Genomic DNA, 230,686 nt, shown 5'->3' on the forward strand with positions numbered 1-230,686 from the left:
TGGAGCGGGAGCTGCCGGGCACGGGCGTGCGCTCGCTGCGCCGGCCGGTGACGAAGGACGGACTGGCGGCCTACCGCTCGGCGTTCGTCACCAACTCGCAGGGCATGGCACCGGTCGCCCGGATCGACGACACGGTGTTCACGGTCGACGAGGAGCTGATGAAGCGGCTCGGCGCCGCGTACGAGGCCGCCCCCTGGGACACCGTCTGACCGCCCGGACACCCGGCGGGCCGCCGCGGGGGTGGACCATGGACCCATGCAGAACTCCAGCGAAGGGCCGCGCTCGCGCATGCAGATCCACATCGAGGGGGCACAACTGCCCGGGCTCGCCTGCGCTCCCGGCGGCGACTTCGCGGGCCGCGAGAACATCCACGTGGGCGTGCAGCGCAAGGACCGGCCCGGCGAACTCCTCGATCTGCGCCCCGGCGACTCCGTCACCGTCCGCTGGACCCTGGAGTGCACCGCCGTCGCGGGGGCGGACGGCGTCGAGGTGAGCGGGCCGTACGTACAGAACCGGCTCGGCGGGAGATTCGTGTACCTGTCGTGGGGCACGGTCGACGCGGACGGGCTGTTCTCCATGTTCCGGCGGGCCAAGCTGATGTTCGCCGACATCGAGGAAGCCGTTCTGGAGCGGGCCGTGCACTCGGGGCACCTCACCGCCCGGCTGCCGCTCTCCGACGACAGGGGCCTGCCACTCTGCGGCCGGGTCAGGCCGCCCGTCATCAGCTGGTCCGCCGCTCCGGCCTGAGGGGACGCCCTCGGCACAGGACGAACCGCCTTCACCGGACCCAGGGGGGGCGGGTCCGGTGAAGGCGGTGGCCGGGGGCGGCTGTGCGCACCGTCCCGTGGGGGGTGTGCTTCATGTGCCCGGCGATGCGCGGGTCATGCGTGTGACGTGCACCACTTTTCCCGCGGCGGTCGTCACCCGATCGGCACCGGACACCGAAGGACGGCCCCCCTCCCCCGTCACCGCCGCCGTGACCTGCGCACATGCGGTGTGGCAAGGAGGCGGCGCCGGTCCGATCGGGTGAAAGCTGACTTGGTGTCAGCAGGCATGGGTGGCGGGGCGGCCGTTAGCTCGGAACCAGGACACACCAGCCCGGCGCCATCCCCGCTCGGAGGAACCCCCCATGCGCAGTCCTGCTCGCCTCGTGACCGGCACCGCCGCCGCGGCCCTCGCCGCTGCCGCGTTCGGCCTCAGTGCCGCCGCCCCGTCCGCGTACGGGGACGAAGCGGCGCCACTGGAGATCACTCCCGCGAGCGCCGCCCCGGGCGCGACGGTCACCGTGAACACCACCGCCTGCGGCGGCGACACCGGCGCCACCGGTGACGCGAGCGCCCTGGACGCCTCCGAGTTCGCGCTGGCCCCGGCCACGCTCAAGGAGGTCCTGGCCGGTTCGTTCAAGGTGCCGGGCAATGTCGAGCCGGGCCCGTACAGCATCGACGTGGCCTGCGAGAACGGCAAGCAGGCCACCGGTGAGATCGAGGTGAGGGCCGCGGGCACCACGGGCGCGGACAGCGCTCCCGGGTCCTCGGACGAGGACTCCCCGGCCGGTGCCGGTCTGCCGTCGGACCTGTACGACACCGAGGAGTACGACTCCACCGGGCTCGACGAGGCCGAGGCGTCCGGTGCGGCTCTCGTGCCGGACGCGCCCTCCCTCGCGGACGACTCCGCCCGCAGCAAGCCGCCGCGCCCCTCGGAGCGGCCGAGCGCGCCCGGGCGCACCAGCCCGCCCGACGGCTACGAGACCCCCTCCGGCCACCGCACCTCGGCCGCACCCACCGCCCCCACGGGGCATGTGAAGACCGGTGTCGGCGGCAGCGTCGGACCGGACACCACCCAGATCGCGGCGGGAGCCGGCGTTCTCGCCGCGACCGCCGTCGGCGGAGCCTGGCTCCTGCGTCGCCGGGCGAGCGGCACGCAGGACGACAGCTGACGGAGACTTCCATCTCTCCGTACCGCCTGGTTTCCGTCCCGGTGGCCCCGCGCCACCGGGACGGGACCGTTCTCGTCCGGGGCCGGTCCGTCCGGCCCCCGTCACCCGGAGGACGACCGTGTCCCAGAAGGCCAAGGGCTGGCTGCTCGTCGTCGCGGCGCTGGCCGGTCTCTGGCTGGTCCGGAACGGCGCCGACACCCGGCTGACCCCGCCGGCCCCGTCCTCCGCCGACGCCTTCGCCGCCGGGCCCGGACTGCTGCCCGGCTCCCCGGTCGCCGAGCCGCTGCGGCCATCCGCGCCCGTGCGCATCAGGATTCCCAGCATCCGGGTGGACGCCCCGATGATGCGGCTGGGGCTCGGGGCGGACGGCAGCCTCGACGTACCGCCGGCCGGGAACACCGACATCGTCGGCTGGTACAAGGACGGCACCCCGCCCGGCGCCAGGGGCACGGCGATCGTGGCCGGTCATGTGGACAACGCCCAGGGCCCGTCGGTCTTCTACGACCTGGGGTCCATGAAGAAGGGCAGCACGGTCGAGGTCCTGCGGCAGGACGGCCGCACCGCCGTCTTCTCGCTCGACGCGATCGAGGTCTACGACAGCGAGGACTTCCCCGACCAGCGGGTGTACGGGGCCTCGGAGCACGCCTCGCTGCGGCTGATCACCTGCGGCGGCGGATTCTCCGAGTCGACGGGGTACGAGGGCAACGTGGTGGCGTACGCCCACCTCACCGGCGTGCGCTGAGGGGCCCTGCGACGCTCAGGCGTGCCACTGGTCGAAGGCGAGCTTCGCGACCAGGGAGAAGACGACCACCAGCAGCACCCCGCGGACGAACTCGCTGCCCTTGCGCAGCGCCATCCTCGCCCCGAACAGGCCGCCCGCCAGGTTGAACACCGCCATCAGCGCGGCCAGCTGCCACAGCACGTTGCCCTGGTAGGCGAACATCGCCAGGGCGCCGCCGTTGGTGCAGACGTTGACGATCTTGGCGGTGGCGGAGGCCGTCACCAGGTCGAGGTGGAGCACCGCGGTGAGCGCCAGCACGAGGAAGGTGCCGGTGCCCGGTCCGAACAGTCCGTCGTACAGGCCGATGCCGCCGCCCACCAGGACGATCGCGGTGACGGTACGGGCCCGGGTGACCCCGGGCGCCGTGCCGTCCGCGGCGGACCGGCCGAACTGGGGCCGCAGCATCACGAACGCGGCGACGGCCACCAGCACCACCATGATCACCGGGCGCAGCACCTCGCTGCTGATCCCGGCGGCGAAGAACGCGCCGGTCATCGATCCGGCCAGGGCGGCGAGCCCGATCCGTATCGCCGTGCCGACCTTCACCGGGGCCTTGCGCGCATAGGTGACGGCGGCGCCCGAGGTGCCGACGATGGCGACCGCCTTGTTGGTGCCGAGGATCTGGGCGGCCGGGAGGTGCGGCAGGCCGAGCAGCAGCGCGGGCAGCAGGAGGAGCCCGCCACCTCCGACCACGGCGTCGATCCAGCCGGCCGCGGCCGCGGCGAGGCACAGTACGACCAGGGTGGTCAGGGTGATGTCAGGCATGATCCCGACCCTAAGGAAACGGCTCGTGTCGCGTCCAACCGCTGCCGGATTCTTGAGCCAACCCTGAGCTTGCCGCCGTCGTCCCGCCCTCACAGACGCCTTGCGCGGGCGCTGAGCGCAAGGTTCCTCCCGGGAAACAGAGGGGATCCGGACGGGTAACACCCTCCGGTCACGCTTCCTGTCATGAGGACACGGACGGAGAACACGGCGCGGGTGGTGGTGATCGGTGCCGGGATGGCGGGCGCACGGCTCGCCGCCCGGGTGCCCGATGTCACCGTCATCGGCGAGGAGTCGCACGCCCCCTACAACCGGGTGCTGCTGGCCGAGGTGCTGGCCGGGCGGTATCCGGCGGACGTCATCGCGCTTCCCCCGGCCGAGGTCAGGCGCGGGGTGCGGGTGGTGCGGATCGACCGGGCCGACCGGCTGGTGCACTGCGACGACGGAAGCGTCGTGCACTACGGCCGGCTGGTGCTCGCGACCGGTTCCAACCCGGTGCTCCCGCCGCTGCGCGGGCTCGGGAACACCATGCCGGACGGGGTGCACGCCTTTCGCACCCTGGACGACTGCCTGGCGCTGCGCGCCTCGGTGCGGACGGGGGTGAGCGCGGTCGTCATCGGCGGCGGTCTCCTCGGTGTCTCGGCGGCCCGGGCACTGGCCGAGTGCGGCGCCCAGGTGGTGCTGGCCCAGCAGGGCGAGCACCTCATGGAACGGCAGCTGGACGCCGAGTCGGCCGGACTGCTGCGGCGGCACCTGGAGTCCCTCGGCGTCGAGGTGCACACCGAGTGCCGGGTGCGCGGGCTGCGCTGCGCGGACGGCGCGGTGCGGGGAGTGGAGCTGGCCGACGGCTACGAGCTGGCGGCCGAGATCACCGTGCTGGCCTGCGGGGTGCGTCCCCGGACGGGCCTCGCGCAGGCGGCCGGTCTGGAGGTCCGCAAGGGCGTCGTCGTCGACGACGAGCTGCGCACCTCCGATCCGTACATCCACGCCGTCGGGGACTGCGCCGAGCACCGCTCCACCGTGTACGGGCTCGCGGGCCCGGCGCTGGAGCAGGCCGATGTACTGGCCGAGGTGCTGGCCGGGCGACCCGCCCGCTACGACGGCACCCGGGCCCTGACCCGGCTGACGCTGAACGGGCCGGCCGACCCCGGCACCGGATCGCTCGACCTCGCCGCCTTCGGCGACTCCCGGCCGCTGCCCGGCGACGACGTGATCCGGCTGGCGGACGCCACCCGGGGCGCGTACCGCACGGTCGTCGTCCGCGGCGACCGGCTGGCGGGCGGTGTGCTGCTCGGCGATCTCGCCGCGGTCGGCACCCTGGCCCGCACCTGGCAGGACGACGAGCCGCTCCCCGCCGAAACGTCCCTGCTCCACCTGCTCACCAACGACGGAGGCTTCTGAGATGCCGGTGTCCACGTTCCCGACCGCCCACACCTCCACCGCGGCGGCCGTGCCGACCATCGTGGTCGTCGGACACGGAATGGTCGGCCAGCGTTTCCTGGAGGCCCTCGCCGACCGCGGGCTGACGGCCACCGCGGGCACCGCCCGGGTCGTCGTCCTGTGCGAGGAGCCCCGCGCCGCCTACGACCGGGTGCAGCTGACCTCGTACTTCTCGGGGAAGACCCCCGAGGACCTGTCGCTCGTCGAGCAGGGCTTCATGGAGCGGCACGGCTTCGAGCTGCGGGTCGGCGACCCGGCCGATTCGCTGGACCGCGAGGCGCGCACGGTCACCGCGCGCTCCGGTGAGACCTTCCGTTACGACACGCTGGTGCTGGCCACCGGCTCGTACCCGTTCGTCCCGCCCGTCCCGGGCAAGGACACCGAGGGCTGCTTCGTCTACCGCACCATCGAGGACCTGCTCGCGATCGAGGAGTACGCGAAGACGGCGACGACCGGCGCGGTCGTCGGCGGCGGACTGCTCGGCCTGGAGGCGGCGGGCGCGCTCAAGGGGCTCGGACTGGACACGCACGTGGTCGAGTTCGCACCCCGGCTGATGCCCGTCCAGGTCGACGACGGCGGCGGCGCGGCGCTGCTGCGCACCATCGAGAACATGGGCCTGACCGTCCACACGGGCGTCGGCACCCAGGAGGTCACGGCGGGCGAGGACGGCTCGGTGAACGGGATGTCGCTCTCCGACGGCTCCTCGCTCGCCACGGACCTGGTGGTCTTCTCGGCCGGCGTCAGGCCCCGCGACCAGCTGGCCCGGGACTGCGGTCTGGCCGTCGGCCAGCGCGGCGGCATCATCGTCGACGACGAGTGCCGCACCTCCGACCCGGCGGTCTTCGCGATCGGCGAGTGCGCGCTCGCCTCCGACGGCCGGGTGTACGGGCTGGTGGCGCCCGGCTACGAGATGGCGCAGACGGCCGCCGAGGTGATCACGGGCAACGAGGCGGCGTTCACCGGCGCCGACCTGTCGACGAAGCTGAAGCTCCTCGGCGTGGACGTGGCGTCCTTCGGGGACGCGCACGGCACCTCCGAGGGCTGCCTCGACGTCGTGTACGCGGACTCCCGCTCGGGCGTCTACAAGAAGCTGGTGATCGGCCGGGACGGCACACTGCTCGGCGGGGTGCTCGTCGGGGACGCCGACCAGTACGGCACGCTGCGCCCGATGACGGGCACGGTCCTGCCGGTCGCCCCCGAGCAGCTGGTGCTGCCGGCAGGCGCGGGCGGCCCGGTCACCCTCGGCCCGTCCTCGCTGCCCGACGAGGCGGTCATCTGCTCCTGCCACAACGTCACCAAGGGCGCGATCTGCGAGCACACCACGCTGCCCGAGGTGAAGAAGTGCACCAAGGCGGGTACCGGCTGCGGCAGTTGCGTCAAGGTCATCGGGCAGCTGCTCCCGCAGAGCCAGGACAAGGGCCTGTGCGGCTGCTTCCCGTACACCCGCAGCGAGCTGTACGAGATCGTCCGCACCCTGGAGATCACCTCCTACGCCGAGCTGCTCGACTCGCACGGCCGTGAGGCGGCGCGCGGCGGCGACGGCTGCGAGGTCTGCAAGCCGACGGTCGGCTCCGTCATCGCCTCGCTGGCGCCGACGGTCGGCGCGAGCGGCTACGTCCTGGACGGCGAACAGGCGGCCCTCCAGGACACCAACGACCACTTCCTCGCCAACCTCCAGCGCAACGGCTCCTACTCGATCGTGCCGCGCATCCCCGGCGGCGAGATCACCCCGGAGAAGCTGATCGTGATCGGTGAGGTGGCCCGGGACTTCGGCCTCTACACCAAGATCACCGGTGGTCAGCGGATCGACCTGTTCGGTGCCCGCGTCGACCAGCTGCCGCTGATCTGGACCCGGCTGGTCGACGCGGGCTTCGAGTCGGGGCACGCGTACGGGAAGTCGCTGCGGACGGTCAAGTCCTGTGTGGGGCAGACCTGGTGCCGCTACGGCGTGCAGGACTCGGTGAAGATGGCGATCGACCTGGAGCTGCGCTACCGGGGCCTGCGCTCCCCGCACAAGCTGAAGTCGGCGGTCTCGGGCTGCGCCCGGGAGTGCGCGGAGGCCCGCGGCAAGGACTTCGGGATCATCGCCACCGCCCAGGGCTGGAACCTGTACGTGGGCGGCAACGGCGGTGCCACCCCGCGCCACGCGGACCTGCTCGCCCAGGACCTCTCGGACGCCGAACTGGTGCGGCTCATCGACCGGTTCCTGATGTTCTACATCCGCACGGCGGACCGGCTGGAGCGCACCTCGACCTGGCTGGACCGCATCGAGGGCGGCCTGGAGCACGTACGGGACGTCGTCGTCCACGACTCGCTGGGGCTCTGCGACGAGCTGGAGCGGCTGATGGCCGACCACGTGCGCGGCTACCGCGACGAGTGGGCCGAGACCATCAACGACCCGGAGCGGCTGCGCCGCTTCGTGACCTTCGTCAACGCACCCGACGCCCCCGACCCGTCGGTGAAGTTCGTCCCGGAACGCGACCAGGTCAAGCCCGACCTGGACATCCTCGCCGGACCGGTGCTCGCCATCCGCACTCTCGAAGGGACCGCATCCTGATGACGACCCAGACGCTGAACGGGACGATGGAGACCGCGCAGGACACCCGGGTCATCCGGCTCGCCGCCGGGGACGACTGGCTCACGGTCTGCGACCGCTCCCTGCTGACGCCGGGGCGAGGCGTCGCCGCACTCCTCCCGGACGGCCGGCAGGTCGCGCTGTTCGTGGACCGGGCGGGGCGTGCGTACGCGATCGACAACCGCGACCCGTTCACCGGTGCGTACGTCCTGTCGCGCGGACTGGTCGGCTCGCAAGGCGGGCAGCCGTTCGTCGCCTCGCCCCTGCTGAAGCAGCGCTTCGACCTCGCGACGGGCGCCTGCCTCGACGACGACGAGGTCTCCGTGCCGGTCTTCGAGGTCCGCGCGGACTGACCCCGGGCCGTTCACCGACCGTTGACGCTCCGTCAACTGCGCGCCTCTACTGTCCTGACGTTCGACCCGCCGGGCCGACCGGACCGGCGGGCCCTCACGTCACCCGTGGAGTGATCGTGGAACGTCGGACCTTCTTGCGCACAGCGGTGATCGGCGGCTCGGCGGCCGCGTTCGGCGGCACCCTGTGGCGGGGTGCCGCCTTCGCCGGACCGGCCCAGCCGGCCGCCGGCCCGTACGGCGCACTGCAGGCCGCCAACGGCAACGGCATCCTGCTGCCGAGCGGCTTCACCAGCAGAATCGTCGCCCGCTCGGGACAGACCGTCCCCGGCACCTCGTACGCCTGGCACAGCGCGCCCGACGGCGGCGCCACGTTCGCCGACGGCAGCGGCTGGATCTACGTCTCCAACGCCGAGGTCTCCTCGGGCAGTGGCGGCGGGGCGAGCGCGGTGCGCTTCGACTCCTCCGGAACCGTCACCTCCGCCTACCGGATCCTGTCCGGCACCGACAACAACTGCGCGGGCGGCCGCACCCCGTGGAACACCTGGCTGTCGTGCGAGGAGGTCAGCCGCGGCTACGTCCACGAGACGGACCCCTGGGGCGTGAACGCGGCCGTGCGGCGCCCCGCGCTGGGCCGCTTCAAGCACGAGGCGGCGGCCGCCGACCCCGACCACGGATACGTCTACCTCACCGAGGACGAGACGGACGGCCGCTTCTACCGCTTCCGCCCCACCACCTGGGGCAGCCTGTCCTCCGGCACCCTTCAGGTCCTGGTCGCCGGCACCGGCACCTCGGGCCCGGTGACCTGGACGACGGTCCCCGACCCGGACGGCTCCCCCACCCTGACCCGCTACCAGGTCTCCGGCGCCAAGGTGTTCAACGGCGGTGAGGGCTGCTTCTACGCGGCGGGCACCTGCTGGTTCACCACGAAGGGCGACAACCGGGTGTGGGCGTACGACGCGAACGCGTCCAGCATCTCGCTCGCCTACGACGACTCGCTCGTCACGGGCGGCTCGGCCCCGCTGACCGGCGTGGACAACGTCACCCGGTCCGTCTCGGGCGATCTGTACGTCGCCGAGGACGGCGGGAACATGGAGATCTGCCTGATCACCCCGGACGACACCGTCGCCCCGTTCCTGCGGATCAGCGGCCAGTCCGGCTCGGAGATCACCGGCCCGGCCTTCTCGCCGGACGGCACCCGGCTCTACTTCTCCTCGCAGCGCGGGACGAGCGGAAGCTCATCCGGCGGTATCACCTACGAGGTCACGGGACCGTTCCGCGGCTGAACCCCCGGCTGTGCGGCGCCTCACGCGGTGCCGCACGGCCGGCTCGTGGTTCATCAGCCCTGACCGCCGGCCTCGACCGCCGCCGGGTCCATCCAGATGACCTCCCAGATGTGGTGGTCGGGGTCCTGGAAGGACCGGCCGTACATGAAGCCGAGGTCCTGGGTGTCGTTGGCGGGCGATCCGCCGGAGGCGAGCGCGGCGTCCACCAGCTCGTCCACCTTCTCGCGGCTGTCGGCGCTCAGCGCCAGGATCACCTCGGTGGACTTCGAGGCGTCGGCGATCTCCTTCTTGGTGAAGTCCTTGAAGCGCGGCTCCTCCAGGAGCATCGCGAAGATCGTGTCGCTGATGACCAGACACGCGGTGCGCTCGTCGCTGAACTGCGGGTTGAAGGAGTAACCGAGCTTGCCGAAGAAGCTTTTGGTCGTCTCGATGTCCTTGACCGGCAGGTTGACGAAGATCATCTGAGGCATGGCCGTCTCTCGCTCTCTCGGTGGTGTCCCGTGTGCGTTTCCCGAACGCGTTACGACAGGTAGACGCCGGGGCCACCGGGAACTCATCGGCGCCGGACGAAAAATCCTTCCCGCGCCGCGTCCGGCGGAAAACCTCCCGGGCGGCCGCACCTCCGGGGGTCAGGACATGGCGAGCTTCGGCGCACCGCCCCTCAGCAGCGAGCCGCCCAGCGGGGTGAGGGTGTGCAGCACCGAGCTGCCGTGGCGCAGGGTGTGCACGAGACCCGCCTCGCGCAGTACGCAGGCGTGCTGGCTCGCCGAGGCGAGGGAGACCCCGGCGCGGCGGGCGAGCTCGCTGGTCGTGCAGCCGTCGCCGATGACGCGCAGGACCGTCGAGCGGGTGTTCCCGAGCAGCCGGCCGAGCCAGGGGCCGGGTTCGGCGAATACCGGGGCGGCGGCGTGGGTGACCGGGTAGACGAGCACCGGCGGCAGCAGCGGGTCGCGGTAGACGACCGGGGCGCCGCGGCAGAAGAAGGACGGCTGGAGGAGCAGGCCGCGTCCGTCCAGGTGGAGTTCGCGGTCGACCGGGTAGTCCGCCTCCAGCACCGGCGCCCGCCAGCGGATCACGGGCGGCAGCGAGGCGAGCAGTTCCTCGGCGCCGCCGTCCAGTAGCGCGCGGCCGCGGACCGCCCGGTCGGCCTCGACGCTGGCCTGGACGTGCGGCCAGTACGGCTCGACGGCGGCCCGGTGGTAGGCGCGCAGGACCCCGATGAGGCGGCCCAGGGGCTCGGCGCGCCCCTCCCCCAGGGCGTCCAGCGTCACCGCCCGGGCCGTCGCGGTCCGGCCGCCGGCGGATCCCTGGGCGCCGAGCACCGCCAGCTCGGCCCGCAGCCGCTCGGGCGGGGTGTCGCGCAGGGCCTCCATTCCGGTGGCGAAGTCCATCGGTTCGGCGCCCAGCTGATAAGGCGTCAGGAAGTCCGGGAAATAGCCGCGAGGTGGAACCACGGCGGACAACAGGCGTACTTCACCATTCAACCGCGGCCTGGTTTCGGAGCGCCATTTTCCGAACACCGTGGAAGCCCGCCGGTCTCTCAGCCGGTGAAAACTGAGAATGGTCTCCCATAATGCGTCCGGCCCGGTGGCCATCCGCACCTTGGAAAGGTCCCATCCGGAGACATGGATACGCAGCACCGAACCCCCACCCCTTGCACCTGCAATTGCCCCCGCGCAAGAGTATGCGAAGGGTAACTACACGTCACCACGGGGTTTCGGCCAGAGGTGAAACGTCTCGCCTCGACCTGCCGTCACCCGAAAGGCTGTACGACGTCGGGTGCGATTCCGAAGCCACCGGAAGAGCGAGTGAAGGCCGTGGGGGGTTTTGCTCGTTCGGCGGCGGTTGGCGACGGTGCGGCTCCGCACTCGACGGGGGTAAGCCGGGTGCGGCCCATGGATGGGGATCCATGGGCCGCACCCCGGTCCGTTCCGGCTCATCTCTTTGCGCATTAAACGAAGCAATGCATAACCGCCACCGAAGAAAGCGCTCACATTCCGGCACCCGGGCGGTGCGTCACACGCGCCCGCCCCGGACCCGCGCAGGACGCACCCCGGACGTGGCGAGGCGGCGGCACCCCCGCACAGGGTGCCGCCGCCTCAGGGAATTCCGCGGCTGCCGCCGGACCGATGAGGGTCGCCCGGTCCCGCGGCCGCCGGCGGAATCAGTGGTTCAGCCGGTTCAGCGGCTGTCGCTGCCCCGCGACTCCGCGGCCGCGCGGCCGGCCTCCAGGCGGGCCACCGGAATGCGGAACGGTGAGCAGGAGACGTAGTCCAGGCCCACCTCGTGGAAGAAGTGCACCGACTCCGGGTCGCCGCCGTGCTCGCCGCAGACGCCGAGCTTCAGGTCGGGGCGGGTGGCCTTGCCGGCCGCGACCGCGCTGCGGACCAGCGAGCCCACGCCGTCCCGGTCGATCGTCTCGAACGGCGACACCCCGAAGATGCCCTTCTCCAGGTACGCGGTGAAGAACGAGGCCTCCACGTCGTCGCGGGAGAATCCCCACACCGTCTGGGTCAGGTCGTTGGTGCCGAAGGAGAAGAACTCCGCCGCCTCGGCGATCTGACCGGCGGTCAGCGCGGCCCGCGGCAGCTCGATCATCGTGCCGATCTTCAGCTTGAGGTCGGTGCCCGTGGCGGCCTGGACCTCGGCGATGACGCGGTCGGCCTCCTCCCGGACGATCTCCAGCTCCTGGACCGTACCGACGAGCGGGATCATGATCTCCGCGCGCGGGTCGCCCTTGGCGTTCTTGCGCTCGGCGGCGGCCTCGGCGATCGCCCGCACCTGCATGGCGAACAGGCCGGGGATGACCAGCCCGAGGCGGACCCCGCGCAGACCGAGCATCGGGTTCTGCTCGTGCAGCTTGTGCACGGCCTGCAGCAGCCGCAGGTCGTTCTCGTTGGCGTCCTTGCGGGACTCGGCGAGTGCGACGCGGACCGAGAGCTCGGTGATGTCAGGCAGGAACTCGTGCAGCGGCGGGTCCAGCAGCCGTACGGTGACGGGCAGTCCGTCCATCGCCTCGAAGAGCTCGATGAAGTCGGCCTTCTGGAGCGGCAGCAGCTGCTCCAGGGCCGTCTCGCGCTCCTGGTCGGTGTCGGCCAGGATCAGCTTCTCGACCATCTCGCGGCGCTCGCCGAGGAACATGTGCTCGGTGCGGCACAGCCCGATGCCCTGGGCGCCGAAGCGGCGGGCCCGCAGCGCGTCCTCGGCGTTGTCCGCGTTGGCCCGCACCCGCAGCCTGCGCACCCGGTCCGCGTACGCCATGATCCGGTGCACGGCGGCGACCAGTTCGTCGGCGTCGTCGGCGCCCGCGTGCATCCGGCCCTCGAAGTACTCGACGACCGGCGACGGTACGACGGGTACCTCACCGAGGTACACCTTGCCGGTCGATCCGTCGATGGAGACGACGTCGCCCTCCTCGATGACCCGGCCGCCCACCGTCATCCGGCGGCGCTTGGTGTCGACCTCCAGGTCCTCGGCACCGCAGACGCAGGTCTTGCCCATGCCGCGGGCGACGACGGCCGCGTGCGAGGTCTTGCCGCCGCGCGAGGTCAGGATGCCCTCGGCCGCGATCATGCCGTCGAGGTCGTCCGGGTTGGTCTCGCGGCGGATGAGGATGACCTTCTCGCCGGAGCGGGACCACTTGACCGCGGTGTACGAGTCGAAGACGGCCTTGCCGACCGCGGCGCCCGGCGACGCGGCGATGCCGCGGCCCAGCCGCTCGGTCTTCGCGTCGTCGTCGAAGCGCGGGAACATCAGCTGCGCCAGCTGCGCGCCGTTGACGCGCTGGAGCGCCTCGGCCTCGCCGATGAGCCCCTGGTCGACGAGCTGGGTGGCGATCCGGAACGCGGCACCGGCGGTGCGCTTGCCGACCCGGGTCTGGAGCATCCACAGCTGGCCGCGCTCGATGGTGAACTCGATGTCGCAGAGGTCCTTGTAGTGGGTCTCCAGCGTCTCCATGATCTGCATCAGCTGGTCGTACGACTTCTTGTCGATGGACTCCAGCTCGGCGAGCGGCACGGTGTTGCGGATGCCCGCGACGACGTCCTCGCCCTGCGCGTTCTGCAGGTAGTCGCCGTAGACGCCCTGATGGCCGCTGGCGGGGTCACGGGTGAACGCGACGCCCGTACCGGAGTCGGGGCCGAGGTTGCCGAAGACCATGGAACAGATGTTGACCGCGGTGCCGAGGTCGCCGGGGATGCGCTCCTGGCGGCGGTACAGCTTGGCCCGGTCGGTGTTCCACGAGTCGAAGACGGCCTTTATGGCCAGGTCCATCTGCTCGCGCGGCTCCTGCGGGAAGTCGCGTCCGGCGTCCCGGGTGACGATCTTCTTGAACTGCCTGACCAGCTTCTTCAGGTCGGCCGCGTCGAGATCCACGTCGACGGTGACGCCCTTGGCCTGCTTCGCGGCCTCCAGCGCCTCCTCGAAGAGGTCTCCGTCGACCCCGAGGACGGTCTTGCCGAACATCTGGATGAGCCGGCGGTAGGAGTCCCAGGCGAACCGCTCGTCGCCGGACTGGGCGACGAGACCGACGACCGAGGCGTCGGAGAGACCGATGTTGAGGACCGTGTCCATCATGCCGGGCATCGAGAACTTGGCGCCGGAGCGGACGGAGACCAGCAGCGGGTCGTCGGCCTGGCCGAGCTTCTTGCCCATCCGCGCCTCAAGGGCGTCGAGGTGCGCACTCACCTCGTCGCGCAGGGCGGCCGGCTCGTCGCCACTGTCGAGGTAGACCTTGCACGCCTCGGTGGTGATGGTGAAACCCGGAGGGACGGGAAGCCCGAGGTTGGTCATCTCGGCGAGGTTGGCACCCTTCCCGCCGAGAAGGTCCTTCAGTTCCTTGTTGCCCTCGGTGAAGTCGTAGACGAACTTCTGAAGGTCTTCGTTTTCCGACACGAGTCTCGACTCCTCGACGACGCGGTGGCTGCCCTGACGGCGAGGAACATACCCAGATCGAAGGTGTCTCGGTACGTCCACTTGCCCGTCATGCGGCCTCAACCACCCGTCCGCCAGCAGATCGAAAGTGACCCATGGGTGAGCCGGTCAAGGGTTCGCGTTCAGGACTTGAACGCGTCACTACGGAACGCTCGACGACATTACGGTTTTCGTGACGTTCCGTAGTGAATACGTCGATCGATCAAAGTGGAGCCACCTGGCACCCAGTGCCATCATTTGAGAAGTGCATCCGCACACTTTGCGCTCATACGAGCGGCACCCCTCTCAAGGTGGCGAGAATCACGCCGGAACGGCCGCTCAGATGTCACCATCCGGACGCCCTATTGGTGGCTCCTGGTGGCCTCACGCTCACACAGGGGCAACTAGACGTGACATGCGGGCGCGCCGAGCATCACTTCTCGGCCCGATCGGCCGATTCTCGCGGGATATTGCGCTCAGATGAGCATCGGAGGAGAGAGGGCACCCGGTGCCCTCTCGGGGAGGCCGCTCAGCCGCCCGAAGAGTCCAGTTCCGCGTCCGCGCCGACGCCCGCGCAGTCGTACGGGTCCTTGAGCCAGCCGTCCGGGAGCACCACCCGGTTGTTGCCCGAGGTGCGGCCGCGCGGACCGTCGGCGCCGTCCGGCCACGGCTGGTCCAGCTCCAGCTCCTGGAGCTGCGAGCCGAGCTCCTCCAGCGACGAGGTGACCGCCAGCTTCTTGCGCATCTCGGAACCGACCGCGAAGCCCTTCAGGTACCAGGCCACGTGCTTGCGGAAGTCGATCACGCCGCGGGACTCGTCACCGATCCACTCCCCCAGCAGCGTCGCGTGCCGCAGCATGACGTCCGCGACCGTGCGCAGGGAGGGCGCCTGCCGGGTCTCCGTGCCCTCGAACGCGCTCACCAGGTCGCCGAAGAGCCAGGGGCGGCCCAGGCAGCCGCGGCCCACGACCACGCCGTCGCAGCCGGTCTCGCGCATCATCCGCAGGGCGTCGTCGGCGCACCAGATGTCGCCGTTGCCGAGGACGGGGATCTCCGGGACGTGTTCCTTGAGCCGGGCGATGGCGTCCCAGTCGGCGGTCCCGCCGTAGTGCTGCGCCGTCGTCCTGCCGTGCAGGGCGACGGCCGTGACGCCCTCCTCGACGGCGATCCGGCCGGCGTCGAGGAAGGTGAGGTGGTCGTCGTCGATGCCCTTGCGCATCTTGATGGTGACTGGCAGGTCACCGGCCTGCGAGACGGCCTGCTTGAGGATCGCGCGCAGCAGCGGCCGCTTGTACGGGAGCGCCGAGCCGCCGCCCTTGCGGGTGACCTTGGGGACCGGGCAGCCGAAGTTCAGGTCGATGTGGTCGGCGAGGTTCTCGTCGACGATCATGCGGACGGCCTTGCCGACCGTGACCGGGTCCACGCCGTACAGCTGGATCGAGCGCGGGGTCTCGCTCGCGTCGAAGTGGATGAGCTGCATGGTCTTCTCGTTGCGCTCGACCAGGGCCCGCGTGGTGATCATCTCGCTGACGAACAGCCCCTTGCCGCCCGAGAACTCCCGGCACAGGGTGCGGAAGGGTGCGTTGGTGATGCCTGCCATGGGGGCCAGGACCACCGGCGGCTGCACGGTGTGCGGGCCGATACGGAGCAGCGGGGGCGCGGGGGCGAGCGTGGTCATTCCCCCATTGTCGCGTACGCGGGGAACTGCTCGGCCGGCCGGCCGCGGGCGGCCGCGGGACCGGGCGGCGGCTCGCCGGGGCGACGGATACATGCCCCGGCCGCCGGGCCCCGCCCGTAGCGTGAGGGGACCCGTACCGAGATCACGAACGAGGGAGACGAACATCATGAACTCCAGTCGGTCCTTAGGCCGGACGGCCGCGACACCTCCTGCCGCCGGGTCCTCCTCCGCGCCCCCCAGCCGCCGGGCCCTGCTCTCGCTGGGCGGGGCGGGCGCCGCCGGCGCGCTGCTCGTCGCCGCCGCGGGCCCCTCCCGGGCCGCCGCGCGCCCGGCCGGCTCCGGGAGCGTCACGGCCAGGCTGCGTGAGCTGGAGCGGGCGCACGGCGCCCGGGTCGGCGCCTTCGCCTACAACGTGGCCACCGGGGTCGCCGTCCGGCACCGGGCCGACGAGCGCTTCCCCATGCTCTCCACCTTCAAGACGCTCGCCGCCGCGGCGGTGCTGCGGGATCTGGACCGGAACGGCGAGGTGCTCGGCCGGCTCGTGCGCTACACGAAGGCGGACTGCGTCTCCGACTCCGTGGTCACCGACACCCCGGAATGCATCGCGAGCGGGCTGACCATCGACCAGCTCTGCGAAGCGGCGATCTGCGACAGCGACAACACGGCGGCCAATCTGCTGCTGCGCGAGCTCGGCGGCCCGCACGCCGTCACCCGCTTCAGCCGCTCCATCGGCGACCCGGTGACCCGGCTCGACCGCTGGGAGCCCGTGCTCAATTCGGCCGAACCCTGGCGGCGTACGGACACCACCACCCCGGCCGCCCTCGCGCGCTCCTACGCCCGCCTCGTGCTCGGGAACGCGCTGGAGAGCCACGACCGCGAGCGGCTGACCGGCTGGCTGCTCAACTGCCGGACCAGCGGGACCCGTTTCCGGCTCGGGCTGCCGCCGGAGTGGACGATCGCGGACAAGACCGGCGGCGGCTCGTACGCCAGCTGCAACGACGCGGGCATCGCCTGGACGCCGGACGGGGCACCGGTGGTGCTGGTCGTGCTGACGACCAAGCCGGACGGGGACGCGGACGCGACCGGCGACCATCCGCTGGTGGCCGGGGTCGCGAAGGTACTGGCAGCGGAAGTCGTTAGTTAGCCGTACTATCCATGTATGCCCGAGCTCAGCCACCGACGACGGATGCTCGTACTCGCGATCTGCTGCATCAGCCTCCTGATCGTCAGTCTCGACAACACCGTCCTCAACGTCGCCCTGCCCGCCATGCGTCAGGACCTGGACGCGAGTGTCGCGGGGATGCAGTGGACGATCGACGCGTACACGCTCGTCCTCGCCTCCCTCCTGATGCTCGCGGGGTCCACCGCCGACCGGATCGGGCGGCGCAAGGTCTTCATGGCCGGTCTCGTCCTGTTCACCCTGGGCTCGGCGCTCTGCTCGCTGGCGCCCAGCCTGGAGGCGCTCATCGCGTTCCGGATGGTGCAGGCCGTCGGTGGCTCGATGCTCAACCCGGTGGCGATGTCGATCATCACCAACACCTTCACCGACCCCCGTGAGCGCGCCCGTGCGATCGGCGTGTGGGGCGGCGTCGTCGGCGTCTCGATGGCCGCGGGTCCCGTGGTCGGCGGCGCCCTGGTCGACTCGGTCGGCTGGCGGTCGATCTTCTGGATCAACCTGCCGGTCGGCCTCGCCGCCCTGCTGCTGACCTGGCGGTACGTCCCCGAGTCCCGCGCCCCGAAGGCCAGGCGGCCTGACCCGGTGGGCCAGCTGCTGGTGATCGCGCTGCTGGGCTCGCTGACGTACGCGATCATCGAGGCGCCGCAGAAGGGCTGGACCTCGGCGGAGATCCTGTTCCTCGCCGCTCTCGCGGCGGCCTCGCTCATCGGCCTGCTGATGTACGAACCCCGGCGCACCGATCCACTGATCGACCTGCGGTTCTTCCGCAGCGTCCCGTTCAGCGGGGCCACCGTGATAGCGGTGAGCGCCTTCGCCGCCCTGGGCGGCTTCCTCTTCGTCAACACCCTCTACCTGCAGGACGTACGAGGTCTGAGCGCGCTCGACGCGGGCCTCTACACGCTGCCGATGGCGGTCGTGGTCTGCGTACTGGCGCCCCTGTCGGGCCGGGTCGTCGCCGGCCGCGGGCCGCGCATCCCGCTGCTCGTCGCCGGTGTCGCGATGGCGGTGAGCGGGCTGATGTTCGCGGCGTTCGACGCGGAGACCGGCAACGTGTCGATGTTCACCGCGTATGTGCTGTTCGGCCTGGGCTTCGGCGCGGTGAACGCGCCGATCACCAACACCGCCGTCTCCGGGATGCCGCGCTCCCAGGCGGGTGTGGCCGCCGCGGTCGCCTCGACCAGCCGCCAGATCGGGCAGACGCTGGGCGTCGCGGTGATCGGGGCGGTCCTCGCGGCGGGAGTGGCCGGCGCGGGCACCTCGTACGGCGGCGGACCGGCCTCCGACTTCGTGTCGGCGAGCAGGCCCGCCTGGTGGATCATCACCGGCTGCGGGGTGTGCGTCCTGCTGGTCGGCGCGCTGAGCAGCGGACGCTGGGCCAGGGAGACCGCCCGCCGGACCGCGGAACGGCTGGAGGAATCCGAGGAGGCCTCCTCGCCGTCCGCTGCCGGGGCGTCCGCGGGTCAGTCCTCGTCGGCGAGCACCAGGGCCTGAAGGCGCTCCAGGCGCTCGCGGGTCTCCTCGTCGCGCGGTGCGTAGGTGACCAGCCGCGGTCCCGCCGCAGGCCCCAGCCAGAGGTCGGTGGTCTCCAGGCGCAGCAGTCCGACGTGGGCGTTGCGGAAGACCTTGGACCGGGCGCCCGTCCCCACGACCTCGTGCCGCGCCCAGACCTCCCGGAACTCCGGGGACGCCGTCTCCAGCCGCTTGAGCAGCGCCTTCCAGGCGGGCTCGGCGAGGTGTTCGGCCATTGAGGCCCGGAACTTGGCGGTGAGGAGCCGGGTCACCTCGGCGACGTCCATGACCGAGGAGCGCCATTCCTCGTTCGTGTAGCAGAGCAGCATGATGTTGCGGTCCTCGGGAGCCACCGCGTCCATGTCGCAGAGCAGCCGGCCGTAGGTGCGGTTGTGGGCGAGGACGTCGTAGCGGCTGTTCTGCACGCAGGCCGGGATCGGCTCAAGCTGCGTCAGCATGGTGCGCAGGGCCGGGGTGATGCTCGGGCACTCCGTGCCGGGCGCCGGGTCGATGGCGGCCGCCAGGGAGAACAGGTGGGTGCGCTCGCTGCGGTCCAGGAGGAGGGCGCGGGCGAGCGCGTCGAGCACCTGGGGCGAGACCTGGATGTCACGGGCCTGTTCGAGCCAGGTGTACCAGGTGACGCCGACGGCGGAGAGCTGGGCGACCTCCTCGCGGCGCAGCCCCGGGGTCCGCCTGCGACGGCCGCGCACCAGCCCCACCTGCTCGGGGGTGATCCGCTCCCGGCGGCTGCGCAGGAAGTCCGCGAGCTCGTGACGCCGGACCTCGGTCCCGGAGGCGTCCGGGGCATCCGTCCCGCCGGCCCCCTCGGTCCGTGGGATCCGCGGCGTTTCGATGCTGCTCCGCGCTGCCGTCACCATCGTCGTCATGCCTCCAGGGTGCGGGACCGTCCGATGCCATGCCAGGTGCTACTTGTACCAGGATAAGGACACTCTGGTACCAGGCTGCGGGAAGAGCGATCGTCGATGTCGTGAGTGAATCCTCTGTACGCCCGAAGACATCCGCCGCCACCGCCCCGGTGGTGCGGCACGACCACCCGGCGCCGGTGCTCGGCGCGCTGGGTCTGTTCACCGTGCTGCTGGGCGCCGCCCTTCCGCTGATCGACTTCTTCATCGTCAACGTCGCCCTGCCCACCATCGACCACGACCTCGCGGCGGGCCCCGCCCTGCTGGAACTGGTCGTCGCGGGCTACGGCCTCTCCTACGCCGTCCTGCTCGTCCTCGGCGGCCGGCTCGGCGACATGGCCGGCCGGCGCCGGCTCTTCCTGCTGGGCATCGCCGCGTTCGGGCTCACCTCCCTGGCCTGCGGACTGGCGCCCGACGCCTGGACGCTGGTCGGGGCACGCGTGGCCCAGGGCGCGTCGGCGGCCCTGATGCTGCCGCAGGTCCTCGCCACCATCCAGGCCGCCACCTCGGGACACCGACGGGCCAGGGCGATGAGCCTGTACGGGGCCACGGCCGGTCTCTCCATGGTCGCGGGCCAGATCCTGGGCGGGGTCCTGGTCGCCGCCGCACCGCTGTCGTCGGTGTTCGGCGAGAGCGCGGGCTGGCGCTCGGTGTTCCTGGTCAACGTCCCGGTGGCGGCCGTCGGACTGGTCCTGGCGGCCCGTGCGGTGCCGGAGACCCGTTCGGAGCGGCCGGCGCCCATCGACGTACCGGGCACGCTGCTGCTCGCCGCGTCGCTCGTGACCCTGCTGGCCCCGCTCACCGAGGGGCGGGCGGCGGGCTGGCCGCTGTGGACGTGGGTGTCGCTGGCGCTGTTCCCGTTCGCCGCGGCCGCGTTCTACCGGGTGGAGCGGCGGGCGGACCGGCGCGGACTGATCCCGCTGATCCCGCCGAGCCTGCTGCGGCTGGACTCGCTGCGGCGCGGGCTGGCACTGGTGGTGCCGTTCTCGATCGGCTTCGGCGGCTTCATGTTCGTCATCGCGGTGGCGCTCCAGCAGGGGCTGAAGCTGGGCCCGGCGGCGTCGGGCCTGTCGATGGCCCCGATGGCGGTGGCCTTCTTCGCGGCCTCGCTGGCCGGTCCGCGGCTGGTGCGGCGCTTCGGCAGCCGGGTGGTGACGGCGGGCGGCCTGATCCAGGCGGCCGGCGTCGTCGTGCTCGCCCTCACGGTGTGGCACGGCTGGTCGGGCCTGGGGCTGCCGGGCCTGATCCCGGGGATGGCGATCGCCGGCCTGGGTCAGGGGCTGCAGCTGCCCGTCCTGTTCCGCATCGTCCTGTCCGACGTACCGCCGGAGCGCGCCGGGGTGGGCGGCGGGGTCATGACGACGACCCAGCAGGCGGCGCTGGCCCTGGGCGTGGCGACGCTCGGCTCGCTGTTCCTGGCTCTGGCACCGGGCTCGGGCATGCGGGACGCGCTGATCGTGACGCTGCTGGTGCAGCTGGCGGCGGTGGCGCTGACGACCCTGCTGAGCCTGCGGCTGCCGCGCACGGTGGGGTGAGGCGCGCGGCGTCGGGGCGTCGGGGCGTCGGGGCGTCAGCCATCGGGCTTCGGAACGGGCGTGGGCCCGGAACACCTGGGGTGTTCCGGGCCCACGGTCGTGCGGGTCGCGCGGGGTGCTGCGGGTGGTGCGAGGCGTTGCTCAGCTCTGCGCCGGGGCGTCCTGCTCCGGGGCAGCCGTGGCGTCCGCGGCATCTGCGGCGTCCGACGCCTCGGTGCCGGTGGCACGCTCGCGCATCTTGCGCAGCAGCTCCTGCTTCTGCTCGGCGGCCGACTTGCGGTCGGTGTCGCGTCCGGCGGGGGCACCCTGCTGTTCGGCGCGGGTCAGCTTCCTGCGCTGTCCGCCGACGCCGAGAAGGTTGTTACGGCTCTTGGCCACGTGGTTCTCCCATTCGTGGTGAAAGTGAGGTCTGGACAGACCTGGGATCGATCCGATGGGCGACGGGTGGTGGGACCCGCCGCGCTCTCACTCGTAGATCTGGAAGAACGAAGACATGCGGCAAACCGTACCCCGCCCCGAGCGGCCCGAGCACCGGGTTTTCGGACCGGCGGGGTCACCCTGCCGGGGGACATGGACTGACAGATATTGAAATCTGTCATCTCGCATGTCATGGTCGATGTACGACGCGGAGAAGCAGCTCGCTCCACCGCTCCTCGTCCGATGCCGCGTTGTTCCGTGTTTCGTGCTCCCTGCCACCTTCCGAACCCGTCCGCCTGCCAGTCCCCTCCGCCTTCCGATCCCGTCCGCCTTCCCGATCCCTTCCCCCCGCCCTTTCCGGCCTGTCCGCCGTGTCCACCCACCGGGAGTTCCCCATGACCGCCCTCCACACCCGCACCCTCGGCTCCACCGGCCCGCAGGTCTCCGCGCTCGGCCTCGGCTGCATGGGCATGTCCGCGCTGTACGGCGAGAGCGACCGCTCCGAGTCGATCGCCACCATCCACGCCGCGCTCGACGCGGGCATCACCCTGCTGGACACCGGCGACTTCTACGGCATGGGCCACAACGAGCTGCTGATCAACGAGGCCCTGCGCACCGCGCCCGCCGCCGCCCGCGAACAGGCGCTGACCAGCGTCAAGTTCGGCGCGCTGCGGACCGTCGAAGGCGGCTTCACCGGCTACGACGGCCGCCCGGCGGCGGTGAAGAACTTCGCGGCCTACTCGCTCCAGCGGCTGGGCCTCGACCACATCGACATCTACCGGATCGCCCGGATCGACCCCGACGTCCCGATCGAGGAGACCGTCGGCGCCATCGCGGAACTGGTCGAGGCGGGACACGTCCGCCACATCGGCCTCTCCGAGGTCGGCGCGGAGACGATCCGCCGGGCGGCCGCCGTCGCACCGGTCTCCGACCTCCAGATCGAGTACTCGCTGATCTCCCGGTCCATCGAGACGGAGATCCTGCCCGCCTGCCGCGAGCTCGGTATCGGCGTCACGGCCTACGGGGTGCTCTCGCGGGGTCTGATCAGCGGCCACTTCTCCCGCGACCGCCAACTGGCACCGGGCGACTTCCGGTCCATGAGCCCGCGCTTCCAGGAGGAGAACCTCCAGCACAACCTCGACCTCGTCGAGGCGCTGCGCAAGATCGCCGAGCAGAAGGGAGCCACGGTCGCGCAGACCGCCATCGCCTGGGTCCTCGCCCGGGGCACGGACATCGTGCCGCTGGTCGGCGCCCGGCGCCGCGACCGGCTCACCGAGGCCCTCGGCGCACTGGACGTCCGGCTGGACACGGCCGATCTCGCGGCGATCGAGGAGGCCGTCCCGGCCGGCGCGGCCGCGGGCAACCGCTACCCGGACAGCCAGATGGCCCACCTGGACAGCGAGCGCTGAGCTCCGGGTACGGTCGGCGGGGTGCGGGCCCGCCCGCCTGCCGCCCGGACCCCTCTCCGGGACCCCCTCGATCTCCGAGGGGCCCCGGGGATCCCCGGGCCAGACCCGCCCCGCTCTGCCCCGGACCGGGCCCGCCACGGCCCGTTCCCGCCCGACGCTCCCGAGAGGCAGCCCACCCGCCATGACGCCGCCGCCGACCGACCCGCTGACCCCCGAGCGCATCCTCGAAGCCACCGAGGACGTGCTGCGTCGCTACGGGCCCGCGAAGGCGACCGTGGTCGATGTGGCCAGGGCGCTCGGCGTCAGCCACGGCAGCGTCTACCGCCACTTCCGCACCAAGGCCGCCCTGCGCGAGGCCGTGACCGGCCGCTGGCTGACCCGCACGGAGCAGGAGCTCACCGAGATCCTGCACGCCTCCGCCCAGACCTCGCCGGCGAAGCTCCGGCAGTGGCTGGAGACGCTGTTCGAGGCCAAGCGGCACAAGGCGGGAGGCGATCCCGAGCTGTTCGCCACGTACGAGGTGCTGGTGGGCGAGAGCTCCATCGTCGAGGCCCACATCCGCGAACTGGTGGGCCAGTTGCGGGAGATCATCGAAGAGGGCGTCCAGGACGGGGAGTTCGCCGTGGACGACCCCGCGGCGGCCGCCCAGGCGGTCTTCGACGCGACGGCACGCTTCCACGACCCGGCGTACGCCGCGGAGTGGCGGAAGCCCGCCATCGTCGCCGAGTTCACCGCCGTCTCGGACCTGTTGCTGCGCGGCCTGCGAGCCTGAGGTCCGGGCGCACCCCCCAGGGGCGGGACTTACGTCGCCGTCGGGTCGACCGTCGCCTGGTGGGCGTCGGCGAGATGTTCCTCGGCCTTGAGCCAGGGAAGGAACTGCACCGCCTTGCGCCAGTCGCAGGTCGCGCAGCTCAACTGCCTCTGGACTCCCGACTTCTTGACGTGAACGACGTGTTCACGGCCGTGCTGGTCCCATCTGCTGACCTTGCTCGTGGTGATGGACGGCATCCGAGCCTCCTCAGGGCGAGTGTGCCCAGTGTGCACGAGGCCCCCGGTTCCGTAAGGAGAACCGGGGGCCTCGTGTGCAGCGGATGCGGCGCGCCGGCGGGTACCGGCGGCGCCGGCTCAGCGGCTGGGACGGGTCAGCAGCCGAGCAGGCGGGCGCCGAGGTACGCCTGGATCTGGTCCAGCGAGACGCGCTCCTGCTTCATGGTGTCGCGCTCGCGCACGGTCACCGCGTTGTCGTCGAGGGTGTCGAAGTCGACGGTGACGCAGAACGGCGTACCGATCTCGTCCTGGCGACGGTAGCGGCGGCCGATGGCGCCCGCGTCGTCGAACTCGATGTTCCAGTTCTGCCGCAGGTCGGCCGCGAGGCCCTTGGCCTTCGGCGAGAGCTGCGGGTTGCGGGACAGCGGCAGGACCGCGACCTTGACCGGCGCCAGGCGCGGGTCGAGGCGCATCACGGTGCGCTTCTCCATGACGCCCTTGGCGTTGGGCGCCTCGTCCTCGATGTAGGCGTCCAGCAGGAAGGCCAGCATGGAGCGGCCGACACCGGCCGCCGGCTCGATGACGTAGGGGGTCCAGCGCTCGCCGGCCTCCTGGTCGTAGAACTGGAGGTCGGTGCCCGAGGCCTTGGAGTGCGCCTTCAGGTCGTAGTCCGTGCGGTTGGCGACGCCCTCCAGCTCGCCCCACTCGCTGCCGCCGAAGCGGAAGCGGTACTCGATGTCAGCGGTGCGCTTGGAGTAGTGGGAGAGCTTCTCCGCGGGGTGCTCGAACCACCGCATGTTCTCCTCGCGCAGGCCGAGACCGGTGTACCAGTTCCAGCGCTGCTCCATCCAGTACTCCTGCCACTGCTCGTCCTCGCCCGGCTTGACGAAGAACTCCATCTCCATCTGCTCGAACTCGCGCGTGCGGAAGATGAAGTTGCCCGGAGTGATCTCGTTCCGGAAGGACTTGCCCATCTGGGCGATGCCGAACGGCGGCTTCTTGCGCGAAGCGGTCTGCACCTGGGCGAAGTTGGTGAAGATGCCCTGGGCGGTCTCGGGGCGCAGGTAGGCGACCGAACCGGAGTCCTGGGTCGGGCCGAGGTGCGTGGAGAGCAGGCCGGAGAACTGCTTGGGCTCGGTGAAGGTGCCCTTGTTGCCGCAGTTGGGGCAGTTGAGGTCGGCGAGGCCGTTGACCGGCGGCTTGCCGTGCTTCTCCTCGTACGCCTCCTCCAGGTGGTCCGCGCGGTAGCGCTTGTGACAGGAGGTGCACTCGGTCAGCGGGTCGGAGAACGTGGCGACGTGACCGGAGGCCACCCACACCTCGGGGGCCAGGATGACCGACGAGTCGAGTCCGACCACGTCCTCGCGCGAAGTGACCATGTAGCGCCACCACTGGCGCTTGAGGTTCTCCTTGAGCTCGACGCCCAGCGGTCCGTAGTCCCAGGCGGCGCGCTGGCCGCCGTAGATCTCACTGCAGGGGAAAACGAAGCCACGGCGCTTGCTCAGGCTGACGATGGAGTCGATCTTGTCGGCGGCCACGGTGCTCTCTTCATTACGACGACGGAACTGGACAGGGGGCGGCGCGCGCGCCTCGATGGGGGGTGGTGGTCGGGAGACGGGCGGGCGAAGTCCTCAGATTACCGGCGGGCACGCCCCTTCGATCAAATCGGTATCGGAGTAGTCCGCCGGTCCGTGTGTGCGAGGTCATCTCATCGGCCTTGTTGACAATCGTTTCCACTTTTGTTGAAAATGACTGTCATGAACGTACGCCGCCTCATACCCACCGCAGCCGTCGCCGGAGCCGTCGCCCTCGGCCTCACCACCCTGTCCGCCTGCTCCACCTCCGACGCGGCCGACCGGAAGAACGGTGACAAGCTGAACGTGGTGGCGTCGTTCTACCCCATGCAGTTCCTGGCCGAGCAGATAGGCGGGAGCCACGTCTCCGTCTCCACGCTGACCAAGCCGGGTGTGGAGCCCCACGACCTGGAGCTGAGCCCGCGCGAGGTCGGCGGCCTGAGCGACGCGGACTACATCCTCTACCTCAAGGGCCTCCAGCCCGCCGTCGACGACGCGATCAAGCTCTCCGAGTCCAAGCACTCCGTCGACGCCGCGGAGCTCACCACGCTGGAGGACCACGGCGCCGAGGTCGGTGGCGAGGAGCACGCACACGAGCACGAGGGCGAGGAGCCCGGCGCCGACCCGCACATCTGGCTCGACCCGGTGAAGTACGCCCAGGTCGCCAAGGGGGTCGGGAAGTCGCTGGAGAAGACCGACCCGGACCACGCCGCGGACTACCGCAAGAACACCGCCGCCCTGGTCACCAGGCTCGACGCGCTCGACACCGCGTACGAGAAAGGGCTGAAGACCACCGCGACCAGGACGTTCATCACCACCCACTCCGCCTTCGGGTACCTCGCCGAGCGCTACGGCCTCACCCAGGAGGGCATCGCCGGCATCGACCCCGAGGCCGAGCCCAGCCCGGCCCGCATCAGCGCCCTGCACGCGATCGCCCAGGAGAAGAAGGTCACCACCGTCTTCTTCGAGACGCTCGCCAGCGACAAGACGGCGAAGACGGTCGCCCGGGACACCGGACTGAGGACGGACGTCCTGGACCCGCTGGAGGGAATCACCGGCAAGTCCAAGGGCGCTGACTACATCGAGGTCATGGAGTCCAACCTCGCCGCCCTCCAGAAGGCGCTCGGCGCGAAGTGAGCACCCCCGGCGCCTCCACGGACCCCGCAGACCCGCCAGACCCCGCAGACCCGAACCGCACGGCAGCACCGGAGGCGCTCATGCCCGAGCCCCAGAGCACCACACCGAGCACCACGCCCGAACCCGTGATCGTCGTGCGCGACGCCACGGCCACCCTCGGCGCACGCCCCGTACTGCGCGGTGTCGACCTGACCGTGCGCCGCGGTGAGGTCGTCGCCCTGCTCGGTGCCAACGGTTCCGGCAAGTCGACCGCCGTCCGCTCGGTCATCGGCCAGGTCCCGCTCACCGGCGGCACCGTCGAGCTCTTCGGCACCCCGCTGCGCCGCTTCCGCGACTGGGCCCGGGTCGGTTACGTACCGCAGCGCACCACCGCGGCCGGCGGAGTGCCCGCCACGATCCGTGAGGTCGTCTCCTCCGGGCGGCTGTCCCGCACCCGGCTCGGCCTGCCCCGCAAGGCCGACCGGGCCGCCGTGGACCGCGCCATCGCGCTCGTCGGCCTCGCCGACCGCGCCAGGGACTCGGTGGACGCCCTCTCCGGCGGTCAGCACCAGCGCGTGCTGATCGCCCGCGCGCTCGCCGCCGAACCCGAACTGCTGATCATGGACGAGCCGATGGCCGGGGTCGACCTGGCCAGCCAGGAGATCCTCGCCGAGACCCTGCGCGAACAGGTCGCGGCCGGCACCACCGTGCTCCTCGTCCTGCACGAGCTCGGCCCGCTGGAGCCCCTGATCGACCGGGCGATCGTGCTGCGCGACGGCTGCGTCATGCACGACGGACCGCCTCCGAAGGCACTCGGACAGCACGCGCTGCCCGGCCACGACCACGTACACCCCCACGCGGCCTCCGAGCCCGTCCGGACGGGACTGCTGAGCTGACCATGGAATTCCTCACCCCTCCCTTCATGCAGCGGGCCCTGATCGCCGCCGTCCTGGTCGGCGTCATCGCCCCCGCCGTCGGCATCTACCTGGTGCAGCGCCGGCAGGCCCTGATGGGCGACGGCATCGGCCACATCGCGATGACCGGCGTCGGCCTCGGCTTCCTGCTCTCCACCAGCCCCGTCTGGATGGCCACCGCCGTCGCCGTCGTGGGCGCGGTCACCATGGAGCTGATCCGCTGGTACGGCCGCACCCGCGGTGACATCGCGCTGGCGATGCTCTTCTACGGCGGCATGGCGGGCGGTGTCCTGCTGATCAACCTCTCCGACACCGGCTCCAACGCCAACCTCACCTCGTACCTCTTCGGCTCGCTGTCCACGGTCTCCTCCGAGGACATCACCGCGATCGCGCTGCTGGCGGCGTTCGTGCTGCTGGTGACGGTGGGGCTGCGCAGGCAGCTGTTCGCCGTCAGCCAGGACGAGGAGTTCGCCCGGGTCACCGGGCTGCCGGTGCGCGTACTCAACCTGCTGATCGCGGTCACCGCCGCGGTGACCGTCACCGTCGCGATGCGGGTCGTCGGGCTGCTGCTGGTCAGCGCCCTGATGGTGGTCCCGGTCGCCGCCGCGCAGCAGATCACCCGCTCGTTCAAGGTCACGTTCGTGCTCTCGGTCGTCACCGGGGTCGCGGTGACGCTGGCCGGCACCATCACGTCGTACTACCAGGACGTCCCGCCCGGCGCGACGATCGTGCTGCTCGCCATCGGGGTGTTCATCGCCCTGACGCTGCTCGCCGCCCCGCTGGCCAGGAGCCGTGCCCGCCGGCGCGAGACGACGGACGACCGGTGCACCCTTGAGGTACCGGCCACCCGCCCGGCGGCGGACGACGTCCGCGTCTGACCGGGCGAGCGGTGCGGACTGGCACAATGGCCCGACATACGTACGGGCGACACGAGGAGGCTGCTGTGGCGACGGCGCCGATCAGTGGAACGAACGCGGCCCCGGTCCGCGGCCGGTCGACCCGCCAGCGGGCGGCCGTGGCCGCGGCGCTCGACGAGGTGGACGAGTTCCGCAGCGCCCAGGAGCTGCACGACGTGCTCAAGCACCGCGGTGACTCGGTCGGGCTGACCACGGTCTACCGCACCCTGCAGTCCCTCGCGGACGCGGGCGAGGTCGATGTGCTGCGCACCACCGAGGGCGAGTCCGTCTACCGGCGGTGTTCGACCGGTGACCACCACCACCATCTGGTGTGCCGGATGTGCGGCAAGGCCGTCGAGGTCGAGGGCCCGGCGGTGGAGACGTGGGCGGAGACCATCGCGGCGCAGCACGGTTTCGTGAACGTGGCGCACACGGTGGAGGTCTTCGGTACGTGCGCGGAGTGCGCGAGCCCGCAGGAGTGAACCGGCCGGGCCGGCGGGGGTCCGCCCCCGCCGGCCCGGCCGCTGCTCAGTTTCCGGCGGCCGCCGCTTCCTCGGCCCCGCCGAACCGCCGGTCGCGCTGGGCGAACTCCAGACAGGCGCGCCACAGGTCGCGGCGGTCGAAGTCCGGCCACAGCACGTCCTGGAAGACCATCTCGGCGTACGCGCTCTGCCAGATCAGGTAGTTCGAGGTGCGCTGTTCGCCGCTGGGGCGCACGAAGAGGTCGACGTCCGGCATGTCCGGGTAGTAGATGTACTTCGCGAACGTCTTCTCGTTGACCTTCGACGGGTCGAGCCTGCCGGCCGCGACGTCCTGGGCGATCCGCTGCGCCGCGTCCGCGATCTCGGCCCGGCCGCCGTAGTTGACGCAGAAGTACAGCGTCATCTTGTCGTTGTCCTTGGTCTGCTCCTGGGCGACCTGGAGCTCCTGGACGACGGACTTCCACAGCTTCGGCATGCGGCCGACCCAGCGGATCCGGATGCCGAGTTCGTCCATCTCGTCGCGGCGGCGGCGGATGACGTCGCGGTTGAAGTTCATGAGGAACTTCACCTCGTCCGGGGACCGCTTCCAGTTCTCGGTGGAGAACGCGTACAGCGAGAGGTTCTTGACGCCCATCTCGATGCAGCCCTTGAGCACGTCCATGACGACGGCCTCGCCGACCTTGTGGCCCTCGGTGCGCGGCAGGCCGCGCTCCTTGGCCCAGCGGCCGTTGCCGTCCATCACCACGGCGACGTGCTTGGGCACCAGCTCACCGGGGATCTTCGGAGGCACCGCACCGGACGGGTGCGGCTCCGGGGTCTTGTGGTCGCGCCGGTTACGGCCGCCGAGGATTCCGCGTACTGCCATGAGCTCTTCAGTCTCCCTGTGTCACTTTTCCACGTACCGCAGCGAACGCAGGCCGCGCTCCAGATGCCAGTGCAGATAGGCGGACACCAGCCCGCTGCCCTCCCTGACATGACGCGCCTCGCACGCGTCCGCCGTCTCCCAGTCGCCGCTGAGCAGGGCGCTCAGCAGGGTGACGGCCTCAGCCGAGGGTACGACGCTGCCGGGTACCCGGCAGTCGCCGCATATGACGCCGCCCGCCGCGACGGAGAAGAACCGGTTCGGACCGGGCATTCCGCACCGGGCGCAGTCGTCGAAGCTGGGGGCGTAGCCGTTGACGGCGAGGGAGCGCAGCAGGAAGGCGTCCAGGATGAGGTGTGGTTCGTGCTCCCCGCGGGCCAGTGTGCGCAGGCCGCCCACCAGCAGCAGGTACTGCTGGACGGCGGGCTCGCCCTCGTGGTCGGTGAAGCGTTCGGCGGTCTCCAGCATCGCGGTGCCCGCGGTGTAGCGCCCGTAGTCGGTGACGATGCCGCCGCCGTACGGGGCGATCGTCTCGCTCTGGGTGCAGAGCGGCAGTCCGCGCCCGACCAGTTCGCTGCCGCGGGCGAAGAACTGCACGTCCACGTGGGAGAACGGCTCCAGCCGGGCCCCGAACTTCGACTTCGTGCGCCGCACGCCGCGCGCGACGGCCCGTACCCGGCCGTGGCCGCGGGTCAGGATCGTGATGATCCGGTCGGCCTCGCCCAGCTTCTGCGTGCGGAGCACCACGCCGTCGTCCCGGAACAAGCTCATGGCTCCATTGTCCGGTACGCGGGCGGCCCGGCGGGCCCGCCCCCGCAACCCGGTCCGTTCAGTTCCGGTCCGCGCCGCCTCCCGCGGGCACGACGAGACCGGATTCGTAGGCGACGATCACCAGCTGGGCCCGGTCGCGGGCGCCCAGTTTGCCCATGATCCGGCTGACATGGGTCTTGGCGGTGAGCGGGCTGAGGCCGAGGGTCTCGGCGATCTCGGTGTTGTTGAGGCCGCGTGCGACGAGGGCGAGGACCTGGCGTTCGCGGTCGGAGAGCATCCCGGGTCCGCCGGGGCCGGTGCCGGTCGGGGGCTGCGGGGCGCTGAGGACCCGGGCGATCAGCCGGGCGGTCGGGCCGGGCGAGAGCAGGGCATCGCCCGCGGCCACCGTCCTGATCGCGGCGAGCAGATCGGCGGGCCTGGTGTCCTTGACCAGGAAGCCGGAGGCGCCGGCGCGCAGGGCGTCGACGATGTGGTCGTCGGTGTCGTACGTGGTCAGGACGAGGACCTTCACGCCGGCCAGGTCCTCGTCGGCGGCGATGCGGCGGGTCGCCTCGATGCCGTCGAGTTCGGGCATCCGGATGTCCATCACGACGAGGTCGGCGCGGGCGGTGCGGGCGAGCGCGACGGCTTCGAGGCCGGTGGCGGCCTCGCCGACGACCTCCATGTCCGGGGCGGAGCCGACGAGCATCGCGAACGCCGCCCGGACGAGGGTCTGGTCGTCGGCGAGCAGGACGCGGATCATGAGGCGGTCTCCGATACCTGTCGCGGTGCTGGGTTCCGCACTTCTCCCTGCGCCTGGAACGGCAGCAGCGCCGAGACCTCGAAGCCGCCGCCGGGGCGGGGCCCGGCGGCCAGGCTGCCGCCCGTGCTGCGGGCCCTCTCCCGCATCCCGACGATGCCGAAGCCGGGCGCGGAGCCGTCGTCCACCGGGCCGGTGCCGTCGTCGGTGACCGTGACCCGCAGCGCGGCCTGGCCGGCGGGCGCGACGGCGACGGTGATGCGGACGCCGGGGCCCGCGTGCCGTACCGCGTTCGTCAGGGACTCCTGCACGATGCGGTAGGCGGCCGCTCCGGTCGCCGGGGCCAGGCGGCCCTCCGGTACGTCCACCCGGAGGTCGACCCCGGCGCCGGCCGCCTCGGCGGCCCGTACGAGGCCGGGCAGCGCGGCCAGCCCGGGCAGCGGGCCGTCCGGGTCGGTCCCGCTGCCGCCGTGCCCGGTGTCGCGCAGCACCTGGAGGGTGGTGCGGAGCTCGGCCCTGGCCTCCCGGCAGGTGTCGGCGATGTCGTCCAGCGAGGCGGCGATCGCCGTGCGGTCGAGCCGTTCCGGGTCGACGGTCAGGATGTGCGAGGCGACCGAGGTCTGCACGCCGATGAGGGTGATGCTGTGGGCCAGCAGGTCGTGCAGGTCGCGGGCGATCCGCAGCCGCTCCTCGGCGACCCGGCGCCGGGCCTCCTCGTCACGGGTGCGTTCGGCCCGTTCTGCGCGCTCCAGCATCGAGGCGACGTACTGGCGGTAGATGCGCACGTCGACCCCGCAGAACAGGATGGCGACGATCCATCCGGAGATGCGCAGCAGTTCGAGCCCCTGGTGGGCGTCGATGCTGAGCACCACCGTCACCATCACGGACGTCACGCCGATGCCGGTGAGCAGGGTGCGCAGCGGGCGGCCGGTCACGGCCACGGTGTAGAGGGCGATCCAGGTCTGCGGCATCGGAGCCGTGTGGGCGTTGTCGAGGCCGTGGTAGAGCATCAGCATCGGGATCATGGCGAGCAGGGCGAGGACGGGGTTGCGTCGTCGCCACACGAGCGGTGCGGCGCTGGCCATGAGCAGGAGCCAGCCGAGCGCGTCGGGCGCGGCCGCGCCGTCGGCGAGCAGGGCGAGGACGGCGGAGAGCGCACCGGCGCCCACGGCTACGAGGGCGTCGGTGCGCGTCTTGTGCGGCGCGTGCATGGGGTCGCGGTTGACGACGGCCAGGATGCGCTCGCGGCGGCCTGCGGTGGTGGACACGCCGCCATCCTCCGGTACGGGCCGGACCATTGTCAGGGCGCCCCGACGAGTTCCTGCTCGCGCGGGGCGGGTGCGGCGGGGGGACGGCTGAGCGCGCCGGGCCACCACATCTTCCGTTGCAGGGCCACGCTCGCCGAGGTCACCAGGTAGGTGCGGACGAGGAAGGTGTCGAGCAGGACGCCGACGGCGATGACGAAGCCCATCTCGACGAGGGAGGTCAGCGGCATGTTCGTCAGGACGGCGAAGGTGGCGGCGAGCACCAGTCCGGCCGAGGCGATCACGCCGCCGGTGGTGCGCAGGGCGGTGAGCGCGGCCGCGGTGGGTTCGGCGCCGCGCCGGGCCTCCTCCCGGACCCGGTGCATCAGGAAGATGCCGTAGTCGACGCCGAGGGCCACCAGGAAGACGAAGGTGAGCAGCGGCAGTCCGGGGTCGGTGCCCTTGAGTCCGAGGACCGGTTCGAAGAGCAGTCCGCCGATGCCGAGCGCGGCGCCCCAGACGGCGACGACGGCGGCGACGAGCAGCAGCGGGGCGACGAGGCTGCGCAGCAGGACGATCAGGATCAGCAGGACGGAGAGCAGGACGAGCGGGACGACGATTCCGAGGTCCCGGGAGCTGGCGGTCTCCAGGTCCATCTGCTGGGCGCCGGGCCCGCCGACGTGGCTGCCGTCCAGTCCGTCGCGCAGGGCGTGGATGGTGTCCCGCTCCCCCGCGGACTCGGGCGGGTCCTCGGCGACGACGGACAGTTCGGTCCAGCCGCCGCCGCTGCGGCCTCGTTCGGCGGAGGCGACGCCCTCGGTCGTACGGGCCTTCGCCAGTGCGGCGCCGGCCCGGTCGGTCGGGGCCAGCACGGTGACCGGCTGGGCGGAGCGGCCCGGATAGGCGTCGGCGAGGGTGCTCATGGCGACGACGGATTCCGGTCTGCTGGTGAAGGAGTCCTCCTGCTTGAGGTCGCCCGGCAGGTTGAACGCCCCGAGCGACAGCGCGCCCAGCAGCACCCCGCCGGTCACCAGGACCGCGACGGGCCGGCGCCCGGCCGAGCCGCCCATGGCGGCGAACAGGGAGCGGCGCTTCCTCGGCTCGGAGCCGTACACCGGCACGAGCGGCCAGAACACCCTGCGGCCCAGCAGCACCAGCACCGCGGGAAGCAGCGTCAGCATGGCCAGGAGCGCGCACAGCACCCCGACGGCGGCGATGGGCCCCATTCCCCGGCTGCTGGTGAGATCGGCGGCCAGCAGGCACAGGAGGCCCGCCGCGACGGTGGCGGAGGAGGCGACGACGGCGGGTCCGCAGCCGCGCAGCGCCGCCGCCACGGCCTCGTGCGGCCTGGCGACGCGGGTGAGTTCCTCGCGGTAGCGGGAGACGAGCAGCAGGGCGTAGTCGGTGCCCGCGCCGAAGACGAGGATGGTCATCACCGCGGAGCTCTGGCCGGTGACGGTGACGTCGAAGCCCCGGTTGAGGCCGTAGACGACCGCCATTGACAGGGCGTCGGCGACACCCGCGACGACGAGTGGCACCAGCCACAGCAGCGGGCTGCGGTAGATGAGGATCAGCAGGATCGCGACGACGGCGACGGTCGTGTAGAGGAGCGGTCCGCCGAGGGAGCCGTAAACCTTCTGCGCGTCGGCGTTCAGCGCTCCGGGTCCGCCGACGTCGGCGCTCAGTCCGCCGTCGCCCCTCACGGTCTCGCGCACCTGGTCGACGAACGCGGTCCGCGCCTCGTCATCCTGGCCGGGCTCGGTCGTGGAGACCGGGTACATCAGGGTCGTGCCGTCCTTGGAGGGCACGGCCCGCGGCGGTGCGGTGAGGGTGTGGGCGCCGGCGACCCCGGCGGTCTGCCGGGCCGCCACGGTCCGGTCGGCGGCGGTCAGCCCGCCGTCGCGGTGGTAGACGAGCACAAGGTCGGTCGACTCGCCGCCGGGCAGTGTGTCCTGGATCTTCGCCACCTGGGTGGAGTCGGCACTCGCCGGCAGGTAGTCGACGGCCCGGTTGACCTGTACGTCCCCGAGCCTGCCGGCCAGCGGTCCGGCGATCGCGATCACGGCGACCCAGAGCGCGACGATCGCCCAGGGCAGCATGCGCCACCTGTTCCGCGGTCGCGTCCGCTCGTCCTTGTCCTGTGCTGCGGCCCTCATGGGAGGCCCCCCTCTTCCGTCCGGGTGTCCGGTCCTGTCCAGACTCCCGTCGGGCCGGGGACGATTCGTCGGACCGGGGGCCGACTTCCCGGCTACTGCCGGGGAGGGCACGACGGCCCGGCTACTCCCGCGGGAGTAGCCGGGCCGTCGTGGAGAGGGCTCAGGAGGGCGTACGCGCCGCCGCGGCGAGCAGCCGGGCGGTGTCCTCGGCGCGGAGCCGCAGCGCCCCGCCGACCGTGGTCAGCACCTCGCGCTCGGCCGGGCTGTACGGGCCGTCGGCGAGGGCGATCCGGGCGCCCTGGAGCAGAATCGATTCGCGCCCGGCGGGGGCGAGGTGCGGGGCGAGGGGCTCCAGCGCCTCGTGGAGCTCGATGGCGAGGGCCGCGCCGCAGGCCTCGGCCGCGGGGTCGAAGGCGGAGCCGTGACCGATGTCGGCGGAGAGGACCTCGACGACGGTGGCGAGCTGTTCCTGCGTGCAGTCGTCCAGACCGGCGCCGCGCACCGTCTCGACCGCGGCCTCCAGAACCGCTCGGGAGGTGCTGCCGCCGGCCGCGAGGACGCCGAGGGCCACGGTGTGGACGGCGTCCCTGAGCATCGCGGAGAACCGGGTGGTGGTGGGGTGGTCGAGCGCCTCGGTGTCGAAGTGGGCGCGGCAGGCCGCGCATTCGACGACCGGTCCCACGGTGCCGCGCCGCAGCAGCGGCACGCCGAGGACGGCGAAGCGGCGGCGTCCGGTGAGGCGGCGGTAATTGCGGTCGCCTCCGCAGCCGGGGCAGAAGAACTCACCGTCGCCGACGGTGTCCCACAGCGTGCGGGTGCCGCAGATACGCAGCTTTGTGGCGCTTCGTCCCAGGGCTGACCGCACGTCGCACACCTCCGTAACGCTCCGGCAACATTGCCGTGTTGGACGTGATGTTAACCACATCCGTGAAGCGGCGTCAGCATCTCGCTCGTCACAACCGTGCGGAGATGGCCGAACCCCGCCCCCCGGGTGCGGGTGGACGGGGTTCACGGACCGTACGACTTCATGCCCTTTCGGGCGCCGGGTCAGCGGGTGGCGCGGTTGACGGCCGAGACGACCGCCTTCAGGGAGGCCCGCGTGGTGTTGGCGTCGATGCCGATGCCCCACAGGACCTTTCCGTCGATGGCGCACTCGATGTACGAGGCGGCCTGCGCGCTCGCGCCCTCGCTCATGGTGTGCTCGGTGTAGTCCAGCAGCCGGGCGTCGATGCCGATGGCCTGCAGCGCTTCGAAGAACGCGGAGATCGGACCGTTGCCGGTGCCGGTGAGCACGATGTCCGCGCCGTCCACGGTCGCCTCGACGGTGATCGTGTCCTGGCCGTCGGAGCCGGTGGTGGTCTGGCCGGAGCGGATCTGTACGCGGCCCCACTGAGCCGCCGCGTCCTCGGGGTTGGGCAGGTACTCGTCCTGGAACGTGGTCCAGATCTGCGTCGGCGTGACCTCGCCGCCCTCGGCGTCGGTCTTGGCCTGAATGATCCGGGAGAACTCGATCTGCATCCGGCGCGGCAGGTCCAGCTTGTGGTCGTTCTTCAGGACGTACGCGATTCCGCCCTTGCCGGACTGCGAGTTGACCCGGATGACGGCCTCGTAGGAGCGGCCGACGTCCTTCGGGTCGATCGGCAGGTACGGCACCGCCCACTCGAGATCATCGACGGTGACCCCCTTGCCCCGGGCGGCCGCATCGGCCTCCATGGCGTCGAAGCCCTTCTTGATGGCGTCCTGGTGGGAGCCGGAGAAGGCGGTGTAGACCAGGTCGCCCGCGTAGGGGTGGCGCGGGTGGACCTCCATCTGGTTGCAGTACTCGCTGGTGCGGCGGATCTCGTCGATCTGCGAGAAGTCGATCTGCGGGTCGACGCCCTGCGAGAACAGGTTCATGCCCAGCGTCACCAGGTCGACGTTGCCGGTGCGCTCGCCCTGGCCGAACAGGCAGCCCTCGATCCGGTCCGCACCGGCCATCAGGGCCAGTTCGGCGGCGGCGACGGCGGTGCCGCGGTCGTTGTGCGGGTGGACGGACAGGCAGACGTGCTCGCGGCGCGACAGGTTGCGCGACATCCACTCGAACCGGTCCGCGTGCGTGGACGGCGTCGAACGCTCCACGGTGGCGGGCAGGTTGAGGATGATCTCGCGGCCCTCCTCGGGCTGCCAGACGTCACAGACCGCCTCGCAGACCTCCAGGGCGAAGTCCAGCTCGGTGTCGGTGAAGATCTCCGGGCTGTACTGGTAGCCGAAGATCGTCTCCTCGCCCAGGATCTTCTCCGCGTACTCCATGACCAGCCGGGTGCCGTCGACCGCGATCTGCTTGACCTGCTCCTTGGAGCCGCGGAAGACCACGCGGCGGAAGGTCGGGGCGGTCGCGTTGTACAGGTGCACGGTGGCGCGGCGGGCGCCGACCAGCGACTCGACGGTCCGCTCGATCAGCTCCTCGCGGGCCTGCGTCAGGACGGAGATCGTCACGTCCTCGGGGATCGCGCCCTCTTCGATGATGGAGCGGACGAACGCGAAGTCAGTCTCGCCGGAGGACGGGAAGCCGACCTCGATCTCCTTGTAGCCCATGCGCACCAGCAGGTCGAACATCTCGCGCTTGCGGGCCGGCGACATCGGGTCGATCAGGGCCTGGTTGCCGTCGCGCAGGTCGGTGGAGAGCCAGCGGGGCGCCTTGGTGATCCGCTTCTCGGGCCAGGTGCGGTCGGGGATCTCGACGGCCTCGTAGCGGCCGTACTTGTGGACCGGCATCCCGGACGGCTTCTGCAGTCCCGTGGCGTTGGTGATCGGCGTGGGACGGCCCACCGCGTTCTCGGCGGGGGTCTGCGCGGGGTTCACTGCGGTCATGGCGTAGGGCTCCTCGGGGTCCTTCATGGGGACGGCCGACGTGTTCGCTGCAACACCAGACTCCGCGGGGAGGGGGTCGGCCTACGACTACAGGCCCTCGCCGCGGCAGCTAAGAAGAAGCAGCCCGAAACGCATGATGCGTCGAGACTATCCGAGGGGCGCCCGGGACGTCGGTGCCGTATCAGTATGCGGGATCGGGTGCCGGTAACGGGTGAACAGTGATGGATCACTCTATTTCGTCAATCCAGGTAGCAACCAGTGACTTTGCGATCACACGCTGCCACAGTCGTGTGTATGCAGCCTCGATCTCAGCACGGGTTCCACCCCGTCTTCTGCACCATCGTGCCGCCCCACGTCCTCGACAAGCTGTCGCAGTCCGACGATCCCGTCCTGGCGGGCCCCGCCCGCCGCACCCTGGAGGCCGACGCCGCCCGGCGCACCCGGCGCCAGGTGACCACCGCCGTCCGGCCCCGCATCGACCCGGCGCCCGCGGGCGACCGGTCCGGCAAACCCGACCGCACGCTCTACGACTGCCGCCACGGCACGGATCTCCCCGGGACGAAGGTCCGCTCCGAGGGCGAGGAGCCCACCTCCGACGCCAGCGTCAACCGCGCGTACGCGGGCCTCGGCGCCACCTTCGAACTGCTGCTCAGCGCCTACGGCCGCCGTTCGATCGACGGCGAGGGTCTGCCGCTGATCGGCTCCGTGCACTACGACGAGAAGTACAACAACGCCTTCTTCGACGGCGAGCAGATGGTCTTCGGCGACGGGGACGGGGAGATCTTCCTGGACTTCACCGTCGCCATCGACGTGATCGCGCACGAGCTGGCGCACGGACTGACCCAGTACACCGCCAACCTGAACTACTACGGCCAGTCCGGCGCGCTCAACGAGTCGGTCTCGGACGTGTTCGGCTCCCTGGTGAAGCAGTACTCGCTGGGCCAGACCGCCGCCCAGGCCGACTGGCTGATCGGCGCGGGCCTGCTCGCGCCCCGCGTCCAGGGGGTGGCACTGCGCTCGATGAAGGCACCCGGCACGGCGTACGACGACGACGTGCTCGGCAAGGACCCGCAGCCGGACTCCATGGACGACTACATCCACACGGGCGAGGACAACGGCGGGGTGCACCTCAACTCCGGCATCCCCAACCGCGCGTTCTACCTGCTGGCGACCGCGCTCGGCGGCAGTTCCTGGGAGCGGGCCGGGCAGCTCTGGTTCGATGTGCTCACAGGTGGTGAACTGGCGGTGGACGCGGACTTCGCGTCCTTCGCCCGGCTGACCGTGGCGGCGGCCCGCAGCCGCTTCGGCGAGGGCGACGAGGTGGAAGCGGTCCTCAAGGCCTGGTCGGAGGTGGGCGTACCGACCGCGTAACCGGAACCGGGCAGGCCCGTCCGTCGAGGAAGGACACCACATGCGGATCCAGGTGAGCAGGACCGGCGGCTTCGCCGGCATCGCACGCCACCGCGAGATCGACACCTCCGGACGGGCCGACGCCCACGAGTGGGAGGCCCTGGCCGAGTCGGCGCTCACCGGCGGCCGGGACGGCACGCCCGCGGGCGTGCCGGACGGCTTCAGCTACCGCATCACGGTCGGCGACGTGACCGTGCACTGCGCGGACCCGCGGCTGACCGACGCCCAGCGCGCCCTGGTCTCACGCGTCCTGAAGGAGGGCGCGTGAGACGGGCGGCGTACGTCTGAGCCCCACGGCCGCCCTCGCACCCTTCGGCCCCAGGGGCCTCAGCGGCTTCGCACGGCTGCGCCGGCCTCCGGCCGCCGGTCCGTGCCCCGCTCAGAACCCCAGCTTCCGCAGCTGCTTCGGGACCGATCCCCACGGCCGCCCTCGCACCCTTCGGCCCCAGGGGCCTCAGGGGCTTCGCACGGCTGCGCCTGCCTCCGGCCGCCGGTCCGTGCCCCCGCTCAGAACCCCAGCTTCCGCAGCTGCTTCGGATCGCGCTGCCAGTCCTTGGCGACCTTCACGTGCAGGTCGAGGAAGACCGGTGTGCCCAGCAGCGCCTCGATGTGCTTGCGCGACTTCGTGCCGACTTCCTTCAGCCGCTTGCCCTTCGGGCCGATGATGATGCCCTTCTGGCTGGGCCGCTCGATGTAGACGTTGGCGTGGATGTCCAGCAGCGGCTTGTCCGCCGGGCGGTCCTCGCGCGGCAGCATCTCCTCGACGACGACCGCGATGGAGTGCGGCAGCTCGTCCCGTACACCTTCGAGCGCGGCCTCGCGGATCAGCTCCGCGACCATGACCATCTCGGGCTCGTCGGTGAGGTCGCCCTCCGGGTAGAGGGGCGGGCTCTCGGGGAGCAGCGGGGCGATCAGGTCGGCGAGCAGGCCGACCTGGTTGTCCTCGACGGCCGAGACGGGGATGATCTCCGCCCACTCGAAGCCGAGCTCCTCGCCGAGGCGGGATACGGCCAGCAGCTGTTCGGCGAGCTGCTTGGACTCGACCAGGTCGGACTTGGTGATGATCGCGATCTTGGGCGTCTTCTTGATGCCCGCGAGTTCCTTGACGATGTACTTGTCGCCGGGGCCGAGCTTCTGGTCGGCGGGCAGGCAGAAGCCGATGACGTCGACCTCGGCCCAGGTGGTGCGCACGACGTCGTTGAGACGCTCGCCCAGCAGGGTGCGCGGCTTGTGGAGGCCGGGGGTGTCGACCAGGATCAGCTGCGCGTCCGGACGGTGCACGATGCCGCGCACGGTGTGCCGGGTCGTCTGGGGCCGGTTGGACGTGATCGCCACCTTCTGGCCGACCAGAGCGTTCGTAAGGGTGGACTTGCCCGCGTTGGGACGGCCCACGAAGCAGGCGAAACCGGCCCGGTGAGGGGCGGTGTTCTCAGCCTGCTGCGCAGCGGCTTCAGGGTTAGGTCGAGCGCTCATGGCGCCCATTGTCCCCGATCCCGGCGGTCGCGGGGCACCATGGCCGCCGCCGTGGCCATGGTGCCCCTCGTCTCAGGCCGTGGAACGGCGCTTGCGGCGGGCCCGTACCCACAGCGCCGCACCACCGGCGAGGACCACCAGCAGCGCTCCGGCGACCAGCCACGGCAGGGCGAAGTAGGAGACGGCGGCGGACTCGCGGCTGTCGCGGGCGCTCGCGGTCAGCTTGATCTCACCCCACTCGACCTGCGGCGCGCCCTTCCACTCCTCGGTGAGCCGGACCTGCTGGCGGGGCAGCAGCTCGGACGGGATGCGCTTGAGGTCCCGGGCCAGCAGGGTGCGGCCGAAGAGGCCCTCGGCCTTGAGGGCGACCTTGGGGCTGAGGGTGACGTTGCCGCGGTTGTGCAGCGTGTACGAGATGACGGCGCGGGACTTCCCGGTACCCGGGACGAGCGGCTGGGTGTGCTCGACCTTGACGTCTTCGACGGAGATCGCGGGCATCGTCGGGCCGTTCACCCGCAGATAGATCCGGGCGCCGACCGCCTTGCGGATGCCGACGGCGACGGCTCCCGCGTCGGCGGGGTCGATGCGCTCGTCGAGGGCGACGAGGGCGCCTGGGTGGTCGCCCGGTTCGGCGTCCTCCGGGACCTCGATCGTGACGGGCACGGTCACCGAGCCGTGCGGCTTGACGGTGACCCGGTCCCGGTCGGTCCTGGCCCAGGCGCCGACGGAGCGCTGCTTCTCGTCCAGCGCCCGGACCGCGAAACCGCCGTCGCGTGCCGTGTTGTACGCGTCGGCGGCGTACAGCCGGAAGGTCAGCGGCGTACCGGTCTTGTTGGTGACGGTCACCTTGTCGGTGAGGGTGGCGCCGGGGTCGGCGGAGAGGTAGAAGTACGGCCGCGCGCCGGAGCCGGCGGTGGCGGGGAAGACCGACCAGCTGCCGTTGTCGGCGGCGCCGGCCGTGGGCGCGCCGAGCAGGAGCAGGGCGGTGGACAGCAGGGACGACAGGAGAACGGACAGCTTGCGCACGGTGCGGGCCCCCAGGTGCACGCTCGGGCGGGGTGGGCCGGCCGGGTGCGCGCCCGGCCCACCGGTTGATCAGTGACTGCCGCCCACGCTCACGTCAGGGTGAGGGTGAGCACTCCGGCGTACGCGCCGGGGGCGGTGTACGCCGGCACGTCCAGCGACAGCTGGGCGTCGACGGTGAACTCACCGCCGGTGAACGCGCCGTCCGGGGTGGACGCCAGGGTCGCGCCGGCACTGCCGACGGTTCCCTCCGATCCGGCCGCGCAGGTGCTCGGGCTGCCGGACTTCGTCGCGCAGGCCGGGCTCCAGCCGAGTGCGGAGGCGCCGATCACCGCCCCGCCCGGGCCCTTGAAGTCGGTGACCTTGCCGGTCAGGGACCAGCCCGCGGGTCCGCCGCGGAAGTCCTGGACCGTCACGGTCTGCAGGGCGCCTGTGGAGGCACCGCCCTGCCCGAAGTCGACCGCCGACAGGGCGACCGAGTCCCCGGCCTGGGCCATGGAGAGGGTGCCCGCCCTGACGGACGAGGTCAGCCGCTGGCTGCCGTCCGGGATCTCGCCGCCGCCACCGGTGACGGTGTAGGCCTGGGGGCCCGCACCCTTGGCGGCGTCCCAGCCGGCGCCCTCGTAGGCGACGACGCCGGTGGTCGCGGGGTCGTTGACGGTGAGCTGTCCGGTGAAGGCTCCCGAACCGTCCGCCGTGACCGTCGCGGTGTCGCCGGTCTGGGCGTCCCCGGCCCGGCCGGCGAGCGTGACGGACGCGCCCGCGGTGAACTTCGACCCGGTCACGGTGACCTGGTCACCGGCCGCGCCGGATGCGGTGCCGAGCTGGATGGCCCGTTCGTTGACCTGGCCGCCGCCGTCCGTGGCGATGATCGTCTGGGAGACGGGGGCGGGCGGATCGGTGACCGTGCAGGGCGTGTCCAGCTCCATGATGTAGCTGGTGTGGATGTTGTAGTCGCCGGGCGAGAGCGTGATCTCACCGGGCGCGGTGACGGTGAAGGTGCCGGTCATGGAGAACGACGGGAACGCGCCCTTGCCGGGCACCGGACCGTTCTTCTTCGGGCCCGCGACCGTCACGGCGGCGGTCTGCGCACCGCCGACGGTGACCTTGCCGGTCGGCGTCATGATGTCGGCGGGCAGGGCCAGGTCGACCGGGTTGCTCGCGGCCGGTTCGACGACGGTGTACGTCACCGTGACCGTGTCGCCGACCTTCGGGGCGGCGTTGTCGACGGTGATCTCGGCCGAGGTCGTCCCGTCGATGGGCGGGATGCCGGCGATGGCGGGCGGGATGCAGTGGGTCGGGAAGTCCACCGCGACCGAGGCCGTCGCGCTGGCCTGGGCGGGCCCGGCGAGCAGTCCTCCCCCGGTGACGACGAGCGCGCCGACGCCGAGCACGGCGGCCCAGCGGCGGCCGCGGTCCGGGCGGCTTCGGCGAGGGAATCCTCGGGTGCCGGATCTTCGGCTGTCGGATCTTCGGATGGCTGGACGCATGGAGCCCCCTCCTGCGGGATCCGGCACGGCGGCTCTTCCGCGCCGGCTGGGGGCCATTGATGACTGGGGCCGAAAAGAAGTCAATGGAAGCGAAATGCGCCGACTGATGGACCATCAGATGCTGTCAAGATCCATGATTCCCGCACATCCTGTGCGAACGCCCCGCACCGGTGGGGCGCGGGGCGTTCGTACACACGGTGAGGGTGCCGCGGAGGTCAGCCCGCCGTCACCCGGAGCCGCAGCACGCCGTCGGGACCGGCGAGCAGCACGGGTGTGTCCGCCCCGCCCAGGTCCCGTACCGCGGCCCGGTCCTCGTCGGAGGGGGTCTGCGCGTCGGAGACGACCGCGGCCGCCTCCAGCGAGGTGGCGCCGCTGGCCACGGCCATGGCCACGGCCGTCTGCAACGCGCTGAGCCGCAGCGACTCGAGCGCCACGGTCCCCGCCACATACGTACGTCCGGTCTCGTCCCGTACGGCCGCGCCCTCCGGCACACCGTTGCGGGCGCGGGCGCTGCGCGCCAGCGTGACGATCTTGCGGTCCTCGGCGCCGAGGTCGGTGCTATCGCTCATGTGCCGAGCATACGAAGCGCGGCCGCGGCCGGGGCACCCGGGCGCCCCGGGCCCTCACGCCCCCACCTGCCGCATCGCACCGCGCCGGCCCTCCGGCGAGGCCAGCCAGCGCAGTTTCTCCTCCGTGCCGGTGTCCGGCCAGGGGTTGTGCAGCACGACCGCCAGATCGGGGCGGGCCGGGATGCGCAGCTGGGTGGCCTCCACGACCAGCGTGCCCACGTCCGGGTGCGAGAGCTCCTTGCGCATCTGCCCGCCCGGCGCGACGTCCCGCCGCGCCCACAGCTCGGCGAACTCGGGGCTGCGCGCGGCCGCCTCGGCCACGATCGCCCGGAATCCCTCGTCGTCGGGGCACTCCGCGCACGCGGCCCGGAACTGGGCGACGACCCGGGCGGCGGTGTCCCACCACTCCGCGTCCCCGCCCCGGTGCACGGGATCGGTGAAGAAGGCGATCACACAGTTCTGCGGCCGGTCCGGGCTCATCCCCATCACCATCGACGCCGCGTCGTTGTACAGGATGACGTTCCAGTACGCGTCCATGATGTGGGCCGGGTAGGGCATCCAGCCGTCGAGAAGCCGCTGAAGCCCCGCGCACATGTCCGTGTGCGCCGGATCGACCTCGGGGGCCGGCGGGTTGAGACCGGCGAGCACGTACAGGTGACGGCGTTCGGTGCCGCTGAGCCGCAGCACCCGGGCCACGGAGTCCAGCACCTGCGGCGACACGGTGATGTCCCGGCCCTGCTCAAGCCACTGGTACCAGGAGACGCCCACACCCGCGAGGACGGCGACCTCCTCGCGGCGCAGCCCCGGCGTACGCCGTCGCGCCCCGCCGTCCGGCAGACCCGCGTCGGCCGGGCTGACCCGCGCCCGCCTGCTCCTCAGGAACTCCCGCAGTTCGCCCAGGCGGTGCGCCTTGCCGGCGTCCGCCGCGATCCGGGCCGGTGTGCCCACGTACTCCCCCTGGTGTCCGGGCCGGCGCCTGCCTGGTGGTGCGGCCAACAGGATAAGTACCCGCTCCCCATGGATATTCCGGCGGCCGCAGGCTCATGCCCATGGCGATCGACTCACCCACCCCAGCAGCTGTCACCGCTCCCGTCCCCGCACCCCCCGCCCCGGACCGGCTCTCCGGCCGGGCCCGGCTCGTCCTCCTCGTGCTGTGCGCCGCCCAGTTCATGGTGTCGCTCGACTTCTCCGTACTGAACGTGGCCCTGCCCGTCCTCGGCGACGACCTCGGCCTGAGCCGTTCGGGACTCCAGTGGGCGATCACCGCCTTCGCGCTGCCCTCCGGCGGATTCCTGCTGCTCTTCGGCCGGATCGCCGACCTCTACGGCCGCCGCAGGCTGTTCCTCACCGGCCTCGCCGTCTTCGGCGCCGCCTCCCTGCTGGCCACGCTCGCCTGGAACCCGGCCGCCTTCCTCACCGGACGCGCCCTCCAGGGGCTCGGCGCCGCGGCGATCGTCCCGACCGGTATGTCCCTGCTCACCACCACGTTCCCGGAGGGCCCGCTGCGGGACCGGGCGCTCGGCATCAGCGGCACCCTGCTCTCCCTCGGCTTCACCGTCGGCATGGTGGCGGGCGGCACCCTCACCGACACCCTGGGCTGGCGCTCCACGATGGGGCTGCTGACGCTGGCCGCCGTCGTCGTCCTCGCCACGGCCCCCGCGCTGCTCACCGAGTCCCGCACGCCCGACCGGCCGCGGCTCGACGTGCCGGGCGCCGTCACGGTCACCGGCGGCCTCCTGGCGCTGATCTACGCCCTGTCCACGGCGGCCGAGCACGGCTTCGGCCGGGTGGACGTGCAGGCCGCGCTGGCCGCCGGAGTCGTCCTGCTCGTCGCGTTCGTGGTCGTCGAGTCCCGCGCTTCGGCGCCGCTGGTCTCGCTCCCGATGCTGCGGCGGCGCACGGTGGCCTTCGGCAATCTGGGCGGGCTGCTGACCTTCTCGATGATGAGCACCATCGTCTTCGTGCTGACCCTGTACCTGCAGGAGGTCCTGGACCTGTCGGCCTTCGGGACCGGCCTGGTCTTCGGGGTGCAGGGCGCCGCCTCGGTGGTCGCGGGCGTGTACGCCCCGAGGGTGATCGGCCGCATCGGCGCCCGGCGCACCCTGTCCCTCTCATTGCTGGGCCAGGGCCTGTTCATCGCGGGCCTGCTGGGCCTCGGCGCGGACTCGGGCGTCTGGCTGGCGACCGTCGCGGTCTCGCTGGCCAGCATGTGCCACCTGGGCGCGATCATCGCGTACGGCCTGGCGGTCACCTCGGGCGTGCCGAACGAGGAGCAGGGCCTGGCGACGGGCCTGGTCACCACGACCCAGCAGGTGGGACTGACGATCGGCATCCCGCTGCTCGGCGTGGTCGCGACGACCCAGACCTCACTGCTGGACGGTGTACGCACGGTGGTGGCGGTGGCAGCGGCCCTGCTGATCGCGGCATCGGGAGTGGTGGCAGCGGGACTACGGCGCAACTGAGCCCCCAACCGGAAAATCAAGCCCCTCCGGCGATTGAGGAGCGGGGGGCCCGGGGGCGGAGCCCCCGAACCCACCCGCCTACGCCCGGTCCAACCGCAACCGCTCCGCACGGGGCAACCCCGCCACCACCAGGTCGTAACTGTCCTCGATCAGCTCTCGCAGCCGCGCATCCGGCACCCCCGACACCGTCACCGTGTTCCAGTGCCGCTTGTTCATGTGCCACCCCGGCACCACCGCCTCGTACTCCTCCCGGAGCCGTACCGCCGCGTCGGGGTCGCACTTGAGGTTCACCGTCAGCGGCTGCCCGTCCAGCGCGGTCAGCGCGAACACCTTGCCGAGCACCTTGAAGACGGATGTCTCGGGCCCGAACGGGAACTCCTCGGCGCTCGCGTTGAACTCCAGGCAGAACGCCTTCAGTTCCTCGGGAGTCATCCCGCCGCCTCCTCCTCCGGAGCCACCGGCTCCGCCAGCACCGTGACGATCTTGTTCCGGCGGCCCGCCGGGGACTCCGCGGTCAGCCGCAGCCGTCGCCCGTCGGGCAGGCCGACCTCCGACGAGGCACCGGCGATCGGGACCCGGCCCAGCGCCTTCGCGAGCAGCCCGCCGACCGTCTCCACGTCCTCGTCGTCGTACTCGTCGAGCCCGAACAGCTCACCGAGGTCGCCGATGTCCAGCCGGGCGGTCACCCGGAAGCAGCCGTCCTCCAGCTCCTGGACCGGCGGGAGTTCGCGGTCGTACTCGTCGGTGATCTCGCCGACGATCTCCTCCAGGATGTCCTCGATGGTGACGATGCCCGCGGTGCCGCCGTACTCGTCGATGACGACGGCCACGTGGCTGCGGTCCTGCTGCATCTCGCGCAGCAGGTCGCCGGCGTTCTTCGTGTCGGGCACGAAGGCCGCCGGGCGCATCGCCGTGGAGACCAGGTCGGCCTCCGACTCCCGGTTGATGTGCGTCTTGCGGACCAGGTCCTTGAGGTAGACGATCCCGACGATGTCGTCCTCGTTCTCCCCGGTGACGGGGATCCGCGAGAAGCCGGAGCGCAGGGCCAGGGTCAGCGCCTGCCGGATCGTCTTGTAGCGCTCGATGCAGACCAGGTCCGTGCGCGGCACCATCACCTCGCGCACGAGCGTGTCGCCGAGTTCGAAGACGGAGTGCACCATGCGGCGCTCCTCGTCCTCGATCAGCGACTCCTGCTCCGCGAGGTCGACCATCGCCCGCAGCTCGGCCTCGCTGGCGAACGGGCCCTTGCGGAACCCCTTGCCCGGCGTCAGCGCGTTGCCGATGAGGATCAGCAGCTGCGGGATCGGGCCCATGATCCGGGCCAGCGGCAGCAGCACGTACGACGCCGCGGTGGCCGTGTTCAGGGGATGCTGGCGGCCGATGGTGCGCGGCGAGACGCCGATGGCGACGTAGGAGACGAGGACCATCACGCCCATGGCGACGGCCAGCGCCTCCCAGGTCTCCGGGAACTCCTTCAGGCAGGCGTACGTGACGAGCACCCCGGCGGCCATCTCGCAGGCGACCCGCACCAGCAGGGCGACGTTGAGATAGCGCGTCGGGTCGGCCGCGACCTGTTCCAGCTTGTCGCTGCCGCGCCGCCCCGAGCGGACCGCCTCGGCGGCGCGGAAGCTCGACGTACGCGCGATGCCGGCCTCGGCGCAGGCCGCCAGCCAGCCGACGACGACCAGCAGGACGACGCCGAGGACGAGCGGCAGGCTCACGAGACGGTGGGTGCGGGGGACGGACCGGTGAGCCCGTGCTCGCCGCGCCAGCCGTCCACGATGGCCGCCTGGAGGCCGAACATCTCGGCCTTCTCGTCGGGCTCCTCGTGGTCGTAGCCGAGCAGGTGCAGCACCCCGTGGACGGTGAGGAGCTGGAGCTCCTCGTCCATGGAGTGCTGCGTCTCGGCGTCCTCGCCCTGCTTCTTGGCGACCTCCGGGCAGAGCACGATGTCACCGAGGAGCCCCTGCGGGGGCTCCTCGTCGTCCTTGGACGGCGGACGCAGTTCGTCCATCGGGAAGGACATGACATCCGTCGGACCCGTCAGGTCCATCCACTGGATGTGGAGCTGCTCCATGGCCTCGGTGTCCACCACGATCACGGAGAGTTCGGAGAGCGGGTGGATCCTCATCCGCGCGAGCGCGTAGCGGGCGATGTCGAGGATCGCCTGCTCGTCGACCTCGGTTCCGGACTCGTTGTTGACGTCGATCGACATGGTGCGCTGCTACTGCTTCCCGTTGTGACGGCCTCGGCCCTTGCCGGCCGGGCCGTCGTGGTCGCCCTGGTTGTCGTACTTCTCGTACGCGTCGACGATACGGCCGACCAGCTTGTGCCGGACGACATCCTGGGAGGTGAGCCGGGAGAAGTGCACGTCGTCGAGGCCCTCCAGGATGTCCTGGACCTGACGCAGACCGCTCTTGGTGCCGTTCGGCAGGTCGACCTGGGTGACGTCACCCGTGACGACGATCTTCGAGTCGAAGCCGAGCCTGGTCAGGAACATCTTCATCTGCTCGGCGCTGGTGTTCTGCGCCTCGTCGAGAATGATGAAGGCGTCATTCAGGGTCCGGCCCCTCATGTAGGCCAGCGGCGCCACCTCGATCGTGCCCGCCGCCATCAGCCGCGGGATCGAGTCCGGGTCGAGCATGTCGTGCAGGGCGTCGTAGAGCGGGCGCAGATACGGGTCGATCTTGTCGAAGAGCGTGCCGGGCAGGAAGCCGAGCCGCTCACCGGCCTCGACCGCCGGGCGGGTCAGGATGATCCGGCTGACCTGCTTGGACTGCAGGGCCTGGACCGCCTTGGCCATGGCGAGGTAGGTCTTGCCGGTACCGGCGGGGCCGATGCCGAAGACGATCGTGTGCTTGTCGATCGCGTCGACGTACCGCTTCTGGTTGAGCGTCTTGGGGCGGATCGTGCGGCCGCGGCTGGAGAGGATGTTCTGCGTGAGCACCTCGGCCGGGGTCTCGGAGCCGTCCGCCTTGCCGCTCTCGCTGGCCTTGAGCATCGCGATCGACCGTTCCACGGCGTCCTCCGTCATCGGCTGCCCGGTGCGGAGCACCAGCACCATCTCGTCGAACAGGCGCTGGATCAGGGCGATCTCCGCCGCGTTGCCCGTTGCGCTGATGTCATTGCCCCGGACGTGGATGTCGGCCGCCGGGAACGCCGTTTCGATCACGCGCAGCAGCGAGTCGCCCGCTCCCAGGAGCATCACCATGGGGTGTGCGGCCGGGATGCTGATGTGGGCACGCGCCTGCGGCTGTGTGGGTGTCTGAGTCATGGGCCGGCCCTCGGGCCTGCGCATACCTCCCGTTGCACGGTTCTCGCTGCTCGAAAACCTCAGGTGTACCCAGCCTACGACTTGGTACGGACAACACCAGGGGTTTTACCTGCCGGGAGCAGCCGACCGGTTCAAGGTCGAAAGCCGATCGTGGGGACGGCGCGGCGCAGCGGCCAGGGGCGGGTGGCGGCGGGGAGCAGGTCCTGGAGGAAGGCGTAGCGCTGGAGTGCGGCCGGGTCCTGGTCGGTGACGGTGCGGATGCGCTGCCACCAGGCGGCGATCTCCGCCCAGCCGGGGGCCGAGAGCGAGCCGCCGAACTCCTGGACGGAGAGGGCTGCGGTGAGGCCGGCGAAGGCGAGGCGGTCGGCGAGCGGCCAGTTGGCGAGGGTGCCGGTGACGAAGCCGGCGACGAAGACGTCGCCGGCGCCGGTCGGGTCCAGGGCCTCGACCTCGATCGCGGGGACCTCCGCGGTGGTCCCGGTGGCCGCGTCGACCGCGTACGCGCCCTCGGCACCGAGGGTGACGACGGCGAGCGGGACCCGTTCGGCCAGCGCGTGCGCGGCGGCGCGGGGGCAGTCGGTGCGGGTGTAGCGCATGGCTTCCTCGGCGTTGGGGAGGAAGGCCCGGCAGTGCTCCAGGTCGGTGAGCCCGTCCAGGTCCCAGCGGCCGGTCTCGTCCCAGCCGACGTCGGCGAAGACCACGGCCCCGCGGCGGGCCGCCGCGGCGACCCAGGGTTCGCTGCGGCCGGGGGCGAGCGAGGCGACGGCGGCCCGGGCGCGGGGCGGGCAGCGGGGGAAGGCGGCGGGGGCTCCCGGGGGTGCGGTGGCGGGCGGGGGCGGGGCCTCGTGGCCGTGCGAGACCATCGTCCGCTCGCCCTCGTACGCCATGGAGACGGTCACCGGGGAGTGCCAGCCGCGGACGGTGTGCGACATGGACAGGTCGATGCCCTCGCCCTGTTCCAGGGCGTCCCAGCAGTACTCGCCGTAGTGGTCGTCGCCGAACGCCGCGGCGAGCGAGGTGTGGAGGCCCAGGCGGGCGAGGGCGGTGGCCATGTTGGCGACTCCGCCGGGGCTCGATCCCATACCGCGCGCCCAGGACTCGGTGCCGCGCACGGGGGCGCTGTCGAGGCCGGTGAAGATGATGTCGAGGAAGACCGTGCCGGTGAGGAAGACGTCGCAGTCCGGGTCCTGCGGTGCGCGCAGCCCGCCCAGTGGGTCGATGCCTGGAATGTCAGCGCTCACCTTGCACTCCCCGGTCGTGGCGGTTCCGGCCAGTCTGCCTGATGAGTACCGGTGGGCGCCGGGTCCGCGCCGGGGCCGGGTCCGCGTCCCGGAGGGTCGTCGAACGCCGAGGTGACCTGCATAAACATGCGCTGTTACCCGCATAGAAACACGGCAAACGCATAAGTGACTCAGATCACACCGGGGCAGCTTTCGGCCGACCCGGCGCACTTGATACAAATTGGCCCGCGACCACCGTTGGGGATCTAACCGACGTGTGTGCCGACTCCCCGCATTTTTCGTATTTCTCGCTTTTCCGCATCACCCCCCTCTCTTCTCCGCCTCTTCTGGCATGTCTTCAGGAACGCCCATGTCCTCGCGCCCTCGCGCCGCGTGGCCTCTGGTTGCCGTGTTCACCGCCGGTTACCTCGCCGCCTATCTCCTCCCCACCATCGTGGGACGGCTCTCCGTCTATCTGGGCCTCAGCACGGCACAGGCCGGTCTGGTCGGCAGCGCGCTGCTGCTGAGTTCGGCCTCCGCCGGCTTCTGCCTGGCGGGCCGCGTCGAGACGTTCGGGCCGCGGAGACCCGCGCGGATCGGACTGGTGCTGGCCGTACTGGGGTACGGCTGCGCGGCGCTGGCGGGTTCCGTGCCGCTGGTCGTGCTGGGCGCCGTGGTCGGCGGCTTCGGTTCCGGCACCGCGACCGCGGTGGCCGCCGCGTGCATCGCCGCCCAGCGTGACCCGCACCGGACGTCGTCCCTGGGGCTGCTGAGCGTGTCCGCCACCGCGGGCGCCCTGTATCTGACGATCCCGCACCTGGGCGGCGGCCACCGGCTGCCGTTCGCCTCGATCGCCCTGGTCGCGGTGTGCGTGTGGCCGGCCACCTCGCGGCTCGGCGGTCCGGTGCCGGCCGGTCCGGCCGTCCCCGCTCCGGGACGGCTGCCGCACCGGCGCTCGGGCCTGGTGCTGGCGGGCGGCATGCTCGTCTGGTCGATGGCGCAGAACGCGCTGTGGGGCGTCAGCAGCCGCATCGGCGTGGACCAGGTCGGGCTCTCCGAGGTCACCATCGGCGCCGTGTTCGCCGCCGCGCTCGGCGCCGGTCTGCTCGGTGTCATGGGCGCCGGGGTGCTGGGTGCCCGGCTCGGGCGCGCGGTGCCGATCGGCATGGGCACCGTGGTGATCGCCGCGAGCATCGTGCTCAGCTCGTCGGCCGGGAGCGTCGGCTCGTTCGCGACCGGCGAGATTCTGTGGAACACCGTCTACCCGGTGGTCCTGTCGTATCTGATCGGTCTGGCCGCCTCCCTGGACGTGCGGGGCCGCTGGGCGGTCCTGGCGGGCTCGGCGTCCTCGGTCGGTGTGGCCTGCGGTCCGGTGCTCGGCAGTGTGCTGTCCGAGGAGGCCGGCTTCCCGGCGATGGGGCTGATCCTGGGCGCGGTGACCCTGCTGGTCGCGGTCCCGGTGACGGCCGTCGCCCTGCACACGGGCGGCCGTCCGCTGGTGCCGGGCTCGGTGCGCCGCAGGGGCGGTGCTCCGGCGGCCCTGCTCGCGGTCACCACGGGTGCGGTGCCGGGCGCCGTGCCGAAGCTGGGCGCGCCCGAGCAGGCCGTCACGGAGATCAGCCTGCCCGCGCTGCGCCGCCGGCGCCCGGTCAGGAGTGCGTTCCGGACGGCCGGCCCGTCGGGTGGCGGTCAGTCGAACGCGTACGCCTCGACCTCGGACAGGTAGCGCGCCCTGCGCTCCTCGTCGTGGTCGAGGAAGGCCGCCTCGAAGGAGTTGCGGGCCAGGGTGCGCAACTGCTCGCGCTCCAGGCCGAGCGCCTCGTGGACGGCGTGGAAGGTGTCGCCGACGTACCCGCCGAAGTAGGCGGGGTCGTCGGAGTTGACGGTGCAGAGCAGCCCGGCGTCCATCATGGCCCGCAGCGGGTGCTCCTCCAGGGTGTCGATGGCGCGCAGCCGGACGTTGGACAGCGGGCACAGAGTGAGCGGCACCCGGTCGGCGGCCAGCCGCTTCACGAGTTCCGGGTCCTCCATGCAGCGCAGTCCGTGGTCGATGCGCTCGACTCCGAGGACGTCGAGCGCCTCGGTGATGTACGCGGGCGGTCCCTCCTCGCCGGCGTGGGCGACCTTGCGCAGCCCGAGCTCCCCGGCCGCGGCGTACACCTCGCGGAACTTGGCGGGCGGATGGCCGACCTCGGCGGAGTCCAGGCCGACGGCGCTGATCCGGTGCAGGTACGGCTTCGCGGCCTCCAGCGTCTCCAGTGCCGATTCGGCGGACTGGTCGCGCAGGAAGCACATGATCAGCTGGGTGGAGATGCCGTGCTTCTCCTCGCTGCGCTCCAGCGCCCGGCCGAGTCCCTCGACGACGGTGCCGATGGGGACGCCCCGGGCGGTGTGCGCCTGCGGGTCGAAGAAGATCTCCGCGTGGCGCACGCCCTGGGCCGCGGCGCGGGTCAGGTAGGCGTCGGCGAGTGCGGCGAAGTCGTCCTCGGTCCGCAGCACCGCCATCAGCGCGTAGTACAGGTCGAGGAAGGTCTGCAGGTCCTCGAAGAGGTAGGCGGTGCGCAGTTCCTCGGTGTCCGCGTAGGGCAGCGTCACGCCGTTGCGTGCGGCGAGCTCGAAGGCCAGCTCGGGTTCGAGGGTTCCTTCGATGTGGAGGTGGAGTTCTGCTTTGGGGAGGTGCACGGGTTCTTCTCGCTAACGCAGGTGGTGCGGTGATCTGTTACGGGTGGTGGCGGGTCGGTACCGGGACGCGGATCAGGTCCTGGGCGACGGTCAGTTCGCCCTCGAACCCGGCCGCCCTGGCCTGGGCTCCGAAGAGCTCCGGGTCCGGGTAGCGCTGCGAGAAGTGCGTGAGTACGAGATGCCGTACTCCCGCCTCCCGCGCGACCCGGGCCGCCTGCCCGGCGGTCAGGTGGCCGTGGTCGGTGGCCAGCCGTTCGTCCTCGTCGAGGAAGGTCGACTCGATGACCAGCATGTCGCAGCCCTCGGCGAGTGCGTACACGCCGTCGCACAGCCTGGTGTCCATGATGAACGCGAACCGCTGTCCGCGCCTGCGCTCGGAGACGTCGTCGAGCGTGACTCCGCCGAGGACGCCCTCGCGCCGGATCCGGCCGACGTCCGGTCCGGCGATGCCGTGCTCGGCGAGTCTCGCGGGCAGCATGCGCCGCCCGTCGGGCTCGACGAGCCGGTAGCCGTACGACTCGACGGGGTGCGAGAGCTTGTGGGCGTCCAGCGTGTACGCCTCCGTGGTGGCCAGCGGCCCGTCGGCGGCGACCGGGGCCTCGGTCAGCTCGACGGACTCGCGGTAGGCGGTGGCGTACCGCAGCCGTTCGAAGAAGTGCTGTCCGCTCGCCGGGTAGTGCGCGGTGACGGGGTGCGGGACCTGGTCGAGGTTGATCCGCTGGATCACCCCGGCCAGGCCCAGCGAGTGGTCGCCGTGGAAGTGCGTGACGCAGATCCGGTCGATGTCGTGGGCGGCGACGCCGGCCCGCAGCATCTGGCGCTGGGTCCCCTCGCCGGGATCGAAGAGGATGCCCTCGCCGTCCCAGCGCAGCAGGTAGCCGTTGTGGTTGCGGTGCCGGGTCGGGACCTGGCTGGCGGTGCCGAGGACGACGAGTTCACGTGCGGACACGGTGTGCGGCGTTCCGTCCTAGCCGGGGGGCCACTGGAGGCCGCGGCCGCCCAGGACGTGGGCGTGCGCGTGGAAGACGGTCTGCCCGGCTCCGGCGCCGGTGTTGAACACGACGCGGTACCCGGTCCCGTCGATCTTCTCGTCGGCGGCGACGTGCCCGGCCTCGCGCAGGACGTCGGCGAGGACCTGCGGCTCGGCGGTGGCGAGCGAGGCGGCGTCCGGGTGATGGACGCGGGGGATGACGAGGACGTGGGTGGGGGCCTGGGGGTTGATGTCGCGGAAGGCGACCGTGGTGTCGGTCTCCCGGACGATGGTGGCCGGGATCTCACCGGAGACGATCTTGCAGAACAGGCAGTCGGACTGCGGTTCTCCTGCCATGGGGTGCGCTCCTCTGTCTCAGTGATCCGTTACGGGGCAGCCTAGCGGGCGGGGCCGGGACGCTGGGCCCGGACGCTTTCGGGGCACTGCCCCCGCGCCTCGATCGCCGGCGGGGCTGGATCCCTCAAGCCCCGCCGGCCCCCCTCAACTCACTCCGGCAGCTCCGGCGGCGCCTTCGCCGGCGTCCGTGTCAGCGACTCCAGCGCGAGCCGGATCGCCTCGTCCAGCTGCGGGTCCCGCCCCGCCGCATGGTCCTGCGGCGTCATGACGACCTCGACGTCGGGATCGACACCGTGGTTCTCGACGCCCCATCCGTACCCCTCCAGCCAGAAGGCGTACTTGGGCTGCGTGACCAGCGTGCCGTCGACGAGCCGGTACCGGCTGTCGATGCCCACCACACCGCCCCAGGTGCGCACGCCGACCACGGGTCCGATGTTCAGCGCCTTGATCGCCGCGTTCACGATGTCGCCGTCCGAGCCGGAGAACTCGTTGGCGACGGCCACGACGGGCCCGCGCGGCGCGTCGCCCGGATAGCTGAAGGGCCGCATGCCGCGGGGCAGGTCCCAGCCGACGATGCGGCGGGCCAGCTTCTCCACCACCAGCTGCGAGGTGTGGCCGCCGCGGTTCTCCCGTACGTCCACCACCAGACCCTCGCGGGCGACCTCGGTGCGCAGGTCGCGGTGGATCTGCGCCCAGCCCGAGCCGACCATGTCCGGGACGTGGAGGTAGCCGAGGCGACCGCCCGACTTCTCGTGCACGTACGCGCGCCGGCCGGCGACCCAGTCGTGGTAGCGCAGCGCCTCCTCGTCGGCGACCGGTACGACGACGACGTGGCGCGGGTCTCCCCCGTCGACCGGCGAGACGGTCAGCTCGACGGGCTTGCCGGCCGAGCCGGTGAGCAGGGGCGCGGGGCCGGTGAGGGAGTCGACGGGGTGGCCGTCGACCGCCACGATCGCGTCACCGGGCCGGACGGCGACACCGGGCGCGGCGAGCGGCGCCCTGGCGGCGGGGTCGGAGGTCTCGGACGGCAGGATGCGGTCGATGCGCCAGCTCCCGTCGTCCGCGCGGGAGAGGTCGGCGCCGAGCAGTCCCTGCCGGGCCGAGTCGTCGCGCCAGCCGCCGGACGGGGTCACATAGGCGTGCGAGGTGCCGAGTTCTCCCTGCACCTCCCAGAGCAGGTCGATGAGGTCGTCGTGGGTGGCGACCCGCTCCAGGACGGGGCGGTAGCGGTCCAGGACGCCGTTCCAGTCGATGCCGCTCATGCCGGGGTGCCAGAAGTTGTCCCGCATGATGCGGCCGGCCTCGTCGTACATCTGACGCCATTCGGCGGCCGGGTCGAGGGTGCGGCGGACGCGGGAGAGGTCGACGGTGATGTTGCTGTCGTCGTGGTCGTCGTCGGAGCCGCCGGACACCCGGCTGTCGGACGGGACGACGCGCAGGTTCCCGTGGCTGTGCAGGACGAGGCGCTTGCCGTCGCCGCTGACGGCGAACCGGCTGATGTCGGAGGCGAGTTCCTCGCAGCGCAGCTTCTCCAGGTCGTACCGCTCCAGGACGGTCTCGGGGTGGCGCGCGGCGGGAGTGGCCGCGCTCGTGCCGAGGACACCGGTGACCGGGTGGCGCAGCCACAGCAGCCCGTCCTTGGCGGCGCGCAGCGAGGAGTAGCTGGCGGCCTCGACGGGCAGCGGCACGATCCGGTCGGCGAGCCCGTCCAGGTCGATGCGGGTGACGGGCAGTGCCGTGGGGTTGTCCTCGCCGTCGCCGCCCTTCTCCTTCTCGGTCGGGCGGCCGTGGAGCTGCGGTCCGAACGGGGAAGGGGTGGTCGCGGCGAGCGTCAGCAGGTGCGGCCGGCAGGCGCCGATGAAGGCCAGGTCGAAGACGTGGGAGTCGTAGACCGGGTCGAACGCCCGCTCCGAGAGGAACGCCAGGTGCTTTCCGTCGGCGGTGAAGGCGGGTGCGAAGTCCCGGAACCGCAGCGGGGTCGCCTCGGAGACCGACAGGTCGGCGAGGTGGGCGAGCTTGAGCTGGCTGAGCGGTTCGGGGCCGGGGTGCGACCAGGCGAGCCAGGCGGAGTCGGGCGAGAAGACGAGACCGGAGGCGTCGCCGTTCTCGCTGCGGTCCACCTCGTGGACCTCGCCGCTCTCCCGTTCGACGACGAGGACGCGTCCGTCGTGGGCGGCGACGGCGAACCGGCTGCCGTCGGGTGCGGGGACCAGGTCCAGGACCCGGCCGATCCGGCCTGAGGCGAGGCGGCGCGGTACGGCGCCGGGCCCGGTGCCGGTGGCGGGGGCGCATTCCAGCGCGTCGTCGCCCTCGGCGTCGGTGACCCAGACGACGTGCTGGTCGCCGTCGGCCTGGAAGGTGTGAGGCAGCCTGGCCCGTACGCCGGGTTCGACGGCGAGTGCGCGGGCCGGGCCCTCGCGGTGGGTGACCCAGTGGACGGCGCCGCGGGAGCCGACGGCGCTGCCGCGGCCGGTGCGGTCGGGGGACGCGGTGTGCAGGTGGCTGCCGGCGTGCACGGGGTGCGGCTGGAGGTCGGCGCGCTGGCCGCCGAGCCTGATGTCGAGGCGGCGGGGTGCGTCGCTCTCCAGGCTGTCCAGGAGCCACAGTTCACCGGCGGAGGCGTAGGCGACGCGGGTGCCGTCGGTGGTGGCGTGCCGGGCGTAGAAGCCCTCGATGCCGGTGTGCCGGCGCAGGTCCGTGCCGTCGGGGAGGGAGGAGTAGAGCGCGCCGACGCCTTCGTGGTCGGAGAGGAAGGCGATGCGCTCGCCCACCCAGAGCGGGCACTCGATGTTGCCGTCCAGCTCCTCGTGGACGCGGACGAACTCCGCCGGGTCCCCCTCGGCCGCGATCCAGAGCTTGCCGGCCGTGCCGCCCCGGTAGCGCTTCCAGGTGGCGGCCTCGCGCCCCATGGTGGCCGAGAGCAGCAGGACCCGTCCGCCGGGTCCGTACGCGAGGGAGCCGACCGGCCCGTACGGGAGGGTCCGTGCGGGGCCGCCGTCGACCGGGACGGCCCGGGCCCAGCTGCGGCGCAGCGAGACCTGGCCCTGGGTGCTGGTGACCAGCACGTCGCCCTCGGGGGTCCAGCCGCGCACCGCGGTGCGCGCGTCGCCCCAGTGCGTCAGCCGCCGGGAGGGGCCGCCGTCGACGGGGGCGAGGTGCACCTCGGGGGCCCCGTCCCGGGTGGACGTCCAGGCGACGAGGGTGCCGTCGGGCGATATCCGCGGCTGGGTGACGGGGCGGTTGTCGGCGCTGACACGCCAGGCTCGGCCGCCGTCGAGCGGCGCGAGCCAGACATCGTCCTCGGCGGTGAAGGCGATCGAGTCGCCCTGGACATGGGGATACCGGAGGTAGGAAGGCTGTGTCACATCGATCACCCTAGGCCGCCGCCGTGCCTGGTGGAACGGGGTTGGCCGGAGTCCGACCGTCCGGCCGGGTCACTTGCCCTGGGGGTATTCGGTGACCGTGACGGTCACGGTGACGGCCGGCCGGGCCCCTCCCCCGCCGCCGCTGCCGCCGCCGTCGTCCGGGGCGGGGGTCGAGGGCGGTGCGTCGCAGTTGCCGAGCAGGGTGGCCCGGAAGACGGTCCGGCCGCCCGCCTTCGCGGTCAGGTCGCCGCGCACGCACCGGCCGTCAACTGCCTGCCGCACCTGGCCGTTGATCGTGATGTCCTGGCCGCTCTTCGTCTTGCCGTCGCAGTCGACGTCGGCGATGCGGCGGGTGGAGGCGGTGGGCGAAGCGGCCCGGGCGGAGGATTTCGCCGCGCCTTCCTCGCCGGTGCGCGCCGTGCACGTCAGCCAGCGCACGTCGACGCCTTCGTGCTCCAGGGCGCGGGTGCCGGTGCGGTCGGTGGTCACGGCGATGGACGCGGTGTTCAGCCCGTCGACGGGCTCGCAGGCGGCGAGGCCCACGACGGCGGTGGCCGCGAGGCAGAGCGCGGCCGGAAAGCGGCGGGCCGTTCGACGGCCCCATGCCCTTGATGTCCCCATACGGGCAGCTTCCCACCGCTCCTGACGGAACGGTAGACCGCTTGCGGCCACAACCGCCCCGGGTGAACGGGGTTACGACCAGCGGCCCGTGCGCCCCAGCAGCAGCGCGGTCGCCGCCGTGCCGGCGGTGGAGGTGCGCAGGACCGTCGGCCCGAGCCGGCAGGTGCGCGCCCCCGCAGCCGCGAAGACGGCCAACTCATCCGGTGAGACGCCGCCTTCGGGGCCGACGACCAGCAGGATCTCGCCCTTGTCGGGCAGGGGGACGGTGGCCAGCGGCTCGCTGTCGTGGTCGCGGTCCTCGTGCAGGACGGCCGCGAAGTCGGCTGTGGCCAGAAGTGCGGCAACCTGCTTCGTCGTGAGCGCGTCCGCCACCTCCGGGAAGCGCACCCGGCGGGACTGCTTGCCAGCCTCACGGGCCGTACTGCGCCATTTCGTCAGGGACTTGAGGCCGCGGTCGCCCTTCCACTGGGTGATGCAGCGGGCCGCCTGCCACGGCACGATCGCGTCGACGCCGGTCTCCGTCATCGTCTCGACGGCGAGCTCGCCCCGGTCGCCCTTGGGCAGCGCCTGGACGACGGTGATGCGGATGCCGGGCCGGGGCTCCTCGTGGACGGACTCCAGACCGGTGACCACCAGCCGGTCCTTGCCCTCGGCGGCGCTCACGACGCCCTCCGCCCAGTGCCCCTGGCCGTCCGTCAGGACGACGTCCTCACCGGCGCGCAGGCGTTTCACGGAGACGGCGTGCCGCCCCTCGGGCCCTTCCAGGACGAAGTCCGGCCCCTGCGGCATCCGGTCGACGACGAAGACGGGTGCCGTCACTGTGTACTCCTCGTGCTCACTGCCGCCCGTGCGGCGTCCAGTTCCTCGGCGAGCAGTCTGACCAGCCGGCCGGCGGGCAGCTCGCGCGCCATCCGGTGTCCCTGCCCCGCCCACAGTGCCATGCCCTGCGCGTCCCCGGCCTTGGCCGCCGCCTTGCGCAGCGCGGACGTCAGATGGTGCACCTGGGGGTAGGCGGCGGGGGCGTACGGCCCGTGCTCGCGTACGAAGCGGTTGACCAGGCCGCGGGCCGGGCGTCCGGAGAACGCCCGGGTCAGGGTGGTGCGGACGAACAGCGGGTTGGTCAGGGCCTGTTTGTGCAGCAGATGGGCGCCCGACTCGGGACAGGCCAGGAAGGCGGTGCCGAGCTGGGCGGCGTCGGCGCCCGCCGCGAGCACCGCGGCGATCTGGGAGCCGCGCATCAGCCCGCCGGCGGCGATGACCGGTATCTGCACGGTCTCGCGCACCTGGGCCACCAGGCAGAGCAGCCCGGTGCCGGAGCCGTCGGTCTGCGGGTCGTCGCGGAACGTGGCCTGGTGGCCGCCCGCCTCGACGCCCTGGGCGCAGACGGCGTCGGCGCCCGCCCACTGGGCGGCCTGCGCCTCCTCGGGCGAGGTGACCGTGACGACGGTGTACGTGCCCACCGCGGCGAACGCGTCGAGGGTGTCGCGGGAGGGGCAGCCGAAGGTGAAGGAGACCACCGGGACGGGGTCCTCCAGCAGGATGGCGAGCTTGGCCTCGTAGCCGTCGTCGCCGCCGGTGTCGGTGTCGCCGAGCGGGGTCTCGTACCAGGAGGTCTCGCCCGCGAGCTGGTGCCGGTACACGTCGACCGCGGCCGGGTCGGCGAGGTTCGGCTGCGGCATGAAGAGATTGACGCCGAAGGGCTGACCGGTGAGCCCGCGCACCTGTTTGACCTCGTTGTACATGCCGTCCGTCGTCTTGTACCCGGCGGCCAGGAAGCCGAGTCCGCCGGCCTCGGCGACGGCCGCGACGAGCTGCGGACAGGAGGTTCCGCCCGCCATCGGGGCCTGCACGATCGGATACCGGCAGAGATCGGTCAACGCGGATGACATGACCGCATCGTGTCATGTCTCCCGTGTCCGGTGATGCGCACCCCACTGACACGTTTTGTCCGCAATGCGGTACGGGCCCGGAATCCGGGCCCGTACGACATCGGCGTGCGGCTCTAGCGGCCGTTGAACGCGTCCTTCAGACGCGAGAACAGCCCCTGCTGCCCGGGCTGGAACTGGCCGGTGGGCCGCTCCTCGCCGCGCAGTTTCGACAGCTCGCGCAGCAGGCGCTCCTGCTCGGGGTCCATCTTCGTCGGGGTCATCACCTCGACGTGCACGATCAGGTCGCCGCGCCCGCCGCCGCGCAGGTGCGTGATGCCGCGCCCGTGCAGCGGGACGGACTGGCCGGACTGGGTGCCCGGCCGGATGTCGACCTCCTCCAGTCCGTCGAGCGTCTCCAGCGGCACCTTGGTGCCGAGGGCCGCCGCCGTCATGGGGATGGTGACCGTGCAGTGCAGATCGTCACCGCGCCGCTGGAACACGGCGTGCGGCAGCTCGTGGATCTCGACGTAGAGATCACCGGCCGGGCCGCCGCCGGGGCCGACCTCGCCCTCGCCCGCGAGCTGGATGCGGGTGCCGTTGTCGACACCCGCGGGGATCTTCACGGTGAGCGTGCGCCTCGACCGGATGCGGCCGTCGCCGGCGCACTCCGGGCAGGGGGTCGGCACGACCGTGCCGAAGCCCTGGCACTGCGGGCAGGGCCGCGAGGTCATGACCTGGCCGAGGAACGACCGGGTGACCTGGGAGACCTCGCCGCGGCCGCGGCACATGTCACACGTCTGGGCGGAGGTGCCGGGCGCGGCGCCCTCGCCGTTGCAGGTCGTACAGACGACGGCCGTGTCGACCTGGATGTCCTTGGTCGTACCGAAGGCCGCCTCGGAGAGGTCGATCTCCAGCCGGATCATGGCGTCCTGGCCGCGCCGGGTGCGCGAACGGGGTCCGCGCTGCGACGCCGTGCCGAAGAACGCGTCCATGATGTCGGAGAAGTTGCCGAAGCCGCCCTGTCCGAATCCGCCCGCGCCACCTCCGCCGGAGGCGGACAGCGGGTCGCCGCCGAGGTCGTAGACCTGCTTCTTCTGGGCGTCCGACAACACCTCGTAAGCGGCGTTGATCTCCTTGAACCGCTCCTGGGTCTTCGGATCGGGGTTCACATCCGGGTGCAGCTCGCGGGCGAGCCTCCGGAAAGCCTTCTTGATCTCGTCCTGCGAAGCGTCGCGGCGCACGCCGAGTACGGCGTAGTAGTCCGTGGCCACTTACGACTCCGCCAGGATCTGTCCGACGTAACGTGCCACTGCGCGTACCGCTCCCATCGTTCCGGGGTAGTCCATGCGGGTCGGTCCGACCACGCCGAGTTTGGCGACTGCCTCGTCGCCCGAACCGTAGCCGACCGCGACGACGGACGTGGAGTTGAGCCCCTCGTGGGCGTTCTCGTGCCCGATACGTACGGTCATGCCCGAGTCCTTGGCCTCGCCGAGCAGCTTCAGCAGCACGACCTGCTCCTCCAGTGCCTCCAGCACCGGCCGGATCATCACCGGGAAGTCGTGTCCGAAGCGGGTGAGGTTGGAGGTGCCGCCGATCATCAGCCGCTCCTCCGTCTCCTCGACGAGGGTTTCGAGCAGGATCGAGAGCACGGTGGACACGGTTCCCCGGTCCTCGCTCTCGAAGGATTCCGGCAGGTCCTGCACCAGTTGCGGGACGTCGGCGAACCGGCGTCCCACCACCCGGCTGTTGAGCCGGGCCCGCAGATCGGCGACGGAGGTCTCGCCGAACGGCGCGGGGCAGTCGACCAGCCGCTGTTCGACCCGGCCGGTGTCCGTGATCAGCACGAGCATCAGCCGGGCGGGGGCCAGGGACAGCAGTTCCACGTGCCGCACCGTCGAGCGGGTCAGCGAGGGGTACTGCACGACGGCGACCTGCCGGGTCAGCTGCGCGAGCAGCCGTACGGTCCGTCCCACGACGTCGTCGAGGTCGACCGCGCCGTCGAGGAAATTCTGAATGGCACGGCGCTCCGGCGACGACAGGGGCTTGACGCCCGCGAGCCTGTCGACGAAGAGCCGGTAACCCTTGTCCGTCGGGATGCGTCCCGCGCTGGTGTGCGGCTGGGCGATGAAGCCCTCGTCCTCCAGCACCGCCATGTCGTTGCGGACGGTGGCCGGGGAGACCCCCAGCTTGTGCCGCTCGGTGAGCGCCTTGGAGCCGACGGGCTCCTCGGTGCCGACATAGTCCTGGACGATGGCGCGCAGCACTTCGAGTCTGCGTTCGCTGAGCATCGCGCACACCTCCAGCTGTGTACCTCGGTGGTTCTCGGGCCGTTCCCGGGACCGTCCCTGGCACTCTGTGCGTACGAGTGCCAGCAATCCCCCGGTCAGTGTACGGCGACGGGGTAGCCCCCTAGCAAGGGCGACCGGCCACGCTACCGCGAGACTGCGCAGGTCGTTGCCGATAGCGTCGTCGTATGGACGCCTCTTGGGAAGAGTTCGGCTGGGAGCGACTCGGACACGGAGTGGGCCGGCGACGCCTTCCGGTGTGGGATGCAACGGTCGCACTGGTGGCCGGGACGGACGGAGTGCTGCTCTGCGACACCGGGTCGTCACTGCGTGAAGCGGTGGAGGTGCGCGGTCAGGCGCAGGCACTGCTGGGCCGGAGGGTGACGCATATCGCACTCAGCCACCCCCACTTCGATCACGTACTGGGCACGGCGGCCTTCGCCGGGACACAGGTGTACGGCGCGGGGGGCATGGCGGATCTGCTGCGGCGCTCGGCGGACGAACTCCACACCGACGCGGTGCGGCAGGGCCTGCCCGAACAGGACGCGGCGGAGTCCGCCGACGTACTCGTGGCGCCCCGCCACGAGGTGATCGCCGAGTGGACGCTCGATCTGGGCGGCGGGCGCGAGGTGCTCCTGGTGAACGCGGGTCCGGCGCACAGCGGTCACGACCTGGCGGTGCTGGTCCCCGGCGGCTCCGGCTCGCCCGCGATCGTGTTCTGCGGCGACCTGGTCGAGGAGTCCGGCGAACCGCAGGCGGGCCCGGACGCGTTCCCGGCCCGCTGGCCCGCGGCGCTGGACCGGCTGCTGGAGCTGGGCGGCGAGGACGCGCTGTACGTGCCGGGGCACGGGGCGGTGGTGGACGCCGCGTTCGTACGGGCCCAGCGCGAACGGCTGGCCGCGCGGTTCGGCGTGTCGTGAGCCGCTCCCGCCTTATCGTCATCCGATGCGCAGCTACCAGCCGGACCTGACCCCGCCGTGGAAGAAGTCCGCCCCCGCCCCCGAGGTGTCCGCCGAGCCCGATCTGGTCGTGGAGGACGTCGCCACCGGCTTCTGCGGTGCGGTGATCCGGTGCGAGAAGACCGCCGAGGGCCCGACGGTGACCCTGGAGGACCGCTTCGGCAAGCACCGGGTCTTCCCGATGGCACCGCGCGGCTTCCTGCTGGAGGGCCGGGTCGTCACGCTGGTACGCCCGTCGGCGGGCGGCCCCGCACGCCCCGCCCGCACGGCCTCCGGCTCGGTGGCCGTGCACGGGGCGCGGGCCCGGGTGGCGCGGGCCGGCCGGATCTACGTGGAGGGCCGGCACGACGCCGAACTGGTGGAGCGGGTGTGGGGCGACGACCTGCGGATCGAGGGCGTGGTCGTGGAGTACCTGGAGGGCATCGACGACCTGCCCGCGATCGTGCGCGAGTTCTCACCGGGCCCGGACGCACGGCTGGGTGTGCTGGTCGACCATCTCGTCCCCGGCTCCAAGGAGTCCCGGATCGCCGCACAGATCTCGGACGGCGACGTGCTGGTGGTCGGCCACCCGTACATCGACGTATGGGAGGCGGTGAAGCCGTCGTCGGTGGGAATCCCCGGCTGGCCGGTGGTGCCGCGCGGCCAGGACTGGAAGACGGGCGTGTGCCGCTCGCTGGGCTGGCCGGAGAACACGGGGGCGGCCTGGCAGCGCATCCTGTCCACGGTCCGCTCCTACCGGGACCTGGAGCCGGAACTGCTGGGCCGGGTGGAGGAACTGATCGACTTCGTAACAGCCCCACCCACGACAGGCCCGGGCGCGTAGCCTCCCGCCCCAACTGCGACGGGCCCGGGCGCGGGGCCTTCCCGCCTCACCTACGACGGCCCCGGGCGCGGGGCTTTCCTGCCCCACCCACGACGGGCCCCGGCCCATAGCCTTCCCGCACGAGGCGGACCCTGGCGCGGGGTCTTCCCTGTCCCACCCACGACGGGCCCCGGCGCGGGGCCTTCCCACCCCACCTGGCACCTACGCCCCACCAAGCCCCTCCGCCCCTTCCAGCCCCTTCCAGCCCCGCCGGCGTTTGAGGCGCGGGGTCCGGGGCGGAGCCCCGGTTACGGGAAGGGGCGGGGAGGGGAACAGCCCCGCCGCAGGCGCACCAGCCCCGAGGGGGGCACCCAGCAGGCGCACCAGCCCCGAGAGGGCACCCCTCAGGCGCACCCTCCCCGGGGGGGCACCCCCAGGGACGCCCCGCACCCCCTCAGTCCACCAGGTCCCGCACCACCGCATCCGCCAACAACCGCCCCCGCAACGTCAGCACCGCCCGCCCCTCCCCGTACGGCCCCGGCTCGAGCAGACCGTCCGACACGGCCCGCCCCGCCGCCGCCAGCCCCGCAGGGGCGAGCAGCGACAGCGGGCAGCCGTCGACGAGCCGCAGCTCCAGCAGGATGCGCTCGACCCGCCGGTCCTCCGCGGAGAGGATCTCGCGCCCCGCACCCGGCGAGCGCCCCTCGGCGAGCGCCTGCGCGTACGCCCCGGGGTGCTTCACGTTCCACCAGCGCACGCCACCGACATGGCTGTGCGCGCCGGGCCCGGCGCCCCACCAGTCCGCCCCGCGCCAGTACAGCTCGTTGTGCAGGCAGCGGCCCTCGGGGGTCCGGGCCCAGTTCGACACCTCGTACCAGGAGAAGCCGGCCGCGGCCATCGCCTCGTCCGCGATCAGATAGCGGTCGGCGTGCGCGTCGTCGTCCGTCATCGGGATCTCGCCGCGCTTGATCCGGCGGGCCAGCTGGGTGCCCTCCTCGACGATCAGGGCGTACGCCGACACATGGTCGGGGCCGGCACCGATCGCCGCGTCGAGGGAGGCGCGCCAGTCGTCGTCGGACTCCCCCGGCGTGCCGTAGATCAGGTCGAGGTTGACGTGCTCGAAGCCGGCCGCCCTCGCCTCGGCGACGCACGCCTCGGGCCGGCCGGGGGTGTGGGTGCGGTCGAGGATCTTCAGGACGTGCTGCCGGGCGCTCTGCATCCCGAAGGAGATCCGGTTGAAGCCGCCCTCGCGCAGCTCCGCGAGATAGGCGGGTCCGACGGACTCCGGGTTCGCCTCGGTGGTGATCTCGGCGTCGTCCGCGAGCCCGAACTCCTCGCGGATCGCGGCCAGCATCCGGACCAGATCGGCGGCGGCCAGCAGCGTCGGCGTACCGCCGCCGACGAAGACCGTGCGGACCTGCCGGGGGTCGTCGCCGAGGACCTTGCGGGCCTGGCGGACCTCGCCGATGAGGTGGGAGGCGTAGTTGTCGCGGGAGGCCAGCGCACCGCCGGAGCCGCGCAGCTCGGTCGCGGTGTAGGTGTTGAAGTCGCAGTAGCCGCAGCGGGTCGCGCAGTACGGCACGTGCAGATAGAAGCCGAGCGGGCGGTCGGCGGCGCCTTCCAGGGCATGGCGGGGCAGCGCCCCGTCGTCGGGCACGGGCTCACCATCGGGCAGTACGGAAGGCATACCGTCCATTGTCGCGCGCCGCCCGGCACCCGGACGCCACGCCGGGGACGGGCGCTACTGGGCCTGGAGGACCAGCAGCGCCAGGTCGTCGTCCGGCGGGCGCTCGGCGAAGGCGTGCACGGCGTGCTTGATGCGGTCCGCGATGCCTTCGGCGGTCAGCCCGGCGCAGCCGGAGAGCGCCTGTGCCAGCCCGTCCCCGTCGTCGAACATCAGCGGCCCCGAGCGCCGCTCGGTCACCCCGTCGGTGACGCACAGCAGGCTGTCGCCGGGCGCCAGGTCGAAGCTCTGGGTCTCGTAGACGGCGTCGTCCATGATGCCGAGCAGCAGCTGTGGTTCGGCGGCCGGGCGGACCGTGCCGTCGGGGCGCAGCAGCAGTGGCAGCGGGTGCCCCGCGCTGGCCAGGGTGCAGCGCGCGCCGCCGTCGGGCAGCGGCACGAGCTCCCCGTAGAGCAGGGAGAGGAACCGGGACTGCCCGCTGTCCGCCGAGTGCTGGCCGCCCGCGGCGGCGACCATGAGGGCGGCCGCCTCCGCGGCCTCCATCGCGTCGTCGAGGAGCAGCCGGTTCAGCCGGACCAGGACCTCGCCGGCCTGGAAGCCCTCGCGGGCCAGCAGCCGCAGCCAGGGGCGGGCGAGTCCGGTGACGACGGCCGCCTCGGGGCCGCTGCCCTGGACGTCGCCGAGGACGAAGCACCAGCGGTCGCCGGGGCACGGGAAGATGTCGTAGAAGTCACCCCCGACCACCCCGTCGTCGCTGGGTTCGTAGACCAGGGAACTGGCGACGCCCGGTATGTCGGCGACCTTGCTGGGGAGCAGTCCGCGCTGGAGGATGCGGCTGATGGTGGCCTGCCGGGTGTAGGCGCGGGCGGCGCCGACGGCGAGTCCGACCCGGCGTACGAAGTCCTCGATGAGCGCCGTGACCTCGTCGGGGACGCGGGCGATGCCTTCGCGGCCCAGGAGTACGGCTCCGAGGGTGCGGCCGCCCGAGGTGATCCGGTAGGCGAGCGCGACGCCTTCTGCCGCTTCCTCGCCCGGCTTCTCGCCGTCCTCCGCGCTGCCGGGCCACGGTATCGAGACGGGTCCGGTCCCGACCCGCTCGGGGAGCCGGAGCGGGTCGCCCTCCAGCAGGGTGCGCAGGGTCTGGATGCGGCTCTCGTCGATGTGCCAGACCTTGGCGAGCCGGGGGACGGCCGCGCGGCCGGGGGTCTCGGGCTCCAGCCAGATGGCGCACCAGTCGGCGAGCCGGGGCACGAGTAACTGTCCGGCGAGCGCGGCGACGATGTCCTCGTCGAGCTGGCCGGCCAGCAGGTCCGAGGCCTCGGCGAGGAACGACAGCGCGCCGCGTCCGGCCCAGTCCGCGTCGTCGCGCAGGGCCCGCCGTGCGGTGGGGGCGAGCAGTTCGGCGGCGCGCAGTCCGCGCTGGAACCCGGGCTCCGGGCGGGCGTCGGGGAAGGGGTTCCAGTCGTCGACGGGGAGCCGGGCCCAGACGGTCTTGAGGCCGGTGCGGTAGGTGATGCCCCAGCGTTCGGAGAGGGTGGCGACGAGTTCCAGGCCGCGGCCGAACTCCGCGGGCTCCCCGGGGCCTTCCGCGCCCGCGAAGCCGCCCTCGGAGCCGTCGCTGCGCACGGCGCGGGCCGGGTGGTGGTCGGAGACCTCCAGGACGAGCGCGGAGACCTCGTCCTCGGTCGCCTCCTCCAGGCGGAAGAGCAGTTCGACGTTGGTCCCGGCGTGCACGACGGCGTTGGTGACGAGTTCGCTGACGACGACCGACGCGTCGTCGGACAGCCGGTCGCTGAAGCCGACGGCCGCGGGCAGCCCGAGCCCGCTCCACTCGGCGAGCGCCGCCGCGACGAACCGCCTGGCCGCCGAGGGCGCCAACAGGTTCCCGGGCAGGCTCGTCCGGGCGACGGGCTGTCCGCCCGAGGACGAGCCGTTGGTTCCTGGACGCTGCACGATGTCCCGCTGCAAGGGAATGGACCCCACAGGGCGGCTCCTGACCTGTTCTCGCTCTGCCTGTTCTCCGTTAAGCCCCGCTGACGACACGGACAGAGTGACAGATCGGCCCTTCGCATACGCGTCGAGTTACCGAAGTGAGTAGGAGAACACGGCCCCGGACGTGCACCAGGCCCCCGCGCGGCGGGCGCGGGGGCCTGGTGATCGTCCGTTCCGGGCCGCCGACGGCCCGGTGTCCGGAACCGGCCGCCACTCGGGCGGCCGGCCGGAGCGGGCGGGCGGACTCGGGCCGCGCCCCGCCGGAGGGGCGTATGCCGGGCTACGCCTCGCGGGAGCCCGCGTACATGTCGTCGATGAGGTCCTTGTACTCACGCTCGACGACCGGCCGCTTCAGCTTGAGGCTGGGTGTGACCTCGCCGTGCTCGATGTCGAGGTCGCGCGGGAGCAGCCGGAACTTCTTGATGGTCTGCCAGCGCTGCAGACCCTCGTTGAGCCGCTTCACGTATCCGTCGATGAGCTCGACGGTCTTCGGGGCGGCCACGACGTCCGCGTAGGACTTGCCCTCCAGTCCGTTCTCGGCGGCCCAGCCGAGGATCGTGGGCTCGTCGAGGGCGATCAGCGCGGTGCAGAAGTTACGGTCCGCGCCGTGCACCAGGATGTTGGAGACGAACGGGCAGACCGCCTTGAACTGGCCCTCGACCTCGGCCGGCGCGATGTACTTGCCGCCGGACGTCTTGATCAGGTCCTTCTTGCGGTCGGTGATCCGCAGGTAGCCGTCCACGGAGAGTTCGCCGATGTCGCCGGTGTGGAACCAGCCGTCGGCCTCCAGGACCTCGGCGGTCTTGTCCGGCAGCCCCTGGTAGCCCTGCATCAGGCCGGGACCGCGCAGCAGGATCTCGCCGTCGTCGGCGATCCGGACCTCGGTGCCGGGGAGCGGCTTGCCGACGGTGCCGGTGCGGTAGGCCTCGCCCGGGTTGACGAAGGAGGCGGCGCTCGACTCGGTGAGGCCGTAGCCCTCCAGGATGTGGATCCCGGCGCCGGCGAAGAAGAAGCCGATCTCCGGGGCGAGCGCGGCGGAGCCGGAGACGCAGGCGCGGAGCCGGCCGCCGAAGGCCTCGCGGATCTTGGCGAAGACGAGGGCGTCGGCGACCTTGTGCTTGGCGCCGAGCGCGAAGGGCACGGATGCGGTGCCGGTGCGCCGGAAGTTGTCCTGGGAGACCTTCGCGTACTCGCGGGCGACGCCGGCCGCCCAGAGGAAGATCTTGTACTTGGCTCCGCCACCGGCGCGGGCCTTGGCGGCGACGCCGTTGTAGACCTTCTCGAAGATGCGGGGGACGGCGGCCATATAGGTCGGCTGGACGATCGGCAGGTTCTCGATGATCTTGTCGACCCGGCCGTCGACGGCGGTGACGTGGCCGACCTCGATCTGCCCGGAGGTGAGGACCTTGCCGAAGACGTGCGCGAGCGGCAGCCAGAGGTACTGGACGTCGTCCTTGGTGATCAGCCCGGTCGAGACGGTGGCCTTGGCCATGTACGACCAGTTGTCGTGCGGCAGCCGGACGCCCTTGGGGCGGCCTGTGGTACCCGAGGTGTAGATGAGGGTCGCGAGCTGTTCGGGGGTGATCGCGTCGACCCGGTCGGTGACCGCGGCCGGGTTCTTGGCCAGGTGCTCGTTGCCCAGGGCCTCCAGGTCGGCCAGTGTGAGCACCCAGCCCTCGGGGTCGCCCTCGGCCGGTCCGGCGCCCTCGGCGTCGATGACGACGACATGGGCGAGGTTCGGCAGCTCGGCACGGCGCTCGCGGGCCTTGGCCAGCTGGGTGGCGTCCTCGGCGATCAGTACCCGGCTGTCGGAGTCGGAGAGGATGAACGCCGACTCCTCGGCGTTGGTCGAGGGGTAGATCGTGGTGGTCGCGGCGCCCGCGCACATGACGCCGAGGTCGACGAGGATCCATTCGACCCGGGTGCTCGCGGCGAGCGCGACGCGCTCCTCCGGCTGCACGCCCAGAGCGATCAGCCCGGCCGCCACGGCGTGGACCCGCTCGGCGGCCTGCGCCCAGCTGAGGGACTTCCACTCGTCGGGGCCCTGGCCGGCGGCTGCGGGGACGGGGTAGCGGTAGGCCTCCCCGTCCGGGGTGGCCGCCACCCGGTCGATGAAGAGGGTCGCCACGGAGGGCGGACGGTTCTCGATCATGGTCTGTGTGTCGCTCACGACATCCTCCGGGCCTGCGGCAGTGCTTCACGACGGGCTGCTGGTTGGGGTGTGCTCTCCGCTTACGTCTGCGTGCTTGACGATGCTTGTTTAACTGGCGAGTAACTACGAAGCCGTGATCAGAGTAAAGCGCCCGCACGCCCCGCGTAAGAGGCAACGGGACCCCGCTTCATAACGAACAGGCCCCCGCGGCGCAGCGTTCTGCGATGCGGGGACCCGTTCGTCTACCGGCCGGTAGGTGTGAGGGACGCGACTGCGTGCCGCCGCTCGCCCCACACCTCCGTACTACTTCTTGGCCTTGGTCTCCCCGGCGGACTCGTCGGTCGACAGGACGGAGATGAACGCGTCCTGCGGCACCTCCACGTTGCCGACCATCTTCATCCGCTTCTTGCCTTCCTTCTGCTTCTCCAGCAGCTTCCGCTTACGGGAGATGTCACCGCCGTAGCACTTGGCGAGGACGTCCTTGCGGATGGCACGGACGGTCTCACGGGCGATGACCCGCGAGCCGATGGCCGCCTGGATCGGCACCTCGAAGTTCTGCCGCGGGATGAGCTTCTGCAGCTTGGCGACGAGCCGGACGCCGTACGCGTACGCCTTGTCCTTGTGCGTGACCGCGGAGAAGGCGTCGACCTTGTCGCCGTGCAGCAGGATGTCGACCTTGACGAGCTGGGCGGACTGCTCGCCGGTGGGCTCGTAGTCGAGCGAGGCGTAACCCCGGGTCTTGGACTTCAGCTGGTCGAAGAAGTCGAAGACGATCTCGGCGAGCGGCAGGGTGTAGCGGATCTCGACCCGGTCCTCGGAGAGGTAGTCCATGCCGAGCAGGGTGCCGCGGCGCTGCTGGCAGAGCTCCATGATCGCGCCGATGAACTCGCTGGGCGCCAGGACCGTGGCCCGGACGACCGGCTCGTGCACCTTGTCGATCTTGCCCTCGGGGAATTCACTCGGGTTGGTGACGGTGTGCTCGGTGCCGTCCTCCATCTCGACGCGGTAGACCACGTTGGGGGCGGTGGCGATGAGGTCGAGACCGAACTCGCGCTCCAGCCGCTCGCGGACCACGTCCAGGTGGAGCAGGCCGAGGAAGCCGACACGGAAGCCGAAGCCGAGCGCGGCCGAGGTCTCCGGCTCGTACACCAGGGCGGCGTCGTTGAGCTGGAGCTTGTCCAGGGCCTCGCGCAGGTCCGGGTAGTCCGATCCGTCCAGCGGGTACAGACCCGAGAACACCATCGGCTTGGGGTCCTTGTAACCGCCCAGCGCCTCGGTCGCCCCGTTGCTCAGGGAGGTGATCGTGTCACCGACCTTGGACTGCCGGACGTCCTTCACACCGGTGATGATGTAGCCGACCTCGCCGACGCCGATGCCGTCGGACGGGGTCATCTCCGGGGAGGAGACACCGATCTCCAGCAGCTCGTGGGTGGCGCCGGTCGACATCATCCGGATGCGCTCGCGCTTGTTCAGCTGGCCGTCGACGACACGGACGTACGTGACGACACCGCGGTACGCGTCGTAGACGGAGTCGAAGATCATCGCGCGGGCCGGGGCGTCCGCCTTGCCGACGGGCGCCGGGACGTCCCGGACCACCCGGTCGAGCAGCGCGTCCACGCCGACACCGGTCTTCGCGGAGACCTTGAGGACGTCCTCCGGCTGGCAGCCGATGAGGTTGGCCAGCTCCTCGGAGAACTTCTCCGGCTGGGCGGCCGGCAGGTCGATCTTGTTGAGCACCGGGACGATGGTGAGGTCGTTCTCCATCGCCAGGTAGAGGTTGGCGAGCGTCTGGGCCTCGATGCCCTGCGCCGCGTCGACCAGCAGGACCGTGCCCTCACAGGCGGCGAGCGAACGGGAGACCTCGTAGGTGAAGTCGACGTGTCCCGGGGTGTCGATCATGTTGAGGACGTGGGTGCTGCCCTGGCCCTCACCGGTGGTCGGCGCCCAGGGCAGCCGGACCGCCTGGGACTTGATGGTGATGCCACGCTCGCGCTCGATGTCCATCCGGTCGAGGTACTGAGCGCGCATCTGCCGCTGGTCGACCACACCGGTCAGCTGGAGCATCCGGTCGGCAAGGGTCGACTTGCCGTGGTCGATGTGCGCGATGATGCAGAAATTGCGGATCAGCGCCGGGTCGGTACGGCTCGGCTCGGGCACGTGGAGAGGAGTCGCGGGCACGCAGGGTCCTGATTCTTGAGACGCCGAACGCCGTGTCTCGGGTCGATGTCGGGTCGGTCGGATCTGTACGCGGATCTGTACGTAGCCCCCATCGTCCCACGCCTGCGGGGCGAAGACCGGTTTGGGCCGGTCGGAGCGCGGCTGGTACCGTGGACAGCTGTGCCCCGTGACCCTCGGGCCGCAGGACACACATCGAAGATCCAACGAACCTGAAAAGGCTCTTTCGTGGCGAACATCAAGTCCCAGATCAAGCGGAACAAGACGAACGAGAAGGCGCGCCTGCGTAACAAGGCCGTCAAGTCCTCGCTCAAGACCGCGATCCGCAAGGCCCGCGAGGCCGTCGTTGCGGGCGACGTCGAGAAGGCCACTGTGGCCGTTCGCGACGCCTCCCGTGCGCTCGACAAGGCTGTCTCGAAGGGTGTCATCCACAAGAACGCCGCCGCCAACAAGAAGTCGGCGCTGGCCACCAAGGTTGCCACCCTCCAGGGCTGAGCATTCTGATGTGATCGCCGGAACGGACCCAGCGGGCCCTCTCTCCCGCTCCTGACCGGCACCCGCGCCGCACACCGAACCTGCGTTCGCCACGCGGGTGCGGCGCACCGAGCGCACAACGAAGGCCCCCGTCGCTCCCTCCCCAGGGAGCGACGGGGGCCTTCGTCACATCCGGATTCAAGCCCGTCCGACGGCTGAGGACACCGCGAGGACACCGACACCGCGGCCGGCCCGGCGAACCGGCATCCGCTGCCGCTACCGCCCCGTCCGTGCGGCCCGCGCCACCGCGACCACGGCCTTCTCCAGCGCGTACTCCGGATCGTCCCCGCCGCCCTTGACACCCGCATCCGCGTCCGCGACCGCCCGGAGCGCCACCGCGACCCCGTCCGGCGTCCATCCCCGCATCTGCTGACGCACCCGATCGATCTTCCAGGGCGGCATGCCCAGCTCCCGGGCGAGGTCCGCCGGACGCCCACCGCGCGCCGACGAGAGCTTCCCGATCGCCCGGACGCCCTGGGCCAGCGCGCTGGTGATCAGCACGGGGGCCACTCCGGTCGACAGCGACCAGCGCAGGGCCTCCAGCGCCTCCGCCGCCCGCCCCTCGACCGCCCGGTCGGCGACCGTGAAGCTCGACGCCTCGGCCCGCCCCGTGTAGTAGCGCCCGACGACGGCCTCGTCGATCGTGCCCTCGACATCCGCGACGAGCTGCGAGACCGCGCTCGCCAGCTCCCGCAGATCGCTGCCGATGGAGTCGACCAGCGCCTGGCACGCCTCGGGGGTCGCGGACCGGCCCAGCGTCCGGAACTCGCCCCGCACGAAGGAGAGCCGCTCGGCGGGCTTGGTGGTCTTCGGGCAGGCGACCTCCCGCGCCCCGGCCTTGCGTGCCGCGTCGAGCAGCCCCTTGCCCTTGGCGCCGCCCGCGTGCAGCAGCATGAGGGTGATCTCCTCGACCGGGTCGTCGAGGTACTTCTTGACGTCCTTGATCGTGTCGGCGGAGAGGTCCTGCGCGTTGCGCACGATCACCACCTTGCGCTCGGCGAAGAGCGAGGGGCTCGTCAGCTCGGCGAGGGTGCCCGGCTGGAGCTGGTCGGAACTGAGGTCCCGGACGTCCGTGTCGGCGTCGGAGGCGCGGGCCGCCGCCACCACTTGCTGCACGGCACGGTCCAGGAGCAGGTCCTCCTGCCCCACGGCGAGCGTGAGGGGGGCGAGCGGGTCGTCGGTGGAATTCCTTCTGGTGGCCATCGCCGTCCAGCATCCCACGGGCCACTGACAGCCCGGCTGCGGCCGCCGCCGGGGCACGGCCGCCCATGCCCGAGAATGGACGGGTGAGCGACGTGAGACATGTACTGGTGCTGCCCGACCGCGATGCCGCCGAGGAGGCCGCCGGAGAACTGGCCGACCGGTTCGGGGTCACCGAGGAGCCGCAGCTCGTGCGCGACGCGCTGGCCGGCGAGGACGACGCCGAGGACGCCCAGTGGCTGGTGGTCGTGGAGGATCCGGACGGGCGCCTGGACTCCGCGGCGCTCGACGGATTCGCCGCGGAGTACGAGGGGTGGCTGGAGGCGCCGTAAAGGCCGCCGGAACTCCGGCCCGGGGCCGGGGCCGGGTCCCGAACCGCGGTCGGATCCGAGGCCGAAGCCGGAGCCAAGGCCGGAGCAGAGGCCGAAGCCGTCAGCTCTTCGGGACGATTTGGATGTCCATGTCGATGGAGATGCTGGAACCGACCGCCGCGATGCCACGGGCGAGCATCGTCTGCCAGGTGAGGGTGAAGTCCTCGCGGTGCAGCTCCGTGGTGGCGCGGCACGCGGCGCGGGTCTCGCCCTCCAGGCCGTTGCCGAGGCCGAGGTACTGGGTGTCCAGCATGACCGTACGGCTCACCCCGTGCAGGGTGAGCGCGCCGCTCACACCCCAGCGGGTGCCGCCCCGGTGGACGAATCGGTCGCTGTAGAACTCCAGTGTCGGATAGCGGCCGACGTCGAGGAAGTCGCCCGAACGCAGGTGGTCGTCGCGCATCTGGACGTTCGTGTCGATCGAGGCGGCGTCGACGATCACGTGCATGGCCGAGTTCTCCATGCGGTCGGCGATCCGGACCGCGCCCGCGAAGGTGTTGAACCGGCCGTGGATGCGGGCCATCCCGATGTGACGGGCCGTGAACCCGATCTGGGAGTGCATCGGCTCGATCTCCCACTCGCCCGGGTCGGGCAGCTGCGGGGGCGCGGAGACCTGGAGCATCACATCGCCCAGGCCCGCGTGACCGCCCTCGGTCACCGCGGCCGAACCGTGGAACGGGGTGAAGCCCTCCGCCGTGACGGCCACTCGGTACTCCCCCGCCGGGACGGTGGCGAGGACATGGCCGTACGGGTCCGTCTCGCCGCCGACGATCTTGCGCCCCGCAGCATCCGTGACCACGAACTCGGCTTGCTGGACAGCCTCGTTGACCGGGTCGAGCACCCGGCAGCTGAGGACACCCGCGGAGTCCGGTACGGCAAGACCGGCGAGGGCGCTGCCGCGTACCGCACCCGTCGCTCCTTTGTTTCCGAGCCAACGGCCGAACATCTTCACGCACTCCCGGGGGCGGTTTCACCTCGGGCCGGAGGGCTGGACGTCGTTGTCGGAGCAGCGGCCCGCCGACGAGCATGCATTCGATCACCCTTGTGGCGTTCGAGGCAAACAGCGCGGCTCGCAAGGGCTTGGGTGGAGGTGTTACCGAAGGTCCGAATTGATCGTTCCGTTTGTGTGTGTCACCCATTCGGTACGGAAGTACCGGCCCCCCGGTCGGGCGGAAGCCGGTCGAGACGCATCCCGAAGTGCTCGCGGTAGGCGGCGAAGACCTCTTCGTCGCTGTGCAGTTCGGTCTCGTGGCGGTCCTCGCCCACCGTCGTGAGGAGCCTGCGGCCCTTGAGCGTGATCCGCCCGGTGGCGGTGAAGCGTGAGCAGACCGGCCCCCGGGTGAAGCCGGAGTCGGGAGAGGTCCGGTGGTACCAGGAACCGGCCCGGAAGTCGGCGAGCGCCCGGGGCCGCAGGTCCAGACGGAACTGGGGCGTGCCGTCCCGCAGCACCTCCAGATCCCCGTACTCCCCGGCGCCCCCGGCTCCTTCGGGGCCGCCCGCGTCCACGATGTGCTCCGCAGGGGCCGGTGCGATCCGGAAGGTGCCGCGCGGGTCCTCCTGGTCCGTACGGTCGCCGAGCGACAAGGGGTGCTGGGCGTGGTCGCCGAAGCCGACGTCGGCCAGCCACGGCCCGCTGCCGTCGTCCGTCTCCACCCGCAGCGCCATGTGGTCGTACGGGATGCCGAGCCGCCCCCCGTCGCCGTGGACCCGCGCCTGGAGCAGCGTGACCCGGAACCCGAGCGACCGCAGCAGCGCGGCGAAGGCGCCGTTGAGTTCGTAGCAGAACCCGCCGCGGCGGTCCGCCACGACCTTGTCGAGGAGCGCCTCCTCCTCCAGCACGATGTCCTCGCCGAGGTGGATGGAGAGGTTCTCGAAGGGCACGGAGGTGAGGTGGCGCAGTTGCAGTTCGCGCAGCGCCGCTGCATCGGCGCGGGCGGGCCGGGCGGCGCCGATGCGCTCCAGGTAGGAGTCGGTGGTCTGCTGCGATCTGGGGTCCATGCCGTCAGTCTGTCCCGGCACGCGACGCTCTGCCATGAGCCGGTGGTCGTAGGACCGTCGGGACGCGTGCGGCGCCGTGCGCCGATGGTCCTAGGTCCGGCGGCTGAGGTGCGATGCCCCGCCCGTTCACTAGCGTGGCGGGCATGACGAATCCGGAGCCGGCGCGCAGCCGCGAACAGCGCAAGCAGGACGTGCTCGATCACCTGGAGAAGGACGAGGACGCCTGGGTGTCGACCTCCTCCGCCGACGGGGCACCCACCCTCGTTCCCCTCTCGTTCGTCTGGGACCGGGAGACCCTGCTGATGGCCACCCGGCGCACCAACCCGACGGCGGTCAACGTGACACCGGCCGGGCAGGCCAGGATCGCGCTGGGCCACACCCGCGATGTGGTCCTCATCGAGGCGACGGCGGAGGTCGTCGAGGGCGCGGACCTTCCCGTCGAGTCGGGCGACGCCTTCGCCGCCAAGCTCAACTGGGACCTGCGGGGCCGTTCCGCCTGGGTGTACCTGCGGTTCACGCCGTACGCGGTCAGGGCCTGGCGGGAGGAGAACGAGCTCGCCGGCCGTGAACTGATGGCCGAGGGCCGGTGGCTGGACTGATCGCTCCGTCATGACCGGCCCACCGCCCGCAGTCCCCGCCCGGCGCCGGTCACCGCGATCGCTCCGTCCCTGTCGGTGCGGAGCACCACCGCTCCCCCGGACCTGAGCGCCTCGACCGTCCGGGCGGCAGGGTGCCCGTACGGGTTGCCCCGGCCCACGCTCACCAGGGCCAGCCGCGGATGCGCGCTGCGCAGCAGGGCGGCGTCCTGGTGGGCGGAGCCGTGGTGGGCGACCTTGAGCACATCGACCGGAGGCAGTGCCGGGTGGCTGCGCAACAGTCCCTGCTGGGCCGGGGGTTCGAGGTCACCGAGGAGCAGCAGGGTGAGCCCGCCGGCCCGTACGAACAGGGTGACGCTCGCGTCGTTCGGCTCCTCCGGCACGGGGCCGACGGCCGGGCCCGCAGCCGTGGTGGTCCCGTCGCCCGGTGGCCACAGCGTCTGCCAGTCGAGCGGTCCGATCCGGCGCCGCTCGCCGGGGGCGGACCGCACCACGGGGACGCCGGCCGCGGCTGCCGTTCTCCTGACGAACGCGGCCTGCTCCGGGGGTTCGTCCAGGCTCGTCGTCTGGATCGCACCCACCGCCCTGCCCCGCAGCACACCGGCCAGGCCCCGCACGTGGTCGGCGTGGAAGTGGGTGAGCAGCAGCAACGGGACACGGGTGATGCCCAGGTCGCGCAGGCACCGGTCGGCGAGCCGGGGGTCGGGTCCGGCGTCGACGACGACTCCCGAACCGGGCCCAGCCGCCAGCACCAGGGCATCCCCCTGACCGACGTCGCACATCGCGAACGCCCAGCCGGGCGGCGGCCATCCGGTGATCACCCTGGTCAGCGGCACCGGGCGGAGCACCGCGAGCACGAGCAGCAGCGCGGCCGCCGCGCAGATCCAGGGCCGGCGCCCGACCCGCCGTACGAACAGCACCAGCAGCACCGTCAGCGCGGCCAGCAGCAGCGCCCCCGGCCTGCCGTCGGGCCAGTCGGTCTCCGCCCCGGGGAGCCCCGCTCCGGTCCGGGCCACGGACGCGATCCAGCCGGCCGGCCACCCCGCCACCCGGGCGAGCAGTTCGGCCACCGGCATGGCCACCGGCGCCGTGGCCAGCGCGGCGAACCCGAGCACCGTGGCGGGCGCCACCGCGAACTCGGCCAGCAGGTTGCACGGGATCGCCACCAGGCTCACCCGGGAGGCGAGCAGCACCACGACGGGCGCGCACACCGCCTGCGCGGCCGCCGCGGCAGCCAGCGCCTCCGCGAGCCGTGGCGGCACCCGCCGGCGTTGCAGGGCTTCGCTCCATCGCGGAGCCAGCGTCAGAAGCGCCCCGGTGGCCAGAACCGACAGGACGAAGCCGTAGCTGCGGGCCAGCCACGGGTCGTAGAGCACCAGCAGCAGCGCGGCGGCGGCCAGTGCGGGGATCAGCGACCTGCGCCGTCCGGTGCCGATGGCCAGCAAGGTGATCAGACCGCAGGCCGCCGCCCGCAGCACGCTCGGTTCGGGCCGGCAGACGAGCACGAAGGCGAGGGTGAGTCCGCCGCCGAGCAGAGCCGTAGCCCGCAGCGGGATCCCCAGCCGGGGTGCCAGTCCCCGGCGTTCGACGCGCAGCGCGCTGCCGGGCGGTCCGATGAGCAGGGCGAGCAGAATCGCCAGGTTCGCTCCCGAAACGGCCATCAGGTGGGTGAGGTCGGTCGCCCGGAACGCCTCGTGCAGTTCCGGCGTGACGCGCGTGGTGTCACCGACGACCAGTCCCGGCAGCAGCGCCCGCGCATCGGCGCCGAGGCCCTCGGTCGCGGCGCGCAGCCCGGCCCGCAAGCCGCCCGCCGTGCGCTGCAGACGGGTGGGTGGGCCGATGACACGCGGCGGCCCCTTTCCTCCGGGCCGCAGCACCGCGCTCGCACGTTCCCCCGCGTGCAGCGGCGGGGCGAGCCGGCCGTCGACGCGCAGCCGGGTGGACGGCAGCAACCGCTGCCACTGCGCGATCGCGTCGCCGGGTGTGACGACGACCAGTACCGGCGTGCGCAGGCGTACGGCCGTTCCGTCCCGCCCGGTCAGCCGGACGATCTCGGCGTCCAGGAGCAGGGACACCGGGGTGCTGTGGTCACCTCGTACCCGGGGTGTCGTGCGACGGGCGTCGGAGGTCAGGATGATCTCCGCCTCGATGCGCGCGAACTGCCCGGCGAGCCCGGGCACCGGCCCCTGCCGCGCACCGGCCTTGTACAGACCGGCCGACGCCGCCCCCGCCGCCCCGCAGAGCAGCACCGCCGCGACAGCCGTGGTGCGCAGTCGCCACCCACCGCCGGCACCTCCCTCCGCACGACCGTCACCACCGGCACGTGCCGCGCGTACGGCCCGGAGCGGCGCGAAGCCCGGCACGGCCACCAGGACCATGGCTGCCCCGAGGCAGAGCACCACCCCCACGGCCACCCAGCGTCCGGGCGCTCCCAGGGCGGAAGCGGCACCCACCCATGCCGCCAGCGCGGGCGGGACCAGCCGCAGATCGAGCGGGCCCTCCTGACGCGGATCGGAGAGTCCGAGCCGCCGCCCCGACGCCGCGTGGACGTCCTGGGAACTCACGGTCGCACCAGGGGCTGGAGATCCGCGAACCGGCGGTCGCCGATGCCGTTGACCTCGCGGAGTTCGTCGACGGACCGGAAACCCCCGTGCTGGGTCCGGTAGTCGATGATGTGCTGCGCCAGGACCGGGCCGACGCCCGGCAGGGTGTCGAACTGTTCCGGCGTCCCGCTGTTGAGGCTCACCGGTCCGGCGGGGGCACCGCTCGCCGCAGCCGGACCGCCGGTGCCTGCGCCCGTACCGCCCGCGGCAGCCGGGCCGGGCGGGGCACCCACGATGATCTGCTCTCCGTCCACGAGCACCCGGGCCCGGTTGAGGCCGTCGAGGTCCACGCCGGGGCGGGCCCCGCCCGCCACACGCAGCGCGTCCGCGACCCGGGACCCGGACGGCAGCCGGTGGATCCCGGGCCTTCGCACCTTCCCGCCCACGTCCACCACGATCTGCGCGCCCGGAACGCCTGAACCGGCCGGACCGGCCGGACCCCCCGGACCGGCGGCAGGCGCCGCCCCTGGAGACGGTTCGGGCGTGACGGGCCCGCCCGCGTCCGCGTCCGCCCCCGAAGCCGCGGCCTCACCGACACGCTCCGGAGCCCGAACGGATGCGGGGCGGTCGGACCAGAAGTGCATCGCGGCGAACACCGCAGCCGCGACGAGCACGACGGTGAGGGCGGCCAGCGTCTTCGGCTCCAGCCCGCACCTGAGCTGGAGCCACACCGGCAGCCGCTCCCGCAGCGCGGGAACGGCCCGCTCCCAACGACCCGCAGAAGCCGAACCCGTGGTCGAACCCTGAACCTCTGCCGGCCCCGGCCCCGGCCCCAGCCCCGGCCCCGCCACAGCCACAGGCGGAGAAGAGGACGCGACCGCCGTGGCGATGGAGGCCTCCGCCCCCAACCCCAGCACCGGCCGTGCGACCCGCCCCCCGTATCCGCCCGCCATGAGCGCATCCGCGCGACTGCGCGAGGCCGCGGCCGCGGCAGCGGTGGCGTTGCGGCCTCGCGACTGCCGCCTACCAGGTCCTGCGGCCGAACCACCCGGACCGCCCCGGACACGTCCGTCCGAGGCCGGAACACGGCCGGGCCCGCTGCCGGCTCCACCGGCCGTACGCACGGCGGCACGAGTCGCTGCACGGGTTGTCGCGCGAGCGGTTGCACGAGTGGTTGCACGATGTGATCGGGAAGCCATGCCTCACGACGCTAGGCACTTCCGTCGGATCCCGCCGAGCACACCCAATTCCGGTGGAAAACCAGCTGGTTGTGAACAACTCCGGCACTCCGGAGAGTGACGCCACAAGTAAGACCACCCAGCCACGCCGGAAGATCAGCCAAGCAAGATCAGCTGGGCAGGATCAGCGCGGAGAGATCACAGCTCCCAGCAGCCCCGGACCGGTATGGGCGCCGATCACCGCGCCCACCTCGCTGACATGCAGGTCGACGAGGCCGGGAACGCGCTCCGCCAGCCGCTCGGCCAGTCGCTCGGCCCGCTCCGCGGCCGCGAGGTGATGCACCGCGATGTCCACCCGCCCGCTGCCGGCCCGCTCGGCGACGATCTCCTCCAGCCGGGCGATGGCCTTCGAGGCGGTCCGCACCTTCTCCAGCAGTTCGATCCGGCCGCCGTCGAGCTGGAGGATCGGCTTCACGGCAAGGGCCGAACCGAGGAGGGCCTGCGCCGCGCCGATCCGCCCGCCTCGGCGCAGATAGTCCAGGGTGTCGACGTAGAAGTAGGCCGAGGTGCCTGCCGCGCGCTTCTCGGCGGCGGTCACGGCGTCGTCCGCGCTGCCGCCCGCCTCCGCCGCCTCCGCCGCCGCCAGGGCGCAGAACCCGAGCGCCATGGCGACCATCCCGGTGTCCACCACCCGCACCGGCACCGGGGCATCCTTCGCGGCGAGGAGAGCCGCGTCGTACGTACCGGAGAACTCGGCCGACAGGTGCAACGAGACGATGGCACTCGCTCCCGCGTCGGCCGCCGCACGGTAGGCGGCGGAGAAGACCTCGGGGCTGGGCCTCGACGTCGTCACGGAGCGGCGCTTCTGCAGGGCCAGCGCGAGCGAGCGGGCGGAGATCTCGGTGCCCTCCTCCAGCGCCTGGTCGCCGAGGACGACGGTCAGCGGCACTGCGGTGATGCCATGCCGTTCCATCGCCTGGGGCGGCAGGTAGGCCGTGGAATCGGTGACGATCGCGACATGGCGGGACATGAGCGGGAGATTACCTGCCGGGGCGGGGACCCGGCAGTCCGACCCCGACCGAATGATCAGTACCGGTCGCTTCGCGCCGCATCCTGCCACGTCCGTTCAAAGCCTCGCGACACGTCCGTTCAAAAGCCTCGTGCCCCATCCACGCGCAACCTCGTGCCACGTCCACGCGAAGCCCTCTGCCCCATCCACGCGCAGCCTCGCGCCCCATATCCGCCCAGAGCCTCGCCGTCCGACCCTCAGTTGGTGGTCTCCGGCCGCGCCGTCTTCTGCCACGGATACCCGGCCCCGGCCCGCCGAAGCGGGTCCGCGCCCGCAATGGCCTGGGCGGTCCCCCCGTCGGCTCCCGGGTCCTTCACGGGCGGCTCCTGACGGCGGTCCGCGGGGCGTGCCGTCCCCGGCTCCGGCTCGGGGTCCTCCGTCGTCCAGTGCCGCAGCGCACCGGCCTCCACGTCGATCTGTACGTTCAGCGCCGCCAGGTCGTCGTCGGCGAACTGCCGCGCCCGGTCACGCGCCGCCCACCGCAGCGACTCCGCGGCCCGGGTGATCCGGTCGGTGCGCTCCTTCAGGCCGGGCAGCAAGGACGCCACCGTCGCCCGGTCGGGCTCGCGCTCCAGCCGCTTCAGGTCCTCGTCCAGCTCACGGCCATGCACTCCGAGGCGCTCGAACAGTCCCAGCGACTCCGACAGCGAGGCGTCCTCGACCACACCCGTCTGCAGCGCCTCCTGCGTGGCGCGCATCGAGGTGCGCAGCGAGAGGCGGAGCTGGGCCAGCTCGCTGCCGACGCCCAGCTGTCCGTAGCTCTTGGCGCGCAGCGTGGTGTCCTCCACCGTGCGGCGGGCCTGCGTCAGCGTGCGGTCCACGCCGCGCTTCGCCGCCCCGATGACCTTGACGGTCGCGTAGACGCCGAGGGCCATGAAGGCGACGACGAGCAGCCCCAGAATCAGGATCACGGCTTCCATGAGCGCCCCTCGGATGGTGTGACGGCTTCCGGCACGGTTTCACCCGCTCCTCCACCGTAAACGGAACGGGCAGGCGGAGGGTTCCATTGGAACCCCCAACCTGCCCGTAGGGGAAAGCCCTCACACCGTCACGACGACGGGTGCCGCGGCCGCCGGCTAGGCCGGAACGATGTTCACCAGCTTCGGCGCCCGGACGATCACCTTGCGGATGCCCGCCCCGTCCAGGGCCGCGACGACCGCCGGGTCGGCCAGGGCCAGGGTCTCCAGCTCGGCGTCCGTGATCGACGGGGAGATCTCCAGGCGCGCCCGGACCTTGCCCTTGATCTGGACGACGCAGGTCACGGTCTCGTCCACGACGTACGCCGGGTCGGCGACCGGGAAGTCCTGGTGCACGACCGACTCGGTGTGGCCCAGCCGGCGCCACAGCTCCTCGGCGATGTGCGGCGCCAGCGGCGCCACCAGCAGCACCAGGGCCTCGGCGACGGAACGCGACAGCGGGCCGCCCGCCTTCGTCAGGTGGTTGTTCAGCTCGGTGACCTTGGCGATGGCCGTGTTGAAGCGCATCCCGGCCATGTCCCCGCCGACACCGTCGATCGCCTTGTGCAGCGCGCGCAGCGTGTCCTCGCCGGGCTCGGCGTCGACGACGGTGACCTCGCCGCTCTCCTCGTCGACGACGTTGCGCCACAGCCGCTGCAGCAGCCGGTACTGGCCGACGACCGCGCGGGTGTCCCAGGGGCGCGACACGTCCAGGGGACCCATGGCCATCTCGTACAGGCGCAGGGTGTCCGCGCCGTACTCGCCGCAGATCTCGTCGGGCGTCACGGCGTTCTTCAGGGACTTGCCCATCTTGCCCAGGACGCGGGAGACCTTCTCGCCCTCGTAGTAGTAGGCCCCGTCACGCTCCTCGACCTCGGCCGCCGGGACCGCGATGCCGCGGCTGTCCCGGTAGACGAACGCCTGGATCATGCCCTGGTTGTACAGCTTGTGGAAGGGCTCGGCGGACGAGACGTGGCCCAGGTCGTGCAGCAACTTGGACCAGAAGCGGGCGTACAGCAGGTGCAGTACGGCGTGCTCGGCACCGCCCACGTACAGGTCGACACCACCGGTCGGCTGCCCCTCGCGCGGGCCCATCCAGTACTGCTCGATCGCCGGGTCGACCAGCTTGTCGCTGTTGTTCGGGTCCAGGTAGCGCAGCTCGTACCAGCAGGAACCGGCCCAGTTGGGCATGGTGTTGGTCTCGCGGCGGTACTTCTTCGGGCCGGCGCCGTCGCCCAGGTCCAGCGTGACGTCGACCCAGTCGGCGTTGCGCGACAGCGGGGTCTCGGGCTGGGTGTCGGCGTCGTCCGGGTCGAAGGTGCGCGGCGAGTAGTCGTCGACCTCCGGCAGCTCCAGGGGCAGCATCGACTCGGGCAGCGGGTGGGCGATGCCGTCCTCGTCGTACACGATCGGGAAGGGCTCGCCCCAGTAGCGCTGGCGGCTGAACAGCCAGTCGCGCAGCCGGAAGTTGACGGTGCCCTCACCGACGCCGTGCTCCTTCAGCCACTCGGTGATCCGGATCTTGGCGTCGACGACGCCCAGGCCGTCCAGGGAGATCTCGTCGTTGGCGGAGTTGACCAGCTTGGCGTCGTACGAGCCGAAGGCGTCCTCCCACGTCGAGGCGTCCGTGCCGCGGTCGTCCGACGGCTCGACGACGCAGCGGATCGGCAGCTCGAAGGCGCGCGCGAAGGCGAAGTCGCGGGGGTCGTGCGCCGGCACGGCCATGATCGCGCCGGTGCCGTAGCCCATCAGGACGTAGTCGGCGATGAAGACGGGGACCCGCTCGCCGCTGACCGGGTTGGTCGCGTACGCGCCGGTGAAGACGCCGGTCTTGTCCTTGGCCTCGGCCTGCCGCTCCACGTCGGACTTGGCGGCGGCCTGCTTGCGGTAGGCGGTGACGGCCTCGGCCGGGGTGGCGTGGCCGCCGGTCCAGACCGGGTGGGTGCCGTCGGGCCAGGCGGCCGGAATGATCCGCTCGACCAGCTCGTGCTCCGGCGCCAGCACCATGTAGGTGGCGCCGAACAGGGTGTCCTGGCGGGTGGTGAACACGGTGATGTCGCCGGCGCCGTCGACCGGGAAGTCGACGCGCGCGCCCTCGGAGCGGCCGATCCAGTTGCGCTGCTGCAGCTTGATGGCCTCGGGCCAGTCCAGCCCGTCCAGGTCGTTCAGCAGCCGGTCCGCGTAGGCGGTGATGCGCATGTTCCACTGGCGCAGCTTGGACTTGAAGACGGGGAAGTTGCCGCGCTCGGAGCGGCCGTCGGCCGTGACCTCCTCGTTGGCCAGCACCGTGCCCAGACCGGGCGACCAGTTGACGGGCGCGTCGGAGGCGTAGGCCAGCCGGTGATCGCTCAGGATGTCGGCGCGCTCGGCGGCGCTCAGGGCGCTCCAGTCACGGCCGTCCGGGGTCGGGCGCTCGCCGGACTCGAACTGGGCGACCAGTTCGGCGATCGGCCGGGCGCGGTCCGCGTCGGTGTCGTACCAGGAGTTGAAGATCTGCAGGAAGATCCACTGGGTCCACTTGTAGTACTCCGACTCGATCGTGGCGAACGAGCGGCGCTTGTCGTGGCCCAGGCCCAGCCGGCGCAGCTGCGCCGTCATGTTCTCGATGTTGGCCTCGGTCGAGATCCGCGGGTGCGTGCCGGTCTGTACGGCGTACTGCTCCGCGGGCAGGCCGAAGGCGTCGAAGCCCAGGGTGTGCAGGACGTTGTGGCCGGTCATCCGCTGGTGACGGGCGAAGACGTCGGTGGCGATGTAGCCCAGCGGGTGGCCGACGTGCAGGCCCGCGCCCGAGGGGTACGGGAACATGTCCATGATGAACTTCTTGGGCTTGGCGGCCTGCTCCGGATCGCCCGCCAGGTCACCGGTCGGGTTCGGCGCCTCGTAGGTGCCGTCGGCGTCCCAGAAGTCCTGCCAGCGTGCCTCGATGTCGGCGGCCATCGCTGCCGTATAGCGGTGCGGCGCAGCAACGTCGGCTGCGGAATTCGTCTCGCTCATGATCCTCAAAGCTCCATCGATCGTCATCTGCCGGCGCCCACGTCTACGGACACGCGTCTGGGGAAACGAAAAATCCCCTCGCACAGGAGGGGACGCCGCGCCGATGCCGACCAGGCGTTCTCACCGGTCGGGACTGATCAGCGCGGCTCGCTAAGCAGAAGGCGTACGGCACGCATGGCGTCAGGGTACCGCACAGGCCCGGCCCCCTTCCGGGCACCGCCGGTCCGTGGACAGGACGCGATGCGAAACGTGCGGCAGAACGTCCGGGAAGCGGCGGTTACTCCGCGTAACGCCCTCTATCGGGGCAACCACTCAAACCCCGTACCGGCCGGTACGGCCCGACTTAGCATGCGGCAACGGGACCGCTTTGCCGAGCCATTCGGAGTCGCCCCCATGAACCCTCATCGCAGGATCCGCTCATCGGCCGCCCCTCTGCGGGGGCCGGGCCGACCGGTACAGGGCGGGCTGACCGTCGCCGTGCTGGTTCTCCTCCCGCTGCTCGCCGTGGCGGGCAGCGACGGTCTGCGCGCCACGTTCGACTTCACCGCCGGTGTTCTCTCGCTGGTCTCGCTCACCGCCGCGGTGGGCTGGGGCCTGCTCGCCACCGACCGGATGTTCCTCTCCTCCCGGCAGCGGCTGATCGGCCAGGCCGTCCACCGCACCGCCGCGGCCGCCTCGCTGGGCTTCCTGCTGCTCCATGTCACGGTGAAGGTCTCGCTGGGGCATGTGGAGCTGCTCGGCGCCCTCATACCCTTCGGGCTCGGCGTCGGCGGTACGGCCGGGCTGATCGGCTTCGGTGCGCTGGCCGGGCTGCTGATGGTGGTGGCCGCCGCGACCGGCGCCCTGCGCAGCGCCTTCGCCACCCCCAGCAGGGTCGCCGGACGCTGGCGGGCGCTGCACGCGCTGTCCTACCCGGCCTGGTGCGCGGCCCTGGTGCACGGCCTGTACGCGGGCCGGCCGCCCGCGGTCTGGGTCGTCGTCATGTACGGCCTGTCCCTGGCCGCGGTGGCGGCCGCACTGGGTCTGCGGATGCTGCCGCCGCCGGTGAAGCGGCGGATCGCCGCGACGGTCACCGCACTGATCAGGCCGGAGGCACTGCCCGAACCCGAGCCGGTGATCCGCGAGGCCCCGCTGCCCGGCGCTGACACCGCGGCCCTGCCGGGGGCGTACGGCACGGGCGACGCCGGCCGGGGCGGCCTCGGCCACCGGGTGCGCGGCACCCCGCTGCCCTCCTCCTTCGAACGCCCCCGGACCACCCTCGCGCCGCCGGCGCCGCCGCTCCACGAGGCCCCGCCCCGCAGCGCGGACCGCCTCTCCATGGGCCCGCTCCCGAGCCCTCCCGGCGGCCGTACGGACCCGGGTCCCGGCATCGCCGCCGGCTACCGCGCGGTCTCCCTGGCCACCGGTCCCACCGCCCCGCAGCAGCCGTCCGCGCGCTGGCCGGCGCCGTCCCCCGCCCCGCCCGCGCAGGCACTGCGCCCGCCGCCCGCGCCCGCGGAGCCGGCGCGCGCTCCGTACGAACCCGCGCAGCCGCGGCGTGCGAAGAACGATCCGTTCGCGCCCCGCGATCCCTTCGAGCCCGGTCCGGTCTTCACCCCCGTGCAGCCCGTCGGCTCCCCCTATGTCCCCGTCCAGGAGTCCCCGTACGGCGCCGGGGCGGCAACCTCTCCACTGCCGGCCGTCGACGACACCGCGCCGCTTCCGGGGCCGTTCTATCCGCCCCCGGCCGGAGAACCCTGGACCGCACCCGCAGGAGACCGACCGTGAACATCCCCCTCCCCGACGTCCCCGAAGTCCGCGTCGTCGGCCTCCCTCAGCTGACCAGCGGCTTCGACCTGGTGGAGCGGCTCGACCTCGGCATGCACCTGAAGGTGCACGGCCCGCTGGAACCGATGACCGGCGAACGCCTGGCGGAACTCGCCGAGTCCATCTCGCTGAACGGCCGCGGCGGTGCCGGGTTCCCCTTCGGCAGGAAGCTGCGGGCCGTCGCCAAGTCGTCGATCAAGCGAGGGGTGCGGCCGGTCGTCGTGATCAACGGCAGCGAGGGCGAGCCCGCCTGCCGCAAGGACACCGTGCTGCTCAACCGCGCACCGCACCTCATCCTGGACGGCGCGCTGCTGGCCGCCGAGGCGCTCGGCGCCCGCACGCTGATCGTGGCGGTCACCCGCAACTCCACGGAGATCTCGGTGCGCTCGGCGCTCGCCGAGCGGGGGCTTTCCGACCGGCGCGGCCAGGCCCTGCGCGCCCGGGTGGTGCGGACACCGGAGCGGATGGTGTCCGGTGAGGCCTCGGCCGTCATCCGGGCGGCCTCCGGTGGCCCCGCCCTGCCGCCGGGCCGCCGCGAGCGGGCCGCCGAGTCGGGGGTCGGCGGCGCCCCCACCCTGCTGTCGAACGCGGAGACGTACGCACAGCTCGCCGTCGCCGCCCGCATCGGCGCCCGCCGCTACGGGAACACCGGCCTGCCCGACGAGCCCGGCACGGTGCTCCTCACGCTCTCCGGCGCGGTCGCGCGTCCGATGGTCATCGAGGTGCCCACCGGAGTGCCGCTGCGGTACGTGCTCCAGCTGGCCGGCGCCCCGCCGCTGCCGCAGGGCGTGCTGACGGGCGGCTACCACGGCAACTGGATCACCGCGAACGCCACGCACGACGCCGTCGTCTCCCGGGAGTCGCTGGCCGCGGCTGGCGGGGCGCTGGGCGCCGGGGCGATCCTGCCGATCGGACCGGAGACCTGCCCGCTGGGCGAGTCCCTGCGGGTGGCGAACTGGCTGGCCGCCGAGACCGCGGGCCAGTGCGGCCCGTGCAAGCTCGGACTGCCGGCCGCCGCGGGCGGCCTCTCCGACGTGCTGAACGGCGGCGGGCCCGCCGCCCTTGAGGCGCTGCGCGAGGTGACCCTCGCGGTCAAGGGACGGGGCGCCTGCAAACACCCGGACGGTTCGGCGCGCTTCCTGGGCTCCACGCTCTCCGCCTTCACGGACGACCTGGCCGCGCACGTCCTGGACGGCGGCTGCGGCCGCCCGACGCTCGGCGTCCTCCCGCTGCCCGCACCCGGCTACCAGGATCTGGAGGAGTCCATTCCGAGCGGCGAGAAGCTCGCCGTGGACTGGACGCTCTGCCGGGGCCACGGACTCTGCGCGGACATCGTCCCGGAGCTGATCAGGCTGGGCCCCGACGGATACCCGGCGCTCGCGGACGCCGCCGTCCCGATGCATCTGCGGGGGCGCGCCCAGCGTGCCGTACGCCGGTGCCCCGCCCTGGCGCTCCGGATCGAGCAGCAGGCCCCCGAACGGCCCGCGCTGCCGCCTGCCGCCGGACGGAAGGCCCTGGGCAGCGGCCGGAGTTGACCGCACGACAAAGAGCAGCGGACCATCCGGTTCGGATGGTCCGCTGCTCGATCTTCACTGTGGAGCTAAGGAGAATTGAACTCCTGACCTCCTGCATGCCATGCAGGCGCTCTACCAACTGAGCTATAGCCCCGCGTCGCGCCGCCCGGTCTCCCGTGGCGACATCGAGAACATTACCGGTCTCCCCGGCCGTCCACCAAATCGTTTCCGATCGGTCCGCCCGCGGCCCCTCCACGGGCCCCGGGCACGGATCACCGGTCAGGCGGTGGCGAAGGAGTAGAAGCGCTTCAGCGTGCAGTGCTCCTCCAGCAGCCGGCCGTAGATCGGCTCCCCCTCCAGCTCCCGGTAGGTCTCGATGGGGTCTCCCTTTATGACCAGCGCCCGTGCACATTCCTCGCACCAGTACTGAAAATCCACGTTGACCGGGTCCATGTCCCTGACGATCGGCGTACCGCTGCCGCACCAGTCGCACTTCCGCCTGTGTGCACCCATGGATCAGCTCCGGCTGCGGCCGCGGGCCGTACACGAGTGGCGGGTTCCGGCGTCGCCGCCGGGCGTGCGGACCGCCGCGGGCGAGCTGCCGGCGCCGTCGCGGGCCCGGCGGACGAAGGGCAGGTCCGGGACCTCGTGGCGGCTCGCAGGCATCGCACACTCCATCCCGTTCGGTCCGTCTCCCCTTCCGGCGGTCCGATTCTGCCATGACCCCGCAAGGGGGTCAGCCCACCGGAGATCCCACCCTCCGCCGACGCCTCACCAGACCCGCGAGCGCACCCATGACGGCGGCCGCCGACAGGGCGAGCGCACACACCCACAACGCCTCACCCGAACCCTGCGCCCCAGGCGTATCAAGGCGGTTGAGGTAGAGCGTGCCGAACGCCGCGACGCCGATCAGCTGGCCGAGCTGGGTGACGGTCACCAGCACACCGCTGGCGTCGGCGGCGTCCTGCGGCCGTACGTTCGCCAGCGCCCCCGTCAGGGTGGGGCTGAAGCCCAGCGCAAGCCCGCAGCCCATGGCGACGAACGCCGCGTAGAGCGCCGCCCCGCCGTCACCGCCGCTCCGCATGGCCAGGCCGACGCCCGCCGATCCGGCCGCCAGGAGGAGGAAGCCGAACGGGACCAGGACCCCCTGGAGCCGGGCCGGCCAGCGTCGCCAGGTCAGCCCCACCGCTCCGAAGACCAGGGCGGTCGGGACGAACATCAGTCCGGCGTGCAGCGGCGAGTACCCCAGACCGCCCTGGACGTGCAGCGCCATGGTGAACAGGAAGCCCGCGTTCACCGCCATCACCAGCAGGATGCGCAGAGCCGCCCGGGCGATGCCGGGGAGGCGGAGCACGCCGAGCGCGATCAGGGGTGCGCCGCCGCGCGCGGCCAGCCGTGTCTCGTACGCCGCGAACCCGGCGAGGAGCAGCACGGAGGCGAGCAGACAGATCCAGGTCCAGGCCGGCCAGCCCAGCTCCTGCCCGAGCACCAGCGGGACGGTCAGCAGGGTGACGCCCGTGGCGAGCATCAGCAGGCCGGCCACGTCGAGGCCCCGGGCGCGCGCTTCCCGCCGGGCCGCCCCGGTCCGCGGTTCGCGCGGCAGTACCCGGAAGCCGAGCACCAGCAGAACCACCCCGATCGGCACGTTGACGAGGAACGCCGGCCGCCAGCCCGCCCCGAACAGGTCGGCGCTGACGAGCACCCCGCCGACCACCTGCCCGGCCGCCGCCCCGACGGCCAGCACGGCGCTGTAGGCGCCGAGTGCCCGCATCCGCGCCGCACCGGTGAAGTTCTGCTGGATCAGGCTGAGCACCTGCGGGATCATCACCGCCGCGCCCACCCCCTGGATCACCCGGAAGGTGATCAACTGCCCGGTACCCGCCGCCAGTCCGCAGGCGAACGAGGCGGCGGTGAAGACGGCGAGCCCCGCCAGATAGGCGCGCCCGTGCCCGAACACGCCGCCGAGCCGGGCGCCGGTGATCAGCAACACCGCGTACGCGATGGTGTAGCCGGCCACGATGAGCTGCAACTGGGCGCCTGAGGCGCCCAGTTCGGCACGGATCGTCGGGGCGGCGACATTGACGATGAAGAGGTCGAGCAGCGCCATGAACTGGGCGGCCAGCACGAGCGCGAGGAGCCGTCCGGGACGGCTGTCGGTGGCGAGGTCTTTACTGGTGAGGTCTTTACTGGAGGAGGAACGGGGAGTTGTCCCGGAGGTCGTGGCCATGTCCTCAAGGCTGTTCGCAGCCGCATACGGGTAACGAGAGCCCGTTGATGCTGGTACTGGCAGCACCTGGCAACACCGCGGAGTAGCGCCGACGATGGGGGTGTGACGACGGTGACGACACAGCAGCGGAGATCTCAGGAACGACAGGAACAGCAGGAGCGGCAGGAGCGGCAGGAAGCGCAGGGGCGGTCCGCGCGGAAGGCACCGCAGACACCGCAGGCACCGCAGGCACCGCAAACGCTTCAGGCGCCTCAGGCACCTCAGGCGCCCCGGACGCCGCAGGCGCGCGGCGGTTCTCAGCACGGCCGGCGGCCGGAGCTCGCCGCGTTTCTGCGCAGCCGGCGGGCACGGGTGACGCCCGCCGATGTGGGCATGGCACCCGGCTTCCGGCGGCGCACGCCCGGACTCCGCCGCGAGGAGGTCGCCCAGCTCTCCGGGGTGGGCGTCACCTGGTACACGTGGCTGGAGCAGGGCCGCCCGATCAACGCCTCCCCGCAGGTCCTGGACGCGGTGGCCCGGACGCTCAGGCTGGACCCGCCGGAGCGCGAGCACCTCTACCACCTGGCCGAGGTGGCGTACATCCCGGGCAGACAGTCCGACACGGTCGAGGTCGGCGAGGAGGTCCGGGGCATCCTCGACGCGCTCGACCCGCGCCCGGCGGTCGTCTACAACGCGCGCTACGACCTGCTGGCGGCCAACCCCGCCTACCTCGACCTCTTCGGTGTGCCCGCGATGGCGGCGACCGGGGTGCGGAACGTGCTGTGGGCGCTGTTCACGGTGTCCGACGAGGACTGCCCGGTCGTCCACCGCTCCCAGGAGCTGCCCGTCATGGTGGCGACGCTGCGCAGCGGCTACGGCCGGCATGCGGGCGAGCCCGCCTGGGAGAGGTACATCGAGGAACTGTCGGCGGCCAGCCCCTATTTCGCCCGGCTGTGGCGCAGCGGGGACGTCACGCCGCCGGGGCCGCGGGTGAAGACGTTCCGGCACTGGGCGGCGTCATCCGAGATCCGGATGACCTCGGTCTCGCTGTCCGTCAACGGGCTGCCGGAGTGCCGGATCGTGGTGTACACGTCTGCCGACGAGGAGAGCGAGCAGCAGCTGACCGCGTTGCGCACCCGCCGGAGGGGACCCGGTGCCGCACCGGGAACAAGCAAGGATCCCGCCCCCAGCTCGGGGACGGGATCCTGATTGTGGAGCTAAGGAGAATTGAACTCCTGACCTCCTGCATGCCATGCAGGCGCTCTACCAACTGAGCTATAGCCCCGCTGTCCGCTGTGTTTCCCTGCGTTTCCGCGCTGCGAACAAGAAGAACTTTAGCCTGTGACCAGCCGGAAAGTGAAATCCGGCCGACGCCGCCCGAGGACGCCCCGCGGGCGCCGCACCGGCACCCGGTCAGGCGTCGTCGCCGAGCACCGGTTCGGGCAGGGTGCCGGCGTTGTGCTCCAGCAGCCGCCAGCCGCGGGCGCCCTCGCCCAGCACCGACCAGCAGCAGTTGGTGAGCCCGCCGAGCCCTTCCCAGTGGTGCGCTTCCAGGCCCAGCAGCCGTCCGATGGTGGTCCGGATGGTGCCGCCGTGGCTGACGACGACGAGCGTGCCGTCGTCGGGCAGCTTGTCGGCGTGCGCGAGCACGACCGGGGCGGCCCGGTCGGCGACCTCGGTCTCCAGCTCGCCGCCGCCGCGCCGCACGGGCTCGCCGCGCTTCCACGCCGCGTACTGCTCGCCGTACAGCCCCACGATCTCCTCGTGGGTGAGCCCCTGCCAGGCCCCGGCATAGGTCTCGCGCAGTCCCGGGTCGTGCGCGATGCCGAGTCCGGTGATCGCGGCGAGCTCGGCAGCCGTGGCCGCGGCCCGCCGCAGATCGGATGCGACGATCGCGTCCGGCTTCAGGGAGGCGAGCAGCCGGGCGGCCCGGCGGGCCTGCCCGACGCCTTCCTCGGTGAGGTCGATGTCCGTGGAGCCCTGGAACCGGCGCTCCAGGTTCCACGCCGTCTGGCCGTGTCGCCAGAGGACGATCCTGCGGCCCCTGCCGCTTCCGCTGCCGTTCAGCTCTGCTCACCTTCCGTGCCGCCGGTGAGCTGTGCGTGCTCCTCGGCCTTGCCGCGGGTCTTCACGGCGTCCTCGGGAAGGGCGATCTCGGGGCAGTCCTTCCACAGGCGCTCGAGCGCGTAGAAGACGCGCTCCTCGCTGTGCTGGACGTGGATGACGATGTCGACGTAGTCGAGGAGGATCCAGCGCGCGTCGCGGTCGCCCTCACGGCGGACCGGCTTGGCGCCGAGCTCCTTCTGGAGCTTCTCCTCGATCTCGTCGACGATCGACTTGACCTGGCGGTCGTTGGGCGCCGAGGCCAGCAGGAAGGCGTCCGTGATCGACAGCACGTCGCTGACGTCGTACGCGATGATGTCGTGCGCGAGCCGGTCTGCGGCCGCCTGAGCGGCGGCGTTGATGAGCTCGATGGAGCGGTCCGTGGCGGTCACATGCAGGCTTTCGTCGGCGGTCAGATCAACCTCTAGGGTCTCACGGACCGCCGACAGCCCACGCAGTCATACGGCACGGACCGTCCTGGAGCCGCCGGACGTGGCCGGAAGGCGGCCCCGGAACCCTCCCGGAGCCGCCTCCGAGCCGTGTCCGGCCCGTGCCTGAGCTGCCTGTGCGCCGCCCCCGGACGGGACGGACCGCCCTACTCGGTCTTGTAGTCCTGGCCGATCACGACGGACACGTCCGCGTTCCCGGCCGGCGTGCCCTTCTTCACCGCGCTCGTCGGCAGGCCCAGGGTCTTCGCGACCTCGGTCGCCTTCTGCCGGTCCGCCGTGTCCTTGTAGAGGACCTGGGAGGAGGCCACCACGTCGGACTTCCCGCTGTTGACGAAGGTGTAGCCGCCGTTGACCAGCTGGACCCGGGCGGACTCGGTGCCGCTGTCCTTGCCCGTGCCGTTCTTGACGCCCACCCGAACCGCCGCGTCCGCCGCCGGAGCCTTGACGGTGCCGCCGAGGATGTCCTTGACGACGCTTTCCGTGGCCGCGTCGGTGAGGGTGCCGTCGTCCTGGACCGGCAGCAGCGCCGTCTTGTAGTCGCCGATCTTGGCGTGCTCGGCGAGCTTGGCCAGGGAGGCGCCGAGGTCCTTCTCGGGCAGCGACGGGTCGAGGATCTGGGCCAGCGTCTGGATGGTGACCGTGGCGGCCTTCGGGTCGTCCGAGATCTTCCGCAGCACTCCGCGCATGACCTGTCCGAACCGCATGAGCTGCTTGGCCTCGGCCTCACCGGGACCGCGGTAGGTGGCGTAGGCGACGGCCATCGGGCCGCTCAGCGTCTGCGCGGCACCCTTCTTCACCAGGGGCGCGGCACCCTTCTTGCTGTCGGGGACCGCGGTGTCGGTGTCGACCTCGATGTTGCCGACGAGGTCGACGAGGTTCTCCAGGTACGGGGTGTCGAGCCGCCAGGTGCCGCTGATCTCGGTGCCGAGCAGGGTGTCGATGGACTCACGGGTCCCGGAGGTTCCGTCGTCGTCGACCGACTTGCCGAGCGTGGTGGTGGAACCGTCCTCGTCGGAGACGGCCAGCGAGTTCGGGAGGAGGACCGTGGTGCCCTGCTTGGTGGTGACGTTGTCCACGAGCAGCGCCGTGGACGTGCCGCCGCCCTTGGTGTTGTGGAGGTGCACCACGATGACGTCCCGGCGCTGCGGGCCGGTCGCCGCGGTGTTCTCCTTCTCCGACGCGGAGAAGCCCGGGAGCTTGTCCGCGGACCACAGATAGCCGACGCCGCCGACCACGACGAGGGCGGCCACGACGATCAGCGCGACCATCCGGTTGTGACCGCGGCGGCGCGCCTCCTCACGGCGCTCGCTGCGGCTCTCGGTGAACTTCAGCCAGTCGATGACGTCTTCGGAGTCCTCGTCGGGCTCCTCGATGAAGGAGAACTGCTCGGTCCGGTAGTCGCGGTCACCGCGACGCGGTCCGGGGACGCCCGCCTCCGGCTCGGCGTCGGGCCGGGGACCGGGTTCCTGCGTCGGCGCGGGGGCCGCGGCGGCGGGCGGCGGGGCCTGCTGCGGGATGCTCCACTGCTGCGTGGTGTCGACCGCGGCGGGCTGCTGGCCGGTGTCGTACCCGTAGCCGTCGTAGCCGTATCCCTGCTGCGGCGCCTGGTGCTGCTGATGCTGTGGGGGCTGTTGCTGCTGGGGGGCGTACGGGTCGTACTGCTGCGGCGGCGCGACAGGCTGCTGATGCTGCTGTGGCTGCTGCTGTGCGTACGGGTCGTAGCCGTACCCCTGGCCTCCCTGCGGCGCCTGCTGCTGCGGGGGCTGCTGAGGCTGCTGGGCCTGGTGCGGCGGCTGGGTCTGCTGCGCGTACGGGTCGTACTGCTGCTGCCCGGGCTGCTGGTACACCGGCTGCCCGTACTCGTCGTAGCCGACGATCTGCGGCTGCTGGTAGTACGGGTCGTACGGATTCTGTCGGTCGTTCACCGGTGCCCCTCTCCGTGGCTCATTCGCCGCGGTACAGCTGGCGCTTGTCGATGTAGCGGACGACACCGTCCGGCACCAGGTACCAGACCGGGTCTCCCTGGGCGACCCGCACACGGCAGTCCGTGGAGGAGATCGCCAGTGCGGGGACCTCCACGAGGGAGACGCCGCCCTCCGGCAGCCCGTCGTCCGTGAGCACGTGCCCCGGCCGCGTCACACCGATGAAGTGGGACAACGAGAAGAGTTCGTCGGCATCCCGCCAGGTGAGGATCTGGGAGAGCGCGTCGGCGCCCGTGATGAAGAAGAGGTCCGCGTTGTCGTGGAGCGCGCGCAGGTCCCGCAGGGTGTCGATCGTGTACGTGGGGCCCTTGCGGTCGATGTCGCTCCGGCTGACCGAGAACTGCGGGTTGGACGCCGTCGCGATGACCGTCATCAGATAACGGTCCTCCGCCGGGGAGACCTGCTTGTGGCTCTTCTGCCACGGCTGCCCGGTCGGAACGAAGATCACCTCGTCGAGGTGGAACTGGGCGGCCACTTCACTGGCCGCCACCAGGTGTCCATGATGAATCGGGTCAAACGTCCCGCCCATCACGCCGAGTCGGCGTTTTCCGCGGCCGGTAGGCACTTCCTGCTCTCCCATGCGTGCAGAGCCTACTGGCACAGCTGTACGCCTCGGCCTCAGCGGTCGCGGTTGAAGCGCGTGGTGATCCACAGAAGGAGGAGAAGCGCGACAAACGCACCGCCACCGGTGAGGTAGGGGCTGAGACTTTCGTGGTTGCCGCCGTGCTCGCCCTCGGCGGCGACGGTGACCAGCTGGTGTGCGGTGCTCGTGAGGCTCATCTTCGGCAGGACCTATCGATCGGGAGTCGGAGGGAAGACGTCGCGGACATCGTATGCGGGTGCCCCGGGCACGCTCACGCCGACTCAGTCGTTGTTGTCGTCGTTGCGGTATCCGCGGAGCAGGAACCAGGCCAGCAGAGCGGCTCCGACGAGCGAGACGATCAGCACGATGCGGATCGTGTTGCCCGGCCCCTGGTCCTCGGATGCGGCGGCGATCAGAGCAACGGTGTGCGGCATGTCGGGCGTCTCCTCAGTTATCCACAGCCCCCCGCACACCGTAGCCCCAGCACCTACGCTGGGATTTGTCAGGGGGCGAGCGACGTCTCGTACGAACAGGGGGCCCATCCATGACCGACGGCAGCCACGAGAGCCATGAGCACGTGCCGAGCAGGCAGCGCAGGCGTTTCCCGGGAATCTCGTCCCGGGCGTACGAACACCCGGCGGACCGCTCGGCGCTGGTGGCGCTGCGCAAGCTGAGCGGTTTCGACACGGTCTTCAAGGCCCTGAGCGGACTGCTGCCGGAGCGCAGTCTGCGACTGCTCTTCCTGTCGGACTCCGTCCGGGTGAGTGACGCCCAGTTCGCCCACCTCAACGACATGCTGCGGGACGCCTGTTACATCCTGGACCTGGAGAAGGTCCCGCCGATGTACGTCAACCAGGACCCGCAGCCCAACGCGATGTGCATCGGTCTCGACGAGCCGATCATCGTGGTGACGACAGGCCTGGTGGAGCTGCTCGACGAGGAGGAGATGCGGGCGGTCGTCGGTCACGAGGTGGGGCACGCCCTCTCCGGTCACGCCGTGTACCGCACGATCCTGCTCTTCCTCACCAATCTCGCCCTCAAGGTGGCCTGGATCCCGCTCGGCAATGTCGCGATCATGGCGATCGTCACGGCGCTGCGCGAGTGGTTCCGCAAGTCGGAGCTGTCGGCGGACCGGGCCGGGCTGCTGGTCGGCCAGGATCTGCAGGCCTCCATGCGCGGACTGATGAAGATCGCCGGAGGCAACCACCTCCACGAGATGAACGTGGACGCGTTCCTCGCCCAGGCCGACGAGTACGAGAAGGCCGGCGACCTGCGCGATTCCGTCCTCAAGATCCTCAACGTGCTCCCCCGTTCGCACCCGTTCACCACGGTGCGCGCGGCCGAGCTGAAGAAGTGGTCCGAGACCCGCGACTACCAGCGGATCATGGACGGCCACTACCCGCGGCGTGACGAGGACAAGGACACCTCGGTGACGGACGCCTTCAAGGAGTCCGCCTCGCACTACGCCGATTCGGTGCGCAGCAGCAAGGACCCGCTGATGAAGCTGGTCGGCGACATAGCGGGCGGCGCGGGCGATCTGGGCGGCAAGCTCCGTGACAAGTTCACCGGAGCGGGCGGCAGCGGCGGGAAGGGCGCCGGGACGGCCCAGGACGGTCCTACGGACGGCTCGCAGCAGTCCCCGGGTCCTGAGGACCCTGAGGGACCGGCTGCGCCCGGGACGGCAGGGAGCTGACCTTCAGCGTTCCGCACAGCGCCGCGGTGGGCCGGCCCGTCGCGTACGGGTCGGTGCCCGCCGGGCCGCGCGAGACGGCCCGGTGGCCCGCGAGCAGCGGACGCAGGGCGCCGGTGGTGTCGGCCGAGCAGGACTGCGGACCGGCCTGGACGTAGCTGGTCCGCACCTCCAGCCGGTGCAGCCGCAGGTCGTCCCGGTCGAACCGGAAGCGCATCTCCCGCCGGACGGTGAACAGCGAGGCTCCGCCCGCCTGCTGGGGACCGGAGACGGCCGGGCGGAGCACATAGGTGAAGGTGTGGTCCGAGAGCACCTCCAGGGCGTCGGGCCCCTCCTCGGAGTACGTCAGGGCGCCCCGGACCCGGATCTCCGGGTCGGGGGTGACCTCGGCCGGGTCGAAGCGCACCAGCCAGCCGGTCGCCGCGTGCAGTCCGTCGTCGTACGGCTCGTTCATGCTCCGCTCGAACTGGTCCATCTGGTCCGGGTCGAGCAGTGACTCCACCGGGCGCAGCGCGTTCCCGCCGAGGACGTCGAGGTCGAGCGAGGAGGCCACCAGGTAGTCCTTGGCGGTGGCCAGGGCGGCGTACACCTGGCTGTCGGAGAAGTTGTCCGTCCGCCGGGTCACCGGGAGGCTGATGCCCGCGGCGCCCTTCGGGTACGGGGCGGCGGGGCTGCTCGCAAAGAGTGCGGCCGTGGTGCCCGCGGGCACGGCTCCGCGCGGCGCCAGCGGGACGACGGTCATCCGCAGCGGCTCGGCCCGCCTGGCGGCAGGGCTCTGGTAGGGGTGCCGGAAGCCCATGAAGACGGCGGTGCCGAAGGCCAGGGCGATCAGCACGGCGAGGACGAGGGCGGCCCGTGAGCCGTTGCGGACGGTGCGGCCGGGCAGGCTGCGGACGGCACGGGCGTGCTCCCCCATGCGCTCCTGGGCGGAGAACTCCTGCAGCCGGGCGGCCCGGACGAAGGACTCGTCGAAGACGAGGGACCGGTACTCGTCCTCGCTGCCGCTCGCGCTGTTCTCCGACGGGCCTTCGGGTGGATCTCCGCGATCTGCCATGACTTCTCCCGACTGAGAAGCCCCCTCTACGAGCGGGTGAGGGGTCATATCTTCAGAGTAGGTCGATTACGACCCGTGTAAACGCGGTCACGGGCGGGAACTGGCGCGGAGTTCCCCGGCCGGGCGGATGCGCACCGGGGAAACGGCGGTGCCCGAAGCGGAGAGGGCGGGCGGACACACCGGTACGGCGGGGTCGGCCGTTGGAGGGAGCGCGGCGGGTGCGGCGGTGAGTGCGGCCATGATCGGCGAGGCGCCCCGAAGCACTCCGGAACTCCGAAGACGCGGAACCTCCGAAGACCCCGAAGTCCCGCGGAACCCTCGGCGAGCGTCAGGGGGTGCGGGGCACCGCGGAAACCAGCGGGCGGGAGTAGCCCTCCGCGGCGGACGGGGCCGCGGTGGGGCCCGGTGCGCTGTCCACGCCGCTCGTGGCCGGGGGCGGGACCTGGTCCTGCCGGTCGCCCGAGCTGTTGCGGAAGACGGCGCTGAAGGCCAGCGCGACCATGCCGACCCCCATCAGCACGGCGAGCAGCCAGGCCACCGGCCGGTGCCAGCGGGCGGCACCCCGGTAGGGGCGCAGGGAGCCGCCGTGGCGCCCGTAGGGACCGCTGCCGTAGGTGTCGTCGTCATCCGCGTCGAGCGGGTCGCCGTAGCCGCCCGCGCGTCCGTAGCCGTCGTCGTAGGGGTCGTCGTCCAGCGGGCCGCCGGCCCGGGCCCGGAAGGCGTCGGCCTCGGCGCGCGCCTCGGCGGCCGCCAACAACCGCTCGACGGCGGTGGGTTCATGGAACTCGGCGGCCCGTACGAAGTCCTCGTCGAACACCACGGAGGCGAAGTCCTCGTCCGCGCCCCCGCGGTCGTCGTCGGGCTCCCAGCCGTTCGGGAACGGCCTGCCCCCCACGTCGTCCGGCACGGCTTCAGCCTAGACCCGCCGGATGGTTTTGGGCAGGGAGACGGAACATTCGCCGCATCCCGAGGTCACCTCACATGGCCGTCGCCGGTCACGATGTACTTCGTGGACGTCAGCTCCGGAAGCCCCATGGGGCCCCTGGCGTGCAGCTTCTGCGTGGAGATGCCGATCTCCGCGCCGAAGCCGAACTGGCTGCCGTCCGTGAAGCGCGTCGAGGCGTTCACAGCGACCGTCGTCGAGTCCACCAACTGGGTGAAACGGCGTGCCGCGGCCTGCGAGGTGGTCACGATCGCCTCGGTGTGGCCGGACGACCAGAGCCGGATGTGCGCCACGGCGGCGTCCAGCGAGTCCACGACGGCGGCGGCGATGTCGTACGAGAGGTACTCGGTCTCCCAGTCGTCCGGCGTCGCCGCCACCAGGGTGGCCTTGGACCCCTCGGCGTACTCCAGGACCCGCTCGTCGCCGTGCACGGTGACGCCCGCGTCGGCGAGGGCGTCCAGGGCCCGCGGCAGGAACGCGTCGGCGATGTCCTGGTGGACCAGGAGGGTCTCCGCGGAGTTGCAGACACTCGGGCGCTGCGCCTTGGAGTTGACCAGGATGGCGACCGCCATGTCGAGGTCGGTCTGCGCGTCCACGTACACATGGCAGTTGCCGGTGCCCGTCTCGATCACGGGGACGGTGGACTCCTCGACGACGGTGCGGATCAGCGAGGCGCCGCCGCGCGGGATGAGCACGTCGACCAGGCCGCGGGCGCGCATGAGCTCGCGTACGGAGTCACGGTTGTCGCCGGGCACCAGCTGCACCGCGTCGGCCGGCAGGCCGGAGCCGCCGACCGCGTCGCGCAGGACCCGGACCAGCGCGGCGTTCGACGAGCGGGCGGAGGACGAGCCGCGCAGCAGCACCGCGTTGCCCGACTTCAGGCAGAGCGCCGCCGCGTCCACCGTCACATTGGGCCGGGCCTCGTAGATGATCCCGACCACGCCGAGCGGCACCCGGACCTGGCGCAGGTCGATGCCGTTGGGCAGCGTCGAGCCGCGGACCACCTCGCCGACGGGGTCGGGCAGTGCCGCCACGTCCCGTACGTCGGCGGCGATGGCCCGGATCCGCTCCGGGGTGAGGGTCAGCCGGTCGACGACCGACTCGCTCGTCCCGGCCTCGCGGGCCCGCGCCACGTCCTCTGCGTTGGCCGCGAGGATGTCATTCGTCCGCACTTCGAGCGCGTCCGCGATCGCCAGCAGCGCGTCGTCCTTCGCCGCGCGCGGAAGTGGCGCGATGTCGGCGGCGGCGGAGCGGGCCCGGTAGGCGGCCTGGGCGACCGGGGACATGTTGTCGTACGGCGAAAGCGTGGTCATGCCCGCAGAGTAGTGCGCACACTGCGGGCATCCGTCACGTATCCCGTGATGCGAGACAGCCGTCCGGGGACGGCTGCCGGGTGCCGGTTCAGTACGGGTGCACCCCGACGGGGGCCGCCGGGGGCGGCCCGTATCCCTCGGCGACGCGCTGGTGGTACGTCTCGCGGTCGATGACCTCCAGGCCGACGATCTCCCAGGGCGGCAGCCCCGCGCTGGAGCGGTGTTCGCCCCACAGCCGCAGGGCCACGGCCGCCGCGTCGTGCAGGTCGCGGGCCTCTTCCCAGTAGCGGATCTCCGCGTGGTCGTTGGCGTAGCGGCTGGTCAGCAGGAAGGGGTGGTCGTGCGCGAGCTGTTCCAGACCGCGTCTGACCTCCTTCAGCGGGATCTCGGCACCGGAGACACAGAGAGTGATGTGCCACAGCTTCGACTGGGTGCGGTCCTGGCCCGCCGTCGTCGGCTCCGGTCCGGTGGTCCGCTCGTCCCTCCGGTCCGCGGGCCTGCTTCCGTCGAAGCCTGGCCCTGCTCCGACGCTGGTCAGGGCGCGACCACCCGTTCCTCGGGGCGGCGCCCCCGGGCGCGCTCGTCTCACCGGCGGCCTCCTGTGAATGTGTTGCTGTGCTGTACCCCGCTGTGTCCCTGCTACAAAGTGGACCAGTCCGCGGCCCGGCATGGGGCGGTTTTCGTGAAGGTCTCTGCCCGAAGGCTGGACTTTCAGCCGTTTCAGGGGGTGTGTCAGGTGCCGAGGACGACGAGATCGTCCCTGTGTACGACCTCGCGCTCGTAGGCGGGACCGAGTTCGCGGGCCAGGTCGCGGGTGGAACGGCCGAGGAGCTGCGGGATCTCCTTGGCGTCGAAGTTGACGAGCCCGCGGGCGACCGGCCGGCCCCGCAGATCGCGCAGTTCCACCGGGTCGCCGGCGGTGAACTCGCCCTCGACCGAGGCGATCCCGGCCGGCAGCAGCGAACTGTGCCGTTCCACGACGGCCTGCACGGCCCCGTCGTCCAGGGTGAGCGAGCCCTGCGGGGTGGAGGCGTGGGCGAGCCACAGCAGCCGGTCCGCCGAGCGGCGGCCGGTGCGGTGGAAGTAGGTGCCCGTGTCGCGGCCCGCCAGCGCGTCGGCCGCGTGGCTGGCCGAGGTCAGGACGACCGGGACACCGGCGGCGGTGGCGATCCGGGCGGCCTCGACCTTGGTGACCATCCCGCCGGTCCCGACGCCCGCCTTGCCGGCGCTGCCGATGCTGACCCCGGCCAGGTCGGCGGGGCCGGTGACCTCGGTGATGCGGGTGGTGCCGGGGATGCTCGGATCGCCGTCGTACAGGCCGTCCACGTCCGAGAGGAGGATCAGCAGGTCGGCGCGGACCAGGTGGGCGACGAGCGCGGCGAGCCGGTCGTTGTCGCCGAAGCGGATCTCGTCGGTGGCAACGGTGTCGTTCTCGTTGACGATGGGCAGCGCGCCCATGTCCAGGAGCTGGTCCAGGGTGCGGTAGGCGTTGCGGTAGTGGGCTCGGCGGCTGGTGTCGTTGCTGGTGAGCAGGACCTGGCCGACGCGGACGCCGTAGCGGGCGAACGAGGCGGTGTAGCGGGCGACGAGCAGCCCCTGGCCGACGCTGGCGGCAGCCTGCTGCCTGGCCAGGTCCTTGGGCCTGCGGTGCAGTCCGAGCGGGGCGAGTCCGGCCGCGATGGCGCCGCTGGAAACGAGGACGACCTCGCGGTCGCCGCCGCTGCGGACCTTGGCGAGGACGTCGACGAGTGCGTCGACCCGGTCGGCGTCGAGGCCTCCCGCGGCGGTGGTGAGGGAGGAGGAACCGACCTTGACCACGATCCTGCGGGCCTCCGTGACGCCCTGCCTTGCCCCTGACACGCGCATCCCCCGTGGTTCGCCTCGCTGGACTCCGCAATCTACGCGAGCGCGGAATCCGGCGCCTTCGCGTTCCGCACCGTGGACCCGGTTTCGTCCGCATCCGTCCCGTTCCGTATCCGTTCCGTACCGCGGCTCGTTGCAGGAGACGTCGGCTCCACTGCCGGAGAACCCGGCGAATCCCAGGAACAGGACGTGATCGCATGCGCCAGCTCTCCATCCCCGGGGCCTGGGTGCACGAGCCCGAGGTCATCCCCGACAGCCGCGGCAGCTTCCACGAGTGGTTCAGGGCCGCCGACCTCGGCGAGGCCGCGGGGCACGCGCTGGGGCTCGCGCAGGCCAACTTCTCCGTCTCGCGCCGGGGCACGCTGCGCGGCATCCACTTCGCCGACGTGCCGCCGGGGCAGGCGAAGTACGTGAAGTGCGTGCGCGGCGCGGTGCTCGACGTGATCGTGGACGTCCGGGCCGGCTCGCCCGCCTACGGGCGGTGGGAGGGTGTCCGGCTCGACGACACCGATCACCGTGCGGTGTACCTCGCCGAGGGGCTCGGCCACGCCTTCATGGCGCTGACGGACGACGCGAGCGTCGTCTATCTGTGCTCCGAGGGCTACGCGCCGGGCCGCGAGCACGGCATCGATCCGCTCGACCCGGAGCTGGGCATCGCCTGGCCGGCGGACATCGTGCCGCTGCTGTCGGGGAAGGACGCCGGGGCGCCCTCGCTGGCCGAGGCGGAGAACCAGGGGCTGCTTCCCTCGTACGGGGAGTGCGAGGCGTACTACGCGCGGCTGCGGACGGCCGCCTCGCCCCTGGCCGGGGTGCGGGCCGGCGGGCCCGCGCTCAGTCCGGCCGGCCGCTGACCAGGGCGTTCTCCGAGGGGCGTTCCGCGGCGAGCAGCGCCGGGAACGCCTCCTCCAGTGCCGTGCGCCAGTCCCGGACGGGTTCGATCCCGGCCGCCGCGAACCGCTCGTGCGCGAGCACGCTGTACGCGGGCCGGGGGGCCGGGCGGGGGTAGGCGCCGCTGGTGGTGGGCCGGACGCGGGCCGGGTCGGCGCCCAGCAGCCGGAAGACCTCCCGGGCGAGGCCGTACCAGGTCGTCTCGCCGCCGCTGGTGCCGTGGTAGACGCCCGCCGGGGCGGTGCCCGCCAGTGCGGCCCGTCCGAGCCGGACCAGCCGGTCGGCCAGATCGACGGTCCAGGTGGGCTGCCCGCGCTGGTCGTCCACCACGTCGAGGGTGTCCTTGACGCCCTCCAGCCTGATCATCGTACGGACGAAGCTGGCGCCGCCCGCGCCGTAGAGCCAGGCGGTGCGCACGACGTAGCCGGTGTCGGGCAGGGTCTCCAGCACGGCGCGTTCGCCGGCCAGTTTGGTGCGGCCGTAGGCGGTGCGCGGGGCGGTGGGGGCGTCCTCGGCGTACGGCCGGGTGCCGTCCCCGGCGAAGACGTAGTCGGTGGAGACGTGGATCAGGACGGCGCCGTGCTCGCGGCAGGCCTCGGCGAGGACCGCGGGTCCGGTGCCGTTGACCCGCAGGGCGGCGTCCTCCCGGCTCTCGGCGTCGTCGACGGCGGTCCAGGCCGCGCAGTTGACGACAACCGCGGGCCGGTGGGCGGCGAACGCCTCGCGGACGCGGGCCGGGTCGGCGATGTCCAGGGCGGTGCGGTCCGCGGCGACGGCGATGACGTCCTCGTGGGCGAGGGCGGCCAGCAGGTCCTGTCCGAGCATTCCGCCGGCCCCGGTGACCAGCCAGACGGGGTTCACAGGGCGGCCCTCTCCTTGAGCGGCTCCCACCAGGAGCGGTTCTCCCGGTACCACCGCACGGTCTCGGCGAGTCCGGTGCGGAAGTCCTTGCGGGGTTCGTAGCCGAGCTCCTCGCGGATCCGGGTGCAGTCGACGGAGTAGCGCCGGTCGTGGCCCTTGCGGTCCTCGACGTGGGTGACGTCCGTGTCCCAGTCCGCGCCGCAGGCCTCCAGCAGCAGTCCGGTGAGCTCCTTGTTGGAGAGCTCGGTGCCGCCGCCGATGTTGTAGACCCGGCCGGCGCGGCCCTTGGTGCGGACGAGCTCGATGCCCTGGACGTGGTCGTCGATGTGCAGCCAGTCGCGGACATGGGCGCCGTCCCCGTACAGCGGGACCGGCCGGCCGTCGAGCAGGTTGGTGACGAAGAGCGGGATGACCTTCTCCGGGAAGTGGTGGTGCCCGTAGTTGTTGGAGCAGCGGGTCACCCGCACGTCGAGTCCGTGGGTGCGGTGGTACGAGAGGGCGATCAGGTCGCTGGAGGCCTTGGACGCGGAGTACGGGGAGTTGGGCGCGAGCGGCTCGCTCTCGGTCCAGGACCCCTCGTCGATGGATCCGTAGACCTCGTCGGTGGAGACGTGCACGAAGGTGGTGACACCGGCCCGGTGCGCGGCGTCGACGAGGGTGTGGGTGCCGACGACGTTGGTACGGACGAACTCGGCGCCGCCGTCGATGGAACGGTCCACATGCGATTCGGCGGCGAAGTGCACCACCTGGTCGTGCCCGGCCATGAGGCTGCCGACCAGTTCCGCGTCGCAGATGTCGCCCTGGACGAACGAGAAGCCGGGGTGGCCGCGGACCTCGTCGAGGTTGGCCGGGTTGCCCGCGTAGGTGAGCCGGTCGAGCACGGTGACGGCGAGGTCGCCGGGGCCGTCCGGGCCCAGCAGTGTGCGGACGTAGTGCGAGCCGATGAAGCCGGCGCCGCCGGTCACCAGGAGACGGTTCGTCATGAGGAGATCTGCACCTTGCTGTGGTCACCGAGGACGAGTCGGTGGGCGGACGGGCTCCGGGGCGCGGGCGTCACCTCGACGTCGCGGCCGATGAGGGAGGCCTCGACGCGGCGGACGCCGTCGATCGAGGCACCGCGCAGCACGATCGAGTACTCGATCTCACTGTCCTCGATCCGGCAGTCCTGGGCGACCGAGGTGAACGGCCCGACGTAGGCGTCGCCGATCACCGAACGGGCGCCGATGATGGCGGGGCCCACGATCCGGCTGCGGGTGACGCGGGCGCCGGGCTCGATCAGCACCCGGCCGATGATCTCGCTCTCGTCGTCGACGTGGGCGCCGCGGGTGCAGGGTTCGACGGTCTCCAGCACGGTCCGGTTGACCTCCAGCATGTCGGTGACGTTGCCGGTGTCCTTCCAGTACCCGCGGATCGTGGTGGAGCGGACGTCGCGCTCCTGGTCGATCAGCCACTGGATGGCATGGGTGATCTCCAGCTCGCCGCGCCAGGACGGCCGGATGGAGCGGACGGCCTCGTGGATGGCCCGGGTGAAGAGGTAGACGCCGACGAGCGCCAGATCGCTCTTGGGCTCCTTGGGCTTCTCCTCCAGGGCCACCACCCTGCCGTCCCCGTCGAGTTCGGCGACGCCGAAGGCGGTCGGGTCGGGCACCTGGGTCAGCAGGATCTGCGCGTCGGGGCGGTCCGCGCAGAACCCCTCGACCAGGTCGGCGATCCCGCCGACGACGAAGTTGTCGCCGAGGTACATGACGAAGTCGTCGTCGCCGAGGAACCGCTGGGCGATCAGGACCGCGTGGGCGAGGCCGAGCGGCTCGGACTGCGGGATGTAGGTGACGTCGATGCCGAACCGGGAGCCGTCGCCGACCGCCGCGCGGATCTCCTCCTGGGTGTCGCCCACGATGATGCCCACCTCGGTGATACCGGCTTCCGCGATGGCTTCCAGCCCGTAGAACAGCACCGGTTTGTTCGCCACCGGGACCAGCTGCTTGGCCGAGGTATGCGTAATGGGACGAAGCCGGGTGCCTGCCCCGCCGGAAAGTACGAGAGCCTTCACAGTTTCTGCCCCACGATGAGTCGGCGGTCCTGTCGCGGCTGCGACCTACCGGGGACCTTACTGAGATTCGGTGTCCCGTCCATGGTGAAACAGCCCCGCCGACCGGTTGCCGACTCGTCCGGAGGAAAAGCGGCCGTTCCCCGTAACCGATCGGGATTCGTTATCCCGCGGGGAATTCGCTATCGAGTTCGACATCAGATGATCGACATCGGGTCCGGTACGGATTTCGGGCCGCGATCGGCCGCCGTGCGACCGGCCGCTCACTTCCGGTGACCCGCCTTCCGTGCCGCAGCGGGTGAATTCACCGGCACGGGCGCGGATCCCCGATTCTCACGCCCGGCTTTCACTCCCCCGGCCGCGCCTGCCGCTCCCGGGCCCGCCGGCGAGCACGGGGCCCTGCCGCCGGCGACGGCCGGCCGGTGCCCGTACGACGCCGTGGACACCGGAATGGCCGATGCGGGCCTGCGGCGCGGCCGCGCCCCGCGTTCCGCGCGGGTGCGGAACGCGGGGCGCATGCGGGTCCAGGAGCCCCTGGGCGTGGGATCCGGCGCCGGGAAGGCGCCGGACGCGTCCTACGGGTGGCGCAGGCGCCAGCCCTGCCAGGCGGACTCGATCATCTCGTCGATGCCGTACCGGGCCGACCAGTCCAGCTCCGCGCGGATCCGGTCCGCGCCGGCGACGACGCGGGCCGGGTCGCCCGGGCGGCGGGCGGTGACCTCGGGGGCGATGTCCCCGTGGTCCGTCGTCTTGAGGATCCGGTCGACCATCTCGCGCACCGAGCTGCCCTCGCCGCGGCCGATGTTCAGCGTGAGGTCGGTGCCGGGCTCGGCCGCCTCCAGGCGGCGGGCGGCGGCGAGGTGGGCGGAGGCGATGTCCTCCACATGGATGTAGTCGCGCACGCAGGTGCCGTCGGGGGTCGCGTAGTCGTCGCCGAAGATCCGCGGGCCCTCACCGGCCTCCAGGCGCTCGAAGACCATCGGGATGAGGTTGAACACCCCGGCGTCGGCCAGCTCGGGCGAGGCCGCACCGGCGACGTTGAAGTAGCGGAGCGAGGCGCAGCGCAGTCCGTGGGCCCGGGCGGCGGCGTGGATCAGCCATTCGCCGACGAGCTTGGTCTCCCCGTACGGGCTCATCGGCGCGCAGGGGGTGTCCTCGGTGACGAGGTCCACATCGGGCATGCCGTAGACGGCGGCCGACGAGGAGAACACCAGCCGGTCGATGCCCGCCCCCACCATGCTCTCCAGCAGCACCTCCAGACCGGTCACGTTCTCCCGGTAGTAGTAGAGGGGGCGCTCCACGGACTCGCCGACCTGCTTCTTGCCTGCGACATGCACCACACCTGTCACGGTGTGGTCACGGATCGCCGCGTCCAGGGCCTCCCGGTCCAGCACGCTCCCGGTGACCAGGGGCACCCCTTCGGGCACGTTCCCGGCGTTCCCCGTGGACAGGTCGTCGTACACGACGACCTGCAGACCGCCCGCGAGCATCGCCCGCACGACGTGCGCACCTATGTATCCGGCCCCGCCCGTAACCATCCAGGTCATTCTGTGCGTCTCTCCCTCTGCGCGTGGTCCTGCCGAGTGGCCCACTCTACGTGTGCGGAAAATCGAATCAGACAAAGAGGTATCAACAGTATTATCGTGCGACATGCAGGCTTGTGCGGGTGACGTCCGGGGAACATCACGGGTGAAGCCGGACAGCCCCGGATGAAGCCGGGGCAAACACAAGGCCGCAGCAGGCGGATGTCAATCAATTACGCTGTTCAGGTGCTCAGGCCCTCCCCCATGATTCCGCGGTGCGAATCGGTGCCTGCGCACGGACCCTGCAGACAGCTCTCTGGACTGGTGAAGGATGCCTCGACTGACACTCATCGTGCCTGCGTACAACGTGCAGGGGTATGTTCGGGAGTGCCTCGACTCCGTGCTTCAGCAGGACTTCACCGACTTCGAGGTCGTCGCCGTGGACGACTGCTCGCCGGACGCCTCCGGCGCCATCCTCGACGAGTACGCGGGGCGCGACGCCCGGGTCCGGGTGCTCCACCTCAGCGAGAACGTGGGCCTGGGCCACGCCCGTAACGCCGGAATCGAGCAGGCGACCGGTGACTACCTGCTCTTCCTCGACAGCGACGACACGCTGACGCCCGGCTCGCTGAGCGCCATCGCGGGACGCCTCGACGCGACGGACGACCCCGACGTCCTGATCTACGACTACACGCGCAGCTACTGGGACGGACGGCTGCTGCCCAACCAGCGCGCCGACCTCCTCGCCCGCAGTGAGCCCGCGGTCTTCCCCCTGTCGGAGCGGCCGGAGCTGCTCGATCTGCTGCAGATCGTCTGGAACAAGGCCTACCGCCGCGATTTCGTCGAGGCGCACGGATTCCAGTTCCCGACCGGGTACTACGAGGACGCCCCCTGGACGTACTCCACCCTGATCACGGCGGAGAGCATCGCGGTGCTCGACCGCGTCTGCGTGCTCTACCGGCAGCGCCGCGAGGGCGGGAACATCCTTCGCACGGTCAGCCGCAAGCATTTCGATGTATTCGACCAGTACGACCGCGTATTCGCTTATGTGGACGAACACCCGGAACTCGATTCCTGGCGTCCCGCGCTTTTCCGTAAAATGATCGACCACTATCTCACCGTCATGGAGAAGCCGGGCCGTCTCCCGAAGGCGGCACGGTCCGAATTCTTCCATCGCGCGGCCGCGGAATACACCCGCCGGCTGCCCGAAGGATTCGAGCGTCCGGGCGGTGGGCGCGGTTATAAGTACGCGCTGCTCGGCCGGGACTCCTATACGGGACTGACCGGGGTCACCCGCGCCAGCCGGGTGCGCAACCGGACGCGGGCGCGCAACATCGAGCGCATCGGCCGGGCCAAGCGCGCCGCGATGCGGATGATCTACCAGTCCCAGCTGCGGCTGCCGCTGGACGAGAACCTCGCGGTCTTCTCCGCCTACTGGAGCCGGGGCTACTCCTGCAACCCCGCGGCCATCGACGCCGAGCTGGCCCGGCTGGCCCCGCACATCCGCCGGGTCTGGGCGGTGCGCGCCGAGCACGTGAGCCGGGTGCCCAAGGGCGTCGAGGTGGTCGTCGTCGGGTCCCGCGAGTACTGGACGGCGCTGGCCCGCGGCACGTACTTCATCAACAACGTGAACTTCGCCGACGCGCTGGTCAAGCGCGAGGGCCAGATCCATCTGCAGACCCATCACGGCACCCCGCTGAAGACGATGGGCCTCGACCAGGCCAACTACCCGGCCTCCACGAACATGGACATGGAGGACCTGCTGCGGCGCTGCGACCGCTGGGACTACAGCATCTCCTCCAACCGCTTCTCGACCTCGGTGTGGGAGCGGGTCTATCCCTGCACCTACACCTCGCTGGAGACCGGGTATCCGCGCAACGACGTGCTGATCAACTCCGGTGCCCGCGAGGTCGCGCAGGCCCGCCGTGAGCTCGGCGCGGCGGACGGCTCCAAGGTCTTCCTCTACATGCCGACCCACCGTGAGTACCAGAAGGAATTCACCCCGCGGATCGACCTGGCGAAGCTGGCCGAGGAACTGGGCCCGGAAGTCACCCTGCTGGTGCGCGGCCACTACTTCTACAAGCCCACGGGCCGGCTCGCCGAGCTCCAGGCCAGCGGCCGGGTCATCGACGTCTCCGCGCACCAGAACGTGGAGCAGCTCTACCTGGCGGCCGACGCGCTCATCACCGACTACTCCTCGGCGATGTTCGACTACGCCAACCTCGACCGGCCGATCGTGATCTACGCCGACGACTGGGACACGTACAAGGTCGTCCGGGGAAGCTACTTCGACCTGATGGCCGAGCCCCCCGGCGCCGTCGCCACCACCCAGGCGCAGCTCACCGAGATCCTCCGGTCCGGCGAGTGGCAGAGCGAGAAGTCCGCCACCTTCCGCAGCGCGTTCCGTGAGCGCTTCTGCGACTTCGACGACGGCCATGCCGCCGAGCGCGTCGTCCGCGCCGTCTTCCTGAACGAAGAGAACGTCCTTCCCGTCGTCCCGCTTGCCGCACGCAAGCCGGCACCGTCCCCTGCCCAGGCGCTCGAACTGGTCGAGCGGGTCTGACCCGAAAGGAATGCCGAAAAACATGACCCCCCGGCTCAGTGTCATCGTGCCCATGTACAACGTCGAGGCGTATCTCGAAGCCTGTCTCGACTCGGTGGAGGCGCAGACCTTCACCGATCTGGAAGTCGTCATGGTCGACGACGGTTCGACCGACGGATCGGCCGCGATAGCCGCCGCCTACGCCGAGCGCGACCCGCGCTTCCGGCTGGTGACGAAGGTGAACGGCGGCCTGGGCTCGGCCCGTAACGCGGGCCTGGCGAACATGGCGCCGGAGAGCGAGTACTTCGCCTTCCTCGACAGCGACGACGTCATCCCGCCGGACGGCTACCGCATGATGGTCGAGAGCCTCGACGAGACCGGGTCCGACTTCGCCACCGGCAACGTGTTCCACGTCAAGGGCGAGCGGTCCTGGCAGGTCCCGCTCATGAAGATGCTGGCCGGTGAGGCCCGCAAGCGGACCCACATCGCCGAGTACCCCAAGCTCGTCGCGGACCGCATCTCCTGCAACAAGGTCTGGCGCCGCACCTTCTGGGAGAAGAACGGCTTCACCTTCCCCGAGGGCGTGCTCTACGAGGACAGTGCCGTGGTGCTGCGCGCCCACTACCTGGCCGACGCCATCGACCTGATCGGCGAGCCCGTCTACTACTGGCGGCTGCGCGAGGGCGAGTCCGCCCCGTCGATCACCCAGCGCCGCACCGACCCGCAGGGTGTCCGCGACCGGGTCGCCGCCTGCGAGACGGTCACGCAGTTCCTCGCCGACCGCCCCGGCTCCAAGTGGGCCCAGTTCAAGCGGGAGTACGACGCCCGGGTGCTCCGGGACGACCTCCGCATCTTCCTGAACGTCGTGCCGGACGGGGACGAGGAGTACCGCGAGGCCTTCCTCATCGCGGCCAACCGCTACCTCGACCAGGTCGAACCGCAGGTCCTGGACGAGCTGCCCGCCGTGCTGCGCGTGCAGTACGCGCTGGTGCGCCGCGGCGCGATCTCCGAGCTGATCGACCTCCTCGCCGACCAGCGGCGCCGTGAGCCGGTCGAGGTCAGCGGCTTCCTGCGCAAGTACGCCGGGTTCAAGGCCCTGGACCGCAGCGGAGTCACGCTCTCCCGCAAGACCCTGCGCATCGACAAGGACCTGGAGCTCAGGACCCCGCTGGTCGGTGTGGAGTGGCAGAAGGGCAAGCTGCTGCTGACGGGCGACGCCTGGATAGACAAGATCGACATCCCGAACCGGCGCAGCACCGCCAAGTTCATCCAGATCAAGAAGGGCGGCTCGCGCCGCCGTCTGATCTTCCCGGCGAAGAACATCTTCCGCCCTGGCCGGACCTCCGACACCTGGCAGAAGCGCTACAACTACGACTGGTCCGGCTGGGAGTTCTCCTTCGACCCCGCCAAGCTCCGGCACAACGGGCAGTGGGAGGAGGGCATCTGGCACATCGGCGTGATCGTCATGAGCTCCGGTCTGCTGCGCCGCCGCGGTATCCAGTCCAACGGCGGCAGCGCCGCCAACTTCCCGCCCTACCAGTGGCTCGACAAGAACTACCGGATGCTCCCGAGCGTCGAGGGCGCCGCGCTCAAGCTGCGCATCGAGCGGGTCAACGCGCTGGTGACCGGCCGCGAGCTGGAGGGCGACCGGATCGTGATCCGGGGCGAGATCCGTACGCCGCTGGCGAGCGACGAGACCGTCACGCTGCAGGTCTCCAACCAGTCCAGCGGTGAGATCCGGCGCTACCCGGTCACGGTCGACGCCGAGCAGGGCGGCACCAGCGCGTTCCGCGTCGAGGTCCCGCTCGCCGATGTCGCCCTGGTCACCGCCGAGACGACCGACGGCCACGCCCAGCCCCGGGTCCGCAACTGGAGCACGGCGCTGCTGATCTCCGGTTCCGACGAGGAGGCGGCACCGCGCCGGCTGAGCACCGTCGTCCAGGAGGGTCTGGAGGACGCGCGCTTCCAGCTGCCCGCGAGCATGGGCCGGCAGGCGGGCCGTCATGAGCTGGCGGCCATCGCCGGCCACAACGGCTACCTCAAGTTCCGCGGCCAGACCGAGCGTGCCGTGATGACGCAGGTGGGCGAGCGCGACGGCAAGCTCGTCCTGTCCGGCCACGCCCCGCAGCACCTGGTCGGTTCCGAGCTGCTGCTGAAGGCCAAGGACCGGTTCGACGAGCGCACCGTCCCGATCAGCTGGACCGCCGACGGCTCGTACGAGACGGCCTTCGACCCCTCGACGCTGGGCGGTGGCTCCCAGGGCACCATCCCGCTCAAGGCCGGCCGGTGGAACTTCTTCCTCCGTCAGCCCGACGGCGCGGACGTCGAGTTCGTCATCGACCGCCTCGCATCGGAGCAGTTCCCGCTGCACGTCACGCTGAAGGGCCGCCGGTACTGGCTGGAGGCTCGCTGGCACGACTTCCCGCAGCTGAACTGCCGCTCGGAGCTGGCCGATGTGGAGCGCGGCCCGTTCCGCCAGGCCCAGCTGCGCCGCGAGGTGTACGACGCCAAGTGCCTGGAGCCGCTGCGCGACCAGGTGTTCTACCTGAGCTACAACGGCAAGCAGTACTCGGACAGCCCGCGTGCCATGCACGAGGAGCTGGTGCGCCGGGGCGCCGACCTCAAGCACCTGTGGGCGGTCCGCGACGGCCAGGTGGAGCTGCCTCCGACGGCCGAGAAGGTCCGGATGTGGGGCACGGAGTGGTTCGACGCGCTGGCCTCCAGCAAGTACATCGTGACCAACGCGCACCTTCCGGAGTGGGTCGTCCGGCGTCCCGGCCAGGTCATCGTCCAGACCTGGCACGGCACGATGCTGAAGAAGATCGGCCATGACATCGACACGCTCCACTTCGACAAGGAGTACCAGAAGCGTCTGGAGCTCGAAGCGAAGAACTGGAGCATGCTCGTCTCCTCCAACCGCTTCAGCACACCGATCCTGAAGCGGGCCTTCTCCTACGACGGGGAGATCCTGGAGGCCGGCTACCCGCGCAACGACTACCTGTACTCCGACGAGCGGGTCAAGCTCGCCGAGGAGATCAAGAAGCGCATCGGGCTGCCCGAGGGCAAGAAGGTCGTGCTCTACGCCCCGACCTGGCGCGACGACCAGTCGCACCGGGCCGGTCAGTACTCCTTCGACCTCCGGCTCGACCTGGAGGACGCCCGCCGCCGCCTCGGCGACGACCACGTCCTGCTGATCCGGCGCCACTCCAACGTCGTCGACCAGGTGCCCGGCGCCGGCAACGGCTTCGTCTGGGACGTCTCCGAGTACCCGGACATCGCCGACCTGTACCTGGCGTCCGACATCATGATCACCGACTACTCGTCCGTGATGTTCGACTACGCGCACCTCAAGCGGCCGATGCTCTTCTTCACGTACGACCTGGAGCACTACCGCGACACGCTGCGCGGGTTCTACTTCGACTTCGAGAAGGACTCGCCCGGCCCGCTGGTCCGCACCTCGTCGGAGCTGATCGACTCGATCCGCGACATCGACACGGTCTGGCCCGAGTACACCGAGCGCTTCGACCGCTTCCACCACCTGTTCTGCGACCTGGACGACGGCCGCGCCTCGCAGCGCGTCGTGGACCGCATGATCGAACAGGCGACGGAGCTCACCGAGGAGAAGTAGCCGTACGGCACGCGAAAGGGGGCGGGCCCGGAGATCTGATCTCCGGGCCCGCCCCCTTCGGCATGTGTTCGGTCCCGCTCTACGGCTCCACGTCCACCGTCTTGAAGGCGAGCTGCGACAGCGCCGTGTAGTACGGCCGGATCTCGATCTTCGTGACCGGGCGCGGCGCCGGCTTGCCGCCGTTCAGCGTGCGGGTCACCCGGCGGCCGACCTTCGCCAGCAGGGTCCTGCTGGGCTCGGGCAGGATCCGGATCACCGGCCGGGGGAAGGTGAACACCCCTATGGGCGCGAGGACATCGGTGGCGAGCTTGCCGACCTGGACGCGGTCGGCGCCGGCCGCGGGGCGCAGCCACACGTCCCAGATCTGCTCGGGCCCCTCGTGCTCACGCACCAGCGCGGCGCAGTCGACCCGGGCGCTGACCCGCTGCCCTTCGAGGGCCGAGACGGGGAACGACAGCACCCGGTCCTTGTCCTTGCGGTGCACGGCCTCCAGCGCCGCGCCGGGGCCGAGTGTCACACCCCAGCCGGCGGCGTCCAGTTCGATGGTCTCGGTGTCGACCGCGACCGCGTCGATCTCCACATGGGCGTCGCGCACCACGCTGCGGATCCGCAGGCGGTCCATCTCGCCCCGGTGCGGGAGTAGCAGCTCCAGGGCGGGGGCGCCGTTCTCCCGGGGCAGCGGCACGTTGAGCAGGTCCCGTACGTCGCAGCCGTAGCCGTCCACCGTGAGCGGCACCTCGTTGCCCTCAGGGGTGCACACGGACAGTTCCCAGGTGCCCTCGGGCAGTCCGCCGTGCCAGGGCACCACGGCGCTGCCGCCCGGGTCGATGGCGAACCGCTTCTCCGCCGGGTTGCGTCCGACCCGGCGGCAGGCGATCTCGGCGCCGTGCACCTCGGCCGGCAGTGCGCCGACCTCGATCCGGACCGAGCCCAGCGGGTCGACCTGGGCGGTGGCCGTCGTCGGCAGTGCGCGGCGGGTGAACGCGTCGTGCAGGATCGCCTCGAAGCGGGCGCAGCTGGCCGGCTCGTGGAAGCGCACCGCGTTGCGCACGGCCGCCTCGCCCATCTGCTTGCGACGCTCGTCGTCCTCGACGAGTTCGAGGATGGCGTCGGCCATGGCGGCGGTGTCGCCGCGCGGGACGATGAGGCCGTCCTCGCCGTGCGTGATGATGTTGCGCGGGCCGTGGTCGGCGTCGGTGCTGACGACGGGCAGACCGGCCGCCATCGCCTCGACGATCACGTTGCCGAACGCCTCGCGCTTGGAGGGCAGCACGAAGATCGAGCCCTTGCTGAACTCGGGCGCGACCGGGGCGGCCGGGCCCATCAGCGTCACGGTGTTGTGCAGGCCGAGGGTCTCGATCTGCTTGCGCAGATTGGCCTTCTCGGTGCCGCCGCCGTAGATCCGCAGCCGCCAGTCGGGGCGCTTGGCCACGACGGTGGCGAAGGCGTCGACGACCGCGGCGAAGTTCTTGTTCTCCTTGAGGAGACCGGCCGCGATGACGACCTTGTTGGTGCTCTTGGACTGCACCGGGGCGGCGGGCACGCAGTTCGGCATGACGGCCAGCCGGTTGCGTACGCCCGGCACCAGCTTGCCGATGCTCTCGACCTCTTCGGGCGTCAGCGCGGTGAGCGCGTCCAGCGAGTGGTACGCCTTGAACAGCCGGCCCTGGTAGTACTTCGCGTAGATCGAGGGCATCGAGTGCTCCTGCGTGACCCGCAGGTAGTCACCCTCGGCGTACGAGAGCATGATCGTGTTGCGCGGGCTGGAGCTCACCACGACGTCCGAGTCGGTCGTCGCGAGGAATTCGAGCAGTCGCAGCTCCGCCAGCCGGCTGACCACCGGCTTCTTCTCCGCCGGGTCCACCGGGTAGACCTTGGGGAAGACCGCGATCAGCGGATCGTCCAGGTCCGATGTCGGGGAGTGCTGGCGCAGGTCGGTCAGCACCCGCACGGAGACGCGCGGGTCGAGCGGGAAGTAGGACTCGTCCCGCACCTTGCGGAGTGCGACGATCTCCACGTCGTGCCGGGCCGCGAGTGCACCCGCCAGATTCTGCGTGGCACTGACAACTCCGCCCATGTGGCAGAGGTCGCGCACCAGAAATGAAATCTTCACTTGCGTCTTTCGGCTGGGCCGCGGCTCGCGGCAATCCCCGGGCAGCCTCGCGTGATGGTCACCACGCTCCCCCTACCCCATCGGCTTGCGAGGGCATGCCCTCTCCTCGCACAAGAAAGACGGACAGGCGGGTCACAGGGTTGTGCACGGAGTGAAACTTTATCGAATCTTTGAACATAGCGTACCGGGAACGGTAATCGCGTACGGAATCCACCCAAACACCCGCACATTTATGCGACATGAGGGCCGAAACCGCTGCGCCGCTCCCCCCCCTGACCGCACAAGGGCGTGCCTCCGCACCGGAACCCGGTACGGAGGCACGCCCTCACAGCAGCACCCGTGCTTACGCGAACGGGTCGAACTCCTGGTACTCCTTGCTGACCTCGTCGCGCTCGTCCTCGCGGTCGCGACGGCGCTGAGCGGCCGGACGCGGCTCCTCCAGACGGTGGTCCTCGCCGCGGCGGCCGAGCATCTCCGCACCGGCGGTCACCGTCGGCTCCCAGTCGAAGACCACGGCGTTGTCCTCGGCGCCGATGGCCACGCCGTCGCCCGCCCGGGCACCGGCCTTGCGCAGCGCGTCCTCGACACCGAGCCGGTTCAGCCGGTCCGCGAGGTAGCCGACGGCCTCGTCGTTGTTGAAGTCGGTCTGGCGCACCCAGCGCTCCGGCTTCTCGCCGCGCACCCGGTAGATGCCGTCGTCCTCCAGCTTCACGGTGAAACCGGCGTCGTCCACGGCCTTGGGCCGGATGACGATACGGGTCGCCTCCTCCACCGGCTTGGCGGCACGCGCCTCGGCGATGACACCGGCCAGCGCGAAGGACAGCTCCTTGAGGCCGGTACGGGCGACGGCAGACGCCTCGAAGACGCGGTAGCCGCGCGCCTCCAGCTCCGGGCGGATCATGTCCGCGAGGTCCTGGCCGTCCGGAATGTCGATCTTGTTGAGGACGACGATGCGGGGCCGGTCGTCCAGACCCCCGTAGAGCTTGAGCTCCTCCTCGATCATGTCGAGGTCGGAGACGGGGTCGCGGTCGGACTCCAGCGTCGCCGTGTCCAGCACGTGAACCAGGACCGAGCAGCGCTCGACGTGGCGCAGGAACTCCAGACCGAGGCCCTTGCCCTGGCTGGCGCCCGGGATCAGGCCCGGGACGTCGGCGATGGTGTAGACGGTGGAGCCCGCGGTGACCACGCCCAGGTTCGGGACGAGCGTCGTGAACGGGTAGTCGGCGATCTTCGGCTTGGCCGCCGACAGGACCGAGATCAGCGAGGACTTGCCCGCGCTCGGGTACCCCACCAGGGCCACATCGGCGACGGTCTTCAGCTCCAGGACGATGTCCCGGGACTCACCGGGCTCACCGAGCAGCGCGAAGCCGGGGGCCTTGCGCCGGGCGGAGGCCAGCGCGCCGTTGCCGAGGCCGCCGCGGCCGCCCTGGCCGGCGACGAACATGGTGCCCTGGCCGACGAGGTCGGCGAGCACGTTGCCCTCGCCGTCGAGGACGACGGTGCCGTCCGGCACGGGCAGGACCAGGTCCTGGCCCTCCTTGCCGGTGCGGTTGTCGCCCGCGCCGGGCTGGCCGTTGGTGGCCTTGCGGTGGGGGTGGTGGTGATAGTCGAGGAGCGTGGTGACCGCCTGGTCGACGATCAGCGTCACATCGCCGCCACGGCCGCCGTTGCCGCCGTCCGGGCCGCCGAGCGGCTTGAACTTCTCACGGTGAACGGAGGCACAGCCGTGGCCCCCGTTACCCGCGGCGACATGCAGCTCGACGCGGTCCACGAAGGTGGTCATGGTTGGAACCTCCAGTTACATACGTGCAGAAATGTCTCGCTCGTGCTCCTGTAGGAGCAACACGCGAAAGGCGGACCCACTTCCCGTTCGGGAAGTGAGGTCCGCCTCCACGTCATACCGCTCGACGAGCGCCGAAAATCAGCCGGCGATCGGAACGATGTTCACGACCTTGCGGCCACGGTGCGTGCCGAACTCGACCGCACCGGCGGCGAGGGCGAACAGCGTGTCGTCGCCGCCACGGCCGACGCCCGTGCCCGGGTGGAAGTGGGTGCCGCGCTGGCGGACCAGGATCTCACCGGCGTTGACGGCCTGACCGCCGAAGCGCTTCACGCCGAGCCGCTGAGCATTGGAATCGCGCCCGTTCCGGGTGGACGATGCGCCCTTCTTGTGTGCCATGTGTTCTCAGTCCCTTACTTCGCAGCCGCGGGGATGCCGGTGACCTTGATCGCCGTGTACTGCTGGCGGTGACCCTGGCGACGGCGGTAACCGGTCTTGTTCTTGTAGCGAAGGATGTCGATCTTCGCGCCCTTGTGGTGGTCCACAATCTCGGCCTGGACCTTGATGCCGTCCAGCACCCACGGGTCGCTGGTCACGGCGTCGCCGTCGACAACGAGCAGGGTAGAGAGCTCTACCGTGTCGCCAACCTTGGCGGTGGGAATCTTGTCAACCTCAACGATGTCGCCGACAGCAACCTTGTGCTGGCGACCACCGCTGCGCACGATGGCGTACACGCGGATCTCACTCTCACTCGAAGCGAAAACCTCTGAAGCCAGCCGCTCACACGGGTCCGGGGACCCGTGATGATCCGGATTGGACGAGCGGCCTCTCCCGTACGAGCGGGAGGTGAGTGCTCAGAGGTGTGGCGAAACAAACGCCGACGGTCAAGATTACGGGGCCCTGGACAGCCCGGTCAAACCGGGCCCCCCTCTTCAGGCCGCCGCGGCCCTGACGTAGTCGGCGTAGGCGTCCCTGATCCCGTCCGTGGACAGGTCCAGGTGTTCCAGGATCGTGTACCGGCCCGGCCTGGTCCGGGGTGCGAAGTCGACCACCGAGACGAACTCGTCCGCGCTGAAGCCGATCTCCTCCGCGGTGACCGGCAGGCCGTGGCGCCGCAGCGCCTCGGTCATCCGGACGGACTCCCGGTGGGCGCCGCGCAGATGCATCGCGAACGCCGCGCCCAGCCCGCACTGCTCCCCGTGGCTCGCCGCACGCTGCGGGAAGAGCAGGTCGAAGGCGTGGTTGATCTCGTGGCAGGCGCCGGAGGCGGGACGGCTGTCGCCCGCCACCGACATCGAGATACCGGTCAGCACCAGCCCTTCCGCCAGCACCTGGAGGAAGGAGTCGTCGCCGAGGGCCCCGGGGTGGCGCAGCACGGCCTCACCGGCCTGCCGGGCCATCGCCGCGGCCAGTCCGTCGATGTCCTCGCCGTTGACCCGGTGGGCGAGCTCCCAGTCCGCCACGGCGGAGATGTTGGAGAGCGCGTCACCGATCCCGGACCGCACGAAGCGGTCCGGGGCCTCACGGATGATGTCGAGGTCGATGACGACGGCGATCGGGTTCGGGACACCGTACGAGCCGCGGCCCGCGTCGTTGTCCAGCGTCGCCACCGGGGAGCACAGACCGTCGTGCGACAGGTTCGTCGCCACGGCGACCAGCGGCAGCCCGATGCGCGCCGCGGCGAACTTCGCACAGTCGATGATCTTGCCGCCGCCGAGTCCCACGACGGCGTCGTACCGGCCGGACTTCATGGCCTCGGCGAGCTTGACGGCGTCGTTCAGCGTGCCGCCGCCCACCTCGAACCAGGAAGCGCCCGGCAGGCTGTCCGAGAGCCGCTCACGCAGCGCCCGGCCGGAACCCCCGCTGATCGCTATCGCCAGCTTGCCCGAGCCGGAGATCCGCTGATCGGCGAGGACGCCCGCCAGATCGGCCAGAGCGCCTGCCCGGATGTCGACGACGACCGGTGCGGGGATGAGCCGGGTCAGTACTGGCACGCGATGGTCCTGCCCTTGGCCAGGTCCTCGTGGTTGTCGATCTCGACCCACTTGACGTCGCCGATCGGCTCCACGTCGACCTTGAAGCCGCGGTTGACGAGCTCCTGGTAGCCGTCCTCGTAGTACAGGTCCGGGTCGCGCTCGAACGTGGTCTTCAGCGCGTCGGCCAGCTCCTCGGCCGCGTCGCCCTCGATGAGCGTGACGCCGATGTACTCGCCGGTGGCCTCGGACGGGTCCATCAGCTTGGTGATCCGCTGGACGCCCTTGCCGGGGTCGACGACGACCTTCATCTCCTCGTCGGCCAGCTGCTTGACCGTGTCGAGGGCGAGGATGATCTTCTTGCCCTCGCCGCGGGCGGCGAGCAGCGTCTTCTCGACGGAGACGGGGTGCACGGTGTCGCCGTTGGCGAGGATCACGCCGTCCTTGAGGGCGTCACGGCCGCACCAGAGGGAGTAGGCGTTGTTCCACTCCTCGGCCTTGTCGTTGTCGATCAGCGTGATGCTGACGCCGTACTTCGCCTCCAGGGCGGCCTTGCGCTCGTACAGGGCCTCCTTGCGGTAGCCCACGATGATCGCGACGTCGGTCAGGCCGACCTCGGCGAAGTTGCCGAGCGTCAGGTCGACGACGGTCAGGCTCTCCTCGTCGCCCTCGGGCCCGACCGGCACCAGGGCCTTGGGAAGCGTGTCGGTGTAGGGGCGCAGACGGCGGCCGGCGCCGGCCGCCAGAATCATGCCGATCATGAGGGTTCTCCTTGGTCCTTGGTGCGGGTGTCTCGGGTGGGGTGCGTGCGCCGTGCGGGCGGCTCAGAGCTCGGCGGCCACGAAGCCGCGCAGCCAGGTACGGAAGTCCGGACCCAGGTCCTCGCGCTCGCAGGCCAGTCTGACGATGGCCCGGAGGTAGTCGCCTCGGTCACCGGTGTCGTAGCGGCGGCCGCGGAAGACGACGCCGTGCACCGGACCGCCGACCTTCTCGTCGGCGGCGAGCTGCTGGAGCGCGTCCGTCAGCTGGATCTCGCCGCCCCGGCCCGGCTCCGTCTCGCGCAGCACGCCGAAGACGGCGGGGTCCAGGACGTAGCGTCCGATGACCGCCAGATTGCTGGGGGCGTCCCCGGGCTCCGGCTTCTCGACCAGTCCGGTGACGCGCACGACGTCGTCCTCCGCGGTGGCCTCCACCGCGGCGCAGCCGTACATGTGGATCTGCTCGGGCGCGACCTCCATCAGCGCGACGACGCTGCCGCCCTCGCGCTCCTGGATCTCGGTCATGCGGGCCAGCAGCGGATCGCGCGGGTCGATCAGGTCGTCACCGAGCAGCACGGCGAAGGGCTCGGCGCCCACGTGGGGCTCCGCGCACAGGACGGCGTGGCCGAGGCCCCTGGGGTCGCCCTGCCGGACGTAGTGCATGGTCGCCAGGTCACTGGACTCCTGGACCCGGACCAGCCGCTCGTCGTCGCCCTTGCGGGTCAGCGCCGACTCCAGCTCGTAGTTCCGGTCGAAGTGGTCCTCCAGCGCGCGCTTGTTGCGCCCGGTGATCATCAGGACGTCGTTCAGGCCCGCGGCGGCGGCCTCCTCCACGACGTACTGGATCGCCGGCTTGTCGACCACCGGCAGCATCTCCTTGGGAGTCGCCTTCGTCGCCGGCAGGAACCGGGTACCGAGCCCGGCAGCGGGTATGACGGCCTTCTGGATCTTGTGCATGTACGGGGACTTCCGTGTGGGGTACGGGGACGGCCGGCACCGGAAAGCAGCCGGCCGGCCCCGTGAGGGACCGGCCCGACTGCGTCGCGCGCGGTGCGAGGGTCTGTGCTGAGCCGGCCCGTGGGCCGGCTCAGCACAGACCCTGGGTGACTCGAACTCAGCCCTCGTCGGCGGAGGCCGTGACGGACGGGGACTGCTGCTCGGCCGCCACCGTCTTCTTCGCCGCCTTCTTGGCCGTCGTCTTCTTGGCGACGGTCTTCTTGGCAGCCGTCTTCTTGACGGCTGCCTTCTTGGCCGTGGCCTTCTTCGCGGTCTTGCGGGCCGCCTTCTTGGCCGGTGCCGGTTCGGCGTCGGCCTCGGGGGCGGACTCCGGCTCGGCGGCCGGTCCGGAAGCCGTCACCACGACGACCGCGGTGTCCTCGGCACCTGCGGGGGAACCCGCGGGTGCGCTGACCTTGCGGGTCGCACGGCGGCGGGCACGCGGGGGCGCGGCCGGCTCCTCGGCGGGGGCCTCGGTGTGCGGGGCCTCGACGACCGGGTCCTCGGCGGCGACCGGGTCGGCGTCGGACACCGGCTCCTCGACGGCCGGGACCACGACGGGCTCGGCGGCCTGGGCGGGCGAACCCGCCGGGGCGGTCGCCTTGCGGGTCGCCCTGCGGCGTGTACGGCCCTGGGGCGCGTCGGCGACGGGCGCCTCGGCGACCGGTGCTTCAACGACCGGCTCGGGCTCGGGCTCCGGCTCCACGACGGGCTCCGGTGCCGCGACCGGCTCGGCCACGGGGGCCGGGGCGGACGCCGCCTTCGGAGCACCGGCCGGGGCCGAGGCCTTCCGGGTCGCCCGACGACGGCCACGGCCACGGCCCGCGGCCGCCTCGGCCTCGGCCGGGCTGCTGTACAGCTCCTCGTCCGGGACGAACTCCGGCTCGGGCAGCGCCAGCGGGGCGGCCACCTCAGCGGCCACCTCGGCCTCGGTCTCCACCTCGGTCTCGGCGACGTGATCGTGCTCGTGGTCCTGCTCGTGACCGTGCTCGTGCTCGTGGTCCTGGCCCGAACCGCCACGGCGCTTCTTGGAACGCTTACCGTTGCCGCCGCCACCCACCGAGGTGGGCTGCTCCATGTGCACGATGACGCCGCGCCCGTTGCAGTGGACGCAGGTCTCGGAGAAGGACTCCAGCAGACCCTGGCCGACCCGCTTACGGGTCATCTGGACCAGGCCGAGCGAGGTGACCTCGGCGACCTGGTGCTTCGTACGGTCGCGTCCCAGGCACTCCAGGAGCCGTCGCAGCACCAGGTCCCGGTTGGACTCCAGCACCATGTCGATGAAGTCGACGACGACGATGCCGCCGAGGTCGCGCAGCCGCAGCTGACGCACGATCTCCTCGGCCGCCTCCAGGTTGTTCTTGGTGACGGTCTCTTCCAGGTTGCCGCCCTGGCCGGTGAACTTGCCGGTGTTGACGTCGACGACGACCATCGCCTCGGTCTTGTCGATCACCAGCGAGCCGCCGCTCGGCAGGTAGACCTTGCGGTCCAGCGCCTTCATGAGCTGCTCGTCGATCCGGTACGTCGCGAAGATGTCGACCTCGGAGGTCCACCGCGACAGCCGGTCCGTCAGGTCGGGCGCCACGTGCGAGACGTAGCCGTGGATGGTCTCCCACGCCTCGTCGCCGCTGACGATGACCTTGGAGAAGTCCTCGTTGAAGATGTCCCGGACGACCCGGACGGTCATGTCCGGCTCGCCGTAGAGCAGCGTCGGCGCGTTGGAGCTGCCGCTGCTCTTCGACTTCTTCTGGATCTCCTCCCACTGCTGCTGCAGACGCTCGACGTCACGGCGCAGCTCGTCCTCGCTCGCGCCCTCGGCCGCGGTGCGCACGATGACGCCGGCGTCCTCGGGGACGATCTTCTTGAGGATGGTCTTGAGCCGGGCGCGCTCGGTGTCGGGCAGCTTGCGGCTGATCCCGGTCATCGAGCCCTCGGGCACGTAGACGAGGTAGCGGCCGGGCAGCGAGACCTGACTGGTCAGGCGGGCGCCCTTGTGGCCGATCGGGTCCTTCGTCACCTGGACGAGGACGGACTGGCCGGACTTGAGCGCGGTCTCGATGCGGCGCGGCCCGTGGGCCATGCCGAGCGCCTCGAAGTTGACCTCACCGGCGTACAGGACGGCGTTGCGGCCCTTGCCGATGTCGACGAAGGCGGCCTCCATGGACGGCAGGACGTTCTGGACCTTGCCCAGGTAGACGTTGCCGACGTAGCTGGTGGCCTGCTCCTTGTTGACGTAGTGCTCGACGAGCACGTTGTCCTCGAGGACGCCGATCTGGGTGCGCTCGCCGTTCTGGCGGACGACCATGACGCGCTCGACGGCCTCGCGACGGGCGAGGAACTCCGCCTCGGTGATGATCGGAACCCGGCGGCGGCCCTGCTCGCGGCCCTCGCGGCGGCGCTGCTTCTTGGCCTCCATACGGGTCGAGCCCTTGATGGACTGGACCTCGTCGAAGCCGGTGCCGGGCTCGCGCTCGGCCTCCTTCTTGCGGGGCTCGCGGACCTTCACGACGGTGCGCTCGGGGTCGTCCGTGCCGTTCTCGGCGTCGGACGAGGCGTCACCGCTGCGACGGCGGCGGCGCCGGCGCCGACGGCTGCTGCTCGACCCGGAGGCCCCGGAGTCGTTGTCGTCCTGCTCGTCGTCGCCCTCGTCCTCGGACTCCTGAGCACCCTCGTGCTCGTCATCGGAGTGGTCGGCGGAGTCGTCGGCGTGCTGCTCGGCGGCGTCGTCCTCGGCGGACTCGCCGCGACGGCGGCGACGGCCACCACGACGACGCCTGCGCGACGGGCGGTCGCCGTACTCGTCGGTGTCCTCCCCGTCCTGCTCGGCGTCGCTCTCGCCCGAGGGCTCGTGCTCGTCCTCGGCCTGCTCCTCCACGGGGGCGGCGGCCGGGGCGGGCGCGACGGCCTCGGCCTCGGCGGCCTCACCGCGACGGCGACGGCGGCGGCGCGAACCACCCTGCGGCGCGGCCTCGGCGGGGGCGGCGGCCGGGGCGGCCTGGGTCTGCTCCTCGGCCGTACCGATCTCGTCCTCGGGCTCCTCGTCGTGCGCGACGGGGGGCTGCGCGGCGGCGGCAGCGGCGGCCGTCTCCGGGGTCTGGAACATCGGCTCGGCGAAGACCGGCGCCTGGAACACGGCGACGGCGGGGCGCTCGGCGCGGCGGCTGCGGCGCGCGGGCTCCTCGACCTTGCCGGTGAACTCGGGGCGGCCGGCGGCGGCGGTGGCGCGGCGGCGCTGACGGCCGCGCGGGGCGGCCTCCTCGACCTCGGCGGTCTCGGCGGCCAGCTCCTCGACGGCTGCCTCGGGCAGGCTCTCGCCGCTCTGGACCTCGGTGCGCTCCTCCGCGGCCTCGGTGACCTGCGGGGCGCCCGCGGGGGAGGTCGCCTTGCGCGACGCACGGCGACGGCCGCGCGGGGCCTCGACGGGCTCGGCGGCTTCGGCGGGCCCGTCCGCCTCGATGGCCTCGGCCGGCTGCGCCGGCTCGGCGGCGGGCTCGGTCCGGGTGGCCTGGGGCGCACCGGCGGGCGCGGAGGCCCTGCGGCGGGTGCGGCCACGCGGCGCCTCGGCGACGGGCTCGGCCACGACGGGCTCGACGGCCTCGGCCGCGACGGTCTCCTCGACGATCTCGGCCACCTCGGCGGCCTGCGGTGCACCGGCGGGGGCGGTGGCCTTGCGGGAGGCACGACGACGACGCGGCGCCTCGACAGGCTCCACAGCCTCCTCCTCGACCGGCGCGGCAGCCGCCACGACCGGCTCGACGACCTCGACGGTCTCGGCGGCCTGCGGCGCACCCGCCGGGGCGGTGGCCTTGCGGGAGGCACGACGACGACGCGGCGCCTCGACCGGCTCCACAGCCTCCTCCTCGACCGGCGCGGCAGCCGCGACAACCGGCTCGACGACCTCGACGGTCTCGGCGGCCTGCGGCGCGCCGGCGGGGGCGGTGGCCTTGCGGACGGCGCGGCGGCGGGCGCGGACCGGCGGTGCGGCCTCGGCCTCGGTGGTGTTCTCGGTGCTGGTTTCCGACACTCCGGCGTCAACGGCCGGTATGGCCGGCGCCTCGGCTCCGGCAGCCTGTGCGCCCGTCGTGGGCGGGCCGGCCGGGCGGGACGCGGCGCGGCGCCTGCGGCGCGGCGGCAGCTTGTCCCCGGGGGTGTTGTTGTCTTCTGCGTTCCCGGTCGTGCCGGGTTCGGTGGGCTCGAGCATGCGGGCGGTTCTCCCGTCGCGCTCCCGGGCGCCGCGCCTGATTCCGGTCCGGCACGGTCCGCATGTGTACGCGGTACCGCCGTCCGGGGCGCGGGCGCCGCACGGGAGCTGAATGTCTGGCTCGCCGGTTCCGTACGCGTTGTGCGCACGGCCTGGCGAAAGTCTTATGGGTCAGCGCGCGGCCCGGCCCAGGTGGCTCCCGAGTCCGAGGGCTGCGCTACAACGACCGCCTTACGCGGAACCTGCACCATCCGGCGCCGTCGCGACGGCGGTCCCGGCGGCCGTGGGTAGAGCGGCCGGGGCTGCCTCGCGGTCGGGCGCGAGCGGGTCGGTCACCGTGCCGGACTCCTCGTCGAAGAGCCCCTGCGCCAGCCTGGTCACCGCTGCGGGGACCGGCGGCGCCAGGTCGGCCACAACGCGGAGACCGGACAGGACGTCGTCAGGCCGTACGGCAGGTGTCACGTGCCGAACAACCAGCCGCAGTATCGCACAGGCCTTGTCCCCGGGCCTATCAGGCTGATGATCAAGGGCCTGCAGGTCGACCACGGCGGACCGGGCGTCGAAGGTCCTCATGCCGTTCTTGGTACGGCGCTCGACCTCGACGCTCTCCGCCGCGTTGAACGCGGCGACGGCCTTCCCGGCGTCCTCCACGGTGACCCCGTCCAGCCGCAGCTCCCAGACGGAGGCGGTCAGCCGGTCGGCGAGGCCCGAGGTGCGGGCCTCGACGGCGTCGGTGATGTCGAGGCCGTCCGGCAGCGAGTCGTTGAGCAGCTCGCGCAGGACGTCCGGATCACGCGCCTCGGAGAGGGCGATCTCCAGGAACTCGGCCTCGCTGCCCGTGCCGGTGGGTGCGGCATTGGCGTACGACACCTTGGGGTGCGGGGTGAAGCCCGCCGAGTAGGCCATGGGCACCTCGGAGCGGCGCAGCGCCCGCTCGAAGGCACGCTGGAAGTCTCGATGACTGGTGAACCGGAGGCGGCCGCGCTTGGTGTAGCGCAGTCGGATGCGCTGCACTGCCGGTGCGGGCGGCGGGCCTTCGGGCTGTCGCTTGCCCAGTGGTTCTTCTCCTCGGTGCGGGGCGGACGCGGTGGCACGCCGCCCTCGAAATACGGGTGGCCCCGGGGTGTCCGGTCCGGCTCACCCCTGCGGGAAGGATTTCTCCTTGAGCAGGGAGATCTCTGGTTCGGGCGCCGCGCTGGGCACAGTCGTTGTACTACCCAGAGTACGCGCAAGAGGCCTCACCGGTTCCCGGGGCTCGACTTCCCGCGGCCCGCCGACCAGTGCCCGCCAGGCGTCCCGCCGGGCCTGGCGGACGGTTTCACGTGCCGCGTCGAGTGCCTGCCGCACCGTCCGGCCCACCGCGCGGGCGGCCCGTCCGGCCGGGGCCAGAACGTCATCGCGCAGGAAATGCCCGACCGGGGTGCATACGTTGCGATAGACCCAGCTCACCGGCGCCCCGACCAGGTGCCACGCCAGCCAGGCCAGCGCCCGCCCGACGGCCCGTGAGATGTATCCGGCGACGCGCCAGGCGACGCCGACCGCGGCGGCGATCTCCCGGCCGACGGGGGTGATGATCCGCCGGTACACCCAGACCACCGGAGTGACGAGCAGCACGGTGACCAGCCACCGGAGGGCGGCCCACAGGCCCCGGCAGCCGGCCCCGATGCCGCGGGCCAGCAGGTCGAGGGACCAGGCGATGCCGTGGCCCAGCGGGGTGAGCAGTTCCCGGTACGTCCATGCCAGCGGCAGCACGACCAGGTGCTCCGCCAGCCAGCCGGCGGCCAGCCCCAGGGGCTTCAGGACGTACCGCCACAGGAGGACCACCGGCATGACGAGGACGACGGTGAACAGCCACCCGAGCGCCTTGGCGACGCCGCGTCCGGCCGGGAGCAGCAGCGCCCGCCAGACCCACCTCAGCCCGTGCCCGGCCGGGGTGAGGACCCGTGCGTACAGCCACTCCAGCGGCACCACGATCCCGTACCGCCAGACGGGCACCGCGACATACCGCCACAGCGCCACCCACGGCCACACGAACACCGCGGCGGCCAGCCATCGCAGCCCGTGCCCGAGCGGGGTCAGCACCGACCGCCACAGCCACCGGGCCGGCACCGCCACCAGCACCTCGAAGAGCCACGCCAGCGCGCGCCCCAGCGGGCGCAGCAGGATGCGGTCGGCGGCACGGGCGCCCGCGGCCAGGGCGTCCCACACCATCCGCACCGGCAGGACGAGGACGAGGACGACGATCCTCACCGGAATCCTGACGAGCGTGGTGAGACAGCCGTCACCGCCCTCGTAGTGCACGGGCGCCTGGTGCTTTCCGTATTCCATGCACCTCATGACGCGAAGGCCCGTCCGGGGGTTTCCCGGACGGGCCTTCGTCATCGAGCTGTCACCCGGCCGGAGCCGGACGGTGTCATGTCACCGGCAGAACTACTTCACGACCGTCAGCGGCAGGAGCTTCTTGCCGGTCGGGCCGACCTGGATCTCCGTCTGCATCGCGGGGCACACACCGCAGTCGAAGCACGGCGTCCAGCGGCAGTCCTCGACCTCGGTCTCGTCGAGCGAGTCCTGCCAGTCCTCCCAGAGCCAGTCCTTGTCGAGACCGGAGTCGAGGTGGTCCCAGGGCAGGACCTCCTCGTACGTCCGCTCGCGCGTGGTGTACCAGTCGACGTCCACGCCGAAGGCGGGCAGCGTCTTCTCGGCGTTCCGCATCCACAGGTCGTAGCTGAAGTACTCGCGCCAGCCGTCGAACCGGCCGCCGTCCTCGTAGACGGCGCGGATGACGGAGCCGACCCGGCGGTCGCCGCGGGAGAGCAGGCCCTCGACGATGCCGGGCTTGCCGTCGTGGTAGCGGAAGCCGATCGAGCGGCCGTACTTCTTGTCGCCGCGGATCTTGTCCCGGAGCTTGGTCAGCCGGGCGTCGGTCTCCTCGGCGCTGAGCTGCGGGGCCCACTGGAAGGGGGTGTGCGGCTTGGGCACGAAGCCGCCGATGGAGACGGTGCAGCGGATGTCGTTCTGCCCGGAGACCTCGCGGCCCTTGGCGATGACGTTGACCGCCATGTCGCCGATCTGCAGGACGTCCTCGTCGGTCTCGGTGGGCAGGCCGCACATGAAGTACAGCTTCACCTGGCGCCAGCCGTTGCCGTACGCGGTGGAGACCGTGCGGATCAGGTCCTCCTCCGAGACCATCTTGTTGATGACCTTGCGCATGCGCTCGGAGCCGCCCTCGGGGGCGAAGGTGAGACCGGAGCGGCGGCCGTTGCGGGTCAGCTCGTTGGCCAGGTCCACGTTGAACGCGTCGACGCGGGTGGAGGGCAGCGAGAGGCCGACCTTGTCCTCGGTGTAGCGGTCCGCGAGGCCCTTGGCGATCTCACCGATCTCGGTGTGGTCCGCGGAGGAGAGCGAGAGCAGGCCCACTTCCTCGAAGCCGGTCGCCTTGAGGCCCTTCTCCACCATCTCGCCGATGCCGGTGATGCTTCGCTCCCGCACGGGGCGCGTGATCATGCCGGCCTGGCAGAAGCGGCAGCCGCGGGTGCAGCCGCGGAAGATCTCCACGGACATCCGCTCGTGGACGGTCTCGGCGAGCGGGACCAGGGGCTGCTTGGGGTAGGGCCACTCGTCGAGGTCCATGACCGTGTGCTTGGACACGCGCCACGGCACGCCCGACTTGTTCGGCACCATGCGGCCGATGCGGCCGTCCGGGAGGTACTCCACGTCGTAGAAGCCGGGGACGTACACCCCACCGGTCCTCGCGAGGCGGAAGAGCACCTCCTCGCGGCCGCCGGGGCGGCCCTCGGCCTTCCAGGCGCGGACGATCTCGGTGATCTCCAGGACCGCCTGCTCGCCGTCGCCGATGACCGCGCAGTCGATGAACTCCGCGATCGGCTCGGGGTTGAACGCGGCGTGGCCGCCCGCGAGCACGATCGGGTCGTCGAGGCCGCGGTCCTTGGCGGACAGCGGGATGCCGGCCAGGTCCAGGGCCGTGAGCATGTTGGTGTAGCCGAGCTCGGTGGAGAAGCTCAGCCCGAAGACGTCGAACGCCTTGACCGGCCGGTGGGCGTCCACGGTGAACTGCGGCACCTTGTGCTCACGCATCAGGGCCTCGAGGTCCGGCCAGACGCTGTAGGTGCGCTCGGCGAGGACGCCCTGGCGCTCGTTGAGTACCTCGTAAAGGATCATGACGCCCTGGTTGGGGAGTCCGACCTCGTACGCGTCGGGGTACATGAGAGCCCAGCGGACGTCGCATTCGTCCCACGGTTTGACGGTGGAGTTCAGCTCACCGCCGACGTACTGGATGGGCTTCTGCACATGCGGGAGCAGAGCTTCGAGCTGTGGGAAGACCGAATCGACAGACATCGCGAACTTTCGAGAGCTGGCAGGGGTGACCATCCAGCGTACCGCGCTGCTCAGCCTCCCGGCGCCGCGTGGATCCACGCCCGGAACTACGGCCGGATCTCCGCCCGGGAGGCCTTGGCCCACACGCCGGGCAGTTCCCGCTCGCGCGCCCGGGCCGTCGCCTCCTCCCGTCCGTACAGCAGTCCCCAGGTGAACGAGGCCTCCCCCGCCGCGTGCGCCTGGACGGCGAGGGCGCGCAGGGCGTCCCGGGCGACCACGCTGTCCTGGTGGTCGCCGAGCACGCTCTGGACGGCCTTCAGCCGCTTGGCGGACTTGCGGGCAGGTTTCCCGAGTGCGGGACGGGCCGCCTCCGCCGCGTACCGCGCGCGCTTCGCCGCCTTGCGGGCGTCGTGCAGGGCGAGGTCGCGGTCCGGTCCCGGCGGAAGGGCGGCTGCCCGGCCGATGCGGGCGGCCAGGCGCCGGTGGTCCTTGTGCACGGCCCGGGCGAGCACCTTGCCGGGCGGGGCGGCGGCGGCCGGCAGCAGGGGCGGGACGGCGAGGAGCGTGTCCAGGGCGTGCAGCAGCGCCAGGTAGCGGGCGCCGTCGAGCACGGCGACGGTCCGCCGGCGGGAGCCGCTGCGCCTGGCCACCGACCACACCTTCAGCCGCGCACGGACCGGGCCGAGGACCAGGGTGCGCGGCAGCGCGTCGAGCCGGGCGAGCAGCCGCGCGTCGAGGACCTCCTGGTCACGGTCGACACCGAGCTCCCCCGCGAGCCACTTCAGTTCATCGCCGACGGGTCCGGTGACGCTCCGGTCGAGGACCTTGCGGTACGTCCGCAGAGCGCTGCGCAGCCGCCGGGTGGCGACCCGCATGCGGTGCACGGAGTCGGGCAGCCCCCGGCGGACGGCCGGGTCGAGGGCGACGATCGCGGTGACCTGACGGCGTACGTAGGCGAGCACGTGATCCCCCGCGGTGCCCGGGGGCGCGACGGGCTCACGCCGCCGCTCCCTCTTCGGCGCCGTCTCCGCGAGGGCACGGGAGAGTTTGGAGGGGGACGCGGAGGGCCGTATCCCGCCCTTGCGCAGCCGCTTCTCGACGGCGTCGAGGAAGGCCGGGTCCCCGTCGTCGGCGAGCTCGACCTCGATCTCGGTCCAGGCGGTGCTGCGGCGGCCGCCGTGCAGCCGCTCGGCCCGCACCTCGTCCACGCTCAGTTCGGCCAGGGGCACCCCGTCCGCCCCGCTGAGCAGGTGGACGTCGCGGGCGGAGCGGAGCCGTACGACGGGGACGACGGCGGCGTCCCTGACCCGGGAGCGGATCAGCGCGGCGAGGGCGGGCGGCAGGGTGTCGGAGAGCGGGGCGCCGATCTCGTCGCGGATGCCGGAGGCCACCGGGAGCTTCAGATGCCACCCGGCGTCGTCCCCGCCGGTGCGGCGGCGCAGGGTCAGGGAGCCGGCCGCGAGCCGGAAGTCCTCGGTGTCGTAGTAGACGGCGTCGAGTTCCATGACGCCCCGCTGTTCGACGGCCGCGACCCCGGCCACCCGGCCGAGGTCGGGCAGCCGGGTGGTGCCGGTGGCTTCGTACTTACGCTCGATCTCACGCTTCGAGTCCGCCATGAATCGAATCTAGACGTGATGTCCGCGCATGGGCAGTGGGCCTGCCACGGCTCACGCCGACATCGGCCGCTGCACCCTGATCGACTGCAGCAGCCCGATCGCCACCCAGACGGCGAACATCGAGGACCCTCCGTACGAGACGAACGGCAGGGGCAGTCCGGCGACCGGCATGATGCCGAGCGTCATGCCGATGTTCTCGAAGGCCTGGAAGGCGAACCAGGCGATGATCCCGGCGGCGACGATCGTGCCGTACAGCTCGGTGGTCTCCCGGGCGATGCGGCAGGCGCGCCACAGGACGATGCCGAGCAGGACGAGGATCAGTCCCGCGCCGAGGAAGCCCAGTTCCTCACCGGCGACGGTGAAGACGAAGTCGGTCTGCTGCTCGGGGACGAACTGGCCGGTGGTCTGCGTGCCCTGGAAGAGGCCGGTGCCGGAGAGGCCGCCCGAGCCGATCGCGATGCGGGCCTGGTTGGTGTTGTAGCCGACTCCGGCCGGGTCGAGCGCCGGGTTGGCGAAGGCCGCGAAGCGGGCGATCTGGTAGTCGTCGAGCAGCCCGAGCTGCCAGATGGCGACGGCTCCGGCGGCGCCCGCGCCGAGGATGCCGAAGATCCAGCGGTTCGACGCCCCGGAGGCCAGCAGTACGCCGAGCACGATGACGACCATGACCATCACGGAGCCGAGGTCCGGCATCCCCATGACGACGGCCATCGGGAGCGCCGCGAGGCCGAGGGCCTTGGCGACGGTGCGGTGGTCGGGGTGCAGCTGGTCGCCCGCGTCGACGCGTTCGGCGAGCAGCATCGCCATGCCGAGAATAATCGTGATCTTGGTGAACTCGGAGGGCTGCAGGGAGAAGCCGCCGGGCAGCAGGATCCAGGCGTGGGCGCCGTTGACGGTGGCGCCCAGCGGGGTGAGGACCGCCATCACGAGGAGGACGGACAGCCCGTAGAGGATCGGCACCGCGCCGCGCAGGGTGCGGTGGCCGAGCCAGATCGTGCCGACCATCAGGGCGAAGCCGATGCCCGTGTTGAGGGCGTGGCGGAAGAGGAAGTAGTACGGATCGCCGTGGGTGAGCGAGTCGCGTCCCCGGGTCGCCGAGTAGACGAGCAGCGAGCCGATGAACGAGAGCGCGACGGCCGAGCCGAGGAGCGGCCAGTCGAGGCGGCGCACGACGGAGTCACGGGCGGTGAGCCTGCCCCAGGCCCCGCGGTCGGGGGCGTAGCGCTGGACGGAGAAACCGGCCATCAGTCACGCCTCCCCAGCACCGCTGCCAGCGTCTGCTCGCCCGGCGGCTTCTGCGACTCGGGGTCGTAGGGCTTGACCTTCGGAGCGTCGATGGTGCCGTCCGTCTGGATCTTCGGCAGGGACTTCTGCGGCGCCGGCAGCAGGGCCTTCTTGAGGTCCTGCTTGCCCGAGGCGTCGAGGCCGTAGAGCGCGTTGTAGATGTTGCGGACGGCGGGCCCGGACGCTCCGGAACCCGTACCGCCCTGGGAGATCGTCATGACGATCGAGTAGTCCTTGGTGTACGTGGCGAACCAGGAGGTCGTCTGCTTGCCGTAGACCTCGGCCGTGCCCGTCTTGGCGTGCATCGGGATCTTGTCCTGCGGCCAGCCGCCGAATCGCCAGGCGGCGGAGCCGCGGGTCGCGACACCCGCGAGGGCTTCGTCTATTTCGTTGCGCGTCTTCTTGGTGAAGGGCAGCTTGCCGTGCGACTTCGGCTCGATCTCCTCGACCGTCCTGCCGTCGCCGCTGACGATCGCCTTGCCGACGGTGGGGTCGTAGAGCGTGCCGCCGTTGGAGATGGCCGCGTAGATGGTCGCCATCTGGATCGGGGTGACGAGGGTGTCGCCCTGGCCGATCGAGTAGTTGACGGAGTCACCGGCGCGCATCTTGTCGCCTTCGAGGCAGTTCTCGTACGCGATCTGCTCGACGTACGTGCCGCCCTTCTTGCCCTGCTTGCACCAGGCGTCGTGGTTGGCCTTGGCGAAGTTCTTCTTCCACTCACGGTCCGGGACCCGGCCGCTGACCTCGTTGGGGAGGTCGATGCCGGTCTCCTTGCCGAGACCGAACTGGTGGGCGGTCTTGTAGAACCAGTCGTTGGGCTTCTTCTTGGGGCTGTTGCCGCCGTCCTTCTGCCACTCCTTGTGCGCGATGCCGTAGTACACGGTGTCGCAGGAGACCTCCAGGGCGCGGCCGATGGTGATGTTGCCGTAGCCCTGGGACTCGAAGTTCTTGAAGGTCTGTCCGCCGATGGAGTACGAGCTGGGGCAGGGGTAGTTGCCGTCGAAGGGGTATCCGGCGTTGACCGCGGCGGTCGAGGAGATGACCTTGAAGATGGAGCCGGGGGCGGCCTGGCCCTGGATGGCCCGGTTCAGCAGCGGGAAGTTGGAGTTCTTGCCCGTCAGCTTCGCGTAGTCCTTGCCGGAGATGCCGCCGACCCAGGCGTTCGGGTCGTAGCTGGGCAGCGAGGCCATGGAGACGACCCGGCCGGTCTTGGCCTCCATGACGACGACTGCGCCGGAGTCGGCCTTGTAGTTCGTACCGGTGTTGGTGTCGAACTCCTTGCGGGCCGTCTTCATGGCCTGGTTGAGCTCGTACTCGGCGACGGCCTGCACCCGGGCGTCGATGGAGGTGACGACGCTCGCGCCGGCCTCGGCCTTGTCGTTCTTGGCCTGGCCGATGACCCGGCCGAGGTTGTCGACCTCGTAGCGGGTGACGCCCGCCTTGCCGCGCAGTTCCTTGTCGTATGTGCGCTCCAGGCCGGAGCGGCCGACCTGGTCGGAGCGCAGGTAGGGCGAGTCGCTGTCCTGGGCCTTGGTGATCTCGTCGTCCGTGACGGGCGAGAGGTAGCCGAGGACCTGGGCGGTGTTCGCCTTGCCGGGCGCGGCGTAGCGGCGGACGGCGGTGGGCTCGGCGGTGATGCCGGGGAAGTCCTCGGCGCGCTCGCGGATCTGGAGGGCCTGCTGGGTGGTGGCCTCGTCGGTGACGGGGATCGGCTGGTAGGGCGAGCCGTTCCAGCAGGGCTGCGGGGTCTTCGCGTCGCAGAGCCGGACCTTGTCGATGACGTCCTTCGGCTTCATGTCGAGGACTTCGGCGAGCCGGGTCAGGACGGCCTGGCCGTCGTCGTCCATCTTCAGCAGCTCGGTGCGGCTGGCGGAGACGACGAGGCGGGTCTCGTTGTCGGCGAGCGGCACACCGCGCGCGTCGAGGATGGAGCCGCGGGCGGCGGGCTGGACGACCTGCTGGACGTGGTTGTTCTTCGCCTCGTCCGAGTACTCCTGGCCGTTGCGGATCTGGAGGTACCAGAGGCGGCCGCCGAGGGTGAGCAGCAGGGAGAAGACGAGGACCTGGATGACGATGAGGCGGATCTGGACCCGCTGGGTCCGGCCCGTCTCGGGGATGTTGCTCACGGGGCGCCCCCGGTGGTGGTCGGGCTGGGGACGCGGTGGGCGGTCCCCGGGCAATGCAGGGTCACAGTCGCTTGACTCCCTTGATCCGTCCGGCGCGTGCGGCGCGGTTGCGGGCGGCCTTGACGCGCAGTCCGCCGCGCTGGCTGCCGATCCGCAGCCCGGTGCCCGCGGCGAGCCAGCCGGCCGCGACGTCGCCCCGGCCGGAGGAGGACTCGGTGAGCGGGTCGTTCACCGTGCGTCTGGCGATCGCCATGATCAGCGGGACGGTGAACGGGGCGAGGAGCAGGTCGTAGACGGCCGCGGTGAACAGCAGGCTGCCCAGACCCACATGGCGGGCCGCCGTGTCACCGACGAGGGCGCCGACGCCCGCGTACAGCAGGGTCGAGCCGATGGCCGCGGCGACGACCACGGCCATCGGCAGGAACGCGGACTTGAGCTGGCCGTTCTCCGGCCGGGCCAGTCCGGCGAGGTAGCCGATGACGCACAGGACCAGGGCGTAGCGCCCCGCGGCGTGGTCCGCCGGGGGTGCCAGGTCGGCGAGGAGACCCGCACCGAAGCCGATGAGGGCCCCGCTGACGTGCCCGTACACGAAGGCCAGGCCGAGGACGACCATGAGCAGCAGATCGGGTACGGCGCCGGGGAGCTGGAGCCGGGCGAGGACGGAGACCTGGACGACGAGGGCGATCACGACCAGAACGATGGAGAGCAGAGTCCGGTTGACGTGCATGGGGATCAGCTCTACCTCTGTTCGTTTACCGCGTTGTCGGCGTTCGGTGTGGCGTTCCCGCTGGGGCTCGGGCTGCCGCTGGGGTCCGCGCTCTCGTGGATGTTCCCGACGACGTTGCCGTTGGTGTCGACGAGGTCGCCGTTGGGCGAGATGGTGACGGTGACGGTCGGGGTGGGCTTCGGCTTGGCCGCCTTGACGGGCTTCTTCGGCAGGACCGTGTCGCGGGGGTCCTCGCGCGGTGCCTGGACGACGATGCCGACGATGTCGAGCTTGGTGAAGCCGACGTACGGCTGGACGTAGACCGTTCGGGTCAGGTCGCCGCCGGACGGGTCGACCCGGACGACCTCGCCGACCGGGACGCCGGGCACGAACGGCTTGTCCTTGCTGGACCCGAACGTGACGAGGCGGTCGCCCTTCTTCACCTTGGCCTTGCCGTTCAGGAACTGGACGGACAGCGGGCGCGAGCCCTGGCCGGTGGCGAAGCCGAGTTCGTCGGTGGACTCCATCCGGGTGCCGACGGTGAAGTCGGGGTCGTTGGCCAGGAGCACCGTCGCGGTGTCCGGGCCGACGGTGGTGACGCGGCCGACGAGTCCGTCACCGTTGAGTACGGTCATGTCGCGCTTGAGGCCGTCCTTGGAGCCGGCGTCGATGGTGACCGTCCAGGAGAAGCCCTGGGCGGGCCCTATGGCGATGACCTCGGCGGCCTTGATGCCGTACTGGCCGGCATCGGACTTCTTGAGCATCTTGTCGAGCTCGCGGACCCGGCTGCGGTTGCGGTCGTCGCTGCCCAGCCGGGCCTTGAGCTCGGCGTTCTGCTTCTCCAGCGCGGCGATCTTGTCGTGGCGGGTGCCGGAGGCGCGTACCGCCCCTATGGCGTTGCCCACCGGGTCGACGGCTGCCGCCACGCCGTTCTCCACCGGTCCGAAGACCGTGGCGGCGGCCTGCCGGGCGCCGTCCACCGGTGACGCCTCGCCGCCGCGGATATCCACCGTGATCAGTGCGAATGCGATGGCGATCAGCAGCACCAGGAGCAGCCGGCTCTCTCGTGTGTCCCTCACGTGCGGCGGCCGTGCCTTCCTCGTAGGAATGTTCGTGCCTGTATATCAACGATCCTCCGCGCGGAGCGGCAGCGTCCGCGCGGAGGGCCGTGGAATTTTCTAGCGCCGGGGCTGGGCGTCCAGCACCTGCTGGAGCGCCTCGAACTCCTCGACGCACTTGCCGGATCCGAGTGCGACGGAGTCCAGCGGGTCCTCGGCGATGTGGATCGGCATGCCCGTCTCGTGGCGCAGCCGCTCGTCCAGGCCGCGCAGCAGCGCGCCGCCACCGGTCAGGACGATGCCGCGGTCCATGACGTCGCCGGAGAGCTCCGGCGGGCACTTGTCCAGCGTCGTCTTGACCGCGTCGACGATCGCGTTGACCGGCTCCTCGATGGCCTTGCGGACCTCGGTGGCGGAGATGACCACGGTCTTGGGCAGCCCCGAGACGAGGTCGCGGCCCCGGATCTCGGTGTGCTCGTCCTTCTCCAGCTCGAACGCCGAACCGATGGTGATCTTGATCTGTTCGGCGGTGCGCTCACCGAGCAGGAGCGAGTACTCCTTCTTGATGTGCTGGATGATCGCGTTGTCCAGTTCGTCACCGGCGACCCGGATCGACTGGGCAGTGACGATTCCGCCGAGCGAGATGACCGCGACCTCGGTGGTGCCGCCACCGATGTCGACGACCATGTTGCCGGTGGCCTCGTGGACCGGCAGGCCCGAGCCGATGGCCGCCGCCATGGGCTCCTCGATGATGTGCACCTGACGGGCGCCGGCCTGCGTCGACGCCTCGATGACGGCGCGTCGCTCGACCCCGGTGATGCCGGAGGGCACGCAGACGACGACCCGCGGGCGGGCCAGGTAGCGGCGCTTGTGGATCTTCAGGATGAAGTAGCGGAGCATCCGCTCCGTGATCTCGAAGTCGGCGATCACGCCGTCCTTCAGGGGCCGTACGGCAACGATGTTGCCCGGTGTACGGCCGATCATCTTCTTGGCCTCGGCGCCGACCGCGAGGATGCCGCCGGTGTTGGTGTTGATGGCCACGACGGACGGCTCGTTCAGAACGATGCCGCGCCCCCTGACGTACACCAGCGTGTTGGCAGTCCCGAGGTCGATAGCCATGTCACGGCCGATGAACGACATTGAGTTCCCCTTGTTCCCCATGAGGATGCGTCGGGCCTTCCCAAGCGAAAGCGGTGATGGCTTGTTTTGGTAGGCGAGGTGAGCGCTGCGGGCGTGGAAGCTTCCATCGTAGTGCCGGATACACCGACACAGCGCGAGGGTCCTTCGCCATGCTGAGCAGAACGGGTGGCCGTTCCACTCATGGTGACGTTACGTCGGGGTGATGCGTTCCCGCGATCCGGGACCCTATGCCGAAGGGCGACCGAATTACTTCGGTCGCCCCAGGTCATGAGCGCTGTTCGGCTGATCCGAGGTCAGGAAAGTCCCGGAAAGAACAGCTTCATTTCTCGCTCCGCGGACTCCTCGGAGTCCGAGGCGTGGATGAGGTTCTCCCGGGTGATGGTGCCGAAGTCGCCACGGATCGATCCGGGCGCGGCGGCGATCGGGTCGGTGGGACCCGCCAGGGCGCGGACGCCCTCGATGACCCGCTCGCCCTCGGCGACCAGCGCGACGACCGGGCCGGACTGCATGAACTCGACGAGCGGCTCGTAGAACGGGCGCCCGACGTGCTCGGCGTAGTGCTGCTCCAGGGTGGCGCGGTCGAGGGTACGCAGCTCCAGCGCCGTGATCTTCCAGCCGGCCTTGCGCTCGATGCGGCCGACGATTTCGCCGACCAGACCGCGACGGACGGCGTCGGGCTTGAGAAGAACGAGGGTGCGCTGGGTCATGTGCGGCTCCTTGCAGGCATACGGGTGCGGTGAAGCGAGGTTACAGGGGTGCGGTGACGGGCCGGCGCCCGGGTTTGGCCGCCGGGCCGGTACTCCGCATGCCGGGTGTGTCGCGGCCCGGCACCCGGATCAGCCGGCCGGTGTCTGCGCCGCCTCCTGCGCGGCCCACCGGGCCTTCACCTCGTCGATCTTGCGGCCGTAGTGCACCGAGGCCCACCACAGCCCGCCGAAGACCAGTCCGAGGATGAACATCATCGGGACCACGAAGCCGCTGACGACCAGCGCGATCTGGAGCGCCCAGCCAAGCTGTATGCCGCCGGGGCGGGTGATCATCCCGCAGAGCAGCACGGAGAGCAGCATGCCGATGCCGCAGACCGTCCAGACCGTGGCGGACGTCAGGTCGTCGGACTTCATCGCGACGAGTCCGGCGAACCCGATCACGAAGAACTCACCGATCAGCGTCGATGCGCAGAGCGTCCGCATGCCGGTCAGCCCCTTCCCAGAAGCAGCCGGGCCTCGCCGACCGTGATCACGGATCCGGTCACCAGCACCCCGGCGCCCGCGTACTCGTCCTCTTCCTCGGCGAGGGTGATCGCCGCCTCCAGCGCGTCGTCCAGACGGGGCTCCACCTGGACCCGGTCGTTGCCGAAGACCTCGACGGCGACCGCGGCGAGCTCGTCCGCGTCCATCGCGCGGCCGCTGGAGTTCTGGGTGACGACGACCTCGGCGAAGATCGGCTCGAAGGCCTCCAGGAGCCCGCGGACGTCCTTGTCGCCGCTGGCCCCGACCACACCGATCAGCCGGGAGAAGCCGAAGGCCTCGGAGAGCCCCTCGGCGGTGGCGAGGGCGCCGGCCGGGTTGTGCGCGGCGTCCAGGACGACGGTAGGGCTGGAGCGGACGACTTCGAGGCGGCCCGGCGAGATCACCGCGGCGAAGGCCTTGCGGATGATGTCGGCGTCGAGCGATCCGGTCTGCTCGGCTCCGATGCCGAAGAACGCCTCGACGGCGCAGAGCGCCACCACCGCGTTGCGTGCCTGGTGGGCGCCGTACAGCGGAAGGAAGATGTTGTCGTACTCACCGCCGAGACCGCGCAGCGTCAGCAGCTGGCCGCCGACCGCGATCTCCCGGGAGACGACGCCGAACTCCATGCCCTCGCGGGCCACGGTCGCGTCGACCTCGACGGCCTTCTTCAGCATCACCTGGGCGGCGTCGACGGGCTGCTGGGCCAGGATGACCGTCGCGCCCTGCTTGATGATCCCGGACTTCTCCACCGCGATCTCACCGGGCGTGGAGCCCAGCCGGTCGGTGTGGTCCAGGGAGATCGGCGTGACGACGGCGACCGAGGAGTCGATCACGTTGGTCGCGTCCCAGCTGCCGCCCATGCCGACCTCGACGACGGCGACATCGACCGGCGCGTCCGCGAAGGCCGCGTACGCCATGCCGGTGAGCACCTCGAAGAAGGACAGCCGGTAGGGCTGCTGCGCGTCGACCATCTCGACGTACGGCTTGATGTCCTGGTACGTCTCGACGAACCGCTCGGGGTCCATCGGGGAGCCGTCCAGGCTGATCCGCTCGGTGATCGACTGGACGTGCGGCGAGGTGTAGCGGCCGGTCCGCAGGTCGAAGGCGCCGAGCAGGGCCTCGATCATGCGGGCGGTGCTCGTCTTGCCGTTGGTCCCGGTGATGTGGATGGAGGGGTAGGCGCGCTGCGGCTCGCCGAGCACGTCCATCAGCGCGGCGATGCGCGCGACGGACGGCTCCAGCTTGGTCTCGCCCCAGCGCCCGGCGAGCTCCTGCTCCACCGCGCGCAGCGCCTTGTCCACCTCCGGATCGGCGGGGCGGGCGGGGACCTCGTCCCCCTGGGGCGGACCGGAGGCGGCGCGCAGCGTACGGCTCCCGGCCTCGATCACCGCCAGGTCGGGGTCGCGCTGGGTCGCTTCGTCGACGATCTCCGCGAAGGTCTCGTCGGAGTCGGACGCGTCGTGCCGGTCGGAAGGGCGGGGCTCACTCACGGGGCCCAGTCTACGGATGGCCACGGACATCGCGCGCAGCGCCCGGCGGCCGCGGGACACGGGGAAGCCCCCGTCCCCCTCCTGCGAGGGGGACGGGGGCTTCAGACCGGTGTCAGGACTGCGGAAGGGCCGCCAGCTGGCCGGTGATCCGCTCGATGTCGGACTCGGCCTTGGAGAGCCGGCCGCGGATCTTGTCGACCACGTTGTCCGGGGCCTTGGCCAGGAACGCCTCGTTGCCGAGCTTGCCGGTGGCCTGCGCCTTCTCCTTCTGCGCGGCCTCCAGGTCCTTCGTCAGGCGCTTGCGCTCGGCCTCGATGTCGATGGTGCCGGAGAGGTCGAGCGCGACGGTGGCACCGGCGACGGGCAGCGACGCGGTGGCGTGGAAGCCGTCCCCGGCCGGCTGCAGCCGCAGCAGCTGGCGGATGGCCGCCTCGTGCGCCGCGAGCGCGGTCCCGGTCAGGGTGAGCTCGGCCGGAACCTTCTGGCCGGGCTGCAGGCCCTGGTCGGAGCGGAAGCGGCGGACCTCGGTGACGACCTGCTGGACGAGCTCGATCTCCTTCTCGGCCGCGTCGTCACGGAAGCCGCTGTCCTTCGGCCAGTCGGCGATGACGACGGACTCGCGGCCGGTGAGCGCGGTCCACAGGGTCTCCGTGACGAACGGGACGACGGGGTGCAGCAGGCGCAGCATCACGTCGAGGACCTCGCCCAGGACCCGGCCCGAGACCTCGGCCGGACGGCCGCCGCCGAAGAACGTGGTCTTGGACAGCTCGACGTACCAGTCGAAGACCTCGTCCCAGGCGAAGTGCCGGAGCGACTCGCTGAGCTTGGAGAACTGGAAGTCGTCGTAGTACGCGTCGACTTCGGCGACCGTCTTGTTGAGGCGGGACAGGATCCAGCGGTCGGTCACCGACATCTCGGCGGCGGACGGCAGCTCGCCCTCGATCGTCGCGCCGTTCATCAGCGCGAAGCGGGTGGCGTTCCAGATCTTGTTGGAGAACTTGGCGGAACCCTGGACCCACTCCTCGCCGATCGGGACGTCGACGCCGGGGTTGGCACCGCGCGCCAGGGTGAAACGGAGCGCGTCGGAGCCGTACTTGTCCATCCAGTCCAGCGGGTTGACCACGTTGCCGAAGGACTTCGACATCTTCTTGCCGTGCTCGTCGCGGACCATGCCGTGCAGGACGATCGTCTCGAACGGAGCGACGCCGTCGTTGACGTACAGGCCGAACATCATCATCCGGGCGACCCAGAAGAAGAGGATGTCGTAGCCGGTGACCAGGACGGAGTTCGGATAGAACTTCGCGAGGCTGTCGGTCTGTTCGGGCCAGCCGAGCGTGGAGAACGGCCACAGGCCGGAGGAGAACCAGGTGTCCAGGACATCGCTGTCCTGGGTCCAGCCCTCACCGGTGGGCGCCTCGTCGTCCGGTCCGACGCAGACGACCTCGCCGTTCGGGCCGTACCAGACGGGGATGCGGTGACCCCACCAGAGCTGGCGCGAGATGCACCAGTCGTGCAGGTTGTCGACCCAGTCGAAGTACCGCTTCTCCATCTCCTGCGGGTGGATCTTGACCTTGCCGTCGCGGACGGCGTCACCGGCCGCCTTGGCGAGCGGGGCGACCTTGACCCACCACTGGAGGGAGAGGCGCGGCTCGATGGTGGTCTTGCAGCGCGAGCAGTGGCCGACGGAGTGGACGTACGGCCGCTTCTCGGCGACGATCCGGCCCTCGGCGCGCAGGGCTGCGACGATGGCGGAGCGGGCCTCCAGGCGGTCCAGGCCCTGGAAGGGGCCGGGGGCCGTGATGACGGCGCGCTCGTCGAGGACCGTGAGGAACGGCAGGTCGTGGCGCTTGCCGATCTCGAAGTCGTTCGGGTCGTGCGCCGGGGTCACCTTGACGGCGCCGGTGCCGAACTCGGGGTCGACGTGGTGGTCGGCGACGACCGGGATGGTGCGGTCGGTCAGCGGCAGCTTGATCTGCTTGCCGACGAGGTGCTTGTAGCGCTCGTCGTCGGGGTGGACGGCGACGGCGGTGTCACCGAGCATCGTCTCGGCCCGGGTGGTGGCGACGACGATGGTGTCGTCGCCCTCGCCGTACTGCATGGAGACGAGCTCGCCGTCGTCCTCCTGGTACTCGACCTCGATGTCCGAGATCGCGGTGAGGCAGCGCGGGCACCAGTTGATGATGCGCTCGGCGCGGTAGATCAGCTCGTCGTCGTACATCTGCTTGAAGACGGTCTGGACGGCCTTGGACAGGCCCTCGTCCATGGTGAAGCGCTCACGGGACCAGGCAACGCCCTCGCCGAGGCGGCGCATCTGGCCGGAGATCTGGCCGCCGGACTGGTTCTTCCACTGCCAGACGCGCTCGACGAAGGCCTCGCGGCCCAGGTCGTGGCGCGACCTGCCCTCGTTGCCGAGCTCGCGCTCGACGACGTTCTGGGTGGCGATGCCGGCGTGGTCCATGCCCGGCTGGTAGAGCGCCTCGAACCCCTGCATCCGCTTGCGGCGGACGAGGGCGTCGATCAGCGTGTGCTCGAAGGCGTGTCCCAGGTGCAGGGATCCGGTGACGTTGGGCGGCGGGATGACGATGGAGTACGGCGGCTTGTCGCTGTTCTCGTCCGCCTCGAAGTAACCACGCTCTACCCAGCGCTCGTACAGCTTCCCCTCTACCTCGGCCGGCGTGTACTGGGTCGGCAGTTCGGGGATGCTGGCTGGCTGCTGCGCTGCGTTCTCGGTCACGCCGACAGTTTAGGGCCGTCACAAGCGTGCACTGAAACCGGTTTGTTCAGTAACGGTCTCCCTCCCGGTGCCCCAAGCCCGCGAGCCGTCCGTCAGGATGTTCGGAACGCATAAGAACGCATGAGCATGACGAACAGGGGACACCGCAGATGAGCTACAACCAGCCGGGCCCGTACGGTGGCCAGCAGCCGCAGGGCCAGCCCGGACCGTACGGCGGTCCGCCGCAGGGTCAGCCGGGGCCGTACGGCCAGCAGCCCGGCCCGTACGGCGGTCAGCCGCCGCAGGGCCAGCCCGGCTACGGCTACCCCCAGCAGGCTCCTCAGGGCGTCCCGCCGCAGGGCCAGCCCCAGGACCCGGCCTACGGCTACCCGCAGGCCCAGCAGCCCGGCCCGTACGGCCAGCAGCCCCCCACTCCCCCGTACGGCGGCCAGCCGGCGTACGGCCAGCAGCCGGGCTTCCCCCCGGCCCCGCCGCAGAAGAAGAAGACGGGGCTCATCATCGGGGGCGCGATCGTGGCGCTGGCGGTCATCGCGGGCGGGGTGTACTTCCTGACGTCGGACGGGGGCGCCAGCAACAGCGATGTCGCGGACTCGACGAAGGGGTACAAGCTGACGCTTCCGGCCTCGGTGGACGCGTACAAGGCGCAGACCGCCGGCGGCAAAACCGTCAGCCCGCTGACCGGTGCCGACAAGACCTCGATCGAGTCCTCGGGGATCAAGAACCCCAGCGGGGTCAGCAACAGCTACCAGGGTGGCTCGGAGAAGGATCTGAGCATGAAGATCCTCAGCTTCCAGGGCTATTGGGGCGAGGTCAGCGACCCGGCTTCGGTGATCAACAACTCGTTCGACGAAGCCAAGGCGAACATGACCAAGGGCGACAGCGCGAGCAAGGCCGAACTGGTCGGTTCACCGAAGGACGTCAGTCCTGCCGGCTTCAAGGGCGCGGTGATGCGGTGCCAGAACCTCAAGATGGAGAACCCCGACGGCGACGGAAGCGTCGACAAGGGGCCGAAGTCCTTCGAGATGCCCGTCTGCATCTGGGCCGACTACAGCACCGTCGGCATCGTCACCGGCATCGACATGGGTCTCGCCATGACCAACAAGGCCATGTCCCAGGACGATGTGGCGGCGCTCGCCGCCAAGCTCTACAACACCTCCCGCACCAAGATCTGATCGCGACAACCCGAAGGGGCGCCCCGCCAGTTCACCTGGCCGGGCGCCCCTTCGCGTGCGTACGGGACGGAACCGCGGCTACGCCGACTTCTCGTGCCGGCCGTCGTCGCCCTTCCCGATCGTCCGCGGCTCGCGCGGGACCAGGGTCGGGTTGACGTTGTTGCGGACCACGTCCGAGGTGATGACGACCCGGGCGACGTCCTTGCGGGACGGCACCTCGTACATCACCGACTGGAGGACCTCCTCCATGATCGCGCGCAGGCCGCGCGCGCCGGTCTGGCGCAGGATCGCCTGGTCGGCGATGGCCTCCAGCGCCTCGCGCTCGAACTCCAGCTCCACGCCGTCGAGTTCGAACAGCCGCTGGTACTGCTTGACCAGCGCGTTGCGCGGCTCGATGAGGATCTGGAGCAGGGCCTCGCGGTCCAGGTTGTGGACCGAGGTCAGGACCGGGAGGCGGCCGATGAACTCGGGGATCATCCCGAACTTCACCAGGTCCTCCGGCATGACCTCCTGGAACTGGTCGCTCGCCTGGATCTCCCGCTTGGAGCGGATCGTGGCGCCGAAGCCGATGCCCTTGGCGCCGGCCCGGGACTCGATGATCTTCTCCAGGCCGGAGAACGCGCCGCCCACGATGAACAGCACGTTCGTCGTGTCGATCTGGATGAACTCCTGGTGCGGGTGCTTCCGGCCGCCCTGCGGCGGTACGGAGGCGGTGGTGCCCTCAAGGATCTTGAGGAGGGCCTGCTGGACGCCCTCGCCGGAGACATCGCGGGTGATCGACGGGTTCTCGCTCTTGCGGGCGACCTTGTCGATCTCGTCGATGTAGATGATCCCGGTCTCGGCCTTCTTGACGTCGTAGTCCGCCGCCTGGATCAGCTTCAGCAGGATGTTCTCGACGTCCTCGCCGACATAGCCGGCCTCCGTCAGCGCCGTCGCGTCCGCGATGGCGAACGGGACGTTGAGCATGCGGGCGAGCGTCTGCGCGAGCAGCGTCTTGCCCGAGCCCGTGGGGCCCAGCAGCAGGATGTTGGACTTGGCGAGTTCGATCGCGTCGTCACGGCTCGCCCCGCCGCCGTTCTCCCCGGCCTGGACCCGCTTGTAGTGGTTGTACACAGCGACCGAGAGGGCCTTCTTCGCGGGCTCCTGCCCGACGACGTACCCCTCGAGGAACTCGTAGATCTCGCGGGGCTTGGGAAGTTCTTCCCAGCGCACCTCGCTCGTCTCCGCGAGTTCCTCCTCGATGATCTCGTTGCAGAGATCGATGCACTCGTCGCAGATGTACACACCGGGTCCCGCGATGAGCTTCTTCACCTGCTTCTGGCTCTTTCCGCAGAACGAGCACTTGAGCAGGTCGCCGCCATCACCGATGCGTGCCACGAGGTGCTTCCCCTTCGCCTGGGAGACGCCTGGTTCAGCGGCTCCTGGTGCCTCTATCCGACGGTACCTTGCCTGGCCCCCCGTTCGGGCCCCCCTTGGCACGGTTCACACGGCCGAGACCGGGTGACCCTGCCGTACCAAGGGGTAAAGGCCGACGTCAGGCGGCCGCTCCGGCCGCGCTCTTACGGGTCGAGACGATCTGGTCGACCAGGCCGTAGGCGAGGGCGTCCTCGGCCGTCAGGATCTTGTCGCGCTCGATGTCGTCGCGGATCTTGTCGATCGGCGTGGTGGAGTGCTTCGCCAGCATCTCCTCCAGCTGGGTCCGCATCCGCAGGATCTCGTTGGCCGCGATCTCCAGGTCGGAGAGCTGCTCACGGCCGGTCTGCGAGGACGGCTGGTGGATCAGGACGCGGGCGTTGGGCAGCGCCATGCGCTTGCCCGGCGTGCCCGCGGCCAGCAGCACGGCGGCGGCGGAGGCCGCCTGGCCCATGCAGACCGTCTGGATGTCGGGCTTCACGAACTGCATCGTGTCGTAGATCGCCGTGAGCGCGGTGAACGAGCCGCCCGGGCTGTTGATGTAGATGGAGATGTCCCGGTCCGGGTCCATCGACTCCAGGCACAGCAGCTGCGCCATGACGTCGTTGGCGGACGCGTCGTCGATCTGCACGCCGAGGAAGATCACGCGCTCCTCGAAGAGCTTCGCGTACGGGTCGTACTCACGCACGCCCTGCGAGGTGCGCTCCACGAAGCGCGGGACGATGTAGCGGTTGTCCACCTGCGGGCCGGTGTAGAGGCCGCTCGCGGAGGCGCCGGGGAAGTTGTTCATGTGGGTGTTCACCATCCTGGTGGCGTTCTGTGGCTGGGTGTCTCGGCGTACGAGAGAGAAGCGGTGCGGTACGGCGCGAATCCGGTGGGAACCGGATCAGGCGCCGGTGCCGCCGCCGCCCGGAACGCCCGACGCGATCGTGATGATCTCGTCGATGAGGCCGTACTCCTTGGCCTCCTCCGCGGTGTACCAGCGGTCGCGGTCGCCGTCGCGGATGATCGTCTCCACGGTCTGGCCGGAGTGGCGGGCGGTGATCTCCGCCATCCGCTGCTTGGTGCGCAGCAGGTACTGGGCCTGGATCTTGATGTCCGAGGCCGTACCGCCGATGCCGGCCGAACCCTGGTGCATGAGGATGTCGGTGTTCGGGAGCGCGAAGCGCTTGCCGGCGGCGCCGCCGGTGAGCAGGAACTGGCCCATCGAGGCCGCCATGCCCATACCGATGGTGACGACGTCGTTCGGGATGTACTGCATGGTGTCGTAGACCGCCATGCCGGCCGTCACCGAACCACCGGGGCTGTTGATGTAGAGGTAGATGTCCTTGTCCGGCTCGGCGGCAAGGAGAAGCAGCTGTGCGGTGATCTTGTTGGCGATGTCATCGTCGACCTGCTGACCGAGGAAGATGATGCGCTCGCCGAGCAGTCGGCTGTAGACCTGGTCACCGAGGCCTCCACCGAGGGACGGCTCTCCGGCGGCGTAGGGCATCAGATTCGTCACGTATCCACCTGCTCGTCTCTGACGGCTCCGGCCGTCTCAGCGTCTTCGTACCGGGTGGGCCGGGACTCCCCGACCCTTCCTATTCATGGACCCTAACGCGCAGGTGGGACAACGCCATCCCGCTTCCGCAACTGTTCGCTGGGAGCGCAAGGTCCGCAGTCCGCACAAGGGTTGTGGGGGGCGTCCGCCAATACGACGACGGGCTCCGGACGCGGTGCGTCCGGAGCCCGTCGTACGGGGGTTCAGCGCGAGGCTCAGGCCTCGGTCTTCGCCTCGGCGGCGTCGGTGGTGCCCTCGGCGGCCTCGACGGCCTCCTCCGCCACGTCCGCCGTGTCTTCGTCGTCTTCCAGCTCGACGACCTCACCGTTGGTGTCGACGACCTTGGCGGCCTCGACGACCACGGCCAGCGCCTTGCCGCGGGCGACCTCGCCGACGAGCATCGGCACCTGGCCGCCTTCGACGACGGCCTGGGCGAACTGGTCGGGGCTCATGCCGGAGGACTGCGCGCGCCGCATGAGGTGCTCGGTGAGCTCCTCCTGGTTGACGTTCAGCTTCTCCTTGTTGACGAGCTCGTCAAGGATGAACTGGGTCTTGATGCCCTTGACGGCCTGCTCGGACGTCTCGGCCTCGAACTCCTCGAGGGTCTTGCCCTGGATCTCCAGGTACTTCTCGAGGTCGAGACCCATCTGGCCGAGCTGGTGGTGCTCCAGGTTGTGCTTGCGAGTCTGGACCTCGTCCGCCAGCAGCTTCTCCGGGATCGGGACCTCGGCGAGCTTCAGCAGCTCCTCGAGGACGCGCTCCTGTGCCTGGGTGGCCTGCTCGTACTGCTTGGTGCTCTCGAGGCGCTTGCGGCTGTCCGCCTTGAGCTCCTCCAGCGTGTCGAACTCGCTCGCCATCTGGGCGAAGTCGTCGTCCAGCTCGGGGAGCTCGCGGGCGGCGACGGCGGTGACCTTGACGGTGACCTCGGACTCCTTGCCCTCGGCGGAGCCGCCCTTCAGCTCGGAGGTGAAGGTGGCCTCGCCACCCGCCTCCAGGCCGGTGACGGCGTCGTCGATGCCTTCGAGGAGCTCACCGGAACCGATGGTGTACGAGACACCCTCGGCCACGCCGTCCTCCAGGACCTCGCCGTCGACCTTGGCCTGCAGGTCGATCGTGACGACGTCGCCTTCGGCGGCGGCGCGCTCGACCGGGTTGGTCGAGGCGAAGCGCTCGCGGAGCTGCTCCACAGCCTTCTCGACGTCCTCGTCGCTGACCTCGAGGGCGTCGACGGTGACCTCGATGCCGGAGTAGTCCGGGATCTCGATCTCGGGGCGTACGTCAACCTCGGCGGTGAAGGCCAGCAGTTCGCCGTCCTTCAGCTCCGTGATGTCGACCTCCGGCTGGCCGAGGACGTTGAGCTCACCCTCGTTGACGGCCTCGGTGTAGAACTTCGGGAGCGCGTCGTTGACGGCCTCCTCCAGCACCGCACCACGGCCGAACCGCTGGTCGATGACCCGGTTGGGGATCTTGCCCTTGCGGAACCCCTTCACCGTGACCTGCTGGTTGATCTTCTTGTACGCCGCGTCGAGGCTGTCCTTGAGCTCCTCGAAGGGCACCTCAATGCTGAGCCGAACCCGGGTCGGGTTCAGGGTCTCCACGGCGCTCTTCACGGTTCGGTCTCCTTGGTGGCTGACTTCTTGGGGTTCTGCTCCACCGCACAGGAGGCGGCTTCGCGGACCGAGCCCGGTACATCAGACACACGGGCACGCATTTTGCATAGTAACGGCAAGGGGGAGAACTCCCACAATGCGATCTTGCCGGTGGTCGGGGTGGCCGGATTCGAACCGACGACCTTCCGCTCCCAAAGCGGACGCGCTACCAAGCTGCGCCACACCCCGTCGGTGCGACACGTAGGGTACATGCAGAGAGGCAGTGCACCGGACGTTTCGCGAGGGCCCGCCGGACTCGGCGCCGCGCGCCGCGATACGGGTGTGCGGGCAGCGCCCGCGACCCGCTACGATGCTTCTCGTGCCGCGGTCCCCGTGACCTGCGGTGCGCTGCATGCGGGCGTAGCTCAATGGTAGAGCCCTAGTCTTCCAAACTAGCTACGCGGGTTCGATTCCCGTCGCCCGCTCCATGCTTCGGGCCCGGCCCGGCGGATCCCCTCGGGGACTACCGCCGGACCGGGCCCTTCGCGTTCCCGCGAGCGCGCGCCGACGCACCCCCCGGGGGGCGCACGCCGCGGCCTCAGAAGTTGATCTGGTTGATGGTCTCCGCTATCGAGTTCATGAACCTGTTGATCGACGGAGCCATGCCCGTCGATGCCAGGAAGAAGCCGAAGAGCACCGCGACGATCGCGGGTCCGGCCTTGATGGAGCCACCTCGGATCATGACCACGAGGATGATCGCCAAAAGAAGCACCACAGACAGTGAAATGGCCACGACTGCTCACACCCTCGGTCGGTCCGCCTTGCCGGCCCGGAGGCGTGCGGCCTCGCACTCCTCCGTTCCGTCCATCGTGCCACCAACTCCCCTGTGGTCGCTGCCAGGTGATGAATCGACCTGTCGGTATCGCGCCATCCTGCGCCCCCTGCGCCCCCCGTGCGCCGGTCGGCCGGCGGGGCCGCTCCGGGCGCCCGGATCCCTGCGGCCGCACGCCCGGCAACCGGAATGTCCCGCCGCCGCCGAGCCATAGGGCGGAATGATTGCAACGGTGATCGTTTCTGTTTCCACACAGTTTATTCACAGGCTTTCTCGGTGCCCGGCGAGACGTATTTCACTTCCTCCAACTGCCTGCCGATATGCACCATTTAAGGAGGATTAACGCGGGCATAGCGGACAGATTTTGATGGTTTGGCATTTGATAGGACGGGAACACGCGATATTCGAGGGCGGATTTACGCATTGCAATCGAGACGTCTAAGGTGTTTCAGATGTTCCACGCTCCGAACGCATTCGAGAGGGCTCCGATCCCACCGGCGACCCGGGAGTCGGAGCCCAGACGCCAAGCGCCGGTGGCAACGGCCGACAGTCCTGCGCAGGTCACGGACAGGCCCGCGCAGACCACTCCGGCGAAGAAGCGTGACGCCTATTTCGACAACGCCAAGTACCTGGCCATCGTGCTCGTCGCGGTGGCCCACTCGTGGGTGCCGGTCATGGACGGGAGCCGGGCCGCCCGCGCGCTGTACATGGTGACGTACACCTTCCACATGCCCGCCTTCATCATCATCTCGGGCTATTTCTCACGCTCGTTCGACATGAGCCCCGCGAAAGTGAAGCGCCTGGTCACCGGTGTCGCCGTGCCGTACATCGTCTTCGAGACGGCGTACGCGCTGTTCTACCGGTACGCGGACAACGCGCCGGACAGCATGATCAGCCTGACCGAGCCCTGGTACCTCACCTGGTTCCTTGCCGCCCTGTTCATCTGGCGGCTCACCACTCCGATCTGGCGCAGCCTGCGCCACCCGCTGGCCGTCTCGCTCGTCATCGCCTGCCTCGCCTCGCTGGCCCCCAGCATCGGCAACGACCTCGACCTTCCCCGCACGCTCCAGTTCCTGCCGTTCTTCGTGCTCGGGCTCCAACTCAAGCCCGAGCACTTCCAGTTGGTACGCCGCCGTGAGGTGCGCATGCTGGCCGTGCCGCTGTTCGCCGTCGCGGTGGTCTTCGCCTACTGGGCGGCTCACCGGATGCAGCTGGGCTGGTTCCTGCGCGACTCCTCCGCCCAGGACATGGGCAATCCTTGGTGGACCGGCGTGGTGATGACGCTCGCGCTGTTCGGTTGCGCCACGCTGCTCACCGCCGCCTTCCTGTCGCTGGTGCCGCGGCGCCACATGTGGTTCACGGTCCTGGGCGCCGGAACCATCTGCGGCTATCTGCTGCACGGGTTCATGGTGAAGGGCGCCGAGTACGCCGGTGTCTTCGACCACAACGAGTGGCTCATCTCGCCGACCGGACTGGTCCTGGTCACCGTCGTGGCCTCGGTCGGCGTGACGCTGATGTGCACGCCGCCGGTGCGGCGGGTCCTGCGCTGCGTGACCGAGCCGGACATGAACTGGGCGTTCCGCCGGGACGCCGCCAAGCTCTGAGCGGGGAACAGCACGACACCTGACACAGTGGAGCCCGGCCCCTGAGGGGCCGGGCTCCACTGTGTTGGCTCAATCCCGCTGTTGGGCGGGCGGTTGCGGGGCGGTGAGCCCGAGCAGTGCCCGCACCTGCGCATACTTCTCGGTCAGCCGGGTACGGGTCGCCGGCTCCAGCACCGCGAGGCGGGCCGGGTCCGCGTTGTGCGCGAGATCGGCCTCCTTGACCAGCAGCGCGCCGGGGGTGGCCAGGATGCGCCGGGTGTAAGCCGCCAGCTCCTCGCCGTCCCGTTTGGTCACCGCGAGGACCATGTCCTTGACCTGCTGCGGCAGCGCCGCCCCGGCGAGCCACCGCTCCGACAGCGCGTCGTCCTCGACCGCGTCGTGCAGCCAGGCCGCGGCGATCTGTTCGTCGCTGCCGCCCCTGGCCCGTACCCCCTCGGCGACGGCCGCGAGGTGTTCGGCGTACGGCCGGCCCGCCTTGTCCCGCTGGTCAGCGTGGGCCGCACGGGCCAGGGCCTCGATGTCGGTCAGGGTCAGCGGTGCGTCCGGAGCCGTCATGGGCCGACTCTATGCCCGGCTCCCGCACGCACACAGAGGCAGGCACAGTTGCAACGTCAATCGTTCGGTAAACTAATTACTGACGATTCCTTGGCGCTCTCTTGACCTACCGAAGGACCAGGCTCATCGGACACGCAGACACGCTCATCGCCATGGGCGGCGCCTTCCTCGCCGCCGCCGTCCTCGCCCGCGTCGGCAGCCGCATCGGACTGCCGACCATTCCGCTGTTCATCCTGGCCGGCATCCTGCTCGGCCCGCACACCCCCGGCATCGTTCTCGTCGCCGACCCGCACGACCTGGAGATGCTCTCCGCACTCGGTCTGGTGCTGCTCCTCTTCTACCTCGGCCTGGAGTTCCACCTCGACGACCTGAAGGCCGGCGGCCGCAAGATGGCGCTCGCCGGCGGCACCTATCTCGCCCTCAACGTCGGCGCCGGGCTCGGCTTCGGCTTCGCGCTGGGGTGGGGTACCTCGGAGGCGCTGGTCCTCGCCGGCGTGCTCGGCATCTCGTCGTCCGCCATCGTCACCAAGGTGCTGGTGGACCTCGGCCGCATCGGCAATCCGGAGACCAAGCCGATCCTCGGCATCATCGTCGTCGAGGACGTGTTCCTGGCCCTGTACCTCGCGGCCCTCCAGCCGATCCTCTCCGGCGCCGACAGCCTCGCGTCCGCGGCGGTCGACGGCGGCAAGGCCTTCGGATTCCTGCTGGTCCTCGCGCTGGCGGCGCGGTTCGGCACCAGGGTCATCGGCAAGCTCATCAACACCCGGGACGACGAACTCCTCGTCATCTCCTTCCTCGGCGCCGCCGTCCTGGTGGCCGGCATCTCCGAGTGGTTCGGGGTCGCGGACGCCATCGGCGCCTTCATGGTGGGCCTGATGCTCGGCAGTACGACCTCGGGGACCCGCATCCTCAAGCTGGTCCATCCGCTGCGCGACGCCTTCGGCGCGATCTTCTTCTTCGCCTTCGGCCTCTCCATCAACCCCGGCGACCTGCCGACCGTGCTGTGGCCGGTGCTGGCCGCCGTCGCGGTGACCCTCGCCATGAACGTCCTCGCGGGCCTCGCCGCCGCCAAGGTGTACGCGTTCGGCCCGCAGGCCACCGCGAACATCTCCACCACCCTGGTGGCGCGCGGCGAGTTCGCCCTGATCCTCGCCACGATGGCGGCCGGCGCCGGGCTGGACGAGCGGCTCTCACCGTTCATCGCGGGATACGTGCTCGTGCTCGCGGTCCTGGCACCGCTGGCGGCCGGGCGCTCGCACTGGCTGGCCAGGCTGCTGCCCGGCGGGCGCGAGGCCGTTCCGCTCCCGATCCGGTGACGGGCCGAACGCCGTTGACGCCCGTCCGCTTCCGTCCGGTTGCGTACGGTTCAGGACCTGCGTGACAGCAGCAGCAGCGCCCGGTCGTCGTTGACGTCCTTGGCGCAGGCCTCGATCAGGTGCCAGGCCGCGCCCTCGAAGCCCGTGGTGACATAGCGGTCGGCCTCGCCGGTCAGCCGGTCGATGCCCTCCGCGATGTCCCGGTCGGACGCCTCCACCAGCCCGTCGGTGAACAGCATCAGGACGTCGCCGGGGGCCAGGTGACCCTTCACCGCCTCGAACTCCGCCCCGTCGTAGACGCCGAGCAGCGGGCCCTCCGCCGCCATCTCCTCCCACTGGCCGCTGCCGGCGTGGAGCTGGAGGGCCGGCGGATGGCCCGCCGAGAGGAGCTCGTAGTCGCCCGACTCCAGGTCCAGCACCAGATGGATCGAGGTGGCGAAGCCCTCGTCCCAGTCCTGGCGCAGCAGATAGCCGTTGGCCGCCGGCAGGAAGCCGTGCGGGGGCAGCGATCCGAGGAGTCCGCCGAAGGCGCCGGACAGCAGCAGGGCCCGGGAGCCCGCGTCCATGCCCTTGCCCGAGACGTCGGTGAGTACGGCTTCGAGGGTGCGGCCGCCGTTGGTGCGGGCGGCGACGACGAAGTCCCCGGAGAAGGACTGCCCGCCCGCCGGGCGCAGCGACATCTCGCGGTGCCAGCCCTGCGGGAGGCGGGGCAGGGCGCTCTGCACCCGGATGCGTTCGCGCAGGTCGAAGAGCATGGTGCCGCCGCGCCGCCACGGGACGCCGACCCGGGCGCGGAACTGGGCGAGGATCAGGCCGAGGAACCCACAGGCCGCGACCGTCAGCACGGTCCCGGGGGTGACCCGCGCCGGGCCGCCCTCGTACGGGCCGAGCCAGATGGACTCCACGATCAGGGCGGCGGCGGCGGTCGCGTACAGGCCGAGGAGGCTGGCGGGGCGCAGCAGCAGGCCGCCCGCGACGATCGGCAGGACGAGCACGGTCGGCGAGCACCACACCGGGTTCAGCAGGGTGCCGCAGGTGATCGCGGGGATGGTCAGCAGCAGTCCGGCCAGGGCGATCCAGTCCGAACCGTCCCCGCGGAAGTAGTCGACCCCGGACCTGCGCAGCGTGGAGCGGACCCGGTGCGCCGATTTCCGCAATCGGGCCGGGTATCTCTCTGCTCCTGCGCGTCGGGCCATTGCGGGGACCTTATCCACCCGACGGGCTCCGGTGCAGGGGGACCCCGGTGACAATGCGTTCGAAATCGGTTCGCCCGTCCGCCGTACCCCTGGTAGGCATGGCATATGACTACAGAGCTCCGTGTGTTGAAGCCGGCCGAGTGGAACGAGTGGTTCGAGAGCCTGGAGCTGGCGTTCGGCGGGGACCCGGAGGCTCCCGAGCAGCGCGAACTGGATCAGGAACTGACCGAGTGCGAGCGGTCGATCGGGATCTGGGACGGCGACGATGTCGTCGCGACGGCGGGGGCGTTCAGCTTCCGGGTGGCCGTGCCGGGCGGGGCGCTGGTACCGGCGGCGGGCGTCACGATGGTGAGCGTCGCGGCCACGCACCGCAGGCGCGGTCTGCTGACCTCGATGATGCGCCGCCAGCTCGACGACGTACGGGCGCTGGGTGAGCCGATCGCCGTGCTGACGGCGTCGGAACCCGCGATCTACGGGCGCTTCGGGTACGGGGCGGCGACCCGCCAGATGTCCCTGTCGATCGACACGGACCGGGTGCGGCTGAGCGTGCCGGAGGGCACGGACGGGATCCGGCTGCGGTACGCGAAGAAGGACGAGGCGGTCGCGGCGTGCGAGAGCGTGTACGCGCGGCTGGTGGCGGAACGTCCCGGCACCCCGGCCCACGGTCCCGGCTGGGAGCGCAAGCCGCTGGTCGATCCGGTGAGTACGCGCCAGGGCGGCTCGGCGCTCCAGTGCCTGCTGGCGGAGCGCGACGGCGAGCTCGCGGGTTACACGAACTATCACATCAAGCCCGAATGGGACAAGGCCGGCCCCAAGGGCCGGGTCGTGGTGAGCGATCTCGCTGCGCTGGACCCGGCGGGGTACGCGGCGCTGTGGCGGTTCCTGTTCGGGATCGACCTGACGTCGACGGTCGAGGCGCGGAACCGGCCGGTGGACGACGCGGTGCTGCACCTGGTGTCGGACGTGCGGCGGTGCGACATCCGGCAGCGGGACTCGCTCCATGTGCGGCTGGTCGACGTGGGAGCCGCGCTGGAGGCGCGGACCTACCGGGGGCCGCTGGACGTGGTGCTCGATGTCGAGGACGCGTTCTGCCCCTGGAACGCGGGGCGTTGGCGGCTGACCGCCGACGCGAAGGGCGGCGCGTCGTGCAAGCGCACCGAGGAGGCTGCGGATCTGGCCCTGTCGGTACGGGAGTTGGCCTCCGCGTATCTGGGCGGCGAGGCACTGAGCGCGCTGGCGCTGGCCGGACGGGTACGGGAGCTGCGGGCCGGGGCGGTGACGGAGGCGTCGTCGGCGTTCCTGTCCGACGTGGCGCCGTGGCTGCCGCGGGGGTTCTAGCGGGGTGCGGGGCCGTCCGGGGACGGCGGGGTCCGGGGCTGTCCGGCGACGGTCCTTGTCCTCAATCGCCGGACGGGCTTGATCTCGCGGGGCGAGAGCGTAACGGCCGGGCGCCGCAGGCTGCCGCGCAGCGCCCTCCGGGCGCTCTGTCCTCAATCGCCGGACGGGCCTGATCTCGCCGGAATCGCCGTGATCAGCGGGACTGGCAGGTCGGGCACCAGAACAGGTTCCTGGCCGCCAGGTCCGCCGTGCGGATCTCCGTACCGCAGATGTGGCAGGCCTGGCGGGCGCGCCGGTAGACGTACACCTCGCCGCCGTGGTCGTCCACGCGCGGCGGGCGGCCCATCGCCTCGGGCAGGTGCTCGGGGCGGACCGTGTCGATGCGGTTGTTCCGTACGCCCTCGCGCATCAGCGCGCGCAGGTCCGCCCAGATCGCGTCCCACTCGCGGCGGGTGAGGTCCCTGCCCGCCCGGTACGGGTCGATGCCGTGCCGGAACAGCACCTCCGCGCGGTACACGTTGCCCACGCCCGCCACGACCTTCTGGTCCATCAGCAGCGCCGCCACGGTGATCCGGCTGCGGGAGATCCGCTGCCGGGCCCGCTCGCCGTCGTCGCCGTCGCGCAGCGGGTCGGGGCCCAGCCGGTCGTGTATCGCGCGCTTCTCGGCGTCCGTGATCAGGGCGCAGGTGGTGGGGCCGCGCAGATCGGCGTGGTGTTCGTCGTTCAGCAGGCGCAGCCGGACCGTGTCGGTGGGCGGCGGGGCCGGGACCGTACCGAATCCGAGCTTGCCGAACAGGCCGAGGTGGATGTGCACCCAGCCGGTGCCCTCGAAGCCCAGGAAGAGGTGCTTGCCGTGGGCGTCCGTCCCCTCCAGCACCCGGCCGTCGAGCAGGTCCGCGCTGTCGGCGAACTTGCCCTGCGGGCTGCTCACCCGCACCGGCCGTCCGGCGAACCGGTCCCGGTGGTCGTCCGCGAGGCGGTGGATGGTGTGTCCCTCGGGCACGACTGGGGCTCTCCTCGGTGACATGGCTGTGCCGCCGGGGACACCGGCGGCACGGTTCAGGACATGGGGTCGGTCAGCCCTGCTGCGGGTGGTGGGCCGGGACCGGGGGGAGCTCGCCGGTGTTCTCGTACGCCGTGAGCATCTCGATGCGGCGGGTGTGCCGCTCCTCGCCCGAGTACGGGGTCGCCAGGAAGATCTCGACGAACTTGGTGGACTCCTCGGCCGTGTGCATGCGGCCGCCGATGGAGATCACGTTGGCGTCGTTGTGCTCGCGGCCCAGTGCGGCGGTCTGCTCGCTCCAGGCGAGTGCGGCGCGGACGCCCTTGACCTTGTTCGCGGCCATCTGCTCGCCGTTGCCGGATCCGCCGATCACGATGCCGAGGCTGTCCGGGTCAGCGGCCGTCTTCTCGGCGGCACGCAGGCAGAACGGCGGGTAGTCGTCCTGGGCGTCATAGATGTGGGGACCGCAGTCGGTGACTTCGTGGCCCTGGGCCTTGAGCCACTCGACGAGGTGGTTCTTGAGTTCGTAACCGGCATGGTCGGATCCGAGGTACACGCGCATGGGAGGAGTGTGGCACGAGTGACGCCGGGTAGCCGACGACGGGGTGCGGTGTGGCCCCCGTGTGCGGGCCCTGTGTGCGGGATGCCACAGAGGCAACGATCCGGTCAACGAATCGGAGGAATGGGTTCCGCTTTCGGGGTTCGCCGGGCTTCAATGCATCGCTTGCCGCCCCACCACCGTGGGAGCGGCCAGGACGCAACCGAGTGATCCGAAAACGTAAGGATTCGATCCATGACGTCGCAGACGACTCTGGCAGGGCCGGGCCACGAGCCCGACGGGCCGGACCGTTCGGACCGGACGGGGCCCGGGGACGGGCTCCAGGCCGGTCTCAAGAACCGTCACCTCTCGATGATCGCGATCGGCGGTGTCATCGGCGCGGGCCTGTTCGTGGGCTCCGGAGCCGGCATCGCCGCCGCCGGACCGGCCATCCTGCTGTCGTACGCACTGGTCGGCCTGATGGTCGTCTTCGTGATGCGGATGCTCGGCGAGATGGCGGCCGCCCGCCCCGCTTCGGGCTCCTTCTCCACCTACGCCGACCAGGCGCTGGGCCGCTGGGCCGGTTTCTCCATCGGCTGGCTGTACTGGTTCTTCTGGGTCGTGGTGCTCGCCGTCGAGGCCACGGCGGGCGCCAAGATCCTGGAGAGCTGGGTGCCGGGCGTGCCCCAGTGGGGCTGGGCGCTGATCGTGATGCTGGTGCTGACCGCGACGAACCTGGTCTCGGTCGGTTCGTACGGTGAGTTCGAGTTCTGGTTCGCCGGGATCAAGGTGGTGGCGATCGGCGCGTTCGTGATCGTCGGCCTGCTCGCCGTGTTCGGCGTGCTGCCCGGATCGGACCACGCCGGGTCAGGGGTGGCCCACCTCACCGACACCGGCGGTTTCTTCCCGAAGGGTCCGGGCGCGATCCTCACCGGCGTGCTGATGGTCGTCTTCTCCTTCATGGGCAGCGAGATCGTGACGCTGGCGGCCGGTGAGTCGGAGAACCCGCAGCGCGCCGTCCAGAAGGCCACCAACAGCGTCATCTGGCGCATCGCCGTCTTCTACCTCGGCTCGATCTTCGTCGTGCTGACGCTGCTGCCGTGGAACGACCCGTCGATCCTCGACAAGGGCAGTTACGTCGCCGCGCTCGACGTCATCGGCATCCCGCACGCCGGCCAGGTGATGGACGTCATCGTGCTGACGGCCGTGCTGTCCTGCCTCAACTCGGGCCTCTACACGGCCTCCCGGATGGCCTTCTCGCTCGGCGGCCGCGGCGACGCCCCCAAGGCGTTCGCCCGCACCAACAAGCGGGGGGTGCCGCAGGCTGCGATCCTCTCCTCCGTCGTCTTCGGCTTCGTCGCCGTCTTCTTCAACTACCAGTGGCCCGACACCGTCTTCGCGTTCCTGCTGAACTCGTCCGGTGCGGTCGCCCTCTTCGTCTGGCTGGTCATCTGCTTCACCCAGCTGCGGATGCGCGGCATCATCCTGCGCGAGTCGCCGGAGAAGCTGGTCGTACGGATGTGGCTCTTCCCGTACCTGACCTGGGCGACCATCGCGATGATCTCCTTCGTGCTGGTCTACATGCTCACGGACGACGCCGGACGCGAGCAGGTGCTGCTGTCGCTGCTGGTCGCGGTGCTGGTGGTGGCCGTCTCGCTGGTACGTGAGGCGCGCCGGCGCCGCAACGGCGAACCGGCCGGGAAGACCGCCGGGTGACACCGGTCCATACCTGACGGGATCTGTCAGGTATCCCGGGGAGGCTCTCCTTCGTCAGCGCACCGAGCGAGCGAAGGAGAGCCTCCGCCATGACTGCCGTCCCCACCGGATACCAGACCGGATTCGCGATCCGCCCGGACCTCGTCGTCGAGGCCGCCGGGGCCGAGGACGTACGAACCGCCGTGGCCCGGGCCGCCCGGGACGGGCTCCGGGTGGGCGTCCACGCCACCGGGCACGGCCTGGCCGGGGCCGTCGAGGGCGGCGTCCTGATCGACACCCGGCGGATGGACTCCGTCCTGGTCGATCCGGTGCGCCGCACCGCCCGGATCGGCGCGGGCGTGACCTGGGGCCGGGTGATCGAGGCGGCCGCCCCGCACGGGCTCGCCCCGCTGAACGGCTCCTCCCCCGGTGTCGGCGCCGTCTCGTACACGCTCGGCGGAGGTCTCGGCCTGCTGGCCCGGGAGTTCGGCTACGCCGCCGACCTGGTCCGCTCGTTCGACGTGGTGACCGGGGACGGGGTGCTGCGCCGGGTCACCGCGGAGGACGAGCCCGAGCTGTTCTGGGGGCTGCGCGGCGGCGGGCACCGGCTGGGCGTGGTGACCGCGATGGAGACCGGGCTGGTCCCGGTGGCCCGGCTGTACGGCGGCTCGATCGCCTTCGACGGGGACGGGGAGGCCGGTGCTCAGGTGCTCCGGCGCTATCTGGAGTGGGCCCGGTCCGTGCCCGCGGCGCTGACCTCGTCGGTCGGCGCACTCGTCTACCCGGACCTCCCGCAGGTCCCTGCGGAACTGCGCGGCCGGTACGTGGTCTCGGTGCGGGTCGCGTACACCGGCTCCGCGGCCGAGGGCGAACGCCTCGTCGCACCGCTGCGGCCGGCCGGCCCCGTACTGGCCGACTCGCTGCGGGAGATGCCGTACACGGAGAGCCACACCATCCACAGCGATCCGCCGTTCCCGCACGCCTACTACGGGGACGGGCTGATGCTGCGCGGCATCGATGCGGAACGTGCGGCGCGGGTGCTGGAGCTGACCGGCCGGAAGGCGCCCACGATGACCGTGGTGCAGTTGAACCACCTGGGCGGCGCGCTGGCCGCCGCTCCGGAGCCGGACAGTGCGGTGCCCCACCGGGACGCCGGCTTTCTGCTGCGGCTGCTGTCACCGCTGGACGGGACGGACGTGGCGTCGGTCCGGGCGCTGTACGAGCAGGTGGCCGCGGTCCTGGGGCCGCTGGTCATTGGCCGTTCGCTGAACTTCTCCTTCGGCGGCGGGGACCGCACCGAGGACCTCCACGGCCCGCGGACGCACGAGAGGCTCGCCGGTCTGGTGTCGCGATACGACCCGGCGAGCCTCTTCGGTGGGAGCTACGGCATCAGCCGCGGCGGCCGATGAGCTTCCAGGACGCGGGCAGCGCGCCCATGGCGAGCGCGGCCTTCAGCGCGTCGCCGAGCAGGAACGGCGTCAGGCCGGCCGCGATCGCGGCGCTCGCCGACATGCCGGTGGACAGCGCCAGGTAGGGCACGCCGACCGCGTAGATGATCGCCGAGCCGAGCACCATCGTGCCCGCGGTGCGCAGCACCGAGCGGTCGCCGCCGCGGCGGGCGAGGCCGCCGACCACGGTGGCGGCGAGCAGCATGCCGAGCACGTAGCCGAAGGATGCGCCGCCCGCACCGGAGCTGCCGGCCGAGAACCACGGCATGCCGGCCATGCCGACGAGCGCGTACACGGCGAGGGAGAGGAAACCGCGGCGGGCGCCGAGCGCGGTGCCGACCAGGAGCGCGGCGAAGGTCTGGCCGGTGACCGGGACCGGGGAGCCGGGGATCGGCACGGCGATCTGGGCCGCTATGCCGGTCAGCGCGGCGCCGCCGAGCACCAGGGCGGTGTCCACGGCGTAGCGGTGCCGGACGGCGGGCAGCAGATCGGCGAGGACCGCTCCGGTACGGACGGGGGCGGCGGCAGCAGTGCTCATCGGGACTCCGCGGGGTGAGGGCAGGTGGGGACAGACTGAGGCTGACGTTAGCCGACGGAGTGTCGCCGGATCACCATCAGCGGCCGACAAAGCGGCGGTTGAGGGATTGGTGGGGTTCACACAAAGGACGGCACGCAATTGCGTCGGGGCGTGACGCTCGTCACTGAGGTGAGGGCGCATTCCACCTCCGGCGGCCGGGCAGGTCTCCGCAGGGCCGACTGTGAATTCCCTCTAAAGCGCCGGTTGGTGGCGGCGAGCGGCTCGTCGGGGCCGGGTGTGCGGCGTGTGTGAGCCTGGTGCCCGTATAGCGGACAGCTGTTCCCGGTGAACGGGGTGCGTGTTCAGACTGTGTACACGTCCCCCCGTCTCACCGACCGAACAGAGTTCGTCCATGCCCCGGACCTCCGCGCCTCCCCCCACCGGCTCCCCGGCCGTCGCATCCGACGCCGGGCGCGATTCGGCCCTCACCCACGGTCTCAAGCAGCGGCACCTGTCGATGATCGCCCTCGGCGGCGTCATCGGTGCCGGGCTGTTCGTCGGATCCGGCGCGGGCATCGCCGCCGCCGGTCCGTCGATCGTCATCGCCTACGCGGTCTCCGGACTGCTGGTCATGCTCGTGATGCGCATGCTCGGCGAGATGTCCGCGGCCAACCCGGCCTCCGGTTCGTTCTCCGTCCACGCCGAGCGGGCGATCGGGCCGTGGGCCGGGTTCACGGCGGGCTGGGCGTTCTGGGTGCTGCTCTGTGTCGCGGTCGGCCTCGAAGGCATCGGCGCCGCGCAGATCGTCAGCGGCTGGCTGCCCGGGACCCCGGAGTGGGCCTGGGTGGCGCTGTTCATGGTGGTGTTCCTGGGAACGAACCTTGCCTCGGTGACGAAGTTCGGCGAGTTCGAGTTCTGGTTCGCCGCACTGAAGGTCGCCGCGATCACGCTGTTCCTGGTGCTGGGGGTGCTGGCGATCCTCGGCGTGCTCCCGGGCACGGACGCCCCCGGCACCAGCAACCTCAGCGGGGACGGCGGCTTCATGCCGAACGGCTCCGAGGGCCTGGTCATCGGGCTGCTCGCGTCCGTCTTCGCGTACGGCGGTCTGGAGACCGTCACCATCGCCGCGGCGGAGTCCGAGAACCCGGTGCAGGGCGTCGCGAAGGCCGTGCGGACGGCGATGTGGCGGATCGCGCTGTTCTACGTCGGCTCGATGGCGGTCATCGTCACGCTGGTCCCGTGGGACGACCCGAAGGTGGTGGAGGTGGGACCGTTCTACGCGGCCCTGGACCACCTCGGCATCAGCGGCGCGGCGGAGATCATGAACGTGGTCATCCTGGTCGCCCTGCTGTCGGCGATGAACGCCAACATCTACGGCGCCTCCCGCATGGCCTGTTCGCTGGTCGCCCGCGGCCAGGGCCCGAAGCGGCTCGGCCGGGTCACCTCCGGCGTCCCGCGCACGGCGGTCCTGGTCTCGTCCGTGTTCGGCTTCCTGTGCGTGCTGCTGAGCTACTGGCGGCCGGACGACGTCTTCCCCTGGCTGCTCAACATGATCGGCGCGGTGATCCTGGTCGTCTGGATCTTCATCGCGGTCTCGCAGCTGGTCCTGCGCGCCCGGCTGGAGCGCGAGGCGCCCGAGAAGCTGGTGGTACGGATGTGGCTCTTCCCGGGCCTGACGGTGGTGGCGCTCCTCGCGATGGCCGGCATCTTCCTCCTGATGCTCCGCCAGCCCGACACCCGCGACCAGCTGCTGGCGACGGGCGCGCTGACGGCGGTCCTGATCGTGATCGGTGTCGTACGGCAGCGGCGTTCCGCGGCGGCGCCGCACGCGTAACCCCCGTAGGCGAGAACGCCGGGCGGGCCGGAGCGATCCGGCCCGCCCGGCGTTTCCGTGTGCGCCCGCACGGGTCCGCGGGGCCATGGTCCTAAGCCGAAGGGCTGATCCACTCCCGCCCCTTCCTGCTGTTAGCCTGCTCTTGCATATAGGTTGCAATAACAACAGGACAGCAGCTGGAGGGTTCGAACCATGGCCACGTACACGCTCCCGGAACTCCCGTACGACTACGCGGCGCTCGAACCGGTCATCAATCCGCAGATCATCGAGCTCCACCACGACAAGCACCACGCCGCGTACGTGAAGGGCGCCAACGACACCCTGGAGCAGCTGGAGGAGGCACGGGACAAGGAGGCGTGGGGAGCGATCAACGGTCTCCAGAAGAACCTCGCGTTCCACCTCTCCGGCCACATCCTGCACTCGATCTACTGGCACAACATGACCGGTGACGGCGGCGGTGAGCCCCTCGCGGCGGACGGCGTCGGCGACCTCGCGGACGCGATCACCGACTCCTTCGGCTCCTTCGCGGGCTTCAAGTCCCAGCTGACGAAGGCCGCGGCGACCACGCAGGGCTCCGGCTGGGGCGTCCTCGCGTACGAGCCGGTCAGCGGCAGGCTGATCGTCGAGCAGGTCTACGACCACCAGGGCAACGTGGGCCAGGGCTCGGTCCCGGTCCTGGTCTTCGACGCCTGGGAGCACGCCTTCTACCTGCAGTACAAGAACCAGAAGGTCGACTTCATCGAGGCGATGTGGCGCGTCGTCAACTGGCAGGACGTGGCGAAGCGGTACGCGGCCGCCAAGGAGCGCGCGGACGTCCTGCTCCTCGCGCCCTGACGCACAGCGCCCGGAAACGTCCTGCCTCGTGATCGTCTTCTCACCTTTCACCGGGCAGGCGGATGAAGGAAGGCCCCCCGCGAGGACATGACTCGCGGGGGGCCTTCTGTGTGCGGGGGCTCACCCGCGCCCTCAGATCCGGAACACCGACCCCACGAACTCCGCGAGCAGCCGCTCCTTCAGCGGACCCGGCAGGGCGTCCAGCAGGACCAGGACCGGAGCCATCCGGGTGGGCAGGCCGCCGTCGCCGGTGAGGCCGGCGAAGGCCAGGACGGCCTCGATCTCGTCCGGGCCGAGCTTCGACGGGTCCAGCCCGGCGGCCAGCCCGGCCAGTGCGGGGTCCACCGCGACCGGGGGCAGGGCGCGGGCGGAGCCCAGCGCCGCGTCGAGGTCGGTGAGCAGGGCGTCGACCTGGCCGACCGTGGCCGGGGTCAGGGTGAGGTGGAGGTTGGGCGGCAGGCCGTCGAAGGAGAGCTGCGGCTGGAGGTACCAGCCGCGCTCCCGCATCTCGTCGGCCAGGTGCAGCAGCAGGCTCAGCCCCGGGGCGCCGTCCGGGCCGTCCACGACGGTGAAGGCGACGAGCCCGGCCGACGGGTCACCGAGCACCCGCACGTCCGGCATCGCGCGCAGCCCCGCGAGCAGCCGGTCGGAGGCCTCGGCGACCCGCCCCGCCAGTGCGGTGTAGCCGTCCTCGCCCACGTACCGCAGCACCGCCCACGCCTGGGCCAGCAGGCCGGCGGACTTGGTGCCCTGGACGGTGGGGTTGACGACCGGGTAGCCGGGCCAGCCCGCGTGCGCGAAGTACTGGTGGCGGCGGAGTTCCGCGTCCCGGTAGAGCACCACGGAGGCGCCCTTGTCGGCGTAGCCGTACTTGTGCAGGTCCACGGAGAGCGAGGTGACGCCGGGGACGGAGAGGTCGAACGGCGGTATCTCCCGTCCCGCGCGCCGCAGATGGGGCAGGATCCAGCCGCCGATGCAGGCGTCCACATGGCACAGGACGCCCCGCTCCGCGGCGGCCGCGGCGATCTCGGGGACCGGGTCGGTCACCCCGTGCGCGTACGAGGGGGCCGAGGCGACGACGAGGGCGGTGCGTTCGGTGATCGCGGCGGCGACGGCGGCGGCGTTCGCCCGGTAGGTCACGGGGTCGACGGGCACCACGACCGGTTCCAGGCCCAGATAGGCGGCCGCCTTGTGGAAGGCCGCGTGGGCGGTGGAGGGCAGCACCAACTGAGGTTCGGTGACGCCGCGTTCGGCCTTCGCGTGGTCGCGGGCGGTCTTCACCGCGAGCAGGATCGACTCGGTGCCGCCGCTGGTGAACGTGCCCTGCGCGCCTGGCGCACCCAGCAGCGCCGCCGCCGCGCCCACCACGTCGTTCTCCAGCCGGGCCACGCTCGGGAAGACCGTCGGGTCCAGGCCGTTGACGGTGGCGTACGCGCGGTACGCGGCGGCGGCCAGCTCGTCCAGGCCCTCCAGTCCGGCGTCGTAGACGTACGCGAAGGTCCGGCCGCCGCGGGTGGGGGCGTCGGCGCCGCGCAGGGCGGTGAGTTCGGCGAGGACGTCCGCCGCGGGGACGGCGGGGGCGGGGTCAGTCGGCATGGGCGGGCTCTTCCTGATCAGGGGCTCGGTACAGATGCAGCAGCCAGAGGCTCGCCGCGGCCAGCACGGCGGGCAGCACGCTCATGCCGAGGGTGATCCCGGTCAGCGCCGCCTCCGGCTGCGCGACCCGGTGGTCGGCGTCCGAGGACCGGAAGCCGGTCACGGCCAGCACCAGGGCGAACGCCCCGGCGCCCAGCGCGAAGGCGAGGGTCTCGGCGGCGGTCCAAAGCCCGGTGAACGTCGCGGCCCGCTGCTTCCCGGTCCTGGCCCGGTCGTCGGCGAGGGTGTCGGCCAGCAGTGTGAGCGGCAGCAACTGGAGTCCGGCGTAGGCGATCCCGATCACCGCGACCGCCGCGTAGCCGAGGGCCGGGCCGGCCTGCCGGGTGAAGGCGAGCGCGAGCGCGCCGACGAGGTAGAGGAGCGAGGCGCACCACTGGGCGTACGTGGTGGAGCGGAGCCGGGCCAGCCGGTTCCACAGCGGCATGAACAGCACCAGCGGGCCGATCAGGCAGGCGAAGAGCGGGGTGACGGCGCTCGCCGAGCCGAGGGTGTACGTGGCGAAGTACTGGACGCCCGCGAGCATCACGCCGATCGCCAGGGCCTGGAGCGTCCACATGGTCACGAGGTGACGGAACGGCCTGCTGGAGCGGGCGGCGGCGAGCTGGGCGCGCAGCGAGGGTTCGGACTCGCTGCGGGCGACGGCGGGGGCTCCTCGGGTGGCGGCCCAGGCACCGAACATGCCGGCGGCGAGCAGCACGGCGACCGCGAGGCCCATCAGCCGGTAGCTCGCCGGGGTGTCGCCGTCGGCATGGGCGATGGCCGGGGCGAGCGCCCCGGACAGCAGGATGGCGACGCCGAGGAAGGCGACCCGCCAGCCGAGGATCCGGCGGCGCTCCTGCGGGTCCTCGGTCATCTCGGCGGGCATCGTCACGTACGGCACCTGGAAGACCGCGTAGGCGGTGGCGGCCAGCAGGAACAGGGCCGCCACGTATCCGGCGGCGGCCGCGCCCCGCAGCGGCGGCGCGGCGAAGAGCAGGGCGAAGAGCGGCGGCAGGGTGCACGCGCCTGTCAGCAGGAAGGGGCGGCGCGGTCCGCCGCGCAGCCGGCTGCGGTCGGAGACGGCTCCGACCAGCGGATTGATCAGGACGTCCCAGGCCTTGGGCAGGAAGACCGCGGCGCCCGCGACGGCGGCGGGCACGGCCAGCACGTCGGTCAGGTAGTAGAGCAGGATCAGCCCGGGCACGGTGGCGAAGGTGCCGGTGCACAGCGAGCCGAGCCCGTACCCGATCCGGACCCGGCGCGGCAGACCCGCGGCCGGTTCCGCGTTCCGGTCCGTGCGGGCGTCGGCTGACATGCCGCAGATCATGAACGAGAGTTCGAGCCCGCGGCAAGGGTCCGGCGTGACGTGCGTGTGAACTCCGGCGGGGCCGGGTCACCGCGGGCGGGGTGCGGGGCCCGCCGTCACCGGCCCCGCGCCCCCGCTCACGCGATCAGTCGAAGACCGGGCCCTGGGTGCGGGTCCGCTTGATCTCGTAGAAGCCCGGGATGGACGCGACCAGCAGCGTGCCGTCCCACAGCTTCGCCGCGTCCTCGCCCTTCGGGGCGGGGGTGACGACCGGGCCGAAGAAGGCGATCTGCTCGCCGTCCGCGCCGGGCACCGCGATGACCGGGGTGCCGACGTCCTGGCCGACCTTGTCGATGCCCTCCTGGTGGGAGGCGCGCAGCTCGGTGTCGTACGCGTCGGAGTCGGCGTACTCCGCGAGCTCGGCCGGCAGGCCGACGTCCTTCAGCGCGGCCTCGACGGCCTCGCGGGTGGGGCCCTCGCCCTGGTTGTGGAAACGGGTGCCGAGCGCCGTGTAGAGCGGTCCGACGATGTCGTCGCCGTGCTTCTGCTGGGCGGCGGTCACCACGCGGACCGGGCCCCAGGCCTTGTTCTCCAGCAGGTCGCGGTATTCGTCGGGCAGCTCGTCCAGGCGGTTCTCGTTGAGCACGGCCAGGCTCATCACGTGCCAGCGGACCTCGACGTCGCGGACCTTCTCCACCTCCAGCATCCAGCGGGAGGTCATCCAGGCCCAGGGGCAGAGCGGGTCGAACCAGAAATCGGCGGGGGTCTTGGCGGTCACCGTGCTGTTGTCAGACATGTCTCTCCTCATGAGGACCGATCGCATCCTGTGGCCGAGAACACCGCCGGGCGCTCCCGCCATTCCCGCGTGCCGGGCCGGGAAGGGGCATGGGAGGATCAAACTATTCGAACGTGACACAAAGGAGTGTGCTCGTGCCCGGTGAGAACCTGTCCCGCGACGAGGCCCGTGAGCGGGCCGAGCTGCTGACCGTCGACGGATACGACGTCGCACTGGACGTCCGTTCCGCGATCGGTGGGCCCGACGGGGACGACGGGCAGAGTTCCGGTCCGCGGACCTTCCGCTCGGTGACGACGATCCGGTTCCGCTCGGCCCGTGCCGGTGCGACGACCTTCGCCGACCTGATCGCCCCGTCGGTGAACGCGGTGACCCTGGACGGCACCGTGCTGGACCCGGCGGCCGTCTTCGACGGCGTGCGGGTGACCCTGGCGGACCTGCCGGAGGGCGAACACGTCCTGGTGGTCGACGCGCAGTGCGCGTACAGCCGGACCGGCGAGGGCCTGCACCGCTTCGTCGACCCGGAGGACGGCGAGGTCTACCTCTACACGCAGTACGAGCCGGCGGACGCGCGTCGCGTCTTCGCCAACTTCGAGCAGCCCGACCTCAAGGCCCCCTACCGCTTCCGGGTGACCGCGCCCGCGGAGTGGACGGTCTGGAGCAACGGCGCCGAGGAGTCCCGCGAGGGCGGGGAGTGGCGGTTCGCCGAGACCGAGCCGATCTCGACGTACATCACGGCGGTCGTCGCCGGTCCGTACCACTACGTGACCGACTCCTACAGCCGTACGTTCGCCGACGGCACGACGCTGGACATCCCGCTCGGCGCGCTGTGCCGCAAGGGGCTCGCCAAGCACTTCGACGCCGACGACATCTTCCTGATCACCAAGCAGGGCCTGGACTTCTTCCACGACAACTTCGACTACCCGTACCCGTTCGGGAAGTACGACCAGGCGTTCGTGCCCGAGTACAACCTCGGCGCGATGGAGAACCCGGGCTGTGTCACGTTCCGCGAGGAGTACATCTTCCGCGGGAAGGTGACGCGGGCGTCGTACGAGAGCCGGGCCAACGTCATCCTGCACGAGATGGCGCACATGTGGTTCGGCGACCTCGTGACCATGCAGTGGTGGGACGACCTGTGGCTCAAGGAGTCGTTCGCCGACTTCATGGGCGTCTTCGCGATGGTGGAGTCGACCCGCTTCGAGGACGGCTGGATCACCTTCGCCAACAACCGCAAGTCCTGGGCCTACCGCGCCGACCAGCTGCCGTCCACCCACCCGATCACGGCCGACATCCGTGACCTGGAGGACGCCAAACTCAACTTCGACGGCATCACGTACGCCAAGGGCGCGTCGGTGCTGAAGCAGCTGGTGGCGTACGTGGGGCGGGACGCGTTCCTGGAGGGCGCGCGGCGCTACTTCAAGAAGCACGCCTACGGCAACACCCAGCTGGGCGACCTGCTGTCGGTGCTGGCCGAGACGTCCGGGCGGGACATGACCTCGTGGTCGCGCTCCTGGCTGCAGACCGCGGGCGTCAACTCGCTGACCCCGGTGGCGGTCTACGACGCCGCGGACCGCATCACCGAGCTGGCCGTCCTCCAGGAGGCGGCCGAATCGCATCCGGAGCTGCGACCCCACCGGGTCGCGGTCGGCCTGTACCGGCGCACGCCCGACGGTGACCTGGTGCGCTACGCCCGGGCCGAGGCGGACGTGGCGGGGCCGCGCACCGTGATCACGGAGCTGGCCGGGGCCGAGCGTCCCGAGCTGATCCTCGTCAACGACGACGACCTGACGTACTGCAAGGTCCGCTTCGACGAGGTGTCGCTGGCCACGCTCCGCGCCCACCTCGGCGACCTCACGGATCCGCTGGCGCGGGCGCTGTGCTGGTCCGCGCTGTGGAACCTCACCCGGGACGGGCTGATGCCGGCCCGCGACTTCGTCGCGCTGGTACTGGCCTTCTCCGGCCGGGAGACGGACATCGGCGTCCTGCAGATGCTGCACGCCTGGACCCGGACCTCGCTGGTCCACTACGCCGCCCCGGAGTGGCGCGAGGAGGGCGGCCGGGCGCTGGCCGAGGGCGCGCTGCGCGAGCTGCGGCTCGCGGTGCCGGGCAGCGAGCACCAGCTGGCCTGGGCCCGCTTCTTCGCGGCGGTCGCCGCATCGGACACCGACTTCCAGCTGCTGTCCGGGCTGCTCGACGGCACCGCCCGGATCGACGGTCTCGACGTCGACCAAGAGCTGCGCTGGGCGTTCCTGTCGCCGCTGGTCTCGCACGGCGCGGCCGACGAGGCGGCGGTCGGTGCCGAACTGGCCCGCGACGACACGGCGTCCGGCAAGCGCCACCAGGTGCGGTGCCTGGCCTCGCGCCCGTCGGCCGCGGTCAAGGCTCAGGCGTGGGCGGGTGTCGTCGAGTCGGACGCACTGTCCAACGCGCTGGTGGAGGCCACCATCCTGGGCTTCTCGCAGTCCTCGCAGCGCGCGTTGCTCGCGCCGTACGCGAGCACGTACTTCGCGGCGATCGAGCGGGTGTGGGCCGAGCGGTCGATCCAGATCGGGATGGCCGTGGTGAGGGGACTGTTCCCGGCCCTTCAGGACGATCCCGCCACGCTGGCGGCGACGGACGCGTGGCTCGACGCGCACGCGGACGCGGCCCCGGCGCTGCGGCGGCTGGTGCTGGAGGCGCGGGACGATCTGGCGCGGGCGCTGCGTGCGCAGGCGTGTGACGGCGCAGCCGTCTGACCGTGTTCCGGCCCGTCCGGTGTGACGTCCTCGTCGGGGTGCCGCGCACCTCGGCGAGGGTTCCGTCCTCACATGCCGGACGGGCTGGATGCCGCCGGGCCACGGGCCGGACCGGAGCCCCCGGGAGGCGTGCGCGTGCGGCGCGCGGGACAGCTGGTGCGCCCCCGGCGCCCGGCTCATAATCCCTGGCGGGTCAGGTCTTTTCGGCTGTCGAACGCCCGTACTTTAGGACGGCGTTGTCCGGGAATGTCGACGGGCCTGTAACAGGGGTTCAGGCCCCGGTGGCAAGCGGGATACACCGGAGCATGACCCAGAACACCCCGCTCTCCCCCTGCCACCTCCGCATCACCTCCGATGTCCGGCAACGCGTCCTTTCCACGGCCCAGTTGAAGGCCCGTGGCATCTCCCCCGCCCGGGCGGCCGAGCAGTGCCGGGCCGGCGGGCCGTGGCAGCAGCCGCTGCCCGGCGTCTTCGTGCTGCACCCGGGAAAGCTCAGCGGCCGGGAGCGGCTGCGGTCGGCCCTGCTGTACGCGGGCCGGCCACCGGCCTCCGGGCGGCGGACCCCGCCCGCCCGGGCCGACGGGGCCGACCCCGGGTACGGCGAGGCGATGATCACCGGGCTGGCCGCGCTGTCGCTGTACGGCTTCTCCGCCGCACCGCCCACGGTGTCCACGGACCGCATCGACGTACTGGTGCCGCGCATCCGCCGGCTGCGGTCGGTGCGCCACGTCCGGCTGGTGCGGACCTCCGAACTGCCCCGGCCGCAGTGGCTGGACGGCATTCCGGTGGCACCGGTGGCCCGCGCCCTGGCGGACGCCGTCGCCGGGCTCGGGGACGCGCACGCGGTGCGCCGGCTGCTCACCGAGGCGGTCCGCGGCGGTCACTGCGAACCCGCGGTCGTGGTGGGTGAGCTGAACCGCGCCAAGGTGCTCGACCGGCCCCAGGTGGTGAACGCCGTGGACTCGCTGCTCGCCGAGGGGCGGGCGCTCGCGGAGGAGCGGCTGTACGACATGGTGCGGTCCCACGGGCTGCCGGAGCCGCTGTGGAACGTGGACCTGCGGCTGCCCGGCGGTCCGCACCTGGGCGCGGTCGACGCCTACTGGCCCGAGGAGGCGGTGGCGGTGGAGCTGGACACCAGGGCCCCGCGGTACAGCCGGCTCGACGACGACCGCCGCCAGGAGCAGCACGAGGCCGAGTGGTCCGCGTACGCCGCCCGGCGCGAGCACCTGGAGCGGCTCGGCGTCACGGTCGTCCACCTCACGCCGCGGAAGCTGCGTGACACCCGGGAGCAGCAGGCGACCGTGGTGCGGACGGCGTTGATGGCGGCGGCCGACCGTACGCCTGCCGCGTACGTGATGATCCTGCCCAGGTGAGGTGGACACCCGCCACGTATCGCCCGTTTCATCCCTCGTGACGCTTTGACCCCGGTGGCGGAAGCCCGCCATGTACACAACTCGCCCCCCACAACTCTCCACAAACCCCTGTCATTTACGAAAGGGTGAGCGGTCATCCGGTACCGATTTCCGGACTCTCTCTTTCACATACAGGGATGCTGATGACCTCCGAATCCCCCGGTTACATACCCGGAGCGAGACGCGTGGCCCGAGTCGCGGCCGCCGCCGGACTGGTGGCCGCGCTGGCCGCCACCGGTGCCGCCCCCGTCTTCGCCGCCGACGACCCGGCCACCGCACCCGTCAAGGCCGCCGCGAGCGACGCCCCGGCGGACAAGCTCGGCACGGCCGACGCCGATGTTCTCGCCAAGGCCGAGGCCAAGGGCGAGAAGAACATCACCATGATGGTCTCCACCGCACCCGGCGCGACCGAGCAGGTCGCCAAGCAGTTCGACGCCGTCAAGGGCTCCGTGCTGGGGCGTACGTACGACAAGCTCGGGTACGTGCGGGCGACCGTGCCGACCGCATCGGCCGAGGCCACCATCAAGGCTGCCTCCAAGCTGAGCTCCGTCCGCGGCATCGATCTCAAGCAGGAGATCATGCTGGACGACCCGACCCCCGCGGCCGACCGGGCGACCGGCAGCAAGGCCAAGGCGAAGTCGACGGGCAGCTACGCCGCCCCGGGCAGGAAGACCCCGGCGAAGAACCCGTACAACCCGTCCTTCGAGACGGGCGCGGTCGACTTCGTCCAGCAGCACCCGAAGGCCGACGGCCGGGGCATCACCATCGGCGTCCTGGACGCAGGCGTCGACATCGCGCACCCCGCGCTCCAGAAGACCACCACCGGTGAGCGCAAGATCACCGACTGGGTGACGGCCACCGACCCGGTCAGTGACGGCGACGGCACCTGGCTGCGGATGACGGACGCCGTGTCCGGCCCGACGTTCACCTACAAGGGCCTGACCTACTCGGCCCCCAAGGGCTCGTACCGGATCAGCCTGTTCGCCGAGGCCGCCACCAAGGGCGGCGACATGGCGGGCGACCTGAACCGCGACGGCGACACCACCGACGTGTGGGCCGTGCTGTACGACCCGGTCACCGGCACCACCCGGGTGGACCTGAACAGCAACGCGGACTTCTCCGACGACACCGTCCTGAAGCCGTACAAGGAGAAGCACCAGGTCTCCTACTTCGGCAAGGACGACCCGCGCACCGACGTCGTCGAGCGCATCCCGTTCGTCGTCGAGACCCGCAAGGGCGTCGTGTACAACGCCGCCGGGGACACCTCCGACTACGTCTCCATCGGTGTCATCGAGTCCGAGCACGGCACGCACGTCGCGGGCATCACCGCGGCGAACGGCCTGTTCGGCGGCAAGATGAACGGTGCCGCGCCCGGCGCGAAGATCGTCTCCTCGCGTGCCTGCACCTGGTCCGGCGGCTGCACCAACATCGCGCTGATGGAGGGCATGGCCGACCTCGTCATCAACCGCGGCGTCGACATCGTCAACATGTCGATCGGCGGCCTGCCGCCGCTCAACGACGGCAACAACGCCCGCGCCGATCTGTACAAGCGGCTCGTCGACATCTACGGCGTCCAGCTGGTCATCTCGGCCGGCAACGACGGACCGGGTGTCAACACCATCGGTGACCCCGGCCTCGCCGACCACGTCATCTCGGTCGGCGCGTCCATCTCCAAGGAGACCTGGGCCGCGAACTACGGCTCCGGCGTCACCAAGAAGTACGACATGATGCCGTTCTCCTCGCGCGGTCCGCGTGAGGACGGCGGCTTCACGCCGACCCTGACGGCGCCCGGCGCGTCGATCAACTCGACGCAGACCTGGCTGCCCGGCTCGCCGGTCAAGGAGGCGGGCTACTCCCTGCCCGCCGGTTACTCCATGCTCCAGGGCACGTCGATGGCCTCCCCGCAGGCCGCCGGCGCGACCGCGCTGCTGCTGTCCGCCGCGAAGCAGCAGCACATCGAGCTGCCCCCGGCCGACCTGCGCACCGCGCTGACCAGCACCGCCACCCAGATCAAGGGAGTGCCCGCGCACGCCCAGGGTGCCGGTCTGATCGACATCGTCGCCGCCTGGAAGCAGATCCAGAAGCAGGGCGCCCCGGCGCACGAGTACACGGTCAAGGCCCCGGTCGACACCGCGATCGACTTCGCGCTGAAGACCCCGGGCTTCGGCACCGGCCTGTACGACCGCGAGGGCGGCCTGAAGGCCGGCCAGAAGAAGACGTACGACGTCACGGTCACCCGCACCACGGGCCCGGACAGGAACGTCAGCCACAAGCTGTCGTGGAAGTACGACGACGGCACGTTCAAGCTGACCGGGCCGAGCACCGTCTCGCTCCCGCTCGGCACACCGGTCACGGTCAAGGTCCAGGCGAAGCCGGGCAGCGCGGGCGTGCACAGCGCGATCCTGCAGGTCGACGACGCGAAGACCTCCGGAGTGGACCAGCAGATCCTGGCCACGGTCGTCGTCTCCAAGGAGCTGACGAAGCCGGTCTACGCGTTCAAGGCGTCCGGCTCGGTGCAGCGCAACGGCACCACGTCGTACTTCGTGACCGTGCCGGAGGGCGCCAAGACCCTCGAGGTCGCGATGAGCGCCCTGCGCTCGGGCAGCCAGACCCGCTTCATCTCCATCCACCCCTACGGGGTCGCGGTGGAGGACAGCGGGACGCCGTTCTGCTACCCGAACTACGAGAACCCGGCCAACACCTGCCGCCCCGACGTGCGCTCGTACGCCGACCCGCAGGCCGGCGTCTGGGAGATCGAGGTCGAGGCCCGGCGCACGTCGCCGCTGCTGGACAACCCGTACAAGCTGGATGTCTCGCTGCTCGGCGCCACCTTCGACCCGGCGGTGCAGACCATCGCCGAGGCGAAGATCGGCACCCCGGCCGCGGTGAACTGGACGGTCACCAACAACGCCGGTGACCTGGTGGGCAAGCTCAAGGGCGGCTCGCTGGGCTCGGCGGACGTCGAGCGTCCGTCGATCTCCACGGGCGGCGAGTACGTCAAGGAGGTCACCATCGGTGAGGGCGTCGAGAAGCTCGACTTCGCCATCGGCGGCACCTCGGACGCCAACGCCGACCTGGACCTGTACGTCTACAGGGGCGCGGCCGAGGTGGGCACCTCCACCACGGCGGGCTCCGAGGAGTCCGTCAGCCTGGTGAAGCCGGCCGCCGGTACGTACACGGTCGTCATCGACGGGTACGACGTCCCCGCCGGGACCACCGAGTACGACTACCGCGACGTGTACTACGCGCCGTCGCTCGGCACGATCTCCGTCGACGAGTCGAAGGCCGTGAACCTGGCCTCCGGCGCTTCGGCCCAGGTCGGTGCCGAGGTCGCGGTCGCCGGGGCCGCTCCCGAGGGCCGGCAGTTCTTCGGCGAGGTCCAGCTGGTGAATTCCCGCGGCACCGCGGCGGGCACCGGCAGCGTCGTGATCGAGAAGGTCACGCCGTAACGGCATCGCGCTGAACATGTGATCCGTACGACAGTGGGGCGGGCGCTCAACGGGCGCCCGCCCCACTGCCCTGTGCGCGCCCTCGCGGCGGCCGTCCGCAGGTCGGACAATGGATTGGACAAGGAAGCCGTGGACATACGCATCATGGAGCGGCAACCGTGCCCTTTCGTACGTCTGAAGGAGTTCCTGTGAAGGTCGGAATCGTCGGCGCCACCGGTCAGGTCGGCACAGTCATGCGCAGCATCCTGGCCGAGCGGAAGTTCCCCGTCGCCGAACTGCGCCTCTTCGCCTCCGCACGCTCCGCGGGCTCCACGATCACCTACGAGGGCACCGACATCACCGTCGAGGACGCCTCCACGGCCGACTACACCGGCCTGGACATCGTGCTCTTCTCCGCCGGCGGCGCGACGTCGAAGGCGCTCGCCGAGAAGGTCGCCGGCCAGGGCGCCGTCGTGATCGACAACTCCTCCGCCTGGCGCAAGGACCCCGAGGTCCCGCTGGTCGTCTCCGAGGTCAACGCGCACGCGATCGCGGACCGCCCCAAGGGCATCATCGCCAACCCGAACTGCACCACGATGGCCGCCATGCCCGTGCTGCGCCCGCTGCACGACGAGGCGGGCCTGGAGGCGCTGACCGTCGCCACGTACCAGGCGGTGTCCGGCTCCGGAGTGGCCGGCGTCGCCGAGCTGCACGGCCAGGCGTCCAAGGTCGTCGCCGACGCCGACAAGCTGACCCACGACGGCGGCGCCGTCGACTTCCCCGAGCCCGGCGTCTACAAGCGCCCCATCGCCTTCAACGTGCTGCCGCTGGCCGGCTCGATCGTCGACGACGGCTCCTTCGAGACGGACGAGGAGCAGAAGCTCCGCAACGAGTCCCGCAAGATCCTGGAGATCCCGGAGCTGAAGGTGTCCGGCACCTGCGTCCGCGTCCCGGTCTTCTCCGGCCACTCGCTCCAGGTCAACGCCCGCTTCGCCCGTCCGATCGGCGTGGAGCGCGCGTACGAGCTGCTGAAGGACGCCCCCGGCGTCGAGATCTCCGAGATCCCCACCCCGCTGCAGGCCGCCGGCCAGGACGCGTCCTTCGTCGGGCGCATCCGGGTCGACGAGACCGTCGAGCACGGCCTCGCGCTCTTCGTCTCCAACGACAACCTGCGCAAGGGCGCGGCGCTGAACGCGGTGCAGATCGCGGAGCTGGTCGCGGCGGAGCTCGCGGGCTGACCGCGTTCCGCCCCACCGCGGGGGTCCGGGGCTCCGTCCCCGGGCCCCCGCTCCTCGGCCGCCGAGGGGGCCTCAGTCCGTCCGGCGTACCTCGAAGTGCCAGCAGCCGTACTCCACGGCCCTGACGTGCACCAGCGCCACCTGCGGGTCGGCGAACGCCTCGGCGAAGGCATCGTCGTACCCCCGCTCCTCGTCCGCCGGGATCTCCATCAGCCGGCCGCCCACGATGTGGCCCTCCAGGTCGTAGCGCCGGACCGTCCGCAGCGCCCCCGCCCGCGAGAACGGGTAACCCGTGCGGCCGGGCGCCGGGCCCCCGCACTCCTCCGCGTGGATGAACACCGGCCCCTGCTCGTCATAGGCCCCGGGCCGGGCCCAGCTCGCGGCCGCCCACCGGCGCAGCGGCGCGTACGAGACGAGCGCGATCCGCTCCCCCGTCTCGTTCCCCCGCAGACAGCAGCGCAGCGGGTTTCCCGCGTCCGTGGCGGTGTACGGGACGCACGGGTGTCCCGCGTCGTCCGTCTCCCGGATCTCCTTCAGCGCGGCCGGTTCGATCGCGCGTGCCTCGTATTTGGTCATGGGACGAGAATGGCCCGCCGCGCCGGGGCGGTCCGGCGGAAAACGGACATCGCCCTGGGCCCGGCTCACGTGGAAGGATGGCCGGAAACATCGCATATCAAGGAGATGACCGCGTGCCTGGCACGAATCTGACCCGCGAAGAGGCACAGGAGCGGGCGCGCCTGCTGACCGTGGACGCGTACGAGATCGATCTCGACCTCTCCGGAGCGCAGGAGGGCGGGACCTACCGGTCCGTCACCACCGTGCGCTTCGACTCCGCCGAAGCCGGCGCGGAGACCTTCATCGACCTGGTCGCCCCCGCGGTGCACGAGGTCGAGCTGAACGGCAGGGCACTGGACGTCGCGGCGGTGTTCCGCGATTCGCGCATCACGCTGCCGCACCTGGTGGCGGGCTCCAACGAGCTGAAGGTCGTCGCCGACTGCGCGTACACCAACACCGGTGAGGGTCTGCACCGCTTCGTCGACCCGGTCGACCAGCAGGCCTACCTCTACACCCAGTTCGAGGTCCCGGACGCCCGCCGCGTCTTCGCGAGCTTCGAGCAGCCCGACCTGAAGGCGACCTTCCGGTTCACCGTGAAGGCCCCGTCCGGCTGGACCGTGATCTCCAACTCGCCGACGCCGGAGCCCGCGGACGACGTCTGGTCGTTCGAGCCGACGCCGCGCATCTCCACGTACATCACGGCCCTGATCGTCGGTCCGTACCACTCGGTGCACAGCAGCTACGAGAAGGACGGCCAGTCCGTCCCGCTCGGCATCTACTGCCGTCCCTCGCTCGCCGAGTTCCTCGACGCGGACGCGATCTTCGACGTCACGCGGCTGGGCTTCGACTGGTTCCAGGAGAAGTTCGACTACGCGTACCCGTTCGCCAAGTACGACCAGCTCTTCGTGCCGGAGTTCAACGCGGGCGCGATGGAGAACGCGGGCGCGGTCACCATCCGCGACCAGTACGTCTTCCGCTCCAAGGTGACGGACGCGGCGTACGAGACGCGGGCCGAGACGATCCTGCACGAGCTGGCCCACATGTGGTTCGGCGACCTCGTGACCATGGAGTGGTGGAACGACCTGTGGCTGAACGAGTCGTTCGCCACCTACACCTCCATCGCCTGCCTCTCGTACGCCGAGGGCTCGCAGTGGCCGCACTCCTGGACGACGTTCGCCAACTCCATGAAGACGTGGGCGTACCGGCAGGACCAGCTGCCCTCGACGCACCCGATCATGGCGGACATCCGTGACCTGGACGACGTCCTGGTCAACTTCGACGGCATCACGTACGCCAAGGGCGCCTCGGTCCTGAAGCAGCTGGTGGCGTACGTCGGCACGGACGCGTTCTTCAAGGGCGTCCAGGCGTACTTCAAGGCGCACGCGTTCGGCAACACCCGGCTCTCCGACCTGCTCGGCGCGCTGGAGGAGACCTCCGGCCGCGACCTGAAGACCTGGTCGAAGGCGTGGCTGGAGACGGCCGGGATCAACATCCTGCGCCCGGAGATCGAGACGGACGCCAACGGTCACGTCACCTCGTTCACCGTCCTCCAGGAGGCGCCCGCGCTGCCCGCCGGCGCGAAGGGCGAGCCGACGCTGCGGCCGCACCGGATCGCCATCGGCTGCTACGGCCTGGACGAGACCGGCAAGCTGGTCCGTACGGACCGGATCGAGCTGGACGTGGACGGCGAGCGCACCACCGTGCCGTTCCCCGCCGGTACCGCGCGCCCCGCCGTCATCCTCCTCAACGACGACGACCTCAGCTACGCGAAGGTCCGCCTGGACGAGGAGTCGCTGCGGGTCGTCACCGGGCACCTGGGCGACTTCACCGAGTCGCTGCCGCGCGCCCTGTGCTGGTCGGCCGCCTGGGACATGACGCGGGACGGCGAACTGGCCACCCGCGACTACCTCGCGCTCGTCCTGTCCGGGGTGGGCAAGGAGACGGACATCGGCGTCGTCCAGTCGCTGCACCGTCAGGTGAAGCTGGCGCTCGACCTGTACGCGGCGCCGGAGTGGCGCGAGGCGGGTCTGACCCAGTGGACCGAGGCGACGCTCGCGCACCTGCGCGCGGCGGAGCCGGGCAGCGACCACCAGCTGGCCTGGGCGCGCGCGTTCGCGGCCACGGCCCGCAACCCCCAGCAGCTCGATCTGCTGCAGGCGCTGCTCGACGGCACCGAGGCGATCGAGGGCCTGGCCGTCGACACCGAGCTGCGCTGGGCGTTCGTCCAGCGGCTGGCCGCGACCGGGCTGCTCGACGACGAGGAGATCGACGCCGAGTACGCGCGCGACCGGACGGCGGCGGGCGAGCGGCACGCGGCGTCCGCCCGTGCGGCGCGTCCCTCCGAGGAGGCGAAGGCCGAGGCGTGGGCGTCGGTCGTCGAGTCCGACAAGCTGCCGAACTCCCTCCAGGAGGCGGTCATCAGCGGCTTCGTGCAGACCGACCAGCGCGAACTGCTGGCGCCGTACGCGGAGAAGTTCTTCGCCGCGGTGAAGGACGTCTGGGACTCGCGGAGCCACGAAATGGCCCAGCAGGTCGCCATCGGCCTCTACCCGGCGCTGCACGTCTCGCAGGAGACCCTGGACGCCACGGACACCTGGCTGGCCTCGGCCGAGCCGGGCGCCGCGCTGCGCCGGCTGATGTCGGAGTCCCGGTCCGGTGTGGAGCGGGCGCTGAAGGCCCGGGCGGCGGACGCGGCGGCGGCCACCGCGTAGCCATCGTGTGGGGAGGGGCCGGTGTCCAGGACACCGGCCCCTCCTCCGCGTTGGGGCGGAAGAGGCCCAGGTGAAGGCCGTGTGACCTTGTGGTGTAGGTTCCGGGCACGCCATGGGGGTACCTGGCGTTCCGCGGCAGCACGCGCTGCCGCCTTCATTCGGGGGGATGTTGCATGCGAAGAATCCTGGCCGTTTCGGGTTCGGTGGCGCTCCTTGCCACCGGCGCCCTCGCGGGGGCCGTGCCCGCCGCCGCGGCCGACTATTTCGCCTTCGAGATGGGGCGTGACTGGACGCTCATGCCCGGGGAGGGCCGGGCCGAGCTCGGTCCGACCGGGTGGTACGACGAGGCCGACGGAACCATGGTCTACGCCCTGAGCAAGAAGCAGCTGAACGACCCGGCCTGGGCGGCCGGGGGTGTACCGGCGGGCCTCCAGGTCTCGCTCGACACGGACTGCAGGAAGGCGACCGCGGTCGGCGTCTATCTCTGTGACGCCCACGGCGGGGTCTCCTATCCGGAGGTCTCGGCCACGGCCACGGCCGTGCACGGCACCACGGCCTATGTGGGGCTGGCGTACGCGCCGAGCGGCACGAACGTCGACAAGGCGGTCAAGGAGGCCCAGACCGCGGCGACGTTCTCCGAGGACGGTCTGCACGCCGCGCGCACCATCACGGTCAAGTCGGCCGAGCACGTCGCGCAGAACACGCTCGCGCTGAACACGCCGACGCTGAAGGCGGGTGACTCGGTCACCCAGTCGATCACCGTGCACGCGGTGGACGCGGGGCACCTCTCGATCACGTTCGCCCCCTCGGAGGGCCAGCGCGACTGGGAGGAGTCCGAGGCCGGCATCACGATCGACTCGGTCTCGCGCGGCGACAACACGACCTGCGACCACACGCTGGGATCGGTGGCCTACGGCGGTGAGGTCCGCTGCGACATCACGCCGGGCGACGTCACGATCGACTACACGCTGACCGCCGGAGCGAAGACGGCGGCGTGGAAGGTCAACGCCGCCGCGGTGTACGAGGTCTACAACTGGGGCACCCACAACCCGGAGACGTCGAGCGACTTCGCGGTCGACAGCCCGTACCCGGTCAGGCCGCACCACCTGCTCCTGACCCGTGGCAAGGACGGGATGCTCCGTTCCCACTACGGCACCGGCAGGGCCTCGGAGCCCTTCCGCGACTTCGAGGAGGTCGTCGGCCGCGGCTGGAACATCTACGACCAGCTCACCAAGCTCGCCCCGGTCACCGTGCAGGCGGGCGGCGGCGGCCTGGTCGGCCGCGACACGTCCGGCGTGCTGTGGCACTACCGCACGACCGGTGACTGGAACGTCGTCGCCGCGCGGACCAAGGTCGGCGGCGGCTGGAACGCCTACAACAAGCTGGCGGGCGTCACGGACGTGACGGCCGACGGCAGGGCCGACCTGATCGCCCGGGACACCTCCGGCGTGCTGTGGCTCTACAGCGGCACCGGCACCGACAAGGCGCCGTTCGCGGCGCGGACCAAGGTCGGCGGCGGCTGGAGCGCCTACAACGAGCTCACGGGCGCGGGCGACGTGACGGGGGACGGCAGGGCGGACCTGCTGGCCCGTGACACCTCCGGCGTGCTGTGGCTCTACAAGGGCACCGGCAAGGCGGCGACGCCGTTCGCGGCCCGGACCAAGGTCGGCGGCGGCTGGAGCGCCTACCGTTCGATGACCTCACCCGGTGACCTCACCGACGACGGCCGGGCGGACCTGGTCGTCCAGGACAAGGCCGGCGTGCTGTGGCTGTACCGGGCGACGGGCAGCGCGACGGCCCCCTACGCGGCGCGCGTCAAGGTCGCCAACGCGGGCGAGACGTCGACGATCAGCACGTACAACGCCCTGCTCTGACCGGACGGCAGGACCGTTCGGCAGCGGGAAGAGGGCCCGGACCGGCATCGCCGGTCCGGGCCCTCGTGCGTGGCGGGACATCTGGTGAACCGCCCGGCCAACGGGGCACAGGGCTCAGCCGTTCGCCGGGCGGTGGTCGAAGGGGCCTGCGGATCTGCCGGCCTGTGGGCCTGTCAGGCGCCCGACTCCTCGTAGCGGCGGGCCAGTTCGGTCGCGCCGGACTCGGTCAGCGAGCCGTGCAGGCGCATCCTGGCCACGCCGCCGTCGGGGAAGGCGTCGAGGCGGACGTGGGTGACGACGGCCTGGGCGCGGAGCGGGAAGCGGTGCAGGGTGTCGGGCTGGAGCCTGGTGCGCGGGATGATCTCGAACCACTCCCCCGTCTCGCCGTTGCGGCCCTGCAGGGCGATCCAGCCGGCCGCGTTCCCCTTGAGGTAGGCGGTGTCGATCTCGACCGCGCGGACCGCGCCCTGGGCGGGCAGCCGGAAGCGGACCCAGTCGTTGGTGTCGCGGACCCGGCGGCGGCGGTTCTCCCAGCCGTCGTCCATCTTGCGGGAGGTGCCGGGAAGGATGATCTGGGTCGGCGAGGAGTAGAAGCGGTCCGACGCGTCCTCGTAACTGCCGCCGTTCAGCACCGAGATCAGGTCGATCGTGCCGAGCGTGGCGAGCCAGGACGGGTCGGGGAGGACCTCGCCGTGCACGCGGAGGCGGGCGATGCCGCCGTCGGGGTGCTGGCAGAGGCGGAGGTGGGTGTAGCGGCGTCCGCCGGTGATTTCGAAGCCGTTGGCGGCGTGGCCGCGTACCGGGGTCGGCGGGACGATCTCCTCCCACTTGACGTCGTCGGCGAGGAGTTCGGCGGGGCCGGGCGAGCCCTCGACGGCGGTCGCCTGGACCGAGACGCGCTGCGGGTAGTTGCCGCGGAAGTGCGCGGTGTCGACGACGATGCCGCGGATGATGCCGGGGGCGCCGAGACGGATCAGGGCCCAGTCGTGCTCGTCCGGGGCGGGGAACGGGTGGGCGGCGTCCGCGCCGCGCCGGCGGCGGGTCTCCCAGCCGTCCATGATCTTGCCCTTGTGGCCGAAGTGCTCGGGGTCGAAGACGGCGCGCTCGCGGACCAGGAGGTTCTCGCGCTCGGCGAAGAACTCGTCGTTGGCGGCGATCACACCCGCGCCGAGGCGGCGGTCGGCGAGGTCGACCAGTTCGGTGAAGGGGAGGTCGGTGGTGCGGTAGTCGGCGTACGGGTCACCGCCGCCGTACGGTGCCGCGTCGTTGGCGTGGGGGTCCTCGTGCCGGTTCTCATTCTGTTCGAAGGTCATGCGTTCACTGTCGTACGACAGGAGCCATTAGGTCCATCGAAAGTTTCAGCATGAAACCTTAAGGCTGACTGAACGGTCTGGCGGCCGCCCGCAGCGCCGCGAGGACCCGGGCCACCGCCGGTCCCCGTTCGGCGCCCCGCCGGACGGCGGCCACCACATGGCGGCGCGGCTGGTCGGCGTCGAGGACCCGCATCACCACACCGTCCCGGCCCTGCCGTTCCGCCGACGCCATGCGCGGGATCAGCGCGACCCCCATCCCGGCCTCGACCATGGCGAGGATCGCGGTCCAGCCGGAGGCGCTGTGCGCCTGCTCCGGGACGAAGCCCGCCGCCTCGCACGCGGCCGTGGTGATCTCGGACCAGGGGCCCGAGCCGCCGAAGATCCACGGTTCGCCGGACAGGTCAGCCAGCCGCAGCCCGGGCGCGGCGGCGAGCCGGTGACCGGCCGGCAGCGCCACGTCCAGCGGGTCGACGAGCAGGGGCAGCACCGCGAACCTGGGGTCGCGGGCGGTCGGGGCGTGGGCGGCCAGGGAGAGGGCCAGATCCACCTCGCCGGCGACGAGCAGTTCGTACGCCTGCGCCGCCTCGGCCTCCCGGACCCGGATGTCCGGCCCGGGGCGCTCCTCGTCGCGCAGGGTCTGCACGGCCGGGACGACCAGGGCGGGCACGGCGGTGGCGAACGCGGCGATCCGCACCTCGCCCGCCTCGCCGCGCAGATAGCCGGTCAGTTCGGCGTCGGCGCGCTCCAGTTGGGCGAAGACCGCCTCGGCGTGACGGAGGACGAGGTGGGCGGCGTCGGTGAGGCGGACGCGCCGGCCCTGCGCCTCCAGGAGGGGCACGCCGAGCTGCCTGGCCAGGTTGGAGAGCTGCTGAGAGACGGCCGACGGGGTCATCAGCAGCGCCTCGGCGGTCGCCGTGACGGTGCCGCGGTCGCGCAGGGTGCGCAGGATGCGGAGCTTCTTGACGTCCCACTCGATCATGGCCGCAACCTACCGGCCGGCCGGGCCGCGCTCCGGGCCCGGACATGCGAATGCGCCGCACGGTAGCTCGCTACCGGCGGCGCACCCGGGAAGTCCGGGGTGTCCTGGCTGGGGACTAGGCCTGCTTCTTGGACTTGTCGAGGACCATGACCAGGCCCGCGATGACCACGAACAGGGCGATGGGCGCCACGACGAACAGACCGATCGTGTCGATCACGCTCAGGCCGGGACCCGGGTCGTCGCCGTCGTCGCGGGTGAGCGCGAGCGCGGGGGACGACATCAGCAGCATCATCAGCGTCGTTCCGGCAGCGACGGCGCCGGCGCGCATAGCGTTCTTCTTGTCCACGGTGCAAACGTAGCGAACGCCTACGAGGGGCGCGCGCCCGGGGGTGCCGTACGGGGGCCCGGGGGCTCCTGACGGGGCCTGAGGACCTCCATCAGCCGGTGCAGCCGGGGTGAGGCGGCGAGTTCCTCCAGGGTGACGGGATGCCCCTCGGCATCGGCGATGGGCAGCCGCCAGTTGGGGTACTGGTCCCAGGTGCCCGGCAGGTTCTGCGGGCGGCGGTCGCCGATGGTGTCGGGGAGCCAGACCCCGGCCATCCGGGCCGGGGTGCGCAGCAGGAAGCGGTGGACGGCGCGGACGGCGGCCTCCTCGTCGCCGCCGCCCTCGGGGAGCATCCCCAGGCGGGAGAGAAGGGCGAGCCACTCCGCGGTGTCGTTGCCGTCCTCGGTGCGCTCCTGGTCCAGCGGGCGGGTCAGCAGGCCGAGGCGGTGGCGCAGGGTCACATGGTCGCCGGTCAGCCGGGCGGCGGTGGACGGCAGATCGTGGGTGGTGGCGGTGGCCAGGCAGTCCTCGCGCCATTCCTCTGGTGGGAGCGGGCGGCCGGTGCCCGACCAGTCCCGCTCGAACCAGAGCACGGAGGTGCCGAGGACGCCGCGGCGGGCGAGCGCCTCGCGGACGCCCGGTTCCACGGTGCCGAGGTCCTCCCCTATGACGACGGTGCCGGCGCGGTGGGCCTCCAGGACGAGGACGGCGAGCATCGCCTCGGCGTCGTGGCTGACGTAGGTGCCCTCGGTGGGCGGGCGCCCCTCGGGCACCCACCAGAGCCGGAACAGACCCATGACGTGGTCGATGCGCAGGGCCCCGGCGTGGGCGAGGAGCCCGCGCAGCAGTCCTCGGTACGGGGCGTAGCCGGACGCGGCGAGCGCGTCGGGTCTCCAGGGCGGCAGTCCCCAGTCCTGGCCACGGGCGTTGAAGGCGTCGGGGGGTGCGCCGACGGACATGCCGTGGGCGAAGGCGTCCTGCTGGGCCCAGGTGTCGGCGCCGCCGGGATGCACGCCGACGGCGAGGTCGTGGACGATCCCGACGGCCATCCCGGCGTCCTGCGCGGCGCGCTGGGCGGCGGCGAGCTGGGCGTCGGTCAGCCAGGCGAGCCGGCAGTGGAAGTCGACGCGGTCCAGGAGCCCGGCGCGGGCGCGGGCGGTCTCCTTGGAGCGGGGGTCGCGCAGCCCGGCCGGCCAGGTGTGCCAGTCGGAGCCGTGCACCTCGGCGAGGGCGCACCACAGGGCGTGGTCCTCCAGGGCCTGGCCCTGCTCGGCGAGGAAGTCGCAGTAGGCGGCGCGGCGGCCGGGCGTGAGCGGCACGGCGACGAGGATGTCGAGGGCCTGCCGCTTGAGGGCCCAGACGGCGTCCCGGTCGATCAGCGCGCCCTTGTTCAGCACGGCGTCGCTGAGCTCTCCCGCGCGGCGGCGCAGATCGTCGAGGGCGGCCGGGTCCGGGGCGTGCCCGTACTCCGGGACGGACTCGATGTGCAGGTGCACCGGGTCGGGGAACCGCCGCGAGGACGGGCGGTAGGGCGAGGGGTCGGTGGGGGTGCCGATGACCGCGGCGTGCAGCGGGTTGACCTGGACGAAGCCCGCCCCGAGGGAGCGCCCCGACCAGGACGCGAGATCGGCGAGGTCCCCGAGGTCGCCCATGCCCCAGGAGCGGGCGGAGAGCAGGGAGTAGAGCTGGACGAGGAAGCCGTGGCTGCGCCCGGGGGGCTGCGGGACCCGGGCCGGGGCGGCCACGAGCGTGCAGGTCTCGGCGGGCGCCCCGGGCGCCCGGACGGTCAGCCGGTGCACCCCCAGCGGCGGCTCGGCCCACCAGCCGGGACGCGACGGGGGCGGGTCCGTAGGCACCCCGCCGGCTTCGCGGTCGTCACCCTGGCCGGAAACGGCCGGAATCGCACCCCCCGAGGGAACGCGCATCGGGGGCGGCGGGGCCGAACCGGCCTCCTCCGGGCGGACGGTCAGCTCCGTGCCGGGCGGCAGCGCGGTCAGGGCCGCGGGCAGCGGCTCCCCCGACCATGCCACCAGCGTGGCCGGGAGCAGCCGCGAGCCGGCCGCGGTCTCGGCGGCGGCGAGCGCTTCCCGTACCGCCTCGGGCGTGGCCGCGTCGACGCCGAGGGCGGCGAGCACGGCGACGACCGTGCCGTCGGGGACGGGCACCGTGACATCGGCGGACGGGGAGAAGGAGGTGGCGACGCCGTGCAGTGCGGCGAGCCGGGACAAGCCCATTCAGACTCCTGGGGACTCCATGCCCCGAGCGCTGCCGGAAGACGCCGGCTCGCTGGTCAGCGGGGCGAGGACGGCGAGCGGGGGTTCACTGGTCAGTGGCGTGGCGTCGGCGAGCGGGGGCTCGCTGGTCAGGGGTATGGCGTCGGCGAGCGGCGCTTCGCTGGTGAGCGGGCCGGAGCAGACGGTGGCGGGGGACGCACTGATCAGTGGGGCGGGGCCCGGTACCTGTTTGGACAGGGCGGAGAGCAGAAGCTGCGCAGCAGCGGGCATGGTGGCCTCCTGGCCGTGGAGAACAGGACACAGCAGGCCTACCCAGCGGACGCGGCCGCAGACGTAGGCGTTATGACAACGAGTTCAACGTGCTCTGGGTCACAATCCGTTCCCGGACGGTCAGTTATCCGCAAGACGTCCGCTGATTTCGGCCATTCGGCGCCGTCTTTCGCGTGGGCCGGAGCCCGCGACACACCGTCCTCCCCGTCCGCCACACCGGGCATTTGCACCACAACGACCACGCGCATTGACACCCTCGCGCGCGGGTGGTGGGCTCGGAGCCCACCGGTGGGAGCAAGGGGAGTCAGGCATGCAGCTCAGGCGCAGGAAGCACGCGACGGCCGTCGCCGTGGCCGTGCTCGGCGGGCTGCTCTCCGCGGGGGCCCCGGCCGCCGTCGCCGCCCCCTCGGCACCCGGCACCCCCGCCGTCACCACGCCCGACCGCACGGACGACACCGCGCCGCCCGCGGTGTGGCCGCGGCCGCAGAGCATCAGGACGTCCGGGTCCGCGGTCCCGCTCTCCGGCGAGGTCACGCTCGTCGCCGACGACGGGGCCGACCCGTACGCGGTCGACGCGCTCCGCACGGCGCTGCGCGACGCGGGTGTGCGGACCGTCCACACGTCGCTGCCCGGGAGCGGGCCCGTCATCCGGCTCGGCGGGGACGGGGCCGTGGACGCGCTGCGCACGCTGCGTGCGCCCGACCGGGCCGATCTCCCGTCCGGCGGCTACCGGATCGCGGTCGGCCGGGTCGCGGGCCGGGACACCGTCGCCGTGGACGGCCTCGGCGACGACGGCCTGTTCCACGCCGTGCAGACGCTGCGTCAGCTGATCGGGGGCGGGCGCATCGCCGGCGTCACGGTCCGGGACTGGCCGGCCGGCGCGGTGCGCGGGATGACCGAGGGCTTCTACGGCCGGCCCTGGTCCCAGGAGGAACGTCTCGCCCAGCTCGACTTCATGGGCCGCACCAAGCAGAACCGGTACCTCTACGCGGCCGGTGACGACCCGTACCGGCAGGACCGCTGGCGGGAGCCGTATCCCGCCGACCGGCGTGCCGACTTCCGCGCGCTGGCCCGGCGCGCCGCCGCCGATCATGTGACGCTCGGCTGGGCCGTGGCCCCGGGCCAGTCCATGTGTCTGTCCTCGGAGCGCGACGTGAAGGCGCTGACGAAGAAGATCGACGCGATGTGGGCGCTGGGGGTGCGGGTCTTCCAGGTGCAGTTCCAGGACGTCAGTTACAGCGAGTGGCACTGCTCGGCCGACTCCGAGACCTTCGGCAGCGGACCCGAGGCGGCGGCCAGGGCGCAGGCCGGGGTCGTCAGCAAGGTGGCGCAGCACCTCGCCGACCGGCACCCGGGCTCGGAGCCGCTGTCGATGATGCCGACGGAGTTCTACCAGGACGGGGCGACGGCCTACCGCACGGCGCTCGCCAAGGAGCTCGACGAGCGGGTGCAGGTCGCCTGGACCGGTGTCGGCGTCGTCCCGCGCACCATCACCGGCGGCGAACTGGCCGGTGCGCGCACCACGTTCCGCCATCCGCTGGTCACGATGGACAACTACCCGGTCAACGACTACGCGCAGGACCGGATCTTCCTCGGCCCGTACACCGGCCGGGACCCGGCCGTCGCCATCGGTTCGGCGGCGCTGCTGGCCAACGCGATGGAGCAGCCGTCCGCTTCCCGCATTCCGCTGTTCACCGCCGCCGACTTCGCCTGGAACCCGAAGGGCTACCAGCCGCAGGAGTCCTGGCAGGCGGCCATAGACGATCTCGCGGGCGGCGACGCCCGCAGCCGGGACGCGCTGCGCGCGCTGGCCGGCAACAGCGCGGGCTCCGTGCTGGGCGCCGACGAGTCGGCTTATCTGCAACCGCTGTTCGCCGCGTTCTGGAACTCCCGTACGGGGGATGCCACCCCGGCCCGCGACGAGGCGGCGCGCCGGCTGCGGGCCGCGTTCACGGTGATGCGCGAGACCCCGCAGCGGCTGGCCGGGCTGGCCGACGGGCGGCTCGACGACGAGGTGCGGCCCTGGAGCAAGCAGTTGTCCCGCTACGGCAGGGCGGGCGAGCTGGCGGTCGATCTGCTCCAGGCGCAGGCGCGCGGCGACGGCGCGGCGGCCTGGCAGGCCTCACTGGCCCTGGAGCCGGCTCTCGGAGCCGTGAAGGCGGGCGGCGCGACGGTCGGCAAGGGGGTGCTCGGCCCGTTCCTGGACCGCGCCCGCAAGGAGGCCGACGCCTGGACCGGTTCGGACCGCGACAACGGCACGGTGACCGAGACCCCGGGCAGCTATACGGTGCGGCTGAGCCGGGTCCGTCCGCTGGAGGCCGTCACCGCGATGACGGCGCCCGGCGGCGACTCCACGGTGACGGGCGCGACGGTCCAGGCCCATGTGCCCGGCGAGGGCTGGCGCAGCCTCGGCACGCTGTCGGCGAGCGGCTGGACCCAGTCGCCGGGCCAGGGCCTGCGGGCCGACGCGGTACGGATCAGCTGGCCGGCCGCCACCCCGGCCGTCACCGGGGCACCGCCCCTGATCATCCCCCCGCTCGCGGGCGCGGCCCCGTCGGCAGGCACGGCTCCCCGGGTGCGTTCGCTCGTGCCGTGGTTCGGCGACGAGCCGGCGGCCCGGCTGGCCCTGGAGCGCGGCGAGACGGACGCCGAGATCGGCGGCGCCCCGCAGCGCGTCGAGGCACGGCTCTCCGCCCGCCGCCCGGCCGAGGTGCGCGGCGCACTGAAGGCGAACGCCCCCAAGGGCATCAAGGTGCGGGTCCCCAAGCAGACGACCGTCCCGCGCGGCTCCCGCACCGCCGTACCGGTGGAGATCAGCGTCCCCGCGGGCACCCCGGCGGGCGAGTACGAGGTGCCGTTCTCCTTCGGCGCCGAGGAGACCACCCTGACCGTCCGGGCCTTCCCCCGCACCGCGGGCGCCGACCTGCTCCGCACGGCCACCGCCTCCTCGTCGGCCGACGAGACCGCGGACTTCCCGGCCTCAGCCGCGTCCGACGGCGACCCGAAGACCCGCTGGTCCTCCCCGGCCGACGACGGCTCCTGGTGGCAGGCGGAACTGCCGGCCCCGGTCCGGCTCGGCCAGGTGGTGCTGGACTGGCAGGACGCGTACGCCTCCCGCTACCGCGTCCAGGTCTCCGCGGACGGCCGCACCTGGCGCACGGCGGCCACCGTCCGGGACGGCCGCGGCGGGCACGAGTCGCTGCGGATGGACGCGAAGGACACCCGCTTCATCAGGATCCAGGGCGACGCACGGGCGACCGAGTACGGCTACTCGCTCTGGTCGGTCCAGGCGTACGCCGTGGCCGAGTAGCCGGGCGGCGGAACACCGCACACCCGCGGCGACGTTCCGTACCCCTTTCGCGGCGGCCCTCAGGACGACGGAGGCCCGGACCGTCAGGCGGAGATGCCGTCGATCCGGGCCATCGCGTCGTCCGCGCCGAACGGTTGCAAGTAGGGCAGCCAGCGCGGGTCGCGGTGTCCCGTGCCGATGATCCGCCAGGCCAGTCCGGTCGGCGGGGCCGGCTGCTGGTGGAGCCGCCAGCCGAGCTCGGGAAGGTGGCGGTCGGCCTTGACGTGGTTGCAGCGGCGGCAGGCCGCCACCACGTTGTCCCAGGCGTGCTGTCCGCCGCGGCTGCGCGGAATGACGTGGTCGACGCTGGTCGCGGCGGCGCCGCAGTACATGCAGCGCCCGCCGTCCCTGGCGAAGAGCGCCCGGCGGGTCAGCGGGACGGGCCCCCGGTAGGGAACGCGGACGAACCGCTTCAGCCGGACGACGCTGGGCGCCGGGACGGCACGGGTGGCACTGTGCATGAAGGCGCCGGACTCCTCGAGGCAGATGGCCTTGTTCTCGAGGACGAGGACGAGCGCGCGGCGGAGCGGTACGACGCCGAGCGGCTCGTACGACGCGTTGAGAACCAGGACATGCGGCACGTGGACGCCTCCTTGTACGCCGGCGGCGCGTGGCTCGCGCCGGGACGATCCGATCTCAGTCTCCCCTCCGGCCTGGTCGAAGCGCCACCACGTCCGGGTAACGGGCCGGAAGGATTTTCCTTCCGGGTCCTGCCGCCCGTACTGCGGGACACGCCGGATCAGGCGCTTCGGGGCCCTGCCGCCGCGCCCGTGCCCGGATGTGCGATCGGCCACAGGGAGGCCGCGCACCCGGTCACGGCCGGTACCGCCGGACGGGTTCTTTACCTCTTCCATATCCCCGGGTGAGACGCGTCTCTCCCCTCGATCACGGCAACGGAGCATTCCGGATGCCCCGTTAGTGTGGTTGTTCAGCGCTCGCCCAACTGGAGGTTTCGCCGTGTCCCTGTCCGCCCTGTTGGCCGCAGCACCGTCACCCGGGCCCGGTGGCTCGCTGGACGAAGCCGCGAAGCAGGCCGGCAACGCCGCGGGCTGGGTGGAGGAGAACTGGTCCACCTGGCTGAACACCGGTCTGCGGATCGTGCTCATCGCCGCCATCGCGATCGCGTTGCGCATCGCGGTCCGCCGTGCCCTGACGAAGCTCATAGAACGCATGAACCGCAGCGCCCAGGCGGTGGAGGGCACCGCGCTCGGCGGCCTGCTGGTCAACGCGGAGCGGCGCCGGCAGCGATCGGAGGCGATCGGTTCGGTGCTCCGTTCGGTGGCCTCGTTCCTGATCCTCGGCACCGCCGCCCTGATGATCCTGGGCGCGTTCCAGATCAACCTGGCCCCGCTGCTGGCCTCCGCGGGTGTCGCCGGGGTGGCGCTCGGCTTCGGTGCGCGCAACCTGGTCACCGACTTCCTGTCCGGTGTCTTCATGATCCTGGAGGACCAGTACGGCGTCGGCGACACCATCGACGCGGGCGTCGCCTCCGGCGAGGTCATCGAGGTCGGCCTGCGCGTCACCAAGCTGCGCGGCGACAACGGCGAGATCTGGTACGTCCGCAACGGCGAGGTGAAGCGGATCGGCAACCTCAGCCAGGGCTGGTCCACCGCCGGCGTCGACGTCCAGGTCCGCCCCTCCGAGGACCTCGACCGGGTCCGTACGGTGATCACCGAGGCCGCCCAGCTGATGGCCAAGGACGACCCGTGGACCGAGCGCCTGTGGGGCCCGGTGGAGATCCTGGGCCTGGACTCGGTGCTGCTGGACTCGATGACGGTCCGGGTGACCGCGAAGACGATGCCGGGCAAGGCGCTGGGCGTGGAGCGCGAGCTGCGCTGGCGCATCAAGCGCGCCTTCGACGAGGCGGGCATCCGGATGGTCGGCGGCATCCCCGCCCAGCCGGACGAGCCATCGGCCGCCGACCCGACGGCCGCGATGGCCGCCCCCTCGGCGTACGCCTCGGCCACCTCGCCCCAGTCGCTGGCGGCGACGCCGATCCCGCCGTCCACGCCGAACATCACGAAGTAGGCCCCCGCACATACCCACGGCTGAGGGGCACCCCGCGAGGTTCGCGGGGTGCCCCTCAGCCGTTTCCCGTCGGCCCGCCTCCGATGGATCCCGGCCAACTCGGTTCACCCGAAGCCCTGTTGGGAACGTATGCGCACAGGGGGTCCGGGGTGAGCCGCCACACCGCCCGGCGCCGACGGCGCCGTCCAGGTAACGCTTTGGTTGCCACCGCGGTGCGGGCCATTGACGCCCCGGTGACGTGCGCCCTACGGTCCTCTCACCGAATAGGAAAGTTTCCTAACAGAGGGCAGGTGCAGTGACCATGGCCGGAACCACGCCGGGTACCCCCCGCGTTCTGCGCGCCATGAACGACCGCGCCGCCCTCGATCTGCTGCTGGAGCACGGCCCCCTGTCGCGGACCAGGATCGGGAAGCTGACGGGGCTGTCCAAGCCCACCGCCTCCCAGCTGCTGGCCCGGCTGGAGGCGGCCGGGCTGGTCGTGGCCACCGGGACCGCGGCCGGGCGGCCGGGGCCCAACGCGCAGCTGTACGCCGTCAACGCCTCGGCCGCGCATGTCGCGGGGCTCGATGTGAACGCTCAGCGGATCGTCGCCGCCGTCGCCGATGTGACGGGCGAGACGGTCGGGGAGTTCGAGCTGCGGACCCCGGGGCGGCGCGCCGACAGCGTGGTGCGGCAGGTGGCGGACGCGCTGGACGGGGCGGTCAAGGCGGCCGGGCTGACCCGGTCCGACGTGCACCGCGTCGTCATCGGCACGCCGGGCGCCTTCGACCCGGGCACGGGCCGGCTGCGGTACGCCTCGCACCTGCCCGGCTGGCACTCCCCCACTCTGCTGGACGAGCTGGCGGCCTTCCTGCCGATGCCGGTGGAGTACGAGAACGACGTGAACCTGGTCGCGGTGGCCGAACAGCGGCTCGGCGCGGCCCGGGGACACGACGACTTCGTGCTCCTGTGGAACGAGGAGGGCCTCGGCGCCGCCCTCGTCATCAACGGCCGGCTGCACCGCGGCTTCACCGGCGGCGCCGGCGAGGTCGGCTTCCTGCCGGTGCCCGGGGCTCCGCTGGTCCGCCAGGTCACCAAGGCGAACGCGGGCGGCTTCCAGGAGCTGGCCGGCGCCCAGGTGCTCGCCCGGCTGGCCCGTGAGCTCGGCATCGACGACGAGGCGGTGCGCGGCCTGGGCACCCATCACGAGACCGCGGCCGAGCTGATCGGCCGGGCGGCCGCGGCCGCCGCGGAGGGCGAGGGCGGGCCGTACGCCCGTCTGCTCGATCTGTTCGCCACCGGTCTGGCCACCGGTCTCGCCTCCATGGTCGCCGTCCTCGACCCCGAGGTCGTCGTGCTGTCCGGCGAGCTGATCTCGCGCGGCGGGGAACCGCTCCGCGGCCGGGTGGCCGCCGAACTCGCCGAGCTGGCCGCGTCCCGGCCCCGGCTGATCACCGGCGAGGTGACCCACCGCCCCGTCCTGCGCGGCGCGCTGGAGAGCGCGCTCGCCACCACGCGCGACGAAGTGTTCGACACCTCGCGCTGATCCCGCACACCTTCCGTACGCCCCCACGCTCCACGCCCCACACCCCCTTCCCCGTCCCAACCCTTCATCGGGAGACACCACCATGTCCGGAAACCGCCGGAAGCCGGCCGTCGCGCTCGCCGCGACCGCCGCGATAGCCCTGTTCGCCTCCGCCTGTACCGGGCAGAGCAGCTCCGGTGCCAGTGATGACGCGTCCAAGGAGACGACCATCAACTTCTGGCACGGCTGGAGTGCTCCGGGTGAGGTCAAGGGCATTCAGGACACGATCGACGCCTTCCAGAAGGCGCACCCGAACATCCACGTGAAGGTCGTCGGCAACATGACCGACGACAAGATCAACCAGGCGCTGCGCGCGGGCGGTTCCAAGGCTCCGGACGTCGTGTCGTCGTTCACCACGAACAACGTGGGCAAGTTCTGCAAGTCGAAGGCCTTCGTCGACCTCAACCCCTTCCTGAAGAAGGACGGGATCGACGCGGACGCGACCTTTCCGAAGGCCATGAACGAGTACACGCAGTTCGACGGGGTGCGCTGCACGGTGCCGCTGCTCGGCGACGCGTACGGCCTCTACTACAACAAGGACGCGTTCGAGGCCGCCGGCATCACCGCGCCGCCGAAGACCTGGACCGAGTTCGCCGCCGACGCGAAGAAGCTGACGAAGACCAAGGGCGACTCGTACGAGCAGCTCGGCTTCATGCCGAACTACCACGGCTACGAGTCGACGACCGAGCACTACCTCGGTGGCTGGAACCCGACGTACTTCGACGCGGACGGCAAGTCGAACATCGCCAAGGACCCGGCCTTCGCCGACATGCTCGCCACCCAGAAGAAGATGGTGGACTCGCTCGGCGGCTACCGGAAGCTGGAGAAGTTCCGTACCGGCTTCGGTGACGAGTGGGGCGCCAAGCACCCGTTCCACACCGGCCAGGTGGCCATGCAGCTGGACGGCGAGTGGCGGCTCGGCATGGCCGAGGAGGCCAAGCCGAAGTTCGAGATCGGCGTGGCCCCGATGCCCGTCGCCGACAACGAGGCCGACACCTACGGCAAGGGCTATCTGACCGGCACCATCGCCGGCATCGCCGCCACCTCGACCAAGCAGAACGCGGCGTGGGAGCTGGTGAAGTTCATGACGACCGACACCGACGCGGTCGTGAACTTCGCCAACGCCATCCACAACGTGCCGTCCACGCTCGCCGCGCTGAAGTCGCCGAAGCTGAAGTACGACCCGCGCTTCAAGACCTTCCTGGACATCGCGGCCAACCCGCAGTCCACCACCACCCCGCCCTCGGTCAACGGCGGCGCGTACCTGACGTCCCTGCAGAACCTCGGCTTCGACGTCGAGAAGGGCACGCAGAAGGACCTCAAGGCGGGCCTGGAGAAGACCGCCAAGGAGATCGACGCGGCGATCGACCAGGCGAAGTAGAGCCGACGCGATGAGCACGTACACACTCCGTTCGAAGCGCCGCCGCTCGGCGCTCCGGACGGCGGCCTTCATGTCGCCGTGGCTGATCGGGTTCTGCGTCTTCTTCGCCTATCCGCTGATCTCCACGCTCTACTTCTCCTTCACCAGCTACGACGGCTTCTCGGCCCCCGAGTTCAGCGGGCTGAAGAACTGGTCGTTCGTCTTCAACGACTACCCGCTGTTCTGGCCCGCCCTGCGCAACACGCTGTGGCTGGTCGTGGTCATGGTGACCTGCCGGGTGGTCTTCGGACTCGGCGTCGGCCTGCTGATCACCAAGATCAAGACGGGCACCGGGGTCTTCCGGACGCTCTTCTACCTGCCGTACCTGGCCCCGCCGGTCGCCGCGACCCTGGGCTTCGTCTTCCTCCTCAACCCGGGTACCGGACCGGTCAACTCGATCCTCGGCGATCTCGGGCTGCCGACCCCGGGCTGGTTCACCGACGCCACCTGGTCCAAGCCGGCCCTGACGGCCCTCGCGGTGTGGGGGGTGGGCGACCTGATGGTGATCTTCATGGCCGCGCTCCTCGACGTACCGAAGGAGCAGTACGAGGCGGCGGAGCTGGACGGGGCGTCCTCGTTCCAGCGGTTCCGGTTCGTCACGCTGCCGAACATCTCGCCGATCATCATGTTCGCCGTGGTCACCGGCATCATCCAGACGATGCAGTACTACACCCAGCCACTGGTGGCCGGGAAGGTCGCGTCCGGTGTCATGGGCGGCTCGGGGCAGCAGTTCGAGCCCGGGTATCCCGACAAGTCGACACTGACGCTTCCGCAGCTGGTCTACAACCTCGGTTTCCAGCGCTTCGACTACGGCTCCGCCTGTGTGGTCGCGCTCGTTCTCTTCGTCCTCGCCATGGCGTTCACCGCACTGCTGATGCGGCGCCGCAGCGGACTGATCCAGGCAGGTGAGTGACGTGGCGCAGGTTCTCGACACCCCGAAGGCCGCCGGCCCGGTGAGTGACCCCGTCACCCCGGCCGAGCGCGTGGCACGCCGCAAGGCGCTGCTGCACTGGATCGGTGTGCACTCGCTCGGCGTCGCGGCCGCGCTCTTCTTCGTGCTGCCGTTCGTCTTCCTCCTCCTCACCTCGCTGATGAGCGACCAGCAGGCCCTGACCCGTGACCTGTGGCCGCACCCCTTCGAGTGGAGCAACTACAAGGAGGTGTTCGACACCCCGGGGTTCCTGACCTGGTGGCGGAACACCCTGCTGTACGCGGGCCTGGGCACCGTCCTCACGGTCGTGTCCTCGCTGCCCGTGGCGTACGCGCTCGCCAAGTTTCGCTTCCGCGGCCGGCATCTGTCGCTGATGCTCGTCATCTCGATGATGATGCTGCCGCCGCAGGTCGTCGTCATCCCGATGTACCTGTTCTGGGCCAAGCAGCTGGACATGTCCGGCACGCTGTGGCCGCTGATCATCCCGATGGCGTTCGGCGACGCGTTCTCCATCTTCCTGCTGCGGCAGTTCCTGCTGACCATCCCCAACGAGTACCTCGACGCGGCGAAGGTCGACGGCTGCGGGGAGTTCCGCACCCTGATGCGCGTCGTGATCCCGATGGCCAAGCCCGGCATCGCGGCCGTCGCCCTCTTCCAGTTCTTCTACGCCTGGAACGACTACTTCGGCCCGCAGATCTACGCCTCCGAGAACCCGGGTGCCTGGACGCTGAGTTACGGACTGGAGTCCTTCAAGGGCGCGCACCACACCGACTGGAACCTGACCATGGCCGCGACCGTTCTGGTCATGGCCCCTGTGATCGTCGTCTTCTTCTTCGCACAGAAGGCCTTTGTCGAGGGCGTCACACTGACCGGAGTAAAGGGCTGATTGATGAAGCTCGCTGTAGTGGGTGGCGGGTCCACCTACACACCTGAACTGATCGACGGATTCGCGCGGCTGCGGGACACCCTGCCGATCGAGGAGCTGGTGCTCGTCGATCCGGCGGCCGACCGGCTGGACCTGGTCGGAGGGCTCGCGCGGCGGATCTTCGCCAGGCAGGGCCATCCCGGCCGGATCGTCACCACCTCGGACGTCGACGCGGGCGTCGCGGACGCCGACGCGGTCCTGCTCCAGCTGCGCGTGGGCGGCCAGGCCGCCCGCAACCAGGACGAGACGTGGCCGCTGGAGTGCGGCTGCATCGGCCAGGAGACCACCGGCGCCGGCGGCCTCGCCAAGGCCCTGCGCACCGTCCCCGTCGTCCTGGACATCGCCGAACGCGTCCGCCGCGCCAACCCGGAAGCGTGGATCATCGACTTCACCAACCCGGTCGGCATCGTCACCCGCGCCCTGCTCCAGGCCGGCCACAAGGCCGTCGGCCTGTGCAACGTGGCGATCGGCTTCCAGCGCAAGTTCGCCCGGCTGCTGGACGTCACACCGAGTGAGATCCACCTCGACCACGTCGGCCTCAACCACCTGACATGGGAACTCGGAGTGCGTCTGGGCGGCCCCGACGGCGAGAACGTCCTGCCCCGCCTGATCGCCGAACACGGCGACGCCCTCGCCGACGACCTCCACATGCCGCGGCAGATCGTCGACCGGCTCGGCGTCGTCCCGTCCTACTACCTGCGCTACTTCTACGCGCACGACGAGGTCGTGCGCGAGCTCGGCACCAAGCCCTCCCGGGCCGCCGAGGTCGCCGCGATGGAGAAGGAACTCCTCGCCATGTACGGCGACCCGGCACTGGACGAGAAACCCGCACTGCTCGCCAAGCGCGGCGGCGCCTTCTACTCCGAGGCGGCCGTCGACCTGGCGGCCTCGCTGCTGGGCGGTGCCGGCTCCACGCACCAGGTGGTCAACACGTACAACAAGGGGACGCTGCCGTTCCTGCCGGACGACGCGGTGATCGAGGTGCAGGCGAGGGTCGACGGGACCGGTGCGACGCCGCTGGCCGTGCCGGAACTGGACCCGCTGTACGCCGGTCTGATCGCGAACGTGACGGCGTACGAGGACCTGGCGCTGGAGGCCGCGCTGCGCGGCGGCCGCGACCGGGTGTTCAAGGCGCTGCTCGCACACCCCCTGATCGGCCAGTTCGAGTACGCCGAGGCGCTCACCGACAAGCTGATCGCGCACAACCGGGAGCACCTCGCGTGGGCGTGAACGGTTCGGTCCTCGCGATAGACGCGGGGAACAGCAAGACCGATGTGGCCCTCATCGGTGAGGACGGCACCGTGCTGTCCACGGCCCGCGGCGGCGGCTTCCAGCCGCCCGTGGTCGGTGTCGGAAGGGCCGTGGACGTGCTCGGCGCCGCGGTGGAGCAGGTGCTGGACTCGGCCGGGGTGACCGCCGGATCCGTCGCCCATGTGTCGGCCTGCCTGGCCAACGCCGATCTGCCGGTCGAGGAGGAGCAGCTGACCGAGGCCCTGCGCGCCCGCGCGTGGGGCCGCACGGTGGAGGTGCGCAACGACACCTTCGCGATCCTGCGGGCCGGGATCGACGAGCCGCGCGGCGTGGCCGTCGTCTGCGGCGCGGGGATCAACTGTGTCGGCATGGTGCCGGACGGCCGGACCGCGCGCTTCCCCGCCATCGGCCGCATCTCCGGGGACTGGGGCGGTGGTTCGGGGCTCTCCGAGGAGGCGATGTGGTTCGCCGCGCGCGCCGAGGACGGCCGCGGCGAGCCGACCGCGCTGGCCCGGACGCTGCCCGCCCACTTCGGGCTCGACTCGATGTACGCCCTGATCGAGGCGCTGCACCTGGGCCGGATCGACTCCGTGCGACGGCACGAACTGGCGCCGGTGCTCTTCGCCACGGCCGCGGAAGGCGACGCGCCGGCGCTCGCCCTGGTGGACCGGCTGGCCGAGGAGGTCGTGGCGCTGGCCTCGGTCGCGCTGGCCCGGCTGGACCTGCTGGACGAGGCGGCGCCGGTGCTGCTGGGCGGCAGCGTGCTGGCAGCGCGCCATCCCCGGCTGGACGGCCGGATCGCCGAACTCCTGGCCGCACGCGCTCCCAAGGCGGTGGTGCGGGTGGTGGAGGAGTCCCCCGTGCTGGGCGCCGGGCTGCTGGGGCTCGACCACACGGCCGCGCCGCCCGAGGTGCACAAGAGGCTGCGGGCGCAGTACGCCTGAGCCGCCCGCGCCGCCAGGTGTGTCAGGGGCGTCCCGTAGCCTTCGGGTTGCGGGACGCCTCTTGCGTACGGGAACCGATCAGTTGTCCCGGACGTGTTCATCGGTGGGGAGACCGGTTACCGGGGAGATCGCTCCGCTTCGGGGAATTGCGCCGCCGATCGTCTTGATCGACGGCGTCGGCCTTGATCGAATGCTGTACGACCGCAGCTGATCACCGTCGGCTGCTTCATGGACCGGTGCAGGATCCAGGCGTTCCTGATGTGGACGCCGGTCCCTGCGGCCATACTTCTGGCCGGGTACCAGTCCCCCGATCGGCCGGGGGGCGGGCCACCGTCAGTGACCGAGGGGGAGGTCAAGTGACATACCCGCCGAATGTGCGCCCGGCGCCGCACCACGCGCCGGAGCAGCCGCCCGCGCCGGCGGCCGTACCCGTGCCTCCGCAGCACAGCGCCCGGGCCGTGGTGACCGCACGGCTGCGCGCCGCGGCCACCACCGAACCGGGCAGGCTCCAGATCATCGGGGCCGTACTGGCGCTGCTGGTCGTCGCGTTCGGGGCCGTGACGGCGTTCGAGATCAACGACCGCGCGGCGGCGGCCAACGACGTGGTGGAACGCAGCCAGCCGCTCAGCGCGACCGCGGCGAACATCTACCGCTCGCTGGCGGACGCGGACGCGGCGGCGGCGAGCGGCTTCCTGGCCGGCCCGCAGGAACCGCGCGCGGTGCACGACCAGTACGTGAAGGACATCGACGACGCCTCCCGGCTGCTGGTGGAGGCCGCGGCCAACACGGACGCCTCGACGAAGTCCGGCCACGAGATCACCACCCTCAACGAGGAACTCCCGCGCTACACGGGACTGATCGAGCGCGCCCGTGCCAACAACCGGCAGGGGCTGCCGCTGGGCGGCGCCTATCTCCGGTACGCGAACCAGAAGATGGCGAACGACCTGCTGCCGGCCGCCGAGCGGCTGTACTCGGCGGAGACCGACCGGCTGGACCAGGACTACCGTTCCGCCCGGACGTGGCCGTTCTTCTCCCTCGGCGTCGGGATCGTCGCGCTGGCCGTGCTGTTCTGGGCGCAGCGGCGCAACTACCGCCGTACGAACCGGGTGTTCAACCACGGGCTGCTCGCGGCGACCGCGGCGGCGACCGTGGTCCTGCTGTGGCTTGCGGTGGGGCACACGGTGTCCCGCTCCGACCTGGCCGAGGCGAACACGCACGGGCAGCAGTCCCTGGACGTGCTCAACCGGGCGCGCATCGACTCGCTGAAGGCCCGTGCCAACGAGAACCTCACGGTGGTCGCACGGGGTGCGGTGCTCACCGCTGACGGCAAGAGCGACAAGTACGAGACCGACTACGGCACGGGCATGAAGGCACTCGGCGAAGAGCTGAACCGGGCCAGGAAGCTCGCCGCGGACACCGAGGACGCCGAGGGCGGCAAGCCCGTGGCCGACGCCATCACGGCCGTCACCGAGTGGCAGAGCCGCCACCGGACCGCCCGCAAGACCGATGACAGCGGCGACTACGACACGGCGCTGGAGCAGATCATCGGAACGGACAACTCGACCGGGCAGTCCTTCAGCCAGGTGGACGCGGCGCTGCGGAAGGCGCTCGCCCACGAGCAGAGCCAGTTCACCCAGGCCGCCGAGGACGGGCGCGGGGCGCTGGGCGGACTGCCGATCGGCGCCGCGGCCCTGGCCGTACTGGGCGCGGTGGCGGCGATCGTCGGGGTCAACCGCAGGCTCTCGGAGTTCCGGTGACAGGGGGAGCGATGACAGGGAAGGACCCGAGGACGGGCCCCGGAACGCAGCGCGGGTTCCGGCGGCTGCGCGGCTGGGGCGGGGTGAGCGCCATGGCCGTGGCCTGTGCGGTGACGGCGTCGCTGACCCTGCTGCCGCTCTCCCACGGCGACGACGGCTTCGGCGGTGCGGTGTCGGGACCCGGTGCGGCCCAGGCCGTCCAGACGCGGGCCGACGACTGCACGGACCCGGAGGCCAGCCTGCAGCCCTCCGGCGCCGGCGGCCCCGCCATCGACAAGATCAAGGCGCGCGGCAAGCTGATCGCCGGCGTCGACCAGAACAGCTTCCAGTGGGGCTTCCGGGACCCGGAGTCCGGGAATCTCGAAGGCTTCGACATCGATCTCGTGCGGGCCATCGCCAAGGACATCCTGGGCAGCCCGGACAAGGTGATCTTCCGGGCGATCCCCACCAACCAGCGCATCGCGGCGCTGCAGAACGACAAGGTCGACGTCGTCGTCCGGACGATGACGATCAACTGCGCCCGGCTGGAGCAGGTCGCCTTCTCCACGGCGTACTTCCAGGCCGGTCAGCAGGTCCTCGCGCCGAAGGACGGCGGGATCACCGGCTTCAACTCCTCGCTGGCCGGCAAGCGGGTCTGCACCGCCGAGGGCTCGACGGCCTACGAGGCGCTGGAGAAGGAGTCGTTCGGCTCCGTCTTCAAGGACAAGCACGACGGCACCGAGGCCGACGAGGACAAGCTGACCGTGCCCAACCAGCTGGACTGCCTGGTGCGGCTCCAGATGGGCGAGGTCGACGCGGTCGTCACGGACAACGCCCTGGCGGCCGGTCAGGCCGCCCAGGACCCGGCGGTGGAGCTCAAGGGCGACAAGCCCTTCACCACCGAGTACTACGGCGTGGCCGCGAAGAAGGGCGCAGACGACCTGGTGGCCCGGGTCAACAAGGTGCTGGTCGACTACCGCGCCGGTGGCGCGGTCAGCCCCTGGATGACGTCGTACCGCAAGTGGCTGGAGGCCGGGCTGCCCGGGATCACGGCGCCGCCGGCGCCCAAGTACCGGACCGACTAGCACCGTTCGTCCGGATCAGGCCGACCGGGCGGCACGGATACCCGGACGGCCGGTTGGCAGCACCGATCCTGCCGGGCTCGCGCCCGGCAGGGAGAGCGGAGAGGTGATCGATGGGCGTCGCGGGCCCCTTCCCCAGCTACGCGGCCCGGCCCCCGGGCCCGGTCATGGACCGGGACGAGGCCGACCGTGCGCTGGCCCGGCTCGGCGCGGAGCACGAGGCGATAGAGACCTCGCTCCTCGCTCTGCAGGACCATGCAGGCCGCCGCCTCCTGGAGGGTGCCGAGCTCACCGGTGTGACCAAGGAGCGCTGGAGCGCGACCGAGCAGTCGATCACTCTCCTGTGGACGTACTTCGACGCGTACGCGGGGGCGCTGAACGAGGCGCGCGAGGTGCGGGCCAGGCGTCGTCATCCCAACCGGGAGGACCTGCTGGCCCTCACCGAACTGCTGCGCGGCCAGGGCGTCACGGTGGCCCACGCCGCCGGCGGGCACGCCCCCTCGATCACCGGTCCGGCCCGGCTCTCCGAGCGTTTCACGCTGGAGGAGCTGGTCAACCGGATGAACGAGCTGTACGCGCGCTCGCTCGACATGGTCGTCGCCTCCGACTCCGTGTGGTCGGCGATGCCCGCCCGGATAGATCTGCTCGCGGCCGAGCTGCGCCGCACCCACTCGCTGGCGCACTCGGTGGGCGTCCGGCCCGGGGAGCATCCGGCGGGCGACGACCTGGAGTCGATCACCCAGGAGCTGACCACGCTGCGGGTGCAGGTGATCTCCGACCCGCTGGCGTTCTGGCTGCCGGGCCCCGGGAGTTCGGCGCCGGGCGGCGGACGCCCCGACACGACGCGCTACGACCGGGCGGCGAGGGCGCTGGACGAGGTGCGCCGCGAGGTCGAGGCGGTGCTCGCGGTCCGGCAGGACGCCGAGCAGCGCCTGGTCCAGCTGCGCGACGTGCTCTCCCGTGCCGACCGCACACTGTCCGAGGCCAGGTCGGCGCGCGGCGAGGTGCTGGCGAAGATCGCCGCCTCCGAGGTGCCCGCGGTCAACGGCCCGCCGACCGCACTCCAGGAGCGGCTGGCCGCCGCGTCGGAGTACCGCAGGCATGCGCAGTGGCACCGGCTCTCGCCCCTCCTGGACACCCTGGAGCGGCAGGCCGAGGAGGAGCTGCTGCGGGCCAGGGAGCAGCTGACGGCGGTCACCGCGCCCCTGGCAGTGCGGGCGGAGTTGCGCGGCCGGCTGGACGCGTACAAGGCGAAGGTGGCCCGCAACGGGCTGGCGGAGGACCCGGTCCTCATCGAGCGCTACGACGCGGCGCGCCGGATGCTGTGGAGTGCGCCGTGCGATCTGCGGGTCGCCGCGATGGCGGTGCAGCGTTATCAGGACGCGGCGCTGGACATGCTGGCCGGGCGCAGGGGGCCCGGTCCCGAGGACCGGCGGGGGCAGCCGTGAGCCGTACGGGGAACTTGGGTCACATGGTGTGCATGACGGGTAGTGACGGAGCAACGTGGCCGCCGCGGCGGCGGGGCGAACAGGGGGAATGACCATGAGTACGCAGTGCCAGCGCCCCGCGTGCGAGGGCAGTTACGAGGACATGGGCGGCGGTGAGCTGTACTGCGACACCTGCGGTCTGGCGCCGGTCGTCTCGCCGACGGGGATGGTGAGCTCGCCGCCGACCGGCATCGCGGGCGGCGGCAGGGGCAGCAACAGCTCCTCGGCCCGCAGCAGTTCGCAGGCCTCGTCCCGGGCGTCCTCGCGGTCCTCGTCGCGGTCGTCGACCTCGCGGCGTTCGGTCTCGGGGCGGCTCTCGCGCGCGCTCTCCGGAAGTTCGACGTCGCGGTCCGTCTCGGTGCGCTCGTCGGCGAAGTCGACCGGGGCCTCGGGCCGCAACCGGCTGGGCGCCGGGCTGGTGCTCGTACCGGACGTGCCGCGTCCCGATCCGCGCACCGCGGTGATGGACAACCCGGAGGTGCCCGAGCGCAAGCGGTTCTGCTCGCGTTCGGACTGCGGGGCGCCGGTGGGCCGGTCCCGGGGCGACCGGCCGGGGCGTACGGAGGGGTTCTGCACCAAGTGCGGCCACCCGTACTCCTTCGTGCCCAAGCTCCAGGGGGGCGACATCGTCCACGGGCAGTACGAGGTCGCGGGCTGTCTGGCGCACGGCGGGCTCGGCTGGGTCTACCTCGCGGTGGACCGCGCGGTCTCCGACCGCTGGGTGGTGCTCAAGGGCCTGCTCGACACCGGTGACCAGGACGCCATGGCGGCGGCCATCTCGGAGCGCCGGTTCCTCGCCGAGATCGAGCACTCCAACATCGTCCGGATCTACAACTTCGTCGAGCACCTCGACCAGCGGACCGGTTCCCTCGACGGCTACATCGTCATGGAGTACGTGGGCGGCAAGGCGCTCAAGGAGATCGCCAACGAGCGGCGCACGCCGACCGGGAAGCGGGATCCGCTGCCGGTCGAGCAGGCCTGCGCGTTCGGCATCGAGGCGCTGGAGGCGCTGGGCCATCTGCACAGCCGCAACCTGCTGTACTGCGACTTCAAGGTCGACAACGCGATCCAGACCGAGGACCAGTTGAAGCTGATCGACATGGGCGCGGTCCGCCGGATGGACGACGACGAGTCGGCGATCTACGGCACGGTGGGCTACCAGGCGCCGGAGGTCGCGGAGGTCGGCCCCTCGGTGGCCTCCGACCTGTACACGGTCGCGCGGACCCTCGCGGTGCTCACCTTCGACTTCCAGGGGTACACGAACGTCTTCGTGGACTCGCTGCCCGACCCGGACAACATCGAGGTGTTCCGGACCTACGAGTCGTTCTACCGGCTGCTGGTTCGGGCCACCGACCCGGACCCGGCCCGGCGGTTCGCCTCCGCTTCGGAGATGGCGGAGCAGCTGACGGGTGTGCTGCGCGAGGTGGTGTCGCTGCAGACGGGGCGCCCGCGCCCGGCGCTTTCGACGTTGTTCGGCGCGGAGCTGCGGGTCACCGACACGGAGCTCTTCACCCTGCTGACCGGTGATGTGTCGCGCCTGGGGGCCAGGGCGCCGGAGTCCGGCCGTCCGGGGTTCTTCGGGCGTCGCAGGGGCGGCGCGGCCGCAGTCGCTCCGGCAGCGCCCACGCCGCCCGCGGTGGCGCCGCCCGGCGGTGTCCCGGGCGCGCTGCCCGCCGGCCCGCCGCCCGGCTTCGCCGCGGGCGCCGGCCCGGTGCCCTCCACCACGACGCACGTCAGGGGCGCCGCCCCGCTCCCGTACGCACCGTCCCGGGCAACGGTTCCGGCGCCCCGGGACCCGGTCCAGAACCCGGGCGGCGTGCCGGGGCCGTACAGCCCGAACGGACCCCGGCTGGCCGGCCTCGACGTGCGCGGGACCTCCCTCGCGCTGCCGGTCCCCCGGGTCGACGCGAACGACCCCAACGCGGGCTTCCTCGCCGGGGTGATGGCGTCGGCACCCGCCGAACTGATCGCCGCACTGCAGGCCGTGCCGGCCGCTTCCCTGGAGACGCGGCTGCGCGAGCTGCGGGCCCAGCTGGAGATGAACGACCTCGGTGCGGCGGCGCAGACGCTGACCGCGCTGGAGGCGAAGCACCCGGACGACTGGCGCGTGGTCTGGTACCGCGGCCTGACCTCCCTGGTGACCGGCGACAAGGAGAACGCGGCGCTGTCCTTCGACGCGGTCTACGACGCGTTCCCCGGGGAGCCGGCGCCCAAGCTGGCCCTCGGGATCTGCGCGGAGGTCCTGGGCCAGCTGGACAACGCCGCCGAGTACTACCGGCTGGTGTGGATGACCGACCCGAGCTTCGTGAGCGCGGCGTTCGGCCTGGCCCGGGTGCAGATAGCGGCCGGGGAGCGGGGCGGCGCGGTCAGCACGCTGGAGTCGGTGCCGGAGGCGTCGATCCACTTCACGGCGGCCCGGGTCGCCGCGGTCCGGGCGAGGCTGCGCGAACGGGGTCCGGACGAGCCGCTGATCTCGGACCTGATGGCCGCCTCGGCCCAGGTCTCGGGACTGGCCGGGCTCGGTCTGGACGCGGTGCGCCGCGAGCAGTTGTCGACCGAGGTACTGGGGACGGCACTCGACTGGGTACTCTCCGGTAGTCCCACGGCTCGGCCCTCGGACCCGAAGTCGGCGCCGTACGCCGGGGCTCAGGGGCCGAAGACGCTGCTCGGCAGTGAGTTGGACGAGCGCGGCCTGCGGTTCGGGCTGGAACGTTCGTACCGGATGCTCGCCCGGCTTGCGGAGCCCGGCGACGAGAGGATCGAACTGGTGGAGCGGGCCAACCGTTTCCGCCCCCGAACGTGGGTGTGAACATGTCGCAGAAGCCACAGGAGACTGCCTTGTCGAGGTGTCCCGGCTGCGAGGAGCCGCTGGAGCCGGGGGACCTGTTCTGCGGCGCGTGCGGGTACGACCTGTCGGCCGTGCCCGAGCCGCCGCAGGACCACCCGACGATCGCCATCGCCTCCCCGGCCGGGGAGGCCGTGCCGGGCTCCGTCGCCGGGGCCGCGTCCTCGGCACCGCCGCCTCCGCCGCCGGGCGCGGCCGCGCCGGAGGTCCGCTTCGACGGGCCGGACGCGTCCGGTGACTTCGAGCTGGCCGCTCCCGCCGCCGGGGCGACGCCCGATCCCCGTACCTCGCCCGACCCCGCTCCGGCCCCGCCGGCCGGCGGCAAGGTGTGTGTGGCGTGCCGGGCCGGTCATGTCGACGACGACGGCTACTGCGAGAACTGCGGCCACGCCCAGCCCCGCGAGCGCGACCACGTGGAGGAGGAGCTCGGTTCGGTCGCCGCGGTCAGCGACCGCGGGCTGCGGCACCACCGCAACGAGGACTCCTTCGCCGTGTCGACCACCGCGCTGCCGGACGGCTCCCCGGCCGTCGTCGCGATCGTCTGCGACGGGGTGTCGTCGGCCAGCCGTCCCGACGAGGCCTCGGCCGCCGCCTCGTGCGCGGCCAACGAGGCGCTGCTGGAGTCGCTGCCGCGCGGCACGCATCCGCAGCAGGCGATGCACGAGGCGATCGTCGCCGCCGCGGAGTCGGTCAACCGGCTGGCACAGGACCCCGGCCAGGCCCAGGAGCTCGATCCGCACCGCCATCAGAACGCCCCGGCCTGCACCCTGGTCGGCGCGATCATGGCGAGCGGGCTGCTGGTCGTCGGCTGGGTCGGTGACAGCCGCGTGTACTGGGTGCCCGAGGACCGGTCCCATCCGCCGGCCCGGCTCACCGAGGACGACTCCTGGGCCGCGCAGATGGTCGCGGCCGGCCTGATGAACGAGGCGGAGGCGTACGCGGACGAGCGCGCCCACGCCATCACCGGCTGGCTCGGCGCGGACGCCTACGAACTGGAGCCGCACACCGCGTCGTTCAAACCGGACCGGCCGGGCCTCGTGGTGGTCTGCACGGACGGCTTGTGGAACTACGCGGAGTCCGCCGCCGAAATGGCCGCCGCGGTCCCCGCCGACGCATACGAACGGCCGCTGCACGGCGCCCAGGTGCTGGTCGGACACGCGCTGGACGGCGGGGGCCACGACAACGTAACAGTGGCCCTGGTGCCGTTCGCCGTACCACCGCAAGGGGCAGGATCCGCCTGAGCAGCGGTTGAGCCCGTTTCCGTCCGCCCCCAGCCTTTCCGATGTCTTTGTCCGTACATCTGTCTTCATCTGACACGTGGAGCCTCAAGGAGCCGATCAGATGGCCAACTTCTCCAAGTCGAACGTGCCGCAGTTCTCCGTCGAGGTGTATCAGAACGAATATCTGCCGGAGGGCGGCCGTGAGGTCAACGGCATCATCACGGTCACGTCGACCGGGGGCGGCACCACCGGCGGGGTTCCGCTGACGAGCGCGGCACCCTCGGACCTGCCGGGGCGGGCGGCGAACGCCGCGGTGGTGATCATGGTGGACTGCTCGGGTTCGATGGACTACCCGCCGACGAAGATGCGCAACGCCCGCGACGCGACGGCGGCGGCCATCGACACCCTGCGCGACGGCACCGCCTTCGCCGTGGTCGGCGGCACGCACGTGGCCAAGGAGGTCTACCCGGGCAACGGGCGGCTCGCCACGGCCGACGCGCAGACCAGGGCGCAGGCGAAGGAGGCCCTGCGCCGGCTCGGCGCGGGCGGCGGTACGGCGATCGGCACGTGGCTGCGACTGGCCGACCGGCTGCTCGGCGCCGCCGACGTGGACATCAGGCACGGCATCCTGCTGACGGACGGGCGCAACGAGCACGAGGCCCCGGAGGATCTGCGGGCCGCGCTCGACGCGTGCGCCGGCCGGTTCACGTGTGACGCCCGCGGTGTCGGCACCGACTGGGAAGTGAAAGAGGTCACAGCGATCGCCTCCGCGCTGCTCGGCACGGCCGACATCGTCGCGGACCCGACCGGGCTGGCCGCGGACTTCACGCAGATGATGGAGAACGCGATGGGCAAGGAGGTCGCGGACGTCGCACTGCGGCTCTGGACCCCGGTCGGCGTGGAGATCAAGTTCGTGAAGCAGGTCGCGCCGACGGTCGCCGAACTGACCGACCGCCGCACCGAGGCGGGCCCGCGCGCGGGCGACTACCCCACCGGTTCCTGGGGCGACGAGTCCCGCGACTACCACGTGTGCGTCCAGGTGCCGGAGGCCGGCATCGGGCAGGAGATGCTCGCGGCCCGGGTCTCGCTCATCCTTCCCGACCCGTCGGGCGGGACGCCGCAGACCCTTTCGCAGGGCCTGGTGCGGGCGGTGTGGACGGACGACATGGTGGCGTCGACCTCGATCAATCCGCAGGTCGCGCACTACACGGGTCAGGCGGAACTGGCACAAGTCATCCAGCAGGGTCTCGATGCACGCAAGTCGGGAGACTTCGACGGCGCGACGGCCAAACTCGGCCGTGCGGTGCAGTTGGCATCGGCGTCCGGGAACGAGGACACTGCGAAACTGCTTTCGAAGGTGGTAGACGTCGTCGACGCGGCGACCGGTACTGTGCGACTGAAGGCGAAGGTCGCGGAAGCGGACGAGATGACACTCGAAACGCGCTCCACCAAGACTGTTCGCGTCAAGAAATAACCACATATCCGCACTGATGAGCCGCCCGGCCGGACAGGTCCGCCGGGCGGCGACGCAAGACAAAATGACGGCCCCCGGGGCCGGACGAGGAGAGGGGGAAGCGCCGACATGCCGACCTGCCCGAACGGACACCAGTCGGGTTCCGAGGACTGGTGCGAGGTCTGCGGCCACCGCATGGCCGGGGCGGGCGCGCCTGCGGGCGCCGTTCCCCCGCCGCCTCCCCCGCCGCCCGCGCCCGGCTACGGATACCCGCAGGGCCCCGGCCCCGGCCCCGACGCGACGCAGCAGGCCGAGCTCTGCCCCCAGTGCCGCACCCCGCGGGAGTCCATGGCGCCGTTCTGCGAGGAATGCCGCTGGAACTTCCTCACGAACACCGCGACGTCGTACACCCCGCTGGCTCCGCAGCACGGTCCGGGCGGCGGCCCCGCAGGTCCGGTCCCGGGTCTCAATCTGCCGCCGGGCTTCCAGGCCCAGCAGCCGGGCCCGCCGCAGCAGCGCGATCCGTTCGACTACCAGAGCTCGCGGCCCTCGCAGATGAACCGGTCGGCCGAGCCGCTCTCATCGGGCCCGGGCCAGCCCGGCCCTCCGGGACCGGGTCAGCAGCCCCCGCACCCGTTCCAGCAGCAGGGACAGCCGCAGGGTCAGCAGGGCGGCCCGCAGGGTCCGCCGCCTCCGCCGCCGTTCCAGCAGCAGGGACAGCAGGGCGGTCCGCAGGGCTTCCCGCAGGGGCAGCAGCACGCCCAGCAGCAGAATTCGCCGCAGGGCTCGCCCCCGCCGCCGTTCCAGCAGCAGAGCGCGCCGCCCTCGTTCCAGCAGACGGCTCCCCCGGTCTTCGAGCAGCCCGGACCGCCGGCCCCGCCGCAGCCCCAGGCCCCGCAGGCGCCGCAGCCCGCCGGTGACGACTGGCTGCTGTCGCCGCCCTCGCAGGCCCAGGGCCCGCAGACGCCGATGCAGCAGCAGCCGTACCCGGGCCAGAACCAGGGACCGGGCCAGGGACCGGGGCAGGGTCCGGGTCCCGGCCAGAACCAGAACCAGGCTCCGCAGTCCATGAACTGGACCGCGGTCATCGCCCCGGACCGTGAGTACTTCCTGGCGATGATGCAGCGCAGCGGCCCCGAGGCCACCGGGCTCAACCTCCCGGCGTACTCCCCCGAGCAGCAGCTGCCGCTCACCGGCAACCAGATCACCATCGGCCGCCGCCGGCACAGCACGGGCGAGTCCCCCGACATCGACCTGTCGGTGCCGCCGGAGGACCCGGGCGTCTCGCACCAGCACGCGGTGCTGGTGCAGCAGCCCGACAGCAGCTGGGCCGTGGTCGACCAGAACTCCACCAACGGCACCACGCTCAACGGCGCCGAGGACCCGATCCAGCCCTACGTCCCCGTGCCGCTCCAGGACGGCGACCAGGTGCACGTCGGGGCGTGGACGACGATCACGATCCGCCGGGACTGACGGCTCGGACGCACACAGCGGCCGGTGACGGGGCGTTCCCCCGTCACCGGCCGCTGTGATGTCCTCCCCGGCCGGTGTCCCGCCCGGGCCCGGCACATAGTTCGCACCACGAATATCAGTGCTCCCGGCGAGGTCCCGGCGGCACCGCCTGCCGTATTCTGGTGGAATGCGAAAGGCCGAGCGCGGACACATGGGAGTCGTCACCGCATTGGTGCGTTCCTCGTTCCTGGTGAATGCCGTGTATGCCGATTCCGGCCGCGAGCACGGCATCACCGCACAGCAGGGCCAGCTGCTGTGCGTGCTGATGGTGCAGCCGTACGGCATGAGCGACCTGGGCGCGATGCTGGGGCTGGCGAAGTCCAGCCTCACCGGCCTGGTGGACCGCAGTGTCCAGCGCGGCCTGGTGCGCCGCGAGCCCGACCCCGAGGACGGCCGCGCGGTCCGCGTCGCCCTGACCCCGGCGGGCGACGCCCTGGCCGACGCGTTCTACGCCGCGACCTGCCGGCGGGTGGAGGCGCTGTCGGCGGACCTCGGCGAGGCGGACCGCGAGCAGCTCGCGAAGCTGCTCGGCCGGCTGGTGCTGAACAACGAGGTGCCGGTGGTCTTCATGGAGTCGGACGAGACCGCCGCGCCCTCGCTCTGACCCGGCCGCCCCGGACAGGCGGCGCTATCCGCGCACCACTCCGAACAGCTCCGCGAACCGGCCCGTGAACAGGTCCTTCCCCTTGTACTCGCTGACCGCCGCCGCGGGCAGGATGACGGGCCCGTCCGGGGTGGGCACCTGGCCGACCCCGCCGCCGGGGCCGAGCGGCAGCAGGGCCGAGGGCACGGGCGAGGGCAGGTAGGTGGCCGTGGGCCGCTCGCCGCGGACCTGGGCGAGGACGTTCGCCGCGACCACCTCGGCGTGCTTCATGGCGTAGCCGGCCATCTTGGCCTCGGCGACGTCGGTGATGTCCCCGAGGGCGTAGATGTGGTCGTGGCCCTCGACGTTGAGGGTCTCGGTGACCGGGACCCGGCCCTGCGGGGTGCGGACGGCGACCCGGCCGTCGGCGAGGTAGTCGCCGTTGGTGCGCACGCCGTAGCAGCGGAACCAGATGTCGGCGGAGAGTTCGTCGCCGCCGGTGGTGGTCACGGTGAAGGACTTGGTCCGGCCCGGTTCGGACGGCGGCTGCTCCGTCAGGGCGGTGCCGAGCCGCAGCTCCACCCCGAGCGCGTCCAGCTGGCGGTGCAGTTCCTCTCGGAACTCCGGCAGGAAGCCGGGCACCAGCTGTTCGGCGGGGTCGGTGACGATGACGTGCTTGTCCGGCCAGACCGCCTTGATCTCGCCGGACAGTTCAAGACCGACCGGGCCGGCCCCGGCGATCAGCACCCTTTCCGCGGCGGCGAGTTCGGCGTGCGCCTCGCGGATGCGCTCCAGAGCCTCGCCGGAGAGATCGGTGTCCATCTTGGCCGGGAACGGATAGTCCGAGCCCGTGGCGAGCACCAGATAGGCGGCCGCTATCCGCTCCCCCGAGGCCAGGGTGACGCCGCCCGGGTCCACCGACACGGCCCGTTCGCGGCGTACCGTGCCCCGTCGCAGCAGCGTGTCGTAGGGGAAGAAGATCTGGTGCGCCCAGTCGGGCCGGACCAGCGCCCGGAGCGAGCCCGCCGCGTGCACGAACGCGTCCTTGGGGTCGACGAGCACGACATCGGCCTCCTCGTCGAGCGCCTTCGCGACCGCGGCGCCGCCGTATCCGCCGCCGATGACGACCACCGTGCGGTTCACGTTCCCGCCCTGCCCGTTTCCGTTCTCCGCATTCCCGTTTCCACTCTTCATGCTCTCCACTCCCGGCATCCGCATTAATCGTTCGCAACACGAACCATAGTAGTTCGCATCACGAACTGTGACGAGAGGTGTCGGCGATATCCGGCCACCGGACCCACGGCCGGGACGGCCGGTGCGACCGATGCGCCGGGGCCCCCGTGCCCGGGCGGCGCGTCTGCGACCATGGACGGGTGACTGAGAATCCGCGCGACACGCTGCAGGAGCAGACCTTCTACGAGCTGGTCGGCGGCGAGGAGACCTTCCGGCGCCTGGTCCACCGCTTCTACCAGGGCGTGGCCGGGGACCCGCTGCTGCGGCCGATGTACCCGGAGGAGGATCTGGGTCCGGCCGAGGAGCGCTTCACGCTGTTCCTGATGCAGTACTGGGGCGGCCCCCGCACCTACAGCGACGAGCGCGGGCACCCGAGGCTGCGGATGCGGCACGCGCCGTTCCGGGTGGACCGCGCCGCGCACGACGCCTGGCTGAGCCACATGCGGGTGGCGCTGGACGAACTCGGCCTCGCCCCGGAGCACGAGCGGCAGCTGTGGGACTACCTCACGTACGCGGCCGCCTCCATGGTCAACACCGAAGGCTGAAACCCGATCGACGGTGTGCGGAATGCGGTACTCCACCGTCGGATATCGATCACAATCCCATCAAGGTCTACCCGTAAGCGGTTTCCAGCGGCGGCTGCCTTCTGAAAGCATCCGGCTGGGGCGTGTGTCGAAACACGCCCCAAGGACGCGCCGGGGGGCGGGTGTGCGCAGTGAGCGGTGACTAGGGGGCCAGGTGACGGGGTTCGTCTTTCTGCGGGTGAGGGCCCATCGGCTCCTGCTCGCCGCGGCCGTCCTGGCCGTCCTCCTCACCACCTCGGTCCTGGCCGCCCTCACCGCCTTCTCCGGCTCCATCGGTGATGCCGCGCTGCGCCACACGCTCACCCACCGGTCGGCCGCCCCCGCCGCCCTCGTCATATCCGCGCAGGTGGAGCGCGACCGGCGGGAGGCCGCCGACGCGTCGGCGCGCAAGGCCGCCCACGACACGTTCGACGGTCTCCCCGTGACCGTACGGACGCTGGAGTCCTCCGGTCCTTACGCGCTGCCGCGCAGCCTCCAGGACCCCGCCGCCCGCCGCGGCGACCCCGACCTCACCCACTTCGCCGCCCTGGACCGCAGCCGGGTCCGGCTCACCGCGGGCCGGCCGCCGGCGGCCGGTGCGGGGAAGCCCGGCGATCCCGTGCAGGTCGCGCTCCCCGGTACCGCCGCCGACGCCCTCGGGCTGAAGCCGGGCGCCCGGCTCCGGCTCACCGACCGGCTCGGCGGCAAGCCGGTGCAGATCCTGGTCACCGGCCTCTACCAGGCCGCCGACCAGTCCGATCCGTACTGGCAGCTGGACGCACTCGGCGGGCGCGGCATCCGCAAGGTCGTCTTCACGACGTACGGCCCGCTGCTCACCGACCCGGCCGTGCTCGGCTCCGGCCGGACCAGCACCGGCGAGATGTCCTGGCTGGCGTCCGCCGACTTCCGGACCGTCACCACGGACCGGATGGACGCGCTGCACCACTCGGCGACCACCGGCCCGAAGGCCCTGCTCGCCTCGGCCGAGTTCCAGGACGGGGCGAGTGCCCAGACCTCGCTGCCCACCGTCATCGAGCAGGTCGACCGGGCCCTGCTGGTCTCCCGCTCGACGCTCACGATCGTGGCGGTGCAGCTGGTGCTGCTCGCCGGGTACGCCCTGCTGCTGGTGGCCCGGCTGCTCAGCAGCGAGCGCGGCGGGGAGACCGAACTGCTGCGGGCGCGCGGCGGATCGCGCGCCCGGATCACCTCGCTGGCCGCGATCGAGGCTCTGCTGCTCGCGCTGCCGGCCGCCGTCGTCGCCCCGTTGCTCGCCGGCCCCCTGACCCGGCTGCTGGCCGATCGCGGCGGACTCTCCCGGATCGGGCTGCGGCTCGACACCGGGGTCACCGGCCAGGTGTGGATCGTCGCGGCCGTCACCGCGCTGGCCTGTGCGCTCGCGGTCGTGGCGCCCGCGCTGGCCGCCAGCGCCGGGGGCAGGCGCTCCGCGCGCACCTCCGCGCTGCCGGCGCCGGTGCGGGCGGGTGCGGACATCGCCCTGCTGGCCATCGCGGCGGTCGCGTACTGGCAGCTGGACCGGCAGACCAAGGGCTCGGGCGGCGGTGCGCTCAGCGGGGACCGCGAGGGCGGCCTCGGCATCGATCCGCTGCTGGTGGCGGCGCCCGCGCTGGCGCTGCTCGCCGGCACCGTACTGACACTGCGTCTGCTGCCGCCGGCCGCCCGGCTCGCGGAACGCCGGGCGGCCGGCGGCCGGGGGCTGGCGACCGCGCTGGCCGGCTGGCAGTTCAGCCGCCGGCCCCTGCGCGGGGCCGGACCGGTGCTGCTGCTGGTGCTCGCGGTGGCGATGGGCATGCTGGCAGTCGGCCAGAGCGCGTCCTGGGACCGTTCGCAGAGCGACCAGGCGGACTTCAGGGCCGGTGCGTCGGTGCGCATGACCGGCGGGGTGAACGCGGACCCCGCGAAGTCCGGCGCGTACGCGACACTGCCCGGCGTACGGGACGCGGCGCCGGCCTTCCGCGCGTCGGTGGACCTCTCCGACGAGCGCACCGCCGAGGTCCTCGCCCTGGACACCGCGCACGCCGACGAGCACCTGCTGATGCGCGACGACCTCGGCGACGGTTCAGGGGACCGGCTGTTCGACTCGCTCGCCCCGCCCAGGACCGCACGCACCGGACTGCCGCTCCCGAAGAACAGCACCCGGCTCCGGTTCGACGTGCGGATCACCGCGGTCACCGCATCCGGCAGGCCCGCGCCGTCCGGCATGGCACCGCTGCTCTCCGTGGCACTGGAGGACCGCTACGGCCTGCCCTACCGGGTGGCCGTCGGTTCCGTGCCCGTCGACGGGAAGCCGCATCCCGTCTCGGTCGACGTGGCGGCCGCGGGCGAACTGGCCGTCACCGGCTTCGAGCTGGACGACAAGCAGCCCGTCGGCCGCGGAGAGTCGCACCGGCTCACCGTGAGCGCGCTGCGGGCGGCCGGTCCGGGCGGCGCCGAGCGGCCCGTCCCGGTCCCGGACGGCTTCCGCTGGCAGGCCGCCGTGTCCGCCGACGCGTTCGGCGAGGTGACCCCCGGCGGGGCCGTCACCCCGACCGCGTCGGCCGCGGCCCCGCTGGGCCTGGACTACCTCACGGGGTCCGTCACGGCCGAGGACGCGGTGTGGGCGGTTCCCACCCTCAACGTGCGGATCTCCGCGGCCCGCGCCAAGGCGCCCGCGCTCAAGGCGGTGGCCACGGACGCGTATCTGAAGGCGACCGGAGCGAAGCGGGGGCAGGACATCGACGTCACACTCGCCGGTGAGACGGTCCGGGTGAAGATCGTCAGGACCGTGCACCGGCTGCCGACCACGGGCCCCGGCTCGGGCTCCTCCCCGGCCTCCGCGGAGACCCAGCGGGCCCGGGACGGCGGCGCCCTGCTCCTCGACCTCCGGTCCCTGAGCCAGGTCTTCGCCGGACGCCCCAACGCCCGGCTGACCGCAACCGAATGGTGGCTGACCCCCGAGCAGGGCCGGACCGCGGAGGTCGCCGCCGCCCTCCGCAAGCAGCCCGACACCGACCCCGTACAGGTGCGGGTGCGCGACGAGATCGCCGAGGACCTGGTCAGCGATCCGCTGGGGGCCGGCCCGCAGTCCGCGCTGCTCGGGGTGGCCGTCATCGCCGCCGCACTGGCCGCGGTCGGCTTCGCCGTCGCCGCGGTCGGATCGCATCGGGAGCGGTCGGCCGAGTTCGCCGTGCTGCGGGCCCTGGGCACACCGCGCCGCCAGCTGGCCCGGATGACCGCTGCCGAACAAGGCGTACTGATCGCGATCGCGCTGCTGGTCGGGGCCCTGCTCGGCGCCCTGCTCACCCGGGCCGTGGTGCCGCTGATCGTGCTGACCGGCCAGGCCGCGCAGCCGGTTCCCTCCGTGCTGGTGCAGCTGCCGGCAGGGCAGGTGGCCGCGCTGCTGGCCGGAGTCGCCGCGCTGCCGCTGCTCATCGTCGCGGCCCTCGGCCGGGTCTGGAGTTCCCCGTCCGCGCCCCGGCGCCCGGCACGCACGCTCGCCACTCGGGGGCCCGGGACAGGTGGCTCCGCGACATGACCTGCGCCCCCGCACACCGATCTCACGCACCGACCGCCGCTGCGCCCACGCTCCTGCGCCGCCCCGACCAGGCGATAGCGCTGCGCACCCAGGGGGACAACTGACATGAGCCCGCGTTCGAGAACCTCCCGCGCCGCGGCCGCCTGTGCCCCCTGGGTGCGCACCCGGCTGCGGACGGCCCCCGGCGCGGCCTGCGCGTTCGCCCTGCTGGTCGTGGTGACGGCGTTCCTCGCCGCCGCGTTCCCCCGGTCCGTCGACAGCTACGAGAACAAGGGGCTGCGCCACGACCTCGGCGCCGTCGACGCGACGCGCAGCGTCCTGGAGCTGAGCGGCCCCCAGCCGGGTCTGGAACTGCCCGTGAGCGCCCGCGAGTCGGCGGTGCGCGAGGACACCCTGGCCTCTGTCCACCGGCGGATCCTGGCCGGCCTGCCCGATCCGGTGCGGGCCGACGCCTCCCAGTCCGCCTACGGGGTGCGCACCTCTGAGCCGATCGCGGCGGGCGAGCCGTGGTTCCCCCGCCCCTACGGCATCGATCCCGCCCTGACGTACGCCACCCAGTCCGCACTGCCCCAGCACTCCACCCTGCGCTCCGGGAAGTGGCCGGCCGTCCACGGCACGGTGTCCCTCACCACCAGGGAGGTCGAGGCCGCCGTCACCGAGCAGACCGCGAAGTCCCTGCGGATCAAGGCCGGTGCAACCGTCGCCGTCCCGACCCGGGGCGGCGACGCGCTGACGGTACGGATCACCGGCATCGTCACCCCGCGGGACCCCGAGGCCTCCTACTGGTCGGCCGAACCCCTGCTCCGCACCCCGTCCCTGGTCGCCAAGCCCACCAAGGAAACCCCCCGCTACTACTGGATCGCCGCCCTGCTGCTCCCGCCGGACGCCGGGCCCGCCCTGCTCGCCACCACCGGCCAGCCGGAGCTGTACTGGCGGATCGCGCCGGACAGTTCGCGGCTCACCGCGCTCGACGTGCCGGAGCTGCGCACCGCGGTGGCCTCCCTGGAGGGCGGCCCCGAGCTGCTGAAGATGCGCGGGGTGGCCGGTGACACGGTCACGGTGTCGACCGACCTGGACGAGGTCCTGACGGCGTTCGACGGGATACGGGCCGCGATCGAGCCGGTCGTCACGGTCGCCGCCGTCGGCATCGGGGCCGTCGCCGCCGTCGTGCTTCTGATGACGGGCGGTCTGCTGGCCGCCCGCCGCCACGCCGAACTGGCGCTGCTGCGGGCCCGCGGCGGTTCGCTGACCGGCATCGGGGGCCGGCTGCTCGCCGAGACCGCGGTGACGGCGGTGCCCGCGGCGGCACTGGGTCTGCTGCTCGCGGTCCTGGCCGTCGGCGAGGCCCGGCTGTGGCCCGCGGCGGTGGGCGCCGCCTCGGTCGCCGTCCTCGTCTGCGTCGCGCTCCCGCTGCGGACGACACTGCTGCACCGCACCCCGCAACTGCACGGCGGCCGCGACGACCTGGTGTCGGCCCGGCCCTCCCGGCGGCGTACCGTCGCCGAACTCACCCTGCTGGTACTGGCCGTCGGCGCCGTCGCCGCGCTGCGCCGGCGCGGCACCGACAGTGCCGGCGGCACCGACCTGCTGGTCAGCGCGGCCCCGGTACTGGTCGGGCTGATCGCGGCCGTGGTCCTCGTCCGGCTCTACCCGCTGCCGCTGCGGCTCGCCCTGCGGTCCGTGTCCCGGCTGCGCGGCGCGGTCGGCTTCCTGTCGCTGGCCCGCGCCGGACGCACCTCGGCCGCCGGCACCCTGCCGCTGCTCGCGCTGCTGGTCGCACTGACGACGGCGGCGTTCGGCGGTTCGGTCCTCGCGGGGGTCGCGGACGCCCGGGACGACGCGGCGGTCCTCGCCACCGGCGCCGACGCCCGGATCAGCGGCCAGGCCGACTCCGTCCCCCTGCCGGACGGTCTGATCCGCGCGGTGGAGAAGACGGACGGCGTACGGGACGTGGCCCGGGTCCAGATCGAGTACGGGGTCGCGCTGCCACCGCCCGAGAGCGGCTTCGAGGACGCCAAGGGGGCCACCCTGATCGGTGTCGACCCGGTCTCGTACGCCCGGCTGGCCCGCTCCACCGGCGTCGGCACCTTCGCCGCCGACCGGCTGAAGGCGACCGGTCCCACGACGCCCGAGGGCGAGCTGCCGTCGAAGGACCGGGTGCTCCCGGTCCTCGTACCACCGTCCGTCGCCGCGCGTCTGGGCGACAAGCCGCGCGATCTCCAGTCGCTGGCCGGGGACTTCAAGGTGCGGGTCGCGGGGACGGTGGCGCGGACGCCCGCCGTCAACGACAGCTCGTTCATCGTCGTGAACGCCGCCGCGCTCACCCACCGGCAGACCACCGCGCTGCTGCTCACCGGCGACCGGCTGGACACGAAGGCGCTGCGCGCGGCGGCCCGGCAGCCGGGCGAGGACTTCACCGTGCAGCTGCGCGCCGAGGAGCGTGCCACGTACGTCGACACGCCCATGCAGACGGGCGCGGAGCGGATCTACGCGGCGGCGATCGCGGCCGGCGCCGGATACGCCCTGCTCGCCGTCCTGCTCTCGCTGCTCCAGACCGCCCCGGAGCGCACCACGCTGCTGGCGCGGCTGCGCACCATGGGTCTCACCTCCCGGCAGGGCGGCCGGCTCCTCGGCTTCGAGGCCATGCCGCAGGCCCTGCTGGCCGCCGGGGGCGGGCTCCTGGTGAGCTGGGCGACCATCGCCCTGCTGGCACCGGGCGTCGACCTGGTGCGCCTGGCACTCTCGTCCGGCCCCGGCTCCGGCCTGCTGGACACCGCACCGCTGCGGACCGATCCGTGGTCGCTGGTCCTGCCGGCGCTGGGCGTGATCGTGCTCGCCGCGGTGGTGGCCGGTGTGCAGGCCTGGTGGGCCGGCCGCCGTGGATCGATCACCGAACTCAGGGCAGGAGACTCCCGATGACGACGCCGTCGACCGATTCCACGCTGGCGGAGCTCGAACAGCGGGCCACCGCCCGCCGCGACCGCCCCTCCTACGGCCACGACGCGCTGATCGCCTGCGACCGGCTGGTCCGGATCTTCACCACGGACGGGGTGGAGGTGCAGGCCCTCCAGGGGCTCGATCTGCTGGTCACCGAGGGCGAGTTGCTGGCCCTGGTCGGGGCGTCCGGCAGCGGCAAGTCGACCCTGATGAACATCCTGGCGGGCCTGGACGAACCCACGGCGGGGGCGGCGAAGGTCGCGGGCTGCGATCTCCTCTCCATGGGCCAGAAGGAACGCCTCCGCTACCGCCGGGACGTCGTCGGCTTCGTCTGGCAGCAGACCTCCCGCAACCTGCTCCCCTACCTGACCGCGATCCAGAACGTCACGCTGCCGATGCAGCTGCGCGGCCGCGGCCGCAACCGCGAACGGACGGCGCGTGCCGAGTCGTTGCTGAAGATGCTGGAGGTCGCGGACTGCCGCGACCGGCGTCCGCAGCAGATGTCGGGCGGTCAGCAGCAACGGGTGGCCATCGCGGTCTCGCTGGCCAACTCCCCCTCGGTGCTGCTCGCCGACGAGCCGACCGGTGAGCTGGACTCGGCCACCGGCGAGCAGGTCTTCGCCGCGTTCCGCCGCGCCAACGAGGAGCTCGGCACGACCATCGTGATCGTCACGCACGACCAGGCGGTCGCGAACGAGGTCCGCCGCACGGTCGCCATCCGCGACGGCCGGACCTCCTTCGAGGTGCTGCGCCGCACGGAGGTGGACGCGGCGACCGGCCAGGAGTCCCAGGTGGCGCGCGAGTACGCGATGCTCGACCGGGCGGGCCGGCTGCAACTGCCCGCGGACTACACGGAGGCGCTGGGCATGGAGCACCGCGTGATGCTGGAACTGGAGCAGGACCACATAGGCGTGTGGCCGGACGGCTCCGGACCGGAGTGAGACGGGCCCGCTGCGGGCCCCCTATAGGATCCGCGCATGACGACGACCGAACGCGAGATCACCGGCCCGGTCGACCTCTGCCTGCCCGACGGTGGTCTGAACCCGGCCGCGGTCGGCTGGTCCCGGGTGCCGCTGCACCGCGCCAATCTGCGCGGCTGGGGCCGGACGAAGCGCTGGGAGTACTGGTGCGTGACGACACCCACGCACCTGGTGGCACTGACCGTCAGTGATCTCGACTTCCTCGCCCTGAACACCGTCTACCTGCTCGAATACACACCGGGCGGGCTCGAACTGGAGCGCACCGCGATCATCCCCGGCGGCTTCGGCGCCGGACTCCCGGACACCGTGGCGGGCGCCCCCGGCTCCAGGGACGCGGTGGTGGGCCCCGAGCGTCCGTCGGGCGGCAAGGTGCGCATCGAGATCCGCGACGAGAACGCCGGCACCCGTCTGAGGGCCCGCTGCCTGACCGCGGACAAGCTGCCCGTGGAGGTCGACCTGCTGGTCGCCCGGCCCGCGGGGCACGAGTCGCTGTCGGTCGTCGTGCCGTGGAGCGGACAGCGCTTCCAGTACACCTCCAAACACACCGCGCTCCCCGCGTCGGGCCGGGTCCGGATCGGCACCGAGTTCCTGGAGTTCGACGGGGACGACACCTGGGCGGTCCTGGACCACGGCCGCGGCCGCTGGCCGCGCACGGTCGACTGGAACTGGGGCGCCGCCTCCGGACGCACCGGCGGTCACACGGTGGGCCTCCAGTTCGGCGGCCGCTGGACGGCGGGCACGGGCTCCACGGAGAACGGGCTGTGCGTGGACGGCCGGCTCACCAAGATCGGCGAGGAGCTGGACTGGCGCTGGACGCCGGCGGACCACCTCGCGCCCTGGACCATCCGTACGCCGTCGTCCGGCCAGGTGGACCTGACGTTCACCCCGTTCCACAACCGGTCGACACGCACGGAGACCGGATTGATCGCCAACCGCACGGACCAGTGCTTCGGCCACTACGACGGGCGGATCCGCACGGACGACGGCACGGAGATCGCGGTGGAGCGGCTGCTGGGCTGGGCGGAGGACGTCCACATGCGCTGGTGAGGGAACGCACTCACCGGACGGCGCGGGCGAGAACCTACCCGCCGACGGAGAAGGCGAGGCTCCCCAGTCCACCGGCGGCGCCCGCGCGCCGCAGCGCGATCGAGCCGTACGGGGTACGGAGCCGCAGCCACGCCCCCGCAGCCAGCAGGGCCACGGGGAAATCGGGGGCGGCACGCAGAAATCCGAGCGCCTGGGCCGCGTGCACGGCACGCAGCGGAAGCTCCGTGCCACCGACGGTCCGCGACCAGATGTCGCGCCCGATGAGATCGCGCTCCGCCCGCGTGCGCCGGTCCTCCGGCAGGGCCTCGTCGCGGGCACGGAACTCGGCGACGGCATCGGTGAGCGATGCGCGAAGGGAGGGCGGGCCCGGCAGCCCGGACTGCTCCTCCCAGCCGCCGCGCGGAGGAAGGACGCCCGTCCACGGCGGACCGGTGACCGGCGCGGGGACGGCACCGGAACCGGTCGACTCCTCCAGTGATTCGAGGAGCTCACCGGCGGACACGGTGACGTCGAAGTCGTACGTGTCGGCGAGCCGCACGGCCCGGATCGCCAGCACCTCGAACGACGGCGGCCGGCCGAACACGGCGAGCGCACCGCCGCCGGCCTGCAGCCGTACGGCCGCGGCGCGGTCGTAGTGGAGCAGCCGACCGAGGAAGGCCGCAAGATCTGCGGCCTCCCTCGCGTCGGCGAACTGCAGGGACTGCACGGGTGCGGTCATGCCGCGGCGGGCTCCTCGGCCAGGTACTTCTGGAGGAAGAGCTTCTCCTCGGCGGTGATCCGCCGGGGCCGCTCCTCGGCCAGGTCGTACGGCACGACGATGGTCGACGCCCGCACGTACACCTGCTCCGGGTCCTTGATCTCGTAGGCGATCGTCAGGGACGCGGCACCTATCTTCGTGACCCAGGACTCGACGGTCACCGGCGCGTGCCGGTGGACCAGGGGCCGCACGTAGTCGATCTCGTGCCGGGCCACGACGGAACCGCCCGAGAAGGACGGCGAGCCGTCCCCCGGCGCCAGCCGGAACATGAAGTCGATGCGCGCCTCCTCCAGGTAGCGGAGGAAGACCACGTTGTTCACGTGGCCGAAGGCATCCATGTCCGACCAGCGCAGCGGGCAGCTGTAGATGTGACGAGCCAAGACGATCAGCCTCGCGTGAGCTTCTTGTACGTGGCACGGTGCGGACGGGCCGCGTCCGCACCGAGACGCTCGATCTTGTTCTTCTCGTACGACTCGAAGTTGCCCTCGAACCAGTACCACTTGGACTCGCCCTCGTAGGCGAGGATGTGAGTGGCGACGCGGTCCAGGAACCAACGGTCGTGGGAGATGACCACGGCCGCACCGGGGAACTCCAGCAGCGCGTTCTCGAGCGAGGACAGGGTCTCGACGTCGAGGTCGTTGGTGGGCTCGTCGAGGAGCAGCAGGTTGCCGCCCTCCTTGAGCGTCAGCGCGAGGTTCAGACGGTTGCGCTCACCACCGGAGAGCACACCGGCCGGCTTCTGCTGGTCCGGCCCCTTGAAGCCGAACGCGGAGACGTAGGCCCGCGAGGGCATCTCGACCTGGCCCACGTTGATGTAGTCCAGCTCGTCCGACACGACGGCCCAGAGGGTCTTCTTCGGGTCGATGTTGGCGCGGCTCTGGTCGACGTAACTGATCTTGACCGTGTCGCCGACCTTGATGGAGCCGGCGTCCGGCGTCTCCAGGCCCTGGATCATCTTGAACAGCGTGGTCTTGCCCGCACCGTTCGGGCCGATGACGCCGACGATGCCGTTGCGCGGCAGCGTGAACGACAGGTCGTCGATGAGGACCTTGTCGCCGAAGGCCTTCGAGAGGTTCTCGACCTCGACGACGATGGAACCGAGCCGCGGGCCCGGCGGAATCTGGATCTCCTCGAAGTCCAGCTTCCGCATCTTGTCCGCCTCGGCCGCCATCTCCTCGTACCGGGCGAGACGCGCCTTGGACTTGGTCTGGCGCCCCTTGGCGTTCGACCGCACCCACTCCAGCTCTTCCTTGAGCCGCTTCTGCCGCTTCTCGTCCTTGCGGCCCTCGACCTTGAGGCGGGTGGCCTTCTTCTCCAGGTACGTGGAGTAGTTGCCCTCGTACGGAATGGCGCGGCCGCGGTCGAGCTCCAGGATCCACTCGGCGACGTTGTTCAGGAAGTACCGGTCGTGGGTGACGGCCACCACGGCGCCCGCGTACTTCGAGAGGTGCTGCTCCAGCCAGTTCACCGACTCGGCGTCGAGGTGGTTGGTGGGCTCGTCGAGCAGCAGCAGGTCCGGCGCCTCGATCAGCAGCTTGCAGAGCGCGACACGGCGCTTCTCACCACCGGAGAGGTTGGTCACGGCCCAGTCCCCGGGCGGGCACCCGAGCGCGTCCATGGCCTGCTCCAGCTGAGCATCCAGGTCCCACGCGTTGGCGTGGTCCAGGTCCTCCTGGAGCTTGCCCATCTCGTCCATGAGCGCGTCGGAGTAGTCGGTCGCCATGAGCTCGGCGACCTCGTTGAACCGCTTGAGCTTGCCCATGATCTCGGCAGCGCCGTCCTGGACGTTCTCCAGTACGGTCTTCGCCTCGTCGAGCTTGGGCTCCTGCATGAGGATGCCGACGCTGAACCCGGGCGACAGGAAGGCATCACCGTTGGACGGCTGCTCCAGGCCCGCCATGATCTTCAGCACCGTGGACTTACCGGCACCGTTGGGACCCACCACACCGATCTTCGCGCCGGGCAGGAAGCTCAGCGTCACGTCGTCAAGGATGACCTTGTCGCCGTGCGCCTTGCGTGTCTTGCGCATCGTGTAGATGTACTCAGCCAAGAGAAACCGTCCGGCAATCGATGAGTGGGCAGATACACCCCATCTTGCCTGACTGCCACCTCTTGACGGAAACTCGTATCGGTGGGCGGGCCTGACCTGGCCGTACGCCTGACTGCGGTTGTAGGCGAACTGTCACCGGCTGTCGCGTTCGGTCACGCTCGCCCGACAGTCCTCACGCGTGCCCCGGCCCGCGGGACCCGAAGGAACGCGCTCGGAGGGCGTCGCGAGCAGCCCCGCTCACACACCAGCTACGCACGAGCCATATGCGGGCATTCAGGTACCAAACGGCTAGGGTCGAGCGGTGAGTCGAATCGAGAGGACCGCCGAGGGTGCGGGGCCGTTCACGACGCGGCTGACCTGGCGCCTCGATGACGGCGGCACTGCGGTCTGGGAGTCCCGGCGGGCGCGCAAGCGCGGGCTGCTCACCGTGCGGGGGGCCGGCGATCGCGCACCCCGTTCCCGTAGGGCGGACAGCGCGTCGGTCAGTCGTCTCCGCAGGCTGAATGCCATCGCGGCGAGTGCGTTCGCGGTGGGTGGGGGCCTCTTCGCCTTCGGGGCCGCTGTCGCACAGTTCGGCGCAGGTGATGCGACGGGAGCCTGGATCTACTTCGCCGGCGGCCTGTTCTTCAACACGGGCGGCTACGTGTCGCTTCTCCAGGCGGTCAACGCCCCTCGCCAGGACGACGGAGCCGGGGCGCTTGCCGCGCGGCGATGGAGATGGTGGAGCTACGAGCCCGGCCGGATCGACTGGCTGAGTACCTTCCTGCTGTTCGTGGGCACGCTTGTGTTCGGCATCAACTTGCTGAGCTCCCTGTTGCAGGGGCTCTCGGTGCAGCAGGTGAACCGGCTGATCTGGGCCCCTGACCTGGTCGGGTGCTCCCTGTTCCTCGTCTCGGGGCATCTGGCCCTGGTGGAGGTCTGCCACGGCCGGCCGGGAATCCGGCCCCGCGATCTCGGCTGGTGGATCGTCGCGGTCAACCAGCTCGGGTCCGTGCTCTTCATGGTCGCGGCACTGGCCGACTTCACCCGCCCTGCCACGGCGAGCGTCTTGAACGACGACATCGCCAACTGGGGCACCCTCACGGGAGCACTGTGTTTCTCCGCTGGAGGGGTGCTCCAGCATTTCGAGCGTCCGTGAGCTCCCGCTCAGGACGTGCTCGACGGACTCCGGTGAAGGCCGAGGGAGTGTCCAGGAGCCGGCGCGAGTCAGGGCGGGTCCGGAGCCGGCGCCCGGTCGGCCAGAGCCGAATGCAGGGAGCACCCCCCGGGCAGGATGGCAGCGGAGGGCCGGGCCGTCTTCTGGGGGGACACCATGGGCAGCACCACGCTTGCGCTCGTCGTTGCGACAGTCGGCGTAACCGGCACCCTGCTCTCACCGCTTCTCGCACAACGAGTGGTCGCACGCGTCCAGGCGGAACAGTTCGATCGTGAGCAACGAGCGGCTCACGCCCAGTGGCTTCGCGAGCAGCAGGTTTCGGAGCTGATCCGTCGACGCGACTGCTACGTGACGGTCAACGCGGCCTTCCGTCTCTACCGGACACGTCTGATGGACTTCCTCTGGGACTTCGACAGGGGGCAGGCCACCCCGGAGGGACGAGAGGCTGTCGAGGAGGCGAGACGCGACCATCATTCGACGTTCGCCGAGGCCCAGCTGATCGTGTCCGGGACGGTACTGGTCGAGCTGGACGGTATGACCGCGGCGCTGTCGGAGGTGTACCGCCGGATCATGTCTCTGGCGGAAGGACACCCGGACGCCGATGGCTCCTTCGAGGATATCCGGGCAACGGACTTCCCGCTGCTCTGGGAACGATGGGACCACATGCGCAATGTCATGCGAGCGGATCTGGGAGTGGGGCCGGGCCCAGAGGGTCGTCCTCCGGCCGGCTCCTAGCGACCTCGTACCGCGCGGGCCGCGGTCCCGCTCGCGCACCGCGGGATTCCGGCCCGAATACGCCACCGCCCCGGCCTGCCGAAGCCGTACCGGGGCAGTGGTCAGGGCGTCGTGCGGTGCGCCTGGCGGGGGTGCTCGTTACTCGCCGGTGGACTGGTCCTTGCGGCGGCGGAGGAAGAAGACCGCGCCGCCGCCGATGACGACCAGGGCGATCGCGATGCCCGCGATGATCGGGGTGGCGTTGGAGCTTCCGGTCTCGGCCAGGTTGCCTTCGGCGCCGGCCGTGCTGCCGCCTGCCGTGGCGGTGGTCGTGACGGGCTGGTCGGCCGTCTGGACGTCGAGGCCGCCGGTGTCCGTGCCGGTCGTCTTGCAGTCCAGGACGCCCTTGAAGGTGCGGGTGAAGCCGCCCGGGCCGGTGACCGTGACGTCGTACGCCTGGTCCTCGGCCACCGGGACGGTCACCGTCTCCGACTTGCCGGGCTGCACGGTGTGCTGTGCGCCGGCCAGGTCGAAGGTGAAGGGGGCGTCGCCCTTGTTGCTCGCGGTGACGTCCACGCCGCCCTTGGCGCAGTTCTTCTTCGCGGTGACCGCAGGGATCGCGCCCTTGCCCGCCCAGGTGGCGGTGGCGGTCGCGGAGACCGTGGACTCGCTGGAGCCGGCCAGGATCTGGGTCTGGCTCTTGGTGGCGCCGGCGAAGGCCCGGCCGACGGGGACCGAGGTGGTGGCCTGGACGGTCAGGGACGCGGAACCGTCCGCCGCGTCGGCCGGCACGTCGAAGAAGAGCTGGGAGCCGTTGGCCGCCGTGGTGACGGCCTTGCCCTTCTTGTCGGTGATCTTCACGCCGCTGGCGGAGTCGGCGGGCGGGGTCACGGAGACCTGTCCGGCGTTGGTGCGGACGGTGACCGGGCCGATCCGCTCACCGGAGCGGCCGGACACCGCGCCCGGGTCCAGGGCCAGGGACGCCTTGGGTTCGGCGGTGTCGGTGGCGGACTTCTCCAGCCAGTCGGCGAGCTTCTCCGCCTGGGCGTCGGATGCCCTGACGTCGGCGTCGTCCGAGTAGCGCCAGATGGCCACCTGCGTGCCGGCCGCCGCGGTGCGCTCGGTGAGGGGGCCCGTCCCGGCCTCCTTCGCGAGTGCCTGGAGGTCGTCCGTCTGCGGGTAGGAGTGCTCCAGGATCCAGCGGATCCGGCCGGCGTTCTTGTTGGCGCCGAGCGAGGTCTGGTTCCAGGGGGTCTCCAGGTACTTGGCCTGGTCCTGGGTGGGGTTGTGGATGTCGATGCAGTAGGTCTTGAGCTTGCCGCCGCCGTCGACCGTCATCTCGAAGAGCCCGGCGGGCAGCTGCTGGTCCTTGCCGTCCGTGCGGAGGACCGCGGTGTCGAAGGTCTTCAGCCCGTCCAGGGCCGCGGTCGCGCCACCCTGGTGCTGCGGTGCCTCGTCGGCGACGGCGCCGCCCGCGCCGGCGAGGGCGCCGGCCATGACCAGAGCGGATGCCAGCACCCCGACGGCCAGTCGGGCTGCGCCCGAGCCCCGTCGTGTGCCGGCCGTCGCCGAGGATGACGAAGCGGTCGCTGAAGAAGCAGAAAACACAGAATTCCCCTCCGGGCGAGACCCTCACGCCCGGTGCGCGTGCAGGGGAATGTCCCGCCAGCCGACTCAAGTGCCCTGTGAGTACTGAGGAATCCTAAGGACCGGGCGATGCACAGTCCCCCGTCATACCGTCCGACAACCATTCCGAATCGGAATCGTTATCCCGGGTAACGTCCCGGGTCCGGGCCCGGAACCCCTCCCGAGCCCGGAGCACGTCTCGCCCGCCAGGTGGTTCGTCAGGCGGTTTCTCAGGGGGTTCGTCAGGGGGCGGAAACCAGCTCGGGGGCAGGCTTCTGACGTGTCGTCCGGCGTCGTGTCGGCGGCCGTTCCGGCCGGCCGGCCGTTGTCGGCTCGTCCTCCGGGGCCCGTGGCGGTGCCTGAGCCGTCGTCTCCGCTGCCGCCGTCTCCGCCGGTGGCTTCGGCCTGCCCTGGCCGTCCCGTACCGCCCACTGGTCCGGCTCGCCGGTCACCGTGCGCCCGGTCCGGGCCGTCAGGCCCGGGTCGCCCCTGACCACGCGCCGGAACGCCGCCGTCCCCCGGGTCAGATCGTGTCCCACCGCCATCGCCTCGATGTCCACGAACGTCCGGCGCTGCCCCTCCCGCTCCTCCTCACGCACCTTCAGCCTGCCGTGCACCACCAGCGGTTCCCCGACGGAAACGGAACCCGACAGATTCGATGCCAGGGTGCGCCAGGCCCACACGGTGTAGAAGCTGGTGTGCCCGTCCGTCCAGAGCTCCTTCTCCCGGTCCCAGCGCCTCGGCGTCACCGCGAACCGGAATCGCGCCATTCCCCCGCTCGCGGTGTCCCGGAACTCCACACCGGTCGCCGCATTCCCCACCAGCGTCACCAAGGTCTCGTTCATGACTCCGCCTCCCCTTCGGTCCGGATTCGGTGACCGCACCCTTGCGTCCGGTCACTGATCCCATGCTGAAGGGGAGGCGGAATTCCTGCTGAGGCCTGTGGACTAACGGCCCGTTGTGGAAAACTCCGTCACCGCCACAAAGCGCTCGCGCACCTCCCGGTAGCGGACGAGTTCCGCCGACACCGGATCGAGCACCCGGGCCCGCCCGCAGGCCGCCGACGCCTCGCGCAGCCGCCGTTCGGCCTCCTGGCCGTACCGCCGCGCCGGTCCCCGGGCCGCCGCCGCGCACGACCACTCCACCAACGGGCCGCCGATGATGCCCGCCAGCATCACCAGAGCAGGCACCAGCAGTCCCGGCTCCAGTACCCCGATGATCTGGCCCGCCAGCCACAGGCCGCCGAAGATCTGCAGCAGCGTCATCGCCACCTGGGCCAGCACGGCCGCCGGCCACCAGGCCGGACGCGGGGGCTTCGTACCGCGGGCCGCGGGCGGCTGGGCCGTTGAGCCACGGTTCCCGGTGCGTGAACCGGTCGCGGTGTCCGTGGCGGTGCCAGCCGTGCCACCTGCGCCCGTGCCCGTGCCCGTACCCGTGGCGGTGGCAGCCGATCGGCCGGCCAGTTCGTCGAGTGCCTCGGGGAGTCCCTGCGCCCCGTGCACCGCGGCCTCGCGCACCGCCTGTGCCCACGGCCCGGGCAGCCCGTCCGCGGCGTCGTCCGCCACGGTGCGGACCGCCTGTTCGACCCGTTGGCGGGCGGTGAGGCGTTCCTCGGGCGGCGCGTCGAGGGCCGCCCGGTCCAGGCTTCCGGGCTGCCTGGTCGACTCGTACCAGCGCCACAGCCGCAGCCACGGCGTGCCGCACGCCCTTCCGGCGTTGCGGCGCCATTCGCGTTCGGCCGCCTGTCCGGCGGCGGCCGCGCCGACCGCCTCCGCGAGCCGGTCGGCGAACTCCTCCCGGGCCCGCTCCCCCAGTCCCGGCCGCCCCTCGGCGACGTACACGGGCCGGAGCCTGGCCGCGGCGGCGTCCACGTCCGCCGAGAGCCGGCGGGTCGCCGCCGTACGGTCCTGGACGAACCGGCCGAGCAGTTCGCGCAGTTCACCCACCCCGTCACCGGTGAGCGCGGACAGGGACAGGACGGTGGCGCCGGGTTCGCCGTGTTCGCCCAGGGCCATGCCGTCCTCGTCGAGGAGCCGGCGCAGATCGTCCAGGACGAGGTCGGCGGCCTCGCCGGGCAGCCGGTCGATCTGGTTGAGGACCACGAAGGTGACCTCCGCGTGCCCGGCGAGCGGCCGCAGATAGCGCTCGTGCAGGGCGGCGTCCGCGTACTTCTCCGGGTCCACCACCCAGATCACCGCGTCGACCAGCGCCAGCACCCGGTCCACCTGGTCGCGGTGGCCGCGTGCCGCCGAGTCGTGGTCGGGCAGGTCGACCAGGACGAGGCCCTGGAGCGCCTCGTCGGACGCGGTCGCGCCGGCCTGTGGCCTGCGCCGGAGCCGTCCGGGGATCGCGAGCCGGTCCAGCAGTCCCGCCGCCCCGTCCGTCCAGGAACAGGCCAGGGGCGAGGCGGTGGTGGGCCTGCGGAGTCCGGTCTCGGAGATCT

At 71.6% G+C, this 230,686-nt stretch carries 184 protein-coding genes and 4 tRNA genes (2 of these 188 only partly in view); 71 read left to right on the forward strand and 117 right to left on the reverse strand.

Features of this window, described 5'->3' with window-relative positions; genetic code table 11:
• The 4 genes from OG408_RS12835 to OG408_RS12850 form a co-directional block, all read left to right on the forward strand.
• Nucleotides 1-209, forward strand: partial view of an aminotransferase class IV family protein gene (locus OG408_RS12835; RefSeq protein ID WP_266778527.1) — the end only. The gene continues 592 nt to the left of window position 1, outside the view; 209 of the gene's 801 nt are visible here — the last part of the coding sequence; its start codon lies beyond the left edge, outside the window; its stop codon occupies nt 207-209.
• Nucleotides 210-288: 79 nt separating this feature from the next.
• Entirely contained in the window at nt 289-747 is a 459-nt protein-coding gene (locus tag OG408_RS12840; RefSeq protein ID WP_285570218.1) for a DUF5990 family protein, read from the forward strand.
• A 382-nt stretch (nt 748-1,129) separates the two neighbouring features.
• Nucleotides 1,130-1,936, forward strand: coding sequence for a hypothetical protein (locus OG408_RS12845; protein WP_285570225.1), 807 nt, complete (start codon nt 1,130-1,132; stop codon nt 1,934-1,936).
• 118 nt (nt 1,937-2,054) lie between these two features.
• Entirely contained in the window at nt 2,055-2,678 is a 624-nt protein-coding gene (locus OG408_RS12850) for a class F sortase (protein ID WP_266778529.1), read from the forward strand.
• Between the two features lie 15 nt (nt 2,679-2,693).
• Here OG408_RS12850 and OG408_RS12855 read toward each other — a convergent pair whose 3' ends face one another.
• Nucleotides 2,694-3,482 carry a sulfite exporter TauE/SafE family protein gene (locus OG408_RS12855; RefSeq protein ID WP_266778531.1) on the reverse strand — a complete coding sequence of 263 codons (789 nt, stop codon included), beginning with the start codon at nt 3,480-3,482 and terminating at the stop codon, nt 2,694-2,696.
• Nucleotides 3,483-3,665: 183 nt separating this feature from the next.
• Between OG408_RS12855 and OG408_RS12860 the strand changes: the two genes are divergently transcribed.
• The 4 genes from OG408_RS12860 (at nt 3,666) to OG408_RS12875 (ending at nt 9,130) form a co-directional block, all read left to right on the forward strand.
• The gene (locus OG408_RS12860; RefSeq protein WP_326669925.1) at nt 3,666-4,880 is read left to right on the forward strand and encodes an NAD(P)/FAD-dependent oxidoreductase; all 1,215 of its coding nucleotides are present in this window, start codon (nt 3,666-3,668) and stop codon (nt 4,878-4,880) included.
• Nucleotide 4,881: 1 nt separating this feature from the next.
• Nucleotides 4,882-7,476 carry a nitrite reductase large subunit NirB gene (gene nirB / locus OG408_RS12865; protein ID WP_326669927.1) on the forward strand — a complete coding sequence of 865 codons (2,595 nt, stop codon included), beginning with the start codon at nt 4,882-4,884 and terminating at the stop codon, nt 7,474-7,476.
• A complete protein-coding gene (nirD, locus tag OG408_RS12870) occupies nt 7,476-7,847 on the forward strand; it encodes a nitrite reductase small subunit NirD (RefSeq protein ID WP_266778537.1) in 372 nt (123 codons plus the stop codon). The genes nirB and nirD overlap by 1 nt, the downstream gene beginning before the upstream one ends.
• A gap of 116 nt (nt 7,848-7,963) precedes the next feature.
• Nucleotides 7,964-9,130 (forward strand): alkaline phosphatase PhoX, encoded by a 1,167-nt coding sequence (locus tag OG408_RS12875; protein ID WP_266778539.1) that lies wholly within the window; start codon nt 7,964-7,966, stop codon nt 9,128-9,130.
• Between the two features lie 53 nt (nt 9,131-9,183).
• Here the strand turns inward: OG408_RS12875 and OG408_RS12880 are convergent, their stop codons facing one another.
• The 4 genes from OG408_RS12880 to dusB form a co-directional block, all read right to left on the reverse strand.
• Nucleotides 9,184-9,600 carry a VOC family protein gene (locus OG408_RS12880; RefSeq protein WP_266778541.1) on the reverse strand — a complete coding sequence of 139 codons (417 nt, stop codon included), beginning with the start codon at nt 9,598-9,600 and terminating at the stop codon, nt 9,184-9,186.
• Between the two features lie 159 nt (nt 9,601-9,759).
• Nucleotides 9,760-10,770, reverse strand: a complete 1,011-nt coding sequence (locus OG408_RS12885; RefSeq protein ID WP_266778543.1) for an ArsR/SmtB family transcription factor — start codon at nt 10,768-10,770, stop codon at nt 9,760-9,762.
• Between the two features lie 541 nt (nt 10,771-11,311).
• Nucleotides 11,312-14,023: a pyruvate, phosphate dikinase gene (ppdK, locus tag OG408_RS12890; RefSeq protein WP_266778545.1), complete on the reverse strand. Its 2,712-nt coding sequence runs from the start codon at nt 14,021-14,023 to the stop codon at nt 11,312-11,314.
• Between the two features lie 547 nt (nt 14,024-14,570).
• Nucleotides 14,571-15,719, reverse strand: a complete 1,149-nt coding sequence (gene dusB, locus OG408_RS12895) for a tRNA dihydrouridine synthase DusB (RefSeq protein WP_326669931.1) — start codon at nt 15,717-15,719, stop codon at nt 14,571-14,573.
• A 166-nt stretch (nt 15,720-15,885) separates the two neighbouring features.
• Between dusB and bla the strand changes: the two genes are divergently transcribed.
• Both bla and OG408_RS12905 read left to right on the forward strand, forming a co-directional pair.
• The gene (gene bla, locus OG408_RS12900; protein WP_326669933.1) at nt 15,886-16,863 is read left to right on the forward strand and encodes a class A beta-lactamase; all 978 of its coding nucleotides are present in this window, start codon (nt 15,886-15,888) and stop codon (nt 16,861-16,863) included.
• A gap of 15 nt (nt 16,864-16,878) precedes the next feature.
• Nucleotides 16,879-18,387 carry an MFS transporter gene (locus OG408_RS12905; protein ID WP_266778551.1) on the forward strand — a complete coding sequence of 503 codons (1,509 nt, stop codon included), beginning with the start codon at nt 16,879-16,881 and terminating at the stop codon, nt 18,385-18,387.
• Here the strand turns inward: OG408_RS12905 and OG408_RS12910 are convergent.
• The gene (locus tag OG408_RS12910) at nt 18,357-19,283 is read right to left on the reverse strand and encodes an MmyB family transcriptional regulator (RefSeq protein WP_405407044.1); all 927 of its coding nucleotides are present in this window, start codon (nt 19,281-19,283) and stop codon (nt 18,357-18,359) included. The genes OG408_RS12905 and OG408_RS12910 overlap by 31 nt on opposite strands.
• Nucleotides 19,284-19,393: 110 nt before the next feature.
• Here OG408_RS12910 and OG408_RS12915 point away from each other — a divergent pair, with 110 nt between their 5' ends.
• Nucleotides 19,394-20,863 carry an MFS transporter gene (locus OG408_RS12915; protein ID WP_326669936.1) on the forward strand — a complete coding sequence of 490 codons (1,470 nt, stop codon included), beginning with the start codon at nt 19,394-19,396 and terminating at the stop codon, nt 20,861-20,863.
• Between the two features lie 141 nt (nt 20,864-21,004).
• On the opposite strand, the gene OG408_RS12920 is transcribed toward OG408_RS12915, so the two are convergent.
• Nucleotides 21,005-21,241 (reverse strand): DUF6243 family protein, encoded by a 237-nt coding sequence (locus tag OG408_RS12920; protein ID WP_266778557.1) that lies wholly within the window; start codon nt 21,239-21,241, stop codon nt 21,005-21,007.
• Between the two features lie 434 nt (nt 21,242-21,675).
• On the opposite strand from OG408_RS12920, the gene OG408_RS12925 reads away from it, so the two are divergent.
• Both OG408_RS12925 and OG408_RS12930 read left to right on the forward strand, forming a co-directional pair.
• The gene (locus tag OG408_RS12925; protein ID WP_326669938.1) at nt 21,676-22,689 is read left to right on the forward strand and encodes an aldo/keto reductase; all 1,014 of its coding nucleotides are present in this window, start codon (nt 21,676-21,678) and stop codon (nt 22,687-22,689) included.
• Between the two features lie 181 nt (nt 22,690-22,870).
• Entirely contained in the window at nt 22,871-23,461 is a 591-nt protein-coding gene (locus OG408_RS12930; protein ID WP_285563568.1) for a TetR family transcriptional regulator, read from the forward strand.
• Between the two features lie 29 nt (nt 23,462-23,490).
• On the opposite strand, the gene OG408_RS12935 is transcribed toward OG408_RS12930, so the two are convergent.
• Together OG408_RS12935 and OG408_RS12940 are read right to left on the reverse strand one after the other, a co-directional pair.
• Nucleotides 23,491-23,697: a hypothetical protein gene (locus OG408_RS12935; protein ID WP_266778563.1), complete on the reverse strand. Its 207-nt coding sequence runs from the start codon at nt 23,695-23,697 to the stop codon at nt 23,491-23,493.
• A 134-nt stretch (nt 23,698-23,831) separates the two neighbouring features.
• Complete coding sequence (locus tag OG408_RS12940; RefSeq protein ID WP_266778565.1) at nt 23,832-25,214, reverse strand: glycine--tRNA ligase; 1,383 nt, start codon at nt 25,212-25,214, stop codon at nt 23,832-23,834.
• Between the two features lie 219 nt (nt 25,215-25,433).
• Here OG408_RS12940 and OG408_RS12945 point away from each other — a divergent pair, with 219 nt between their 5' ends.
• From OG408_RS12945 to OG408_RS12960, 4 genes are all read left to right on the forward strand, one after another.
• Nucleotides 25,434-26,387: a metal ABC transporter substrate-binding protein gene (locus OG408_RS12945; RefSeq protein ID WP_266778567.1), complete on the forward strand. Its 954-nt coding sequence runs from the start codon at nt 25,434-25,436 to the stop codon at nt 26,385-26,387.
• A gap of 80 nt (nt 26,388-26,467) precedes the next feature.
• Complete coding sequence (locus tag OG408_RS12950; RefSeq protein ID WP_266778569.1) at nt 26,468-27,262, forward strand: metal ABC transporter ATP-binding protein; 795 nt, start codon at nt 26,468-26,470, stop codon at nt 27,260-27,262.
• A 2-nt stretch (nt 27,263-27,264) separates the two neighbouring features.
• Nucleotides 27,265-28,158 (forward strand): metal ABC transporter permease, encoded by an 894-nt coding sequence (locus OG408_RS12955; protein ID WP_266778570.1) that lies wholly within the window; start codon nt 27,265-27,267, stop codon nt 28,156-28,158.
• A 65-nt stretch (nt 28,159-28,223) separates the two neighbouring features.
• Nucleotides 28,224-28,658 (forward strand): Fur family transcriptional regulator, encoded by a 435-nt coding sequence (locus OG408_RS12960; protein WP_266778572.1) that lies wholly within the window; start codon nt 28,224-28,226, stop codon nt 28,656-28,658.
• A gap of 46 nt (nt 28,659-28,704) precedes the next feature.
• On the opposite strand, the gene OG408_RS12965 is transcribed toward OG408_RS12960, so the two are convergent.
• From OG408_RS12965 to leuA, 7 genes are all read right to left on the reverse strand, one after another.
• Nucleotides 28,705-29,523, reverse strand: a complete 819-nt coding sequence (locus OG408_RS12965) for an isoprenyl transferase (protein WP_266778574.1) — start codon at nt 29,521-29,523, stop codon at nt 28,705-28,707.
• Nucleotides 29,524-29,544: 21 nt separating this feature from the next.
• Nucleotides 29,545-30,291 (reverse strand): DNA repair protein RecO, encoded by a 747-nt coding sequence (gene recO / locus OG408_RS12970; RefSeq protein WP_266778576.1) that lies wholly within the window; start codon nt 30,289-30,291, stop codon nt 29,545-29,547.
• 58 nt (nt 30,292-30,349) lie between these two features.
• Complete coding sequence (locus OG408_RS12975; protein WP_266778578.1) at nt 30,350-31,033, reverse strand: response regulator transcription factor; 684 nt, start codon at nt 31,031-31,033, stop codon at nt 30,350-30,352.
• A complete protein-coding gene (locus OG408_RS12980) occupies nt 31,030-32,328 on the reverse strand; it encodes a sensor histidine kinase (RefSeq protein WP_266778580.1) in 1,299 nt (432 codons plus the stop codon). Before OG408_RS12980 ends, OG408_RS12975 begins: the two co-directional genes overlap by 4 nt.
• Nucleotides 32,329-32,330: 2 nt before the next feature.
• The gene (locus tag OG408_RS12985; RefSeq protein ID WP_326669946.1) at nt 32,331-34,430 is read right to left on the reverse strand and encodes an MMPL family transporter; all 2,100 of its coding nucleotides are present in this window, start codon (nt 34,428-34,430) and stop codon (nt 32,331-32,333) included.
• A 160-nt stretch (nt 34,431-34,590) separates the two neighbouring features.
• A complete protein-coding gene (locus OG408_RS12990) occupies nt 34,591-35,295 on the reverse strand; it encodes a TerB family tellurite resistance protein (protein ID WP_266778584.1) in 705 nt (234 codons plus the stop codon).
• Between the two features lie 182 nt (nt 35,296-35,477).
• Nucleotides 35,478-37,280, reverse strand: a complete 1,803-nt coding sequence (gene leuA, locus OG408_RS12995) for a 2-isopropylmalate synthase (RefSeq protein WP_326669949.1) — start codon at nt 37,278-37,280, stop codon at nt 35,478-35,480.
• Between the two features lie 294 nt (nt 37,281-37,574).
• On the opposite strand from leuA, the gene OG408_RS13000 reads away from it, so the two are divergent.
• Complete coding sequence (locus OG408_RS13000; protein WP_266778588.1) at nt 37,575-38,651, forward strand: M4 family metallopeptidase; 1,077 nt, start codon at nt 37,575-37,577, stop codon at nt 38,649-38,651.
• 40 nt (nt 38,652-38,691) lie between these two features.
• On the forward strand, nt 38,692-38,958 hold the full coding sequence (locus OG408_RS13005) for a protealysin inhibitor emfourin (RefSeq protein WP_266778590.1): 267 nt from the start codon (nt 38,692-38,694) through the stop codon (nt 38,956-38,958).
• A gap of 239 nt (nt 38,959-39,197) precedes the next feature.
• Here OG408_RS13005 and era read toward each other — a convergent pair whose 3' ends face one another.
• The 5 genes from era to OG408_RS13030 all read right to left on the reverse strand — a co-directional run bounded on the left by era (nt 39,198) and on the right by OG408_RS13030 (nt 44,193).
• A complete protein-coding gene (gene era / locus OG408_RS13010; protein WP_266778592.1) occupies nt 39,198-40,172 on the reverse strand; it encodes a GTPase Era in 975 nt (324 codons plus the stop codon).
• A gap of 63 nt (nt 40,173-40,235) precedes the next feature.
• On the reverse strand, nt 40,236-41,189 hold the full coding sequence (locus tag OG408_RS13015) for a WxL protein peptidoglycan domain-containing protein (RefSeq protein WP_326669953.1): 954 nt from the start codon (nt 41,187-41,189) through the stop codon (nt 40,236-40,238).
• An 89-nt stretch (nt 41,190-41,278) separates the two neighbouring features.
• Entirely contained in the window at nt 41,279-42,676 is a 1,398-nt protein-coding gene (locus OG408_RS13020; protein ID WP_266778596.1) for a beta-xylosidase, read from the reverse strand.
• A gap of 215 nt (nt 42,677-42,891) precedes the next feature.
• Nucleotides 42,892-43,245 (reverse strand): cytidine deaminase, encoded by a 354-nt coding sequence (locus tag OG408_RS13025; protein ID WP_266778598.1) that lies wholly within the window; start codon nt 43,243-43,245, stop codon nt 42,892-42,894.
• 54 nt (nt 43,246-43,299) lie between these two features.
• Nucleotides 43,300-44,193 (reverse strand): helix-turn-helix transcriptional regulator, encoded by an 894-nt coding sequence (locus tag OG408_RS13030; RefSeq protein ID WP_266778600.1) that lies wholly within the window; start codon nt 44,191-44,193, stop codon nt 43,300-43,302.
• A 101-nt stretch (nt 44,194-44,294) separates the two neighbouring features.
• On the opposite strand from OG408_RS13030, the gene OG408_RS13035 reads away from it, so the two are divergent.
• Nucleotides 44,295-45,707: an MFS transporter gene (locus OG408_RS13035; protein ID WP_266778602.1), complete on the forward strand. Its 1,413-nt coding sequence runs from the start codon at nt 44,295-44,297 to the stop codon at nt 45,705-45,707.
• Nucleotides 45,708-45,785: 78 nt separating this feature from the next.
• On the opposite strand, the gene OG408_RS13040 is transcribed toward OG408_RS13035, so the two are convergent.
• The 5 genes from OG408_RS13040 to OG408_RS13060 all read right to left on the reverse strand — a co-directional run bounded on the left by OG408_RS13040 (nt 45,786) and on the right by OG408_RS13060 (nt 50,222).
• A complete protein-coding gene (locus OG408_RS13040; RefSeq protein ID WP_285563574.1) occupies nt 45,786-46,139 on the reverse strand; it encodes an MmcQ/YjbR family DNA-binding protein in 354 nt (117 codons plus the stop codon).
• Nucleotides 46,136-47,428, reverse strand: coding sequence for a hemolysin family protein (locus tag OG408_RS13045; RefSeq protein WP_266778606.1), 1,293 nt, complete (start codon nt 47,426-47,428; stop codon nt 46,136-46,138). Before OG408_RS13045 ends, OG408_RS13040 begins: the two co-directional genes overlap by 4 nt.
• Entirely contained in the window at nt 47,425-47,922 is a 498-nt protein-coding gene (gene ybeY / locus OG408_RS13050) for an rRNA maturation RNase YbeY (protein ID WP_266778608.1), read from the reverse strand. The genes OG408_RS13045 and ybeY overlap by 4 nt, the downstream gene beginning before the upstream one ends.
• A gap of 9 nt (nt 47,923-47,931) precedes the next feature.
• A complete protein-coding gene (locus OG408_RS13055) occupies nt 47,932-48,981 on the reverse strand; it encodes a PhoH family protein (RefSeq protein WP_266778610.1) in 1,050 nt (349 codons plus the stop codon).
• 131 nt (nt 48,982-49,112) lie between these two features.
• Nucleotides 49,113-50,222, reverse strand: a complete 1,110-nt coding sequence (locus tag OG408_RS13060) for a PfkB family carbohydrate kinase (protein WP_266778612.1) — start codon at nt 50,220-50,222, stop codon at nt 49,113-49,115.
• Between the two features lie 349 nt (nt 50,223-50,571).
• Here OG408_RS13060 and OG408_RS13065 point away from each other — a divergent pair, with 349 nt between their 5' ends.
• Nucleotides 50,572-51,927 carry an MFS transporter gene (locus OG408_RS13065; RefSeq protein ID WP_285563575.1) on the forward strand — a complete coding sequence of 452 codons (1,356 nt, stop codon included), beginning with the start codon at nt 50,572-50,574 and terminating at the stop codon, nt 51,925-51,927.
• On the opposite strand, the gene OG408_RS13070 is transcribed toward OG408_RS13065, so the two are convergent.
• The 9 genes from OG408_RS13070 to hrcA form a co-directional block, all read right to left on the reverse strand.
• Nucleotides 51,891-52,883: an adenosine deaminase gene (locus OG408_RS13070; protein WP_266778616.1), complete on the reverse strand. Its 993-nt coding sequence runs from the start codon at nt 52,881-52,883 to the stop codon at nt 51,891-51,893. The two genes, OG408_RS13065 and OG408_RS13070, sit on opposite strands and share 37 nt — an antisense overlap.
• A 37-nt stretch (nt 52,884-52,920) precedes the next feature.
• Nucleotides 52,921-53,832: a ribonuclease Z gene (locus OG408_RS13075; RefSeq protein WP_285563576.1), complete on the reverse strand. Its 912-nt coding sequence runs from the start codon at nt 53,830-53,832 to the stop codon at nt 52,921-52,923.
• 18 nt (nt 53,833-53,850) lie between these two features.
• The gene (locus OG408_RS13080; protein ID WP_266778620.1) at nt 53,851-54,210 is read right to left on the reverse strand and encodes a histidine triad nucleotide-binding protein; all 360 of its coding nucleotides are present in this window, start codon (nt 54,208-54,210) and stop codon (nt 53,851-53,853) included.
• A gap of 149 nt (nt 54,211-54,359) precedes the next feature.
• Nucleotides 54,360-57,575: a S41 family peptidase gene (locus OG408_RS13085; RefSeq protein ID WP_326669963.1), complete on the reverse strand. Its 3,216-nt coding sequence runs from the start codon at nt 57,573-57,575 to the stop codon at nt 54,360-54,362.
• A gap of 69 nt (nt 57,576-57,644) precedes the next feature.
• On the reverse strand, nt 57,645-58,196 hold the full coding sequence (locus OG408_RS13090; protein ID WP_326669965.1) for a hypothetical protein: 552 nt from the start codon (nt 58,194-58,196) through the stop codon (nt 57,645-57,647).
• Between the two features lie 72 nt (nt 58,197-58,268).
• Nucleotides 58,269-59,015: a 16S rRNA (uracil(1498)-N(3))-methyltransferase gene (locus OG408_RS13095; RefSeq protein ID WP_285563578.1), complete on the reverse strand. Its 747-nt coding sequence runs from the start codon at nt 59,013-59,015 to the stop codon at nt 58,269-58,271.
• On the reverse strand, nt 59,012-60,085 hold the full coding sequence (locus tag OG408_RS13100; protein ID WP_326669967.1) for a nitronate monooxygenase: 1,074 nt from the start codon (nt 60,083-60,085) through the stop codon (nt 59,012-59,014). Before OG408_RS13100 ends, OG408_RS13095 begins: the two co-directional genes overlap by 4 nt.
• Nucleotides 60,086-60,198: 113 nt before the next feature.
• Complete coding sequence (dnaJ, locus tag OG408_RS13105) at nt 60,199-61,335, reverse strand: molecular chaperone DnaJ (protein WP_266778630.1); 1,137 nt, start codon at nt 61,333-61,335, stop codon at nt 60,199-60,201.
• A complete protein-coding gene (gene hrcA / locus OG408_RS13110) occupies nt 61,336-62,352 on the reverse strand; it encodes a heat-inducible transcriptional repressor HrcA (RefSeq protein WP_266778632.1) in 1,017 nt (338 codons plus the stop codon).
• A 185-nt stretch (nt 62,353-62,537) separates the two neighbouring features.
• On the opposite strand from hrcA, the gene OG408_RS13115 reads away from it, so the two are divergent.
• Both OG408_RS13115 and OG408_RS13120 read left to right on the forward strand, forming a co-directional pair.
• A complete protein-coding gene (locus tag OG408_RS13115) occupies nt 62,538-63,269 on the forward strand; it encodes an MBL fold metallo-hydrolase (protein WP_326669970.1) in 732 nt (243 codons plus the stop codon).
• Nucleotides 63,270-63,294: 25 nt separating this feature from the next.
• Entirely contained in the window at nt 63,295-64,131 is an 837-nt protein-coding gene (locus tag OG408_RS13120; protein ID WP_326669972.1) for a DUF3097 domain-containing protein, read from the forward strand.
• A 433-nt stretch (nt 64,132-64,564) separates the two neighbouring features.
• Here the strand turns inward: OG408_RS13120 and hemW are convergent, their stop codons facing one another.
• The 4 genes from hemW to lepA all read right to left on the reverse strand — a co-directional run bounded on the left by hemW (nt 64,565) and on the right by lepA (nt 72,116).
• The gene (gene hemW, locus OG408_RS13125) at nt 64,565-65,797 is read right to left on the reverse strand and encodes a radical SAM family heme chaperone HemW (RefSeq protein ID WP_326669974.1); all 1,233 of its coding nucleotides are present in this window, start codon (nt 65,795-65,797) and stop codon (nt 64,565-64,567) included.
• 54 nt (nt 65,798-65,851) lie between these two features.
• Nucleotides 65,852-67,762, reverse strand: coding sequence for an ATP-binding SpoIIE family protein phosphatase (locus OG408_RS13130; protein WP_266786141.1), 1,911 nt, complete (start codon nt 67,760-67,762; stop codon nt 65,852-65,854).
• A gap of 304 nt (nt 67,763-68,066) precedes the next feature.
• A complete protein-coding gene (locus tag OG408_RS13135; protein ID WP_266778640.1) occupies nt 68,067-69,956 on the reverse strand; it encodes an AMP-dependent synthetase/ligase in 1,890 nt (629 codons plus the stop codon).
• A 285-nt stretch (nt 69,957-70,241) separates the two neighbouring features.
• Nucleotides 70,242-72,116, reverse strand: coding sequence for a translation elongation factor 4 (lepA, locus tag OG408_RS13140; protein WP_266778642.1), 1,875 nt, complete (start codon nt 72,114-72,116; stop codon nt 70,242-70,244).
• Nucleotides 72,117-72,341: 225 nt separating this feature from the next.
• Here lepA and rpsT point away from each other — a divergent pair, with 225 nt between their 5' ends.
• The gene (gene rpsT, locus OG408_RS13145; RefSeq protein ID WP_266778644.1) at nt 72,342-72,608 is read left to right on the forward strand and encodes a 30S ribosomal protein S20; all 267 of its coding nucleotides are present in this window, start codon (nt 72,342-72,344) and stop codon (nt 72,606-72,608) included.
• A 255-nt stretch (nt 72,609-72,863) separates the two neighbouring features.
• Here the strand turns inward: rpsT and holA are convergent, their stop codons facing one another.
• The gene (gene holA / locus OG408_RS13150) at nt 72,864-73,850 is read right to left on the reverse strand and encodes a DNA polymerase III subunit delta (protein ID WP_266778646.1); all 987 of its coding nucleotides are present in this window, start codon (nt 73,848-73,850) and stop codon (nt 72,864-72,866) included.
• A gap of 65 nt (nt 73,851-73,915) precedes the next feature.
• Between holA and OG408_RS13155 the strand changes: the two genes are divergently transcribed.
• Entirely contained in the window at nt 73,916-74,179 is a 264-nt protein-coding gene (locus OG408_RS13155) for a hypothetical protein (protein WP_266778648.1), read from the forward strand.
• 100 nt (nt 74,180-74,279) lie between these two features.
• Here OG408_RS13155 and OG408_RS13160 read toward each other — a convergent pair whose 3' ends face one another.
• Together OG408_RS13160 and OG408_RS13165 are read right to left on the reverse strand one after the other, a co-directional pair.
• On the reverse strand, nt 74,280-75,164 hold the full coding sequence (locus OG408_RS13160; RefSeq protein WP_266778649.1) for a YceI family protein: 885 nt from the start codon (nt 75,162-75,164) through the stop codon (nt 74,280-74,282).
• 185 nt (nt 75,165-75,349) lie between these two features.
• On the reverse strand, nt 75,350-76,216 hold the full coding sequence (locus OG408_RS13165) for an arylamine N-acetyltransferase family protein (RefSeq protein ID WP_285563581.1): 867 nt from the start codon (nt 76,214-76,216) through the stop codon (nt 75,350-75,352).
• Nucleotides 76,217-76,359: 143 nt separating this feature from the next.
• Between OG408_RS13165 and OG408_RS13170 the strand changes: the two genes are divergently transcribed.
• Nucleotides 76,360-76,815, forward strand: a complete 456-nt coding sequence (locus OG408_RS13170) for a pyridoxamine 5'-phosphate oxidase family protein (RefSeq protein WP_266778653.1) — start codon at nt 76,360-76,362, stop codon at nt 76,813-76,815.
• Between the two features lie 8 nt (nt 76,816-76,823).
• Here the strand turns inward: OG408_RS13170 and OG408_RS13175 are convergent, their stop codons facing one another.
• The 5 genes from OG408_RS13175 to leuS form a co-directional block, all read right to left on the reverse strand.
• Nucleotides 76,824-79,376 (reverse strand): ComEC/Rec2 family competence protein, encoded by a 2,553-nt coding sequence (locus tag OG408_RS13175; RefSeq protein ID WP_326669980.1) that lies wholly within the window; start codon nt 79,374-79,376, stop codon nt 76,824-76,826.
• Nucleotides 79,373-80,086, reverse strand: coding sequence for a ComEA family DNA-binding protein (locus OG408_RS13180; RefSeq protein ID WP_323177991.1), 714 nt, complete (start codon nt 80,084-80,086; stop codon nt 79,373-79,375). The genes OG408_RS13175 and OG408_RS13180 overlap by 4 nt, the downstream gene beginning before the upstream one ends.
• Nucleotides 80,087-80,717: 631 nt before the next feature.
• Nucleotides 80,718-81,563, reverse strand: coding sequence for a DegV family protein (locus OG408_RS13185; RefSeq protein ID WP_266778659.1), 846 nt, complete (start codon nt 81,561-81,563; stop codon nt 80,718-80,720).
• Between the two features lie 236 nt (nt 81,564-81,799).
• Nucleotides 81,800-82,522 (reverse strand): hypothetical protein, encoded by a 723-nt coding sequence (locus OG408_RS13190; protein ID WP_326669983.1) that lies wholly within the window; start codon nt 82,520-82,522, stop codon nt 81,800-81,802.
• Nucleotides 82,523-82,678: 156 nt separating this feature from the next.
• Entirely contained in the window at nt 82,679-85,552 is a 2,874-nt protein-coding gene (gene leuS, locus OG408_RS13195; RefSeq protein WP_326669985.1) for a leucine--tRNA ligase, read from the reverse strand.
• Nucleotides 85,553-85,945: 393 nt separating this feature from the next.
• Between leuS and OG408_RS13200 the strand changes: the two genes are divergently transcribed.
• Together OG408_RS13200 and OG408_RS13205 are read left to right on the forward strand one after the other, a co-directional pair.
• Nucleotides 85,946-87,319 carry a hypothetical protein gene (locus OG408_RS13200; protein WP_266778665.1) on the forward strand — a complete coding sequence of 458 codons (1,374 nt, stop codon included), beginning with the start codon at nt 85,946-85,948 and terminating at the stop codon, nt 87,317-87,319.
• Entirely contained in the window at nt 87,316-88,893 is a 1,578-nt protein-coding gene (locus tag OG408_RS13205; RefSeq protein ID WP_266778667.1) for an NADH-quinone oxidoreductase subunit NuoF family protein, read from the forward strand. Before OG408_RS13200 ends, OG408_RS13205 begins: the two co-directional genes overlap by 4 nt.
• Before the next feature lie 60 nt (nt 88,894-88,953).
• On the opposite strand, the gene OG408_RS13210 is transcribed toward OG408_RS13205, so the two are convergent.
• The 4 genes from OG408_RS13210 to OG408_RS13225 all read right to left on the reverse strand — a co-directional run bounded on the left by OG408_RS13210 (nt 88,954) and on the right by OG408_RS13225 (nt 91,099).
• A tRNA-Ala gene (locus tag OG408_RS13210) sits at nt 88,954-89,026 on the reverse strand.
• A gap of 125 nt (nt 89,027-89,151) precedes the next feature.
• Complete coding sequence (locus OG408_RS13215) at nt 89,152-89,385, reverse strand: hypothetical protein (protein WP_266778669.1); 234 nt, start codon at nt 89,383-89,385, stop codon at nt 89,152-89,154.
• 3 nt (nt 89,386-89,388) lie between these two features.
• A complete protein-coding gene (locus tag OG408_RS13220) occupies nt 89,389-89,538 on the reverse strand; it encodes a hypothetical protein (RefSeq protein WP_326669989.1) in 150 nt (49 codons plus the stop codon).
• A 70-nt stretch (nt 89,539-89,608) separates the two neighbouring features.
• Nucleotides 89,609-91,099, reverse strand: coding sequence for an MFS transporter (locus OG408_RS13225; RefSeq protein WP_326669990.1), 1,491 nt, complete (start codon nt 91,097-91,099; stop codon nt 89,609-89,611).
• 372 nt (nt 91,100-91,471) lie between these two features.
• On the opposite strand from OG408_RS13225, the gene OG408_RS13230 reads away from it, so the two are divergent.
• The gene (locus tag OG408_RS13230) at nt 91,472-92,287 is read left to right on the forward strand and encodes a helix-turn-helix transcriptional regulator (protein ID WP_442806026.1); all 816 of its coding nucleotides are present in this window, start codon (nt 91,472-91,474) and stop codon (nt 92,285-92,287) included.
• Nucleotides 92,288-92,290: 3 nt separating this feature from the next.
• Here the strand turns inward: OG408_RS13230 and OG408_RS13235 are convergent.
• The 7 genes from OG408_RS13235 to OG408_RS13265 all read right to left on the reverse strand — a co-directional run bounded on the left by OG408_RS13235 (nt 92,291) and on the right by OG408_RS13265 (nt 96,629).
• A tRNA-Ala gene (locus OG408_RS13235) sits at nt 92,291-92,363 on the reverse strand.
• A 128-nt stretch (nt 92,364-92,491) separates the two neighbouring features.
• On the reverse strand, nt 92,492-93,145 hold the full coding sequence (locus OG408_RS13240; RefSeq protein WP_266786145.1) for a histidine phosphatase family protein: 654 nt from the start codon (nt 93,143-93,145) through the stop codon (nt 92,492-92,494).
• Nucleotides 93,142-93,573, reverse strand: coding sequence for a ribosome silencing factor (rsfS, locus tag OG408_RS13245; protein WP_266778675.1), 432 nt, complete (start codon nt 93,571-93,573; stop codon nt 93,142-93,144). Before rsfS ends, OG408_RS13240 begins: the two co-directional genes overlap by 4 nt.
• 203 nt (nt 93,574-93,776) lie before the next feature.
• Nucleotides 93,777-95,555 carry an LCP family protein gene (locus OG408_RS13250; RefSeq protein ID WP_326669992.1) on the reverse strand — a complete coding sequence of 593 codons (1,779 nt, stop codon included), beginning with the start codon at nt 95,553-95,555 and terminating at the stop codon, nt 93,777-93,779.
• Between the two features lie 19 nt (nt 95,556-95,574).
• Nucleotides 95,575-96,192 (reverse strand): nicotinate-nucleotide adenylyltransferase, encoded by a 618-nt coding sequence (gene nadD, locus OG408_RS13255; RefSeq protein WP_266778679.1) that lies wholly within the window; start codon nt 96,190-96,192, stop codon nt 95,575-95,577.
• Between the two features lie 38 nt (nt 96,193-96,230).
• Nucleotides 96,231-96,392 (reverse strand): hypothetical protein, encoded by a 162-nt coding sequence (locus tag OG408_RS13260; RefSeq protein WP_266778681.1) that lies wholly within the window; start codon nt 96,390-96,392, stop codon nt 96,231-96,233.
• 84 nt (nt 96,393-96,476) lie between these two features.
• Nucleotides 96,477-96,629, reverse strand: a complete 153-nt coding sequence (locus OG408_RS13265; protein ID WP_266778683.1) for a hypothetical protein — start codon at nt 96,627-96,629, stop codon at nt 96,477-96,479.
• Nucleotides 96,630-96,739: 110 nt separating this feature from the next.
• On the opposite strand from OG408_RS13265, the gene OG408_RS13270 reads away from it, so the two are divergent.
• Nucleotides 96,740-97,888, forward strand: coding sequence for a M48 family metallopeptidase (locus OG408_RS13270; RefSeq protein ID WP_266778685.1), 1,149 nt, complete (start codon nt 96,740-96,742; stop codon nt 97,886-97,888).
• On the opposite strand, the gene OG408_RS13275 is transcribed toward OG408_RS13270, so the two are convergent.
• From OG408_RS13275 to proB, 5 genes are all read right to left on the reverse strand, one after another.
• Nucleotides 97,812-98,939: an SCO2583 family membrane protein gene (locus OG408_RS13275; protein WP_285563591.1), complete on the reverse strand. Its 1,128-nt coding sequence runs from the start codon at nt 98,937-98,939 to the stop codon at nt 97,812-97,814. The genes OG408_RS13270 and OG408_RS13275 overlap by 77 nt on opposite strands.
• Before the next feature lie 328 nt (nt 98,940-99,267).
• On the reverse strand, nt 99,268-99,846 hold the full coding sequence (locus tag OG408_RS13280) for an SCO2584 family spore wall biosynthesis protein (RefSeq protein WP_266778689.1): 579 nt from the start codon (nt 99,844-99,846) through the stop codon (nt 99,268-99,270).
• Between the two features lie 65 nt (nt 99,847-99,911).
• A complete protein-coding gene (locus OG408_RS13285) occupies nt 99,912-101,195 on the reverse strand; it encodes a glutamate-5-semialdehyde dehydrogenase (RefSeq protein ID WP_266778691.1) in 1,284 nt (427 codons plus the stop codon).
• Between the two features lie 88 nt (nt 101,196-101,283).
• Complete coding sequence (locus OG408_RS13290) at nt 101,284-101,784, reverse strand: hypothetical protein (protein ID WP_266778693.1); 501 nt, start codon at nt 101,782-101,784, stop codon at nt 101,284-101,286.
• Nucleotides 101,785-101,927: 143 nt separating this feature from the next.
• Nucleotides 101,928-103,061: a glutamate 5-kinase gene (gene proB / locus OG408_RS13295; protein WP_405403249.1), complete on the reverse strand. Its 1,134-nt coding sequence runs from the start codon at nt 103,059-103,061 to the stop codon at nt 101,928-101,930.
• 194 nt (nt 103,062-103,255) lie between these two features.
• Between proB and OG408_RS13300 the strand changes: the two genes are divergently transcribed.
• Nucleotides 103,256-103,909, forward strand: a complete 654-nt coding sequence (locus tag OG408_RS13300) for a dTDP-4-dehydrorhamnose 3,5-epimerase family protein (protein ID WP_326669998.1) — start codon at nt 103,256-103,258, stop codon at nt 103,907-103,909.
• On the opposite strand, the gene rfbD is transcribed toward OG408_RS13300, so the two are convergent.
• The 4 genes from rfbD to galE all read right to left on the reverse strand — a co-directional run bounded on the left by rfbD (nt 103,890) and on the right by galE (nt 108,401).
• Nucleotides 103,890-104,771: a dTDP-4-dehydrorhamnose reductase gene (gene rfbD / locus OG408_RS13305; RefSeq protein WP_326674530.1), complete on the reverse strand. Its 882-nt coding sequence runs from the start codon at nt 104,769-104,771 to the stop codon at nt 103,890-103,892. The genes OG408_RS13300 and rfbD overlap by 20 nt on opposite strands.
• A 32-nt stretch (nt 104,772-104,803) precedes the next feature.
• The gene (gene rfbB, locus OG408_RS13310) at nt 104,804-105,790 is read right to left on the reverse strand and encodes a dTDP-glucose 4,6-dehydratase (protein ID WP_326670000.1); all 987 of its coding nucleotides are present in this window, start codon (nt 105,788-105,790) and stop codon (nt 104,804-104,806) included.
• Nucleotides 105,787-106,857, reverse strand: coding sequence for a glucose-1-phosphate thymidylyltransferase (locus OG408_RS13315; RefSeq protein WP_266778699.1), 1,071 nt, complete (start codon nt 106,855-106,857; stop codon nt 105,787-105,789). The genes rfbB and OG408_RS13315 overlap by 4 nt, the downstream gene beginning before the upstream one ends.
• A 572-nt stretch (nt 106,858-107,429) precedes the next feature.
• Nucleotides 107,430-108,401 carry a UDP-glucose 4-epimerase GalE gene (galE, locus tag OG408_RS13320; RefSeq protein WP_266778701.1) on the reverse strand — a complete coding sequence of 324 codons (972 nt, stop codon included), beginning with the start codon at nt 108,399-108,401 and terminating at the stop codon, nt 107,430-107,432.
• A gap of 307 nt (nt 108,402-108,708) precedes the next feature.
• Between galE and OG408_RS13325 the strand changes: the two genes are divergently transcribed.
• Both OG408_RS13325 and OG408_RS13330 read left to right on the forward strand, forming a co-directional pair.
• A complete protein-coding gene (locus OG408_RS13325; RefSeq protein ID WP_266778703.1) occupies nt 108,709-110,940 on the forward strand; it encodes a bifunctional glycosyltransferase/CDP-glycerol:glycerophosphate glycerophosphotransferase in 2,232 nt (743 codons plus the stop codon).
• A 22-nt stretch (nt 110,941-110,962) separates the two neighbouring features.
• On the forward strand, nt 110,963-114,547 hold the full coding sequence (locus tag OG408_RS13330) for a bifunctional glycosyltransferase/CDP-glycerol:glycerophosphate glycerophosphotransferase (protein ID WP_266778705.1): 3,585 nt from the start codon (nt 110,963-110,965) through the stop codon (nt 114,545-114,547).
• Nucleotides 114,548-114,626: 79 nt separating this feature from the next.
• On the opposite strand, the gene OG408_RS13335 is transcribed toward OG408_RS13330, so the two are convergent.
• From OG408_RS13335 to OG408_RS13435, 21 genes are all read right to left on the reverse strand, one after another.
• The gene (locus tag OG408_RS13335) at nt 114,627-116,660 is read right to left on the reverse strand and encodes a glycosyltransferase (protein WP_266778707.1); all 2,034 of its coding nucleotides are present in this window, start codon (nt 116,658-116,660) and stop codon (nt 114,627-114,629) included.
• Nucleotides 116,661-117,003: 343 nt separating this feature from the next.
• On the reverse strand, nt 117,004-118,443 hold the full coding sequence (obgE, locus tag OG408_RS13340; RefSeq protein WP_266778709.1) for a GTPase ObgE: 1,440 nt from the start codon (nt 118,441-118,443) through the stop codon (nt 117,004-117,006).
• A gap of 138 nt (nt 118,444-118,581) precedes the next feature.
• Entirely contained in the window at nt 118,582-118,839 is a 258-nt protein-coding gene (gene rpmA / locus OG408_RS13345) for a 50S ribosomal protein L27 (protein WP_018103204.1), read from the reverse strand.
• 14 nt (nt 118,840-118,853) lie between these two features.
• Complete coding sequence (rplU, locus tag OG408_RS13350) at nt 118,854-119,174, reverse strand: 50S ribosomal protein L21 (RefSeq protein ID WP_018551604.1); 321 nt, start codon at nt 119,172-119,174, stop codon at nt 118,854-118,856.
• Nucleotides 119,175-119,372: 198 nt separating this feature from the next.
• Nucleotides 119,373-120,434 (reverse strand): iron-containing alcohol dehydrogenase family protein, encoded by a 1,062-nt coding sequence (locus OG408_RS13355; RefSeq protein ID WP_266778712.1) that lies wholly within the window; start codon nt 120,432-120,434, stop codon nt 119,373-119,375.
• Entirely contained in the window at nt 120,422-121,174 is a 753-nt protein-coding gene (locus OG408_RS13360; protein WP_266778714.1) for a phosphocholine cytidylyltransferase family protein, read from the reverse strand. Before OG408_RS13360 ends, OG408_RS13355 begins: the two co-directional genes overlap by 13 nt.
• Nucleotides 121,175-121,237: 63 nt before the next feature.
• On the reverse strand, nt 121,238-122,128 hold the full coding sequence (gene galU / locus OG408_RS13365; protein WP_266778716.1) for a UTP--glucose-1-phosphate uridylyltransferase GalU: 891 nt from the start codon (nt 122,126-122,128) through the stop codon (nt 121,238-121,240).
• Between the two features lie 157 nt (nt 122,129-122,285).
• Nucleotides 122,286-126,368: an Rne/Rng family ribonuclease gene (locus OG408_RS13370; RefSeq protein WP_326670006.1), complete on the reverse strand. Its 4,083-nt coding sequence runs from the start codon at nt 126,366-126,368 to the stop codon at nt 122,286-122,288.
• Between the two features lie 231 nt (nt 126,369-126,599).
• Nucleotides 126,600-127,382 carry a TIGR03936 family radical SAM-associated protein gene (locus tag OG408_RS13375; RefSeq protein WP_326670008.1) on the reverse strand — a complete coding sequence of 261 codons (783 nt, stop codon included), beginning with the start codon at nt 127,380-127,382 and terminating at the stop codon, nt 126,600-126,602.
• Nucleotides 127,383-127,505: 123 nt separating this feature from the next.
• Entirely contained in the window at nt 127,506-128,696 is a 1,191-nt protein-coding gene (locus OG408_RS13380; RefSeq protein WP_326670010.1) for a hypothetical protein, read from the reverse strand.
• 102 nt (nt 128,697-128,798) lie between these two features.
• Nucleotides 128,799-130,724, reverse strand: coding sequence for a TIGR03960 family B12-binding radical SAM protein (locus OG408_RS13385; RefSeq protein ID WP_266778724.1), 1,926 nt, complete (start codon nt 130,722-130,724; stop codon nt 128,799-128,801).
• An 86-nt stretch (nt 130,725-130,810) separates the two neighbouring features.
• Nucleotides 130,811-132,319 (reverse strand): CYTH and CHAD domain-containing protein, encoded by a 1,509-nt coding sequence (locus OG408_RS13390; RefSeq protein ID WP_326670011.1) that lies wholly within the window; start codon nt 132,317-132,319, stop codon nt 130,811-130,813.
• 51 nt (nt 132,320-132,370) lie between these two features.
• On the reverse strand, nt 132,371-133,561 hold the full coding sequence (gene rodA / locus OG408_RS13395; protein ID WP_326670013.1) for a rod shape-determining protein RodA: 1,191 nt from the start codon (nt 133,559-133,561) through the stop codon (nt 132,371-132,373).
• Nucleotides 133,561-135,726 (reverse strand): penicillin-binding protein 2, encoded by a 2,166-nt coding sequence (gene mrdA, locus OG408_RS13400; protein ID WP_266778730.1) that lies wholly within the window; start codon nt 135,724-135,726, stop codon nt 133,561-133,563. Before mrdA ends, rodA begins: the two co-directional genes overlap by 1 nt.
• 61 nt (nt 135,727-135,787) lie before the next feature.
• Complete coding sequence (mreD, locus tag OG408_RS13405) at nt 135,788-136,453, reverse strand: rod shape-determining protein MreD (RefSeq protein WP_266778732.1); 666 nt, start codon at nt 136,451-136,453, stop codon at nt 135,788-135,790.
• An 11-nt stretch (nt 136,454-136,464) separates the two neighbouring features.
• Complete coding sequence (gene mreC, locus OG408_RS13410) at nt 136,465-137,511, reverse strand: rod shape-determining protein MreC (RefSeq protein WP_266778734.1); 1,047 nt, start codon at nt 137,509-137,511, stop codon at nt 136,465-136,467.
• A 99-nt stretch (nt 137,512-137,610) separates the two neighbouring features.
• Entirely contained in the window at nt 137,611-138,630 is a 1,020-nt protein-coding gene (locus OG408_RS13415) for a rod shape-determining protein (protein WP_024492993.1), read from the reverse strand.
• Nucleotides 138,631-138,923: 293 nt separating this feature from the next.
• Nucleotides 138,924-139,337 (reverse strand): nucleoside-diphosphate kinase, encoded by a 414-nt coding sequence (gene ndk / locus OG408_RS13420; RefSeq protein ID WP_024492992.1) that lies wholly within the window; start codon nt 139,335-139,337, stop codon nt 138,924-138,926.
• A 129-nt stretch (nt 139,338-139,466) separates the two neighbouring features.
• Nucleotides 139,467-139,820 carry a DUF4233 domain-containing protein gene (locus tag OG408_RS13425; RefSeq protein ID WP_266778738.1) on the reverse strand — a complete coding sequence of 118 codons (354 nt, stop codon included), beginning with the start codon at nt 139,818-139,820 and terminating at the stop codon, nt 139,467-139,469.
• A 5-nt stretch (nt 139,821-139,825) separates the two neighbouring features.
• Nucleotides 139,826-141,349: a bifunctional tetrahydrofolate synthase/dihydrofolate synthase gene (gene folC, locus OG408_RS13430; RefSeq protein ID WP_266778740.1), complete on the reverse strand. Its 1,524-nt coding sequence runs from the start codon at nt 141,347-141,349 to the stop codon at nt 139,826-139,828.
• A gap of 112 nt (nt 141,350-141,461) precedes the next feature.
• Nucleotides 141,462-144,083: a valine--tRNA ligase gene (locus OG408_RS13435; protein WP_326670018.1), complete on the reverse strand. Its 2,622-nt coding sequence runs from the start codon at nt 144,081-144,083 to the stop codon at nt 141,462-141,464.
• 149 nt (nt 144,084-144,232) lie between these two features.
• On the opposite strand from OG408_RS13435, the gene OG408_RS13440 reads away from it, so the two are divergent.
• A complete protein-coding gene (locus OG408_RS13440; RefSeq protein ID WP_326670020.1) occupies nt 144,233-145,255 on the forward strand; it encodes a proline-rich domain-containing protein in 1,023 nt (340 codons plus the stop codon).
• 78 nt (nt 145,256-145,333) lie between these two features.
• Here the strand turns inward: OG408_RS13440 and clpX are convergent, their stop codons facing one another.
• The 5 genes from clpX to OG408_RS13465 all read right to left on the reverse strand — a co-directional run bounded on the left by clpX (nt 145,334) and on the right by OG408_RS13465 (nt 150,049).
• A complete protein-coding gene (gene clpX, locus OG408_RS13445) occupies nt 145,334-146,632 on the reverse strand; it encodes an ATP-dependent Clp protease ATP-binding subunit ClpX (protein ID WP_266778745.1) in 1,299 nt (432 codons plus the stop codon).
• A 157-nt stretch (nt 146,633-146,789) separates the two neighbouring features.
• Nucleotides 146,790-147,473, reverse strand: coding sequence for an ATP-dependent Clp protease proteolytic subunit (locus OG408_RS13450; protein ID WP_124717721.1), 684 nt, complete (start codon nt 147,471-147,473; stop codon nt 146,790-146,792).
• Between the two features lie 81 nt (nt 147,474-147,554).
• Nucleotides 147,555-148,160: an ATP-dependent Clp protease proteolytic subunit gene (locus OG408_RS13455; protein ID WP_266786151.1), complete on the reverse strand. Its 606-nt coding sequence runs from the start codon at nt 148,158-148,160 to the stop codon at nt 147,555-147,557.
• Between the two features lie 266 nt (nt 148,161-148,426).
• Entirely contained in the window at nt 148,427-149,821 is a 1,395-nt protein-coding gene (tig, locus tag OG408_RS13460; protein WP_266778747.1) for a trigger factor, read from the reverse strand.
• A gap of 151 nt (nt 149,822-149,972) precedes the next feature.
• Nucleotides 149,973-150,049 (reverse strand) — tRNA-Pro (locus tag OG408_RS13465).
• 165 nt (nt 150,050-150,214) lie between these two features.
• Between OG408_RS13465 and OG408_RS13470 the strand changes: the two genes are divergently transcribed.
• Nucleotides 150,215-150,288 (forward strand) — tRNA-Gly (locus OG408_RS13470).
• A 110-nt stretch (nt 150,289-150,398) separates the two neighbouring features.
• Here OG408_RS13470 and OG408_RS13475 read toward each other — a convergent pair.
• Nucleotides 150,399-150,593: a hypothetical protein gene (locus OG408_RS13475; RefSeq protein ID WP_266778749.1), complete on the reverse strand. Its 195-nt coding sequence runs from the start codon at nt 150,591-150,593 to the stop codon at nt 150,399-150,401.
• Between the two features lie 491 nt (nt 150,594-151,084).
• Here OG408_RS13475 and OG408_RS13480 point away from each other — a divergent pair, with 491 nt between their 5' ends.
• Nucleotides 151,085-152,236 (forward strand): acyltransferase family protein, encoded by a 1,152-nt coding sequence (locus OG408_RS13480; protein WP_326670026.1) that lies wholly within the window; start codon nt 151,085-151,087, stop codon nt 152,234-152,236.
• Nucleotides 152,237-152,305: 69 nt separating this feature from the next.
• On the opposite strand, the gene OG408_RS13485 is transcribed toward OG408_RS13480, so the two are convergent.
• Nucleotides 152,306-152,791 (reverse strand): HD domain-containing protein, encoded by a 486-nt coding sequence (locus OG408_RS13485; RefSeq protein WP_326670027.1) that lies wholly within the window; start codon nt 152,789-152,791, stop codon nt 152,306-152,308.
• A 152-nt stretch (nt 152,792-152,943) separates the two neighbouring features.
• On the opposite strand from OG408_RS13485, the gene OG408_RS13490 reads away from it, so the two are divergent.
• The gene (locus OG408_RS13490) at nt 152,944-154,107 is read left to right on the forward strand and encodes a cation:proton antiporter (RefSeq protein ID WP_266778755.1); all 1,164 of its coding nucleotides are present in this window, start codon (nt 152,944-152,946) and stop codon (nt 154,105-154,107) included.
• Between the two features lie 50 nt (nt 154,108-154,157).
• Here the strand turns inward: OG408_RS13490 and OG408_RS13495 are convergent, their stop codons facing one another.
• Nucleotides 154,158-155,303, reverse strand: a complete 1,146-nt coding sequence (locus tag OG408_RS13495; RefSeq protein ID WP_266778757.1) for a PP2C family protein-serine/threonine phosphatase — start codon at nt 155,301-155,303, stop codon at nt 154,158-154,160.
• A gap of 105 nt (nt 155,304-155,408) precedes the next feature.
• On the opposite strand from OG408_RS13495, the gene OG408_RS13500 reads away from it, so the two are divergent.
• Nucleotides 155,409-156,641, forward strand: a complete 1,233-nt coding sequence (locus tag OG408_RS13500; protein ID WP_326670029.1) for a GNAT family N-acetyltransferase — start codon at nt 155,409-155,411, stop codon at nt 156,639-156,641.
• Between the two features lie 193 nt (nt 156,642-156,834).
• Here the strand turns inward: OG408_RS13500 and OG408_RS13505 are convergent, their stop codons facing one another.
• The gene (locus OG408_RS13505) at nt 156,835-157,644 is read right to left on the reverse strand and encodes an Fpg/Nei family DNA glycosylase (protein ID WP_266778761.1); all 810 of its coding nucleotides are present in this window, start codon (nt 157,642-157,644) and stop codon (nt 156,835-156,837) included.
• A gap of 73 nt (nt 157,645-157,717) precedes the next feature.
• The gene (locus OG408_RS13510) at nt 157,718-158,206 is read right to left on the reverse strand and encodes a ribose-5-phosphate isomerase (RefSeq protein ID WP_266778763.1); all 489 of its coding nucleotides are present in this window, start codon (nt 158,204-158,206) and stop codon (nt 157,718-157,720) included.
• A gap of 231 nt (nt 158,207-158,437) precedes the next feature.
• Here OG408_RS13510 and OG408_RS13515 point away from each other — a divergent pair, with 231 nt between their 5' ends.
• Together OG408_RS13515 and OG408_RS13520 are read left to right on the forward strand one after the other, a co-directional pair.
• Nucleotides 158,438-159,898, forward strand: coding sequence for an amino acid permease (locus OG408_RS13515; RefSeq protein WP_266778765.1), 1,461 nt, complete (start codon nt 158,438-158,440; stop codon nt 159,896-159,898).
• Nucleotides 159,899-159,987: 89 nt separating this feature from the next.
• Nucleotides 159,988-161,286, forward strand: a complete 1,299-nt coding sequence (locus OG408_RS13520; protein ID WP_326670033.1) for an FAD-binding oxidoreductase — start codon at nt 159,988-159,990, stop codon at nt 161,284-161,286.
• Here the strand turns inward: OG408_RS13520 and OG408_RS13525 are convergent.
• Nucleotides 161,267-161,863 carry a biotin transporter BioY gene (locus OG408_RS13525; protein ID WP_266778769.1) on the reverse strand — a complete coding sequence of 199 codons (597 nt, stop codon included), beginning with the start codon at nt 161,861-161,863 and terminating at the stop codon, nt 161,267-161,269. The two genes, OG408_RS13520 and OG408_RS13525, sit on opposite strands and share 20 nt — an antisense overlap.
• Nucleotides 161,864-162,254: 391 nt before the next feature.
• On the opposite strand from OG408_RS13525, the gene OG408_RS13530 reads away from it, so the two are divergent.
• Together OG408_RS13530 and OG408_RS13535 are read left to right on the forward strand one after the other, a co-directional pair.
• The gene (locus OG408_RS13530) at nt 162,255-163,676 is read left to right on the forward strand and encodes an amino acid permease (protein ID WP_326670035.1); all 1,422 of its coding nucleotides are present in this window, start codon (nt 162,255-162,257) and stop codon (nt 163,674-163,676) included.
• 192 nt (nt 163,677-163,868) lie between these two features.
• Nucleotides 163,869-164,510 carry a superoxide dismutase gene (locus OG408_RS13535; protein ID WP_097866936.1) on the forward strand — a complete coding sequence of 214 codons (642 nt, stop codon included), beginning with the start codon at nt 163,869-163,871 and terminating at the stop codon, nt 164,508-164,510.
• A 132-nt stretch (nt 164,511-164,642) separates the two neighbouring features.
• Here OG408_RS13535 and OG408_RS13540 read toward each other — a convergent pair whose 3' ends face one another.
• From OG408_RS13540 to OG408_RS13550, 3 genes are all read right to left on the reverse strand, one after another.
• A complete protein-coding gene (locus tag OG408_RS13540) occupies nt 164,643-166,106 on the reverse strand; it encodes a pyridoxal phosphate-dependent decarboxylase family protein (protein ID WP_326670038.1) in 1,464 nt (487 codons plus the stop codon).
• Nucleotides 166,096-167,460 (reverse strand): MFS transporter, encoded by a 1,365-nt coding sequence (locus tag OG408_RS13545; protein ID WP_326670039.1) that lies wholly within the window; start codon nt 167,458-167,460, stop codon nt 166,096-166,098. Before OG408_RS13545 ends, OG408_RS13540 begins: the two co-directional genes overlap by 11 nt.
• Before the next feature lie 136 nt (nt 167,461-167,596).
• Nucleotides 167,597-168,247: a mycothiol-dependent nitroreductase Rv2466c family protein gene (locus tag OG408_RS13550; protein ID WP_266778779.1), complete on the reverse strand. Its 651-nt coding sequence runs from the start codon at nt 168,245-168,247 to the stop codon at nt 167,597-167,599.
• Nucleotides 168,248-168,381: 134 nt separating this feature from the next.
• Here OG408_RS13550 and pepN (OG408_RS13555) point away from each other — a divergent pair, with 134 nt between their 5' ends.
• The 4 genes from pepN (OG408_RS13555) to OG408_RS13570 all read left to right on the forward strand — a co-directional run bounded on the left by pepN (OG408_RS13555) (nt 168,382) and on the right by OG408_RS13570 (nt 177,057).
• Complete coding sequence (gene pepN / locus OG408_RS13555; RefSeq protein WP_266778781.1) at nt 168,382-170,979, forward strand: aminopeptidase N; 2,598 nt, start codon at nt 168,382-168,384, stop codon at nt 170,977-170,979.
• A 305-nt stretch (nt 170,980-171,284) separates the two neighbouring features.
• Nucleotides 171,285-172,352, forward strand: a complete 1,068-nt coding sequence (locus OG408_RS13560; RefSeq protein WP_326670042.1) for a hypothetical protein — start codon at nt 171,285-171,287, stop codon at nt 172,350-172,352.
• Nucleotides 172,353-172,528: 176 nt separating this feature from the next.
• Nucleotides 172,529-175,840, forward strand: a complete 3,312-nt coding sequence (locus OG408_RS13565) for a S8 family serine peptidase (protein WP_326670044.1) — start codon at nt 172,529-172,531, stop codon at nt 175,838-175,840.
• A gap of 188 nt (nt 175,841-176,028) precedes the next feature.
• Nucleotides 176,029-177,057 carry an aspartate-semialdehyde dehydrogenase gene (locus OG408_RS13570; RefSeq protein ID WP_326670045.1) on the forward strand — a complete coding sequence of 343 codons (1,029 nt, stop codon included), beginning with the start codon at nt 176,029-176,031 and terminating at the stop codon, nt 177,055-177,057.
• Nucleotides 177,058-177,129: 72 nt separating this feature from the next.
• Here the strand turns inward: OG408_RS13570 and OG408_RS13575 are convergent, their stop codons facing one another.
• Nucleotides 177,130-177,633 (reverse strand): DUF1203 domain-containing protein, encoded by a 504-nt coding sequence (locus OG408_RS13575; RefSeq protein WP_326670047.1) that lies wholly within the window; start codon nt 177,631-177,633, stop codon nt 177,130-177,132.
• Between the two features lie 113 nt (nt 177,634-177,746).
• On the opposite strand from OG408_RS13575, the gene pepN (OG408_RS13580) reads away from it, so the two are divergent.
• Together pepN (OG408_RS13580) and OG408_RS13585 are read left to right on the forward strand one after the other, a co-directional pair.
• Complete coding sequence (gene pepN / locus OG408_RS13580) at nt 177,747-180,323, forward strand: aminopeptidase N (protein ID WP_266778791.1); 2,577 nt, start codon at nt 177,747-177,749, stop codon at nt 180,321-180,323.
• A gap of 173 nt (nt 180,324-180,496) precedes the next feature.
• Nucleotides 180,497-182,197 carry an FG-GAP-like repeat-containing protein gene (locus tag OG408_RS13585; RefSeq protein WP_266778793.1) on the forward strand — a complete coding sequence of 567 codons (1,701 nt, stop codon included), beginning with the start codon at nt 180,497-180,499 and terminating at the stop codon, nt 182,195-182,197.
• A gap of 173 nt (nt 182,198-182,370) precedes the next feature.
• Here the strand turns inward: OG408_RS13585 and alc are convergent, their stop codons facing one another.
• The 5 genes from alc to OG408_RS13610 form a co-directional block, all read right to left on the reverse strand.
• On the reverse strand, nt 182,371-183,510 hold the full coding sequence (alc, locus tag OG408_RS13590) for an allantoicase (protein ID WP_326670050.1): 1,140 nt from the start codon (nt 183,508-183,510) through the stop codon (nt 182,371-182,373).
• A gap of 58 nt (nt 183,511-183,568) precedes the next feature.
• Nucleotides 183,569-184,489 (reverse strand): LysR family transcriptional regulator, encoded by a 921-nt coding sequence (locus OG408_RS13595; protein WP_326670052.1) that lies wholly within the window; start codon nt 184,487-184,489, stop codon nt 183,569-183,571.
• A gap of 115 nt (nt 184,490-184,604) precedes the next feature.
• Nucleotides 184,605-184,835 carry a hypothetical protein gene (locus OG408_RS13600; RefSeq protein WP_266778799.1) on the reverse strand — a complete coding sequence of 77 codons (231 nt, stop codon included), beginning with the start codon at nt 184,833-184,835 and terminating at the stop codon, nt 184,605-184,607.
• Between the two features lie 20 nt (nt 184,836-184,855).
• Entirely contained in the window at nt 184,856-187,048 is a 2,193-nt protein-coding gene (malQ, locus tag OG408_RS13605) for a 4-alpha-glucanotransferase (protein ID WP_266778801.1), read from the reverse strand.
• A complete protein-coding gene (locus OG408_RS13610) occupies nt 187,049-187,318 on the reverse strand; it encodes a hypothetical protein (protein WP_266778803.1) in 270 nt (89 codons plus the stop codon).
• Nucleotides 187,319-187,628: 310 nt separating this feature from the next.
• Between OG408_RS13610 and OG408_RS13615 the strand changes: the two genes are divergently transcribed.
• The gene (locus OG408_RS13615) at nt 187,629-190,628 is read left to right on the forward strand and encodes a beta-N-acetylglucosaminidase domain-containing protein (protein ID WP_326670056.1); all 3,000 of its coding nucleotides are present in this window, start codon (nt 187,629-187,631) and stop codon (nt 190,626-190,628) included.
• An 83-nt stretch (nt 190,629-190,711) separates the two neighbouring features.
• Here the strand turns inward: OG408_RS13615 and OG408_RS13620 are convergent, their stop codons facing one another.
• Nucleotides 190,712-191,248 (reverse strand): HNH endonuclease, encoded by a 537-nt coding sequence (locus OG408_RS13620; RefSeq protein WP_018552807.1) that lies wholly within the window; start codon nt 191,246-191,248, stop codon nt 190,712-190,714.
• A 376-nt stretch (nt 191,249-191,624) separates the two neighbouring features.
• Between OG408_RS13620 and OG408_RS13625 the strand changes: the two genes are divergently transcribed.
• The 10 genes from OG408_RS13625 to OG408_RS13670 all read left to right on the forward strand — a co-directional run bounded on the left by OG408_RS13625 (nt 191,625) and on the right by OG408_RS13670 (nt 203,996).
• The gene (locus tag OG408_RS13625) at nt 191,625-192,695 is read left to right on the forward strand and encodes a mechanosensitive ion channel family protein (RefSeq protein ID WP_266778813.1); all 1,071 of its coding nucleotides are present in this window, start codon (nt 191,625-191,627) and stop codon (nt 192,693-192,695) included.
• Between the two features lie 301 nt (nt 192,696-192,996).
• Complete coding sequence (locus tag OG408_RS13630) at nt 192,997-194,220, forward strand: ROK family transcriptional regulator (protein ID WP_326670058.1); 1,224 nt, start codon at nt 192,997-192,999, stop codon at nt 194,218-194,220.
• A gap of 82 nt (nt 194,221-194,302) precedes the next feature.
• Nucleotides 194,303-195,640, forward strand: a complete 1,338-nt coding sequence (locus tag OG408_RS13635) for an ABC transporter substrate-binding protein (protein ID WP_326670060.1) — start codon at nt 194,303-194,305, stop codon at nt 195,638-195,640.
• 10 nt (nt 195,641-195,650) lie between these two features.
• Entirely contained in the window at nt 195,651-196,592 is a 942-nt protein-coding gene (locus OG408_RS13640; RefSeq protein ID WP_266778818.1) for a carbohydrate ABC transporter permease, read from the forward strand.
• A gap of 1 nt (nt 196,593) precedes the next feature.
• Complete coding sequence (locus OG408_RS13645) at nt 196,594-197,496, forward strand: carbohydrate ABC transporter permease (RefSeq protein ID WP_266778820.1); 903 nt, start codon at nt 196,594-196,596, stop codon at nt 197,494-197,496.
• A 3-nt stretch (nt 197,497-197,499) separates the two neighbouring features.
• Nucleotides 197,500-198,765 carry a 6-phospho-beta-glucosidase gene (locus OG408_RS13650; RefSeq protein WP_326670061.1) on the forward strand — a complete coding sequence of 422 codons (1,266 nt, stop codon included), beginning with the start codon at nt 197,500-197,502 and terminating at the stop codon, nt 198,763-198,765.
• Nucleotides 198,756-199,730, forward strand: coding sequence for an N-acetylglucosamine kinase (locus OG408_RS13655; protein ID WP_326670063.1), 975 nt, complete (start codon nt 198,756-198,758; stop codon nt 199,728-199,730). The genes OG408_RS13650 and OG408_RS13655 overlap by 10 nt, the downstream gene beginning before the upstream one ends.
• A 356-nt stretch (nt 199,731-200,086) precedes the next feature.
• Complete coding sequence (locus OG408_RS13660; protein WP_405403297.1) at nt 200,087-201,487, forward strand: hypothetical protein; 1,401 nt, start codon at nt 200,087-200,089, stop codon at nt 201,485-201,487.
• Nucleotides 201,488-201,498: 11 nt separating this feature from the next.
• Nucleotides 201,499-202,551 (forward strand): glutamate ABC transporter substrate-binding protein, encoded by a 1,053-nt coding sequence (locus OG408_RS13665; RefSeq protein WP_405403299.1) that lies wholly within the window; start codon nt 201,499-201,501, stop codon nt 202,549-202,551.
• Nucleotides 202,552-202,661: 110 nt separating this feature from the next.
• Complete coding sequence (locus OG408_RS13670) at nt 202,662-203,996, forward strand: hypothetical protein (protein ID WP_266778826.1); 1,335 nt, start codon at nt 202,662-202,664, stop codon at nt 203,994-203,996.
• A gap of 132 nt (nt 203,997-204,128) precedes the next feature.
• Here the strand turns inward: OG408_RS13670 and OG408_RS40160 are convergent, their stop codons facing one another.
• Nucleotides 204,129-204,491, reverse strand: a complete 363-nt coding sequence (locus OG408_RS40160; protein ID WP_442806159.1) for a hypothetical protein — start codon at nt 204,489-204,491, stop codon at nt 204,129-204,131.
• Here OG408_RS40160 and OG408_RS13675 point away from each other — a divergent pair.
• The 5 genes from OG408_RS13675 (at nt 204,394) to OG408_RS13695 (ending at nt 211,669) form a co-directional block, all read left to right on the forward strand.
• A complete protein-coding gene (locus OG408_RS13675; protein WP_442806027.1) occupies nt 204,394-206,844 on the forward strand; it encodes a tetratricopeptide repeat protein in 2,451 nt (816 codons plus the stop codon). The two genes, OG408_RS40160 and OG408_RS13675, sit on opposite strands and share 98 nt — an antisense overlap.
• A complete protein-coding gene (locus tag OG408_RS13680) occupies nt 206,841-208,121 on the forward strand; it encodes a PP2C family serine/threonine-protein phosphatase (RefSeq protein WP_326674535.1) in 1,281 nt (426 codons plus the stop codon). The genes OG408_RS13675 and OG408_RS13680 overlap by 4 nt, the downstream gene beginning before the upstream one ends.
• A gap of 100 nt (nt 208,122-208,221) precedes the next feature.
• Nucleotides 208,222-209,574 carry a vWA domain-containing protein gene (locus OG408_RS13685; protein WP_285563626.1) on the forward strand — a complete coding sequence of 451 codons (1,353 nt, stop codon included), beginning with the start codon at nt 208,222-208,224 and terminating at the stop codon, nt 209,572-209,574.
• 108 nt (nt 209,575-209,682) lie between these two features.
• A complete protein-coding gene (locus OG408_RS13690) occupies nt 209,683-211,026 on the forward strand; it encodes an FHA domain-containing protein (RefSeq protein ID WP_326670067.1) in 1,344 nt (447 codons plus the stop codon).
• A gap of 190 nt (nt 211,027-211,216) precedes the next feature.
• A complete protein-coding gene (locus OG408_RS13695; protein WP_266786157.1) occupies nt 211,217-211,669 on the forward strand; it encodes a MarR family winged helix-turn-helix transcriptional regulator in 453 nt (150 codons plus the stop codon).
• Between the two features lie 24 nt (nt 211,670-211,693).
• Here OG408_RS13695 and OG408_RS13700 read toward each other — a convergent pair whose 3' ends face one another.
• Entirely contained in the window at nt 211,694-212,842 is a 1,149-nt protein-coding gene (locus tag OG408_RS13700; RefSeq protein ID WP_326670069.1) for an NAD(P)/FAD-dependent oxidoreductase, read from the reverse strand.
• Between the two features lie 179 nt (nt 212,843-213,021).
• Between OG408_RS13700 and OG408_RS13705 the strand changes: the two genes are divergently transcribed.
• The 5 genes from OG408_RS13705 (at nt 213,022) to OG408_RS13725 (ending at nt 221,940) form a co-directional block, all read left to right on the forward strand.
• Nucleotides 213,022-213,426, forward strand: a complete 405-nt coding sequence (locus OG408_RS13705; RefSeq protein ID WP_266778838.1) for a globin — start codon at nt 213,022-213,024, stop codon at nt 213,424-213,426.
• A gap of 193 nt (nt 213,427-213,619) precedes the next feature.
• The gene (locus tag OG408_RS13710) at nt 213,620-216,976 is read left to right on the forward strand and encodes an FtsX-like permease family protein (protein ID WP_326670071.1); all 3,357 of its coding nucleotides are present in this window, start codon (nt 213,620-213,622) and stop codon (nt 216,974-216,976) included.
• A 105-nt stretch (nt 216,977-217,081) separates the two neighbouring features.
• Nucleotides 217,082-219,895, forward strand: a complete 2,814-nt coding sequence (locus tag OG408_RS13715; protein WP_326670073.1) for an FtsX-like permease family protein — start codon at nt 217,082-217,084, stop codon at nt 219,893-219,895.
• The gene (locus OG408_RS13720) at nt 219,892-220,854 is read left to right on the forward strand and encodes an ABC transporter ATP-binding protein (protein WP_285563630.1); all 963 of its coding nucleotides are present in this window, start codon (nt 219,892-219,894) and stop codon (nt 220,852-220,854) included. Before OG408_RS13715 ends, OG408_RS13720 begins: the two co-directional genes overlap by 4 nt.
• A gap of 36 nt (nt 220,855-220,890) precedes the next feature.
• The gene (locus OG408_RS13725) at nt 220,891-221,940 is read left to right on the forward strand and encodes a DUF2804 domain-containing protein (RefSeq protein ID WP_285563631.1); all 1,050 of its coding nucleotides are present in this window, start codon (nt 220,891-220,893) and stop codon (nt 221,938-221,940) included.
• Nucleotides 221,941-221,974: 34 nt separating this feature from the next.
• Here OG408_RS13725 and OG408_RS13730 read toward each other — a convergent pair whose 3' ends face one another.
• The 3 genes from OG408_RS13730 to ettA are packed head-to-tail and all read right to left on the reverse strand — an operon-like array spanning nt 221,975 to nt 224,747.
• Entirely contained in the window at nt 221,975-222,658 is a 684-nt protein-coding gene (locus OG408_RS13730; RefSeq protein WP_266778848.1) for a hypothetical protein, read from the reverse strand.
• A complete protein-coding gene (locus OG408_RS13735; protein WP_266778850.1) occupies nt 222,655-223,077 on the reverse strand; it encodes an acyl-CoA thioesterase in 423 nt (140 codons plus the stop codon). The genes OG408_RS13730 and OG408_RS13735 overlap by 4 nt, the downstream gene beginning before the upstream one ends.
• A 5-nt stretch (nt 223,078-223,082) precedes the next feature.
• The gene (gene ettA, locus OG408_RS13740; protein WP_266778852.1) at nt 223,083-224,747 is read right to left on the reverse strand and encodes an energy-dependent translational throttle protein EttA; all 1,665 of its coding nucleotides are present in this window, start codon (nt 224,745-224,747) and stop codon (nt 223,083-223,085) included.
• 301 nt (nt 224,748-225,048) lie between these two features.
• Here ettA and OG408_RS13745 point away from each other — a divergent pair, with 301 nt between their 5' ends.
• Both OG408_RS13745 and OG408_RS13750 read left to right on the forward strand, forming a co-directional pair.
• Nucleotides 225,049-225,885: a hypothetical protein gene (locus tag OG408_RS13745; RefSeq protein WP_285563632.1), complete on the forward strand. Its 837-nt coding sequence runs from the start codon at nt 225,049-225,051 to the stop codon at nt 225,883-225,885.
• Between the two features lie 174 nt (nt 225,886-226,059).
• Nucleotides 226,060-226,638, forward strand: coding sequence for a hypothetical protein (locus OG408_RS13750; protein ID WP_326670075.1), 579 nt, complete (start codon nt 226,060-226,062; stop codon nt 226,636-226,638).
• A gap of 138 nt (nt 226,639-226,776) precedes the next feature.
• Here the strand turns inward: OG408_RS13750 and OG408_RS13755 are convergent, their stop codons facing one another.
• The 3 genes from OG408_RS13755 to OG408_RS13765 all read right to left on the reverse strand — a co-directional run.
• Nucleotides 226,777-228,225, reverse strand: a complete 1,449-nt coding sequence (locus tag OG408_RS13755) for an LAETG motif-containing sortase-dependent surface protein (RefSeq protein WP_326670077.1) — start codon at nt 228,223-228,225, stop codon at nt 226,777-226,779.
• A gap of 260 nt (nt 228,226-228,485) precedes the next feature.
• Nucleotides 228,486-229,088, reverse strand: coding sequence for a single-stranded DNA-binding protein (locus OG408_RS13760; protein ID WP_266778896.1), 603 nt, complete (start codon nt 229,086-229,088; stop codon nt 228,486-228,488).
• Between the two features lie 102 nt (nt 229,089-229,190).
• On the reverse strand, nt 229,191-230,686 hold the 3' portion of the coding sequence (locus OG408_RS13765) for a GTPase (protein WP_326670080.1). 484 nt of this gene lie beyond the right edge of the window; the window shows 1,496 of its 1,980 coding nt (coding positions 485-1,980); its start codon lies beyond the right edge, outside the window; it ends in the stop codon at nt 229,191-229,193.

Source organism: Streptomyces sp. NBC_01257 (assembly GCF_035917255.1).
Taxonomy (GTDB): Bacteria; Actinomycetota; Actinomycetes; order Streptomycetales; family Streptomycetaceae; genus Streptomyces.

Bases quoted from the DNA above. Each gene is read 5' to 3' on its own strand.
- OG408_RS12840 (WP_285570218.1), top strand. From the start codon at position 289: ATGCAGATCCACATCGAGGGGGCACAACTGCCCGGGCTCGCCTGCGCT.
- OG408_RS12845 (WP_285570225.1), top strand. From the start codon at position 1,130: ATGCGCAGTCCTGCTCGCCTCGTGACCGGCACCGCCGCCGCGGCCCTC.
- OG408_RS12855 (WP_266778531.1), bottom strand. From the start codon at position 3,482: ATGCCTGACATCACCCTGACCACCCTGGTCGTACTGTGCCTCGCCGCG.
- OG408_RS12860 (WP_326669925.1), top strand. From the start codon at position 3,666: ATGAGGACACGGACGGAGAACACGGCGCGGGTGGTGGTGATCGGTGCC.
- nirB (WP_326669927.1), top strand. From the start codon at position 4,882: ATGCCGGTGTCCACGTTCCCGACCGCCCACACCTCCACCGCGGCGGCC.
- nirD (WP_266778537.1), top strand. From the start codon at position 7,476: ATGACGACCCAGACGCTGAACGGGACGATGGAGACCGCGCAGGACACC.
- OG408_RS12880 (WP_266778541.1), bottom strand. From the start codon at position 9,600: ATGCCTCAGATGATCTTCGTCAACCTGCCGGTCAAGGACATCGAGACG.
- dusB (WP_326669931.1), bottom strand. From the start codon at position 15,719: ATGACCACGCTCGCCCCCGCGCCCCCGCTGCTCCGTATCGGCCCGCAC.
- bla (WP_326669933.1), top strand. From the start codon at position 15,886: ATGAACTCCAGTCGGTCCTTAGGCCGGACGGCCGCGACACCTCCTGCC.
- OG408_RS12905 (WP_266778551.1), top strand. From the start codon at position 16,879: ATGCCCGAGCTCAGCCACCGACGACGGATGCTCGTACTCGCGATCTGC.
- OG408_RS12910 (WP_405407044.1), bottom strand. From the start codon at position 19,283: ATGGTGACGGCAGCGCGGAGCAGCATCGAAACGCCGCGGATCCCACGG.
- OG408_RS12925 (WP_326669938.1), top strand. From the start codon at position 21,676: ATGACCGCCCTCCACACCCGCACCCTCGGCTCCACCGGCCCGCAGGTC.
- OG408_RS12930 (WP_285563568.1), top strand. From the start codon at position 22,871: ATGACGCCGCCGCCGACCGACCCGCTGACCCCCGAGCGCATCCTCGAA.
- OG408_RS12935 (WP_266778563.1), bottom strand. From the start codon at position 23,697: ATGCCGTCCATCACCACGAGCAAGGTCAGCAGATGGGACCAGCACGGC.
- OG408_RS12945 (WP_266778567.1), top strand. From the start codon at position 25,434: ATGAACGTACGCCGCCTCATACCCACCGCAGCCGTCGCCGGAGCCGTC.
- OG408_RS12950 (WP_266778569.1), top strand. From the start codon at position 26,468: ATGCCCGAGCCCCAGAGCACCACACCGAGCACCACGCCCGAACCCGTG.
- OG408_RS12955 (WP_266778570.1), top strand. From the start codon at position 27,265: ATGGAATTCCTCACCCCTCCCTTCATGCAGCGGGCCCTGATCGCCGCC.
- OG408_RS12965 (WP_266778574.1), bottom strand. From the start codon at position 29,523: ATGGCAGTACGCGGAATCCTCGGCGGCCGTAACCGGCGCGACCACAAG.
- recO (WP_266778576.1), bottom strand. From the start codon at position 30,291: ATGAGCTTGTTCCGGGACGACGGCGTGGTGCTCCGCACGCAGAAGCTG.
- OG408_RS12975 (WP_266778578.1), bottom strand. From the start codon at position 31,033: ATGATCCGCGTCCTGCTCGCCGACGACCAGACCCTCGTCCGGGCGGCG.
- OG408_RS12980 (WP_266778580.1), bottom strand. From the start codon at position 32,328: ATGGTCCGGCCCGTACCGGAGGATGGCGGCGTGTCCACCACCGCAGGC.
- OG408_RS12985 (WP_326669946.1), bottom strand. From the start codon at position 34,430: ATGAGGGCCGCAGCACAGGACAAGGACGAGCGGACGCGACCGCGGAAC.
- leuA (WP_326669949.1), bottom strand. From the start codon at position 37,280: ATGACCGCAGTGAACCCCGCGCAGACCCCCGCCGAGAACGCGGTGGGC.
- OG408_RS13000 (WP_266778588.1), top strand. From the start codon at position 37,575: ATGCAGCCTCGATCTCAGCACGGGTTCCACCCCGTCTTCTGCACCATC.
- OG408_RS13005 (WP_266778590.1), top strand. From the start codon at position 38,692: ATGCGGATCCAGGTGAGCAGGACCGGCGGCTTCGCCGGCATCGCACGC.
- era (WP_266778592.1), bottom strand. From the start codon at position 40,172: ATGGGCGCCATGAGCGCTCGACCTAACCCTGAAGCCGCTGCGCAGCAG.
- OG408_RS13020 (WP_266778596.1), bottom strand. From the start codon at position 42,676: ATGCGTCCAGCCATCCGAAGATCCGACAGCCGAAGATCCGGCACCCGA.
- OG408_RS13025 (WP_266778598.1), bottom strand. From the start codon at position 43,245: ATGAGCGATAGCACCGACCTCGGCGCCGAGGACCGCAAGATCGTCACG.
- OG408_RS13035 (WP_266778602.1), top strand. From the start codon at position 44,295: ATGGCGATCGACTCACCCACCCCAGCAGCTGTCACCGCTCCCGTCCCC.
- OG408_RS13040 (WP_285563574.1), bottom strand. From the start codon at position 46,139: ATGACTCCCGAGGAACTGAAGGCGTTCTGCCTGGAGTTCAACGCGAGC.
- ybeY (WP_266778608.1), bottom strand. From the start codon at position 47,922: ATGTCGATCGACGTCAACAACGAGTCCGGAACCGAGGTCGACGAGCAG.
- OG408_RS13055 (WP_266778610.1), bottom strand. From the start codon at position 48,981: ATGACTCAGACACCCACACAGCCGCAGGCGCGTGCCCACATCAGCATC.
- OG408_RS13065 (WP_285563575.1), top strand. From the start codon at position 50,572: ATGTCCTCGCGCCCTCGCGCCGCGTGGCCTCTGGTTGCCGTGTTCACC.
- OG408_RS13080 (WP_266778620.1), bottom strand. From the start codon at position 54,210: ATGGCAGGAGAACCGCAGTCCGACTGCCTGTTCTGCAAGATCGTCTCC.
- OG408_RS13090 (WP_326669965.1), bottom strand. From the start codon at position 58,196: ATGGGGACATCAAGGGCATGGGGCCGTCGAACGGCCCGCCGCTTTCCG.
- OG408_RS13100 (WP_326669967.1), bottom strand. From the start codon at position 60,085: ATGTCATCCGCGTTGACCGATCTCTGCCGGTATCCGATCGTGCAGGCC.
- hrcA (WP_266778632.1), bottom strand. From the start codon at position 62,352: ATGCTCAGCGAACGCAGACTCGAAGTGCTGCGCGCCATCGTCCAGGAC.
- OG408_RS13115 (WP_326669970.1), top strand. From the start codon at position 62,538: ATGGACGCCTCTTGGGAAGAGTTCGGCTGGGAGCGACTCGGACACGGA.
- OG408_RS13120 (WP_326669972.1), top strand. From the start codon at position 63,295: ATGCGCAGCTACCAGCCGGACCTGACCCCGCCGTGGAAGAAGTCCGCC.
- hemW (WP_326669974.1), bottom strand. From the start codon at position 65,797: ATGCCTTCCGTACTGCCCGATGGTGAGCCCGTGCCCGACGACGGGGCG.
- holA (WP_266778646.1), bottom strand. From the start codon at position 73,850: ATGGCCACCAGAAGGAATTCCACCGACGACCCGCTCGCCCCCCTCACG.
- OG408_RS13155 (WP_266778648.1), top strand. From the start codon at position 73,916: ATGCCCGAGAATGGACGGGTGAGCGACGTGAGACATGTACTGGTGCTG.
- OG408_RS13160 (WP_266778649.1), bottom strand. From the start codon at position 75,164: ATGTTCGGCCGTTGGCTCGGAAACAAAGGAGCGACGGGTGCGGTACGC.
- OG408_RS13165 (WP_285563581.1), bottom strand. From the start codon at position 76,216: ATGGACCCCAGATCGCAGCAGACCACCGACTCCTACCTGGAGCGCATC.
- OG408_RS13170 (WP_266778653.1), top strand. From the start codon at position 76,360: ATGACGAATCCGGAGCCGGCGCGCAGCCGCGAACAGCGCAAGCAGGAC.
- OG408_RS13185 (WP_266778659.1), bottom strand. From the start codon at position 81,563: ATGTCCCGCCATGTCGCGATCGTCACCGATTCCACGGCCTACCTGCCG.
- OG408_RS13190 (WP_326669983.1), bottom strand. From the start codon at position 82,522: ATGGAAGCCGTGATCCTGATTCTGGGGCTGCTCGTCGTCGCCTTCATG.
- leuS (WP_326669985.1), bottom strand. From the start codon at position 85,552: ATGAGCGAGACGAATTCCGCAGCCGACGTTGCTGCGCCGCACCGCTAT.
- OG408_RS13200 (WP_266778665.1), top strand. From the start codon at position 85,946: ATGAACCCTCATCGCAGGATCCGCTCATCGGCCGCCCCTCTGCGGGGG.
- OG408_RS13215 (WP_266778669.1), bottom strand. From the start codon at position 89,385: ATGGGTGCACACAGGCGGAAGTGCGACTGGTGCGGCAGCGGTACGCCG.
- OG408_RS13220 (WP_326669989.1), bottom strand. From the start codon at position 89,538: ATGCCTGCGAGCCGCCACGAGGTCCCGGACCTGCCCTTCGTCCGCCGG.
- OG408_RS13225 (WP_326669990.1), bottom strand. From the start codon at position 91,099: ATGGCCACGACCTCCGGGACAACTCCCCGTTCCTCCTCCAGTAAAGAC.
- OG408_RS13230 (WP_442806026.1), top strand. From the start codon at position 91,472: ATGGCACCCGGCTTCCGGCGGCGCACGCCCGGACTCCGCCGCGAGGAG.
- nadD (WP_266778679.1), bottom strand. From the start codon at position 96,192: ATGGGAGAGCAGGAAGTGCCTACCGGCCGCGGAAAACGCCGACTCGGC.
- OG408_RS13260 (WP_266778681.1), bottom strand. From the start codon at position 96,392: ATGAGCCTCACGAGCACCGCACACCAGCTGGTCACCGTCGCCGCCGAG.
- OG408_RS13265 (WP_266778683.1), bottom strand. From the start codon at position 96,629: ATGCCGCACACCGTTGCTCTGATCGCCGCCGCATCCGAGGACCAGGGG.
- OG408_RS13270 (WP_266778685.1), top strand. From the start codon at position 96,740: ATGACCGACGGCAGCCACGAGAGCCATGAGCACGTGCCGAGCAGGCAG.
- OG408_RS13275 (WP_285563591.1), bottom strand. From the start codon at position 98,939: ATGGCAGATCGCGGAGATCCACCCGAAGGCCCGTCGGAGAACAGCGCG.
- OG408_RS13285 (WP_266778691.1), bottom strand. From the start codon at position 101,195: ATGACCACGCTTTCGCCGTACGACAACATGTCCCCGGTCGCCCAGGCC.
- proB (WP_405403249.1), bottom strand. From the start codon at position 103,061: ATGCGCGTGTCAGGGGCAAGGCAGGGCGTCACGGAGGCCCGCAGGATC.
- OG408_RS13300 (WP_326669998.1), top strand. From the start codon at position 103,256: ATGCGCCAGCTCTCCATCCCCGGGGCCTGGGTGCACGAGCCCGAGGTC.
- rfbD (WP_326674530.1), bottom strand. From the start codon at position 104,771: ATGCTCGGACAGGACCTGCTGGCCGCCCTCGCCCACGAGGACGTCATC.
- rfbB (WP_326670000.1), bottom strand. From the start codon at position 105,790: ATGACGAACCGTCTCCTGGTGACCGGCGGCGCCGGCTTCATCGGCTCG.
- galE (WP_266778701.1), bottom strand. From the start codon at position 108,401: ATGACCTGGATGGTTACGGGCGGGGCCGGATACATAGGTGCGCACGTC.
- OG408_RS13325 (WP_266778703.1), top strand. From the start codon at position 108,709: ATGCCTCGACTGACACTCATCGTGCCTGCGTACAACGTGCAGGGGTAT.
- OG408_RS13330 (WP_266778705.1), top strand. From the start codon at position 110,963: ATGACCCCCCGGCTCAGTGTCATCGTGCCCATGTACAACGTCGAGGCG.
- obgE (WP_266778709.1), bottom strand. From the start codon at position 118,443: ATGACCACCTTCGTGGACCGCGTCGAGCTGCATGTCGCCGCGGGTAAC.
- rpmA (WP_018103204.1), bottom strand. From the start codon at position 118,839: ATGGCACACAAGAAGGGCGCATCGTCCACCCGGAACGGGCGCGATTCC.
- OG408_RS13360 (WP_266778714.1), bottom strand. From the start codon at position 121,174: ATGATCGGCATGATTCTGGCGGCCGGCGCCGGCCGCCGTCTGCGCCCC.
- galU (WP_266778716.1), bottom strand. From the start codon at position 122,128: ATGCACAAGATCCAGAAGGCCGTCATACCCGCTGCCGGGCTCGGTACC.
- OG408_RS13370 (WP_326670006.1), bottom strand. From the start codon at position 126,368: ATGCTCGAGCCCACCGAACCCGGCACGACCGGGAACGCAGAAGACAAC.
- OG408_RS13380 (WP_326670010.1), bottom strand. From the start codon at position 128,696: ATGGAATACGGAAAGCACCAGGCGCCCGTGCACTACGAGGGCGGTGAC.
- OG408_RS13385 (WP_266778724.1), bottom strand. From the start codon at position 130,724: ATGTCTGTCGATTCGGTCTTCCCACAGCTCGAAGCTCTGCTCCCGCAT.
- OG408_RS13390 (WP_326670011.1), bottom strand. From the start codon at position 132,319: ATGGCGGACTCGAAGCGTGAGATCGAGCGTAAGTACGAAGCCACCGGC.
- rodA (WP_326670013.1), bottom strand. From the start codon at position 133,561: ATGGCCGGTTTCTCCGTCCAGCGCTACGCCCCCGACCGCGGGGCCTGG.
- mreD (WP_266778732.1), bottom strand. From the start codon at position 136,453: ATGCACGTCAACCGGACTCTGCTCTCCATCGTTCTGGTCGTGATCGCC.
- OG408_RS13415 (WP_024492993.1), bottom strand. From the start codon at position 138,630: ATGTCGTTCATCGGCCGTGACATGGCTATCGACCTCGGGACTGCCAAC.
- ndk (WP_024492992.1), bottom strand. From the start codon at position 139,337: ATGACCCAGCGCACCCTCGTTCTTCTCAAGCCCGACGCCGTCCGTCGC.
- OG408_RS13425 (WP_266778738.1), bottom strand. From the start codon at position 139,820: ATGCGGACGCTCTGCGCATCGACGCTGATCGGTGAGTTCTTCGTGATC.
- OG408_RS13440 (WP_326670020.1), top strand. From the start codon at position 144,233: ATGAGCTACAACCAGCCGGGCCCGTACGGTGGCCAGCAGCCGCAGGGC.
- OG408_RS13450 (WP_124717721.1), bottom strand. From the start codon at position 147,473: ATGGTGAACACCCACATGAACAACTTCCCCGGCGCCTCCGCGAGCGGC.
- OG408_RS13455 (WP_266786151.1), bottom strand. From the start codon at position 148,160: ATGCCCTACGCCGCCGGAGAGCCGTCCCTCGGTGGAGGCCTCGGTGAC.
- OG408_RS13480 (WP_326670026.1), top strand. From the start codon at position 151,085: ATGTTCCACGCTCCGAACGCATTCGAGAGGGCTCCGATCCCACCGGCG.
- OG408_RS13485 (WP_326670027.1), bottom strand. From the start codon at position 152,791: ATGACGGCTCCGGACGCACCGCTGACCCTGACCGACATCGAGGCCCTG.
- OG408_RS13490 (WP_266778755.1), top strand. From the start codon at position 152,944: ATGGGCGGCGCCTTCCTCGCCGCCGCCGTCCTCGCCCGCGTCGGCAGC.
- OG408_RS13495 (WP_266778757.1), bottom strand. From the start codon at position 155,303: ATGGCCCGACGCGCAGGAGCAGAGAGATACCCGGCCCGATTGCGGAAA.
- OG408_RS13500 (WP_326670029.1), top strand. From the start codon at position 155,409: ATGACTACAGAGCTCCGTGTGTTGAAGCCGGCCGAGTGGAACGAGTGG.
- OG408_RS13510 (WP_266778763.1), bottom strand. From the start codon at position 158,206: ATGCGCGTGTACCTCGGATCCGACCATGCCGGTTACGAACTCAAGAAC.
- OG408_RS13515 (WP_266778765.1), top strand. From the start codon at position 158,438: ATGACGTCGCAGACGACTCTGGCAGGGCCGGGCCACGAGCCCGACGGG.
- OG408_RS13520 (WP_326670033.1), top strand. From the start codon at position 159,988: ATGACTGCCGTCCCCACCGGATACCAGACCGGATTCGCGATCCGCCCG.
- OG408_RS13525 (WP_266778769.1), bottom strand. From the start codon at position 161,863: ATGAGCACTGCTGCCGCCGCCCCCGTCCGTACCGGAGCGGTCCTCGCC.
- OG408_RS13530 (WP_326670035.1), top strand. From the start codon at position 162,255: ATGCCCCGGACCTCCGCGCCTCCCCCCACCGGCTCCCCGGCCGTCGCA.
- OG408_RS13535 (WP_097866936.1), top strand. From the start codon at position 163,869: ATGGCCACGTACACGCTCCCGGAACTCCCGTACGACTACGCGGCGCTC.
- OG408_RS13540 (WP_326670038.1), bottom strand. From the start codon at position 166,106: ATGCCGACTGACCCCGCCCCCGCCGTCCCCGCGGCGGACGTCCTCGCC.
- OG408_RS13545 (WP_326670039.1), bottom strand. From the start codon at position 167,460: ATGTCAGCCGACGCCCGCACGGACCGGAACGCGGAACCGGCCGCGGGT.
- OG408_RS13550 (WP_266778779.1), bottom strand. From the start codon at position 168,247: ATGTCTGACAACAGCACGGTGACCGCCAAGACCCCCGCCGATTTCTGG.
- OG408_RS13560 (WP_326670042.1), top strand. From the start codon at position 171,285: ATGACCCAGAACACCCCGCTCTCCCCCTGCCACCTCCGCATCACCTCC.
- OG408_RS13565 (WP_326670044.1), top strand. From the start codon at position 172,529: ATGCTGATGACCTCCGAATCCCCCGGTTACATACCCGGAGCGAGACGC.
- OG408_RS13575 (WP_326670047.1), bottom strand. From the start codon at position 177,633: ATGACCAAATACGAGGCACGCGCGATCGAACCGGCCGCGCTGAAGGAG.
- OG408_RS13585 (WP_266778793.1), top strand. From the start codon at position 180,497: ATGCGAAGAATCCTGGCCGTTTCGGGTTCGGTGGCGCTCCTTGCCACC.
- alc (WP_326670050.1), bottom strand. From the start codon at position 183,510: ATGACCTTCGAACAGAATGAGAACCGGCACGAGGACCCCCACGCCAAC.
- OG408_RS13595 (WP_326670052.1), bottom strand. From the start codon at position 184,489: ATGATCGAGTGGGACGTCAAGAAGCTCCGCATCCTGCGCACCCTGCGC.
- malQ (WP_266778801.1), bottom strand. From the start codon at position 187,048: ATGGGCTTGTCCCGGCTCGCCGCACTGCACGGCGTCGCCACCTCCTTC.
- OG408_RS13610 (WP_266778803.1), bottom strand. From the start codon at position 187,318: ATGCCCGCTGCTGCGCAGCTTCTGCTCTCCGCCCTGTCCAAACAGGTA.
- OG408_RS13615 (WP_326670056.1), top strand. From the start codon at position 187,629: ATGCAGCTCAGGCGCAGGAAGCACGCGACGGCCGTCGCCGTGGCCGTG.
- OG408_RS13630 (WP_326670058.1), top strand. From the start codon at position 192,997: ATGGCCGGAACCACGCCGGGTACCCCCCGCGTTCTGCGCGCCATGAAC.
- OG408_RS13635 (WP_326670060.1), top strand. From the start codon at position 194,303: ATGTCCGGAAACCGCCGGAAGCCGGCCGTCGCGCTCGCCGCGACCGCC.
- OG408_RS13640 (WP_266778818.1), top strand. From the start codon at position 195,651: ATGAGCACGTACACACTCCGTTCGAAGCGCCGCCGCTCGGCGCTCCGG.
- OG408_RS13650 (WP_326670061.1), top strand. From the start codon at position 197,500: ATGAAGCTCGCTGTAGTGGGTGGCGGGTCCACCTACACACCTGAACTG.
- OG408_RS13665 (WP_405403299.1), top strand. From the start codon at position 201,499: ATGACAGGGAAGGACCCGAGGACGGGCCCCGGAACGCAGCGCGGGTTC.
- OG408_RS13670 (WP_266778826.1), top strand. From the start codon at position 202,662: ATGGGCGTCGCGGGCCCCTTCCCCAGCTACGCGGCCCGGCCCCCGGGC.
- OG408_RS13685 (WP_285563626.1), top strand. From the start codon at position 208,222: ATGGCCAACTTCTCCAAGTCGAACGTGCCGCAGTTCTCCGTCGAGGTG.
- OG408_RS13690 (WP_326670067.1), top strand. From the start codon at position 209,683: ATGCCGACCTGCCCGAACGGACACCAGTCGGGTTCCGAGGACTGGTGC.
- OG408_RS13695 (WP_266786157.1), top strand. From the start codon at position 211,217: ATGGGAGTCGTCACCGCATTGGTGCGTTCCTCGTTCCTGGTGAATGCC.
- OG408_RS13700 (WP_326670069.1), bottom strand. From the start codon at position 212,842: ATGAAGAGTGGAAACGGGAATGCGGAGAACGGAAACGGGCAGGGCGGG.
- OG408_RS13715 (WP_326670073.1), top strand. From the start codon at position 217,082: ATGAGCCCGCGTTCGAGAACCTCCCGCGCCGCGGCCGCCTGTGCCCCC.
- OG408_RS13720 (WP_285563630.1), top strand. From the start codon at position 219,892: ATGACGACGCCGTCGACCGATTCCACGCTGGCGGAGCTCGAACAGCGG.
- OG408_RS13725 (WP_285563631.1), top strand. From the start codon at position 220,891: ATGACGACGACCGAACGCGAGATCACCGGCCCGGTCGACCTCTGCCTG.
- OG408_RS13730 (WP_266778848.1), bottom strand. From the start codon at position 222,658: ATGACCGCACCCGTGCAGTCCCTGCAGTTCGCCGACGCGAGGGAGGCC.
- OG408_RS13750 (WP_326670075.1), top strand. From the start codon at position 226,060: ATGGGCAGCACCACGCTTGCGCTCGTCGTTGCGACAGTCGGCGTAACC.
- OG408_RS13760 (WP_266778896.1), bottom strand. From the start codon at position 229,088: ATGAACGAGACCTTGGTGACGCTGGTGGGGAATGCGGCGACCGGTGTG.